Genomic DNA, 227,010 nt, shown 5'->3' with positions numbered 1-227,010 from the left:
TTCGAGCGCGCCGGGGACATCGTCACCCTCAAGGAGATCCTCGAGGACGGCGAGCGCGCCCTGGTGATCGGGCACACCGACGAGGAACGGGTGGTCAGGCTCGCCGAGCCGCTGCTGGACATCACCATCCGTCCCGGCGACGCCCTGCTGCTCGAACCCAGGTCCGGCTACGTCTACGAAGTGGTCCCCAAGAGCGAGGTCGAAGAGCTCGTCCTCGAAGAGGTGCCGGACGTCGACTACACCAAGATCGGCGGCCTCGGCGGCCAGATCGAGATGATCCGGGACGCGGTCGAGCTTCCGTACCTCTACCCGGACCTCTTCAAGGAGCACGAACTGCGGCCGCCGAAGGGCATCCTGCTCTACGGCCCGCCCGGCTGCGGCAAGACGCTGATCGCGAAGGCCGTCGCCAACTCCCTTGCCAAGAAGGTCGCCGAGGTCACCGGCCAGCCCGCCGGAAAGTCCTACTTCCTCAACATCAAGGGACCGGAGCTCCTCAACAAGTACGTCGGTGAGACCGAGCGGCACATCCGCCTCGTCTTCCAGCGTGCCCGGGAGAAGGCGAGTGAGGGCACCCCCGTCATCGTCTTCTTCGACGAGATGGAGTCGCTCTTCCGCACCCGCGGATCCGGAGTCAGCTCGGACGTCGAGAACACGATCGTCCCGCAGCTGCTCGCCGAGATCGACGGTGTTGAGGGCCTGGAGAACGTCATCGTCATCGGTGCCTCGAACCGCGAGGACATGATCGACCCCGCGATCCTGCGGCCCGGCCGGCTCGACGTCAAGATCAAGATCGAGCGCCCGGACGCGGAGGCCGCGAAGGACATCTTCGCGAAGTACCTCACGTCTTCGCTGCCGCTGCACTCCGACGACCTCTCCGAGCACCAGGGCTCGAAGGAGGCGGCCGCCCACGCGATGATCCAGTCCGTGGTCGAGCAGATGTACGCGGAATCCGAGGAGAACCGCTTCCTCGAGGTCACGTACGCCAATGGCGACAAGGAAGTCCTCTACTTCAAGGACTTCAACTCCGGAGCCATGATCCAGAACATCGTGGACCGGGCCAAGAAGATGGCCATCAAGGCCTTCCTCGACCACAACCAGAAGGGCATTCGCGTCTCCCACCTCCTCCAGGCATGCGTGGACGAGTTCAAGGAGAACGAGGACCTGCCCAACACCACCAACCCCGACGACTGGGCCCGTATCTCCGGAAAGAAGGGCGAGCGGATCGTGTTCATCCGTACGCTCGTCACCGGAAAGCAGGGCGCGGACACCGGACGCTCCATCGACACGGTGGCGAACACCGGTCAGTACCTGTAGATCGCACACCGGCTGCGGATGTCCGGAACCACGGGCATCCGCAGCCGTCGTATTCCACCTCAGCACATATCACCACAGCAAAACCGTGAATCGATCTCCCCACCGGCGCGGAGTCGCTCTAGGCTCGTCGGTACTTGTTGCGCCGCACCCGAAGGGGAGCGCCGCCGGGCAAGGAGGGCCGCATGACCGTACGGCGAGTAATGGGCATCGAAACGGAGTACGGGATCTCCGTTCCGGGCCACCCGAACGCCAATGCCATGCTCACCTCGTCCCAGATCGTCAACGCCTACGCGGCGGCGATGCACCGGGCGCGCCGCGCCCGCTGGGATTTCGAGGAGGAGAACCCGCTGCGGGACGCCCGCGGCTTCGACCTCGCCCGTGAGGCCGCCGACTCCAGCCAGCTCACCGACGAGGACATCGGCCTGGCCAACGTGATCCTCACCAACGGAGCCCGGCTCTACGTCGACCACGCCCACCCGGAATACAGCGCCCCCGAGGTCACCAACCCCCGCGACGCCGTCCTGTGGGACAAGGCCGGCGAGCGGATCATGGCGGAAGCCGCGGAACGAGCCGCGCAGCTCCCCGGCGCCCAGCCCATCCACCTCTACAAGAACAACACCGACAACAAGGGTGCCTCTTACGGCACGCACGAGAACTACCTGATGAAGCGGGAGACCCCCTTCTCGGACATCGTGCGCCACCTGACGCCCTTCTTCGTCTCCCGCCAGGTCGTCACCGGCGCCGGCCGCGTCGGCGTCGGCCAGGACGGCCGTGAGCACGGCTTCCAGATCAGTCAGCGCGCCGACTACTTCGAGGTCGAGGTCGGCCTGGAGACCACGCTCAAGCGCCCGATCATCAACACCCGCGACGAGCCCCACGCGGACGCCGAGAAGTACCGCCGCCTCCACGTGATCATCGGCGACGCGAACCTCTCGGAGATCTCCACCTACCTCAAGCTGGGCACCACGGCGCTGGTCCTCTCGATGATCGAGGACTCCTTCATCAACGTGGACCTCGCCGTCGAGCAGCCCGTCCGTACGCTCCACGAGGTGTCCCACGACCCGACACTGCGGCACCTCGTCACGCTGCGCAGCGGCCGGACACTCACCGCGGTCCAGCTCCAGATGGAGTACTTCGAGCTGGCCAGGAAGTACGTGGAGGAGCGCTTCGGCGCCGACGCGGACGACCAGACCAAGGACGTCCTGATCCGCTGGGAGGACACCCTCAACCGGCTCGAGAACGATCCGATGAGCCTGGCCGGCGAACTGGACTGGATCGCCAAGCGGGAGCTCATGGAGGGTTACCGGCAGCGCGACAACCTGGAGTGGGACGCGCCCCGGCTGCACCTCGTGGACCTGCAGTACGCCGATGTACGCCCCGAGAAGGGCCTGTACAACCGTCTGGCGGCCCGTGGGCGCATGAAGCGCCTCCTGGACGAGGCAGAGGTCGAAAGGGCCGAGACAAAGCCTCCTGAGGACACCAGGGCCTATTTCCGAGGCCGCTGCCTTGAGCAGTACGCCGACGACGTGGCGGCCGCCTCCTGGGACTCGGTGATCTTCGACCTCCCGGGCCGCGACTCCCTCCAGCGGGTCCCGACCCTGGAGCCGCTGCGGGGCACCAGGAACCACGTCAAGGAGCTGCTGGACCGCTGCCGCACGGCCGAGGAGCTGGTGCGCGTGCTGTCCGGGAATTGATCTGCGGCCGATGTACGGCTGAAATGCCCGGGCACTGGGAATCATGGGACTAGTGCCCGGACGTTGTACCAAACTGCGGGGCCGATGTCAGACCTGGCTTGTAGGGTCTGATCTTGAGAGACCCAACCGAGCGGGCCGATTCGAGCGGGGTGAGGGATATGGCGACCAAGGACACCGGCGGCGGACAGCAGAAGGCGACGCGTTCCACGGAGGAGGTCGAGGAGACGACCGCGGAGGAGACCTCCGACCTCAAGGAACGCCAGGAGAAGCTGAGCGACGACGTCGACTCCGTGCTGGACGAGATCGACGACGTGCTTGAGGAGAACGCCGAGGACTTCGTGCGTTCCTTCGTGCAAAAGGGTGGCCAGTAGGGCCGCACGCCTTCGGATCGAAGGCCGGGGCGGGCCAGGCGGGGTGACCCAGGCGGTTGCCGGACGGTGCGGGCAGAGCTGCTCGCGCCGTCCGGTCGCGCGCGATGGCCGGGAAACCGTGCGGCCGGCTGCCCTCGAAGTCCATGTGGATCACCGTCACAAGACGGGTAGGGTCCGTGGCGTACTGTGCTTCAACTGCGATACGGCCATCGGCTTGTTGGGAGACGATCCCGACCGTTCGTCGGGCCATTTCATATCTGGAGGGACACGCGTGGAAGCCAACACTCGTAGCACCGGGCGTCTACCAGCTGCCTTCCTGACGCCGGGATCGTCCTCGTTCATGGACTTCCTCTCCGACCACTCGCCGGGGATGCTGCCGGGCAACCGGAAGCTGCCCGAGGGGGTCGTCGAGGCGCCGCACGGCACCACCATCGTCGCCGCGACCTTCCCCGGCGGCGTGGTGCTCGCCGGCGACCGGCGGGCGACCATGGGCAACATGATCGCGCAGCGCGACATCGAGAAGGTGTTCCCGGCCGACGAGTTCTCGGCCGTGGGCATCGCCGGCACCGCCGGTCTCGCCGTGGAGATGGTGAAGCTGTTCCAGCTGGAGCTGGAGCACTTCGAGAAGGTCGAGGGGACGACCCTCTCCCTGGAGGGCAAGGCGAACCGCCTGTCCACCATGATCCGCGGCAACCTGGGCATGGCCATGCAGGGCCTCGCCGTCGTGCCGCTCTTCGCCGGCTGGGACGAGGGCAAGGAGAAGGGCCGGATCTTCTCCTACGACGTGACCGGCGGCCGCTCCGAGGAGCACGGCTTCGCCGCGACCGGCTCCGGTTCGATCTTCGCCCGGGGTTCCATGAAGAAGCTGTACCGCCCGGATCTGACGGAGGAGCAGGCGACGACGCTGGTCGTGCAGGCGCTGTACGACGCCGCCGACGACGACTCGGCCACCGGCGGCCCGGACCTGTACCGCAACATCTTCCCCATCGTCACCGTCATCACCGACGAGGGCTTCCGCAGGCTCACCGAGGAGGAGTCCTCGGTGGTCGCCCGCTCGGTCACCGATCGGCGCCTGGAGCAGCCCGACGGTCCGCGCGCTGCCCTGCTCTGATCACTCGTCGTCCGAAGAATCCCAGAAGAAAGGGACGGGTAGCCGGTGTCGACTCCGTTCTACGTCTCCCCCCAGCAGGCCATGGCCGACCGGGCGGAGTACGCCCGCAAGGGCATCGCCCGCGGCCGCAGTCTGGTCGTCCTTCAGTACACCGACGGCATCGTCTTCGTCGGTGAGAACCCGTCCCGCGCGCTGCACAAGTTCAGCGAGATCTACGACCGGATCGGTTTTGCCGCGGCGGGTAAGTACAACGAGTACGAGAACCTGCGGATCGGCGGTGTGCGCTACGCCGACCTGCGGGGCTACACCTACGACCGGGACGACGTGACGGCCCGGGGCCTCGCGAACGTGTACGCGCAGACGCTGGGCACGATCTTCTCGAGCGCGGGGGAGAAGCCGTACGAGGTGGAGCTGGTCGTCGCCGAGGTCGGCGCGGAGCCCGAGGGCGACCAGATCTACCGTCTGCCGCACGACGGCTCGATCGTGGACGAGCACGGCTCGGTCGCCGTGGGCGGCAACGCGGAACAGATCAGCAGCTTCCTCGACCAGCGGCACCGTGACGGCATGTCGCTCGCCGAGGCGCTGAAGCTCGCCGTGCAGGCGCTGTCGCGGGACACCAACGGCAGCGAGCGGGAGATCCCCGCGGAGCGGCTCGAGGTGGCGGTCCTCGACCGTACGCGTCCGCAGCAGCGCAAGTTCAAGCGGATCGTCGGGCGTCAGCTGGTGCGTCTGCTGGAGGCGGACAACGCGGCGATCGCCAGGACGGACGAGCCGTCGGACGAGATCCCGGAGGACACGGAGGAGTAGTTCCCCCCTCGCGTACTCGACGGCCCCGGCCCGCTTCGGCGGGCCGGGGCTTCGTCGTGCTCAGGCCGGTGCCGGGCCGGAGGAGCCGCGGGGCATGAGGGTGACCGGGAGATCGCCGGGTTCGGGGGCCTCGCCCGCCAGGACGGTGAGGAGGGCGGCCATGCCGCGCTCCCCGATGCGTTCGGCGGGGAGGCGGACGGTGGTGAGTTCCGGTTCGACGGCGGTGGCGAGGGCCAGGTCGTCGAAGCCGGTGACGGAGACGTCCTCGGGGACGCGCAGACCGAGGCGGCGTACCGCCTTGCAGGCGCCGGCGGCGAGGATGTCGTCGTCGCAGACGAGGGCGGTGGGCCGTGGGCCGGGGCCGGTGAGGGCGCGCTCGGCGACGGCGCGGGCGCCGTCCACGTCGAGGGGCGCGCGCAGGGTGCGGACGGAGACCTCGCGCAGCGACTCGGCGAGGGCGGCCGCGCGTACGTCGAAGGTCCAGGACGGCACGGCCGAGGCGAGATGGACGAAGCGGCGGTGGCCGAGCGCCAGGAGGTGCCCGGTGACCTGGCGCATCCCGTCCGCGATGTCGAGGTTGACGTGGGCGGCCGCGCCGCTGTCGGACGGGTCGCTGTCGAGCATGACCAGCGGCAGGTCGGTGCCGCGGAAGGCCGCGAGGGCGTCCGCGGCCATGGAGGAGGCAATGACGCCGTCGAGTGCGGCGCGGGCGGAGGCGAAGGGGTCCTTCGCGGGGCCGACTCCGTCGGGGGACGGGTAGAGGACCACGCCGAATCCGTGCCGGGCGGCGACGGTGGCGGCGCCCGTGTAGACGCGGGCGAAGAACTCGTTGGTGAGGGCGGGGACGACGAGGAGCGCGGTCCTGGTGTGTCCGAGGCGGAGGTTGCGGGCGGCGAGATTCGGCCGATATCCGAGGCCGCGGGCGGCCTCGCGTACGGCCTCGACGGTGCGTGCGGAGACACGCCCGCGCCATTTGTCGCCGAGCACGAGGGAGACCGTGGCCTGGGACACTCCGGCGGCCCTGGCGACGTCCCGGCTGGTGGGCCGCGCTGCGCTGGGGGGTTCCGGGGTCTGCACTCGTTGCCTCCGCGAGGGATGGTTGCCGGCCGCGGGGTGGACCCGCGGGATCCCGCCATGGTACGTATGACGCCGCAAGTTATACGTAAAACCTCGGACCGGGTACCGGGGGAGAGGAGATGGACATGGCCACCGAGGCCAAGGAGAGCGGCGGCTATCTCGACATCCTCAGGGCGCCGCACGCCCTGCGACTGCTCACCGGCACCCTCGTCGGCCGGCTCCCGAACGGCACGGGACCCATCGCCATCGTGCTCTTCGTCCGCTCGGAGGGCGGCAGCTACAGCCTGGCCGGCGGGCTCACCGCCGCGTACGGGATCGCCACCGCCGTCGGCCAGCCCCTGCTGGGCCGGGCCGTCGACCTCAAGGGGCAGCCGCGCGTCCAGTTGCCCGCCGCGATCGTCTCCGCCCTCGGCATGATCGTCCTGGCCGTGGCCGGAATCAGCCCCCTCGTCCTCGCCTATGCGGCGGTCGTCGTCGCCGGGCTCTTCACGCCGCCCCTCGAAGGCGGACTGCGCGCCCTGTGGCCGAGCGTGCTCGGCCGCGAGGACCGGGTCCACCGGGCCTACGCCCTGGACGCCGTCGCCCAGGAAGTCATGTTCACCGTCGGACCGTTGCTGGTGACCCTCCTGGTCGCCCTCTGGTCGCCGGCCGCCGCGCTCCTCGTCATCAACCTCCTCGGCGTCCTCGGCGCGCTCTCCGTCGTCCTGTCCGAGCCCTCGCGCGCGTGGCGCTCAGCACCCCGAGAGGCCCACTGGCTCGGCGCCCTGCGCTCGCCCGGCCTGCTCGCCCTGCTCGGCTCGTTCTTCTTCGTCGGGCTCGCCCTCGGCTCCATCACCGTCGCGGGCCTCGCCTACGCCGACGACCGGGGCAACGAAGCGGCCTACGGCTGGCTGATGGCCGCGCTCGGCCTCGGCGCGCTCATCGGCGGTGTCCTCTACGGTGCCCGGCGCTGGGCGGGCGCGCCCGAGCGGCGGCTGCGGGTCATCATCGGGCTGCTCGCCCTCGGCTATCTGCCGCTCATGCTCACGCCGGGTGTCGTGCCGATGGCGGCCCTCGCCGCGCTCTCCGGCGTCTTCCTCGCCCCCGCCCTCGCCTGCGGCTTCATCGTCGTCGACCGGCACGCGCCGGCCGGCACCGTCACCGAGGCCTTCTCCTGGCTCGTCACCACCTTCGGTGTGGGGGCGGCCCTCGGCTCGGCCGTCGCGGGACCGGCCGTCGAACTCGCCGGGACCACCGCGGGCTTCGCCGTGGCCGGAGCCGGCGGCTTCGTGGCCCTGCTCGTGCTTCTGGCCACCGGACGGGTCCTCACGGTTTCCGGCCGGAGCGTGCGACACGCCGTCAGCGGTACCGCCCGGAGCACCGGACACGCCGAAAGGAACACGCACCCATCGGAAAATGATCGAAACGGGGCTGTCGAACCCGGTTTCAGCTCAGGCCATCAGGCGTAATGTTCAGACATGGACCGCCGCATTTTCGGGCTGGAGAACGAGTACGGCGTCACGTGCACGTTCAGGGGACAGCGCCGACTGTCACCTGACGAAGTGGCGCGCTACCTCTTCCGCCGTGTCGTGTCATGGGGCCGCAGCAGCAATGTCTTCCTGCGGAACGGCGCCCGCCTGTACCTCGACGTGGGTTCGCATCCGGAATACGCAACTCCCGAATGCGACAACGTGACCGAACTGGTCACGCACGACAAGGCGGGCGAACGCATTCTCGAGGGCCTGCTCGTCGACGCCGAACGCCGCCTGCACGAGGAGGGAATCGCCGGCGACGTCTATCTCTTCAAGAACAACACCGACTCGGCGGGAAACTCCTACGGCTGCCACGAGAACTATCTCGTCGCCCGCCACGGAGAGTTCTCCCGGCTCGCGGACATCCTCATTCCCTTCCTCGTCACCCGACAGCTCATCTGCGGCGCCGGAAAGGTGCTCCAGACCCCGCGCGGGGCGGTCTTCTGCGTCTCCCAGCGGGCCGAGCACATCTGGGAGGGCGTCAGCTCCGCGACGACCCGCTCCCGGCCGATCATCAACACCCGTGACGAGCCGCACGCGGACGCCGAGCGCTACCGCCGGCTGCACGTCATCGTCGGCGACTCGAACATGTCCGAGACGACCATGCTGCTCAAGGTCGGCGCCACCGACCTCGTGCTCCGCATGATCGAGGCGGGCACGGTGATGCGCGACCTGACCCTGGAGAACCCGATCCGGGCCATCCGGGAGGTCAGCCACGACATCACCGGCCAGCGCAAGGTCCGGCTCGCCAGCGGCCGCGAGGCCTCCGCCCTGGAGGTCCAGCGCGAGTACTACGAGAAGGCCGCCGACTTCGTCGACCGCCGCGGCATCCGTACGGGCACGGTCGCCCAGGTCCTGGAGCTGTGGGGCCGCACGCTGGACGCCATCGAGGCCGAGGACCTCGACCGGATCGGCACCGAGATCGACTGGGTCATGAAGTACAAGCTCATCGAGCGGTACCGGGCGAAGAACAACATGACCATGTCGCATCCCCGGGTCGCCCAGATAGACCTCGCGTACCACGACATCCACCGCCGTCGCGGGCTCTACTACCTCCTGGAGAGGAAGGGCCAGGCGGCCCGGATCTGCAACGACCTGAAGATCTTCGAGGGCAAGTCGGTGCCCCCGCAGACCACCAGGGCGCGGCTGCGCGGCGACTTCATCCGCCGCGCGCAGGAGCAGCGGCGGGACTTCACCGTCGACTGGGTCCATCTCAAGCTCAACGACCAGGCGCAGCGCACCGTGTTGTGCAAGGACCCGTTCCGGTCGGTCGACGACCGGGTGGAAAAGCTGATCGCCGGAATGTAGGACATCGTCGTACGAAGTGCCAGGGCCCCGTGCGTGTGACGTGCGGGGCCCTTGGCCTGTCCGGGCGGTCCCCTAGAGTATCGGGCAACTACTGTGCCGTCTGAGATCTGAGGAACACGTGCGCCGACTTGCCGGCCTACTGGTCGTCCCGCTGCTGCTGCTCTCGACAGCGGCCTGCGGCAGCGATGACAAGGGCTCCGATTCCGCCTCGATGAAGAACGGGCTGCCCGCCATCACCGCGGGTGAGAAGTTCGGGGAGAAGCCCACGCTCGCGAAGGGCGAGGGCGAACCGCCCAAGGACCTCAAGGTCAATGTGATCAGCGCGGGCGACGGCGCGGTCACGAAGAAGGGTGACGCCCTCCAGGTGAACTACCTGGGCCAGGCCTGGGACTCGGACACCCCCTTCGACAACAGCTTCGACCGCGGGCAGCCGTTCGAGCTGACCCTGGGCGCCGGCCAGGTCATCAAGGGCTGGGACCAGGGCCTGGAGGGCCAGAAGGTCGGCAGCCGTATCGAGATCGGCATCCCGCCGGAGCTCGGTTACGGGGCCCAGGGGCAGGGTGACATCAAGCCCAACGCCACCCTCGTCTTCGTCGTGGACATCCTGAAGGCCACCACGGTCCCGAAGTCCGCGGCGGGCACCGAGGTCGCCCAGGAGAACAAGGACCTGCCGAAGGTCGGTACGAACACCGACGGCAAGGCCCCCTCGGTGACGGTTCCGAAGGTCGACCCGCCGACCAAGCTCGTCTCCAACTACGTGCTGGAGTCCAAGGGCGAGGTCGTCAAGGCCACCGACACGGTCGTCGTGAACTACGTCGCCTCCCTGTGGAAGGACGGCAAGGTCTTCGACTCGACGTACGCGCAGGGCAAGACCGCGAACTTCCCGCTGGCGCAGCTGACGCTGAAGGGCCTGAAGGACGGCATCACCGGCAAGAAGGTCGGCAGCCGCGTCCTGATCGTCGCCCCGCCGGCCGAGGCGTTCGGGGACAAGGAGCAGCAGGGGATTCCGAAGAACTCCACGCTGGTCTTCGCCATCGACATCCTGGCGAAGATGTAAGACTGTCCAGGTCGCGCAGTTCATCGTTTGCGCGGTTCATCCGTTTGAGGAGCACACTGCAGTGAGCATCGAGAAGCCCGAGGTCGACTTCCCGGGCGGCGAGCCGCCGGCCGACCTGGAGATCAAGGACATCTGGGAGGGCGACGGCGAGATCGCCGAAGCCGGCGACTTCGTCAAGGTCCACTACGTGGGTGTCGCCTTCTCCACGGGTGAGGAGTTCGACGCCTCCTGGAACCGCGGCAACCCGCTGGACTTCCAGCTCGGTGTCGGCCAGGTCATCCAGGGCTGGGACAAGGGCGTGCAGGGTATGAAGGTCGGCGGCCGCCGCCAGCTGGTCATCCCCGCGAAGCTCGCGTACGGAGACCGTGGCGCGGGCAGCGCCATCGCGCCGGGCGAGAGCCTGATCTTCGTCTGCGACCTGGTGGCCGTCGCCAAGCGCTGACCGCTTCTGGTCCATGGAGGGCCCATACCGATCCCCGGACCTGGTCCGGGGGGCTCGGTGTGGGCCCTCGGCTTTTGCCGCGACACCCCGGGGCGGTACGGTCGGATGTCCGAGAAGTCAATCCGGCAGAAGAGGTGCAGGGCGTCGATGGCGATTGCCAAGGCCGAGCGGCTGATGAACCTGGCGCTGTGTCTGCTCGGAACCCGCCGCCCGCTGAGCAAGCGTGAGCTCCGCGGCTCCATCGAGGCCTATCTCGAGGCCGGAGCCGATGACGCCTTCAACCGGATGTTCGAGCGCGACAAGGACGATCTGCGCGAGCTCGGGCTGGTCATCGAGACGGTCGAGAACCTCGAGGGCGAGATCGGGTATCTGGCCCGCCGCGACTCCAACCGCCTCCCGCCGATCACGCTCGACGCCGAGGAGGCCGCCGCGCTGGGCCTCGCCGCGAAGGTGTGGCAGCAGGCCCGCCTCGCCGGAGCGGCCAGCGGCGCCCTGCAGAAGCTGCGCGCCGCCGGGATGCCCGAGGCCGAGGACTCGTACGACGCCCAGCACAGCGCGCTCGAGCCCCGCATCCCCGTCCACGAGACGGCCTTCGAGCCGCTGATGCTGGCCTGCCGTGACCGGCGCCCCGTCGTCTTCGAGTACCGCAAGGCGACGGCCGCCCGTCCGGAGACCCGCCAGGTGGAGCCGTGGACCCTGGAGTGCTGGCGCGGCCACTGGTACCTGGCCGGCTGGGACCGCGACCGCGGTGCCGAGCGCGTCTTCCGGCTCTCCCGCATCACCGGCAAGGTCCGCTCGCGGGCCGGCGCCTTCACCGCGCCGGTGCCCGACGTCGTGACCGTCCGCGAGACCGTCGAGAGCTGGGCGGGCGAGACCGCGACCCGCTCCGCCCGGATCCGGCTGCGCGCCGGCTGCGGCTATCCGCTGCGGGCTCGCGCCCAGTCCGTGACCGAGGGTACGGACGGCTGGGACGAGCTGGAGATTCCGTACGGGCACGGTCTGGACGCCTGGCTCGTGGAGTTCGGCCCCGATGTCGTCGTACTGGAGCCCGCGGATCTGCGGGCCGATGTGGTGGACCGGCTGCGCGCCGTGGCCAAGGGCTGAAGGGGAGACGTACAGCATGGCTGCGAACGCGATCGATCAGACGAGGCGGATGCTCTCCCTCGTCACCTACCTCCGGGAACGGCCCGGTGCACATGTCGCCGACGTCGCCCGCGCCTTCGGGATCACCGAGGACGAGCTGATCTCCGACCTCGATGTGCTGCCCATGTGCGGGACGAGCTTCCGCGGTGGCGATCTGCTCGACATCGACACCGACGGCGACCGGATCTGGTGGCGCAACCCGGGCGCCCTCGGCGCGGAAGCCGCCGAGCCGCTGCGGCTCGCCGCCGACGAGGCGACGGCCCTGCTGGTGGCGGCGCGGGCGGTGGCCACGCTGCCCGGTCTGCGGGAGAGCGATCGTGAGGCACTGCTGCGTGCCACCGCCAAGCTGGAGGCGGCGGCCGGTGAGGCCGCTGGGGCCAGTTCCCGGCTGTCGGTCACCTTCGAGTCCGAGGGCGGAGTCTTCGCCGAGGTGGACCGGGCGATCTCGGAGCGCCGGCGGCTGTGGGTGCGCTATTACTCGCCCGCTCGCGACGAGCTGACCGAGCGCGAGGTGGATCCGATCCGGCTCTTCGCCGTCGGCCACACATACATGGAGGCGTGGTGCCGGCTCTCCGAGGCGCGCCGTACCTTCCGGCTCGACCGCGTCGCCGAGATCCGGATCCTGGACGAGCAGTCCGCCCCGCCCGAGATCGAGCTGCGCGACCTCTCGGAGGGGCTGGTCCAGCCGTCCGTCGAGGACCCGGAGGTCGTCGTCGAGGTGGGACCGGGCGGCCGCTGGGTGGCGGAGTACTACCCGCACGACCGGGCCGACGAGCTGCCGGACGGGGGACTGCGCATCACGCTGCGGACGCCGGCCCCCGCCTCGCTGCGGCGCCTCGCGCTGCGGCTGGGCAGCGACGGGCGGATCGTCTCCCCCCAGGACCTCGCCGACAGTGCCCGCGAGGCGGCGACGGCGGCCCTCGCCGCCTACGACGGCCAGGAGTGACGCAGGGGGAATGTGACATTCCCCGCCGCGTCGACGCTGTTGCCTGTGGAGTCGTTGGATTCGCGAGAGCGCGGGAACCGAGAGGGATGAGGGATATGTCCGTGATGCACGGAATGACGGCGTCGATCGCACCGGTCCTCTTCAAGGCGGCCTGCCCCGACTGCCGCGCCCGCTTCGAACTCTCCGCGGGTTCCCTGCGCCTCGCGATCGGCGCCAGCCGCCGTACCACCTTCTACTCCTTCACCTGTCCCGAGTGCGGCAGCGCGGTCCGCAAGCCCGCCGGTGAACGGATCGTCGAGCTCCTCACCGGCGGCGGCGTCCGTACCCTGCGCCTGCACTCCACCGTCTGACGTTCCGCCGTCCGACGTCCCGACAGCCTGCCCCGGGCCGCACAGCGTCTAGGCTCGGAACATGTTCTGGCCCATGCTCGCCATCGCTCTCGGATTCCTCGGTATCGCCGTCCTCGGCGTCCTCGGCATCAAGGTCTTCGTCGAGGCCCAGCGGCTCGGCCGCCAGGTGGCCCGGACCACCGAGCGCATCAACCGCGCCGCCGAAGACCTGGAAAACGCCGCCGGCCGGCTCGCCCGAACCGGCGAAGCACTGCGCTGAGCACGTGCCGTACGCTGCACAGGACGGCCCCGATGGGGTGCGCGGGCCGCAATCGCGAGTATGCACAGGCATTGCCCTGCGTTTACTCCTGCGGGTTACGATCGCAGACAGCGCGGTGGCCGGACGCATGTCCGACCCGCCGGGCACGCACACCATGTCGCCTCGGTGAAGAAGGTAAACAGCTATGGGTAGGCTCGGCCCCACCGAGATCATTCTCATCCTCGTCGTCATCATCCTGCTGTTCGGCGCCAAGAAGCTGCCCGACATGGCCCGTTCGCTGGGCAAGTCCGCCCGCATCCTCAAGAGCGAGGCCAAGGCGATGAAGTCGGACGACCAGCAGAGCGCCGCCCCCGCCGAGCCGCCGACCCCCGGCGCTCCGGACCAGGCCGCCCCGCGCACCATCCAGGCCGCGCCCGGCGACGTGACCAGCTCGCGTCCCGTCACCGAGCCCTCGGACACCACCAAGCGCTGACCCGGTCCGCCGCGGCCGCCGCACCGAGCGGCGGCCGGCCGCACGAGATGAGGACGTGGGTTGCTCAAGTCTGCCCGCAAGCAGGAGAAGGATCCCGAGGGCCGGATGCCCCTCGTGGAACACCTGCGTGAACTTCGCAACCGCATGGCGAAGGGCCTGCTGGCCATCGCCGCGGTCACTGTCGTGGCCCTCGTGTACAGCGAGGAGCTCATGCAGTTCCTGACGAAGTCGGTGCCCAAGTGCGGGCCCGGCGTCACCAGCGACGGTGGAAACTGCGCGATCGTCTCCTTCAACACGCTGATCGCCCCCTTCAGCACGACGATCCAGGTCAGCCTCGTGACCGGCCTCGTCGTCGCGAGCCCGATCTGGCTGTACCAGCTGTGGGCCTTCATCGCGCCCGGCCTGCACAAGAGCGAGAAGAAGTACACCTACGCCTTCGTCGGCGCCGCGGTCCCGCTGTTCACCGCCGGTGCCTACCTCGCGTATCTCATCCTCCCCATCAGCGTGAAGGTCCTCATCAGCCTCACGCCCGGTGGATCGGCGAACATCCTCTCCCTCGGTGACGTCCTCGACTTCACCCTGCGCATGGTGCTCGTCTTCGGCCTCGCCTTCGAGCTTCCGCTCGTCCTCGTGATGCTGAACCTCACCGGAGTCCTCACCGGCCGCCGCATGGCCGGCTGGTGGCGTGGCGTGATCATGGGCGTCTTCGTGTTCGGCGCCATCATCACCCCGACCACCGACCCCGTCGGCATGATCGCCCTCGCGGGGCCGATCACCATCCTGTACTTCGGTGCCGTCGGCTTCTCGCTCGTCAACGACCGCCGCCGGGCCCGTAAGAACCCCGACGCCGAACTCGACGACGACGAGGCGTCCGCCCTCGACCTCACTCCCGAGACCGTCGGATCCGTCGAACCCGTCAGCGCCACCCGCGCCCTGCCCGAGCAGGCCGGCGGCGAGGCCGACGGCGGCAGGTCGCTGCGGCCCAGCGGTTACGACGACATCACCTGATCTTGTAGGGTCCTCCCCCCAGAGTCCGTCCGGGGGGACACCCATGACCAGCGAGATCACCCTCTTCGTCAACCCCACCGCGGGACGCGGCCGGGGCGCGCACGCCGCGCAGCCGGCCGCCCGCGCACTGAGGGACGCCGGATTCTCGGTCCGTACGGTCCTCGGCGCCGACGCCGACGATGCCCTGCGGCGCGCCCGCGAGGCCGTCGCCGGGGGAACCGGCGCGCTCGTCGCGGTCGGTGGTGACGGCATGGTCTCGCTCGCCCTCCAGGCCCTCGCCGGCACCCGTACGCCGCTCGGCGTGGTCGCCGTCGGGACCGGAAACGACTTCGCCCGCACCCTCGGCCTGCCCGTACGCGAGCCGGCGGCCGCCGGCCGGCTCGCCGCCGAAATCCTCAAGGGCGGCGGCGGGCGGGACATCGACCTCGGCAGGGTCGGCGACCGCTGGTTCGGGACCGTCCTCGCCTCCGGCTTCGACTCCCGGGTCAACGACCGCGGCAACCGCATGAGGCTGCCCGTCGGACGCTTCAGGTACGACCTCGCCATGATCGCCGAGCTCGCCGCCTTCCGGCCCGTGCCGTACCGCCTCACCCTCGACGACTCCACCGAGCGACAGGTCGAGGCCACGCTCGTCGCCGTCGGGAACGGCAGCTCGTACGGGGGTGGCATGCGCATCTGCGCCGGGGCGCGCATCGACGACGGCCTCTTCGACGTGACCGTCGTCGGCGACTGCTCCCGTACGACCCTGATCAAGGTCTTCCCCCGGGTCTACCGCGGCACCCACCTCGACCACCCCAAGGTCACCTTGCACCGCGTCCGGGCCCTCACCCTCGACGCCCCCGGCATCACCGGCTACGCCGACGGCGAGCCCCTGGGACCGCTGCCGCTGACCGCCACGTGCGTACCGGGTGCGCTGCGCGTCCTGGCCCCCGAGGACCACGCATCCGGGCGGAGATGAGGCGGTCATTAAAGATCGCGTCAGTGTCAGAGGTGGCGGGTAGGCTCGACAGTAAGATGACAGAGGACCTCACACCAGCCGAAGCGTACGCAGCTGCTCGGGCCCGGAACGCCGAGCAGGCCACGGCGCTGGCCCCCTTCCGCGAGATGTACGAGTTCGGTCTGGATCCCTTCCAGATCGAGGCCTGCCAGGCCCTCGAGGCGGGCAAAGGCGTGCTCGTCGCCGCCCCCACGGGCTCGGGCAAGACCATCGTCGGCGAATTCGCCGTCCACCTCGCCCTGCTCCAAGGGCGCAAGTGCTTCTACACGACGCCCATCAAGGCGTTGTCGAACCAGAAGTACGCCGACCTGGTCAAGCGGTACGGACCGGGCAAGGTCGGCCTCCTCACCGGCGACAACAGCATCAACGGCGATGCCCCGATCATCGTCATGACCACCGAAGTCCTCCGCAACATGCTGTACGCGGGGTCGCAGGCCCTCAGCGGCCTCGGCTATGTGGTCATGGACGAGGTCCACTACCTCTCGGACCGCTTCCGCGGCGCCGTCTGGGAGGAAGTGATCATCCACCTCCCCGAGTCCGTCACCCTCGTCTCGCTCTCCGCGACCGTCTCCAACGCGGAGGAGTTCGGCGACTGGCTCGACACGGTGCGCGGCGACACCGAGGTCATCGTGTCCGAGAGCCGTCCCGTGCCGCTCTGGCAGCACGTCCTTGCCGGACGCCGGATGTACGACCTCTTCGAGGAGGAGACCGACCACGGCGGCCGCGCCGCCTCCCGCCGCGAGGTCAACCCCGATCTGATGCGGCTCGCCCGCACCGAGAACACCCGCACGTACAACCCGCGGGAGCGACGGCGCGGCAAGATGGTCCGCGAGGCGGACCGCGAGCGCGAGCGCCGCCAGCGCTCCCGTATCTGGACGCCCGGCCGGCCCGAGGTCATCGAGCGTCTCGACGCCGAGGGGCTGCTGCCCGCCATCACCTTCATCTTCAGCCGGGCCGCCTGCGAGGCCGCCGTCCAGCAGTGTCTGTACGCCGGGCTGCGGCTCAACGACGACGACGCACGGGAGCGGGTCCGCGAGATCGTCGAGGAGCGCACCGCCTCCATCCCCACCGAGGACCTCCACGTCCTCGGGTACTACGAGTGGCTGGAAGCCCTGGAGCGCGGCATCGCCGCCCACCACGCCGGCATGCTCCCCACCTTCAAGGAAGTCGTCGAGGAGCTCTTCGTACGCGGACTGGTCAAGGCCGTCTTCGCCACGGAGACCCTCGCGTTGGGCATCAACATGCCCGCCCGGTCCGTGGTCCTGGAGAAGCTCGTCAAGTGGAACGGCGAGCAGCACGCCGACATCACGCCCGGCGAGTACACCCAGCTCACCGGACGCGCGGGGCGCCGTGGCATCGACGTCGAGGGCCATGCCGTGGTCCTCTGGCAGCGCGGGCTCGACCCGGGTCACCTCGCCGGGCTCGCGGGCACGCGCACGTATCCGCTGCGCTCCAGCTTCAAGCCCTCGTACAACATGGCCGTCAACCTGGTCGACCAGTTCGGGCGCCATCGCTCCCGCGAGCTGCTCGAGACCTCCTTCGCGCAGTTCCAGGCCGACCGGTCCGTCGTCGGCATCTCCCGCCAGGTCCAGAAGAACGAAGAGGGCCTCGAGGGCTACAAGGCGGGCATGACCTGCCACCTCGGCGACTTCGAGGAGTACGCGCGGCTGCGCCGCGACCTCAAGGACCGCGAGACCGAACTGGCCAAGCAGGGCGCCGCGCAGCGCCGCGTCCAGGCCGCCGCCTCCCTGGAGAAGCTCAAGCCCGGCGACGTCATCCACGTCCCCACGGGCAAGTTCGCCGGACTCGCCCTCGTCCTCGACCCCGGTATCCCCGCCGGGCGGACCAACGGCCACCGCGGCTTCGAGCACCACGACGGGCCCCGCCCGCTCGTGCTCACCGCCGAACGGCAGGTCAAGCGGCTCGCGTCGATCGACTTCCCGATCCCGGTCGAGGCCATGGAGCGTATGAGGATCCCCAAGTCCTTCAACCCGCGCTCCCCGCAGTCCCGGCGGGACCTCGCCTCCGCCCTGCGCACCAAGGCCGGACACATCAACCCCGAGCGGCACCGCAGGGATCGTTCGCCGGCCGCGGACGACCGCGAGATCGCCCGGCTGCGCACGGCGCTCCGCGCCCACCCCTGTCACGGGTGCGACGAGCGCGAGGACCACGCCCGCTGGGCCGAGCGTTATCACCGGCTGCAGCGTGACACCCGGCAGTTGGAGCGGCGTATCGAAGGCCGCACCAACACCATCGCGCGCACCTTCGACCGGATCGTCGCGCTCCTCACCGAGCTCGACTACCTACGGGGCGACGACGTCACGGACAACGGCAAGCGGCTCGCCCGGCTCTACGGCGAACTCGACCTGCTGGCCAGCGAATGCCTGCGCGAAGGTGTCTGGGAGGGCCTGAACCCGGCCGAACTCGCCGCCTGCGTCTCGGCGTTGGTGTACGAGGCGCGGCAGGCGGACGACGCCGTGGCGCCGAAGCTCCCCACCGGAAAGGCGAAGGCCGCCCTGGGTGAGATGGTGCGCATCTGGGGTCGACTCGACGCGCTGGAGGAGGAGTTCAGGATCCATCAGGCGGAGGGCGTCGGCCAGCGCGAACCCGACCTCGGCTTTGCCTGGGCCGCTCACCAGTGGGCATCCGACAGGGGACTCGACGAGGTCCTGCGCGAGGCCGAGATGCCCGCCGGCGACTTCGTCCGCTGGTGCAAGCAGGTCATCGACGTCCTCGGACAGATCGCCGCCGCCGCGCCCAAGGAGAACAGCACGGTCGCCAAGAACGCGCGCAAGGCGGTGGATTCGCTGCTGAGGGGCGTCGTCGCCTACAGCTCGGTGACCTGACCTGACCTGACCTGACCTGACCTGCCGGTTGATCCGAGCCGTCTCCTGAACGCGCCTGCCGGGGCCCGTGGTCGATGCCACGGGCCCTTGGCGTGCCCGCCCGTCTTCGTCCCTGTTGTCCACAGGTCGTTGTCCACAGGGGTGGCGGACTGTCGGACCTCTCCGATTCCATGGAGTCACACACAGGGCAGTACCGCTGGGAGGGGACGCACGTGACCACGCAAACCGGTCCGGCCGCGGTCGAGGAGACCGCCGGCGGACACACGATCGTGCCGGGGCCACGAGGCGTACCGCTGCTCGGAAACCTGCCGGAATTCGGCAAGGACCCGCTCGCCTTCTTCGAGCGGCTGCGCGCACGCGGCGACTTCGTCAGCTGGCGATTCGGGCCGGGTCCCGCCCTCTTCATCGCCCACCCCGACACCATCGGCGAACTTCTCACCGAGGTCGAGCGCACCTTCGACCAGCCCGACCTCGGTATCGCCTTCCGCACGCTGCTCGGCAACGGAGTCGTCGTCGCCAAGGGCGCCGACTGGCGCCGCAAGCGCTCCCTCGTCCAGCCCTCCGTCCGGCCGAAGCAGGTACGGTCCTACGCCGCCACCATGGCCGAGTGCGCCACCGACCTCGCCGACCGGTGGAGCGACGGACAGCGCATCGACGTCAAGAAGGAGATGGCAACCCTCACCCAACTCATCGCCGTCCGGACGATCTTCGGCGTCGACACCGCGGCCGACGCCGACGCCATCGGCCGCGCCATGGACGTCGCCCAGAAGGAGATAGGCGCCGAGTTCAGCGGCATCGGTGCCCTGCTGCCCGACTGGGTACCCACCCCGGGACGCGCACGCATCAAGCGCGCCACGGCCGTCATCGACGCGGAGGTCTCCCGGGTCGTCGCCCGCCACCGCGAGGGCGACACCGAACGCCCCGATCTGCTCAGCAGGCTCCTCGCCGCCCAGGACGAGACCGGGGCCCACCTCTCCGACCAGGAGATCCGCGACGAGACCGTCACCCTCTACATCGGCGGGCACGAGACCACCAGCTCCACCCTCGTCTGGGCGTGGCACCTGCTCTCCCGCAACCCCCGGGTGCGCGAGGCGCTCACCGAAGAACTCGACCGCGTTCTTGGCGACCACGAGCCCGGCTTCGACGACTACGCCCGACTGACCTACACCCAGGCCGTCGTGAAGGAGACCCTGCGGCTCTACCCGACCATCTGGCTCCTCACCGGCATCGCCAAGGAGGGCGCGACCCTCGGCGGCATACCGATCCCGGCCGGGACGCGGGTGTGGAGCAGCCAGTGGGTCACCCACCGGGACGGCCGTTGGTTCGCCGACCCAGAGGAGTTCCGGCCCGAGCGCTGGGGCACGGCGGAGGGCGAGAACGCCGAGGAGATACCCGAGTACGCCTGGTTCCCGTTCGGCGGCGGGCCGCGCGTCTGCCTGGGAACACGGTTCGCCATGGTCGAGGCCGTCCTCGTCCTCGCCGTCCTCGCCCGCCGGTTCCGTCTCGACCTCGACCCGGGGGAGATACGTCCCGTACCGAGCCTGACGCTCCAGCCGGACCGGGAGGTCCATGCCACGGTCCGAACGCGCCGGTGAGGAATGATCGCGGTATGAAGATCACGGCACGGGGGCTCAACCGCTCGACGCTGGCCCGGCAATTGCTGCTGCGGCGCGAGAAGCTCGGCGCCGCAGAGGCGGTACAGCGGGTCGTGGCGCTGCAGGCCCAGCAAGCCGCTTCGCCGTACCTCGCGCTGTGGAACAGGACCGTCGCCTTCGACCCGGCCGACCTCGACGACGCCTTCGCCCTCGGGACGGTCGTCAAGTCGACACTCATGCGGATCACCCTGCATGCCGTGCACGCGGACGACTACCGGCCGTTCCGGGAGGCGGTGCATCCGCTGTTGAGGGCCGGGAGGCTCGGCAGCCGTTTCACGGCGTCGGGTCTGACCGCGGCGGACGCCGACGCGCTCGTCCCGGAGCTGCTGGCGTTCGCCGACCGGCCCCGGACGAACGCGGAGTACGAGGCATGGCTCGAGCAACGGGTGGGCGCCGCACCGAAGTCGGGGGCATGGTGGGGGCTGCGGCACTACACGCCGCTGCTGCACGCGCCCACCACGCCACCGTGGTCGTTCGGGGAACGTCCCGCGTACGTCGCACCGCCCGACCCTCCGGCGCCGCCGGAGCCGGAGGTGTCCGACGCCGCCCTGCGCACGCTGGTCCTACGCTATCTCCAAGGGTTCGGGCCGGCGTCGGTGGCGGACGTGGCGCAGTTCGGGCTGGTCCAGCGGGCCCGGGTCAGGAAGGCCCTGGGCGCGCTGACCGACCGGCTCGAGCGGTGCGAGGGGCCGGACGGTGAGGAGCTCTTCGACGTGCCGGGCGGACCGCGACCGGACGAGGACGCGCCCGCCCCGCCGCGGCTGATGGCCATGTGGGACAGCACCCTGCTGGCCTACGCCGACCGGGGCCGGGTCATACCGCCCGACTACCGCGCACTCGTCATCCGCCGGAACGGAGACGTGCTGCCGACCCTGCTGGTCGACGGATACGTCGCCGGCGTGTGGCGCCCGACCGAAGGAGGGATCGAGGCGACCGCGTTCCACGAACTGCCGGACGAGGTGTGGGAGGGACTCGCTGAGGAGGCCCGCGCGCTGGTGGCCTTCCTCTCCGACCGCGAACCGGCGGTGTACCGCCGCTACGGCCACTGGTGGAGCAAGCTGCCGAACGCCGGGACCCGGCTGCTGCCCGGGGCGTGAGAGGGCTACGGGGCGGGGGCGCTCAGGCGGGTTGCCAGGTCGCGCAGGTCCTCCGCGTGCAGGACCCGGTCGTCGAAGCCCGGGAGGGGGACGTGGAGCGGATCCGTCCAGCGGGCGGGGATGGCGGAGTCGCCGTACACCGCGCCGGCGAGGGTGCCGGTGACCGCGGCCACGGTGTCCGTGTCGCCGCCCAGGTCGATCGCCGCGCAGACGGCCTGCTCGAACGAGTCCGTCGTACGCAGGGCCCAGACCGCGGAGCCCAGGCAGGGCCAGACCGCGCCGTTGAACTCGGTGGCCTCGTCCGGGTGCCAGCCGGGGGAGAGGACCCTCGACCAGCGCTCACGGTGGGGTGCGGCGACGGCGGCGAGGGCGGTGGGCAGGGCCGCGAGCGGATCGTCGCCGAGCAGGGCGACCCGGACGAGGTCATGGAGGACGGCCGTACCCTCCCACGCCGCGCCGTCGCCGTGGGTGAGGGCCGCGATGCGGCGGGCGGCCGCCATGGTGGCCTCGCGCCCGGCCCCCGCGAAGTAGACCGCCGATGTGGACGCGCGCATCAGGGAACCGTTGCCCGCCGCGCGGCCGTTGACCTGGAAGTGGAGGGCGGCTGCCCTGTCCCACGGGTCGCCGCTCGTCAGGACGTCCTCGGTCTGCAGGCCGATGTCCTTCGGGTCCGACACCGCCCAGCGGCGGAACCGGTCGAAGACGTCCGGCAGGTGCAGGCCGCCCCGGTCGAGGAGCGACTCCCCGACCAGAACGGCCATCTGCGTGTCATCGGTGGCCTCGCCCGGGTCCCAGCCGCCGCCCCCGCACATCACGCCGACGCCGTCGGGAGAGTGTTCCCGGAAGACGCCCGGCAGCCCGAACTCGAAGGGCGCGCCCAGCGCGTCGCCCACGGCGGAGCCGAGCACGGCGCCGACGGCACGGTCGATCATTCGCATCACGACAGCCTAGGAGGCGCCTCGCGCACCACGACAGCCACCTCACGCCGGCACGGGCACCGGCTTCTTCACCGCCCGTAGTCCCAGGAAGACGAGCAGTCCGAGCGGGGACAGCAGGATCGTCAGGATCAGCAGCGGGCCCATCAACAGCGGCGAGAGGCCCAGCCTGCGCGCCTCCCGGTACATCCACTGGCCGAGCAGCAGGTCCCAGGCGATGACCTGCGCCCAGACCGCCCCGGCGCCGTTCGCCAGCGCCATGAGCTCGCGGAACGTGTCGATGTCGGGGCTGCTGACCGCCGCCCACAGCTCGGGGAGGACGGGGATCGCCAGTGCGAGGTAGACCGCCAGGATCGGTATGACGGTCAGCGGCGAGGCCGCGAGCCGCTCCGTCCACCGCCATCCCGGCGCGAAGATCATCAGCAGCCAGACGGGCGCCGCGAGGAAGAAACTGAGCTCGAAGAGGAAGCCGGTCATGCGGTGAACTCCTTGTCGGCGAACGGGGTTTCGGTGCCAGCCGAGGCGGAAGTCGAGGCGGGGCTCGAGGACGGAGCCGGGGCGCGCAGGGCCGCCCATGTCGCCGCCGCGCCGAGGAGCGCGGTCGCGCCGGCAGCGGCGAGCGTCGTGCCGTCGGGGTCCAGCAGCGCCTGACCGCGCAACGCCTGCCAGGTGGTGAGGGCGAACACCGCCGCGTACGTCCCGGAGGCCACGAGCGTCAGCCGCAGTCGCACCCGCTCGTCACGCAGCCGGGCGAACCTCGGGGCGAGGGCGACCAGCGCGAGCAGCAGGAGCGGAATCACCTGCAGGGCGTGCATGCCGAAAAAGTGGGCGATGCGCAGATCGCCGCCGGTGGTGGCCCAGCCCGTCACGGGCATGGACGGTCCGCCGTCGGGCACGCCGACGCTGTGCGCGCCGACGATCCCCGCGTCGACGCCGGCCGCGCGCTGTGCGGGGGTGGGCCGGACCATCAGGAAGCCGACGGCGGCTCCCGCGAGGGCGATCAGTGAGCCGAGGCGTACCGACCAGGCGGTGGCGCGGTCCAGGATCTTCGCGCGCAGCAGCAGGACCGCGATGACCAGGGCGGCCAGCCACAGGACGACGACCGTGATGCCCATCGCCTGGAAGAGGGCGCTGTCGAAGGGGGTCTCGTTGTTGAAATGGCTCTGCCTGCCGCGGACCACCTGAGTGGTGATCAGCACCATCTCCACGGCGCTCGCCGCGGCCAGTACGGTGCCCGCCCACCAGCCGACGCGCCGGCCGCGGGGCAGCAGGGTGAGCATCCAGGCGAGCGTCATGCAGTACGCGACGAACGAGACGGCGAACTTGAACGGCTTCGTCCAGATCGGTACGCCGACCAGCATCCGGTCGTCGAAGAGCAGGCCGCCGACCGAGACCAGGGCGAGTAACGCCATGGAGGCGGAGAACCAGACCAGCGGGCGATGCAGGTCACGGACCCGCGGAAACGTTGAGGACATGGGTACCCCCGTGGAATCATGGATAGTGGCACTCACCGCTATCTGATAGCCCCACTATCTATGATGGAGAGGTCGGTCGGCAAGGCCGAGGCAGGATCGGGAAGGTGAACGCAGAGTGCGCATCGGAGAGTTGAGCCGCAGGACCGGGGTGTCCGTGCCGACGATCAAGTACTACGTACGGGAGGGGCTGCTGCCGGCCGGGCGGCTGACGAGCCCGAACCAGGCCTCGTACGACGAGACGCACGAGCGGCGCCTTCGCTTGATCCGGGCGCTGCTGGATGTCGGGGGGCTCTCGGTCGCGGCGATCGGCGAGGTGATTGCGGCGGTCGAGGACCCGGACGGGTCGGTGCACAAGATGCTCGGCACGGCTGCGAAGCGGGTGGTGCCTCGGTACACCGAGGAGCCGGGGGAGGGGGTCGTCGACGCGCGGAAGGCGGTGGCGGAGCTGATCGCTCGGCGCGGGTGGCAGGTGCACGCGGACAATCCGGCCGCGGAGGCGCTCGCGGTGGCCCTGGCGGCGCTGGACGCGGTGGGGCACGGCGGCTTCGTCGAGGTGCTCGACGCGTACGCGGGTGCGGCGGAGCAGGTGGCGCGGGCGGACCTGGAGTACGTGGCGCGGAACGTGGAGCGCGAGGACCTGGTGGAGAGCGTGGTGGTGGGGACGGTGCTGGGCGACGCGATGTTCGGTGCGCTACGGAGGTTGGCGCACGTGGACGCGTCGGGGCGGGTCTTCGGCACGGGGGAGTGACCTCGCGCGCCGGGGTGGAGCCGCCTCGCGGGGCGGTGCCCCTCAGTGCCCCCGAGGGGGGGTGTCCCTCGGGGGCCCCCAGGCACTCTGCCCCTCAGTGCCCCGCGGGGCAGTGCCTCACTGCTCCCGCAGAGCGGCTCCGCCCCGGGGGTCCCACGCAGCGCCCCTCAGTTCTCCTGCTCGCGCTCCACCTGCTCGTTCCAGTCGCGCTTGATCGCGCGCCACGCCTCGTCCGACTTGCCCAGGCGCCAGTAGCCCGAGATCGACAGGCGCTCGCGCGGTACCCCCCGCTCCAGGCGCAGATGGCGGCGGAGGTCCTTCACGAAGCCCGCCTCGCCGTGGACGAAGGCGTGGACGTCGCCCGCGGGGAAGTCCAGGCCCTTCACCGCGTCCAGCAGGGCCGCGCCCGTCGGGCGGTCGCCCCGGTGGAGCCAGGTCACCTCGACGCCCGCGGCCGTCGCGAACTTCTGCTCCTCCGTCGCGTCCGCGACCTCCAGGAACGCGTGCACCGTCGTGCCCTCCGGCAGTCGCTCCAGCGCCACCGCGATCGCCGGCAGCGCGCTCTCGTCGCCCACCAGCAGGTGCCAGTCCGCCGCCGGGTCCGGCGCGTAACCGCCACCCGGGCCGAGCAGGTACATCGTGTCGCCCGCCTGGGCCCGCGCCGCCCACGGCCCCGCCAGGCCCTCGTCGCCGTGGACCACGAAGTCGACGGTCAGCTCGCGGTGGTCGGCGTCCCAGTCCCGCACCGTGTACGTCCGCGTGGTGGGCCACTGCTCGCGCGGGAACTCCTCGCGGATCCGGTCCATGTCGAACGGCTCCGGGTAGCTGACGCCCTCCGGCGCGAAGAGCAGTTTCACGTAGTGGTCGGTGTACTCGCCCAGCTCGAACGCGTCGAGGCCGTCCCCGCCCAGCACCACCCGCACCATGTGCGGCGTGATCCGCTCCGTGTGCAACACCCGCGCCTGGTGGGCCTTCGGTGCCTTGCGCGCCGGCTGCTCTGCCACGACGGTCTCCCCTGACTCTACGAACTTAGGTATGCCTAAGCTAGCATCCCGGCGAACTCAGAGCCCAGAGCCCAGGCCCAGAGCCAAGGCCCAGAGCCCAGAACGCCTCAGCGCTCCAGCACCAGCAGCAGTCGGCCGACCGCCCCGCTCAGGCCCCACCGCGTCACCAGCTCCAGCAGGGCCTCCCGGTCCCGCGGCCCGCTCGGCAGGGCCGGATCGAAGTGCGGCAGCGGTACGTCCCCGGCGACCCGGACGACCTTCGGGGCCACGTCCAGATACTCCGCCGCCTCCACGATCCCGCGCCGCTTGGCCGGGGTCAGCTTCGAGGTCCGGTCCACGGCGGCCGCGCGGACGCCCGCCAGATCGCCGTACTCCGTGATCAGCTGCGCGGCCGTCTTCTCGCCGATGCCCTTCACCCCGGGCAGCCCGTCGCTGGCGTCACCGCGCAGGGCGGCGAAGTCGGCGTACTGGTCGGCCCGCACCCCGTACTTCGTACGGATCAGCTCGCCGTCGACCAGATCGCAGTCGCCGACGCCCTTGCGCGGGTACAGCACCCGCACGCCGCGCTCGTCGTCCACCAGCTGGAAGAGGTCCCGGTCGCCCGTGACGATGTCGACCGGCCCCTTCGCCTGCCCGGCCAGCGTGCCGATGACGTCGTCCGCCTCGTAGCCCGCCACACCGACCCGGGCGATGCCGAGGGCGTCCAGGACGGCCTCGATCACCGGCACCTGCGGGGCGAGCGTGTCGGGCACCTCCTCCTCGTCCGGCCCGGTCTCGGTCTCCACGGCGACCCGGTGAGCCTTGTACGAGGGGATCAGGTCCACCCGCCACTGGGGCCGCCAGTCGGCGTCCATGCAGGCGACGAGGTCGTCGGGGTGGTGGTCCTGGACGAGCCGGGTGATGAAGTCGAGCAGTCCGCGCACGGCGTTCACCGGCGTGCCGTCGGGGGCGCGGACCGAGTCCGGCACACCGAAGTACGCGCGGAAGTAGAGGGAGGCGGTGTCGAGGAGCATCAGGCGTCGCGTCACACCCCGATCATGCCGCACACCACCGACAGCGGTCCCGCGGCTCGGTTCCAGCGGCCTCCAGCGGCTCCAGCGGCCTCCAGTGACCCCTGTCACCTTTCGGTTTGCGCCGTGGAGCCGGGGGCAGGTGCGCGCCCGGAGCGGACCCGGTACGGAATTCAACAAAGAATCCCCGTACGTCACGGGAGTCGCGGGCCGAAACCGCCCCGCTCCACGGCCCTGCCGCGGGGGTGGAGGGCCGTTCTCGTTTCAACACGTGAGGTATATGTGTCCAGGCTCCAGGCCGACCACCTGTACAAGGTGTTCGGCAGACGACCCGACGAAGCGGTCAGGAAACTCAGCGAAGGCGCGGACCGCGACGAGCTCCGTGCCGACGGCACGACCGCGGCCGTGATCGACGCCTCCTTCGTCGTCGAGCCCGGCCAGATCTTCGTCGTGATGGGTCTGTCCGGATCCGGCAAGTCCACCCTGCTGCGGATGCTCAACGGCCTGCTCGAGCCCACCGCGGGCCGCGTGCTCTTCGACGGCACGGACCTCACCGCGCTCAGCCCCCGCGATCTGCGCACCGTGCGGTCCACGAAGATCAGCATGGTCTTCCAGCACTTCGCCCTCTTTCCGCACCGCAGCGTCCTGGAGAACGCGGCGTACGGCCTGGAGGTCCAGGGCGTCCCGCGCGCCGAGCGCGAGATCCGGGCCACGGAGGCCCTGGAGATGTGCGGGCTCGCCGGCTGGGAGAAGTCCTGGCCCGACGAGCTCTCCGGCGGTATGCAGCAGCGCGTGGGGCTCGCCCGCGCCCTGGCCACCGACGCCGACCTGCTGCTCATGGACGAGTCGTTCAGCGCCCTCGACCCGCTGATCCGCCGTGACATGCAGGACCAGCTCCTCGAACTGCAGAAGCGCCTGAAGAAGACCATCGTCTTCATCACCCACGACCTCAACGAGGCCATGCGCCTCGGCGACCGCATCGCGGTGATGCGCGACGGCCGGATCGTCCAGCTCGGCAGCGCCGAGGACATCCTGGTCCGCCCCGCCAACGACTACGTCGCCTCCTTCATCCAGGACGTCGACCGCTCCCGCGTCCTCACGGCCGCCGCCGTGATGACCGAGCCCGAGCATGCCGCGCCGGACGCCTGCGGCTGCGAGACCGTCGGCCCCGACACCCTTGTCGCCGAGCTGTGCGCCGTCAGCGCCCGCGTCCCGCACCCGGTGGCCGTCAAGGACACCGACGGCACCGTCCTCGGCGTCGTACCGCAGTCCCGGCTGATCGGCTTCATCGGGGACGAGCAGCGCCCGCCCCTTGCCTGCACGACCGGCACCGAGGAGGTGGCCACCCATGCCTAGGCTCCCTCTCGGCCAGTGGGTCGACAGCTCCGTCGACTGGCTCCAGGCCCAGCTCTCCTGGCTCTTCGACGCCATCAGCGCCGCCGTCACCGGTCTTTACGACGGCATCGACGCGGTCCTCTCGGCGCCCGAGCCGCTGCTCTTCGCCGGCATCCTCGCCGTCGGCGCCTGGTGGCTGCGCGGCCTGACCGCCGGTGTCCTCGCCTTCGCCGGGTTCGCGCTCGTCGACTCCATCGAGCTGTGGAACGACGCCATGTCGACCCTCTCCCTGGTGCTCGTCGCCACCCTGGTGACCCTCGTGATCGCGGTCCCGCTCGGCATCTGGGCGGCCCGCTCCAAGACGGTCAGCGCCGTGCTGCGTCCCGTCCTGGACTTCATGCAGACCATGCCCGCCATGGTCTATCTGATCCCCGGCATCATCTTCTTCGGCGTCGGCGTGGTCCCCGGCATCATCGCCACGATCGTCTTCGCCCTGCCGCCCGGCGTGCGGATGACCGAGCTCGGCATCCGCCAGGTCGACGGCGAGCTGGTCGAGGCGGCCGAGGCCTTCGGCACCACGCCGCGCGCCACGCTGCTGCGCGTGCAGCTGCCGCTCGCCTTGCCCACGATCATGGCGGGCATCAACCAGGTGATCATGCTGGGCCTGTCCATGGTCGTCATCGCCGGCATGGTCGGCGGCGGCGGGCTCGGCGGCGCCGTCTACCGCGCCATCGGCAACGTCGACATCGGTCTCGGCTTCGAGGCCGGCATCTCCATCGTCATCCTCGCCATGTACCTGGACCGGATGACCGGCGCGCTCGGTCACCAGGTCTCGCCGCTCGGCCGCCGCGCGCTCGCCAAGGCGCGGGCCGCGCTCTCGGCGCGCGCCGGGGCGAAGCTCTGGGGCCACCGCCCGCAGCCCGTCACCGCGCTCGTCGGTGTGGTCGTCCTCGCGCTCGTCGCGGGCGGCATGGGCTTCCTCGGCGGCGGCAAGGCGTCGACGGCCGCCGGTGGCAAGGACATCGGCCACGGCAAGAAGATCAGCCTCGGCTACATCCCCTGGGACGAGGGCATCGCCTCCACCTTCCTCTGGAAGGAACTGCTGGAGCGGCGCGGCTACGAGGTCGACGCCAAGCAGCTGGAGGCCGGCGCGCTCTACACCGGACTCGCGGGCGGCCAGATCGACTTCCAGACCGACTCCTGGCTCCCCGTCACCCACGCCCAGTACTGGGAGAAGTACCAGAACAAGCTGGAGGACCTCGGCTCCTGGTACGGCCCCACCTCCCTGGAGCTGTCCGTGCCCTCCTACATGAAGGGCATCGACTCGCTCGAGGACCTCAAGGGCAAGAGCGGCCAGTTCAAGGGCCGGATCATCGGCATCGAGCCGAGCGCCGGAATGATGGGCATCCTCAAGGACAAGGTCCTGAACGACTACGGCCTGGCCGGTGAGTACAAGGTCGTCGACGGCTCCACGCCCGGCATGCTCGCCGAGCTGAAGCGCGCCTACGACAAGAAGGAGCCGGTCGTCGTCACCCTCTGGTCGCCGCACTGGGCCTACTCCAGCTACGACCTGAAGAAGCTCAAGGACCCCAAGGGGACCTGGGGCAAGGGCGACGGCGTCCACACCCTCGCCCGTAAGGGCTTCACCGCCGACAACCCCGAGGTCGGCGCCTGGCTGAAGAACTTCGAGCTGACCGAGAAGCAGCTCACGGATCTCGAAGCGGCCATCCAGGCGACCGGCAAGGGCAAGGAGCAGGAGGCGGTCCGCGGCTGGCTGGAGAAGAACCCCGGCCTCGCCGAGAAGCTGGCTCCGCAGTAGGGCGGGGAAGCGCCGCACAGGTATTTACCGACTCCTGTCCGAAAAGGGGTGGTCGCCGAGCGTGTTCGGCGGCCACCCCTTTTCGCCACGACGCGAAACCCGGCCCGAAAGCTGCGTAAGGTTCAGGTAACCGACCAGTACACAGGGACGAGACGCGAGGGAGGGAGCCGACATGGACGAGAAGGAATCACTGCGCGTGGGCGCGGCTGTCAAGAGGCGCCGCAGAGCGCTCAAGCTGACCCTGGCCGTCGTCGCCTCGCGCTGCGGCCTGTCCGTGCCCTTCCTCAGCCAGATCGAGAACGAGCGGGCCCGCCCCAGCACGCGTTCCCTGCAGCTCGTCGCCGGAGCCCTGGAGACCACGGCCGCCGAACTGCTGGCCGCGGCGGAGTCCGCCCGTACCGTCGACGTCGTACGGGCAGAGGAGCAGCTGCACGACATGCCCACCGGGGTACGCCCCCTGGTCCGCGGCCGGCACCAGCTGCACGCGCTGGAGTTCACCGGCGAGCGGGACGCAGGCCGTGAATTCCAGCACCGCAACGACGAGTTGCTGTTCGTCGCCGACGGCGCCGCCGAGGTCGAGGCCGAGGGCCGGGCGTACCGGCTCGAACGCGGGGACACGCTGTACCTCTCCGGAGGGGTACGGCACCGGTGGCGCGCCACGGAGTCCGGGACCCGGCTGCTCGTCGTGGCCGTCGCCGAGCACATCGAGGCCGACGACGCATGAGAGCGGTGGGCAAGGAGCGCAAGGCCCGCGTCGTCTCGCTCGTGCCCTCGCTCACCGAGGCGGTCGCCGTCAGCGCGCCGGGTCTGCTCGTCGGTGCCACTGACTGGTGCAGCATCCGGCCGACCTCGACGTCGCCCGGATCGGCGGTACGAAGAACCCCGACGTCGCCGCCGTCATCGCCCTCGGACCCGACCTCGTGATCGCCAACGAGGAGGAGAACCGCGCCCCCGACCTGGCCGCCCTGCGCGCCGCCGGGATCGAGATCCTGGTCACCGAGGTACGCACGCTCGACCAGGCGTTCCAGGAGCTGGACCGGACGCTCCGGGCCTGCGGCGTCCCCGACCGGCCCCGCTGGCTGGACGAGGCGGAGCGGGCGTGGGCCGCCGTGGAGACGCCGAGCCCGCCGCTGACCGCCGTCGTGCCGATCTGGCGCCGGCCCTGGATGGTCCTCGGCCGGGACACCTTCGCGGGCGACCTGCTGGCCCGCCTCGGCGTACGGCAGCTGTACGGCGGTCACTCCGAGCGCTACCCGCGCGTCCCGCTCGACGAGCTGCGGGCGGCCGGTGCCGACCTGGTCGTCCTGCCCGACGAGCCGTACCGCTTCACGCCCGGGGACGGCCCCGAGGCGTTCCCCGGGACCGCCGCCGCACTCGTCAGCGGGCGTCACCTCACCTGGTACGGGCCGTCGCTGGCCGAGGCGCCCCGGGTGCTCGCCCGGGCGCTGCGAGCAGCGCGCCGCTGAAGAGCCCGCGCAGGGTGTGGAACCCGGCCACCAGCCAGGCCGCGAGGAGGAACACGTACAGCGCGACCGCCAGCCAGCCGAAGGCGGCCAGACCCGTGTGCCGGGCGAGCCCCTCCGCGCCGGTCACACAGGTCCCGACGGGGAAGGTGAAGGCCCACCAGGTCATGGCGAAGCCCATGCCGCGCCGCCGCGCCCGCAGCACCATCGCCCCGGCGAGCGCCAGCCACAGCAGGGCGAAGCCCGTCACCGGCACGCCGTAGAGGACCGCGAAGGCGGCGAAGCCGTGCGCGTACGGAGCGGGGAGCACGCCGGGGGCCGCGTCGGCGAAATGGTTCGCCGCGGTGGTCGACTGGCCCAGCGGGCCGAGCACCAGGAAGAGCGTGGGCGTGAGTGCGAGCGGCAGCGGTCCGCCGGTGACGAGCCGGCCGAAGACCAGCGGCAGCATCACGAGGGTGGCGAGCAGGCTGATGCCGAACATCGCGTAGCAGGCGATCAGCAGCGTCTGCTGCGCCTGCCCGGCCGGCAGATGGGGCAGCAGCAGCGGGCCGAGGGCGGCGGAGACCATCGGGGCGACGACCGGGAGGAGCCAGACCGGGGAGGCGCTCTCGATCGTGTGGTGCACCACCATGAGGTACGGGATCGCGACCGCGGCGGCCAGGCCGACGACCGTTCCGGCGGTGAACAGGACGGTGTCGATCGCCACGGCGGCCGGAAGCCCGATCCAGTCCCGGCCGACGATCAGGGCGCCGCCGCCGACCGCGAGCAGCGCCATCGAGAGACAGCCGTAGAACGGGGCCACGGCCGGGTCCAGCAGATGCTGGCGCGCCCGGTCCCGGTGGTGGATCCAGTGCAGGGAGCGGGCCGTGAGCAGGGTCAGGAGCATCACCAGGGAGAGCGCCCACACGGCCGCGCAGGCGGTGCGCAGACCGGGGACGTGCACGGGGAGGGTGGCTCCCGCGTTGGCGACGATGGCGGTGCCCATCACGGAGGCGTACCAGTGGGGGCCGAGGTGACGGACCGCGGCCGCCCGGACGCCGGGGGTGGTGGCGAGGGGGGCCGGACGGGAAGGAGCGAGGGTTGCCATGGTTCCACCGTCGTGCGGATGCGTGGGCCGGACCAGGGATCTTGGCGCTATGACGTCATAAGCTGACTTTATGAGCAGTGAGAGCAGTGCGACGTCCCCCCTGTCCCACCGGGTTCCTGATCTCGGTGCGCTCGAACTCCTCCTGGCCGTCGCCCGGCACGGAAGCCTGGGGCGGGCCGCCCGCGAGGTGGGCATCACACAGCCCGCGGCGAGCAGCCGGATCCGGTCGATGGAGCGCCAGCTCGGGGTCGCGCTGGTGGACCGCTCGCCGCGCGGCTCGCGCCTCACGGACGCGGGGGCGCTCGTGACGGACTGGGCGCGGCGGATCGTGGAGGCGGCGGAGGCGTTCGACGTCGGGGCGCAGGCGCTGCGGGGGCGGCGGGACTCGCGGCTGCGGGTGGCCGCGTCGATGACGATCGCCGAATACCTGCTGCCGGGCTGGCTGATCGCGCTGCGCGCGGGGCGGCCCGGCACGGCCGTGTCGCTGATGGCCGGGAACTCGGCGGCGGTGGCGGAGCGGCTCCTCGCCGACGAGGCGGACGTGGGGTTCGTGGAGGGGCTCGCCGTGCCCGAGGGCCTGGACGGGGCGGTCGTCGCCCGTGACCGGCTCGTCGTGGTCGCCGCGCCGTCCCATCCGTGGGCCCGGCGCCGCCGGCCGCTGGACCCGGGCGAGCTGGCGGCGACCCCGCTGATCCTGCGCGAACGCGGCTCGGGCACGCGCCAGGTCCTCGACTCCGCGCTCTCCGCCCACGGCGGCCTCGCCCAGCCGCTCCTGGAACTCGCCTCCACCACGGCCGTGAAGGCCGCGGCGGTCAGCGGCGCGGGCCCTGCCGTCCTGAGCGAGCTCGCCATCGCGGAGGAGCTGGCCTCGCGCCGCCTGGTCGAGATCCCGGTCGAAGGCGTCCTGCTCCGCCGCGACCTCCGCGCGGTCTGGCCCACGGGCCACCGGCCCACGGGCCCGGCACGGGACCTGCTTTCCCTGACGAGGGCGAGGCCGACGGGGTGAGGGTGGGGCGGTGGCGGGGTGCCTGCGGATGCGTTGTGGCTGTTCGCGCAGTTCCCCGCGCCCCTGAGGTCCGGCGGGGTCGGCGCCGTCGGGAGTCCGCGGGTGCGTTGTGGTTGCGCGCGCAGTCCCTCGCGCCCCTCAGCACCCCCCGGGCGCGCCCCCCCCGCGCCCTAGGTCCTCGCCGCTGCGACCAGCCCCCGCATCACCCTCACGTCCTCGCCCATCTCCGGGTGCCACTGGACGCCCAGCGCCCAGGCCGGCTTCGCCAGTTCGACCGCCTCGACCGTGCCGTCCTCCGCGTACGCCGAGGCGGTCAGGCCCGCGCCCAGGCGGTCCACGGCCTGGTGGTGGTAGGTCGGCACCGAGGTCAGCTCGGGGACCAGGGAGGCGTACCGGGTGCCCGGGACCGGCTTCACCGCGTGGCGGCCGATCACGCCGATCTCCTCCACATGGCCGTCCAGGTGCTGGATCAGCGTGCCGCCGAGCGCCACGTTGAGCAGCTGCATGCCCCGGCAGATGCCGAGCACCGGGGTGCCGGTGGCCAGCGCCGCCTCGATCAGGGCCAGCTCCCACGCGTCCCTGGCCCTGGCGGGCGGGCCGGTACGGGGATCGGGCGCGGCCCCGTACCGTACCGGCTCGACATCCGCGCCTCCCGCGACCACCAGACCGTCCAGCCGGGCCACCACCGCGGCCGCGGCGGACGGCTCGTCCGGCGGGAGCATCGCCGCGAGCCCCCCGCTCGCCTGGACCAGGCGCGGATACTGCGCGGGCAGCAGGGCCGCGGGCATGTCCCACACCCCCCACCGGGCCCGGTCCAGATAGGTCGTCACGCCGATGAGCGGCTTGGACACGGAGAACTCCTCCTGAAGAGAGTGAAGAGAGTGGTGGTCAGTCGCGTTCGAGTTCGGCCTCGGCCGCCGCCAGCGCCGCGAACTCCTCCTCCGGCGCCTTGGCCACCAGATGATGCCGACTGTAGAACGCGAAGTAGGCGAGGGCGATCACATAGACCCCCAGCGCGATGAACGCCGCGTCCTTGTCGACCAGGAAGGTCGCCACCAGCGCCGACAGCGCGAGCACGAACGCCACGGACGAGGTCGCCACGCCACCCGGCGTCCGGTACGGGCGGTGCAGCTCCGGCTCGCGGCGGCGCAGCACGATGTGGGAGAGCGCCATCAGGGCGTACGAGATGGTCGCGCCGAACACCGCGATGTTCAGCATCCGCGCGCCGTTCCCCGTCCCGGCGGCGAGCGCGAAACCGATCGCGCCCGGGATCAGCAGCCCCAGGTACGGGGACTTGCGGCGGCTGGTCAGGGAGAGGAACCGGGGCAGGTAGCCGGCCCGGGACAGGGCGAAGAGCTGACGCGAACCGGCGTAGATGAGCGAGAAGAACGAGGCGACCAGGCCGGCGAGCCCCGCGTAGTTCACGAAGCGGCTCAGCGTGGTCGGCGCCCCGTCGCCCTGCAGCGCCACGACCAGCGGGTTGCCCGCCTCCTGGATGGCCGCCGAGCCACGCGCCCCGGTCGAGGCGAAGAACGTCATCAGGGCGAGCAGTACCAGGATGCCCATCGAGATCGCGAGCGCCTTCGGCATCGAGCGGACCGGGTCCTTGGCCTCCTCCGCCGCGAGCGGCACGCCCTCGACCCCGAGGAAGAACCACATGCCGAAGGGGAACGCCGCCCAGATGCCGAGGAGACCGTACGGCAGCCAGGAATTGGAGCCGAAGGCCCCGCCGTCGACCGGGATGTCGTTCAGGCCGTCGACGTGGAAGTCGCTGAGCGCGCCGAGCGCGAAGATCACGAGCGCGGCGACCGCGATCGCCGTCACGATCAGGCTGAAGCGCAGCGCCTCGCCCACGCCGTACAGATGGATCCCGATGAAGATCACGAAGCAGGCGAGATAGACCGGCCAGCCCGACTCCAGGCCGAAGAGGCCGAGCGACTCGACGTAGTCGCCGATGAAGATGGAGATCGCGGCGGGCGCGAGGATGTACTCGATCAGGATCGCGGTGCCGGTGAGGAAGCCGCCCCAGGTGCCGAGCGCGCGGCGCGCGAAGCCGTAGCCGCCGCCCGCGGTGGGCAGGATGGCGGAGAGCTCGGCGAGCGCGAAGACGAGACAGGCGTACATCGCGCCCATCAGGACGGTGGCGACGGCGAGCCCGCCGAAGCCGCCCTTGGACAGGCCGATGTTCCAGCCCGAGAAGTCGCCGGAGACGACGTAGGCGACGCCGAGTCCGGTGAGCAGCAGCCAGCCGGCGCTGCCGCGGCGCAGCGCGCGGCGTTCGAGGTAGTCGTCGGGCGCGGTCTTGTCCCCGGTGGTGTCCCCGGTGGTGTCTTCGAGCGTCATGACAGCGTCAGCTCCCCGCAACGGGCCCAATGGATTGGCCCCATACCTTTGCGCCGGGTCGGCTGGAACGCAACCCCCGTGCGTCACTTTCGGGTTACGGGCCCGGCCTTTCCTGGAGCTCGGTTGGTGCGGCCCCTCACGTCAGGAAGCCCCGCAGCAGCGCCGCCGTACCGCCGCAGTGTTCGCGCATCACTTCGCGGGCCGCGTCCGCGTCGCCGTCGAGGACGGCTTCCACCAGGGCCGTGTGCTGGTGCTGGGAGTGCTCCAGGTTCCGTACGAGCAGCGGGATGCAGTCCAGGAGGTCGTTGACCGTCGCCCGTACGGCCGCGTACTGCGCCGTCAGTGACGGCGACCCGGACAGCTCGGCCAGGGTGAGGTGGAGCAGCGTGTCCTGGCGCCGGTAGTCGGCCAGCGGGGCGTCGTGCGTGGCCGTGAGCGCCGCGCGCAGCCGCTCCGCGCCCTCCTTCGTCAGGCCGTGCGCCGCGCAGAGCCCCGCCGCGCCGACCTCCAGGACCTCCCGGAAGCGCAGGGTGTCCTCGACGTCGATAGTGGCGATCCGGCGGCGCAGCTCGTCCTCGTCGGCCGTCTGGGGGCGGTGCAGCACGAACGTTCCGCCGTACCGGCCGCGCCGGCTCTCCACGAGCCCCTGCTCCTGGAGGACCTTCAGGACCTCTCGCAGGGTGACCCGGCTGATCCCCATCCGGTCGGCCAGCTCCCGCTCCGCGGGCAGCCGCTCCCCGCCCGGGACGAGCCCGAGCCGCACCACCTGCAGGATCTGCTCCAGCGCTTCCTCGAAGCCGTTCCCCGCCCGGACCGGCCGCAGCACGGGCGTCAGCCGGTCCGCCGGTTCACTCGTACTGGCCACGTTGCCGTTTCCCCTTCCCAAGCAATGGTCTTCAGGAATACCTTATGGCTCCCGGCTGGCCGAAGGAGGAGTAATCCCGTGGCAGACCGCCAAGCCCCGCTCTCCGTCGAGGAGCTCCGTGCCCTCGTCGCGAGCGGTGAGATCGACACAGTCGTCCTGGCCTTCCCCGACATGCAGGGACGGCTCCAGGGCAAGCGGTTCGCCGCACCGTTCTTCCTCGACGACGTCCTCGACCACGGCACCGAGGGCTGCAACTATCTCCTGGCCGTCGACGCCGAGATGAACACGGTCGACGGTTACGAGATGTCCTCCTGGGACCGCGGCTACGGCGACTTCGCCATGCACCCCGACCTCTCCACCCTGCGCCGCGTCCCCTGGAACGAGGGTACGGCGATGCTCATCGCCGACCTCGCCTGGAGCGACGGCTCACCCGTCGTCGCCGCACCCCGCCAGATCCTCCGCCGCCAACTGGAACGGCTCGCCGAACACGGCTACACGGCCCACGTCGGCACGGAGCTGGAGTTCATCGTCTTCAAGGACACCTACGAGCAGGCCTGGGACGCGAACTACCGGGGCCTGACCCCGGTGAACCAGTACAACGTCGACTACTCCGTCCTCGGCACCGGCCGCGTTGAGCCCCTCCTGCGCCGGATCCGGAACGAGATGGCCGGCGCCGGGCTGATCGTCGAGTCCGCCAAGGGCGAGTGCAACCCCGGCCAGCACGAGATCGCCTTCAAGTACGACGAAGCCCTCGTCACCTGCGACCAGCACGCCGTCTACAAGACGGGCGCCAAGGAGATCGCCGCCCAGGAAGGCGTCTCGCTCACCTTCATGGCGAAGTACAACGAGCGCGAGGGCAACTCCTGCCACATCCACCTCTCGCTCCAGTCCCTCGACGACCCGGGCACCAACGTCATGGCCGGCGACGGACCCGGCGGCATGTCGGACGTCATGCGCCACTTCCTGGCCGGCCAGCTCGCCGCCCTGCGCGAGTTCTCGCTCCTGTACGCCCCGAACATCAACTCCTACAAGCGCTTCCAGCCCGGCTCCTTCGCCCCCACCGCCGTCGCCTGGGGCGTCGACAACCGCACCTGCTCCCTGCGCGTGGTCGGCCACGGCCGCTCGATGCGCTTCGAGAACCGCCTGCCCGGCGGAGACGTCAACCCCCACCTCGCCGTCGCGGGCCTCGTCGCCGCAGGCCTGTACGGCATCGAGCAGAGGCTCGAACTGCCCCCGGCCTGCGACGGAAACGCCTACACCGGCGAGTACGCCCACGTCCCCACCACCCTGCGCGAGGCCGCCGAGCTCTGGGAGACCAGCCCGATCGCCAAGGCCGCCTTCGGGGACGAGGTCGTCGCCCACTACCGCAACATGGCCCGCGTCGAACTCGACGCGTACGACGCCGCGGTGACCGACTGGGAGCTGCGCCGCTCCTTCGAACGCATGTGAGGAAAGAGTTGCTCCAGGAACTTCAGCCACTCCAGGAACTCCAGGTACTCAACCCGGCGACCGAAGAGGTCGTCGCCACGGTCCCCGCCGCCACCCCGGCCGACGTCGACGCCGCCGTCGTACGCGCGACCGCGGCCCAGCGCGGATGGGCCGCCCTCGCCCCCGCCGACCGGGCCCGGCTGCTGCGCCGCTTCGCCGCCGTCGTCGACACCCACATCGAGGAGCTCGCCCTCCTGGAGGTGCGCGAGGCCGGCCACACCCTCGGCAACGCCCGCTGGGAGGCGGGCAACGTCCGTGACCTGCTCGACTACGCGGCCGGCGGAGTGGAGCGGCTCAACGGCCGCCAGATCCCCGTCGCCGGTGGCCTCGACGTCACGATCCTCGAACCGCTCGGGGTCGTCGGCGTGATCGCGCCGTGGAACTTCCCCATGCCGATCGCCGCCTGGGCCACCGCCCCGGCCCTCGCCGCCGGCAACGCCGTCCTCCTCAAGCCCGCCGAGACCACCCCCCTCACCGCGCTCCGCCTCGCCGAACTCGCCCTGGAGGCCGGACTCCCCGAGGGCCTCTTCCAGGTCCTCCCGGGCGAGGGCGCCGTCGCGGGCAACGCGCTCGTCGAGCACCCCGGCATCGCCAAGATCGTCTTCACCGGCTCGACGCGGGTCGGCAAGAGCATCATGGCGAAGTGCGCCGACCAGGTGAAGCGGGTGACGCTCGAACTCGGCGGCAAGAGCCCCAACATCGTCTTCGCCGACGCGGACGTGGCGGCCGCCGCGGCCGCCGCACCGATGTCCTTCCTCGACAACAGCGGCCAGGACTGCTGCGCCCGCACCCGCATCCTCGTCCAGCGCTCCGTGTACGACCGCTTCCTGGAGCTGCTCACCCCCGCCATCGAGGAGATCGTCGTCGGCGACCCGGCCGACGAGACGACCCAGATGGGTCCGCTGATCTCGAAGGCCCAGCTGGAGCGCGTACAGGCGTACGTCCCCGACTCCCTCCCCGGCATCCGGGGCAAGGCCCCCGAGGGCCCCGGCTTCTGGTTCCCGCCGACCGTCCTCACCGGCCTCGCCGAGGACGCGCCCTGCGCGGTCGAGGAGGTCTTCGGGCCGGTCGCCGTCGTCCTGCCCTTCGAGGACGAGGCCGACGCCGTCCGCCTCGCCAACGCCACCGACTACGGCCTGTCCGGCTCGATCTGGACCCGCGACGTGGGCCGCGCCCTGCGCGTCTCGCGCGCCGTCCGGGCCGGCAACCTGTCCGTCAACTCCCACTCCAGCGTCCGCTACTGGACCCCGTTCGGCGGCTACCAGCAGTCCGGCCTCGGCCGGGAACTCGGCCCCGACGCCCTGACCGCCTTCACCGAAACCAAGAACGTCTTCATCAGCACGGAGGTCTGAGAAAACATGACCGAAGAGATCGTCTGCCGCCGTCTGGTCGGCCGTACCGCCGTCATCACCGGGGCCGGCAGCGGCATCGGCCTGGCCACCGCCCGCCGCCTCGCCTCCGAAGGCGCGAACGTCGTCTGCGGCGACATCGACGAGACCGCCGGCAAGGCCGCCGCCGAGGAGGTCGGCGGGACCTTCGTCCGGGTCGACGTCACCGACCCCGAGGAGGTCGAGAACCTCTTCAAGGTCGCCTTCGACACCTACGGCTCCGTCGACATCGCCTTCAACAACGCGGGCATCTCCCCGCCCGACGACGACTCCATCCTCACCACCGGCCTGGAGGCCTGGAAGCGCGTCCAGGACGTCAACCTCACCTCCGTCTACCTGTGCTGCAAGGCCGCCCTGCCCTACATGCGGCGACAGGGCCGCGGCTCCATCATCAACACCGCCTCCTTCGTGGCCATCATGGGCGCGGCCACCAGCCAGATCTCGTACACCGCCTCCAAGGGCGGCGTGCTGGCCATGTCCCGCGAACTGGGCGTCCAGTTCGCCCGCGAGGGCATCCGCGTCAACGCCCTCTGCCCGGGACCCGTGAACACCCCGCTCCTCCAGGAGCTGTTCGCCAAGGACCCCGAGCGCGCCGCTCGCCGGCTCGTGCACATCCCCGTCGGGCGCTTCGCCGAGGCGGACGAGATCGCCGCCGCCGTCGCGTTCCTCGCCAGCGACGACTCCTCCTTCATCAACGCCACCGACTTCCTCGTCGACGGCGGTATCTCCGGGGCGTACGTGACCCCGCTCTAGGACCCCGCCCCACCCCCACCCGGCAGCCGGGCGTCGCAAGGCGCCCGGCTGCCGTGCATCCAGACGTCGTCCGTGCATCCCGACATCCCCAGACAGGAGTGCGCCCATGAACGCCCGACTCCGCCGGATCGTGGCCACCACCGCCACGGCCGCCCTCGCCCTCTCCGGACTGGTCACCGCCACACCCGCCCAGGCGAAACCCGAGAAATGCCCCACCCTCAACGTCTCCGAAGGCTGGTACGGCGACAACCGCGCCCGACTCCAGCAGCTCGTCGACACCCACTGCGGAGACAAGAGCACCGACCGTCCCGTCGCCGTCTTCGACTGGGACAACACCGTCATCAAGAACGACGTCGGCGACGCCACCCTGTTCTGGCTCCTGCGCAACAACCGCATACGCCCGCCCGAGAACGACGACTGGACGACCACCAGCCGCCACCTGACCCCGGACGCGGCCACCGCCCTGCGCGCCGCCTGCCCCACCGGCGTCCGCACCCTGCCCACGGCCACCGACACCCGCTGCGCCGACGAGATCCTGTCCGTGTACGCGGAGGGCGCCACGACCACCGGCGGCGAGGCGTTCACGGGCTTCGACCACCGCCGTATGGAACCGCAGTACGCCTGGCTCGCCCAGCTCCTGCGCGGCTGGACCACCCGCCAGATCGCCTCCTTCGCCGAGGCGGCGCGCACCGAGAACCTCGCCGCCCCCGTCGGCGCCGAGCAGCCGGTCGGCACCCGGAAGGTCACCGGCTGGGTCCGCTACTACGACCAGCAGCGCGACCTCGTCCGTACGCTCCAGAAGGCCGGCTTCGACGTCTGGATCGTCTCCGCCTCGCCCGAACCGGTCGTCGACGTCTGGGCCGCGGGCGTCGGCGTCAAGCCCTCCCACGCCCTCGGCATCCGCAACACCACCGAGCACGGCCGCCTCACCGCCCGGCTGAAGGGCTGCGGGAGCGTGCCCGACGGCGCGGACGAGATGATCACGTACATCGACGGCAAGCGCTGCTGGATCAACCAGGAGATCTTCGGCGTGCGCGGACCCGCCGCCGAGCACGTCCAACCGGCCTCGCGGCGCCAGGTGTTCGCGGCCGGCGACTCCGACACCGACATCTCCTTCCTGCGTGACGCGACCGGTCTGCGCCTGGTCCTCAACCGCAACAAGAACGAGGTGATGTGCAGGGCGTACGACAACAGCGACGGCCGCTGGCTCGTGAACCCCATGTTCATCGAGCCGAAGAAGCGCAGGGTGAGCCCGTACCCCTGCGCCACGACGGGGTACACCGCCGCCGACGGCACGGCGGAGCCCGTCCGGCGGTCCGACGGCAGCGTCGTGCCCGACCAGTGGGACTCCGTGTCCGGCTCCTGAACCCGCCCTCTAGGCTGGCGGGATGAGCATGACGACCCCGGCCGGCTGGTACCCGGACCCGGCCACACCCACCGTCGAACGCTGGTGGGACGGCACGACCTGGACCGCGCACACCCGGCCGGCGACGGCGCCCACGACGGTCTTCACCGCTCCTCCCGCCCCCGGCGGGCGGGGCCGGGCCGTCGCGCTCGGTGCGGGCGCGGTGGCCGTCGTCGTGGCGATCGTCGCCGGTGCCGTCGTCCTCGGCGACGATGACGAGGAGGATGGCGGCTCGGTCACGGCCGGTCCGACCGCGGTGACCACGAGCGGCTCGACGCCGTCGTCGTCCACCTCCGGCAGCCCGCCCGCCGAGGACCCCACGAAGGTCGTCGACCAGCTCAACGGCATCACGCTCCCGATCATCCAGGGCTGGGAGGAGCCGAGGTTCCGCGCGGGCAGCGCACCCACGGTCACGACCGTCGGCGAGTACCCCTGCCCCGGCGCCACCAACCAGGAGTGCCGGCACGGCACCGTGGAGTCCCGTACGGCATCGGGTACGGACGCCACCTCCCCCGAGGCCCTCGCCAAGGAGGACATCGCCCTGGCCGCCGACGCCTTCTTCGAGGACGACGTCCTCGGGAACCAGCTGTACGGCGGCATCCTCTCCCACAAGGAGATCGCCGCCCGCCCCACCGTCGTCGCCGGCCGCACCGGCTATCTGGTCCGATGGCAGGTCACCACCGGCAAGGGCCCTGGCGGCTACGTCCAGTCGCTCGCCTTCCCGTCCCCCACGGGCAGCGAGTCGCCGGTCGTCGTGCGCTTCGCCTTCGACGCGGGCCCCGACGGCCCGCCGCTCGCCGCGATGGACGCGATCACGAAGGGCATCCTCCCCATCGGCAGCGCGACGGGCGGGGGAGTGGGCAGCTCGCTCACCCCGGGGTCCTGACCGGCGGTCACAGGAAGGTGCGTCCCTCGCCCCGGTACGTCGGGACGGTCGCCGTGACCCGGTCGCCCTCGACCAGCCGAAGGCTGTCGAACCGCTCGCACAGCTCCCCCGCCTTCGCGTGCCGGAACCACACCTTGTCCCCGATGAGCAGATCGTCGGCGGGCGACCCGAGCAGCGGCGTCTGCACCTCGCCGGGACCCTCCTGCGGGTCGTAGCGCAGCCCCTCCGGGAGGTACGGGACGGGCAGCCGGTCCGCGCCCGCCGCACCGGACGCCGGGTAGCCGCCGCCGAGCACCGTCACCACGCCGACCCCGGGACGACGTACGACGGGTTGGGCGAAGAGGGCGGCGGGACGGCCGGTGAAGGACGTGTAGTTGTCGAAGAGACGCGGCACGTAGAGCCCCGAACCGGCGGCGATCTCGGTCACCGCCTCCTCGGCCGCAGTGTGCTGCACGCTGCCCGTGCCGCCGCCGTTGACGAACTCCAGGTCCGGCGCCACCGCCCGCACGGCACGGACCACGGCCGCGCGCCGGGACTCCAGCTCCTTGCGCGCGGCCGACTGCATCAGCCGGATCGCCCGGGACCGCAGCGGGCGTCCGGCCAGCGCGTCCCCCACACCGGCGACATGCCCCTCGTACGCCATGATCCCGACGAGCCGGAAGCCCGGCCGACGGGCCACCGAACGGGCCAGCTCCGCCAACTGGGCGGGCTCGCGCAGCGGCGAACGCAGGGCCCCGATCCGTACCCGGCCGCCGAGCAGCCGCAGCGAGGTGTCCAGCTCCAGACAGACCCGGATCTCCTCGGCGCCGCCCGCGCGGGCCCCGTCGATCAGGTCCAGCTGCGCCGGGTCGTCGACCATCACGGTCACGGCGGCGGCGAGCTTGGGGTCGTTCGCCAGCTCGCCGAACGCGGTGCGGTCGGCGGACGGGTAGGCGAGCAGGACGTCCTCGAACCCGGCCCGGGCCAGCCACAGCGACTCGTCGAGCGTGAACGACATGATCCCCGCGAAGCCCTCGCGCGCCAGCACCCGCTCCAGGAGCGCACGGCACCGGACGGACTTGCTCGCCACCCGGATCGGCTTGCCGCCCGCGCGGCGCACGAGATCGTCGGCGTTGGCGTCGAACGCCTCCAGATCGACGATGGCCACGGGCGCGTCGAGATGGGCGGTGGCCCGGTCGTACCGGGCCCGGTCGGCGGCGCGGGGAGTCATGGCCCGAGCTTGCCAGACGGGTTTACGGGTGGGTAGCCCCTGAGTTCCCGTGCTGCGGGGAACAGCCCGTAGAGTGGCGGGCATTGCCGGGACCGGCGGCACGACGGAACAACCGGTCGGGACGACCAGGGGGACGGGGATGAGCACCGACGCGCACCACCCCACGTCCCGCATCACCGACGCCCTGCTCCCGCCCCCGACGCCGAGGAACGACGCCGCCCCCAGCGGCCCCCGCGCCGCGAGCGCCCCCGCGCCGTCGGGTGCCTCGCCGGAGGGCGGCCCGGACCGCCCGGCCCCGGCCGCACCGGGCCGGAACAACCCCCAGCCGAACGCCGCTCCGTACGGTGGGACGACCGCTCCGCACCCGAGCGTGACGCCGCCCAGGACACCCGCCGGTCCGCCCGCGCCCCAGCCGGGCCGAGCCCCCCACGCCCAGCCTTCGCACGGTGCCCCGCCGCGTCCGGCACAGGCGCCCCGCATGCCGGGCGCCGCCCCGGCCCCCGCCGCGCCCGCGCCCCGCACCGCGAACGCCCGGCCCCCGCACGGCTCCGACGTGCCCGCCGTCGAGACGACCACCCGCCTGCGACCCATCCGTGCCACCGAGCCCCCGCGCCCCGCGGCACCGGGGCCCCTCCCGCCGATACGTCCCTCGGCGGGCTACGGCGCGTACCGGCCCTCCACCGTCCCGCCCGAGACCCCCGCCGAGACCACCACCCGCCTGCGGCCCGTCCGCGAGCGCCGCACCGGGCGCCTCGTCGCGGCCGGAGCCTGTCTCGTCCTGGGGATCGGTCTCATCGGCGGGGCCGTCGCCGGAGCCGTAATCGCCGCCACGGACGCCGGAGAACCGGCCCTGCCCCCGGGGTACGAAGAGGCCAGGACCCTCTGGCACGACGTCCCCGTCGACACCCTCTTCCCCCGTACCCTCGCCGGCCCCGGCAGCGGCCCCGGCGCGGCCGACCGCACCTGGACCCGGGTCGTCGTCGCCGCCGACGCCCCCTGCACGGCCGCCGTCCTGCAGAAGAGCCTGCTCACCGCGGTGCGGACCGTCGGCTGCGACCGCGTCCTGCGGGCCACGTACACCGACGCCACCGCCAGCAGCGTCGTCACCGTCGGCCTCGTCTTCACCCAGGCCGACCCCGAAGCCACCCGCACCCTGGCCGGCGAGGGCGCCGCCCGGATCGCCACCGACGTGCCCCCGGCGCTGGCCGCCCCCGGCACCGTCGCCGCCCGCTTCGGCGCCGCGCAGCGCGCCAGCTGGTTCACGCGCCCCCTCACCGACCTCCCCGTGGTCGTCACCTCCGTCGCCGGCTTCGCCGACGGCCGCCCCGTCGACCGCCCCGAGCCCGCCGAACGCGCCATGTCCGCCGGACAGACCAGCGCCCCCGCCCAGGCCGGTCTCGGCCACGAGGCCAAGGGCGTCGCCGACCGCATCGAACGTGGACTGCGCACCGCCGTCACCGCGGCCACGAAGGACGGCGACCAGTGACCCGTCCCCGTCGTTCCCGTCCCCGTACCCTCGCGGTCCTCCTCGCCGCCTCGTTCGCCGTCCTCCCCGCCCTCACCACCCCGGCGTACGCCGACACCATCCGCGCCCGCCAATGGGGCCTCGAAGCCCTGCACACCACGCAGGCCTGGCGCACCACCAAGGGCGAGGGCATCACCGTCGCCGTCCTCGACACCGGGGTCGACGCCGACCATCCCGACCTCGCGGGCTCCGTCCTCACCGGCAAGGACCTCGTCGGCTTCGGCGCCGAACAGGGCGAGCGTGCCTGGGCCCGGCACGGCACCGCCATGGCCGGCATCATCGCCGGGCACGGCCACGGCCCCGGCCGCCAGGACGGCGTCCTCGGCGTGGCGCCCAAGGTCAAGATCCTGCCCGTCCGGGTCATCCTCGAAGGCACCGACAAGGCCCGGGACAAGGCCCGCAAGACCCGGGGCACCGCACTCGCCGAGGGCATCCGCTGGGCCACCGACCACGGCGCCGACGTCATCAACCTCTCCCTCGGCGACGACTCCAAGTCCGCCCACCCGGACGCGGGCGAGGACGCCGCCGTCCAGTACGCCCTCGCCAAGGGCGTCTCCGTCGTCGCCTCGGCCGGCAACGGCGGCGAGAAGGGCGACCACATCTCGTACCCCGCCGCCTATCCCGGCGTCGTCGCCGTCACCGCCGTCGACCGCTACGGCACGCGCGCCTCCTTCTCCACCAGCCGCTGGTACGCCACCGTCAGCGCCCCCGGCGTCGACATCGTCATCGCCGACCCCGACCGCCGCTACTACGAGGGCTGGGGCACCAGCGCCGCCGCCGCCTTCGTGTCCGGGGCCGTCGCCCTGGTCCGCGCCGCCCACCCGGACCTGACCCCCGCCCAGGTCAAGCAGCTCCTGATCGACACCGCCCGCAACCGGCCCAAGAATGGCCGCAGCGACGCCAAGGGGTACGGCACCGTCGATCCGGCCGCCGCGATCGAGGCCGGCCACCGGCTCAAGGGCGCCGACCCCAAGAGCGCCTCCTCCGGCTACACCGGCCGGTACTTCGGCCCCGGACCGCAGGCCGACCCCGACGACAGCGAACCGATCGGCCTGCTGGCCCCCACCGTCGGCGGCCTCGGCGCGGTGCTGCTCGCCGTGGCGGTGGTCCTCTGGCGCGGTGGCCGCACCACGGGACCGCGCCGGTGACCTCCTGTCGAGCAGGCCACCCGCCGGGAGAACAGCCCCGAAGCGGCGGTTAGGCTCGGGGCGTGGCGCTCAAGAACATCCCTGACCCCGGTTTCTCCGACGACGACGGCACCGCCGACCCGCGGCTCGCCGCGGCCCTCGCGGCCTGGGCGGAGGACAGAACCGCCCACGGCCCGGTCCTGGAGGCGCTGCGGGACGCGCGTCTGCTCGTCCCCGTCGTCGCCGTCCTCGGCGAGGTCGAGGAGGACGCCGAGACGGGTCTGCGCCGCGAGAAGACCAGCGACATGGCCGTGCCCACGCTGACCGCGGGCGACCGGCGGGCGCTGCCCGCGTTCACCTCGATCGCCTCGCTCGCGCTCTGGGACCCGGCGGCCCGGCCCGTCGCCGTCCCCCTGCACCAGGCGCTCCAGGCCGCCGCGCACGAGAAGGCCGACACCGTCGTCCTCGATCTCGCGGGCCCCGTCCCGTACCAGCTGAGCGGCCCGGCCCTGCTGGCCCTCGCGGAGGGCCGCACCAGCGCGGACCCGCTGGACGACCCGGCGGTACGGGAAGCGGTACGGAACGCGGTCGCGGCCGAGCCGGCGGTCCTGCGCGCCCACCTCGGCCCCGGCAGCGCGGACGGCACCCTCGCGCTCGTCCTGGCCGACGACGCGGCGCCGGCGGAGGCCGCCCAGCGGGTGGCCCGCTCCCTGGCGGCCGACGAAACACTGAGGGCCCGCCTGGTGCGCGGCCTCGACCTGGCACTCCTGCCGGCCACGGCCACCCCTCCGGGCGAGCCCTTCTACGTCAAGCGATAAGCGGGTACGGGGGCGCCCCCGTACCCCCGCAACCGGTCCTAGCCGTACACCGGCCCCGTGTACTTCTCGCCGGGGCCCTGGCCCGGCTCGTCCGGGACGAAGGAGGCCTCGCGGAAGGCGAGCTGCAGGGACTTCAGGCCGTCTCGCAGCGGGGCCGCGTGGAAGGAGCTGATCTCCGTCGCGCCGGCGTCCAGCAGGCCCGCCAGCGCGTGGATCAGCTTGCGCGCCTCGTCGAGGTCCTTGTGCTCGTCGCCCTCCTCGGTGAGCCCGAGCTTCACCGCGGCGGCGCTCATCAGGTTGACGGCGACCGTCACGATCACCTCGACGGCCGGGACCTCCGCGATGTCGCGGGTCATGGCGTCGAAGTCGGCGGAGTCCGTGGACTCGGTGGACTCGGTGTGGGGCGTTTCGCTCATGCCCCACACGATAAGCGGCGACGGACGGGGGAGCGGTGCTGGCCTCCGTTAGCGAACCGGCGCGGGCGGTGCTAACCTTGTGTAACGACCGGCCGGACACGTGTGTGCCCGGCCCGCAAGTGGAGGCTCCGATCTCCCACCTTGCCGCCCTCGCGGGCGGCGGGTCACCGGTCAGGTGGCGCCCATCGTTCCGTACGGACGATGGAGCCGCCCGATGTGCGCCCCGCGGTTGACCGCGGCGGTGCTCCGGTATTTCCGTGGAGCCCCGCCTGTGTCCCGTCCGGGGCGTTTTTGATGTGCCGGCGCGGTTGGTCTCAATGTCACAGACATACGCGTCCGTCCGCCAGGCGGTCGCGTGGTGCTACCTAGGAGGATCCATCAGCGCCGAGCCCCGCATCAACGACAGGATTCGCGTTCCCGAGGTGCGACTTGTCGGACCCAGCGGCGAGCAGGTCGGGATTGTTCCGCTTGCCAAGGCCCTGGAGCTCGCACAGGAGTACGACCTCGACCTGGTCGAGGTGGCGGCGACCGCCCGTCCGCCCGTGTGCAAGCTCATGGACTACGGAAAGTTCAAGTACGAGTCGGCCATGAAGGCCCGTGAGGCGCGCAAGAACCAGGCGCACACGGTCATCAAGGAGATGAAGCTCCGGCCGAAGATCGACCCGCACGACTATGACACCAAGAAGGGTCACGTCGTCCGGTTCCTCAAGCAGGGTGACAAGGTCAAGATCACGATCATGTTCCGTGGTCGTGAGCAGTCCCGCCCCGAGCTTGGATTCCGGCTGCTGCAGCGGCTGGCGTCGGACGTCGAGGAGCTTGGCTTCATCGAGTCCAACCCGAAGCAGGACGGCCGGAACATGATCATGGTTCTCGGCCCGCACAAGAAGAAGACCGAGGCCATGGCCGAGGCGCGTGAGGCCCAGGCCGCGCGCAAGGCGGAGCGTCAGGGTGTCTCGTCCGACGAGACCGACGAGACCGCCGAGGCTCCGGCCGAGGACGCTTCGGCCGAGGCTCCCGCCGAGGCCGAGAACCCCGAGGCGTGATCCGAGGGGCTGCCACCCAGGCAGCCCCGGGCCCGCCCGGACCACCAAACGAAGATCTGACGCTCCCGGATGCCCGGTGTCCGCACCGGGCGGGAGCGCCACTGACGAGGAGATAACGGCGCGATGCCGAAGAACAAGACGCACTCCGGTGCCAAGAAGCGCTTCAAGATCACCGGCTCCGGCAAGGTGCTGCGCGAGCGCGCCGGCAAGCGCCACCTGCTCGAGCACAAGTCGTCCAAGCTGACGCGTCGCCTCACCGGCAACGCCGAGATGGCCCCGGGCGACGCGGCCAAGATCAAGAAGATGCTGGGCATCTGAGCTTGATCTCCCGCCCTCGGAGACGAGGGCATCCGGCCAAGTCCGGGACCCATCCGATTTCCGGGTCGTGTGAGTACCACCACGGCCCCGCTACAAGGAGTTAAGAAGTGGCACGCGTCAAGCGGGCAGTCAACGCCCACAAGAAGCGCCGGGCGATCCTCGAGGCGGCCTCCGGCTACCGCGGTCAGCGTTCGCGCCTGTACCGCAAGGCCAAGGAGCAGGTCACCCACTCCCTGGTCTACAACTACAACGACCGCAAGAAGCGCAAGGGCGACTTCCGTCAGCTGTGGATCCAGCGCATCAACGCCGCTGCCCGCCAGAACGGCATGACGTACAACCGCCTCATCCAGGGTCTGAAGGCCGCCAACATCGAGGTGGACCGCAAGATCCTCGCTGAGCTGGCCGTCAACGACTCGAACGCGTTCGCCGCGCTCGTCGAGGTCGCGCAGAAGGCCCTCCCGGCCGACGTCAACGCGCCGAAGGCCGCTGCCTGATCTCCAGGCCGCAGATCTTCGCACCGGACCCGCAGGCCCTCGGGCCTGCGGGTCCCGCGCGTTCCGCCCTTTCCGGCACCGCCCCGCACCGCCTCGCACACTCTCGTACGTACGAAAAGAGAGCCGCCGACCCCATGGGTACCCCCGAGCTGATCTCCCCGCGTTCCCCGCGTGTCGTCGCCGCCAAGCGGCTCGCCAAGCGCAACTTCCGGGGCAAGGACCGCCTCTTCATCGCCGAGGGCCCGCAGGCCGTGCGCGAGGCCGTCCAGCACCGCGGCGGAACCGGTGAGCCCACCCTCGTCGAGCTCTTCACCACCGTCGAGGCCGCCGAGCGGTACGCCGGGATCGTCGAGGCCGCCCGGGCGGCCGGGGCCCGGGTCCACCACGCCTCCGACGCCGTCCTCGCCGAGGTCTCCCAGACCGTCACCCCGCAGGGCCTCGTCGGCGTCTGCCGCTTCCTCGACTCGCCGTTCGAGGAGGTCCTCGCCGCCGAGCCCAGGCTGGTCGCCGTCCTGGCCCACGTCCGCGACCCCGGGAACGCCGGCACCGTCCTGCGCTGCGCCGACGCGGCCGGTGCCGACGCCGTCGTCCTCACCGACGCCTCCGTCGACCTGTACAACCCCAAGTCCGTCCGCGCCTCGGTCGGTTCGCTCTTCCACCTCCCGGTGGTCGTCGGCGTCCCGGTCGAGCAGGCCGTCGCCGGCCTCAAGGCCGCGGGCGTACGGATCCTGGCGGCCGACGGGGCCGGAGAAGACGACCTCGACGACGAACTGGACGCCGGCACCATGGGCGGGCCGACCGCCTGGGTCTTCGGCAACGAGGCATGGGGGCTCCCCGAGGAGACCCGCGCCCTCGCCGACGCGGTGGTACGCGTACCGATCCACGGCAAGGCCGAGAGCCTCAACCTCGCGACGGCCGCCGCCGTGTGCCTGTACGCCTCCGCGCGTGCCCAGCGCCCCCGAACCTCCCGCTGAGGGGGTCCACTCCGTCACCTCCACCTAGTAGGGTGACGGGCTCGGGGGCCCACTGCGCTACACGGAGGGGTGGGGAACGGGGATGACGGTCGGCACGGACAGTCCCGCACACGCACGGAGTGCCGAACCGCCTGCTCCGAAGGAGCCGGGCGAGCGGGGAGAGCCGGGGGAGGCCGACTCCCCGGCGCCGGACAGCCCCGGGATCGATCCCGACGAGCTGCCCGACGGGCTCGTCGTCGCGGACGCCACCGGCCGGGTCGTGTGCTTCAACGCCGCCGCAGGCCGTATCACCTCCGTACCCGCCGACCAGGCCCTCGGCCTCCCGCTGGAGCAGGCCCTGCCACTGGAGGACCTCAAGGGCCGGCGCTGGTGGACCCTCACCGACCCCTACGGCGGCCTCGCCACCCGTCGCGGCCAGCCCGAACGCAATCTGCTCCTGCCCGGGGGCCGCGAGGTCCTCGTCTCCGCCCGTTACGTCCGCGAGCACCCCACCGGCCCCGTCCGCCGCGTCGTCGTCTCCCTGCGCGGCACCGAGGCCCGGCGCCGTACCGAACGCAGCCACGCCGAACTCATCGCCACCGTCGCCCACGAGCTGCGCTCCCCCCTGACCTCCGTCAAGGGCTTCACGGCGACCCTGCTCGCCAAGTGGGAACGGTTCACCGACGACCAGAAGCGGCTGATGCTGGAGACCGTCGACGCCGACGCCAACCGCATCACGCGGCTCATCGCCGAGCTGCTCGACATCTCCCGGATCGACTCCGGTCGGCTCGAGGTGCGCCGCCAGCCCGTCGACATCGCCGCCGCCGTCGGCCGCCACATCCAGGCCCACACCGCCGGCGGCCAGTCCCCGGACCGCTTCTTCGTCCGGGTCCGGCCCGAGCTGCCCGATCTGTGGGCCGACCCGGACAAGGTCGACCAGATCCTCGGCAACCTGCTGGAAAATGCGGTGCGTCACGGCGAGGGAACCGTCACCATCGAGGTGGCACCCACCTGCGCCACCACCGACGGAGAGAAGGGAACGGCGGTCACCGTGAGCGACGAAGGCCCCGGCATCCCCGAGGAGTCGATGGGGCGCGTCTTCACCCGCTTCTGGCGGGGAAGCAAGCGCGGCGGCACCGGACTCGGCCTCTACATCGTCAAGGGCATCGTCGAGGCCCACGGCGGCACCATCACCGTCGGCCGGGGCCCCCGCGGTGGCGCCGAGTTCCGATTTATCCTGCCCGTCGGCGCCCCGGCCTATCTCGCCTGACGAGATCACCAGCCGCCCGGCCTGCCCACGGGCTCATTCGCGTCCTCGCGCCCCGTTAGACTCGACCTTTGGCACGTTTGCGCCCTTGTCGTCGAGCGGGGCCGCCCAGCCAGCCGAACGGAAGCACGGGAAGAGATGTCCGCACCCAATAAGTCGTACGACCCGGTCGAGGTCGAGGCCTTGAAACCGGAAGAGATCGAGCGCATGCGGGACGAGGCGCTCGCCGCCTTCGCCGCCGCGGGTGACCTCGACGCGCTCGCGCACGCGAAGGTCGCGCACACCGGCGGCACCTCGCCGCTCGCGCTGGCCAACCGGGAGATCGGCGCGCTGCCGCCGCAGGCCAAGGCCGCGGCCGGCAAGCTCGTGGGCCAGGCTCGCGGCGCCGTCTCCAAGGCGCTCGCCGCCCGGCAGACGGAGCTGGAGGCCGAGCGCGACGCCCGCGTCCTGGTCGAGGAGGCGGTGGACGTCACCCTGCCGTACGACCGTGTTCCGGCCGGCGCGCGCCACCCGCTGACCACGCTCATGGAGCGGGTCGCCGACGTCTTCGTCTCCATGGGCTACGAGGTCGCCGAGGGTCCTGAGGTCGAGGCGGAGTGGTTCAACTTCGACGCCCTGAACTTCGTCCCGGACCACCCGGCCCGCCAGATGCAGGACACCTTCTTCGTCCAGGGGCCGGAAGGCACCACCGGTGACGAGTCCGGTGTCGTGCTGCGGACGCACACCTCCCCGGTGCAGGCCCGGACGCTCATCGACCGGGAGCCCCCGGTCTACGTCGTGTGCCCCGGCCGCGTGTACCGCACCGACGAGCTCGACGCCACGCACACCCCGGTCTTCCACCAGATCGAGCTGCTCGCCGTCGACGAGGGCCTGACCATGGCCGACCTCAAGGGCACCCTCGACCACATGGTCCAGGCGCTCTTCGGGGCCGACATGAAGACCCGGCTCCGCCCGAACTTCTTCCCGTTCACCGAGCCGTCCGCCGAGATGGACATGCTCTGCTACGTCTGCCGCGGCGAGTCCGTCGGCAACCCGGACCGGCCCTGCCGCACCTGCGGCAGCGAGGGCTGGATCGAGCTCGGCGGCTGCGGCATGGTCAACCCGAAGGTGCTCGTCGCCTGCGGTGTCGACCCGGAGAAGTACAGCGGATTCGCCTTCGGCTTCGGCATCGAGCGGATGCTGATGTTCCGCCACAACGTCGATGACATGCGAGACATGGTCGAGGGTGACGTCCGTTTCACCCGGCCGTTCGGGATGGAGATCTGATGCGGGTCCCGCTTTCTTGGCTGCGGGAGTACGTCGACCTGCCGGCGACGGAGACCGGACGTGACGTCCAGGCCAAGCTCATTTCGGCAGGACTCGAGGTCGAGACCGTCGAGCAGCTCGGTGCCGGGCTGACCGGCCCGCTGGTGGTCGGCAAGGTCCTCACCATCGAGGAGCTGACGGAGTTCAAGAAGCCCATCCGCTTCTGCACCGTCGACGTCGGCCAGGCCAACGGCACGGGCGAGCCGCAGGAGATCATCTGCGGCGCCCGGAACTTCGCCGAGGGCGACAAGGTCGTCGTGGCGCTGCCCGGCGCCGTGCTCCCCGGCGACTTCCGGATCGCCGAGCGCAAGACGTACGGCCGGGTCTCCCGCGGCATGATCTGTTCCGGCGACGAGCTGGGCATGGGCGACGACGGCACGCACGGCATCATCGTGCTGCCGCCCGAGCACGAGATCGGCCTCGACGCCACCAAGCTGCTCGAGCTGTACGACGAGGTCCTCGACATCGCCGTCACGCCCGACCGCGGCTACTGCCTCTCGATGCGCGGTGTCGCCCGCGAGGCCGCCATCGCGTACGGCCTGCCGCTGCGCGACCCGGCGCTCCTCGACGTGCCCGCGCCGAACTCGTACGGCTACCCGGTCCAGATCGCCGACCCCGTCGGCTGCGACCGCTTCACCGCCCGTACGGTCGTCGGCCTGGAGCCCGAGGCCCGCTCGCCGATCTGGCTGCGGCGCCGCCTCCAGAAGGCCGGCATGCGCCCGATCTCGCTCGCCGTCGACGTCACGAACTACGTGATGCTGGAGCTGGGTCAGCCGCTGCACGCCTACGACCGCTCGCGGCTCGTGGGCCCCATCGGGGTCCGCCGCGCCGCGGCCGGTGAGAAGATCACCACCCTCGACGGCACCGTTCGCGTCCTGGACGCCGCCGACCTGGTGATCACCGACGACCGCGGCCCCATCGGCATCGCGGGCGTCATGGGCGGTGCCAACACCGAGATCGCCGACCACACCGACGTCGACGGCGGCAGCACCGAGGTCGTCATCGAGGCCGCGCACTTCGACCCGATCTCGATCGCCCGCACCGCCCGTCGGCACAAGCTGTCCTCCGAGGCGTCCAAGCGCTTCGAGCGCGGCGTCGACCCGCAGGCCGCGGCGGCCGCCGCACAGCGCACCGTCGACCTCCTGGTGCTGCTCGCGGGCGGTACCGCCGAGGCCGGTGTCACCGAGATCATCGCGCCGTCCGCGCCCCGCACGGTCGCCATGCCGGCGAACCACCCGGACAAGGTCGCGGGCGTCGACTACGGCCGCGAGACCGTCGTCCGCCGGCTCCAGGAGATCGGCTGCGACGTCTACGGCCAGGACGAGCTCGTCGTCACCGTCCCGTCGTGGCGCCCCGACCTCCACGTGCCGAACGACCTGGCCGAAGAGGTCATCCGGCTGGAGGGGTACGAGAACCTGCCCTCCACGCTGCCCAAGCCGCCGGCCGGGCGTGGCCTCACCGAGCGCCAGCGCACCCACCGCCGGGTCGGCCGCGCGCTGGCCGGCGCCGGCTACGTCGAGGCGCTGAGCTACCCGTTCATCGGCGCGCAGGTCTTCGACCAGCTCGGCCTGGACGCGGACGACGCCCGGCGCCGTACGGTCACGCTGGTCAACCCGCTCTCCGACGAGGAGCCCGCGCTCCGTACGACGCTGCTGCCGGGCCTCCTCGCCGCGCTGCGCCGCAACGACGGGCGCGGCAGCCACGACCTGGCGCTCTTCGAGACCGGTCTGGTCTTCCGGCCGGGTGAGCAGCCGGGTGTCGCCGTCCGACTGCCCGTCGACCGCCGTCCCACCGACGAGGAGATCGCCGGCGTCAACGCCGCGCTGCCCGCGCAGCCGCGCCGGGTCGCCGTCGTCCTCGCCGGCGCCCGCGAGCAGGCCGGCTGGTGGGGCAAGGGCCGCCCGTCCGACTGGGCCGACGCGATCCAGGCGGCGCGCACCGTGGCCGCCGAGGCCGGTGTCGAGCTGATCATCAGCGCCGACCAGCACGCCCCCTGGCACCCCGGCCGCTGCGCCGCGTTCCATGTCGTGGTGGACGGCGAGAAGGTCCTCGTCGGCCACGGCGGCGAGCTGCACCCGCGCGTCGTGAAGGCGCTCGGACTGCCGGACCGCACCTGCGCGATGGAGCTGGACCTGGACCTGGTGGAGAAGGCGAACGAGGGCCCCCTGAAGGCCCCGTCCATCTCCTCCTTCCCGGTGGCCACGCAGGACGTCGCCCTGGTCGTCGACGCGTCGGTCCCGGCCGCCACGGTCGAGTCCGCGCTGCGCGACGGCGCCGGTGAACTCCTGGAGTCCATCCGGCTGTTCGACGTGTACACCGGCGACCAGCTCGGCGAGGGCAGGAAGTCCCTGGCGTACGCGCTGAAGTTCCGTGCCACGGACCGCACCCTCACGGTCGACGAGGCGAGCGCCGCGCGTGACGCGGCCGTGTCCCTCGCGGCCGAGCGCACGGGCGCCGTCCTGCGCGGCGCCTGATCGCGGAACCCCACGAGGGGGCCGGCCCGGACACCACCGGGCCGGCCCCCTCGGCGTTGCCGTCCTTCGCCCGACGGGCTTGCGCACCCGTACGGGACTGCCTCTCCTGTACGGGGGGCGGACGCGTGGCGGACGGGCGGCGCGCGGTGGTGCGGCGCGTGCGCTCACTCCTTCGGGTGAGATGCCCGGTCGGCGTTCCCCCGTGCGGGGTGCGGTCGGGAGAATCGACGCGGCCACAGGGGCGGACCTGTGTGCCGCAGGGCCTTCGGGCGCTGCAGGGCCTCAGGAAGGGCCGTGCATGATCCGTACCAGGACGTTGCTCTCCCCCGAGTCCCGGCTGCGCCGACTGGCTCCACTCGCCCTTCCCACGCTCTGGGGGGCTGTGGCCGTGACCTGGAAACTCGGCTGTCCCCTGGCCCAGCAACCGGGCCTGCCCATGCGCATCGCGACCAGCGTGGTCTTCTTCACCGTCGGCACTGGGCTGATCCTCGGCATCCGCCACGGTCTCTCGCGCGAGCTGAAGCGGGTGCGGGCCATCGCGGACGCCACCCAGCGCGTGCTGCTGCGCCCGCCGTCGCCTCGGCTCGACGGCCTGTCCGTCGCCGCCGGCCAGCTCTCGGCCTCCCGGGGCGCGGCCGTCGGCGGGGACCTGTACGAGGCGGTGGCCACGCCCTACGGCGTACGGATCGTCATCGGGGACGTCCGCGGCCACGGTCTCGCGGCTCTCGGCGCCGTGGTCGCCGTGCTCGGCAGCTTCCGCGAGGCGGCCCACGACGAACCCGGACTCGACGGCGTCCTGCGGCGCTTGGACCGGGCCCTCGGCAGGCACCTGCGGGACCGCGCCCGCGACGAGCACCCGGCGTTCTGCGACGGACGGGAACCGGAGCACCCCGCGGCCGAGGAGTTCGTCACCGTCCTGCTCCTGGAGATCCGCCAGGACGGGGAGGTGTACGCCCTCAACTGCGGGCACCCGGGCCCGTACCGGATCGGCCACCGGGTGGAGACCGTCCCCGTCGGCGACCCGCTGCCGCCGCTCGGCACCTTCCCGCTGCCGGCCGACCTCTCCCCGTACCACTGCACCCGGCTCCTGCCGGGCGAGGTGCTCTTCCTGCACACCGACGGGGCCGAGGACGCCCGCGACGGAGCCGGCCGCTTCTTCGCGCTCGAATCGGTCCTGGCCGAGGCCGCCCATGCCGCGCCGCCCCTCTCACCCGCCGTGCTCGTCCGCCGGGTGCACACCGCCCTCCTGCGGCACACGCGCGGCCGACTCGCCGACGACGTCGCCCTGCTGGTCGTCCGCAACGACCGGACGCGGGTGCCGGCGCAGCCCGCCGAACCCGGGCTGCGCCGTCCCCGACCCGCGCCCTCCCCTCACGGGTGAGCGGTGGGACGGGTGTGCCGCCCGCCCTGCCACGGAGTGTCGGGCAGGTCGGCAGGGCGGGCGGCGAGAGAGGGCCGCCGTACTGTTCGAGGGGGAGCCGGCGGCCCGGTCGCCTTGCGGCGAGGCGCTCAGTCAACCGGCCCGGACGGGACCGCGGCAGAGTGCACGGACCGCGAATGCGGGCACTTCATTCACACCCCGTGCGAATCCACCCGCCGCTACGCTGGTGGCGCCCACGGAGCAGCAACCCCCGGAGGGGCCCGTGCAGCAGCCCAACACCCTGCTTGACGCCCTGCTGGACGAGGCGGGCTTCTCGCACGCCGGTCTGGCTGCCCAGGTGAACCGCGCGGGCCGCTCCCGGGGTTTGACCCTGCGGTACGAACACACGGCCGTCGCCCGCTGGTTGAAGGGGCAGCGGCCGAGGGGGCAGGTCCCCGACCTGATCTGCGAGGTGCTGGCCGTCCGGCTGCACCGGCCGGTCACCCTCGACGACATCGGCCTGGGCGTACCGGGCGGCGACGTCGGCGCGCACGGGTCGCCGCTCTCCGGGTTCGTCGAGCGGGCCACCGCCCTCTGGCGCTCCGACGAGCAGCAGCGGCCGCACGTCCTCGGCGCGCAGGCCGTCACCGGCACCCCCGCCGTGATGCCGGTCTGGGAGTGGGAGAACCCGCCGGAGGACGCCGACGTGTCCCGCGACGGCCGGACCCGGGTGTCGATGGCCGACATCACGATGCTCCGCGCCGCCCGGGCGCACTACGAGCAGATGTACCGCAAGGCCGGCGGCATCGCGACCCGCACGCGGGTCGTGGGCTTCCTCAACGCCGAGACCGCGCCGCTGCTGCGGGGCGCGTACAACGACGATCTCGGCCGGCAGCTGCACCGCGCCACGGGCGGCCTGGTGGCGGTGGCCGGCATCTGCGCGTACGACTCCGACGCGCACGGACTCGCCCAGCGGTACTTCCATCAGGCGCTGCGCCTCGCCAAGGCGAGCGGGGACCGCGGCCTCGGCGCCTATGTGATCGCGCTGCTCGTCAACCAGTCGCTGTTCATGGGGCAGTACCGGCAGGCGGTGGCGTTCGCCGAGGCGGCGCTGCGGGCGGCCGGGCGGCAGATCACCCCGGCGCTCGCCGCCGATCTCTCGGCGATGCAGGCGAAGGCGTACGCCCATCTCGGTGACGGACGGGCCGCGTTGACCTGCATCCGACGGGCCGAGGCGGAGGCGGAGCGGATCAGCCCCGGGCACGAGCCGGCCGAGACGGGCTATGTGCAGCCCGGGCTCGTCAATGTGCAGGTCGCCGAGGCGTTGCTCAGTCTGGGGGATCTTCCGGCGGCACGGGAGCACGCCCGGGCGGCCGTGGAGACGCCGGCGCACGACCGGGGCAGGGTGCACCGGCTGGCGATGCTGTGCCAGATCGAGCTGCGGCAGGGGGAGGCCGACGAGGCGGCGCGGACGGCCGTGGAGATGACGGAGCGGGCGCGCGGCATGGAGTCGCAGCGCCTGCGGGACCGGTTGCGGCTCGTGCGGGAACATCTGCTGGCGAGCGACTGCGGGGACGCGCATGAGGCGGCCGAACTCATCGACGGGGCACTGCGCGTTCCCCTGTGAGCCCCGGACTGCTGCCATATTGCCACCGACCAATCGGAAGGTGGCAGAAACGTGCAGTGGACGAAAATAAGCGAACAGCCCGTGTATGAGAACCGCTGGTTCCGGGTGAACCTCGCGGACGTCGAACTCCCGGACGGCCGCCACCTCGACCACTATCTGATCCGGCTCCGCCCGGTCGCCGTCGCGACCGCCGTCAACGAGGCCAACGAAGTCCTCATGCTCTGGCGGCACCGCTTCATCACCGACAGCTGGGGCTGGGAGCTGGCCGCCGGTGTGGTGGAGGACGGAGAGGAGCCGGAGGCGGCCGCGGCCCGCGAGATGGAGGAGGAGACGGGCTGGCGCCCGGGGCCCTTGCGACATCTCCTCACCGTCGAGCCGTCCAACGGCCTCACCGACGCCCGGCACCACCTCTACTGGGCGGAGGAGGCCACGTACATCGGCCCGCCCGAGGACGACTTCGAGTCCTCGCGGCGTGAGTGGGTACCGCTCAAGCTGGTACCCGACATGATCGCCCGGGGCGAGATCCCGGCGGCCAACATGGCGGCGGGCCTCCTGCTGCTGCACCACCTGCGGCTCGGCTGAGCCGCCGGGAGAACGCCGAACGGCCCGTACCTGTGCGGGTGTACGGGCCGTTCGGACGTCAGGTGGCTCTCAGGCGTACGGGTGGAAGCTCAGGCGTACGGGTAGAAGCCCGAGCCGGTCTTGCGGCCGAGCCGGCCGGCGTCCACCATCCGCTGGAGCAGCGGGGGAGCGGCGTACAGCGGCTCCTTGTACTCGGTGTACATCGAGTCGGCGATCGAGGCGATCGTGTCCAGGCCGATCAGGTCGGCGAGCTTCAGCGGGCCCATCGGATGGGCGCAGCCGAACTCCATGCCGTTGTCGATGTCCTCGCGGCTGGCGATGCCCGACTCGAACATACGGATCGCGGAGAGCAGATACGGGACCAGCAGGGCGTTGACCACGAAGCCGGACCGGTCCTGGGCGCGGATGGCGTGCTTGCCCAGCACCTTCTCGGCGAAGATCTGCGCGCGGCTGATCGTGCCCTCGGAGGTGGTGAGGGCCGGGATCAGCTCGACGAGCTTCTGCACCGGTGCCGGGTTGAAGAAGTGGATGCCGATGACGTGGTCGGGGCGCGAGGTCGCCACGGCGAGCTTCACGAGGGGGATCGAGGAGGTGTTGGAGGCGAGGATCGCGTCCTGCCGGGTGATCACCTGGTCGAGCACCTGGAAGATCTCGGTCTTGACCTGCTCGTTCTCCACGACGGCCTCGATGACGAGGTCACGGTCGGCGAACTCGCCCAGGTCGGTGGTGAAGCTGAGGCGCGCCAGCGTCGCGTCGCGCTCCTCGTCGCTGATCTTGCCGCGTTCGGCGGCCTTCGCCAGCGAGTTGTAGAGCCGCGTGCGGCCGATCTCCAGCGCCTCGCCGGTGGTCTCGGCGACCTTCACCTCGAGGCCGCTGCGGGCACACACCTCCGCGATGCCTGCGCCCATCTGGCCGCAGCCCACCACTCCGACGCGCTCAATGTCGGCCATGGAGTCCGTCACCTCGTGCCTTTCGCTCTTCTCTGGCGGCGGGCCCGTGTGATTCCGGTGCGTCCGCCTCGACCCCACGACGTTACCGCTCATTAACCGATGATCGATCGCCCGGGCTGGGCATCATCTGCTCATGCGTGTGACGTATCCAACACCTGAGGAGCGACATATGGGATCGATCGGGAGAAGAGGGTTCGTGGCGGGCACCGCGCTGACGGTGTTTTCCGCCGCCGCGGGCAGTGCGAGCGCGTCGGCGTCGACGCAAACGTCGGCTTTGCCACAGGCGTCGGCTTCGCCACAGGAGCGACAGCCGGAGGCGGAGCCGGATCCGGTACGGAAGGGGGCGCGGGCGGAGCCCGAGTTCCGCGGCATGTGGCTGGCGACGGTCGCCAACCGGGACTGGCCCTCCCGCCCGGGCCTCACCCCCGCCCAGCAGCGGACCGAACTCCTCGCCCATCTGGACAAGGCCGTCGAGCGGCGGCTGAACACGGTGATCCTCCAGGTGCGGCCGAGCGCCGACGCCCTGTGGCCGTCTCCGCACGAGCCCTGGTCCGAGTGCCTCACCGGGGTGCAGGGCCGGGATCCCGGCTGGGACCCGCTGGGCACGGCCGTCGCGGAGGCCCATGCGCGGAGCCTGGAGCTGCACGCCTGGTTCAACCCGTACCGCGTGGCACGTCACGCCGATCCGGGCCGGCTGTCCGCCGATCACCCGGCCCGGCGCCACCCCGACTGGATCGTCCCGTACGGCGGGCAGCTCTACTACAACCCCGGGCTGCCCGAGGTCCGCCGCTTCGTCCAGGACGCGATGCTCGACGCCGTCCGCCGCTACGACATCGACGGCGTGCACTGGGACGACTACTTCTACCCCTATCCGGTCGACGGCGAGGCCTTCGACGACGACGAGGCGTACGCGCGGTACGGCGGGGGCTTCCGGGACCGGGCGTCCTGGCGGCGGAACAACATCGACCTGCTGGTCTCCGAGACGGCCGCCCGGATCAAGGAGACCGCCGGGCGGCCGCGGTTCGGGATCAGCCCCTTCGGGGTCTGGCGCAACGCCGGCACCGACCCGGAAGGGTCGGACACCCAGTCGGCGCAGACCTACGACGACCTGTACGCCGACACCAGGAAATGGATCAGGGAGGGCTGGATCGACTACGTGATCCCGCAGTTGTACTGGAACATCGGCTTCGCCGCCGCCGACTACGCCAAGCTCGTGCCCTGGTGGGACGAGACGGTGCGGGGCACGGACGTCGGCCTGTACATCGGCGAGGCGCTCTACAAGTGCGGTGACCCCGCCCAGCCGGCCGCCTGGCAGGACCCGAAGGAGCTCTCCCGGCATCTGACGCTCGCCGCCCGGTATCCGACGGTGGGCGGGCACTGCTACTTCTCGGCACGGGAAGTCGCGTCGGACCGGATCGGGGCGATGGCCGCCGTCGTGGCCGACCACTACCCGACCTGGGTCCGCCCACCGCGCTAGGCGATCCGGTTCACCTCTGCTCGTGACGACGTACGACGGTGTCGGGGCCCGGCGACATCAGGGCCTCGTGACCGTCGTCGTCGAACTTGACGCGGTACGGGGGGCTGCCGTTCTCGCCCAGTACCTGAAGGACCTCGGCCGTACGGTCGTGCTGACCGACGGTCCGGCCGTGCACCAGCAGTTTGTCGCCCACTGTCGCTTGCATCGGGGGTGACCTCCTCGCGGCCGTGCTTGTCCTACTTCGGAGTCTACGTCCGCCATTGTGACCCGCATCACCCCCGTGCGCGCGCTCAGCCCTTCGCGCGCTGGGTCACCGCGATGCAGACCAGCACCGCGACGGCGGCGAGCGGCGCGGCGGGGGACAGGGACTCGCCGAGCAGCGAGACCGACCAGACGAGGGTCAGCAGCGGCTGGGCGAGCTGCAGCTGGCTCGCCTTGGGGATGCCGATCGCCGCCATGCCCCGATACCAGACGTACAGGCCGAAGAAGGTGGAACCGGCCGCGACCCAGACGAGGCCGATGACGCCGTGGGCGTTGAGCGTGACGGGCTCGAAGGAGAGCGCGACGGCCGAGCCGGCGACCATCAGCGGCAGGCAGAGGATCAGCGCCCAGCCGATGACCTGCCAGCCCGGCATGAGGCGGGCGAGCCTGCCGCCCTCGGTGTAGCCGGCCGCGCAGACCAGGAGCGCGCCGAAGAGGTACAGGTCGCCGGTGGAGAGCGCGCCGCCGCTCTGCTGGAGCGTGAAGGCGATGACGACCGCCGCGCCGGAGACGGCGGCGATCCAGAACGTACGCGAGGGGCGACGGCCCGTGCGGATCGCGGCGAGGGTCGCCGTGGTGAGCGGCAGCAGACCGACGACCACGGCGGCGTGCGAGGTCGTGGACGTCTGCAGCGCCAGGGTCGTCAGGAGCGGGAAGCCCACCACGACGCCGCCGGCGACGACGGCGAGCCCCGCCCAGTGGCGGCGCTCGGGCAGCGGCACGCGCAGGGCGAGCAGGAAGGCGCCCGCGATGAGCGCGGCGAGCGTCGAGCGCACGGCCACCAGCGACCAGGGGCCGAAGCTCTCGAGCCCCCAGGCGGTGGAGGGGAAGGTGAGCGAGAACGAGACCACGCCCAGCACGGCAAGGAGCGTTCCGCGGGCCTCGGGGGAGACGGTCGCGGGGCTGCCGACCGCTATCGTCGAAGTGGGAGTAGCGCTATTCTGTGCTGTCATGCAAGAGCGTAGCAGTGTCGCGGAACTGGCCACCTCTCTGAAAGCGGAACTCGACCGCTACTCCCCTGGAGGAAAGCTGCCGTCGAGTCGTGCCCTCGTCGAGCGCTATCGCGTCTCTCCCGTGACGGTCACCAGGGCCCTCGCCCAGCTCGCGGCCGAGGGCCTCGTCGTCACGCGGCCGGGAGCCGGGGCGTTCCGCGCGGAGCCCCGTACGCGGACGCCCTTCGTGGGGGACACCTCCTGGCAGGAGGTGGCGCTGAGCGCCGACACCGCGACCGAGCTGGTGCCACGCGCCGTCGACGCCTCCGGTGTGCTCGTGACGCTGTCGGCGCCGCCGGCGGGTGTCGTCGAGTTCAACGGCGGCTATCTGCACCCCTCGCTCCAGCCCGAGCGCGCCATGGCCGCCGCCCTGGCCCGTGCGGGCCGCCGCCCCGGCGCCTGGGGACGGCCCCCCACCGACGGCCTGCCCGAACTGCGCGAGTGGTTCGCCCGGGAGATCGGCGGCACCGTCACCGCCGCCGACGTCCTCATCACCGCGGGCGGACAGTCCGCCATCACCACCGCCCTGCGGGCCCTCGCCCCGCCCGGCACGCACGTCCTCGTCGAATCGCCGACCTACCCCGGCATGCTCGCGATCGCCCGCGCGGCCGGCCTGCGCCCCGTCCCCGTCCCGGCCGACGCCGACGGCGTCCGCCCCGACCTGCTGGAAGCCGCCTTCCGGGCCACCGGAGCCCGCGTCTTCGTCTGCCAGCCGCTCTTCCAGAACCCGACCGGCGCCGTCCTGGACACCCGGCGCCGACGGGACGTCGTCCGGATCGCCCGCGCCGCCGGCGCCTTCGTCGTCGAGGACGACTTCGCCCGCCGGCTCGTCCACGAGGGCTCCGCCCCGCTTCCCGCCCCCCTCGCCGCCGAGGACGCGGACGGCGTCGTCGTCCACGTCTGTTCCCTGACCAAGCCCACCTCCCCGAGCCTGCGCGTCGGCGCCCTCGCCGCCCGCGGGCCGGTCCTCGAACGGCTGCGCGCCATCCAGGTCGTCGACAGCTTCTTCGTCGCCCGCCCGCTCCAGGAGGCCGCCCTGGAACTCGTCGGCTCGCCCGCCTGGAGCCGCCATCTGCGCGCCGTCTCCCAGGAGCTGAGGAACCGCCGCGACGTCATGACCGGAGCCCTCGCCCTCCACCTCCCCGAACTCGCCCTGCCCCACATCCCCTCCGGCGGCTACCAGCTCTGGCTCCGGCTCCCCGACGCCATCCCCGAGTCCGCCCTCGTCGGGGGCGCCCTGCGGGCCGGCGTCGCCGTCGCCCCCGGCCGCCCCTACTTCTGCGCCGAGCCCCCCGCCGGCCACATCCGGCTGAGCTTCGCGGGCGTGGCGGGGCCCGCCGAGATCGCCGAGGGGGTGCGCCGGCTGCGGTCGGCCGTCGACGAGCTCACGCTCTGAGACGGCCGTGGACGGGCCCGGCCTCCGAGACGGTCATGGAAATGAACTGACAACCCCCGCGCGGCCTGGAACCCTGCCCGTCATGAGCACCACGAACGCCACACCGCTCCAGACGTACGGCGCGTACGAGATCTCCACCGACCCGGCCCGCATCGACCGGGCCCGGGTCCACCACTGGCTCTCCACCGACACGTACTGGGCCATGGACCGCCCCCGCGAGAAGCAGGACCGGGCCGTCGACGGCTCCCTCAACTTCGGCGCCTACCACCGGGAGACGGGGGAGATCGCCGCCTACGCACGGGTCATCACCGACCACGCCACCTTCGCCTGGCTCTGCGACGTCTACGTCGACCGGCCGGCCCGCGGTACCGGACTCGGCACCGCGCTGGTGACCGCGGTGCGGGACCACCTGGAGCCGTACGGGCTGCGCCGCATCCTTCTCGCCACGGCCGACGCGCACGGTCTGTACGAGAAGGTCGGTTTTGAGTCCCTGCGCAACACGGACAAGTGGATGACTCTCGGGCTCCACTGACCGGCCGACCCTCCCACGACCCGTTCAGAGTCCGCGCATATGCCTCTTGACCTGTCAGGCCCGCGGCCTCACGATCGCGGCCATGGGTCTTCGGGTCACGCTCGTCGCAGCGGCGCGCAGCTCCTCCCTGCTCGCGGAGCGGTTCGACGACGACCGGCCGCTCGACGAGGCCGGCTGGTACGAGGTGCAGCTCGCCGCGCACACACTGGTCCCGCTCGGCGCGGCCGAGCTGCGCTACTGCTCCCCGACGCCCCGCAGCCGCGCCACCGGCACGGCGCTCGGCTACGCCCCCCTCGCGCAGCTCGCGCTGCGCGACTGCGACATGGGCCGGTGGCGGGGACTGACCCTCGCCGAGGTCGCCGCCCTCGAACCGGCCGCCGTCGACGCCTGGCTGACCGACCCGCGGACCGCCCCGCACGGCGGCGAGACCCTCCTCGCGTTCATCTCGCGCATAGGGGGTTGGCTCGACACCCGGCCGGCCGACGACGGCTCCATCGTGGCCGTCGCCGAACCCGCCGTCGTACGAGCCGCCCTGGTGTACGCGCTCAAGGCGCCGCCCGCCACCTTCTGGAACGTCGACGTCCGCCCCCTGTCCACGGTCACCCTCACCGGCCGTCCCGGCCTGTGGCACCTCCACCTCCAGGCGGCCGTCGGCTAGCGTCCGCGGCGGAGGCGAGGGTCGGAGACCGGCTAGCCTGAGACCACGATGAACCGTTTGACCACGTCATGGGGCGAGTTCCCGCTCACCCGCTTCCCCGAGGACCCGCGCGACTCCCTGCGAGCCTGGGACGCGTCCGACGAGTACCTGCTGCGGCACCTGGCCGAGACGGACACCGACCTGTCCGGCGCGGTCGCCGTCGTCGGTGACCGCTGGGGCGCGCTGACCACCGTGCTCGCCGCCCGGCGCCCCGCCGTCCTCACACAGATCTCCGACTCCTACCTCGGCCGCCGGGCCACCGAGGAGAACCTGGCGCGGTCCGGGGCAGCCGCGCAGGACGCGGTCTCACTGCTCACCACCCAGGACCCGCCGCCCGAGCGCGTCGACGTCCTGCTCGTCCGCGTCCCCAAGAGCCTCGCGCTCCTGGAGGACCAGCTCCACCGGCTCGCGCCCGCCGTGCACGAGGGGACCGTGGTGGTGGGGACCGGCATGGTCAAGGAGATCCACACCTCCACGCTCCAGCTCTTCGAGAAGATCCTCGGCCCCACCCGTACCTCGCTCGCCGCGAAGAAGGCCCGGCTCATCTTCTGCACCCCGGATCCGGCACTGGAGCGGGCGGCCAACCCCTGGCCCTACCGGTACGCACTCCCCGCCGACGCCGCGACCGTCGCCGGGCGAACCGTCACCAACCAGGCCGGGATCTTCTGCGCCGACCGCCTCGACATCGGCACCCGCTTCTTCCTGCGGCACCTGCCGACGGGCCTCGGCCGCGCCCGGGTCGCCGACCTGGGCTGCGGAAACGGAGTCGTCGGCCTGGCCGTCGCGCTGACCGAGCCCGAGGCCGAGCTGGTCTTCGCCGACGAGTCGTACCAGGCCGTCGCCTCGGCCGAGGAGAACTTCCGCACCCACGCGGGCCCCGACCGCACGGCCGAGTTCGTGGTGGGCGACGGGCTGGCGGACCTCGACCCCGGCTCGGTCGACCTCGTGCTCAACAACCCGCCGTTCCACAGCCACCAGGCCACCACCGACCGCACCGCACGCCGGATGTTCACCGACGCGCGGCGCGCCCTGCGGCCGGGCGGCGAACTGTGGGTCGTCGGGAACCGGCACCTCGGCTACCACGTCACGCTGCGCCGCATCTTCGGCTCCTGCGAACTGATCGCGAGCGACCCGAAGTTCGTGGTCCTGCGGGCGGTCAAGCAGGCGGCCGGGACGGGCCGGTAGGCGACACCCCCTAGCTCTTCCAGGTGCGGGAGCAGAGGACGAGCCGATAGCCGTCGGGGTCGGCGATCGTGACCCCGAACTCCTCCCAGTACGGGTTGTGCGCCGACACCCGCGTCCCGCCCGCGGCGAGCAGGCGGGTCAGCTGGGCCTCCTCGACGGGAGCGCCCAGGTAGACCACGAACAGGTCGTCGACGGTCGGCGTCGGCTCCAGCGGGTTCTCCGGGTCGTGGGTGAGCTCGAAGTGCCAGGTGCCGCCCGCCGGGCCGACCATGAGCAGATCGTGCTCGCCGGAGACCCGCTCCGTGCTCCTCCACAGCACGTCGAGGCCGAGCCCTTCGACGTAGAAGCGCTCGGCGGCGACGAGATCCCGCGAGGGGCGGGCGACACGGACGGGGGTCTGCGCATGGATGATCATGGCCTGGAGCGTAGCCAACTCACGGCGTCCGCGCGGTGAATGCGCCGGAGGGCGGGGGTACGGGACCGGCGTCCGGACCCCCGCGACGCCGGCCCCGGTGCCGGGCCGCGCCGGCACCGGGCCCGCCGTACCGGCCTACGCCAGGGTCACCAGATCCCGGTACTCCTCGCTCCACAGGTCCTCGTCCGCGTCCGGCAGCAGCAGCACCCGTTCCGGCCGCAGCGCGTCGATCGCGCCCTCGTCGTGCGTGACCATCACGATCGCGCCCGGATAGGTCCCCACGGCGGCCAGGACCTCGTCCCGCGACGCCGGGTCCAGGTTGTTCGTCGGCTCGTCCAGGAGCAGGACGTTCGCGCCCGAGTGGACGAGGCCGGCGAGCGCGAGCCGGGTCTTCTCCCCGCCCGACAGGACCCCGGCCCTCTTCTCGGCGTCGTCGCCCTGGAACAGGAACGCCCCCAGAACACCCCGTACCTCCGCGTCCGTCAGCCGCGGAGCCGCGGCGGCGAGGTTCTCCCGGACCGTACGGTCGGGGTCCAGCGTCTCGTGCTCCTGGGCGAAGTACCCGACGCGCAGGCCGGGACCGCGCACGACGCGCCCGGAGTCGGGCCGCTCGCGCCCGGCGAGCAGCCGCAGCAGCGTGGTCTTGCCGGCGCCGTTGAGGCCGAGCACCACGAGCCGGCTGCCCCGGTCCACGGCGAGGTCGACACCGTCCAGGACCGGGCGCCCGGACCCGTACCCCTTGGTCAGGGAGACCGCGCCGAGCGGCATCCGGCCGCACGGCGCGGGCTCGGGGAGCCGGATACGAGCCACCTGATCGGCCCGGCGCGCCGGTTCCAGACCGGAGAGCATCCGGTCGGCGCGGCGGGCCATGCTCCTGGCCGTCGTCGCGGTCGCCACACGGGACTTCATCCGCTCCGCCTGGGCGTGCAGCGCGGCCGCCTTGCGTTCGGCGTTGGCCCGCTCGCGCGTCCGCCGGCGCTCGTCGGCGTCCCGCTGGGCGAGGTACGCGGCCCACCCGGTGTTGTGGATGTCGATCGTGGCGCGCTGCGGATCGAGGTGGAACACCCGGTTGACCGTGTCGGCCAGCAGGGAGACGTCGTGGCTGATCAGCACCAGACCGCCCTGGTGCGCGGCGAGGAATCCCCGCAGCCAGCCGATCGAGTCGGCGTCGAGGTGGTTGGTCGGCTCGTCGAGCAGCAGTGTGCCCTCGCGGCCGTGTCCCGCGAACAGGATCCTGGCCAGCTCGACCCGCCGCTTCTGGCCGCCGGAGAGCGTGCCGACGGCCCGCCCCATCACCTCGGTGGGCAGCCCGAGGCCGGCGGCGACCCGAGCGGCCTCGGCTTCGGCGGCGTATCCGCCGCGGGCCTCGAACTCGGCCTCCGCGCGGCTGTACGCGGCCATGGCCCGGGCGTCGGCGTCCTCGCCGAGGGCGACCGCCGCCGCCTGCAGGGCGTGCGCGGCCCGGTCGAGTCCGCGCGCGGAGAGGATCCGGTCCGTGACGGTGACGGTGGGATCGGCGGCGCGGGAGTCCTGCGGAAGATGGCCGATCGGGCCGGTGTGGGTGAGGGAGCCCGCGGCCGGGCGGCGCAGCCCGGCCAGGGTGTCGAGGAGGGTGGTCTTCCCGGCGCCGTTGCGGCCGACGAGGCCGATCCGGTCGCCGGGGGCGATGTGGAAGGAGATGTCGGACAGCAGCAGCCGGGCGCCGGCGCGCACGTCGGCACCACGAAGGGTGATCATGGGGTAACGCTCCGAAAAAGCAGAAGGACACACGGGTAGCGTGGAAGCGGGTCCTTGAGCTAGGAGATTCGGGGCGTCGACATGCCGTCGAGGCTAACGGAACGGCCGGGGGAGGCGCACGGGACTTTCGCCCCGGCATGCCTCCCGGCAGGCCCCGGCACGCCTCGGCACGGGTCCCGACACGGCCCCGGGCACCGGTCAGGACTCGGAAAAGACCAGGTCGAGTGCGCGTAGCCGTTCCTGGTCGGTCGTGATGTCGAGGGCGGTGATCCGCTCGCCCCTGATCGTGAACGCCACCGCGGAGACCGGGCGCCCTTCCCTGAACGCGACGACACCGGTCGCCCCGTTCACCAGCGCCGGCTTCGCCACCGCCGCGAGCCGGGCGAACGCGGCGGCTCCCTCCGCGACGGCGGGCGCACCGTGGACCGGACCGGTCTCGGAGTACGCCACGACATCCGGGTCCAGGACGGCGGCGAGGGCGCGGGCGTCCCGTGCGCGGGCGGCGGCGAGGAACACCTCCACGACCGCGCGCCGGCGCCCCGGCTCGGCTTCCGTACCCCCTCCACCGGAGCCCCGCACCCGGCGCCGCGCCCGCCCGGCGAGGCGCCCCGCCTCCTGGGGCGTACGGCCGGTGAGCCGGGCGACCTCGTGCAGGGGCAGCCCGAACAGGTCGTGCAGGGCATGGGCGAGCCGCTCGTCCGGTGCCAGCGACTCCAGTACGACGAGGAGGGCGACCCACACGGAGTCGACAGCGCCCCCTTCACCGAGGGCTCCTTCCGGCCCTCGGTTCTCGCCCCGGCCCGGCTGATCGCCTCCGCCGACCACCCGCCCGTACCCGCGAGCCGCCCGCGTCCGGAGCCGTTCCACACACACCTGCCCGACCACGACCGCCAGCCAACTCCCGATCCCGTCGAGCCGCGCCCGCGCCGCACGCAGCGCCTCCTCCGCCTCGCCGTGCGACCCGAGCATCCGGTGGGCGACCGCCCGCAGCCGGTCCTGGTGGTCGTCGAACCGCCGGGCGAGAAACTCCTGGTCCTGCATGGTGGTCCCCACTCCTCATCGCTTCCCTCACCACGCTGACGGGCCCGGGGGACGGGATGTGACGGCAGCCTGGTGGACGGGGGGTACGGATGGGACGTCGGTGGAGACGTGCGGTGGGAGTCCGGCGGCGATGAGTTTCGCCGTGGTCTCCGGTCTCCATCCACACACCCGGTCCACCGCACTCGAGGAGAGCACCATGACCACCACCTACACCTTCGACGTCTTCTCCAGCCTCGACGGCTTCGGCGCCGCCGGCGGCAACTGGTCCGGCTACTGGGGCAAGCAGGGCCCCGAGCTCCTCGACCACCGCCTCGGCCTGTATCGCGAGGAGCAGCGGATGGTCTTCGGGGCCAACACGTATCGCGCGTTCGCGCGGATGCTCGCTTCGAGCACCGAGGAGTCCGAGGTGCGTGACCCGTGGGTCACCCGGATGCGGAGCCTGCCGGCCACGGTGGTGTCGACCACCCTGGAAGGACCCCTCGACTGGCCGGACGCGAAGGTCGTCAGCGGCGATGCCGTCGATGTAGTCGCCCGGCTCAAGGAGGAGTCCGAGGTGCCGCTGCGCTCGCACGGGAGCCTGTCGATGAACCGGGCGCTGATGGCCGCCGGGCTGGTCGACCGCGTCCAGGTGACGCTCTTCCCTGTGATCACCGGTCGGACCGGCTTGGACCCGATTTTCCAGGGTGCGGCCGACTTCGACCTGGAGCTGATGGAGAGCCGGACGCTCGACGGCAACATCCAAGAGCTCGTCTACCGGCCCACCCTGCATGCCTGAGCCTGACAGAGAAGAGGCGGCTCGGGGGCGTCGTCCCTCAGGGCGCTATGTCCTTATTGCACGGATAGTCTGTGAAGTGTGATCGAGTCTGGACGGCCGCGGCTCCGTAGCCGCCCCGGCCCGGGAAGGTTTGTGCGGCTGTCGCCGGTCGTCCTGACCGTCGTCATCGCCGGCCTGGCGTACTCCACTCCGCCGGACATGGCCTTCAGCCGCCTTCTGCCCGCGGCGCCGGCCCTCGCCGCCGCCATGTGGCCGGTGCTCCCCACCGTTCTGCTCGGAACGGTCTGCCTCTTTCTGATGATCGGCCTCAGCCTCGTCTTTCCCGATCTGGGAACGTGGTGGACCGCCGCGGGGATCATCGCGGTCACCGTGGCCGCCGCGTACGGCAGCCACGTCCGGCTCCAGCGGGAGCGCACGCTCTTCCAGGTGCGGCTCGTCGCCGACGCCGCGCAGCAGGTGGTGCTGAGCCCCATGCCACGCCGCTTCGGCAGCATCGAGATCGAGTCGCTGTATCTCGCGGCCGCGGCGGAGGCCCGCATCGGCGGGGATTTCTACGAGGTGGTCGACACCCCGTACGGGATCAGGCTGCTCATCGGTGACGTGCGGGGCAAGGGTCTGCCGGCGGTGGGGGCGGCCGCGGCGATCGTCAACGCCTTCCGGGAGGCGGCCTACGGCGAGACCGACATGGTCGACGTGGCACGCAGGCTGGACGCCAGCAGCACCCGCTACAACGCCGCCTTTCCCCCCGAGGGGCCGATGGAGCGCTTCGCCACCGCCCTTCTCGTCGAGATCCCGCATGAGGGCGGACGCATCGACATCCTCAACTGCGGACACCCGCCGCCGCTGCTCCTGAACCGCGGGAAACTCCGCGTCCTCGAGTCGGCCACGCCATCGCCCCTGCTCAGCCTCGCGGAGCTGATCGGCGAGCACTACAACGTCGACACCTTCGACTTCGCCCCCGACGACCTGCTGCTTCTCTATACCGACGGGATCGCCGAGGCGCGCGCCCGCGACGGCGAGTTCTTCCCGCTGGCGGCTTGGATGCGTCGACAGCCCCCGACACCGCCCAGCGAACTGCTCACGGCTCTTCACCGCGATCTCCTCCGCTACAGCCGAGGACGCCTTGAAGACGACGTCGCCGCCCTCGCCGTACGCCTGTGCGGGCCCTGAGGCGCGGAGTCCCGATGAGCGAGGGAGGCTTTGCATAAAACTGCGGCGCTGCGTATAGTCATGCCATCCAGGAGGAGGGTTCCGATGACGGTACGAGCAGCAGTGGCAGGCGCGAGCGGATACGCGGGGGGAGAGCTCCTGCGTCTCCTCCTCGGCCACCCCCAGGTGGAGATCGGCACGCTGACCGGCCACTCCAACGCCGGTCAGCGGCTCGGGGCGCTCCAGCCCCATCTGCTCCCCCTCGCCGACCGCGTCCTCGCGCCGACCACCGCCGAGGAGCTGACCGGCCACGACGTCGTCTTCCTCGCGCTGCCGCACGGCCAGTCCGCCGCCGTCGCCGAGCAGCTCGGGCCCGACGTCCTTGTCGTCGACATGGGCGCCGACTTCCGGCTGAAGGACTCCGCCGACTGGGAGACGTTCTACGGGTCGCCGCACGCCGGGACCTGGCCCTACGGACTTCCCGAGCTGCCCGGCGCCCGCGCCGCGCTGGAGGGGGCCAAGCGCATCGCCGTGCCCGGCTGCTACCCCACGGCCGTCTCCCTCGCGCTCTTCCCCGCGTACGAGAACGGGCTCGCCGAGCCCGAGGCCGTGATCGTCGCCGCCACCGGGACCTCCGGCGCGGGCAAGGCCCTCAAGCCCCACCTGCTCGGCAGCGAGGTCATGGGCTCCATGTCCCCGTACGGCGTCGGCGGCGGCCACCGGCACACGCCCGAGATGATCCAGAACCTCAGCGGCCCGGCCGGTGAGCGGGTCACCGTGTCCTTCACGCCGACCCTCGCCCCCATGTCCCGCGGCATCCTCGCCACCTGCTCCGCCTCGGCGAAGCCGGGGGTGACCGCCGAGGCCGTGCGCGCCGCGTACGAGAAGGCGTTCGCGGACGAGCCGTTCGTGCACCTGCTGCCCGAGGGGCAGTGGCCGGCCACGGCATCCGTCCAGGGTTCCAACGCCGTTCAGGTCCAGGTCGCGTACGACGAGGCCGCGCACCGGATCATCGCGATCAGCGCCATCGACAACCTCACCAAGGGCACCGCCGGCGGCGCGGTGCAGAGCATGAACATCGCCCTCGGGCTCCCCGAGAACACCGGACTTTCCACGATTGGAGTCGCTCCATGAGCGTCACCGCAGCGAAGGGATTCACGGCAGCGGGCATCGCCGCCGGAATCAAGGAGAACGGCAACCCGGACCTGGCCCTCGTGGTCAACAACGGGCCCCGCCGCGCCGCCGCCGGCGTCTTCACCTCCAACCGTGTCAAGGCCGCGCCCGTCCTGTGGTCCCAGCAGGTCCTGACCACCGGCGAGCTGGCGGCCGTGGTGCTCAACTCCGGCGGCGCCAACGCCTGTACGGGCCCGCAGGGCTTCCAGGACACCCATGCCACCGCGGAGAAGGTGGCGGAGCTCCTGGAGGTCGGCGCCGGCGAGGTCGCCGTCGCCTCCACCGGCCTCATCGGCCTCCTCCTGCCCATGGACAAGGTCCTGGCCGGCGTCGAGAAGGCCGTCGGCGAGCTCTCCGAGCACGGCGGCGAGAAGGCCGCCATCGCCATCAAGACCACCGACACCGTCCACAAGACCTCCGTGGTCACGAAGGACGGCTGGACCGTCGGTGGCATGGCCAAGGGCGCGGGCATGCTCGCCCCCGGCCTCGCCACCATGCTCGTCGTCGTCACCACCGACGCCGACGTCGAGAGCAAGGACCTCGACACGGCGCTCCGGCAGGCCACCCGGGTCACCTTCGACCGCGTCGACTCCGACGGCTGCATGTCCACCAACGACACCGTCCTCCTCCTCGCCTCCGGCGCCTCGGGCATCACCCCGGCGTACGAGGAGTTCGCCGAAGCGGTGACGGCCGTCTGCCAGGACCTCGCCCGCCAGCTCATCGGCGACGCCGAGGGCGCCAGCAAGGACATCCGTATCGAGGTGATCAACGCCGCGACCGAGGACGACGCAGTCGAGGTGGGCCGCTCCATCGCCCGCAACAACCTTCTCAAGTGCGCCATCCACGGCGAGGACCCCAACTGGGGCCGGGTGCTCTCCGCCATCGGCACGACCGGCGCCGCCTTCGAACCCGACCGGCTGAACGTCGCCATCAACGGCGTGTGGGTCTGCAAGAACGGCTCGGTCGGCGAGGACCGCGACCTCGTCGACATGCGCTTCCGCGAGGTCACCGTCACCGCCGACCTCGCCGCCGGCGCCGAGTCCGCCGTCATCTGGGCCAACGACCTCACCGCCGACTACGTCCACGAGAACAGCGCGTACTCCTCATGAGCGACTCGACAGACTCCACGGACTCGACGAACCAGACGCGCAGGCACAAGGCCCTGCCCAAGGCGCAGATCCTCATCGAGGCGCTGCCCTGGCTGACCCGCCACAACGGCAAGACGGTCGTCATCAAGTTCGGCGGCAACGCCATGATCGACGAGGAGCTCAAGGCCGCCTTCGCCCAGGACGTCGTCTTCCTGCGCCACGCCGGCCTCAAGCCGGTCGTCGTCCACGGCGGCGGGCCCCAGATCAGCGCCGCGCTCGACCGGCACGGCATCGTGAGCGAGTTCAAGGCCGGCCTGCGCGTCACCACCGAGGACGCCATGGACGTCGTACGGATGGTGCTCGCCGGCCAGGTCCAGCGCGAGCTCGTCGGCCTGCTCAACCAGCACGGCCCGTTCGCCGTCGGCATGACCGGCGAGGACGCCCACACCATCACGGCCACCAAGCACCAGCCGGTCATCGAGGGCGAACAGGTCGACATCGGCCGGGTCGGCGAGATCACCGCCATCGACCCCGGCGCCATCGAAGCACTCCTGGAGGACGGCCGGATCCCGGTCATCTCCTCCATCGCCCGCTCCGAGGACGACGGACATGTCTACAACGTCAATGCTGATACGGCGGCTGCGGCTCTCGCTGCGGCGCTGGGCGCCGAGACCCTGATGGTCCTGACCGACGTCGAGGGCCTCTACGAGGACTGGCCGAACAGCGACGAGGTCATCAGCCGGCTCACCGCGAGCCAACTGGAGAAGCTGCTGCCCGAGCTCTCCAGCGGAATGGTCCCCAAGATGGAGGGCTGCCTGCACGCCGTACGCAACGGGGTCACCACGGCCCGCGTGATCGACGGCCGGGTCCAGCACTCCATCCTGCTGGAGATCTTCACCGACGAGGGCATCGGCACGATGGTCGTGCCCGACAGGACGACGGGGGACGGGAAATGAGCAACGCGGAACTGACCGCGCGGTGGCAGGGCTCGCTGATGGACAACTACGGCACGCCCCGGCTGCCGCTCGTCCGCGGCGAGGGCGCCAAGGTCTGGGACGCCGACGGCACCGAGTACCTCGACTTCGTCGGCGGCATCGCCGTCAACGCCCTCGGCCACGCGCACCCGGCGATCGTCGAGGCCGTCTCGCGGCAGATCGCCTCCCTCGGCCATGTCTCCAATCTCTTCGTCGCCGAACCGCCCGTCGCCCTCGCCGAGCGGCTGCTCCAGCTCTTCGGCCGCCCGGGCCGGGTCTTCTTCTGCAACTCCGGGGCCGAGGCCAACGAAGCCGCCTTCAAGATCGGCCGACTGACCGGCCGGCGGCACATGGTCGCCACCCACGGCGGCTTCCACGGCCGGACCATGGGCGCGCTCGCGCTCACCGGCCAGCCCGGCAAGCAGGCGCCCTTCCTGCCGCTCCCCGGCGACGTCACGCACGTCCCGTACGGGGACGTGGAGGCCCTGAGGGCCGCCGTCACCGAGGACACGGCCCTCGTGATCATCGAGCCGATCCAGGGCGAGATCGGCGTCGTCGTCCCGCCCGTCGGCTACCTCCAGGCCGCCCGCGAGATCACCCGCGCCACCGGCACCCTCCTCGTCCTCGACGAGGTCCAGACGGGTATCGGCCGGACCGGCCACTGGTTCGAGTACCAGGGCCACGACGGCGTCGAGCCCGATCTGGTGACCCTGGCCAAGGGCCTCGGCGGCGGGCTGCCGCTCGGCGCGACCGTCGCCTTCGGCGCGGCGGCCGAGCTGTTCACGCCCGGCCACCACGGCACGACCTTCGGCGGGAACCCGGTCGCCTGCGCCGCCGGTCTCGCGGTCATCGACACCCTCGCGACCGGCGGAACCCTCGACGAGGTCAAGCGGCTGGGCGAGAAGCTGCGGAGCGGAATCGAGGGTCTGGGCCATCCGCTGGTCTCCCATGTCCGTGGTGCGGGCCTCCTGCTGGGTATCGTGCTCACCGAGTCCCTCGCGCCCCAGGTGCAGCGGGCGGCTCAGGACGCCGGTCTTCTGGTGAACGCGCCCGCCCCCGATGTCGTACGGCTCATGCCGGCACTGATCATCGGAGACGCCGAGGTGGACGCGTTCCTGGCAGCGCTTCCCGGCGTCCTCGACGGAGCGGTGAACGGGGAAGAATGAACCGGAGAATGGGACGACGATGACCGACGCGCAGGAAATCGAGCACTGGGGGTCCCCCCGGGCGGAGCCTGGGGGAGGGCCGTCCGTTCCGCAGACCCGCACCGCACGCCACCGCAGGATCGTCGACATCCTCAACCGGCAGCCCGTGCGCTCGCAGAGCCAGCTCGCCAAGCTCCTCGCGGACGACGGGCTGAGCGTCACCCAGGCGACGCTCTCCCGCGACCTCGACGAGCTCGGCGCGGTGAAGATCCGCAACACGGGCGGCGAGCTGATCTACGCCGTGCCCAGCGAGGGCGGTTTCCGCACCCCGCAGGCACCGCTCGGCGAGTCCGCCAAGGAGGAGCGCATGCGGCGCCTCTCCGGCGAACTGCTCATCTCCGCCGAGGCCTCCGCCAACCTGGTGGTCCTGCGGACGCCGCCGGGGGCCGCCCAGTTCCTCGCGTCGGCCATCGACCAGGCCGAACTCCACGCGATCCTCGGCACGATCGCGGGTGACGACACGCTGCTGCTGATCTCCCGCGACCCGGTGGGCGGCCAGGCACTCGCCGACCACCTGCTGCGGCTCGCGCAGAACGACCGCTAGCGAGGGTCGTACCTGCTGATCGCCGTCGGTCCGCTCCGCGTGCCGATGGCGATCCGCGGGTGGCGCGCCGGATCCGCCCCGTCGAGGATCCGGCGCATGGCGCCGGCCGGTACGGGCACCCAACCGGCCGTCGCCCCGCGCCCCTTGACGTGCAGGAAGATCCCGGCGCCGCGTCCGCGCACGGGCCGGTCGAAGCCGACGGCGAGCTGATGTGCCGTCATTCACCCGCCCGTTGTGCGCGGGACAGGAAACGGTAATGGTCGCTCGTTCCCAGGAGTTCATCGTGCGTACCGGCGGTGACGGCCCGTCCACCCTCCAGGACGATGATGACGTCGGCCGCCCGGATGGTGGAGTACCGGTGCGCGATGACCAGCAGGGCGCACTCGCGTGACACGCGACGGATCGAACGGCGCAACGCCTCCTCGCTCACCGCGTCCAGATGAGCCGTCGGCTCGTCGAGCAGCAGGAGCCGTGGCCGCGTGAGCAGCGCACGTGCCAGCGCGATCCGCTGGCGCTCCCCGCCCGACAGCGCGGTGCCGTGCTCTCCGGCCTCCGTGTCCAGGCCGTGCGGCAGCCTGGCCACCAGGTCCGTCAGATGCGCCAGCTCGATCACCCGCGCCAGCTCGTCCGGGCCCGCGTCGGGTGCCGCGTAGAGCAGGTTCTCGCGCAGCGTTCCGTACAGAACGGGCGAGTGCTGCTCCACGAGACCGATGCGCCCGCGGTGCTCCGCCCGGTTCACGGACCGTATGTCCTGGCCGTCGAAGAGCACCCGGCCACGGTCCGGGTCGTAGAAGCGTTCGGTGAGCGCGAAGACCGTGGACTTGCCGGCGCCCGAGCTGCCGATCAGCGCGACATGGCCGTGCGGCGGCACCCGGAGCGAAAGACCGCGCAGCACCGGCCGACGCGGGTCGTACCCGAACCACACGTCCTCGAACTCCAGGACGGGCGTCCCGCCACCGCCACCTCCGGACGGCCGGCGCGCCGCGCGGGCGGTGTCCTCCTCGCCGGGCAGTCCGAGGACCTCGTTGATCCGGCGCAGCGCGCCCATGCCCTGCTCCATGGTGCTCACCGCCTGGAAGAGGGCGCCGACCGGCCCGACCAGATAGAGCATGTAGAGCAGGAACGCCGCCAGATCGGCGACGGAGCCCTCCCGCCCCGCGACCCGTACGCCACCGATGAGGAGCACCACCAGGAACGAGCCGTTGAGCGCGAGGCCGATGGCCGGCGCCACCACCGCGTCGAGCCTGCCCATCCGGACGCCCGCCGTGTACGCCCGCGTGGCCCGCGCCCCGATGCGCTCGCCCTCCCGCCGTTCGGCGCGGCTCGCGCGGACGGTACGGATGGCGCCGAGCGCCCGCTCCAGCTCCGCCGTCATGGCGCCGGTCGCCTCCTGGGCGCGGAACGACGCCGTTTCGATGCCCCGCAGCACCGAGGCGACGGCCAGTGCGCCGAAGGCGATCACGCCGGCCACGATGAGGAAGAGCGTCCAGTCGAGCCAGATCATCAGCGCGATGACGCCGACGAGGCCGATGGCACCAGTCACCGCGTCGGTGAAACCCTGGGCGATCAGCAGTCGCAGCGCGGTGCTGTCGTTGCTGGTGCGCGAGATCAGATCTCCGATGCGGTGCCGGTCGTAGACGGCCATGGGCAGCCGCAGCACATGCTCGACGAGACCGAGCCGGACGCCCAGCACGATGCCTTCGCCCGTACGGGCCAGAACGTACTGGGCGAAGCTCTGGACCAGGGCCTGGGCCAGGAACAAGGACACGAGCAGCGCGACGAGGAACCCGATCGGGCTTCCCGACGCGGTCGACTCGATCACCTTCTTCACCAGCAGGGGCTGGACCAGGCCGAGCACGGAAGCGCCCAGCGTCAGCAGCACGGCGAAGGTCATCCAACGCCGGTGTCCGTACAGCAGGCGGAGGACGTCCCGTGGCCCGGCCCGGGGGGACTCGGATGTCGTGTGCGGGTTCACGGCACGGTCAGCAGGGTCCGGAAGTAGTCCGGCGGGTACTCCTCGCCCACCGGCACCCCCTCCGCCTCCACCCAGGCGTGCGCCCCGAAGGGCGGCAGCCGCCGCGCGCCCACGCACCAGGTGGGCCACTGGCCGTGGATCCGGCACAGCAGGGCCGTCGCCAGGGACCGGGGCAGACACCCCTCCCGCCCGCCGCACGCCAGGCTCACCGTGACCACCGTGTCCCGGGCGGCCCGGGCTTCTTCGACGGTGGCCGGACGGGCGCCCCGGCGGAGCCGGCCCAACACCATCCGGATGCGCCGGGGGCGCTGCCTGGCCAGGAGCCGAGCGGCCCCCACGACGAGCCGGACGAGGATCCGGCGGCGCAGCGGCACCGAGCGCGGGTCGTGGGCGATGGCTTCCGACGTGCTCATGGGGTGTTCTTCTCCGGGCGCCCCCGGTGCAGGCGTTGCCGCATGGAGGACCGTTCCCGTTCGCCGTTCTGCTCGGCCAGACCGGCCGCGCACAGTTCACCCACCAGCTCCCGGACGTCCTGATCCGCGCTGTCGGCGTCCACCTCGTACTCCTGGGTGAGCGTTCGTACGGCATCGGTCGGGGTGCCGCCGTCCAGCAGCGTCCGCAGGACGCTGGCGGCGGTGGGATTGAGGGTCCAATACTGGTCGTGGTCCTCGTCGAGGAGGGTGAGGCCGTAGTCGGTCTCGGCCGTGTACACGCCGTCACGCAGCTTGAACGTCATGAGCGATCTCCCTCAGCCGGGAACGGTGGCGGATTCCCGCGCGCGGAGCCACATCTCGCACGCGGCCGTCTGGTACAGCGCGTCGAAGGACAGGGTCGGGGGCAGCGGCCGGCCGCACACCTCGCGGAACGCGCGCACGTCGATCAGTCCCAACCGGCCCAGCCGGGAGTCCTCGCACAGCGCCAGCAACTCGGCACGGTGCTCCCGCAGCCCCACCTCGACCTCGTGGGACCCTTCGTCCTTGGTACGGCGGGTCAGGCTCTCGCCGGGAACGATGCCGCGCATCGCTTCGACGATGAGCGGCTTGTACCGCCACGGGGTGATCCTGTCCTCGGGCCGCACCGCCAGGCCCGCTTCGATCACCCGGTCGTCGTAGTACGGCGCGGAGAGCGCGAGCCCGAAGCCGCCGACCACCTCGCCCAGCTGCCTCACCGTGCGGGAAATGGCCGCCATACCCGACAGTTCGATGTGCTGTCCACGGCTCTCCGCCAGCGGCTCGGTGGTACGGGCCGCGGTGCGGATCAGTCCTCGCACCGCTTCCACGGCGTCCTCGGTCGCCCACGGTGGCAGCCGCGGCGGTGCTCCCCAGTCGAGTGTGGGCCTGTCCTGCGGGGGCGGCGCGGCGGTGAGCTGGTCGCCGGCCCGGGCGAGCCAAGCCCGGTAGGGACTGTTGTCCCACAGCTGCCGCAGCGTTTCGCGGTACGGCCACGGGCGCTGGGCGGCGAACCCCCGCACGCGCTGCAATGCGAGCCGGGGGTGCGTACGCATCAGGGAGTGCAGGTGCGCGGGCGACCCGGCGAGCAGTTCGTCCCCGCCGAAGCCGGTCAGGTGCAGCGGTGAGCCGCGCGCCGCGGCGAGCCGTGGGATGGCCAGCCACCTGCTGAGAAAGGCGGCGGCGGGGCACGGCTCGTCGAAGCGGGTGTCCACGTCCACCAGACCCTCGTACACCATCGGCAACCGGTCGCCGACGATGACGTGGTGCTCGATGCCACTCAGTCTCTCGACCGTACGGCGGGCCCACGTCACGTCGTCACCCATCGGGTCCCGGCCGTCGGCGGTGTAGGCGACGAGCTCGGCGCTGCCGCGGGCCGCCAGTGAGCACACGGACGTCGAGTCGAGACCGCCCAGGTCGCAGCTCACGAGGGACCGACCGCGCACCCGGGCGTCGACCGCCGCGGACAACGCCTCGCGCAGCGCCGGCGCGCCCTCGGCCATCGGCACCACCGGCTCGGGAGGTGTCCACCAGGGGGCGGTCCGACCCAGGGTGCCTCCCCGGCCGTCGCCCTCGAGTACGAGGTAGTGGCCGGTCGGCACGGCGCTCACTTCCCGCCACACCGGGTTGCCCGCCAGCGGGTACAGCGAGAACGAATCCAGCAGCCGGACGGCCAGGCGCTGCGCGTCGACCTCCGCGTCGAGCAGATCGGCCAGCACGTCCGCCCGGTCGGCGGCCACGGTGGCGCCACCGATCCGGGCGTGGAACACGCGCCGGAGGCCGGTGACGCTGCCCTGGAGGCGCACCTGTCCGGGAACCGAAGCGGCCAGGTGTGAGCTTCCGACCAGGCAGCCGGCCAGCCCGTCGAGGTCGGCGGCCGTCTTCAGGCGGCCGGCTTCGCGGACCAGCCGGTCCGCCGTGACCGCGTGTTCACCCACGACCGCGATCTTCACCTGGCCCGCCTCACCGACCGCCATGGTGCCGGGCGACCAGCGACCGAGCAGCCAGGGGCGCCCCGACGGGTGGCTGATCTCCTGCAGACCCTGGACCGCCTGGACCGCCGCCCGGTCGCGCAGAGCGGCGCTCACCCGGTCCGCGGCGGGGGAGTCGGGGAGCACGACGAGCCAGCCCGGAACCTCGCCGGGGGCAGGAGGACCGACCATGAGATGCCCTTCCTGGACGGAGAGAGGCGGTGGGATCACGCCGGATCCTCACCGCCACCCGGAGAAGTTCCTCAGAAGCTGAACCTGAGGACCAGGAGCTTTTCAGGTCCCCTGGTGGTACCCAGGCCGGTCTTGCGGAAAGAGCCGACCGCGGTCAGTGTCGGACGCTCGTAGACACGCATGTCGTCCTGCCTTTTTCACACGGATGGTGCGGCCGTTGGATGGCGCGGCCATGAGGACGCAGGTCACGTCACCGGTGCGCCGCCTCGTACACGCTCACGCGGAGTCACGTGAAAGATCAGGGATTCCTGCGGAGCTTGCCGCTTCAACTGTCCTAGGCTTCAACCGCCTTGGAGAGCGGGCACATGTTTTTTCTCGCAATTCCAGCCTAGACCTTGTCGGCCGTCTGTGCACGATTCCTTCGCAACGGCAGGGGCAGGCCCGGGAGTCGATTTCCCTGCCGCGCCATTTCCCCGTTGCCATAGGGCCGTTGAGTTGAAGTTCCGACTTTTGGGCGTTCAACGTCCGACGGTCCAGCAGGGCTGGTCCATGCTCCGCCCCCCGTCCGCGACGGCGCCTGTGTGGCCAGATTGACGAATCATGCAGAGCACTGCATACTTATGCCCATCGCCCCCTGCATCCGCCGTAAGGAGAACCCCGTGACCGAGCGCGTCGTACTCGCCTACTCGGGCGGTCTGGACACCTCCGTCGCCATCGGCTGGATCGCCGAGGAGACGGGCGCCGAGGTCATCGCCGTCGCGGTGGACGTCGGCCAGGGTGGCGAGGACCTGGATGTCATCCGCAAGCGCGCGCTCGCCTGCGGGGCGGTCGAGGCCGAGGTCGCGGATGCCAAGGACGAGTTCGCCGACGAGTACTGCCTCCCGGCGATCAAGGCCAACGCCCTCTACATGGACCGGTACCCGCTGGTCTCCGCCCTCTCCCGGCCCGCCATCGTCAAGCACCTCGTCGCCGCCGCCCAGAAGCACGGCGCCGGCATCGTCGCCCACGGCTGCACCGGCAAGGGCAACGACCAGGTGCGGTTCGAGGCCGGTATCCAGGCCCTCGGCCCGGACCTGACGTGCATCGCCCCGGTCCGCGACTACGCCATGACCCGCGACAAGGCCATCGCCTTCGCCGAGAAGGCGAACCTGCCGATCGCGACCAGCAAGAAGTCCCCGTACTCCATCGACCAGAACGTCTTCGGCCGCGCCGTCGAGACCGGATTCCTCGAGGACATCTGGAACGCGCCGATCGAGGACATCTACGAGTACACCCAGAACCCGGCGGCCGCCCGCGAGGCCGACGAGGTCGTCATCTCCTTCAAGGAGGGCGTCCCGGTCGCCGTCGACGGCAGGCCCGTCACCGTCCTCCAGGCGATCCAGCAGCTCAACGAGCGCGCCGGCGTCCAGGGCATCGGCCGGATCGACATGGTCGAGGACCGGCTCGTGGGCATCAAGTCCCGCGAGGTCTACGAGGCTCCCGGCGCGATCGCCCTGATCACCGCCCACCAGGAGCTGGAGAACGTCACCGTCGAGCGCGAGCTGGCCCGCTACAAGCGGCAGGTCGAGCAGCGCTGGGGCGAGCTGGTCTACGACGGTCTCTGGTTCTCCCCGCTCAAGCGCGCCCTGGACGGCTTCATCGACGAGGCCAACCAGCACGTCACCGGTGACATCCGGATGACCCTGCACGGCGGCCGCGCCGTCGTCACCGGCCGGAAGTCCGAGGAGTCGCTGTACGACTTCAACCTCGCCACCTACGACTCGGGCGACACCTTCGACCAGTCCAAGGCCCAGGGCTTCATCGACATCTTCGCCCTCTCGGCGAAGATCGCCGCACGGCGTGACCTCGCGTAAGTCGTCGTCGTTCCACAGCCGCCTCCCGCAACGGTTCCCCATCGGTTCGCCGGCGGGAAGGCGGCCTTGTACCCACCCCTTGAGGAGCAGTAGCTGTGAGCAGCAACAACGGTGACGTCCGGCTCTGGGGCGGCCGTTTCGCCGACGGTCCGGCCGAGGCCCTGGCGAAGCTGTCCGCGTCGGTCCACTTCGACTGGCGCCTGGCGCCGTACGACATCGCCGGTTCCCGTGCCCACGCGCGCGTGCTCCACCAGGCGGGCCTGCTCACCGAGGACGAGCTGACGCGCATGCTGGCCGGCCTCGATCAGCTCGAGACCGATGTCGCGGACGGCTCCTTCGTCGGCACCATCGCCGACGAGGACGTCCACACCGCCCTGGAGCGGGGCCTCCTGGAGCGCCTCGGCCCGGACCTCGGCGGCAAGCTGCGCGCCGGCCGGTCCCGCAACGACCAGGTCGCCACCCTCTTCCGGATGTACCTGCGCGATCACGCCCGGATCATCGGCGGCCTGATCGCCGAGCTCCAGGACGCGCTCGTCGGTCTCGCCGAGGCGCACCCGGACGTCGCCATGCCGGGCCGTACGCACCTCCAGCACGCCCAGCCGGTGCTCTTCGCCCACCACGTCCTCGCCCACGTCCAGTCCCTCTCCCGGGACGCGGAGCGGCTGCGCCAGTGGGACACCCGGACGGCCGTCTCCCCGTACGGCTCCGGCGCCCTGGCCGGCTCCTCCCTCGGGCTCGACCCGGAGGCCGTCGCCAAGGACCTCGGCTTCGAGCGGGGGTCGGTCGGGAACTCGATCGACGGCACGGCCTCACGTGACTTTGTCGCGGAGTTCGCCTTCATCACGGCGATGATCGGGGTGAACCTCTCCCGTATCGCGGAGGAGATCATCATCTGGAACACGAAGGAGTTCTCCTTCGTGACCCTGCACGACGCCTTCTCCACCGGCTCGTCGATCATGCCGCAGAAGAAGAACCCGGACATCGCCGAGCTCGCCCGCGGCAAGTCCGGCCGCCTGATCGGCAACCTCACGGGCCTGCTCGCCACTCTGAAGGCGCTGCCGCTCGCGTACAACCGTGACCTTCAGGAGGACAAGGAGCCCGTCTTCGACTCCTGCGACCAGCTGGAGGTCCTGCTGCCCGCCTTCACCGGCATGATGGCGACCCTCACCGTCAACCGTGAGCGCATGGAGGAACTCGCCCCGGCCGGCTTCTCCCTCGCGACCGACATCGCCGAGTGGCTGGTCAAGCAGGGTGTGCCGTTCCGGGTGGCGCACGAGGTCGCCGGCGAGTGCGTGAAGGTCGCCGAGGCGGAGGGCAAGGAGCTCGACGAGCTCACCGACGACCAGTTCGCGAAGATCTCCGAGCACCTCACCCCCGAGGTCCGCACGGTCCTCGACGTCCCGGGCGCGCTCGCCTCCCGCGACGGCCGCGGCGGTACGGCTCCGTCGGCCGTCGCCGCCCAGCTGGTGGAGGTCAAGGCCGACCTGGTGATCCAGCACGCCTGGGCCACCGCCAAGCAGTAGCCCGCACGACCGTCACAGCGCCGCCGCCCAGTCCGCGAGCGCGTCGAAGTCCGGCCGGAGCAGTCCGAGCCGGGGATCGACGTGCACCAACAGGGCGGCGGCGAGGTGGTTCCGCTCCACATACTCGTGGTCGTACGACGTGATGTCGTCGTCCACCCAGGCGAACGGCCGCCCGGCCGCGTACTCCAGGATGTACTGCGTCTTCCAGAAGGTCCCGCGAGGGGCCTTCCCGTGCATCTGGGGCCAGTCGATGAACGGCAGCTCGGGCAGCCCCAGATGCGGCCCTATCCAGTCGTTCGCCTCGCCCTTCCAGGTCGTCGCCCAGACCAGCTCGTACGACTCGGCCAGCGCGAGCAGCTCGCTGCCGTGGTCCGGGTTCAGCCACACCCGCAGCGGCTTCGTGTCGAACCAGCCGTCCGGCCGCTCGGTGAGGCGTTGAATTATCGGATGAGACATTGATGTCTCATCCGGTGTATGGTTGTCTCATGTCAGTCGACCGCACCCATGTGCTCCGTACCGCCGCCGCCGTGCTCGCCCGGAAATCGACCGCCACCATGGACGAGGTCGCCCGGGCCGCCGGCATCGGCCGCGCCACCCTGCACCGGCACTTCGCCGGGCGGGACGCGCTGGTCAGAGCGCTGGAGGCGATGGGTATCGCGGAGTTCGAGGCCGCGCTCGACGCGGCACGGCTCGACGAGGGCCCGGCCGACGACGCCCTGCGGCGCCTCATCGCCGCGTCGGAGCCCTGCGCCCAGCTGCTGGCCTTCCTCGTCACCGAGAACCAGCTCTTCGAGGGCGACCAGGTCAACGAGGGCTGGGCCCGGCTCGACGGAAGGGTCAGCGCCCTCTTCAGGCGCGGCCAGGAGGAAGGCACCTTCCGGATCGACCTGAGCCCCGCCTGGCTCACCGAGGCCCTGTACGGCCTCATCTCCTCCTGCGCCTGGTCCGTCATGGACGGACGGGTCGCGGGCAAGGACTTTCACTACATGATCACCGAGCTGCTGCTCGGTGGCGCACGACGGAGCGTGGAACGATGAGCGGCACCCGGCAACTGGCCCCGACGCAGAGCGTGGAGGTGAAGAACCCAGGCCGCTGGCTCGCGCTCGCGGTGCTGGTCCTGGCCGTCCTGCTGGTCGCGGTCGACGCCACCGTACTCGGTCTCGCGACTCCTTCGCTCAGCGAGGACCTCAAGCCGTCCGGCACACAGCTGCTCTGGATCGGCGACATCTACTCCTTCGTCATCGCCGGCCTGCTCGTCTCCATGGGCTCCCTCGGCGACCGGATCGGTCGCAAGAAGCTGCTCCTGATCGGCGCGACCGCCTTCGGCGCCGTCTCCGTGCTCAACGCGTACGCCACCAGCCCCGAGATGATGATCGTGGCCCGCGCCCTGCTCGGCGTCGCCGGTGCGACGCTGATGCCGTCGACCCTGGCGCTGATCCGGAACATCTTCCACGACCCCAAGGAGCGCAGCCTCGCCATCGGCATCTGGGGCGCCACCGCCTCCGCCGGCGCGGCCATCGGCCCGGTCGTCGGCGGAGCGCTGCTCCAGCACTTCTACTGGGGCTCGGTCTTCCTCATCAACCTGCCCGTCATGGCCGTCCTCGTCCTGGTCGGCATCAAGCTGCTCCCGGAGTCCAAGAACCCGGTGTCCGGCCCCTGGGACCTGATCAGCGTCGGACTCTCACTCGTCGGCATCATCGGCGTCGTCTACGCGATCAAGGAGCTCGCCTCCCACGGTCTGTCCGTGGAGGTCGTGGCCGCCGTCGCCATCGGCGCCGCCGCCCTGTACGCCTTCGTCCGGCGCCAGTACGTGCTGACCGCACCGCTGCTCGACATGCGGCTGTTCAAGCACCGCGGCTTCTCGGGCGCGGTCCTGGCCGACCTGCTCACGGTCTTCGGACTGTCCGGACTGGTCTTCTTCCTCTCCCAGTTCCTGCAGCTCGTCCAGGGCCGTGAGCCGCTGGAGGCCGGTCTGGCCGAACTGCCCGCCGCCGTCGGCGCGGTGGTCACCGGTCTGATCGCGGGCCGGTACGCCCGGCGGTTCTCGGTACGGGGCATCGTGGCCGGCGGTCTCGCCGCGATCGGACTCGCGCTCGCCGTCATCACCCTGGTCCACAGGGAGACCGGCTACCCGCTGCTCGGCGCCGCCCTGCTCGTCGTCGGCCTCGGCGCCGGGTTCTCGTTCACCGTCACCGCCGACGTGATCCTCTCCAGCGTGCCCAAGGAGCAGGCGGGTTCGGCCTCCGCCGTCTCCGAGACCGCGTACGAACTGGGCGCGGCCCTCGGCATCGCGCTCCTCGGCTCGATCGTCACCGGCGTCTACCAGGGCTTCCCGACCCCGGCGGGCGTCCCCTCGGGCGCCGCCGCGGCGGCTCACGAGTCGCTCGGCGGCGCGGTGGAGGCCTCCACGGGCCTCGCCCCCGACGCGTCGACCGCCCTGGTCTCCGCGGCCCAGGACGCCTTCGTCGACGGCCTGAACATCGCGGCGGGCGTCGGTGCGGCGGTCCTCCTCGCGGCGGCCGTGGCGGCCTGGTTCCTCCTGAAGGGCCAGAAGCTCGAGGACGGGCTGGAACACCCGTAACGCGGTGGTGCGGGCCCGACACCACGGGGCCGGGGTCCTCTCGGAGGACCCCGGCCCCGTGGGCTACCCGCTCGGAACGGCTACGCCGCCTTCGCCTTGGTGGCGTACATGTCCACGTACTCCTGGCCGGACAGCCGCATCACCTCGGACATCACCGAGTCCGTCACCGCCCGCAGCACATAGCGGTCCCGGTCCATCCCCTCGTACCGCGAGAACTCCATCGGCTCGCCGAAGCGCACCGTCACCCGGCCCGGCCGCGGCAGACCCGCCCCGCCCGGCTGGATCTTGTCGGTGCCGATCATCGCGAACGGCACCACCGGCGCGCCGGTCATCAGGGTCAGGCGCGCGATGCCGGTACGGCCCCGGTACAGCCGGCCGTCGGGGGAGCGGGTGCCCTCCGGGTAGATGGAGAAGATCTTGCCCTCCTCCAGCACCCGGCGGCCCGTCATCAGCGCCGCGACACCGCCGCGGCCGCCGTCGCGGTCCACCGGGATCATGCCGACGCTGGTGAAGAACCAGGCCATCAGCCGGCCCTTCACGCCCTTGCCCGTGACGTACTCGTCCTTGCCGATGAAGAAGACCGGGCGGTCCGTGCAGATCGGCATGATCATCGAGTCGATGAAGGTGAGGTGGTTGCCCGCGAGGATCACCGGACCTGTCCCCGGGATGTTCTCGGCGCCCTCCACACGGGGGCGGAACATCAGGCGCAGGATCGGTCCGAGCACTGCCTTGATGAGTGCGAGACGGGACAACGGTTCCTCCGGTGTCGGGGGACGGACGGCGTCGGTTGTGTGGGGGAGTGTGCAGGTGAGGACGATACTCGCGGGTCACCGCCGTACGCACATCGGGTTCACCGAGTGGATACGCAGTGTTGACGTGTGTTTCCGCCATGTTCGGCCAGGGTCTGCCCCAGGTAAGGGGTGAGTGCATACGGTCGGGGCAGTTGTTGACAGGTGCGGGACATCACATCGAAGGAGCCTTCATGACACAGGGTGAGCAGCGGAGCCCGGCCCGGCGGACGGTCCTCGGAGCGGCGGGCGCGGCCGTACTGGGAGCCTCGACGGTCCTTCCCGCCGGCACCGCGCGGGCCGCCGACGGAGGCAGGCACCGTCCCGGCTTCCGCTCCCTCCCCGTCCCCACCGTCATCGCCCACCGCGGCGCGAGCGGCTACCGCCCCGAGCACACCCTCGGCTCCTACCAGCTCGCCCTCGACATGGGCGCCCATGTGATCGAGCAGGACCTCGTCCCGACCAAGGACGGGCACCTGGTCTGCCGTCACGAGAACGACATCACCGGCACGACCGATGTCGCCGACCACCCGGAGTTCGCCTCCCGCAGGACCACCAAGTCCGTCGACGGGGTCTCCCTCACCGGCTGGTTCACGGAGGACTTCACCCTCGCCGAGCTCAAGACGCTGCGCGCCAAGGAGCGCATCCCCGGCACCCGCCAGGAGAACACCCTCTACGACGGCCGCTGGCAGATCCCCACCTTCGAGGAGGTGCTGCGCTGGGCCGAGCACGAGGGCCGCCGCCGGGGCCGCGAGATCTGGCTGCACGTCGAGACCAAGCACCCCACCTACTTCCGCTCCCTCGGCCTCGGCCTGGAGGAGCGGCTCGCCACGCTGCTGCGCCGGTACGGGCGTCACCGCGCCGACTCCCCGGTCTTCCTGCAGTCCTTCGAGCCGAGCAGCATGCAGCGGATGGCGAAGCTGGTGAACTCCCCGCGCGTGGTGCTGCTGTGGACCGCGGACGACCGGCCGTGGGACTTCGTCCAGGCGGGTGACCCGCGCACGGTCGCGGATCTCGTCACGCCCGAGGGACTGCGGTGGATCGCCTCGTACGCCCAGGGCATCGGCCCGGTCCTCGACCTGGTCATCCCGCGCGACACGAGCGGCCGTCTGGGGGACCCGACCACCCTGGTCCGCGACGCGCACGCGGAGGGCCTGATCCTCCACCCGTACACCCACCGCAACGAGAACAGCTTCCTGCCGGCCGACTTCCGTCGCGGCACGGACCCGGCGGCGTACGGAGACTCCTTCGGCGTCCTGAAGACCTACCTGGCGACCGGCATCGACGGCATCTTCTCCGACAACCCGGACACGGCCCTCCTCGCGGCGAAGGACTTCAAGACGGGCTGACGCCGGCCCGTTGTGGGGCGCGCGGCGCCGCTCCCCTCCCCGTTGTGGGCATTCGTCCCGCTGCGGCGGGACGGGTGGGCACAACCCACGGGGGCGGCGCCGTTCCAAGTTTGTCCAGCCCGAGGGCCCGGCCAGAAACGGGGCCGCACCCGACCGGGTGGTTTAGGCGCCGCCCAGCAACCGGCCGCACCGTCGCATCGTCGTGCGGGACATGACCCTCCCCGACCCCACGCTCCTCTCCACCCTCGCCCCCCTCCTCGCCGCCGAATCGCAGGCCGAGGCCGCGGCCGCCGGCGTGGAGCCGGACGACCTCGAACAGGCCGTCTGGCTCAAGCTCCTGGAGCGGCTTCAGGACGACGACCCACCCGAGCAGCCCGCCGACTGGCTGCGCCGGGCCGTCCGCGGCGAGGCCCGCCGCGCCCGCCGCACCGCACTGCGCGAGCGCCCCTACCGTGGCGAGGAGGCCACCGAACCGCACACCCCCGAGCGCTCCGCGCTCAGCGCCGAACGACGCCGTACCGTACGCGCCGCCGTCCGCCGCACCCCCGGCCACTGCCCGCGCCTGCTCACCGCGATGCTCGACCCGGCCGACCCCACCTACCGGGAAATCGCAGGGGAGTTGGGTATCTCACAGGGCAGTCTGGGGCCGATGCGTTCCCGTTGCCTGGGATGCCTGCGCAGAATGCTGGCCACAGAGGTTCCCGCACCGACCGTGAGGGGAAGGGTGCGGTAGACCGACCGGTGGACCAGGTGAGCGGGAGGCATGCGCACATGGGCATGAGCGTGACCATCTCAGCGGCAGCCGCGCAGGACGCGGAGCACATACTGAAGCTGCAGTACCTCTGTTACCAGAGCGAGGCCGAGCTCTACGGCGACTACTCCATCGAGCCGCTCACCCAGACCCTGGACGCCCTGCGGGCCGAACTCGCCCAGGGACACTGCCTCGTGGCGCGCCTCGGGAACGAGGTCGTCGCCTCCGTACGGGGGCGGGTCGACGAGACCGGAACCGTACGGATCGCCAAGCTGATCGTCCACCCGCGGATGCGCCGCCACGGCCTCGGCGGCCGGCTCCTCGACGCCATCGAGAGCCACTTCGCCGGTGACCCGGCCCCCGGCGCCAAGCGCTTCCAGCTCTTCACCGGCCACCGCAGCGAGGGCAACCTGCGGCTCTACCGCAGCAAGGGCTACGAGCAGGTGGCGACCCGCGAGATCGGCCCGCGGCTGACCCTCGTGACCCTGGAGAAGGCCGCCTAGACGCTCGCGCGCGAACGGCGGAGCCACCAGATGCCGGTCACCGGCAGCAGGACCGGAATGAAGATGTAGCCGTAGCCGTAGTCCGACCAGACCGTGGCGTCGGGGAACGCGGACGGGTCCGCCAGCGTCCATGTGCCCACGGTCAGCACGCCCACCAGCTCGGCGGCGCAGCACACCAGCGCCGCCCTGCGGGCCGTCTCACCGCCCCTGACCAGGGTGTACGTGATGAACGCGTACACCACGGCCGCCACCGCCGACAGCGCGTACGCGAGCGGCGCCCGGTCGAACTCGGTCGCGATCTGGTAGATCGAGCGCGAGACCGCGCCGACCGACATCACTCCGTACAGCCAGACAAGGAGCATGCCCGGGCCCTTGACCAGACGGGTGGTTCCCTCGGTCGCGGTCATTTCAGCCCACCGTCCAGATGTCGAAGAGACGCACTTCGAGCACCGCGAGCACGACCGCGCCGGCCGCCACCGTCGCCGAGCCCCAGCGGCTCCGCTCCGCGAGCGACATGAAACCGGCCGCCGGGACGGCGCAGAGCGCGCCCAGCAGGTACGCGACGAAGATCGTCGCCCCCTCCTCGGCCTTCTCGCCGCGCGACAGCTGCACGATGCCCACGATCAGCTGGACCAGGGCGAGGAAGGTCACCACGGCCATGCCGATGAAGTGCCAGTCCTTGGTCGGCTGATCGCGGGAGAAGGCGAAGCCGCACCAGGCGGCGAGGGCGAGCGCGGCCACCGAAACCGCGACCGTCAGGGCGTCAAGCATGGGCCCGAGGGTATTACGGGCCAAAAGGCCCGATGCGCTCGCCCCCCGCCCGCCTCGCGGTGGGCGTGCGGTCCGTGGCCTTGGCCACAGCACACACCCGGGCCGAGCCGGCCGCCGATGTCGTCGTGGCCGATCGGGCGGTGGCATCCGCGCAGGCCGCGGACGGGATCGTGGAGTTCGCCGCCGGAGCGTGACGGCCGCGCGCGGTGTCCGGATGATGTCTCGACGGCGTCCGCTATTCGGACACCCCCGATTCGGTCGAACAGGTGCGTGCTTTACTTGCAGCCATGACCACGACGAGCAGCCGCACCCTTGCGACCGAGGCGATCACGACGCCCGGTGCTCGTTGTCTGTGTCGAATGTGCGCCTTCTGAGGGCCCCCGCCTGAGACTCGCGCCCCGAAGCGAGCCCCCGACGGCCGTGCCGATCCGCCCGCCCTTCCGGCGCCGGACCGTGCCTGCCCCGCGCACGCGCTGCCTCCCGGTCACCACCGGACCAGCCCACTTCGCGCCTGACTGTCCGAACGACGAATGCCCCGTGCCCGGCGGACCCCGCGCCGCGCACTCGACAGTGACGGAAACCCCTGTGATCACCACTTCGGGCCTGACCAAGGTCTACGAGTCGCGCGGCCGCCAGGTCACCGCTCTGGACGGCGTCGACCTCCACGTCCGCGAGGGCGAGGTGTTCGGCGTGATCGGCCAGAGCGGCGCCGGCAAGTCCTCGCTCATCCGATGCGTCAACCTCCTGGAGCGCCCCACCTCCGGCACCGTGACCGTCGACGGCGTCGACCTCACCGCGCTGGCGGCGAACGGCCGCCGCGCCGGCAAGGACCTGCGCCGCGCCCGCAGCAGCATCGGCATGGTCTTCCAGCACTTCAACCTGCTGTCCTCCCGCACCGTCAAGGACAACATCGAGCTGCCGCTCGAGATCCTCGGCGTCTCCGGCGCCGAGCGTTCGCGCCGCGCCCTGGAACTCCTCGACCTCGTCGGCCTCGCCGACAAGGCCAAGTCCTACCCCGGCCAGCTCTCCGGCGGACAGAAGCAGCGCGTCGGCATCGCCCGCGCCCTCGCCGGCAAGCCCAAGGTGCTGCTCTCCGACGAGGCCACCAGCGCCCTCGACCCGGAGACCACCCGCTCCATCCTCCAGCTGCTGCGCGACCTCAACCAGCAGCTCGGCCTCACCGTCCTGCTCATCACGCACGAGATGGACGTCGTCAAGACGATCTGCGACTCGGCCGCGCTGATGCGGAAGGGCCGGATCGTCGAGTCCGGCACCGTGAGCGAACTGCTCGCCACCCCCGGCTCCGAGCTGGCGGCCGAGCTCTTCCCCGTCAGCGGCGCCGCCACCGGCCCCGACCGCACGGTCGTCGACGTCACCTTCCACGGCGAGGCCGCCACCCAGCCGGTGATCTCCCAGCTCTCCCGTACGTACAACATCGACATCTCGATCCTCGGCGCGGCGATGGACACCGTCGGCGGCAAGCAGATCGGCCGGATGCGGATCGAGCTGCCCGGACGGTACGAGGAGAACGTCGTGCCCGTCGGCTTCCTGCGCGAGCAGGGCCTCCAGGTCGACGTCGTCGACGAGGACACGGCGCCCGAGGCGGCGCCCGTACTGGTCAAGGAAGGTGCCAAGTGACCTGGTCGGAGATGCAGCCCCTGCTGGAGCAGGGAACGGTCGACACGCTCTACATGGTCCTGTGGGCCACGCTCGTCACCGTCCTCGGCGGTCTGCCGCTCGGCATCCTCCTCGTCCTCACGGACAAGGGCGGACTGCTGCAGAACACCGTGGTCAACAAGGTCGTCGGCGTGATCGTGAACATCGGCCGCTCGCTGCCGTTCATCATCCTGCTGATCGCCCTCATCCCCTTCACGACCTTCGTCGTCGGCACCTTCATCGGTCCGACCGCCATGATCGTGCCGCTCGCCATCGGCGCCATCCCCTTCTTCGCGCGCCTCGTCGAGACGGCGGTCCGCGAGGTCGACCACGGACTGGTCGAAGCCGTCCAGTCCATGGGCGGCTCCGTGCCCACGATCATCCGCAAGGTGCTGCTGCCGCAGGCGCTGCCCTCGCTGGTCTCCGGCGTCACCACCACCGTCATCGTGCTCGTCGGCTACTCCGCGATGGCCGGCGCGGTCGGCGGCGAAGGCCTCGGCTCCAAGGCGATCACGTACGGATACCAGCGCTTCGACACCCAGTTCATGCTGGTCACCGTCGTCGTCCTGATCGCCCTCGTCACCGTCGTCCAGCTCATCGGCGACCTGGCCGTCCGGCTCCTCGCCCGCCGCGGCCGGACCGCGTAACCCCACAGACTTCGCTCGTCGAAGAAGAGCCCGGACTTGTTGTCCAGGCGTCCACCGCACCACCAGAAAGAGGCACTCTTCGTGCGTAAGAACATCAAGCTCACCGCCGGCTTCGCCGCCACCACCGCGCTCGCCCTCGGCCTCACCGCCTGCGGCACGGCCTCGGACCCGTCCTCCGCGAAGGACACGGCGGGCTCCGCCGACAAGCCGCTCGTCGTCGCCGCGTCCCCGACGCCGCACGCCGACATCCTGAACTACGTCAAGGACAACCTCGCCGCGAAGGAGGGCCTGAAGCTGGAGGTGAAGGAGTTCACGGACTACGTCCTGCCGAACACCGCCACCGAGTCCGGCCAGGTCGACGCCAACTTCTTCCAGCACAAGCCGTACCTCGACGACTTCAACCTGAAGAACAAGACCCACATCGTCCCGGTGGTCAACGTCCACCTGGAGCCCCTCGGCCTCTACTCCAAGAAGGTCAAGGACCTCAAGGACATCAAGGCCGGCCGGACCATCGCCGTTCCCAACGACACCACCAACGGCGGCCGCGCGCTCAAGCTGCTCGCCGACAACGGGATCATCACCCTCAAGGACGGCGTCGGCTCCAACGGCAAGCTCTCCGACATCACCGACAAGAAGGGCCTGGAGTTCAAGGAGCTGGAGGCCGCAACCGTGCCCCGCGCCCTGAACGACGTGGACGCCGCGGTCGTGAACGGCAACTACGCCATCGAGGCCAAGCTCAACCCGGCCACCGACTCCCTGGCCCTGGAGAAGGCGGAGGGCAACCCCTACGCCAACTTCCTCGCCGTCAAGGAGGGCAACGAGAAGGACGCCCGCGTGCAGAAGCTCGTGAAGCTCCTCAACTCGCCCGAGGTGAAGAAGTACATCGAGGACACCTACAAGAACGGTTCGGTCGTCCCGGCCTTCGGCGCCGTCGCCAAGTAAGGCCCGTCGTACAGTTCTTGTGACGAAGGCCCCCGCATCCCGTCCGGTGCGCGGGGCCTTCGTCGCGCCCGCCCCCGTCTGACGCCACATCGGACCCGGCCATGCACACGGGCCGCAGCATGCTGCATGCTGTGCGTTCACGGTCGATTCGGACGGTCCTCGGCATGGAGCTGCGCATGACTACCACCTTTCCGGACATCTCCATCAACACGGACCGGTTGGTGCTGCGCCCGTACGACGACGCCGACATCCCCGCCTTCACGGAGATGATGAACGACGAGCTCATCACGGCCTGGACCTCGATCCCGCACCCCTACACCCGGTCCGACGCCGAGGAGTGGGTGCGCAGGATCGCTCCTGCTGAGCGCACCGAAGGCCGTGGCATCGTCTTCGCCGTCACCGAGTTCCTCACCCAGCGCCTCGTGGGCACCGTCCACCTCAGAAACACCGACTGGCGCACGTTGGCCACCGAGGTGGGTTACGTGACCGCCCCCTGGGCCCGCGGCGAGGGCTACGCCACCGAATCCGTGCTGGCCGTCGCCCAGTGGCTCTTCCGCGACCGCGGGTTCGAGCGCCTGGAGCTGCGTACCGCCGCCGACAACACCGCCTCCCAGCAGGTCGCCCAGAAGATCGGCTGCATCAGCGAGGGAGTCCTGCGCAACGCGTGGATAGCGCGGACCCAGACGGAGTCCGGCGACTGGACCGACATCCGCACCGACCTCATCGTCTGGAGCCTCCTCCCCGAGGACCTCGAAGGCGTCACGGACCAGATGGCGGAGGCCGGCTACTCCTCCTTCACCGACTGGAGCTGAGCCCGCAACCGAACCCGGGTACCCTCGACAAACCCCCCGACCTGCGACAAGACCTCAGGAGACAGACGACGATGGCCGATCGGGTCACGGTGATCGGCTGGGACGGCTCGCCCCTCACCGCGGCGGCCCGGTCCGCGCTCTCGGCCGCCACGCTCGTGGCCGGAGCCGCACACCACCTCGCACTCCCCGAGGTCCCGCCCGCCGCCGAGCGCATCCGCCTCGGCAGCGTCGACCTCGCCGCCCGCAGGGTCGCCGGCCACCGCGGCACCGCCGTCGTCCTCGCCGACGGTGACCCCGGCTTCTTCGGCGTCGTCCGCACCCTGCGCGCCCCCGAGCACGGCCTCGAGGTCGAGGTCGTCCCCGCCGTCTCCTCCGTCGCCGCCGCCTTCGCCCGGGCCGGCATGCCCTGGGACGACGCCCGGATAGTCGTCGCCCACCAGCGCACCCTGCGGCGCGCCGTCAACGTCTGCCGCGCCCACCCCAAGGTCGCCGTCCTCACCTCGCCCGGCGCCGGGCCCGCCGAACTCGCCCTCCTCCTCGACGGGGTGCACCGGACCTTCGTCATCTGCGAGGAACTCGGCACCGACCGCGAACAGGTCACCGTCCTCACCTCCGACAAGGCCGCCGACCACGCCTGGCGCGACCCGAACGTCGTGATCGTCATCGGTGGATCCGCCGGCGGACGGGGCGGCGGCTGGCTGATGGGCCACGAGACCCCGGCCGTACGAGGGTGGGCGCTGCCCCTCGAAGAGCCCGGCGGCAGCGGCCAGGACCCCACCCTGTGCGCGGCCCAGCTCGCCCGGCTCGGCCCCCGCGTCGGCGACCTCGTCTGGGACATCGGCTGCGGCGGCGGCGCGTTCTCCGTCGAGGCCGCCCGCTTCGGCGCCGCCGTCATCGCCGTCGACGCCGACCCGGACGCCCGCGCCCGCGCCGAGGCCGCCGCCCGCCGCCACGGAGTCCAGCTGCAGGCCGTCCAGGGCCGAGCCCCCCACGTACTGGAACGGCTTCCCGAACCCGATGTCGTACGGATCGGGGGCGGCGGCGTCCCCGTCGTCACCGCCTGCACCGACCGCAGGCCCGAACGGATCGTCACCCACGCCTCCACCCGCGACGAGGCGGAGGCCCTCGGTGCGGCGCTCGCCGACGGCGGCTACACCGTCGAATGCGCGCTGCTGCAGACCGTCGGCCTGGACCCCGGCGACTGGTCGGAACGCGAGCGATCGGTCGTCTTCCTGCTCTCCGCGCGCAGGGTCGACCGCGCCCCGTGAGCAGGCGTCCCCGAGCGGCCAGGTAGGCTGGCCGATCGTTGTACCGCACCCGGACCACGGCGGCTTTTCCCCTCGCTTCGCTGGGGGACCCCAGCCAATGTCCGGAAGTGGTGGCCTCTTTGGGCCCCTGATGTGGTACGGAGCGATGGGGGGACGCGCGACGTGGCGCAGTCCACAGCGCACCGTGGCGGATCTCCCTGCCACGATGGCCGAAGACCGCGACAATGTGTGGGTGTCCGCGCGTCGTTCGTGCCGCGCGGCGCACACGCTCGTTGTTGTCGACGGGCGAAGGTCTGAAGGAGCAGAAGCGATGGGCGAGGGGTACGCATGACGGACACCGGCCAGGTCCCGGGCGAGGGGCTGCCGGAGAACGCAGGCATGGTCGAGCAGCCGGGCATCCCCGCTCCGGGCGCGTACACCTTCCTGGACCCCTCCGAGAGCGCAGCCGAGGACGACGACCTGCTTCTGATGCCGGGCGCGCAGGGCGCGTGGAGCGAGCACCAGCCGGGTGCGGTGCCGCAGCCCGTCGCCGTACCCGCGCCCGGGACGATGCCGGGGCAGCAGCCCCAGGGCGCCCCGCTCACCGACCCGCTGGCGGGCCCGATCGCCGACGCCCTCGCCGCGCAGACGCCCATGGCGCCGGTTCCGCCGGTCGCGCACGAGCCCTACTCCACCCCCGCCCACGGCGTGCCGACGGCCCCGGCCCCGGCCCCGCAGGAGTCGGTCGTCACCGACCACGGGTACGAGCCCGGGATCCTGGACACCGGCGCCCACGAGGCGGCCGGCCGTGACTCCGGCTCGGTGGACCTCAGCGCGGTACGCGTACCGCCGCCGGCGGCCGCTCCGACCCCGCCGCCCGCCCGCCGTCCGCTGCACATGGGCCCGCCCGTGCCGGAGGCCGGCGGGGGAGTCGTCCGCTCGCTCGCCGACCGTGGCGCACAGGCGCCCGCACCCGCGCAGGTGCCCGCCCCGGTGCCGGCCGCCGTCACGACGCCCGCCCCGATGCCGGCGCGCTTGCAGGGCCCGCCGACGACCGGCCCCGAATACCTCGACATCCCGCGTGAGCAGCCGGCCGCACCGGCCGCCCCGCAGTACGCCGAGGTCCCGCCGCAGGGCGCCGTGCCGTGGGACCCGCAGCCGCAGGGGCCCGTGGCGGCGCCCGCGCAGCAGGCGGCACCCGCAGAAACGGTCGGCCAGTTCGTCCAGGTCGAGGGCACGGTCCCGACCACCCCGCACCTGGCGCCGACGCCGGCGGCCGAGGCCGTCGAGGAGCCGGTTCCGGCACCGGAGCCCGTGAGCGAACCCGCGCAGGCGCCGATGCAGGCGGAGGTCGTCGAGCCGGTCGAGCCCGTGGAGCCCGTGGAGCCCGTCGTCGCGGAGCCCGCGGCCGAGGTTCCGGCGGAGGTTTCGGCCGAGGCCCCGGTGGAGGAAGCTCCCGCGGCCGTCCCGGCCCCGCGCGACGGCGGTCCGTCCGCCGCCCTGCCCGTACCGCCCGCCGAGACCGAGGTCGAGCCCGAGGCCGTTGCCGAGGCTGGGCCGGAGCCGGTCCAGGAGGCCGTGGCCGAGGCCGTCGTCGAGCCGGCGGTCGAGCCCGTCGCCGAGGAGGCACCGGAGTCCGAGGCGGAGCCGGTCGCCGAGACGCCTGCCCCCGAACAGCCCGCCGTGGCCGAGCCCGTCGTGGAGCCCGTCGCCGTGGAGGCCGTCGTCGAGGCCGCCCCCGAGCAGGAGCAGCCCGAACCGCCGGCCGAGGTCGAGCCTGAGGTCCAGGCGCAGGCCGAGCCCGAGGCCGAGGTCGAAGCCCCGGAGCAGCCGGCGGCCGAAGAGCCCGCGACGGAAGAGCCCGCCGCCGAAGCGCCGGTGGCGGAGGAGCCGGTGGCCGAGGACACCGCCCACGAGGCCCCGGAAGCCCAGGAGGCCCCGGAAGCCCACGAGACCCAGGAAGCCCAGGAGGTCCAGGAGGTCCAGGAGGCGCCGGAGCAGGAGACCGTCGGCGCCCCCGCGCCCGGGTACGGCGAGGCCGAGCGCGAGGCCGTGCTGCGCGTGATGCGCGAGCGCCGCGACATCCGTAACGGCTTCCGGTCCGACCCCATCCCGCACGAGGTGCTGCTCCGCGTCCTGGAGGCCGCCCACACGGCCCCGAGCGTCGGCCACTCCCAGCCCTGGGACTTCGTCGTCATCCGCTCCGCCGAGACCCGTCGGAGCATGCACGAACTCGCCCAGCGTCAGCGCGAGGCCTACGCCCAGTCGCTGCCCAAGGCCCGGGCGAAGCAGTTCAAGGAACTGAAGATCGAGGCCATCCTCGACACCCCGGTCAACATCGTCGTCACCGCCGACCCCACGCGGGGCGGCCGGCACACCCTGGGCCGCTATACGCAGCCGCAGATGGCGCCGTACTCCTCCGCGCTCGCCGTCGAGAACCTGTGGCTCGCCGCCCGCGCCGAAGGGCTCGGCGTCGGCTGGGTCAGCTTCTTCGACGAGCGCGAGATGGTCCGCGCGCTCGGCCTCCCCGAGCACCTGGAGGTCGTCGCGTACCTGTGCGTCGGGTACGTCGACGAGTTCCCCGAGGAGCCCGAACTGATGCAGGCGGGCTGGTCCAAGCGCCGCCCGCTGTCCTGGGTCGTCCACGAGGAGACGTACGGCCGCCGCGCCCTGCCGGGCGAGGAGCCGCACGACCTGCTGCAGGACACCGTCTCCAACATCCGCCCGCTGGACGCCAAGGCGCTCGGCGAGGCGTGGGAGCGGCAGAAGCGCATGACGAAGCCCGCCGGGGCGCTCGGCATGCTGGAGATCATCTCGGCGCAGCTCTCCGGGCTCTCCCGGATGTGCCCGCCGCCGATCCCGGAGCCCGCGGCCGTCGCGATCTTCGCCGGTGACCACGGGGTGCACGCCCAGGGCGTCACCGCCTGGCCGCAGGAGGTGACCGGCCAGATGGTCGCGAACTTCCTCGGCGGAGGAGCGGTCTGCAACGCCTTCGCGAACCAGGTCGGCGCCGAGGTCTGCGTCATCGACGTCGGCGTCGCCTCCGACCTGCCGACCACGCCGGGCCTTCTGCCCCGCAAGGTCCGCCCCGGTACGGGCGACTTCACGACCGGTCTCGCGATGACCCGCGACGAGGTCCTCGCCGCGATCGAGGTCGGCATCGAGACTGCCCGGGACCTGGTGGCAGCCGGCAACAAGGCGCTGCTGACCGGTGAGATGGGCATCGCGAACACGACCGCGTCCGCCGCGCTGATCTCCGTCTACACCGGGGTCGACCCGGTCGAGGTCACCGGCCGCGGCACCGGCATCAACGACGAGATGCACGCGCGGAAGGTGGACGTGGTCCGCCGCGCCCTCGACCTCCACCAGCCGGACCCGGCGGACCCGATCGGTGTCCTCTCGGCCATCGGCGGCCTGGAGCACGCGGCGCTCGTCGGCCTGATCCTGGGCGCGGCCTCGCTGCGCACCCCGGTCATCCTGGACGGCGTCTCGACGGGCGCGGCGGCACTGGTGGCCCGGGCGATCGCGCCCGAGTCCCTGGCCGCCTGCATCGCGGGCCACCGCAGCGCGGAGCCCGGCCACGTCGCGGCCCTCAACAAGCTGGGCCTGCGCCCCCTGGTCGACCTCGACCTCCGCCTCGGCGAGGGCACGGGCGCGCTCCTGGCCCTCCCGGTCGTCCAGAGCGCGGCCCGCGCGATGCACGAGGTGGCGACGTTCGACTCGGCGGGCGTGACGGAGAAGTAGTCTCCTGGGGCCGGGGCCCAACGCCCCGGCCCCGGTGCGTCGGCACGTTCCTTCGCACCCGGGGCCGGAGGCCCGCACCGAGGGGCCCCAGGGCCAGGTAGGGACATGCGTCACAGGCCGCCCACCCCCGGTCACCGATATCGTGGGCACCGGGGCCGTACACCCCGCCCCACCAGCCGCTTCAGCGCCGACGCGGCCTCCCGCACACGCCCCGCCCCTCCGAGGAGCCGCACACCCATGGCCGAGCACGCCGCGCACCCCGCCTACCCCGTAGGACTCCGCCTCTCCGGCCGCCGCGTCGTCGTCTTCGGCGGTGGCCAGGTCGCCCAGCGCCGCCTCCCCGCCCTGATCGCCGCCGGCGCCGACATCACCCTCGTCTCCCCGTCCGCGACCCCGTCCGTCGAGGCGATGGCCGAGGCCGGCGAGATCACCTGGGTCAGGCGCCGTTACGAGGACGGGGACATCGCCGACGCCTGGTACGCGCTCGTCGCCACCAGCGATCCCGTCGCCAACGCCGCCGCCTCCGCCGAGGCCGAGCGGACGAAGACCTGGTGCGTGCGCTCCGACGACGCCGACGCGGCCACCGCCTGGACCCCGGCCACCGGCCGCAGCGAGGGCGTGACCGTCGCCGTGCTCACCGGGCACGACCCGCGCCGCTCCGCCGCCGTCCGCGACGCGATCGTCGAGGGCCTGCGGGACGGTTCGATCGCGGCCCCGCAGCACCGCTCCCGTACCCCCTTCGTCGCGCTGGTGGGCGGCGGCCCCGGCGACCCCGACCTGATCACCGTCCGCGGCCGCCGGCTGCTCGCCGAGGCCGACGTGGTCATCGCCGACCGCCTCGGCCCCCGCGACCTGCTCGACGAACTGCCCCCGCACGTCGAGGTGATCGACGCGGCGAAGATCCCGTACGGCCGCTTCATGGCCCAGGAGGCCATCAACAACGCGCTGATCGAGCACGCCAGGGCCGGCAAGTCGGTCGTACGGCTCAAGGGCGGCGACCCCTTCGTCTTCGGCCGCGGCATGGAGGAGGCCCAGGCCCTGGCGGCGGAGGGCATCGCCTGCACGGTCGTCCCCGGCATCTCCAGCTCGATCTCGGTCCCCGGCGCGGCCGGTATCCCCGTCACCCATCGCGGAGTGGCCCATGAGTTCACCGTGGTCAGCGGCCATGTCGCCCCCGACGACCCGCGTTCGCTGGTCGACTGGGCGTCCCTGGCCAAGCTCACCGGCACGCTCGTGATCCTGATGGGCGTCGACAAGATCGGGAAGATCGCCGAGGCGCTGATCGCCCACGGCAAGGACCCCGAGACCCCGCTCGCCCTCGTCCAGGAAGGCACCACGGCCGCCCAGCGCCGCGTGGACGCCACGCTGGAGACGGTCGCGGAGACGGTCAGGGCGCAGGAGGTCCGCCCGCCGGCCGTCATCGTCATCGGCGAGGTCGTCGGCGAGGGCCCCGAGAAGCTCGTGAAGTAACCAGGGGTAACCGAACCCCTGTCGCACACATTGGCACCGCACCCCGGACAAGGCAGTATCACCTCGTGGCCGAACTCATCACCATCGACGACCCCGACGACCCGCGTCTGCGTGACTACACGGGGCTGACCGACGTCGAGCTGCGCCGCAGGCGCGAGCCCGCGGAGGGCCTGTTCATCGCCGAGGGCGAGAAGGTCATCCGCCGGGCCCGCCAGGCCGGGTACGAGATGCGGTCGATGCTGCTGTCCGCCAAGTGGGTCGACGTCATGCGCGACGTCATCGACGAGGTTCCGGCGCCCGTGTACGCGGTGCAGCCGGAGCTCGCCGAGCGCGTCACCGGCTACCACGTGCACCGTGGCGCCCTCGCCTCCATGCAGCGCAAGCCGCTGCCGAGCGCCGAGGAACTCCTCCGTACCGCCCGCAGGGTCGCCGTCATGGAGTCGGTCAACGACCACACCAACATCGGTGCCATCTTCCGCAGCGCCGCCGCCCTCGGAATGGATGCGGTGCTGCTCTCCCCGGACTGCGCCGACCCGCTGTACCGCCGGTCGGTGAAGGTCTCCATGGGCGCGGTCTTCTCCGTCCCGTACGCCCGCCTGGACACCTGGCCGCGCGGCCTGGAAGCGGTACGGGAGGCGGGCTTCAAGCTGCTCGCCCTCACCCCCGACGAGAAGGCGTCCCCGATCGACGTGGCGGCCCCGCACAAGCTGGAGCGGGCGGCGCTGATGCTCGGCGCGGAGGGCGACGGCCTGTCCACGCAGGCGCTGCGCGCCGCGGACGAATGGGTCCGCATCCCGATGGCCCACGGAGTCGACTCGCTCAACGTCGGCGCCGCGGCCGCCGTGGCCTTCTACGCGGTGGCGAGCGGCCGCCCGCAGGACTGAGCGCCGCTCGCGAGACTAACCCTGCAGAGCCTGCGCCGCCGCGATCCCCAGGGCGACGACAAGCGTCACCACCACGAAGACGAACAAACGCTGACGCAGCAGCCGCGGATTCGCGGGGCGGCGGCCGGTCGAGGTGATGCGGGCGCCGGGCCGGGACGGCACGGGCCGCCCGTTGGGCCGGGACTGCGGGGCGGGCCGCCCGCCCGTACGCGAGGCTGCGGGCCGGGCGGCCGGCGCCTGCGCCCGCCCCTGCGTGGTGCGCTCGGTGTACCGCTCCGTCGGCCGGCTGCCCGTCGGCTCCTCCGTACGATCCCGCTGCACCGGCGGCCGGGCGGCGGGCAGCCCCTGCGCCTCGCGGGCCGCGATCTCCTTGAGCCGCATGGAGAGCTGCAGCGTGCTGGGACGGTCCTCGGGGTCCTTCGCCAGACAGGCCCGGACGAGCGGCGCCAGCGCGTCCGGTACGCCGTTCAGCTGCGGCTCCTCGTGCACCACCCGGTACAGCATGACCTCCGAACTGCCATGCCCGAAGGGGGAGTCGGCCATCGCCGCGTACGCGAGGGTGGCACCGAGCGAGAACACGTCCGTGGCCGGGGTGACGGCCGCGCCCCGCACCTGCTCGGGCGCGAGGAAGCCGGGGGAGCCGACGGCCGTGCCCACATGGGTGAGGGTGCTGGCGCCGGTGGCCCAGGCGATGCCGAAATCGATGATCCGCGGCCCCTTGGGGGACAGCAGGATGTTCGAGGGCTTGAGGTCCCGGTGCACGACACCGGCCTCGTGGACGGCGACCAGGCCCTCCGAGAGCGCCGCCCCGATCGCGGCCACGTCGGCGGCCCGCAGCGGACCCTCCTCGGCGACGCGGTCGTGCAGCGAGGGGCCGGGCACGTACTGGGTGGCGAACCACGGGCGGTCGGCCTCCAGGTCGGCCGCGACCAGCCGGGCCGTGCAGCCGCCCCGGATCCGGCGGGCCGCGGAGACCTCGCGCGCGAAGCGCGACCGGAACTCCTGGTCCTCGGCCAGATCGGGCCGGATCACCTTCAGCGCCACGCGCTGCCCCCGCCGGTCGGACCCCAGGTACACGACCCCCATCCCACCGGCCCCGAGCCGGCGGTGGAGCCGGAACGACCCGACGATCCGCGGGTCCTCGCGCCGGAGCCGCATCATCGCCATGTCCGTCCCCTCGTCCGTTCGACGTGGCACAGCTTACGTATTGGCGCCCCGGTGTGCTCATAGGCCGCGCCCTCGCCGGAGGATCGATTGTCAGTGCTGAGGGGGACACTTGAGGGGTGGTCAGGGCGACGGCGTCGACGGCCGTCCGGGCCGCGGGATTTCCCAATGTCCGGTCACAGAAGGGGGATTGGCTCGATGAAGGGCGATCGCGTGGAGATAGTCGTGGATGCCGGGGACACGACACGGACGTACGAAGTGGTGGCAAGCCGGGCGGGCCGGAGGGTGGAGACGGCGGTACGGCGAGGGGTGGTGGAAGTGAGCGAAGTCACGCGGACCGGGGTGGTCGTCCGGACGGCCCGTTTCATGGCCAGCCGGGTGCTCGCGCTGGTCGAGCAGCCGGTACCCCTCCGGGAAGACCCTCAGTCCTAGGGCGGGCTCTCCACCCAGGGGAGTACGCCGCGGGGGCACTCGTCATCCTCCGGGAGGCCCGGAGATCGGTACGCGGGCATGACGTCCGGGCGGCATCCGGTCCCTAGTGTTGAAGTCAAGCGGCGGGTGCAGCACTCGTCCCCCGAGGTCAGACACCCGCCGCTGCCAACACGAACAGGAGAGGACTCATGGCGTTCACGGCATCGCGGATGAACACCCGCCCTTCGGGCCGCCGCCACCCGCTGGTGGCGACCGCCATGGTCCTCCCTCTCGCGACCCTGCTGGTCGTCGTCTTCGGCGGCTGGGACGCAGTGGTCACACAGGCGTCGTCCGTGGGCGTGATGCTGGGGCGCTGAGCGGCGCCCCGGACCTGGGAGAGCGGCCCGGGTCGGGGACATCCGGCCAACAACCCCGTGGGGACGGGGGTGCGGCGGACGGCAGCGTGCGGCCGGTCAGCTGGGGAGCTGACCGGCCCTCGCGCTTTCCCCGCCCATCCGCAGCTCCCGAAGCGGACGCCCTCCGAGCCCGCTCCACTCCCGCTCCCCGGGGCCTGCACCCCCAGTCGGCGGGCGCGGACTGCCTGGTTCTCCTGCGGCGCGGAGCAGCGCCTGCGGGTCGGGGCGCAGCCCCCGGGAAGGAACTCCCGTTTCCACCCGCCCCCGGCAGGCTTTCGGGGAGGGGGTGGGGGGACTCCTCCCACCCCCACGCACCGCCGCGTACGCTCCCCGCGTGGAGCACGCCCAACTCGAACAGCTCAGCGCCCTCGCCCGGGACGCCGCCCATCGGGCCGACGCCGCCTGTCCGTGTGCCTCGCACACCAGGCTCGTCCTCGCCGACCGCGACGACGGCACCGTCGTCCGCCACGGCGCCGTCGTCGTCAAGGCGCACGCCCCCGGCACCGATCCCGCCGAGCACGCGGCCCGCATCGCGGTCGCCGCCCTCGACGCGCTCGACGGGATTCTGCTCCCGCCTCACGACCAGCCCGCCCCCACCCTCGCCACCCGCCCTCTCACCGCCTGGCCCTACGGCACTCCCGTCGACCCGGCCGACCCCGACGCCGCCCCCTGGGAGGACGCGGCCCGGCTCCTCGCCCGGCTTCATCGGACCCCTCCGCCCCCCAGGCTCCCGCTCCCGCCCATGCGCGCGCCCGCCAAGGCCGCCCTCGCCGTACGGCGGATGCGGCGGGCGGGCGCACCCCGCCCCGCCGTCGAGGCCGTGCTGCGCGCCTGGCACACCCTTCCGGACGAGCCGCCCGCGCCCGCCCACATCCTCCTCTGCCACGGCGACTTCCACCTCGGCCAGCTCGTCCGCGATCCCCGCACACCCGACGGCCCCTGGCTGCTCATCGACGTGGACGACCTCGGCCTCGGCGACCCCGCCTGGGACCTCGCCCGTCCAGCCGCCTGGTTCGCCGCCGGCATCCTGCCCCCGGACATCTGGTCGCGGTTCCTCGACGCCTATCTGGCGGCCGGCGGCCCCGCCGTCGCCGCCCAGGACCCCTGGGACCGACTCGACCTCCCGGCCCGCGCCCTGACCGTCCAGACCGCGGCGCTCGCCCTCGCCAAGTCCACGGCCGAGGAGCGCCCCCTCGACGAGGTCGAGCAGGTGATGATCGACACCTGTGCCCGAATAGGTTCGCTCCGAACCGAGTTGCCCCCGCCCGCGTCCTCATAAGCTGAGAGCACCATTCGAACGGCAGGGAGTTGAGCCGAACATGCAGTGTCCCAAGTGCCACGCGGCCATGCACACGTACAACCGGAACGGTGTCCAGATCGAGCAGTGCAGCGGTTGCCGCGGGATATTCCTGGACTACGGCGAGCTGGAGGCCCTGACCCGGCTCGAGTCCCAGTGGGTGCAGCAGGCCCCGCCGGCTCCCGCCCCGCCGGCCTACCCGGCGCAGCCCGCCCCCGCCGCCCCCGCCTGGGGCGCCCCGCACCACGGTGGCCACCACCAGGGCGGTCACTACCGTCAGCGCGGTTTCGGCCGGATGCTCTTCTCCTCCTGAGCGGGGGAGCGGGTACGACGAAGCCCCCGGCCGCGAGAGGCGGCCGGGGGCTTCGGTGTGGTGCGCGATACTGGGATTGAACCAGTGACCTCTTCCGTGTCAGGGAAGCGCTCTCCCGCTGAGCTAATCGCGCGGGACGGTCCCAAACCGTACAGGACCAGGTGTTACTGCGTGCGCGATACTGGGATTGAACCAGTGACCTCTTCCGTGTCAGGGAAGCGCTCTCCCGCTGAGCTAATCGCGCGGGGATCCTTGCGGACCAGATCCTTACGGATCAGTGGACGATACTGGGATTGAACCAGTGACCTCTTCCGTGTCAGGGAAGCGCTCTCCCGCTGAGCTAATCGTCCTTGGAGGTGGAGACGGGATTTGAACCCGTGTAGACGGCTTTGCAGGCCGTTGCCTCGCCTCTCGGCCACTCCACCAGGAGTGAATACGGGGGCTCGGGAAGATCCCCCACATCGAGCGGACGACGAGATTCGAACTCGCGACCCTCACCTTGGCAAGGTGATGCTCTACCAACTGAGCCACGTCCGCTTGTCGTTTCCGTTCCGCTTGCGCGTCCCGGCGACGTGTTGAACTCTAGCGGATTCCTGGGCCAGCACAAAAACGCGTTTCCGCAGCGTGCTGAGCTGCGTACCAGTGCCGGGCGGCCGGGAGGGTTCGCGCGATGTTCACTCCTCGTGTTCCCGAGGTGGCTCCCAGCCGCCCCGGACGAGCGCCCCCGGCGCACGCCCCGCCACCGCGCCCCCGCCCGCCTAGACTCGCATGCGTGCACGACCTTGCTCCTCTGGCCCGCTTCGGCGGCCTCGTCGCGACCGACCTGCGGGATGTCACCAGTGACCCCGAGGCCCTGGACTCCGCCGGCTTCTGGGCCGTCTCCGCGGACTTCGAGGGCCGTCTGACCTGCGCCCGCTTCGGCGACGTACGGCCCGACCCCGTTCCGGCCCCCGCCCCGGGCGCCTGGCGCGGCCCCGCCGTCGGTGACTGGACGTCCTCCCTCGATCGCGCGGCGTACACCGCCGGCGTCCGCGCGATCCGTGCGCAGATCTCGCGGGGCGAGGTCTACCAGGCGAACCTCTGCCGTGTGATGTCCGCGCCGCTGCCCGACCCGTGGGCCGCCGACGTCGACGCCCTCACCGCCGTCCTGGCCCGCGGCAACCCCGCTCCGTATGCCGGAACGATTCGGCTGCCGGCTCACGGGGTGGAGATCGCCACCGCGTCCCCCGAGCTCTATCTGCGCCGCGAGGACCGCACCGTCGAGTCCGGCCCGATCAAGGGCACCGCCCGGACCGCCGACGGTCTCCTGGAGAAGGATCACGCCGAGAACGTGATGATCGTGGACCTCGTGCGCAACGACCTCGGCCGGGTCTGCGCGAGCGGCTCGGTCACCGTCCCCGAGCTGTGCGCCATAGAACCCCACCCCGGCCTGGTCCACCTCGTCTCCACCGTCCGCGGCGAACTCGACGAGCGCGCCGGCTGGCGGGAGCTGCTGGCCGCCACCTTCCCGCCCGGCTCCGTGACCGGTGCCCCGAAGTCCAGCGCCCTGCGCATCATCAAGGCCCTGGAGACGGTACCCCGCGGCCCGTACTGCGGAGGCATCGGCTGGGTCGACGCCGACCGCCGCACCGCCGAGCTCGCCGTCGGCATACGCACCTTCTGGATCGACCGCGCCGAGGGAGTGCTCCGCTTCGGCACCGGCGCAGGCATCACCTGGGGCTCCGACCCCGAGCGCGAGTGGGCCGAGACCGAATTGAAGGCGTCCCGCCTGCTGGCGGTAGCGTCGGGCACGTACGAGGCGAGCGGAAAGGCCATTTCTCGATGAAACTCTGGGTCAACGGCGGGCTGTACGACGCGGCGGAAGCCCGGGTGTCCGTACTGGACCACGGTCTGACCGTCGGCGACGGCGTCTTCGAAACGGTCAAGGCCGAGCGCGGTGAGACCTTCGCCCTCACCCTCCACCTGGAGCGCCTGACCCGCTCCGCACGCGGCCTCGGTCTGCCCGATCCGGACCTCGACGAGGTCCGCCGTGCCTGCGCCGAGGTCCTGGCGGCCAACCCCATGGAGCTGGGCCGGCTCCGCATCACGTACACCGGTGGTCTCTCCCCGCTCGGCTCCGAGCGCGGCGACGAGGGCGCCGGTCTCGTCGTGGCGCTCGGTGAGACGGGCCGCCGTGCCGACTCCACCGCCGTGATCACGGTCCCGTGGACCCGTAACGAGCGCTCGGCGCTCACCGGCCTGAAGACCACCTCGTACGCCGAGAACGTCGTCGCCCTGGCCAAGGCGCGTGAACAGGGCGCCTCCGAGGCGCTGTTCGCGAACACCGTCGGCCGGCTCTGCGAGGGCACCGGATCCAACGTCTTCGTCGTGATCGACGGCCGGATCCACACCCCGCCCGTCTCCTCCGGCTGCCTGGCGGGCATCACCCGCGCCCTCGCCGTGGCGTGGACCGGCGCGGAGGAGACCGATCTTCCCTTCGACGTCCTGGAGAGCGCCGAGGAGATCTTCCTGACCTCGACCCTCCGTGACATCCAGGCCGTCCACCGGGTCGACGGGCGCGAACTGACGGGCACCCCGGGGCCCGTGACCGCCAAGGCCATGCGGATCTTCGACGAGCGCGCGGCCGAGGACCGGGATCCCCGACTCCCGTAGAAAAACCGGATGACGGACGGCCGTGGCACGGGTACAACACCGGTGATGACCACCACACTGCGGCCGTCCGGGCCGCTTCAGCAGACCCCCGACGGCGACCGTTCACGCACCTACGACGTCTGCGTGAACAGCCGCCGCGTCGGCTCCGTGCGTCTCGCCACCGCCCCCGGGTTCGGCGCCGCGGCCGGCGTGATCGAGACCCTGACCATCGACGAGAAGGACCGCCGCCGCGGCCGCGGCACGGTCGCCGCGCTGGCCGCCGAGGAGGTGCTGCGCGGCTGGGGCTGCGGCCAGGTCCAGATCTCCGTACCGGCGGCGGCCGGGGCCGCGCTGCGGATGGCCGACGCCCTCGGCTACACCGAGCGCGGCCGGAACATGGTCAAGGAACTGCCGGCGGAGCCTCCCGCGCTGCCGCCCGGCATCGAGTTCCGCCCCATGAGCGAGGCCGAGTTCGACGTATGGGAGGCCGACGCCAAGGACCGTTTCGCGCGGAGCTGGGTCGACCGGGGCGTACCGGAGGACCAGGCGCGCGCCAAGGCCGAGGCGAGCCACCGGGAGCTGCTCCCTCGGGGACTGGCCACCCCCGGTACGAGCATCGACCTGGCGGTACGGCACGGGGAGGTCGTCGGCCAGGTGTGGACCGCACCCCGCGATCTGGAGCCGGGCGCGCCCGGACGGTACGTCTACGGCGTCGACGTCATCGAGGCACACCGAGGTCAGGGCTACGGCCGCGCGCTGATGCTGCTGGCCGAACGGGTCGCGATCGACGCCGGGGCGCGCCTGCTGGGACTCCACGTCTTCGCGGGCAACACCCCGGCGATCCGGCTCTACGAGTCGCTCGGCTACCGGACGACGCACGTCAACAGCTACAAGCGGCTGCTCTAGGAGCGGTCAGCCGGCGAGCAGCCGGTCGGTGATCGCCTCGACGCGCTCGCGCAGACCGTCCTGGCTCTTGCCGCCGTCCAGGCGCTCGCCGCCGACGACATAGGTCGGCGTGCCGGTGACCTTGACCGCCTTGCCCTCGGCCTGGTCGGCGTCGACAGCCAGCAGGTGCCGGCCGTCGATCAGGGCGGTGTCGAACTCCTCGTCGTCCAGGCCCAGTTCGCGAGCGACCTCCAGGAGCACCGGCTCGCCCCGGTCGCCCAGCTCCGCGGTCCTGGCCAGCAGTGCCTCCACGTACGGCCAGCCCTTGCCCTGCTCGGCCGCCTCCTCCGCGGCCTGGGCGGCGGCGTAGGCGTGCTTGTGCTTCTCCAGCGGGAAGTGCCGCAGCTGTACGTCGATCCGGTCGCCGTACTTCTCGCGCAGCGCGCGCACGTCGTCGAGCGCGCGGAAGCAGTCGGGGCACTGGAGATCGAACCAGGCCTCCACGACGACGGGGGAGGCGGACGGGGTGGTGGAGTCACTCATGGGAGCAGTCTTCCAGCCGCCGGTCGCCCGGCCCAACCGGGACCTGGGGAGGAGATCCGCAGGGGGCGACCCGGAGATCTCCCTGAGGTCCGCCCCGAAGCATGGCCGCGGGCGGTCCCGCCGGTGCAGGATGGAAGGGACGTATCGCCCCGCGCCAGGAGGATCGCATGCTCGCCGAGACCATTTTTTCCGCGGTGTCCGCGGCGGGTCTTGCCCTCGCCGCGATCACGGCGTACCGCAAGCGTTTCCTCGCCGCGACGCGCATCGCGGCGTACGCGCTGGTGCCCGTCGGCCTGGTCATGACCGGGGCGGTGGAGTGGGCCTTCGGCACGGTCTTCAGCCCGACCGCCTGGATCGGCTTCGGTGTGCTCGGCGTGGCCTGGCTGCTCTTCCTGTCCACGCGCGCCGTCGAGCGGCGCAGGGGTGCGGGCCGCAAGGCGACGGCCGAGGGCGCCCGGCCCGGTGTCGCCACACCGGCCGCACCGGCCGCGTCGGCGCCCGCGCTGGGGCAGGGGCAGCGCGGTGCGAGCCCGAAGCCGAAGGCCACGGCGGCCGGGGACGACTTCAGCGACATCGAGGCGATTCTGAAGAAGCACGGGATCTGACGGAGGGCACACCGCGGGACGGAATGACGATGGAATGAACTGCCGTCCCCGAGGGGCGTGTTGCGGACGTTCCCGGGGCGCGGCTGCGCCATGATCGCCCCCGAGATGCTGGATACCTCGCGGGATCACGTCCCCGCCCCCACCGAAGAGCCGCGCGGCTGTCTGTTCGCGCTCTCCCAGCCACCGCTGATGATCTTCCTGGCGGTCATCGGCTGTCTGCTTCTGATGGCCGCCGTGCACGACCTCTTCCTGCTGTGACGGACCGGTTCGGGCCGGATCAGCCGGCGGCTTCCTTGCGGCGCGCCCGGTACGCGGCGACGTGGAGCCGGTTACCGCAGGTGCGGCTGTCGCAGTAGCGGCGCGATCGGTTGCGGGAGAGGTCGACGAAGGCCCGGCCACAGTCCGGGGCCTCGCAGCGCCGCAGCCGCTCCTGCTCGCCCGCCACCACGATGAACGCCAGCGCCATGCCGCAGTCCGCGCCGAGGTGGTCGGCGACCGACGCGCCCGGCGCGAAGTAGTGCACGTGCCAGTCGTAGCCGTCGTGGTCCGTGAGCTGGGGGGTGGTGCCCGCGGCCGCCACCAGCTGGTTGATCAGCGTCGCCGCGATCCGGGCGTCCGGCGCCGCGAAGACGGCCGCGAACCTGGCCCGCACCTCGCGCACGGCCCGCAGGTCGTTCTCGCCGAGCTCGCCCACGCCGCTGACGTCGTGAGCCCGCACGAAGGCGTGCAGCGACGGGAGGTCCGCGAGCTCGTCGTCACGGTCGCCCTGCGGGGCCGTGTTCATCAGATCGACGACGGTGTCGAGCGCGATCCGGGTGTCGTGGGGGATCAGCACGATTCGCTCCCTGGCAGGCTGCGGGCGGGCGCCCGCGGAATTGCGCTGACTCTAGCGGCTTCGCCGCGCACGGCCCCGGGTGGTCCGAAAGCGGGCCGGAACCGGGCCGAAACCTGGCCTCGACCGGCCGTCCGCGGCCCGGAAACGGGCATCGGCGCCCTCCCCCGCGCCGGCTGCGCGGTGAGGACGCCGATGTCTGCCGTAGGTGATTGTCCGCGCGGCGCCGTCGCCCCGAGTCGGACGGCGCCGGGCGGCTCTCGGCCTGGCTCAGCTGTCGGCCAGGATGTGGGAGAGCTCCGTATCGAGGTCGAAGTGCCGGTGCTCGGTGCCCGGTGGCACCGCGGCGTCGGTCCGCTTCAGGAACGACTCCAGGGCCCTCGCCGGGGCCTCGAGCAGGGCTTCGCCCTCGGGAGAGCTCAGCGCGATGCAGACGACGCCCTGACCGTGACTGCGGGACGGCCAGACTCTGACGTCGCCGGTGCCGGTGGGCCGGTGCAGCCCCTCGGCGAGAAGGTCGCGGGCGAAGACCCACTCGACCGTCTCCTCGGCTCCGGTGTGGAAGGTGGCGTGCACGGCATACGGATCGGCCGTGTCATACCGCAGGCCCGCCGGTACAGGCAGTGAGGACTCGCTCGACACAACGAGGCGCAGGTGCAGCTCGCAGCTGACCGTGGTGTTCATAAGCGCCAGGGCCTTTCGCTCAGTGTGCGCTCGGGGATTCGCACGTCGGCGAAATCGACATGCCACCTACGGTGCCGTTGTAAACCCCTCTGTCTGTTTTGTGATCGTTCAGGTAGCTCGTTCGGGGGTGTGTGACTTTGGGTAATACCGCCATTCCGGTGACGGCGCCGAATCCGGTAGGTTGGAGCCCATGAATGCGGAGAGTGACGAGCGCGCCGGGGAGTCCGCCGCCGACGGGGAATCCGAGCTGGGATCCCGGGCCCCCGAGTTCATCAAGGCCCGCCGGACCCTGCACCTGAGCTGGCAGGTCGGCGTCTTCGTCGTGGGGCTCGCGGTCGTGGGGGCCGGCGTCGTGATGCTGCCCCTGCCCGGCCCCGGCTGGCTGGTGATCTTCGGCGGCATGGCGATCTGGGCCACCGAGTTCGTCTGGGCGCAGCTCGTGCTCCGCTGGACGAAGAGGAAGGTCACCGAGGCGGCCCAGCGGGCGCTCGACCCGAAGGTCCGGCGCCGCAACATCATCCTGACCACCGTCGGCCTGGTGATCGTCGCGGTGCTGCTCGGTTTCTATCTGTGGAAGTACGGCTTCGAGATGCCCTGGAAGATCAACACCTGACCGGCGGAGGGGTCGGGCGACCCTCTGACATGGGGTAATGTTTGCGGTGCGCCCGGGCGATTAGCTCAGTGGGAGAGCGCTTCGTTCACACCGAAGAGGTCACTGGTTCGAACCCAGTATCGCCCACCACCCGGACCGAAGGCCCGGAGACTGGATCCAGTCTCCGGGCCTTCGGCGTTCCCGCGTCGAGGTCACCGCATGCGGCCGAGCCGCTCCCGGAGCCGGCGGGCGTCCCGCAGCCTCTGCTCGTACGTCGCGCCCACCGCGAGGAGCAGCAGCCCGGCCAGTGCCGGGGGCAACCAGCGGGGGAGCGCGCCGACGACCTGGACCACGTACGGAGCCAGCTCGTGCAGCCCGTCGAGGGCGAGCACCGAGCCGCCGAGCACCAGCAGCGCCTGCAGCCGGAACCGGGCGCCCAGCAGCGTCACCGCGAGGGCGGCGAGACCCAGGAGCAGCGGACGCACCCAGTCCGGGTCGGCCCAGGCCGCGAAGAGGCTCGGCACCAGGGTCGCCGCGAGACCGGGGCCGTACGCCACCCAGGACGAGGCCTCCGCGTCGCGGCGCCGGCGGAGCACGCCGACGACAAGCGCGGGCACGGTGACCGGCAGGGTGTACGCCTCCGGGGTCTCCACGTCCCACACGGCGAGCCGCACCCAGGTCGCGAGGAGGAACAGCACCGCGGCCGTCCACGAGGCGTACGCGCGCCGCTCGGGGCGGACGGCCGTCGCCGCCGCGATCACCGCGCACAGGGCCAGGACGAGCGCGAGCACGGCCGGCCGGGACACCGCCGCACCGATGGCGAGCAGACCCACGGCGGCGCCGGTGATCTCCACGGGCAGCGCGACGGGGTGGCGCCGCAGCCACGCACCGGCCGCGGCGGTGGCCACGGGAATCACGAGCAGGGCCAGCGCCGTGTGATGGTCCCGGAGCTCCGCGGCGGCCGCTCCGGCGCCCACCAGCCCGGCCGCCGTGACCACCGCCGCACAGCCGGCCACGGCCCGCCGTGCGCCGTCCGCGAGGAACGCGACCGCGACGAAGAGTCCGAGCAGGACGCCCAGCACGGTGAAGGTCGCCGCACGCGTGTCCAGGGCCGTCGCGACCGCGCCGGTCGCCGTCGCGAGCGCGCACCCGAGCGCGGTCCATCCCAGCGCCTCCCGGGGCGGGACGGGACGGGCTGCCTTCGCCGGGGCCGAAGTGGGCCCCCAACCGGTCCATCCCGCCCCGTGGCCCGGCCCGGCGGTACCGGAAGCGGATCGCGCGCCGCCGGACCAGGGGGCACCCGGTGCGGAAGGTGTCGCCTCCCGCATCGGCTCCCTGGCCGGAGCGGCAGGCTCGGACGCTTCGCCGGCTGTGCCGGGGGAGCCCGCGGCGGGCCGGGCGGCACCCGGTTCCGCGCCCTGCGCCCCCGCTTCGTCGTCGGAGCCGGCCTCGCCGGCCGGAGCCGGGACACCCCGCGCCGGTACCCCGGGGCGCGCCGCGAGGAACAGGGCCGCCGTGGTCGTCAGGAGCTGGAGGGTCAGCGTGGCGGCGCGGGACAGGTCCAGGGACAGCGGGAGGGCCGTCAGGAGCGCCCACGCGAGCAGGAGCGCGGCGCAGCGGGCCCACAGGCGTGGCACGGCCACCAGGGCCGTCGCCGCGACCAGCAGGACCAGCGGGGCCGTCGACGGGTACGAGGTGAGGACGCGGTCCGGGTGAGCGCCCGACCAGATCGGGGTCGTGCGCGCCAGGGGAGCGAGCAGCGCCGCCGCCACCGGCGGCAGCGCCCAGGCCACGCCCAGTGCCAGCACGCCGCCGCCCGCGAACGTCAGGCCCCGCTTCACCGCACGAGACGCCGAGGACCGCAGGACCGCCGCCAGGGCGACCGCGCACACCACGTACCCCGGTACCTCCCAGTCGCCCGGCACCACCGCACGCAGCACACCACCCGCCGCCGCGACCACCGCGAGCCCCGCCACCACCGACACGGCCACCGCGGCCGGGACCACCCTCCACGCCACGAACAGCGCCACCCCCGCGCAGGCCAGCAGCAGCGCACCCGCGGGGATCGCCGTCGACAGCGACAGGACGCCGCCCGTCGCCAGGGCCCAGCCGCCCAGGAGCCCGGCGCCGATGCCCGCCGTCGTCCGCACCGCCACCGGCTTCGCCCGGAGCACCACGGCCAGATTCGCCACCGCCGTCGCGAGCGCCGCCCAGCCCAGCGCGAGCGTGCCGCCGTCCATCGCCAGCACGCCCAGCAGCAACGGCAGTTGAGCCGCCACCACCGCCGCCGGCAGCGGAATCCGCAGCCGTCCCAGCGCCACGCCGTACGCCGTCCAGGCGCCGGCGAGCACCGCCGAGGCCACCGCGGCGTACCCGAGACCGTCCGTGGCCGGCAGCGCCACCCGGTGCAGCGCGTACGCGTCGAGCACCATCAGCACCAGGCCGAGCGCCGCCACCGACTCCGCCGTGGAGCCGAGGCCCCGGCGCAGCAGCACCACCGGCACGGCCAGCGCCGCGGACGTCACCACGCCCAGCACGGCCGCACGGCCGGCGGTCCCCATCGAGCCCCAGCTCACCAGGGTGAACGCGAGCGCCGCGATCGTCAGCAGCACTCCGCCCAGCGTGAGCAGCACGTTCTGCGCGCTGCGCGGGCTCGCGTCCGCCACCGGCACGGTCGCGGACCACGGCGCGCCCGGAGACGCCACGGGCGGACGCAGCACCTGGAGCAGCCAGGCCCGCCGGGTCAGCAACTGAGTCCGGCGGGCGTCGAGTTGGGCCAGCTCGCGGTCGACGAGCACCAGCTCGTCCGCGGGCGGCAGCGCATTGTTCATACCGGGAGTGTGGCGCCGGACACACCTCGCGTCATGTGTGGACGTACTCATCTTCCGGCCTGAGTACGTCCACACTGGGGACATGGACTGGTCCCGCTACCGCTTCCGCAGCGTCTGGCAGCTGGCCGCCCCGCCGGCCGCGGTCTACGCCGTGCTCGAACGCGGCGAGGACTATCCCCAGTGGTGGCCGCAGGTCCGCGAGGTCGTCCCGGTCGACGACCGGACCGGCACCGCCCGGTTCCGCTCGTTCCTCCCGTACGACCTGCTCGTCACCGTCGAGACCCGGCGCAGCGACCCGGTCGCCGGAGTCCTGGAGGCCTCCCTGCGGGGCGACCTGGAGGGCTGGGCGCGCTGGACCCTCACCCCGCGCGGCACCGGCACCCACGCGCTCTACGAGCAGGAGGTCGAGGTGACCAGCCCTCTCATGCGCCGTCTCGCGATCCCCGGCCGGCCGGTCTTCCGCGCCAACCACGCCCTGATGATGCGCGCGGGACGGCGCGGCCTGGCGGCCAGGCTGGGCCGGTTTGAAGGAAGCCCGCGGAAACCTGTATGGTTCAACCCGTTCCCGGGCGATTAGCTCAGCGGGAGAGCACTTCGTTCACACCGAAGGGGTCACTGGTTCGATCCCAGTATCGCCCACCGGGAGAGGCCGGTCCGTCGAAAGACGGACCGGCCTTCCGCATTCCCGGCCCGCCGCCTCACCGCCTCACGCCGCCGTGCGCAGCTCCGGGCGGAGCGGCCACGTCGGATCGACGATCTCCGGTGTGCCGTTGCGTGAGAACCACGCCTGGAGGCCCCGCGCCTGGGCCGCGTGCCACACCGCCTGCAGGGTGTGCAGCTCGGCCGGTGACAGCCGCTCCAGCCGGGACGCGAAACGCCGCGCCACCGCCCGTACGACATCCAGCGCCGCCGTCGCGTCCGCCGCCGCGTCGTGCGCGCCGTCCAACTCCACGCCGTACTGCGCGCACAGATCCGTCAGCGTCCGGCGGCCCTTGCGGTAGCGGTCCAGATGCTTGTCGAGCACCCGAGGATCCAGCACGCACAGCGACGAGTTCTCCAGGTACCGCCCCAGCGAGGAGGCGCGGTGGCGCCGCAGCTCGCGGTCCAGGATCGTCAGGTCGAACGGCGCGTTCATCACCACCAGCGGCCGCCCCGCCGCACACTGCTCGGCGAGCGCCCGCCCCAACTCCTCCATCACAGGCGCGGGCCAGCGCCCGTGCAGTTGCAGATGTTCATCCGTCAGACCGTGGACCGCCGTGGCCGCTTCGGGCACCGGAATCCCGGGATTGACCAGCCAGCGCGTCACCCGGGGGCGCCCGCCGGCCGTGTCCTGGACGACGAGGGCGGCCGAGACGATCCGGTCCTCCTCGACGTCGACTCCCGTGGTTTCCGTGTCGAATGCGGCCAGGGGCCCCTCGTACCAGTGCGTCATCCCCGAACTCCTCGCACCTCTGCGGCAGATGGCGATCCCCCTGCCCGAATCGGTGATACCCGGGCTGTTTGCGCCGTACGCCGACCGGTGACAACACAACTGACGGGGAAGGGAATTGACATGGCGCTCGCCCAGCCCGAATCGGGAGGGCTGCCGCCCCAGCAGGCAGCACCGCTGCGCGGCTCACTCGCCACCACCGCCTGCATGGAGACGCTCCAGGTCGGATATCTCCACGCGGTCGCGGCGGCGGCGGGCTGTTCGCTGTCGCAGCCGTTTCCGGACAACGGCATCGACTGGCACGTGAGCCACAGCGCTCCCGGCCACACCGTCGACGACGAAGTGACCATCAAGGTGCAGCTCAAATGCACCTATCAGCTACCACCGCGGCCACACGGCTCCGCGTCCGCGGCGTTCTCGTTCACTCTCGACAACGACCATCTGGTGAAGCTGGCGCGGACCCCCGTCTCGGTGCACAAGATCCTGGTCGTGATGATCGTGCCGCGGGACCGGGAGGACTGGCTGCGGGCCGGCCACGACGGGCTCGACCTGCGGCACTGCTGCTACTGGATCAACCTGGCCGGACACCCGGTCACGGGACGGCGCAGGACGACCGTGCGCATACCGACGGCACGGATCTTCGACGACCGGGCGCTCTGCGAGATCATGACCCGGGTCGGCGTGGGAGGGAGACCTTGATGCACCGGCCGATCGAGGAACCAGGAGGCGGGAGCGGTCACGGTCCCGTCCTGCCACCGTTCCGCCCGCACCCCACGCCCGGCGACGTCCCCGGCGGCCCCTGGGCCGAGACCGGGGGCGCACCGGATCCCGGACGGGTGGACCCGCTCGTCCTCGGCGCGCTCCTCGCCCGCCACGGCTGGCGACGGCGCGGCGGGGCCGCGGGCCGCTACAGCCGCTGGACCCCACCGGGACCCGGCGGCGCGACCGGCGGCACGAGCCTCCTCGTGCCCGAGAGCCGCGCCTTCCCCGACTGCGAGGACCTGCTCGGCGAGGCGCTCACCGCCCTCCAGCGCAGTGCGGCGCCGTCCGCGCGGGAGGTGCTGGTCGGGTTGACCGTGCCCAGCGACGAGATCCGCTGGTGGCGCGACGTCCCGCCCGGGCCCGCGGGCACGGTCCCCTGGACGGTCCAGGAACAGCTCAGGTCGGCCGCCCGCCGGCTCCTGCTCGCCGGGGCGCTCGCCGTCCGCGGGCGCGCCGGGTACTACGGCGCCAGGCACCGCCGCCAGGCCCAGGTCTCCCTGGAGCCCGTGGTCGTGGGGGGCGAGCCGGGCGGCCGGGGCCTGACCGCGTTCGTCCCCGTCGACCCGGGCAGGGCGATCGCCGTACGGCTCTACCACGCGCTCTACGCGGCCCGGGAAGCCACCGACTACCAGCGGGCCACGGGCGGCATGGAGGCCTTCGACGCCGCCGTGGAGGCCGGGGTGAGCCGCGAGCTCACCGAGGCCCTCGTCGCCCTGGTACGGGGGACCGAGGGCGCCCGGATCGTGCTGGAGTGGGCGCCCGCTGCCGGGACCCCGGCCGGGTGCGCGGCGCGGCCGGAGCCCGTGGAGTTCTCCCCGGGCGATCTGCCCGCGCTGCGCGAGGCCGGCGCCCGCTATCTGGCCGACGAGCCGTCCGTACCGGTGCGGATCACCGGCGTCGTCGTCCGCATGCGCCGCTCGGGACCGCGCGGCGAGGGGATCGTCCGGCTGCGGGTCCTGGGCGGCGCGGAGGTGCCGCACGTGAGGGTGGCCCTGGACGAGGAGTCGTACCGTACGGCCGGCCACGCGCACCTCGTGGGGGTGCCGATCCGGGTCGTGGGACGGCTGGAGAGCCGGGGCGGCTTCCGGCGGCTGACCGATGCCTCCGGAGTCGTACCGGTGCAGGTCGACGAGGCGGAGCGGGACCGGCTGATGAAGTCCCTCCAGGAGAACCTCGACTTCTTCGAGGAGGCGTGCGGGGGCGAGTGACCGGGGAGCGGGCTCCCCCCCCGGCCGGGGTCCCCGGGAAGGCCGTGCTCGCCCGCCTCCGAGGGGCGCGGACGCGGCAGGGCGCCGCACGCCTGCGCCGTCCGGTTCCCCCAGGTCCCGGAAACCGTTTCGCGGGGGACCCGCTCGGCTCGGTACGATCAACGGCGACGCGGCACCTCGTCTCTGCCGCGCACCGCCGGTGCCGGCACTTCGTATCTGCCCGCGCCCCTATGTATGGAGCACCCGTGTCTGATGTCCGTGTGACCGTCCAGTCCGCCTCAGGAGCCGAGGATCGGGCGGTGAGTGCGGGCACCACCGCCGGCGCCCTGTTCGCCGAGGACCGGTCGGTGATCGCCGCCCGTGTCGCCGGTGAGCTGAAGGACCTCACCTACGTCGTCGCCGAGGGCGACGTCGTCGAGCCCGTCGAGATCTCCTCCGAGGACGGTCTCAACATCCTGCGCCACTCCACCGCGCATGTGATGGCCCAGGCCGTGCAGGAGCTCTTCCCTGAGGCCAAGCTGGGCATCGGCCCGCCGGTCCAGAACGGCTTCTACTACGACTTCGATGTCGAGAGGCCGTTCACCCCCGAGGACCTCAAGGCCATCGAGAAGAAGATGCAGGAGATCCAGAAGCGGGGCCAGCGCTTCTCCCGCCGCGTGGTGACCGACGAGGCCGCCCGCGAGGAGCTCGCGAACGAGCCGTACAAGCTGGAGCTCATCGGCATCAAGGGCTCCGCCTCGACCGACGACGGCGCCAACGTCGAGGTGGGCGGCGGAGAGCTGACCATCTACGACAACCTCGACGCCAAGACCGGCGAGCTGTGCTGGAAGGACCTCTGCCGCGGTCCCCACCTGCCCACCACCCGGAACATCCCGGCGTTCAAGCTGATGAGGAACGCTTCGGCGTATTGGCGCGGTAACGAAAAGAACAAGCAGCTCCAGCGTATCTACGGCACCGCGTGGCCGTCGAAGGACGAGCTGAAGGCGCACCTCGAGTTCCTCGCCGAGGCCGAGAAGCGTGACCACCGCAAGCTCGGCAACGAGCTCGACCTCTTCTCCATCCCGGACGAGATCGGCTCCGGCCTCGCCGTCTTCCACCCCAAGGGCGGCATCATCCGCCGCACCATGGAGGACTACTCGCGCCGCCGGCACGAGGAGGAGGGCTACGAGTTCGTCTACTCGCCGCACGCCACCAAGGGCGCCCTCTTCGAGAAGAGCGGCCACCTCGACTGGTACGCGGAGGGCATGTACCCCCCCATGCAGCTCGACGGTGGTACCGACTACTACCTCAAGCCCATGAACTGCCCGATGCACAACCTGATCTTCGACGCGCGCGGCCGCTCCTACCGTGAACTGCCGCTGCGCCTCTTCGAGTTCGGCACCGTGTACCGGTACGAGAAGTCCGGCGTCGTGCACGGTCTGACCCGGGCCCGCGGCTTCACCCAGGACGACGCGCACATCTACTGCACCAAGGAGCAGATGGCGGAGGAGCTCGACAAGACCCTCACCTTCGTCCTGAACCTGCTGCGCGACTACGGCCTGACCGACTTCTACCTGGAGCTGTCCACCAAGGACCCGGAGAAGTTCGTCGGCTCGGACGAGATCTGGGAGGAGGCCACCGCGGTCCTCCAGCAGGTGGCCGAGAAGCAGGGCCTCCCGCTCACCCCCGACCCGGGCGGCGCCGCCTTCTACGGCCCGAAGATCTCCGTGCAGGCGCGCGACGCCATCGGCCGCACCTGGCAGATGTCGACCGTGCAGCTGGACTTCAACCTGCCGGAGCGCTTCGACCTGGAGTACACCGGCCCGGACGGCACCAAGCAGCGCCCGGTCATGATCCACCGCGCCCTGTTCGGAAGCATCGAAAGGTTCTTCGCGGTGCTCCTGGAGCACTACGCGGGCGCCATGCCGCCGTGGCTGGCCCCGGTCCAGGCGGTCGGCATCCCGGTCGGCGACGCCCACGTCGACTACCTCCAGGAATTCGCCGCCGAGGCGAAGAAGAAGGGCCTGCGGGTCGAGGTGGACGCCTCCTCCGACCGGATGCAGAAGAAGATCAGGAACCAGCAGAAGCAGAAGGTCCCGTTCATGATCATCGTCGGCGACGAGGACATGGCCGCGGGCACCGTCTCCTTCCGCTACCGCGACGGCTCGCAGGAGAACGGCATCCCGGCCGACGAGGCCATCGCCAAGATCGCCAAGATCGTCGAGGACCGCGTCCAGGTCTGACCGGACGTGCTCAGGAGGCCCCCGGGGAATCCCCCGGGGGCCTCTCCTCGTCCTCCCGCCGGAAGGTCTGGATCAGCCAGGACGAGAAGGAACCCGTCACCGCGCCCAGGAGAGCCAGCCCGCACGCCATCACGCCCACGGCCGTGACCCGGCCCATCGGCGTCACCGGGGACACGTCGCCGTAGCCCACCGTCGACAGGGTGGCGCACACCCACCAGACCGCGTCGCCGAAGGTACGGATCGTGGCGCCCGGCGCCCCGTGCTCGTAGTGGTAGACCGTGAGCGCGCCCGCGAGGCCGAGCAGGCCGGCCGTCAGGCCCGCGTAGGCCATGACCCGGGCGTAGAGCGTGAGGCGGGGCTTGTCGTGGCGGCGCTGGATCCGCTCGTAGATGGTCACGATCCGCAGGGGGCGCAGCAGCGGCAGCACCAGGACCACCGTGTCCAGGAAGTGGGTGCGGACGAACCGCAGCGGGCGCAGGCCGCTCAGCCGGAGCCGTACCGCGTAGTCCACGGCGAACACGGCCCAGGCACCGCACGTCACCACCAGGCAGAGGTCCCGCCAGAGCCCCGGGAGACCGGGGGCCAGGACCCGTACCGCGTACCCGGCGAAGAACAGCAGGGACAGCACCGCCAGCGGGGTCTCCATCCGGCGGTCCCAGCGCTCCGGTGCCTCGGCCCTCTCCTCCATCGGATCAGCATCTCCGGGGCCGCGTGAGCATCGCCCCGGCGACACGCTCCGAACGGGCGAAGCAATATGCTGCACAGCATGACGATTGAGCCGGAACAGCAGATCGGAGTGGGGACGCAGGACGCGTTCCAGCGCCTGTGGACGCCGCACCGGATGGCGTACATCCAGGGCGAGAACAAGCCGACCGGGCCAGGGGCCGAGGACGGCTGTCCGTTCTGCTCGATTCCGGCGAAGTCGGACGAGGACGGGCTGGTCATCGCGCGCGGCGAGCACGTGTACGCCGTGCTGAACCTCTATCCGTACAACGGCGGTCACCTGATGGTGGTGCCGTACCGGCACGTCGCCGACTACACGGGTCTGGACGGACCGGAGACCGCCGAGCTGGGCGAGTTCACCAAGCGGGCGATGATCGCGCTGCGGGCCGCGTCCGGCGCGCACGGCTTCAACATCGGCATGAACCAGGGCTCGGCCGCGGGCGCCGGTATCGCCGCCCATCTCCACCAGCACGTGGTGCCCCGCTGGGGTGGCGACACCAACTTCATGCCGGTCGTCGGCCACACCAAGGTGCTGCCACAGCTCCTCGCCGACACCCGCACCATGCTCGCGGACGCCTGGCCGGCGTCGTCCGAGCTCGCCTGAGACGGGCCCGGTACCTACGCGTCGTAGATGTCGGCCTTCTTCGGGCCGGGGTCCTGGATGGTTCCGCTCAGTACCAGCGAGCGGTTGGTGAAGCGCTCCGTGTCCACGCCGTGCTCGTCGAGCACCTTGATGGTCGCGGCATGGACGGCGCGCATCACGGGCGTCGCCGTACGGATGGCGTCGTCGGCCATGAAGCGGTGCCGCCAGGGCTGGGCGGCCCAGGCGTGCCGCAGGCCGAAGGGCTCGGGCAGGACGAGCTTGCCGCCGAGGAAGTCCAGGACCGGCGGGAACCAGGTCAGCGGGGCGCGGACGGCCTTGCGGACGATGTCGTCGTCCTCCAGGATCGGCAGCTGGATCTCCCGCGTCTCCCAGAACCGTACGGTCTTGGAGACCTCCTTGGTCCTCGCCTTGGGCTTGGTGGTGAACAGCGAGTGCACCGGGCCCAGCGCGTGCCCGGTGACCTCCACACGTAGCGTGTGGTGCAGCGAGGTCACCGTGATCATCATGGTGAGGACCAGCTGGCCGTCCCAGAGCGTGAACTGCACCCCCAGGTAGTGGCGGTTTCCGGCACCGAACTGCTGGTCGTTGCAGATGCGCTGTATCTCGTGCGGCTTCACCTGGAAGTGGACGATGTCGTCGCCCTCGGGGCGGGCCACCTCGTCGGCGCCCTCACCGACGGGGGAGACGATCCAGTGCTTGACCGTCGGCTTGGGGAAGCCGGTCTTGAGAGAGCCGCGCTCCAGGAGCGTGAGCTCGTCGTGGATCTTCCGCACGACGTCCCAGGCGCGGAAGGCGTGGATCTCGCGGCCCTCCTTGGGGATGAGTTCCTCGGCGAGCGTCCAGCTGCCCCACCGTGTACCCATGCCCAGTATCCCCTTGGGGCCGGCGTAGAAGACGATGTTGGACTGCTGCTCGGCGGTGAGCTTCTCCAGGTTCTGGCGGAGGTCCTCGGCCGCTTTCTCCGTCGGGTCCTGGGGGACGGCCTCGGGGACCATGGCGCCGATGCCGCCCCCGCTGAGGAGGGCGCCCCAGCGCTCCCGCAGATCCTTGGCCGTGGACTCGCAGATGCGCTTGGCGAGGAACCAGCCGACGACCGGAGCGATGATCATGGCCCGGAGGTAGATCGACAGCAGCCCGCCGAACGGAAGCTTGATCAGGAAGAGGAGGGCGAGGAATCCGACGGCGACCAGGAACACCGTGCCGATGGCGCTGGTGCGCTTGTTCTCCGTGCCCGCGAGCATGCGGCGCAACTGGATGACGCCGAGCCAGAGCAGCAGCCCGGGCAGGAAGACGACGCCGAAGACCAAGGTGACCAGGGTCAGCTTGACGTCGCGCTGCTTGCGGATGCCCGTGGCCGCCAGGCAGTGCTCGACCACGGGTCGCGAGTCGGTACCGAAGGACTGGATGAGCGCCTTGCGGGCGCCGCCGAGCGTCCGAACCTGGACCGCCCGCGAGAAGGCCTCGCCGAGATCCGGACGGAAGAGCTTCCACCTGGCGTCGGTGACCTTGGACTGGTGCCATTCGTTGTTGGCTTCCAGGATCGCTTCGACCTTGCCGTCGCGGTACGCGGCGGAGGCGAGGGCGTGCGTCGCCGCCGTCTGTCCGTCCGAGCCCTGGAGGGGAATCTGAGCCCCGGGTCCGAAACTGCCGATCGTCACTGATGCCCCCATCGCCGCGTGCCCGCGTGGTTCACCGCGTATCCCTCTGCGGCCTTTTCCCAACTACCGCGCCCCGCACACCTGCTGAGCTGGGCACCACAGCGTAACCGGGTACCGGCGGATGCGTCACGAGTCGGCCGAATGCCGCCCTCCGGGGGGAGTCGGACGGGCGGCATCGACAGTCCGGTACGTGACTAGGATCCCTTTTCCGACTTTTCGCGTACCTTGTCCGCGAGTTGGGGCGGCATCGCCTCATGGCGGGCGTACGTACGGTCGAAGCGGCCGGTGCCGTGCGAGACGGAGCGGAGGTCGACCGCGTACCGGCCGATCTCGATCTCGGGGACCTCGGCGCGGACCACCGTCCGGCCGGGACCGGCCTGTTCGGTGCCGACGACCCGGCCCCGCCGCCCCGAGAGGTCGCTCATCACCGGCCCCACGTACTCGTCCGGGACGAGCACCTGGACCTCGGCGACCGGCTCCAGGAGCCGGATGCTCGCCTCGGCCGCCGCCTCGCGCAGCGCGAGGGCGCCGGCCGTCTGGAAGGCGGCGTCGGAGGAGTCGACCGAGTGGGCCTTGCCGTCGCGCAGCGTGATCCGCACGTCGACCAGCGGATATCCGGCGGCGACCCCGCGCGCGGCCTGGGCGCGTACGCCCTTCTCGACCGAAGGGATGAACTGGCGCGGCACCGCCCCGCCCACCACCTTGTCGACGAACTCGATGCCGCTGCCCGGCGGCAGCGGTTCGACGTCGATCTCGCAGATCGCGAACTGGCCGTGGCCACCGGACTGTTTGACGTGCCGGCCCCGCCCGGCCGACGGGCCGCCGAAGGTCTCGCGGAGCGACACCTTGTGCGGGACGGCGTCGACCTGGACCCCGTACCGGTTGCGCAGCCGCTCCAGGGCCACGTCCCGGTGAGCCTCGCCGAGACACCACAGAACGACCTGACGGGTGTCCTGGTTCTGCTCCAGGCGCATGGTCGGGTCCTCGGCGACGAGCCGCGCGAGCCCCTGGGAGAGCCGGTCCTCGTCGGCCTTGCTGTGAGCCTCGATCGCGAGCGGGAGCAGCGGATCGGGCATCGTCCAGGGCTCCATCAGGAGCGGATCGTCCTTGGCGGAGAGCGTGTCGCCGGTCTCCGCGCGGCCGAGCTTGGCGACACAGGCGAGGTCGCCCGCGATGCACCGGTTGAGCGTGCGCTGCTGCTTGCCGAAGGGCGAGGTCAGCGCGCCGACCCGCTCGTCGACATCGTGGTCCTCGTGACCCCGGTCGGCCAGTCCGTGCCCCGAGACATGGACGGTCTCGTCGGGGCGCAGGGTGCCGGAGAAGACCCGGACCAGCGAGATCCGGCCGACGTAGGGGTCGGAGGCGGTCTTCACGACCTCCGCGACGAGCGGACCTTCCGGGTCGCAGGTGACCGGCGGCAGCGGGACGCCGTCGGGAGTGGTGACGGCGGGGGCCTCGCGCTCCAGCGGGGTCGGGAAGCCGCCGGTGATCAGTTCGAGCAGCTCGACGGTGCCGAGACCCTGCTTCGCGCCGTTCGCGGCGGGCGCCGCGGCCAGCACGGGATGGAAGGTGCCGCGGGCGACGGCCTTCTCCAGGTCGTCGATGAGCGTCTTGATGTCGATCTGCTCGCCGCCGAGATAGCGGTCCATGAGGGTCTCGTCCTCGCTCTCGGCGATGATCCCCTCGATCAGGCGGCCGCGGGCCTCCGCGATCAGCGCCTGCTGGCCGTCGTCCGGCGCATTCTCCTGCCGCACGCCCGTGGAGTAGTCGAAGATCCGCTCCGAGAGCAGCCCCACCAGGCCGGTGGCCGGGGCGTGTCCGTCCGGTGCCTCGGCGCCGTGGACGGGCAGGTAGAGGGGGAGCACGGCGTCGGGGTCGTCGCCGCCGAAGATCGAGGCGCAGACGGAGGTCAGCTCGTCGAAGCCGGTGCGGGCCGTGTCCAGGTGAGTGACCACGATGGCACGGGGCATGCCGACGGCCGCGCACTCCTCCCACACCATGCGGGTCGACCCGGCGATCGCGTCGGCCTCCTGGGCGGCCGAGACGACGAAGAGGGCCGCGTCCGCCGCGCGCAGACCGGCCCTGAGCTCCCCGACGAAGTCGGCGTATCCCGGTGTGTCGAGGAGATTGATCTTGCATCCGCCCCATTCGAGGGGGACGAGGGAGAGCTGTACGGAACGTTGCTGGCGGTGCTCGATCTCGTCGTGGTCGGAGACCGTCCCGCCGTCCTCGACCCGGCCGGCCCGGTTGACCGCCCCGGCGGTCAGCGCCAGCGCCTCGACGAGGGTCGTCTTTCCCGATCCGCTGTGGCCGACCAGCACCACGTTCCGTATGTCCGCGGGCCGGTCGGCCGTCGGAGCCCTGCCGGCGGCCCCGGAGTGTGCGTTCGCCTTGTCGCCCATGGTGTTCCTCCCGATCGCTTGCACCGCTCGCTGCGCGGTGCGGCGGGGCGCGGGCGCGGGGGAGTCGGCGCGGGAGGGGATCGCGTGCAGCTCCGGCGATGCCCGCGGTGGTCCTTCGAGCTTGGCACCGTCGTCAGGGCGCGTCCATACGTCGTACACGACGCGACGGGACGGGTGGCCGACGGTGCCGCGGGGTGGTCCTGGCTACGATGGGCAGGCCGGTGGCCATAGGGGCCGCGCGGCCACCGAACGTCGGGAAGGCCATGCTGAACAAGTACGCGCGTGCATTTTTTACGCGTGTCCTCACACCGTTCGCCGCGTTTCTGCTCCGCCGGGGCGTCAGCCCCGACGCGGTGACGCTCATCGGCACGGCCGGAGTGATGGCGGGTGCGCTGGTCTTCTTCCCCCGGGGGGAGTTCTTCTGGGGCACGATCGTCATCACCCTCTTCGTCTTCTCCGACCTCGTCGACGGCAACATGGCCCGGCAGGCCGGAATCTCCAGCCGGTGGGGCGCGTTCCTCGACTCGACCCTCGACCGGGTCGCCGACGGCGCCATCTTCGGCGGCTTCGCGCTCTGGTACGCGGGCACGGGCGACGACAACGTGCTGTGCGCCGTGTCCATCTTCTGCCTGGCCAGCGGTCAGGTCGTCTCGTACACCAAGGCGCGCGGCGAATCGATCGGCCTGCCGGTGGCCGTCAACGGCCTGGTGGAACGGGCCGAGCGGCTCGTGATCTCGCTGGTCGCGGCCGGGCTCGCCGGACTGCACGGGTTCGGAGTGCCCGGCGTCGACATCCTGCTGCCGATCGCGCTGTGGATCGTCGCCGTGGGCTCCGCGGTGACGCTGGGGCAGCGGGTGGTGACGGTACGGCGGGAGTCGGCCGAGGCCGACGCGGCCGCCGCACCGGGGAACGAGGCGACGTCATGAGTGGCGCGAGCGGCATGAAGGACCGGCTGACCGACGGGCTGTACGGGCTCGGCTGGGCGACCGTGAAGAAGCTGCCGGAGCCCGTGGCGGCCGGGCTCGGGCGGCGGATCGCCGACATCGCCTGGAAGCGGCGCGGCACGAGCGTGCTGCGCCTGGAGTCCAACCTCGCGCGCGTGGTCCCCGACGCCGGCCCCGAGCGGCTCGCCGAGCTGTCGAAGGCAGGGATGCGTTCGTACATGCGCTACTGGATGGAGTCCTTCCGGCTGCCGACCTGGAGCAAGGAACGCGTCGACAGCGGTATCGACATCAAGGACATCCACCGCCTCGAGGACGGCCTCGCCTCGGGGCGCGGCGTCATCCTCGCCCTGCCGCACCTGGCCAACTGGGACCTCGCGGGCGTGTGGGTGACCCGCTCGCTCGGCGTGCCCTTCACCACGGTCGCGGAGCGGCTCAAGCCGGAGACGCTGTACGACCGGTTCGTCGCCTACCGAGAGTCGCTGGGCATGGAGGTCCTGCCGCACACCGGCGGCGCCGCCTTCGGCACGCTGGCGCGGAGACTGCGGGCCGGCGGCCTGATCTGTCTGGTCGCCGACCGTGACCTGTCCGCCTCCGGCACCGAGGTCACGTTCTTCGGGGAGACGGCGCGGATGCCGGCCGGTCCGGCGATGCTCGCCCAGCAGACGGGCGCGCTGCTGCTGCCCGTGACGCTCTGGTACGACGACACCCCCGTGATGAAGGGGCGCGTCTACGCGCCCGTCGACGTACCCGAGTCTGGTACCCGGGCCGAGAAGACCTCCGTCATGACACAGGCCCTGGCCGACGCCTTCGCCGACGGCATCGCGGACCACCCGGAGGACTGGCACATGCTCCAACGACTGTGGCTCGCCGACCTGGAGCAGCGCGGGGAGGGGGGCCGCACGTGAAGATCGGAATCGTCTGCCCGTACTCCTGGGACGTGCCGGGCGGCGTCCAGTTCCACATCCGCGACCTCGCCGAGCATCTGATCGGGCTCGGCCACAAGGTGTCCGTGCTCGCGCCCGCCGACGACGAGACGCCGCTGCCGCCGTACGTCGTCTCGGCGGGCCGCGCCGTGCCGGTGCCCTACAACGGCTCCGTGGCACGCCTCAACTTCGGCTTCCTCTCGGCGGCGCGCGTGCGGCGCTGGCTGCACGACGGCACGTTCGACGTCATCCACATCCACGAGCCGGCCTCGCCCTCGCTCGGCCTGCTGAGCTGCTGGGCGGCGCAGGGGCCGATCGTGGCGACCTTCCACACCTCGAACCCGCGCTCGCGGGCGATGATCGCGGCGTACCCGATCCTGCAGCCCGCCCTGGAGAAGATCAGCGCGCGGATCGCGGTGAGCGAGTACGCGCGGCGCACCCTGGTCGAGCACCTGGGCGGCGACGCCGTCGTCATCCCCAACGGCGTCGACGTGGACTTCTTCGCGCGGGCCGAACCGAAGGCGGAGTGGCAGACAGAAGGGGCGCCAAGCTCGGGTGAGGGTGGCGGTGGGCGACGGGGGGGCACCCTGGGGTTCATCGGGCGGATCGACGAGCCGAGGAAGGGCCTTCCGGTCCTGATGAAGGCCCTGCCGAAGATCCTGGCCGAGCGGCCGGAGACCCGGCTCCTCGTCGCCGGGCGCGGCGACGAGGAGGAGGCGGTGGCCTCGCTGCCGCAGGAGATGCGCTCGCGCGTCGAGTTCCTCGGCATGGTCAGCGACGAGGACAAGGCGCGGCTGCTGCGCAGCGTCGACGTCTACGTGGCGCCGAACACCGGCGGCGAGAGTTTCGGGATCATCCTGGTCGAGGCGCTGTCGGCGGGAGCGCCGGTCCTCGCCTCCGACCTGGACGCCTTCGCCCAGGTCCTGGACCAGGGGGCCGCGGGCGAGCTGTTCGCCAACGAGGACGCGAACGCCCTGGCCGACGCGGCGATCCGGCTGCTGGGGGACGAGGCGCGGCGCGAGGAGCTGCGCAAGCGCGGCAGCGCGCACGTACGGCGCTTCGACTGGTCGACGGTGGGCGCCGACATCCTCGCGGTCTACGAGACGGTGACGGACGGCGCCGCCTCGGTCGCGACGGACGAACGCACCGGCCTGCGCGCGAGGTTCGGCCTCGCGCGCGACTGACCGCCCGGAGGCGGCGTCGTTCCGTGGCGGGGCCGGCGGTGCGCCTGGCACGCTGACGGGATGAACGTCATCGAGTTACTGGACCTCGGTCACTTCGTCCGCCCCGCCGAGGAGTGGGGTGGCCCCCACGCGCGCGTGGAGCCCGTACTCGCCTACCTCGTGCGGCACGCGCGCGGGGCGCTGGTCTTCGACACCGGGATGGGAACCGGCTGCCCGGAGACGGACGCGCACTACCAGCCCACCCGCCGCCCCCTCCCCGTCGGCCCCGAGGACGTCGATCTCGTCGTCAACTGCCATCTCCACTTCGACCACATCGGCGACAACCAGCGCTTCCCCGACACCCCCGTCCTCGTGCAGCGCAAGGAACTGGCCACCGCCCGCGCCGGCGACTACACCCTCGACTGGCTGCTCGGCGGCGTCCGGTACCAGGAGATCGACGGCGAGTACGAGATCGCGCCCGGGATCACTGTCGTGCCCACGCCCGGGCACACCGAGGGCCACCAGTCCCTGGTGGTGGACCACGGCGACCACGTCACCGTCCTCGCGGGCCAGGCGTACGACGTCGCGGCCGAGTTCGGTGTCCCGTACCGCCCCTGGCTCGACCGGCTCGCCGAACTCGCCGACGGACGGCCCGCACGCGTCCGGTTCGCCCACGACCGTGCCCTCTGGGAGGGTGTGCTGCCACCGCGACGGTAGCCTGTGCGCCCGTGACCGAAACCCTGATCTGGACCGTCGTCGCGCTGATCGCGATCGGCCTGTACCTCAGCTGGACCGCCGGCCGGCTCGACCGTCTGCACGCGCGCATCGACGCGGCCCGCGCCGCCCTCGACGCCCAGCTGCTCCGCAGGGCCTCGGTCGCCCAGGAACTGGCCACCTCCGGAATCCTCGACCCGGCCGCCTCGATCGTGCTCTACGAGGCGGCGCACGCCGCCCGGCAGGCCGAGGAGGACCACCGTGAGGTCGCCGAGAGCGACCTGAGCCAGGCCCTGCGCGCCGTGTTCGGGGAGCCCGAGCAGGTCGAGGTCGTACGGGAGACCCCCGGCGGGGACGAGGCCGCGGACGAGCTCGCGGCCGCCGTCCGCAGGGTGCCGATGGCCCGCAGGTTCCACAACGACGCCGTGCGCGCCGCCCGCGCCCTGCGCCGTCACCGCACGGTGCGCTGGTTCCGGCTGGCGGGCCACGCCCCGTTCCCGCTGGCCTTCGAAATGGACGACGAGCCGCCGGTGGCCCTTGCGGATCGCCCGACCTGAACGCGCTCACCTGCGAAAACGGCGAAAACGAGCCACCGGCTCCACATTGGCCCTTGATGTGGACTGGTGGTGGCCTGTTTCCTCAGTAATGTCTGAACACCGCTTTTTTCCCGAGTGAGGTCCCCGTGTCCACCACGCTTCCCACCAGCACCCAGTCTGCAGATTCCTCGGCGATCGGCACCTCGCGAGTCAAGCGCGGCATGGCCGAGCAGCTCAAGGGCGGCGTGATCATGGACGTGGTCAACGCCGAGCAGGCCAAGATCGCCGAGGACGCCGGCGCCGTCGCCGTCATGGCCCTGGAGCGGGTCCCCGCCGACATCCGCAAGGACGGCGGCGTCGCCCGTATGTCCGACCCGAACATGATCGAAGAGATCATCGGCGCCGTCTCCATCCCGGTCATGGCCAAGTCCCGCATCGGCCACTTCGTCGAGGCCCAGGTCCTGCAGTCCCTCGGCGTCGACTACATCGACGAGTCCGAGGTCCTGACCCCGGCCGACGAGGTCAACCACTCCGACAAGTGGGCGTTCACCACCCCCTTCGTCTGTGGCGCCACCAACCTGGGCGAGGCCCTGCGCCGCATCGCCGAGGGCGCGGCCATGATCCGCTCCAAGGGCGAGGCCGGCACCGGCAACGTCGTCGAGGCCGTCCGCCACCTGCGCCAGATCAAGAACGAGATCGCCCGCCTGCGCGGCTACGACAACAACGAGCTGTTCGCCGCCGCCAAGGAGCTGCGCGCCCCGTACGAGCTCGTCAAGGAGGTCGCCGAGCTCGGCAAGCTGCCGGTCGTGCTGTTCTCCGCCGGTGGTGTCGCCACCCCCGCCGACGCCGCGCTGATGCGCCAGCTCGGCGCCGAGGGCGTCTTCGTCGGCTCCGGCATCTTCAAGTCGGGCGACCCGGCCAAGCGCGCCGCCGCCATCGTGAAGGCCACCACCTTCTACGACGACCCGAAGATCATCGCGGACGCCTCCCGCAACCTGGGCGAGGCCATGGTCGGCATCAACTGCGACACCCTCCCCGAGTCCGAGCGCTACGCCAACCGCGGCTGGTAATCACTCATGACCACCCCCGTTATCGGTGTCCTGGCCCTCCAGGGCGACGTCCGGGAGCACCTGATCGCCCTGGCCGCGGCTGACGCCGTGGCCAGGCCGGTCCGGCGCCCCGAGGAGCTCGCCGAGGTCGACGGCCTCGTCATACCCGGCGGCGAGTCCACCACGATCTCCAAGCTGGCCGACCTCTTCGGCCTGATGGAGCCGCTGCGCGAGCGCATCGCCGCCGGCCTGCCGGTGTACGGCACCTGCGCCGGCCTGATCATGCTCGCCGACAAGATCCTCGACCCGCGTTCGGGCCAGGAGACCTTCGGCGGCATCGACATGATCGTCCGCCGCAACGCCTTCGGCCGGCAGAACGAGTCCTTCGAGGCCGGCGTCACCGTGACCGGCATCGAGGACGGCCCCGTCGAGGGCGTCTTCATCCGCGCCCCGTGGGTCGAGTCCGTCGGCGCTCAGGTCGAGGTGCTCGCCGAGCACGAGGGCCACATCGTGGCCGTACGGCAGGGCCGGGCGATCGCGACCTCGTTCCACCCCGAACTCACCGGTGACCACCGACTGCACGCCCTGTTCGTCGACATGGTGCGCGCGGGCCGGTGACGTGATCCCGGTAGGATCTCTGGGGTTCGTTCAGAAATGGGTTACGCGAAGGAGACAGGCAGATGTCCGGCCACTCTAAATGGGCTACGACGAAGCACAAGAAGGCCGTGATCGATGCCAAGCGCGGCAAGCTCTTCGCGAAGCTGATCAAGAACATCGAGGTCGCCGCCCGGACCGGCGGCGCCGACCCCGAGGGGAACCCGACCCTCTTCGACGCCATTCAGAAGGCCAAGAAGAGCTCCGTCCCGAACAAGAACATCGACTCCGCGGTGAAGCGCGGCGGCGGCCTCGAGGCCGGCGGCGTCGACTACGAGACGATCATGTACGAGGGTTACGGCCCGAACGGTGTCGCGGTGCTCATCGAGTGCCTCACCGACAACCGCAACCGTGCCGCCTCCGACGTCCGCGTCGCCATGACCCGCAACGGCGGCTCGATGGCCGACCCCGGCTCGGTCTCGTACCTCTTCAACCGCAAGGGCGTCATCGTGCTGCCCAAGGGCGAGCTGACCGAGGACGACGTCCTCGGGGCGGTGCTCGACGCGGGCGCCGAGGAGGTCAACGACCTCGGTGAGAGCTTCGAGGTCATCAGCGAGGCCACCGACATGGTCGCGGTCCGCACCGCCCTCCAGGAGGCGGGCATCGACTACGACTCCGCCGACTCCAACTTCGTCCCGACCATGCAGGTCGAGCTCGACGAAGAGGGCGCGCGCAAGATCTTCAAGCTGATCGACGCGCTGGAGGACAGCGACGACGTGCAGAACGTCTTCGCCAACTTCGACGTCAGCGACGAGGTCATGGAGAAGGTCGACGCCTGACGAGGGCTTCGCACCCACTGACGGACAAGGCCGGACCGACGGGTACTCCGTCGGTCCGGCCTTTTCCGTCGGACCCGTTCGAGCCGGTCGACCCGCGGGCCGGACTGTGAACGGACAGCGGCCCGCCGGAATACCGGCGGGCCGCTCTTCGACATCCCGGCTGGTCAGGAATCAGCGGGCTTCGGGATCACACGTGCGGGATCACACTTAGTCGATCCGCTTGAAGTCGCCCGTGTTCTTGACGCTGCCCGACGCGCCACCCGCTGCGGTGACCTTCTTCATCCGGCTGGTGTTGCCGTCCTGCCACCAGACGTTCATCGAGGCCTGGTAGGAGCAGGTGTTGCGGTAGTACACCGTGGTGGTGGTCCAGCCCTCGGCCCACGACCAGCTGAAGCAGCCGGTCTTTCCGCGGTGGATCTCCGAGGTCGCCGCCTGCGCGGGCGAGCTGAGGCCGACCGTGGCGAGCGCGAGCGTGGCGCCGGCGACGGCGAGCTTGGACATGCGACGCATGTTTCCCCCTGCTGGGTTGTAGATGATTCTACTAATCGAACGTACGCACGTCGGTCAAACGTGCGAACATTCGTGATCATAGGTGACTGTTGATCATGGCGGCAAGGCGGAAACGCGGCCCTCGGCCGCTGTCCCGCCAGGCCGCCGGGCCGCGTGGTCGGCCGTGGTGTCAGCGGCAGCCGGTAGCCTTCAGGCGGTTACCGATGGATGGAGGAGCTGTGCGTGTCTTGGGTGTCGACCCCGGGCTGACGCGGTGCGGCGTGGGAGTCGTCGACGGCGTGGCCGGGCGCTCTCTGACCATGCTCGGCGTCGGAGTCGTCCGCACCCCCGCGGACGAGCAGATCGGCGCACGACTCGTCCTCATCGAACAGGGCATCGAGGCGTGGATCGACGAGTACCGACCCGAACTGGTCGCGGTGGAGCGGGTGTTCAGCCAGCACAACGTGCGTACGGTGATGGGCACGGCCCAGGCCAGCGCCGTCGCCATGCTCTGCGCCTCGCGCCGCGGCATCCCCGTCGCCCTGCACACCCCCAGCGAGGTCAAGGCCGCCGTCACCGGCAGCGGCCGCGCCGACAAGGCCCAGGTCGGCGCGATGGTCACGCGGCTCCTGCGGCTCTCCGCTCCGCCGAAACCGGCCGACGCGGCGGACGCCCTCGCCCTCGCCATCTGCCACATCTGGCGGGCGCCCGCGCAGAACCGCCTTCAGCAGGCCGCCGCCGCCCATCGCGCGGCGCAGGCCACGCATGCCTCACACACACCGCAGGCATCACCCGCACCGCGCGCACCGAAAGGCCGTACCGCATGATCGCCTTCGTGAGCGGCCCCGTCGCCGCCCTCGCCCCCACCACGGCCGTGATCGAAGTCGGTGGCATCGGCATGGCCGTCCAGTGCGCCCCGAACACCATCGCGGAGCTGAGGATCGGTCAAGAAGCCCGTCTCGCCACCTCGTTGGTGGTACGGGAGGACTCGCTCACCCTCTACGGGTTCGCGGACGACGACGAGCGGCAGGTGTTCGAACTCCTCCAGACCGCGAGCGGGGTCGGACCGAGGCTGGCCCAGGCCATGCTCGGCGTCCACTCCCCGGACGCGCTGCGCCTGGCCGTCTCCACCGGGGACGAGAAGGCGCTCACCGCCGTCCCGGGCATCGGCAAGAAGGGTGCCCAGAAACTCCTCCTCGAACTGAAGGACAAGCTCGGCGCCCCGCTGGGCGGCAGCGGCCTCGTCGGCGCCCAGCGCGCGGCGGCCTCCGGCCCGGCACCGTGGACCGAGCAGCTGTCCGCGGCCCTGATTGGCCTGGGCTACGCGAGCCGCGAGGCGGAGGACGCGGTCTCGGCGGTGACGCCGCAGGCCGAGGCGGCGATCGCGGCCGGCGGCCCGGCCCCCGTACCGCAGCTCCTGCGCGCCGCCCTCCAGACCCTGAACCGCGCGAGATAGCCCCCACGGCCCTTGTTCCCCACCCCGCCCTTCCTGAACTGGGGCTCCGCCCCGCACCCAGACCCTGCGCCTCAAGCGCCGGCGAGGCTGAATCTTCCGCCCTTGGGGGCGAAACCAGCCGTCCGGAGCTTGAGGACACGGCCGAAGGCCGCACGGGCGCCTGAGGGCTTGCCCCCAGTTCGGGAAGGGGCGGGGTGGGGAACAAGCCCGCCGCAGGCGACCCGCACGCCGCAGACACCGCACACACCACGAAGGCAGAGACCGTGAACTGGGACGACGAGAGCAGCACCGCCGAGCCGGACGCGCGGATCGTCGGCGCCTCCGCCGAGGGTGACGACCAGGCCGTCGAGGCGGCCCTGCGCCCCAAGGACCTCAGCGAGTTCGTCGGTCAGGAGAAGGTGCGCCAGCAGCTCGACCTGGTCCTCAAGGCGGCCCGCCAGCGCGGCGCCACCGCCGACCACGTCCTGCTCTCCGGCGCCCCCGGCCTCGGCAAGACCACCCTGTCGATGATCATCGCGGCGGAGATGAACGCCCCGATCCGGATCACCTCCGGCCCCGCCATCCAGCACGCCGGCGACCTCGCCGCGATCCTCTCCTCCCTCCAGGAGGGAGAGATCCTCTTCCTCGACGAGATCCACCGCATGTCCCGGCCCGCCGAGGAGATGCTCTACATGGCGATGGAGGACTTCCGCGTCGACGTCATCGTCGGCAAGGGCCCCGGCGCCACCGCCATCCCGCTGGAGCTGCCGCCCTTCACCCTGGTCGGCGCCACGACCAGGGCCGGACTCCTGCCGCCCCCGCTCCGTGACCGCTTCGGCTTCACCGGGCACATGGAGTTCTACGACCCCGCCGAGCTGGAACGCGTCATCCACCGCTCCGCCGGACTCCTCGACGTCGAGATCGACACCGCCGGCGCCGCCGAGATCGCCGGCCGCTCCCGCGGTACCCCGCGTATCGCCAACCGCCTGCTGCGCCGCGTCCGCGACTACGCCCAGGTCAGGGCCGACGGCGTGATCACCCGGGAGATCGCCGAGGCGGCCCTGAGCGTGTACGAGGTGGACAGCCGCGGTCTCGACCGGCTCGACCGGGGGGTCCTCGAGGCCCTCCTCAAGCTCTTCGGCGGCGGGCCGGTCGGCCTGTCCACCCTCGCGGTCGCGGTGGGGGAGGAGCGCGAGACCGTCGAGGAGGTCGCCGAACCCTTCCTCGTACGGGAGGGACTGCTGGCCCGTACGCCCCGTGGTCGCGTCGCCACTCCCGCGGCATGGACCCATCTCGGACTCGTTCCGCCGCAGGCAGCGGGCTCGGGAGGGGCGGGGAACGGCGTGGGAACGGGACAACAGGGGCTCTTCGGGGCGTGACGGCGCGGAGACTCGTCGGTCGAGGAACCGCGGTGCGATGCTGGACGTTGTTCCATCGATGCGGACTCGCCTAGACTCCGCCGATGCCGACCTTTCTGGCCGGCACGCCCACCCCCGAAGATCAGGCCGCGGGTTCTCCGCGTCCGTGCGAAGGAAACCCGTCCCGTGAGTATCGTGACCCTCCTCCCCTTCATCGTCCTCATCGGGGCCATGTTCCTGATGACCCGCTCCGCGAAGAAGAAGCAGCAGGCGGCCGCGCGGATGCGCGACGAGATGCAGCCCGGCACCGGCGTACGCACGATCGGGGGGATGTACGCCACCGTCAAGGAGATCGGCGACGAGACCGTCCTCCTCGAGGTCGCTCCCGGCGTGCACGCCGTCTACGCGAAGAACGCGATCGGCGCGGTCCTCCCGGACGAGGAGTACAACCGCATCGTCCACGGCGACGAGCCCGACGCCGAGACCGTCGTCCCGGACGACGCCTCCTCGCTGACCGAGTCGGCCGAGGCCGGCGCGTCGGACGACGAGCCTGCCGAGGACGCCAAGCCCGACCTGACCAAGAAGGTGCAGGCCGCCGAGGCCGACACCGAGGTCAAGAAGGACGACAAGGCCGACGGCGAGACCGAGGCGAAGTAGTCCAGACCGGGGACCGCGGGACGCCCACCGGCGTCCGCGGTCCCCGGCACGGTTCCACGTCTGCGGGGGCAGGTCCCCACACACACTTCGTGGCCGCACCGCGCACACCCGGCGCGGGACGGTTGGACAGGGAGAAACGACAAGGTGGCAGCACCGAAGAAGGGCCGAAGGCCGGCGGGGGGCCAGGGCAAGCCGGGGCGTGCCCTGGCTCTGATCCTGATCGCCATGGTCGCGCTCACGGGCGGGATGTTCTGGTCCGGCCACACCACGCCGCGGCTGGGCATCGACCTCGCGGGTGGTACGTCGATCACGCTCAAGGCGAAGGCGGAGCCCGGCAAGGAAGACGCCGTCAACGAGACCAACATGAACACCGCGGTCGGCATCATCGACCGCCGTGTCAATGGTCTGGGTGTCTCCGAGGCCGAGGTTCAGACGCAGGGCCGCGAGAACATCATCGTCAACATCCCCAGGGGTGTGAACGAGAAGCAGGCGCGTGAGCAGGTCGGTACGACCGCTCAGCTCTACTTCCGACCGGTACTGGCCTGGGCCCCGAGCGGGCCGACGACGCCGGCGCCGTCCGGCAGCCCGACGCCGTCCGGGTCCGCGCCGCCGTCCGCCGGCTCCTCCGCGAGCCCGTCGGCCACGGCCACGAAGCCGTCCGGCCAGGGCGCCTCGGCCACTCCGTCCGGGGGCGCCACCACGCAGGGCCGTGCCGTCAGCGACGCCCTGAAGAAGGCACCCACCCCGGGCGCCACCGCCACCTCCGGCTCCACCACCTCGCCGGATGCCTCGAAGTCCCCGAACCCCACGGCGACGACCACGCCTCCGGCTGACACGGCCGCCGCGCGGCTGGAGCAGCAGTTCGCCGCGCTCGACTGCACTCCCAAGGGCGAGAAGTCCGGCGACAAGAAGGCCGTGCCCAACCCGGCCCGCACCGTTCCGCCGGAGCAGCCGACCGTCGCGTGCGGCGCCGAGGGCGACGCCAAGTACCTCCTCGGCCCGGCCGAGGTCAGCGGCAAGGACGTCGACGACGCCCAGGGCACCTTCGACCAGCAGCGCGGCATGTGGATCGTGAACATGGAGTTCACGGACGAGGGCGCCAAGAAGTTCTCGAAGATCACCGGCAAGCTGTCGCAGCAGCAGGAGCCGCAGAACCAGTTCGCGATCGTGCTGGACGGCGAGGTCGTCTCGGCCCCGTCCGTGCGCACCGTGCTGAGCGCCAACGCGGAGATCTCCGGCAGCTTCACCCAGCAGTCCGCCCAGGACCTCGGAAACATCCTGTCCTACGGCGCCCTGCCGCTCTCCTTCGACACCCAGAGCGTCGACACCGTCACCGCCGCCCTCGGCGGTGAGCAGCTGGAGGCGGGCCTGATCGCCGGTGCGATCGGTCTGGCCCTGGTCGTCCTCTACCTGGTGGTCTACTACCGCGGTCTGTCGCTGGTCGCCCTGCTCAGCCTGGCGGCCTCGGCGCTCCTCACGTACGTGATCATGTCCCTGCTCGGCCCGGCCATCGGCTTCGCGCTGAACCTGCCGGCCGTCTGCGGTGCCATCGTCGCCATCGGTATCACCGCGGACTCGTTCATCGTCTACTTCGAACGCGTCCGCGACGAGATCCGCGAGGGCCGCACGCTGCGCCCCGCGGTCGAGCGCGCCTGGCCGCGCGCCCGCCGCACGATCCTGGTCTCCGACTTCGTGTCGTTCCTCGCCGCCGCGGTGCTCTTCGCGGTCACCGTCGGCAAGGTCCAGGGCTTCGCGTTCACCCTCGGCCTGACCACGCTGCTCGACGTGGTCGTGGTGTTCCTCTTCACCAAGCCGGTCATGACGCTGCTCGCCCGCACCAGGTTCTTCGGCGAGGGTCACGCGTGGTCCGGGCTGGACCCGAAGCGGCTCGGTGTCAAGCCGCCGCTGCGTCGTTCCCGCCGTGTCTCCGCCCCCATCGACCCGAAGGAGGCGTGAGATGTCGAAGCTCGGCGATCTCGGCGCCCGGCTCCACCGTGGTGAGGTCGGCTACGACTTCATCAAGAACCGCAAGATCTGGTACGGCCTGTCCATCCTGATCACCATCACGGCCATCGTCGGCCTTGCGGTGCGCGGGCTGAACATGGGTATCGAGTTCCAGGGCGGCGCCCTCTTCACCACGCCGAAGACATCCGTCTCGGTCACCGACGCCCGCCACTACGCGGAGAAGGCGTCCGGCCACGACGCGATCGTGCAGAAGGTCGGCAACGACACCCTGCGCATCCAGATCGGCGGCCTCGACACCGCGCAGTCCGACAAGGTCCGCACGCAGCTCGCCAAGGACCTGAAGGTCGACGAGACCAAGATCGCGGCGGAGCTCGTCGGCCCCAGCTGGGGTGAGCAGATCGCCAACAAGGCATGGATGGGCCTCGGGATCTTCATGATCCTGGTGGTGATCTATCTGGCCATCGCCTTCGAATGGAGAATGGCGGTCGCGGCGCTCGTCGCCCTGATCCACGACCTCACCATCACCGTCGGCATCTACTCGCTCGTCGGCTTCGAGGTCACGGTCGGTACGGTGATCGGTCTGCTGACCATTCTCGGATACTCCCTCTACGACACGGTGGTGGTCTTCGACTCCCTCAAGGAGGGCACGAAGGACATCACCAAGCAGACCCGCTGGACGTACAGCGAGGTCGCCAACCGCTCGATCAACGGCACCCTGGTCCGTTCGATCAACACCACCGTCGTCGCCCTGCTGCCGGTGGCCGGTCTGCTCTTCATCGGCGGCGGCGTCCTCGGCGCCGGCATGCTGAACGACATCTCGCTGTCGCTGTTCGTCGGCCTCGCCGCCGGTGCGTACTCCTCGATCTTCATCGCCACCCCGCTCGTCGCCGACCTCAAGGAGCGCGAGCCGGCGATCAAGGCGCTGAGGAAGCGGGTGCTCGCCAAGCGGGCGGCCGCGGCCGCCAAGGGCGAGTCCCTGGACGGTGCGGACCGCGACGACGACGACCACGGCGCGTTCCACGAGGACGAGGACGAGGACCGCACCGCCGTCGTGGGCCAGCGCGGCCGCCGCGGCAGGCCCTCGGAGCGCCACGGATGACGGCCGGGACCCAGGACACCACGGGCCTGCTGCTCAGCCGGATCCGTGACGTCCCCGACTATCCGAAGCCGGGCGTGCTGTTCAAGGACATCACCCCGCTGCTCGCCGACCCGGAGGCGTTCACCGCGCTGACGGACACCCTCGCCGCCCTGTGCGCCACGCACGGTGCGACGAAGGTCGTCGGCCTGGAGGCGCGCGGCTTCATCCTCGCCGCACCCGTGGCCGTCCGCGCGGGCCTGGGCTTCATCCCGGTCCGCAAGGCCGGCAAGCTGCCCGGCGCGACGCTGAAGCAGGCGTACGAGCTGGAGTACGGCACCGCCGAGATCGAGGTGCACGCCGAAGACCTGGCCGCGGGCGACCGCGTCATGGTCATCGACGACGTCCTCGCCACCGGCGGCACCGCCGAGGCCTCGCTGGAGCTCATCCGGCGGGCCGGCGCCGAGGTCGCGGGCGTCGCTGTCCTCATGGAGCTCGGCTTCCTCGCCGGGCGGGCCCGGCTGGAGCCCGCGCTGCGCGGTGCCCCGCTCGAGGCGCTGATCACGGTCTGACACCGCGCCCACATGCGGTGAGGGGCGCCCCGGGGAATCCCCGGGGCGCCCTTCCCGTTCTCCGGATATGTCCCGGAACGGGACCGCTTCCGCGCGTGGTGCCCGTCTCACCCCCCGCACGCGTGAGCACGGCGGCTCCCGGGTCGATACCATGGCCTTTCCGGGCCTGACCGGGGGACCCGGAACCTCCCCCAGACTCCGTCCGGGGGGACCCCAAGGAGCGCTCTTGCCAGACGAGGCCCAGCCACTCTCCGCCGCGCAGCCCGACCCGCAGGCCGCCGAGAAGGCCGCGGCGGAACCCGCGACGCCCAAGGACAAGCCCGCGGAGAGCAGGCCCGCGCCCGTGGCCCCCGCCCCGCTACCGGCCTCGACGCCCAGGCCCACGCCCGCCCCCGTGACCCGCTCCGGCGGCGGCTCGTCCAACCGCGTCCGCGCCCGCCTCGCCCGGCTGGGCGTCCAGCGCTCCTCCCCGTACAACCCGGTCCTCGAACCGCTGCTGCGGATCGTCCGCTCCAACGACCCGAAGATCGAGACCGCGACGCTCCGCCAGATCGAGCGCGCCTACCAGGTCGCCGAGCGCTGGCACCGCGGCCAGAAGCGCAAGAGCGGCGACCCGTACATCACGCACCCGCTCGCCGTCACCACCATCCTCGCCGAGCTCGGCATGGACCCGGCCACGCTCATGGCCGGTCTGCTGCACGACACCGTCGAGGACACCGAGTACGGCCTCGAGCAGCTGCGCCGCGACTTCGGCGACCAGGTCGCCCTGCTCGTCGACGGCGTCACCAAGCTCGACAAGGTCAAGTTCGGCGAGGCCGCGCAGGCCGAAACCGTCCGCAAGATGGTCGTCGCCATGGCCAAGGACCCCCGTGTCCTGGTCATCAAGCTCGCCGACCGCCTGCACAACATGCGCACCATGCGCTACCTCAAGCGGGAGAAGCAGGAGAAGAAGGCCCGCGAGACCCTCGAGATCTACGCGCCCCTGGCCCACCGCCTGGGCATGAACACCATCAAGTGGGAGCTGGAGGACCTCGCCTTCGCGATCCTCTACCCCAAGATGTACGACGAGATCGTCCGGCTCGTCGCCGAGCGCGCGCCCAAGCGCGACGAGTACCTCGCCATAGTGACCGACGAGGTCCAGTCCGACCTGCGCGCCGCCCGCATCAAGGCCACCGTCACCGGCCGGCCCAAGCACTACTACAGCGTCTACCAGAAGATGATCGTCCGCGGCCGGGACTTCGCGGAGATCTACGACCTGGTCGGCATCCGCGTCCTCGTGGACACCGTCCGCGACTGCTACGCGGCCCTCGGCACCGTCCACGCGCGATGGAACCCGGTCCCCGGCCGGTTCAAGGACTACATCGCGATGCCGAAGTTCAACATGTACCAGTCGCTGCACACGACGGTCATCGGACCCAACGGCAAGCCCGTCGAGCTCCAGATCCGTACGTTCGACATGCACCGCCGTGCCGAGTACGGCATCGCCGCGCACTGGAAGTACAAGCAGGAAGCCGTCGCCGGCGCCTCCAAGGTCCGCACCGACGTGCCGAAGAACACCGGCAAGGACGACCACCTCAACGACATGGCGTGGCTGCGCCAGCTGCTCGACTGGCAGAAGGAGACCGAGGACCCCAGCGAGTTCCTGGAGTCCCTCCGTTTCGACCTGTCGCGCAACGAGGTCTTCGTCTTCACCCCCAAGGGCGACGTCATAGCGCTGCCCGCCGGGGCCACCCCCGTCGACTTCTCCTACGCCGTCCACACCGAGGTCGGCCACCGCACCATAGGGGCCCGGGTCAACGGGCGACTCGTCCCGCTCGAATCGACCCTCGACAACGGCGACCTGGTCGAGGTCTTCACCTCCAAGGCCGCCGGCGCCGGCCCCTCCCGCGACTGGCTCGGCTTCGTCAAGTCCCCGCGGGCACGCAACAAGATCCGCGCCTGGTTCTCCAAGGAGCGCCGCGAGGAGGCGATCGAGCAGGGCAAGGACGCCATCGCGCGGGCCATGCGCAAGCAGAACCTGCCGATCCAGCGGATCCTGACCGGCGACTCGCTCGTCACGCTGGCCCACGAGATGCGCTACAGCGACATCTCCTCGCTGTACGCGGCGATCGGCGAGGGCCATGTCACGGCCCAGTCCATCGTCCAGAAGCTGGTGCAGGCCGTCGGCGGCGAGGAAGCGGCCAACGAGGACCTCGTCGAGACCGCCCCGCCCTCGCGCGGCCGCTCCAAGCGCCGCTCCAGCGCCGACCCGGGTGTCGTCGTCAAGGGCGTCGAGGACGTCTGGGTCAAGCTGGCCCGCTGCTGTACGCCCGTACCCGGCGACCCGATCATCGGCTTCGTCACCCGCGGCAGCGGCGTATCGGTTCACCGCAGCGACTGCGTCAACGTCGACTCGCTCTCCCGTGAGCCCGAGCGCATCCTCGACGTCGAGTGGGCGCCCACCCAGTCCTCGGTGTTCCTGGTCGCCATCCAGGTCGAGGCCCTCGACCGCTCCCGGCTGCTTTCGGACGTCACGCGGGTCCTGTCCGACCAGCACGTCAACATCCTGTCGGCGGCGGTCCAGACCTCCCGCGACCGGGTGGCCACCTCGCGCTTCACCTTCGAGATGGGCGACCCCAAGCACCTCGGGCACGTCCTGAAGGCCGTCCGGGGCGTCGAGGGCGTCTACGACGTCTACCGGGTCACCTCGGCGCGGCGCCCGTAACAGCGCGTACGGAAAGGGCCCCGGTACCTGCGAGGTACCGGGGCCCTTTCCGTACGGCGAATATCAGCCGCCGAACTCCTCCAGGCCCTTCAGCGCCTGGTCGAGGAGCGCCTGGCGGCCCTCCAGCTCACGCGCCAGCTTGTCGGCCTTGGCGTCGTTGCCCGCCGCGCGGGCCGTGTCGATCTGCTTCTGCAGCTTGTCGACCGCGTCCTGCAGCTGACCCGTCAGACCCGCGGCACGCGCGCGTGCCTCCGGGTTGGTCCGGCGCCACTCCGACTCCTCGGCCTCCTGGATCGCCCGCTCCACCGCGTGCATCCGGCCCTCGACCTTCGGCCGGGCGTCGCGCGGCACGTGGCCGATGGCCTCCCAGCGCTCGTTGAGGGAGCGGAAGGCCGCACGCGCCGCCTTCAGATCCGTCACGGGCACCAGCTTCTCGGCCTCGACCGCGAGCTCCTCCTTCAGCTTGAGGTTCTCCGTCTGCTCCGCGTCCCGCTCGGCGAACACCTCGCCGCGCGCCGCGAAGAACACGTCCTGGGCGCCGCGGAAGCGGTTCCACAGCTCGTCCTCGTGCTCGCGCTGGGCGCGGCCCACCGCCTTCCACTCCGCCATCAGCTCGCGGTAGCGGGCGGCCGTGCCACCCCAGTCCGTGGAGGCGGAGAGCGACTCGGCCTCGGCGACCAGCTTCTCCTTGGCCTTGCGGGCCTCCTCGCGCTGGGCGTCCAGCGAGGCGAAGTGCGCCTTGCGGCGCTTGGAGAACGCCGAGCGGGCGTGCGAAAAGCGGTGCCACAGCTCGTCGTCGGACTTCCGGTCGAGCCGGGGAAGGCCCTTCCAGGTGTCCACGAGCGCCCGCAGCCGCTCGCCGGCGGCCCGCCACTGCTCGCTCTGCGCCAGCTCCTCGGCCTCCTTGACCAGCGCCTCCTTGGCGCCGCGCGCCTCGTCGGTCTGCTTGGCCTTCTGGGCCTTGCGCTCCTCGCGGCGCGACTCCACGGTCTCGACCAGCTTGTCGAGCCGGGTGGTCAGCGCGGCGAGGTCACCCACGGCGTGATGCTCGTCGACCTGCTGCCGGATGTGGTCGATCGCGGCCATGGCGTCCTTGGCCGAGAGGTCGGTCGTCTTCACCCGCTTCTCGAGGAGGCCGATCTCGACCACCAAGCCCTCGTACTTGCGCTCGAAGTAGGCCAGTGCCTCCTCGGGAGTGCCGGCCTGCCACGAACCGACGACCTTCTCGCCCTCGGCAGTACGCACGTACACGGTGCCCGTCTCGTCGACGCGGCCCCACGGGTCGCTGCTCACAGCGCCTCCTCCACATGATGCCGACGAGGGGGTTGTGCCCCCTGGGCATCGTCCACAGGTTTCCCGGCGGGCCTCGCCCGCCCTCCACAACGCGGATACAGGACCGCGCTGCACAACGCCAATCTAGGCGACCGGCCGCCCGGCTGTCCGCACTCAGCGCGACCGAAGTTCGACGGCCGCGCCACGTGTCACTTCTTGGTGACCGTGGCCTTCTCGATGGTGACGGCCTTCTTGGGCGCGCCGTCCTTGGCACCGCCCTCGACACCGGCCTTCGCGACCTCCTGGACGGCCTTCAGGCCGACCGCGTCGATCTTCCCGAAGGGGGTGTAGCTCGGCGGCAGCTTGGTGTCCTTGTAGACCAGGAAGAACTGGCTGCCGCCGGTGCCCGGCTGACCGGTGTTGGCCATCGCGACCGTCCCGGCCGCGAAGGTCACCGAACCGTTCGCGCCCGCCTTGCCGAGGGAGTCCAGGTTCTCGTCGGGGATGGTGTAGCCGGGACCGCCCGTGCCGTCGCCCTTCGGGTCACCGCACTGCAGGACGAAGATGCCCTCCGTCGTCAGCCGGTGGCACTTCGTCCCGTCGAAGTACTTCTTGTCGGCGAGGTGCTTGAAGGAGTTCACCGTGCGCGGGGTCTTCGCCGCGTCCATGGTGATGGAGATGTCGCCCGCGTTCGTCTTCAGGGCCATCGTGTACGTGGCCTTCCCGTCGACGGCCATCGCCGGCTCGGGCGTCGTCGACTCGCTCGCCGAGGGCGTAGGGGTGCCGCTCGCCCCGGCGTCGTCCGAGCCCTTCGTGCCGCCGTCGGTCAGCGCGACCGAGGCGTAGACCGCGCCGCCCGCGGCCAGCACGACGGCCAGTGAGGCGGCGATGACGGTGTTCCGGCGCCTGGCCTTCTGCCGCGCCTCCTGCCGTCGCTGCTGCTGCCGCAGATACTTCTCCCTGGCGAGCTGCCGCCGCCGCTGATCGCTGCTGACCACCGGATCTGCTCCTTTGTCGCTCGTCTGTTCCTGTCCTGGCCGGATGTGCCCGTACCGTATACGGGTTGGCTGTGGAATACGCAGCGCCGGTAGGCTCTGATCTGCCGCTTCCGCTCCGCCGCCCCTCCGCGCCGGACGACATTTAAGGACGATCGTGCTGATTGCCGGGTTCCCCGCCGGGGCCTGGGGGACCAACTGCTACCTGGTCGCCCCCGCCGCAGGCGAGGAGTGCGTGATCATCGACCCGGGCCATCAGGCCGCCCAGGGAGTCGAGGAGACGCTCAAGAAGCATCGGCTCAAGCCCGTCGCGGTGGTCCTCACCCATGGCCACATCGACCATGTCGCCTCCGTCGTCCCGGTCTGCGGCGCCCATGACGTGCCCGCGTGGATCCACCCCTCCGACCGGTACATGATGAGCGACCCGGAGAAGGCCCTGGGCCGCTCCATCGGGATGCCGCTCATGGGCGAGCTGACCGTGGGCGAGCCGGACGACGTGCACGAGCTCATGGACGGCGCGACGCTCGATCTCGCCGGTCTGCAGTTCTCCGTCGCCCATGCGCCCGGCCATACCAAGGGGTCGGTGACCTTCCAGATGCCGCAGACCACGGAGATCCCCTCCGTGCTGTTCTCCGGAGATCTGCTCTTCGCCGGCTCCATCGGACGCACCGACCTGCCGGGCGGTGACATGGACGAGATGCTCGGATCGCTGGCCCGCGTGTGCCTGCCCCTCGACAACTCGACCGTGGTGCTGTCGGGACACGGTCCCCAGACGACCATCGGCCAGGAGCGCGCCACCAATCCGTATCTGCGGCAGGTGGCCTCCGGCCTTGGGAGCGCGGACGCTCCCCGACGAGGAATGTGACGAGACCTACGTGAGCACCTTCAAGGCCCCCAAGGGCACGTACGACCTGATCCCGCCCCGCTCCGCCACGTTCCTGGCGGTGCGCGAGGCGATCTCCGCCCCGCTGAAGAACGCCGGCTACGGCTACATCGAGACGCCCGGCTTCGAGAACGTCGAACTGTTCTCGCGCGGTGTCGGTGAGTCCACCGACATCGTCACCAAGGAGATGTACACCCTCACCACGAAGGGCGGCGACAACCTCGCCCTCCGCCCCGAGGGCACGGCCTCCGTCCTGCGGGCGGCGCTGGAGGCCAACCTGCACAAGCAGGGCAACCTCCCGGTCAAGCTCTGGTACTCCGGCTCGTACTACCGCTACGAGCGGGCGCAGGCGGGCCGCTACCGTCACTTCTCCCAGGTCGGTGCCGAGGCCATCGGCGCCGAGGACCCGGCGCTCGACGCCGAGCTGATCATCCTCGCCGACCAGGCGTACCGCTCGCTCGGCCTGAAGAACTTCCGCATCCTGCTGAACTCGCTCGGCGACAAGGAGTGCCGTCCCGTCTACCGCGAGGCCCTGCAGACCTTCCTGCGCGGCCTCGACCTCGACGAGGACACGAGGCGCCGCGCCGAGATCAACCCGCTGCGGGTCCTCGACGACAAGCGCGAGTCCGTGCAGAAGCAGCTCGTGGGCGCGCCGCTGCTGCGTGACTACCTGTGCGACGCGTGCAAGGCGTACCACGAGGAGGTGCGCGCGCTGGTCACCGCCGCGGGCGTGGTCTTCGAGGACGACCCCAAGCTCGTGCGCGGCCTGGACTACTACACCCGGACGACCTTCGAGTTCGTCCACGGCGGTCTCGGCTCCCAGTCGGCGGTCGGCGGCGGCGGCCGCTACGACGGCCTCTCGGAGATGATCGGCGGCCCCGCGCTGCCGTCCGTGGGCTGGGCCCTCGGGGTGGACCGTACGGTCCTCGCCCTGGAGGCCGAGGGCGTCGAGCTGGAGATCCCGGCCGCCACCAGCGTCTTCGCGGTAGCCATCGGCGACGAGGCGCGCCGCGTGCTCTTCGGCAAGGTGACCGAGCTCCGCAAGGCCGGGATCGCGGCGGACTTCTCCTTCGGCGGCAAGGGCCTGAAGGGCGCGATGAAGGACGCCAACCGCTCCGGTGCCCGCTTCGCCGTCGTCGCCGGAGAGCGCGACCTCGCGGAGGGCGTCGCCCAGCTCAAGGACATGGAGTCGGGCGAGCAGCGGCCGGTCGCCCTCGACAAGCTGGTCGAGGAGCTCCGGGCCGAGCTGGCCTGACCGGACGTCCTGTGCGAGAGGGCCCGGACCGCACCGAAGCGGTCCGGGCCCCCGTCCTCGTCCGTCCTTATGCCCACCGAACGGTGGTGACGTGCCCGCGTGCGGCAGAATGACTGTGCCCGGAGGACGGCGAACGGTGGATCGGGGACATGAGAGACGCAGCGGTTGACGACGCGGCGCGCGGCACGATCGGCGCCGGCCGTGGCTTCGCCTGGATGCTGGTGATCACCGGTGCCGCCGGGCTGCTGGCCGCCTGGGTCATCACTCTCGACAAGTTCAAGCTCCTCGAGGACCCGAACTTCACCCCGGGCTGCAGCCTCAACCCGATCGTCTCCTGCGGCAACATCATGAAGAGCGAGCAGGCGGCGGTCTTCGGCTTCCCGAACCCCATGCTCGGCCTGGTCACCTACGCCATGGTCATCGCCATCGGCGTCGCTCTCCTCGCGGGCGCCCGCTACCGCCGCTGGTACTGGCTCGGCCTGAACGCCGGCACGTTGTTCGGCGTCGGGTTCTGCACCTGGCTGATGCACCAGTCGCTGTACGAGATCAACGCGCTCTGCCTCTGGTGCTGCCTGGCCTGGGTCGCCACCATCGTCATGTTCTGGTACGTGACCTCGCACAACGTCCGCAACGGCGTCCTCCCCGCCCCCCGGGGCCTGCGGACCTTCTTCGACGAGTTCACCTGGGTGCTGCCGGTGCTGCACATCGGGATCATCGGCATGCTGATCCTCACGCGCTGGTGGGACTTCTGGACCGGCTGACGGGCGCGGGCCCCGCTGTCAGTGCTCTGACTTAGGCTTCATGACTGTGGAGCCCGACCTCTTTACCGCAGCCGCAGAAGAACGCCAGGAGAAGGATCCGTCCAGCAGCCCCCTGGCCGTACGGATGCGCCCGCGTACCCTCGACGAAGTCCTCGGCCAGCAGCATCTGCTGAAGCCGGGCTCGCCGCTGCGCCGGCTGGTGGGCGAGGGGGCCGGCGGCCCCGCGGGGGCCTCGTCCGTGATCCTCTGGGGACCGCCGGGCACCGGGAAGACCACCCTCGCGTACGTCGTCTCCAAGGCGACCAACAAGCGCTTCGTGGAGCTCTCCGCGATCACGGCGGGCGTCAAGGAGGTCCGCGCCGTCATCGACGGGGCCCGCCGGGCCGCCGGCGGCTTCGGCAAGGACACCGTCCTCTTCCTCGACGAGATCCACCGCTTCTCCAAGGCCCAGCAGGACTCGCTGCTCCCGGCGGTCGAGAACCGCTGGGTGACGCTGATCGCCGCGACGACCGAGAACCCGTACTTCTCGATCATCTCCCCGCTGCTCTCCCGCTCCCTGCTGCTCACGCTCGAATCGCTCACCGACGACGACCTGCGCGACCTGCTGAAGCGGGCCCTCACCGATGAGCGCGGGCTGGGCGGGGCGGTCACCCTGCCGGAGGACGCCGAGGCGCACCTGCTGCGGATCGCCGGCGGCGACGCGCGGCGCGCGCTGACGGCCCTGGAGGCGGCGGCGGGCGCGGCGATCGCCAAGGGCGAGCCGGAGATCACGCTCCGGACGGTCGAGGAGACCGTCGACCGCGCGGCGGTGACGTACGACCGTGACGGCGACCAGCACTACGACGTGGCCAGCGCCCTCATCAAGTCGATCCGTGGCTCGGACGTGGACGCGGCGCTGCACTATCTGGCCCGGATGATCGAGGCGGGGGAGGACCCCCGGTTCATCGCCCGGCGACTGATGATCTCGGCGAGCGAGGACATCGGCCTCGCCGACCCGACGGCCCTGCCGACGGCCGTGGCGGCCGCCCAGGCCGTCGCCATGATCGGTTTTCCCGAGGCCGCGCTGACCCTGAGCCACGCCACGATCGCGCTGGCTCTCGCCCCGAAGTCGAACGCCGCGACCACCGCGATCTCCGCCGCCCAGGCGGACGTCCGCAACGGCCTGGCGGGGCCTGTCCCGGCCCACTTGCGCGACGGCCACTACAAGGGCGCGGCGAAACTGGGCCACGCCCAGGGGTACGTCTACCCGCACGACGTCCCGGGCGGCATCGCGGCCCAGCAGTACGCCCCGGACGCGGTACACGGCAAGCGCTACTACGAACCGACCCGCTACGGCGCGGAGGCGCGGTACGCGGACGTGGTGGAGAAGGTACGGGAGCGGCTGAAGGGCGACGGCTGACGGCAGCACCCGGGCGCGTGCACGGGGCCCCCGGCCGACCCGGTACACTCGTGAGGAGTGCTGCGTCCCGTGTCCGGTTTCGGCCGGCGCCACCAGAACGGGACATGCAGCCGGAGCCCCGCCCCAGGGCGGGATCTCCAGGAGCGTCGCGCACCTTCGAAGGTGTCGCGGGCAACCCACCACCACCCGGATTCCGGGAGCGGCGGTGGGTCGTTCGCGTGCTGCACGTATGTGCCCAGACCTGGGAGCGGCTGCCCGGCAGGTCCGTCCCGTACGGACCCGGCGGGTTTCCCGGCTGCGGATGCGACCTCCTCAACCCTGGTGAAGCCGTATTCGCACAGATAGAGAGGTTGGTTCATGCCGAACCAGTCCCGTCCCAAGGTCAAGAAGTCGCGTGCCCTCGGCATCGCGCTGACCCCCAAGGCCGTCAAGTACTTCGAGGCCCGCCCCTACCCGCCGGGCGAGCACGGCCGTGGCCGCAAGCAGAACTCGGACTACAAGGTCCGTCTGCTCGAGAAGCAGCGCCTGCGCGCCCAGTACGACATCAGCGAGCGCCAGATGGCGCGCGCCTACGACCGTGCCAAGAAGGCCGAGGGCAAGACGGGCGAGGCGCTGGTCGTCGAGCTCGAGCGTCGCCTCGACGCCCTGGTCCTGCGTTCGGGCATCGCCCGCACCATCTACCAGGCCCGCCAGATGGTCGTGCACGGTCACATCCAGGTCAACGGTGGCAAGGTCGACAAGCCGTCGTTCCGTGTCCGTCCCGACGACGTCGTGATGGTCCGCGAGCGCTCCCGCGAGAAGCCCCTGTTCCAGGTGGCCCGCGAGGGTGGCTTCGCCGCCGACGGTGAGACCCCGCGCTACCTGCAGGTCAACCTGAAGGCCCTGGCCTTCCGCCTCGACCGCGACCCGAACCGCAAGGAAATCCCGGTCATCTGCGACGAGCAGCTGGTCGTCGAGTACTACGCCCGCTGATCCGGGAGTAGTACCACCCCCGCGGTGTTCAGCCCGCCGTTTCCCCACCCTTGCCGGTGGGGGAGCCGGCGGGCTTCCGCGTGTCCGGGGCCGTCGTACGGAACGGCCGCGGCGCCCGCGGGCCGACGAGGCGGGCGGCCGGATCCCGACGCTCGCTGAGCGCCCGGTCCACCGTCGCGTCCAGGGAGAGCCGCCGGCCCTCCCGCACCGAGGCCCCGTAGCCCTCCGCGCCGAGCGCCTCGCCCGCCTGCCGCTCGCACAGGGCCCGCGCCCCGTTGAAGTAGCCCGAGCCGAACAGCTGCAGGCCCACCGAGTCCCACACCGGCAGCGCGGCCCCCTGCAGCACCGCGGCCTCCGCCGGATCGCCCTCGCTCGCCGTCACCAGCGCGAGCAGCTCGATCGCCAGGACCAGACCCACCAGGTCGTGGAACGTGTGGTTGATGGTGACGCACTCGCCGAGCAGCTCCCGCGCCTCGCCGTGATCGCCCCGGACCCACGCCGCGTACGCCAGCACATAGAGCGCGTACGCCCTGGTCCAGCGCTCGCCACGCTCCTCACAGATCTCCCGCACCTCCGCGCACAGCGCGACCGCACTCTCCAGGTCCCCCTGGAAGACCCGGGCCATGGCCAGCTCGACCTGTCCCATCAGCACATTGCTGTTCAGCTCGCCGAGCTCGCGATACGCCTCCAGCGCACGGCCGATCAGCTCCTCCGCGCGGGGCATGTCGTCCGAGAGCAGCGCCAGGCAGCCCATCCGGTGCGTCGCGTACGCCTCCGCCACCGGATTCCCGACCGAGCGGGCCCGCTCGCCGCACTCGTGCAGCGCCGCGACCGCAGCCGTGCCGTCCCCCTGCAGAATCGCCACATAACCGAGCACCCACAGCGCCTTCAGCCGGGCGGCCGTGTGTTCGGAACGCTCCGGGTCGAGCGACAGCGCCCGGTCCAGCCAGTGCCGGCCCTCCGACAACCGCCCGCACCCCGCCCAGTAGAACCAGAGCGTCCCCGCGAAGTGCTGCGCCAGATGCGCCTCGTCCGGCTGCTCCAGGCAGAGCTCCAGGGCCGCCCGCAGATTGGGCAGCGCCACGTCCGTGCAGGCCGCGACCTCGGCCTGGCGCGGGCTGAACCACTCCAGCTCGCACCAGGTGGCCAGACCCATGTACCAGTCGCGGTGCCGGCGGCGCATCCGCTCCGTGTCGCCGAGAGCCGCCAGCCACTCCGCCCCGTACGCGGACACGGTGTCAAGGAGTCGGTACCGGGGGCCCGCGGCGGAGTCCTCCCGCGTCACCAGCGACTGGGCCAGCAGGCCGCCGAGCACCTTCAGGATCTCCTCCGCCGGCAGGTCCGGGCCGCCGCAGACGTACTCCACCGCCTCCAGGTGGAACGGCCCGGCGAAGACCGACAGCCGCGCCCACAGCAGCCGCTCCCGCGGCGTGCACAGCTCATGGCTCCAGCCGATCGCCGTCCGGAGCGTCTGGTGGCGGGGCAGCGCGCCGCGCGCACCGTCGTCGAGCAGCCGGAACCGGTCGTCGAGCCGGTGCAGCATCTGCTCCGCCGTGAGCAGCGGCATCCGGGCGGCCGCCAGCTCCAGGGCCAGCGGAATCCCGTCGAGCCGCCGGCACAGCTCGTGCACGACGGCACGGTCCCGGTCGCCCTGCGCGCCGGGTGCTCCGGCGGCCGTCGCCCGCTCCCCGAAGAGGCTCACCGCGTCCGCCTCGCCCATCGGCGGGAGCGTGAACACCGCCTCCCCGTCGACCCGCAGCGGACGCCGGCCCATCGCGAGCACGGTGAGGCCGGGGGAGCGCCGCAGCAACTCCCGTACGAGCGGGGCGCACTCCTCCACGAGGTGCTCGAAGCCGTCGAGGACCAGCAGCAGCCGGCGCTCCGCGAGATGCTCGGCCAGGGTCTCGCGCGCCGTGCGCAGGGTGTGGTCGGTCAGGCCGAGCGCCTCGACCACGGCGAGGGCCACCAGATCCGGGTCGCGCAGCCCCGAGAGCTCGGCGAGCCACACGCCGTCGACGTAGCGTTTCTGCGCGGCCGAGGCGACTCTCAGGCCCAGCCGGGTCTTGCCGACACCGCCGACCCCGACGACGGTGACCAGCCGGAACTCCCCCAGGAGCCGGGTCAGTTCGTCCTGCTCGTCGGTCCGTCCGACGAACCGGTTGAGCTCCGCCGGGAGGTTGCTCCTTCGCATGGGACACGGAGCGTACTCATCCGCGCGCACTCCGTACAATCGGATCGGTCGGGTCCCTGCCCCGCGAGCGGCGGTGCGGCCCTTATCCGGTACGGGGAAAGACCCCGGGCGCGATAGGGTCGGAGGACGACTTTTGGCAAGGGCCCAACGACAGCAGAGAGCGGTGCGGAGTGACCGGTGGAGAGGTTGCCGGGATCCTGGTGGCCGTGTTCTGGGCGATTCTCGTCTCCTTCCTCGCCGTGGTGCTGGTGAGGCTGGCGCAGACGCTCAAGGCGACCACCAAGATGGTGGCGGACGTGACCGAGCAGGCCGTCCCGCTGCTCAGCGATGCCTCCGCCACCGTGCGGTCGGCACAGACCCAGCTCGACCGGGTCGACGCGATCGCCTCGGACGTCCAGGAGGTCACCTCCAACGCCTCGGCGCTCTCCAGCACCGTCGCCTCCACCTTCGGGGGCCCGCTCGTCAAGGTCGCGGCCTTCGGCTACGGGGTGCGCAAGGCCCTCGGCCGCGGCCGTGACGAGGCGCCGCCGGCGCCCTCGCGACGTACCGTCGTCGTCGGTCGCACCCTGCCGACCGCGCGACGCCGGAAGCAGAAGGGCTGAGGCGCGATGTTCCGCCGTACGTTCTGGTTCACCGCCGGCGCCGCCGCCGGCGTGTGGGCCACCACCAAGGTCAACCGGAAGCTCAAGCAGCTGACCCCGGAGAGCCTCGCCGCACAGGCGGCGAACAAGGCGATCGAGACCGGCCACCGGCTCAAGGACTTCGCCCTCGACGTCAGGGCGGGCATGGTCCAGCGTGAGGCGGAACTGGGCGAGGCGCTCGGTCTGGAGGCACCGGTGGACGCGCCCGCGGAGCGCGAGCTGCCGGGCCCGCGTCGCAGGGCCGTGCTCGACGCCACCCCGAAGACCCCTGACACCACGTATTCGTACAACCGGAATGAGGACCACTGATGGAGTCGGCTGAAATCCGCCGCCGCTGGCTGAGCTTCTTCGAGGAGCGCGGGCACACCGTCGTGCCTTCGGCGTCGCTCATCGCGGACGACCCGACTCTGCTTCTGGTCCCCGCGGGCATGGTTCCGTTCAAGCCGTACTTCCTCGGCGAGGTGAAGCCGCCGTTCGCGCGCGCCTCCAGCGTCCAGAAGTGCGTGCGCACGCCGGACATCGAAGAGGTCGGCAAGACCACCCGCCACGGCACGTTCTTCCAGATGTGCGGCAACTTCTCCTTCGGCGACTACTTCAAGGAAGGCGCCATCAAGCTCGCCTGGGAGCTGCTGACCACCTCGGTGGAGCACGGCGGCTACGGGCTGGAGCCGGAGAAGCTCTGGATCACGGTCTACCAGGACGACGACGAGGCCGAGCAGATCTGGCGCGACGTCGTCGGCGTCCCGGCCGAGCGCATCCAGCGGCTGGGCAAGAAGGACAACTTCTGGTCGATGGGCGTTCCCGGCCCCTGCGGCCCGTGTTCCGAGATCAACTACGACCGCGGCCCCGAGTTCGGCGTCGAGGGCGGCCCGGCCGTCAACGACGAGCGGTACGTGGAGATCTGGAACCTGGTCTTCATGCAGTACGAGCGCGGCGAGGGCACCTCGAAGGAGGACTTCGAGATCCTCGGCGACCTCCCGTCGAAGAACATCGACACCGGTCTCGGCCTCGAGCGCCTGGCGATGATCCTCCAGGGCGTACAGAACATGTACGAGACCGACACCCTCAAGGTCGTCATCGACAAGGCCACCGAGCTCACCGGCGTCCAGTACGGCAAGACCCACGACACCGACGTCTCGCTGCGTGTGGTGGCCGACCACATGCGTACGTCCGTGATGCTCATCGGCGACGGGGTCTCCCCCGGCAACGAGGGCCGCGGCTATGTGCTGCGCCGCATCATGCGCCGCGCCATCCGCAACATGCGCCTGCTCGGCGCCACCGACGTCGTCGTCGGGCAGCTCGTGGACACCGTGATCGACACGATGGGCGAGCAGTACCCGGAACTCGTCACCGACCGCAAGCGGATCGAGACGGTCGCCCTGGCCGAGGAGGCCCGCTTCCTCAAGACGCTCAACGCCGGCAGCAACGTGCTCGACGGCGCCGTCACCGAGACCAAGGCCGCCGGCTCCACGGTCCTCCCGGGCGACAAGGCGTTCCTGCTCCACGACACCTGGGGCTTCCCGATCGACCTGACCCTGGAGATCGCCGCCGAGCAGGGCCTCTCCGTGGACGAGGCCGGCTTCCGCCGCCTGATGCAGGAGCAGCGGGACAAGGCCAAGGCCGACGCCAAGGCCAAGAAGACCGGCCACGCCGACGTCGCCGCCTACCGCGAGATCGCGGACAGCAACGGCGCCACCGAGTTCACCGGCTACACCAACACCGAGGGCGAGACCACCGTCGTCGGCCTGCTGGTCAACGGCGTCCCCTCGCCCGCCGCCTCCGAGGGCGACGAGGTCGAGGTCGTCCTCGACCGGACCCCGTTCTACGCCGAGGGCGGCGGCCAGCTCGCCGACCAGGGCCGGATCAAGCTGCACAGCGGCGCCGTCATCGACGTCCGCGACGTCCAGCAGCCGGTCCCCGGCGTCTCCGTGCACAAGGGCTCCGTGCAGGTCGGCGAGGTGACGGTCGGCTCCACCGCCTACGCCGCCATCGACGTGCGCCGCCGCCGGTCCATCGCCCGTGCCCACAGCGCCACCCACCTCACCCACCAGGCGCTGCGCGACGCGCTCGGCCCGACCGCCGCCCAGGCCGGTTCGGAGAACTCGCCCGGTCGCTTCCGCTTCGACTTCGGCTCCCCGAACGCCGTGCCCGGCACGGTCCTGACGGACGTCGAGCAGAAGATCAACGAGGTCCTGGCCCGCGAGCTCGACGTGCACGCCGAGGTCATGCCGATCGACGAGGCCAAGCGCCAGGGCGCCATCGCCGAGTTCGGCGAGAAGTACGGCGAGAAGGTCCGCGTCGTCACCATCGGCGACTTCTCCAAGGAGCTGTGCGGCGGCACGCACGTCCACAACACCGCCCAGCTGGGCCTGGTGAAGCTGCTCGGCGAGTCGTCGATCGGCAGTGGCGTGCGCCGGGTCGAGGCCCTCGTCGGTGTCGACGCGTACAACTTCCTCGCCCGGGAGCACACGGTCGTCGCCCAGCTCCAGGAGCTGGTGAAGGGCCGCCCCGAGGAGCTTCCGGAGAAGATCTCCGCCATGCTCGGCAAGCTGAAGGACGCCGAGAAGGAGATCGAGAAGTTCCGCGCCGAGAAGGTGCTGCAGGCCGCCGCCGGTCTGGTCGAGGGGGCCAAGGACATCCGCGGTGTCGCCCTCGTCACCGGCCAGGTGCCGGACGGCACCTCCGCCGACGACCTGCGCAGGCTGGTCCTCGACGTCCGCGGCCGCATTCCGGGTGACCGCCCGGCCGTCGTGGCCCTGTTCACCACGGCCAACGGCCGTCCTCTGACGGTCATCGCCACCAACGAGGCCGCCCGCGAGCGGGGCCTCAAGGCCGGCGAGCTGGTCCGCGCGGCCGCCAAGACCCTCGGCGGCGGCGGTGGCGGCAAGCCCGACGTCGCCCAGGGCGGCGGCCAGAACCCCGAGGCCATCGGCGAGGCCATCGACGCCGTCGAGCGCCTCGTGGTGGAAACCGCGTGACGGAGTCGACGATGCGTCGCGGCCGTCGCCTCGCGATCGATGTCGGGGACGCCCGGATCGGGGTCGCCTCGTGCGACCCCGACGGGGTCCTCGCCACGCCGGTGGAGACCGTGCCGGGACGTGACGTCCCGGCCGCCCACCGGCGGCTCCGGCAGATCGTCGAGGAGTACGAACCGATCGAGGTCGTCGTGGGCCTGCCCCGCTCGCTCAGCGGGCGGGAGGGCCCGGCGGCGACCAAGGTCCGCGCCTTCGCCCGCGAGATGGCGAAGGGGATCGCCCCGGTGCCGGTGCGTCTGGTCGACGAGCGGATGACGACGGTGACGGCCACGCAGGGACTGCGGGCCTCCGGGGTGAAGGCGAAGAAGGGGCGGTCCGTCATCGATCAGGCCGCCGCTGTGATCATCCTTCAAGCTGCTCTTGAGTCCGAACGGGTATCAGGTAATCCGCCCGGCGAGGGCGTCGAAGTGGTCATCTGATCGCGATACGGTAACGTTCCGCGCGATGCGGCGGTGTTCGAACAGCTGCCGCACAACGTAGAGGCGGATCGTCCGGACGCCTCGCGGCTGTTTGGGGATCGATGACTGAGTATGGCCGGAGCCCCGGCTCCGAACCGTGGCATCCCGCGGACCCGTTGTACGGGGAGCAGGGATGGGGGGGCCAGCAGCAGTACCCGCAGCAGGCGCAGCAGTACGGCCAGGACCAGTACGCCCAGGACCAGTACGCCCAGGACCAGTACGGCCGGGGCCAGCAGGGCCAGTACGGGCAGGACCAGTACGGCCAGGCGTCGTACGGCCAGGATCCCTACGGCCAGGGCGGTCAGCAGGGCTACGACCCTCAGTACCAGCAGCAGCCTGAGCAGCCGCATCAGCCCCAGCCCCAGCAGTACAACGATCCGCAGTACGGCGGTCAGCAGGGGTACCAGGGGCAGGGTTACGACACGCCCGGGTACCCCGCACAGCAGTACGACACGAGCTGGGAGACGGGTCAGGCGGCCATGCCGTACGGCGCGACTCCCGCCGATCCGTACGGCGGTCAGGACCCCGACCTCTACGGCACCCCCGAGGCGTACCCGCCGCCGCAGCCCCCGGGCCGGCGGCAGGGTCCGCCGGAGCCGGTGATCGACTGGGAGGCGGAGCCCGCGGAGGAAGAGCGGCACCCTTTCTTCACCGGCGAGGACGGCGATTCCGACGACGACCACGACGAGGACCCCTCCGAGGGCCGCTCGTCACGAGGCGGCGGTCGTGACCGGCGCGGTGGTGGCGGCAAGAAGAGCGGCAAGAAGAAGAGCAAGAACGGCGTCGCCTGTCTGGTCGTCGCCGTCGTCCTCGCGGGCGGCGTCGGCGGCGTCGGCTATTTCGGCTACCAGTTCTGGCAGGGACAGTTCGGCGCGTCGCCCGACTACACGGGTGAGGGCAGCGGCTCGGTCCAGGTCGAGATTCCCAAGGCCGCCGGCGGCTACGAGATCGGCAACATCCTGAAGAAGGCCGGGGTCGTCGCGAGCGTCGACGCCTTCGTCTCGGCGCAGCAGCGGAACCCGAAGGGGCTGTCGATCCAGGCCGGCGTGTACACGCTGAAGAAGGAGATGTCGGCGGAGAGCGCGGTCGCGCTGATGCTGAGCCCGGCGAGCCAGGCCAACTTCGTCATCCCCGAGGGCAAGCGGAACACCTGGGTCTACGAGCAGATCGACAAGAAGCTCGGCCTCGACAAGGGCACGACGCAGGGCATCGCCAAGGCCAAGGCGAACGACCTCGGCCTCCCGGACTGGGCCAAGAACCAGAAGGACGTGCAGGACCCGCTGGAGGGCTTCCTCTTCCCGGCGAGCTACCCGGTGGCCAAGGGCAACAAGCCGGAGGACGTGCTGCGGAGGATGGTCTCGCGCGCGAACCAGGAGTACGGCAAGCACGACTTCCAGGCCGAGGCGTCCAAGCTCGGGCTCGACTCCCCCCTGGAGCTGCTCACGGTCGCGAGCCTCGTGCAGGCCGAGGGCAAGCACAAGGAGGACTTCGACAAGGTCTCGCGCGTCGTCTACAACCGGCTCAAGCCCGACAACCGGGAGACGTACGGCCTGCTCGACTTCGACTCCACGGTCAACTACGCCAAGGGTCAGAGCACGCTGGACATCGGCTCGGTGGACAAGCTGCGCCAGTTCAAGAACCCGTACAACACGTACTACATCAAGGGCCTGCCGCCCGGTCCGATCGGCAACCCGGGCCTCGAGGCGCTCAAATCGGCGATCAACCCGACGCCCGGTCCCTGGTACTACTTCGTGTCCGTCACCGAGGACGAGACCCTGTTCGCGGAGACGAACGAGGAGCACGAGCGGAACCGGCAGAAGTACGAGGAAGCACGGAAGTCCGGACAGTGACAGTGAGCAACCCGTCGCGCGCGGCCGTCCTCGGCTCGCCCATCGCCCACTCGCTCTCGCCCGTCCTGCACCGGGCGGCCTACGCGGCGCTCGGCCTCGACACCTGGTCCTACGACCGTTTCGAGGTCGACGAGGCCGCGCTTCCCGGATTCGTCGCCGGCCTCGACGACTCCTGGCGCGGGCTGTCGCTGACCATGCCGCTCAAGCGGGCGGTCATCCCGCTGCTCGACGAGATCAGCGACACGGCCTCCTCCGTCGAGGCCGTGAACACGGTCGTCCTCACCGAGGACGGCCGCCGGGTCGGCGACAACACCGACATCCCCGGCTTCGTCGCGGCCCTGCGCGAGCGGGGAGTCGAGAAGGTGGAGTCCGCCGCGATCCTCGGCGCCGGCGCCACCGCGTCGTCGGCGCTCGCCGCGCTGGCCCGGATCTGCTCCGGCCCCGTCACCGCGTACGTACGGAGCGAGGCGCGGGCCGAGGAGATGCGGGGCTGGGGCGAGCGGCTCGGCGTGGACGTCCGTACGGCGGAGTGGGGGAGTGCGGCCGAGGCGTTCGCATCCCCTCTTGTCATCGCGACCACCCCCGCCGGCGCGACCGACGCCCTGGCGCCGGACGTCACCGGCGCTCCCGGCACCCTCTTCGACGTGCTCTACCACCCCTGGCCGACCCCGCTCGCCGCGGCCTGGTCCGCCCGGGGCGGCACGGTCCTCGGAGGCCTCGACCTCCTGGTGCACCAGGCCGTCCTCCAGGTCGAGCAGATGACCGGCCGCGCCCCGGCGCCGCTCGCCGTGATGCGGCGGGCGGGCGAGAAGGCCCTGGCGTCCGCCTCGTAGCCGCCGCTCCCGGCCCGGAACTGACATATTCGCCGGATGCATCGTCCGATAACTGGACCTGAAGCGGGATCCGCCGCCGGACGTGGGAGGATCGACGACGGCGGGCCAGGGCCGCGCACCTGGCCGCGCCACAGCAGTTCTGGGCGCGAGCATGAGGAGCATCGTTGAGCAGGTTGCGCTGGCTGACCGCCGGAGAGTCCCACGGACCCGCGCTGGTCGCGACGCTGGAGGGCCTTCCCGCCGGCGTCCCGGTCACCACGGAGCTCGTGGCCGACCACCTCGCGCGGCGGCGCCTCGGCTATGGGCGCGGGGCGCGCATGAAGTTCGAGCAGGACGAGATCACCTTCCTGGGTGGTGTCCGGCACGGGCTCTCCCTCGGCTCCCCGATCGCCGTGATGGTCGGCAACACCGAGTGGCCGAAGTGGGAGAAGGTCATGTCGGCCGACCCGGTCGACCCCGCGGAGCTCAAGGAGACGGGCCGCAACGCGCCCCTGACCCGGCCCCGCCCCGGACACGCCGACCTCGCCGGCATGCAGAAGTACGGCTTCGACGAGGCCCGGCCGATCCTGGAGCGCGCCAGCGCCCGCGAGACCGCCGCCCGTGTCGCCCTCGGCGCCGTCGCCCGGTCCTTCCTGAAGGAGGCCGCGGGCATCGAGATCGTCTCCCACGTGGTGGAGCTCGCGGCCGCCAAGGCACCGTACGGCGTCTACCCGACCCCCGCCGACGTCGAGAAGCTCGACGCCGACCCCGTGCGCTGCCTCGACGCCGACGCGTCGAAGGCGATGGTCGCGGAGATCGACCAGGCCCACAAGGACGGCGACACCCTCGGCGGAGTGGTGGAGGTCCTGGCCTACGGCGTGCCCGTCGGCCTCGGCTCCCACGTCCACTGGGACCGCCGCCTGGACGCGCGGCTCGCCGCCGCGCTCATGGGCATCCAGGCCATCAAGGGCGTCGAGGTCGGCGACGGCTTCGAACTCGCCCGCGTGCCCGGCTCGAAGGCGCACGACGAGATCGTGAACACCGAGGACGGCATCAAGCGCACCACCGGCCGCTCCGGCGGCACCGAGGGCGGCCTGACCACCGGCGAGCTGCTGCGCGTCCGCGCCGCGATGAAGCCGATCGCGACCGTCCCGCGCGCGCTGGCCACCGTGGACGTCGCCACCGGCGAGGCCGCCCAGGCCCACCACCAGCGCTCCGACGTCTGCGCCGTCCCCGCCGCCGGCATCGTCGCCGAGGCCATGGTCGCGCTCGTCCTCGCGGACGCCGTCGTCGAGAAGTTCGGCGGCGACAGCGTCCCGGAGACCCGCCGCAACGTCCGCTCGTACCTCGACAACCTCCAGATCCGGTGACCGGACCCCTGGTCGTCCTGGTCGGGCCCATGGGCTCCGGCAAGTCCACGGTGGGCGCGCTCCTGGCCGAGCTGCTGGGCGCGCCCTACCGGGACACCGACGCCGACATCGTCGCCGCCCAGGGCCGTGAGATCGCGGACATCTTCATCGAGGACGGCGAGGAGCACTTCCGCGCCCTGGAGCGGGAGGCGGTACGGACCGCGGTCGCCGAGCACGACGGCGTCCTCGCCCTCGGCGGCGGCGCGATCCTCGACGCCGGCACCCGTGAGCTGCTCAGCGGGCTGCCCGTCGCCTATCTCTCGATGGACGTCGAGGAGGCGGTCCGCCGCGTCGGACTCAACACCGCGCGGCCGCTGCTCGCCGTCAACCCACGCCGCCAGTGGCGCGAGCTGATGGAGGCGCGCCGGCACCTCTACACCGAAGTCGCACGGGTCGTCGTCGCCACCGACGACCGCACCCCCGAAGAGGTCGCGAGCGCGGTCCTCGACGCACTGGAGCTGAAGAAGGACGTATGACGGACCACGAAGTGACCCGTATTCAGGTCGGCGGCTCGGCGGGCACGGATCCGTATGAGGTGCTGGTCGGACGGCAGCTGCTCGCGGAGCTGCCCGCCCTGATCGGCAACCGCGCCAAGCGCGTGGCCGTCATCCATCCCGAGGCGCTCGCCGAGACGGGCGAGGCCCTGCGGGCCGACCTCGCCGCCCAGGGCTTCGAGGCCGTGGCCATCCAGGTGCCCAACGCCGAGGAGGCCAAGACCGCCGAGGTCGCGGCGTACTGCTGGAAGGCGCTCGGCCAGACCGGCTTCACCCGCACCGACGTCATCGTCGGCGTGGGCGGTGGCGCGACCACCGACCTGGCCGGCTTCGTGGCCGCCACCTGGCTGCGCGGCGTGCGCTGGATCGCCGTACCGACCACCGTCCTCGGCATGGTCGACGCGGCCGTCGGCGGGAAGACGGGCATCAACACCGCCGAGGGCAAGAACCTCGTCGGCGCCTTCCACCCGCCCGCCGGGGTGCTCTGCGACCTGGCCGCGCTGGACTCGCTGCCGGTGAACGACTACGTCAGCGGCATGGCGGAGATCATCAAGGCCGGCTTCATCGCCGACCCGGTGATCCTCGACCTGGTGGAGGCCGACCCGCAGGGCGCCCGTACGCCCGAGGGGCCGCACACCGCCGAGCTGATCGTCCGCTCGATCAGGGTCAAGGCCGAGGTCGTCTCCGGCGACCTCAAGGAGTCGGGTCGCCGGGAGATCCTCAACTACGGCCACACCCTGGCCCACGCCATCGAGAAGAACGAGCGCTACAAGTGGCGCCACGGCGCCGCCGTGTCGGTCGGCATGGTCTTCGCCGCCGAGCTCGGCCGGCTCGCGGGCCGGCTCGACGACGCCACCGCCGACCGCCACCGTACGGTCCTGGAGTCCGTCGGCCTGCCGCTCACCTACCGCGGTGACCAGTGGCCCAAGCTCCTGGAGACCATGAAGGTGGACAAGAAGTCCCGCGGCGACCTGCTGCGCTTCATCGTCCTTGACGGGCTCGCCAAGCCGACCGTCCTCGAAGGCCCCGACCCGGCGGTGCTCGTCGCGGCCTACGGCGAGGTGTCCGCGTGAGCGATCTCAAGCCCGTCCTCGTGCTGAACGGCCCGAACCTGGGCCGGCTCGGCTCGCGTGAGCCCGACATCTACGGCGCGACGTCGTACAAGGGCCTGGTGGAGTCCTGCCGGGCCCTCGGCGCCGAGCTGGGCTTCGACGTGGACGTGCGGGAGACCAACGACGAGGGCGAGATGATCCGCTGGCTGCACGAGGCGGCGGACGGTTCGATCCCGGTCGTCATCAACCCGGGAGCGTTCACGCACTACTCGTACGGCATGCGCGACGCGGCCGCCCAGCGGACCGCGCCGCTGGTCGAGGTGCACATCTCGAACCCGTACACCCGGGAGGAGTTCCGGCACACCTCGGTCGTCGCCGGCGTCGCGACGGGGACGGTGGCCGGATTCGGGATCGGCTCCTACCGGCTGGCCCTGCGGGCGCTGGCCGAGGAACTGACCGGCTGACAGCTCGGGAGCCCCGGGCGCGCGCCGCGCCGAGCGCGCCGGGAACGCGCCCCCGAGCATCCCGGAGGCGAACGGGCCCGCCCGAGGGCACTCCTCGCCGCCCCCGGCCGTTCCCCCTGTGGGGGCCGGGGGCGGTAACGTTCCTGGAAGTATCGGCCGTACGAGACGGAGTGGCACCGGATGCAGCACGCAGTGGGGGCTCCGTTGCCACCACCCGAACCCTCGGGATGGCCGCAGGGCGCCGGGCGACCGGTCATGGCGCACGGCGGGCACCAGGCACCGCACCCGCACCCCGTCCCGCCCGCTCCGCCGCAGGCGCCCCGTCCTGCCCCGCCCGGTCCGCCGCAGGCGCACCTCCCCGCCGCGCCGCCGGCCCCCGGCTGGACCGGAAGTGTGCCGTCGCACCCCGGCCAGCCCGCGCAGGCGCCGCGCGACACCACCGGACACGTCCAGCTGCCGCCCGTCGCCATGCCCGCGCCGCCCGCCGCCGAGCCCGGCACCGGCACGGCGACCCTCGCCGTCCTGCTGATCGGCCCGGCCGGCGCCGGCAAGACGACCGTCGCCCGCCACTGGGCCCAGCGCCGCCGCGTGTCCACCGCGCACATCAGCCTCGACGACGTCCGCGAGTGGGTGTGTTCCGGCTTCGCCGACCCCCAGTCCGGGTGGAACGAGCACTCCGAGGCCCAGTACCGCCTCGCTCGCCGGACCTGCGGCTTCGCGGCCCGCAACTTCCTCGCCAACGGCATCTCGTGCATCCTCGACGACGCCGTCTTCCCCGACCGGCCCGTCGTCGGCCTCGGCGGCTGGAAGCGGCACGTGGGCCCCGGGCTGCTTCCGGTGGTCCTCCTCCCCGGCCTGGAGATCGTCCTGGAGCGCAACGCCGAGCGCAGCGGCAACCGGCGTCTCTCGGACGAGGAGGTCGCCTCCATCCACGGCCGGATGGCCGGCTGGTACGGTTCCGGCCTGCCGATCATCGACAACTCCACGTACGACGTCGAGACCACCGCCCGCGTCCTCGACGAGGTCCTGGCCCGGTCGATAGCGAGCCCGCCCGCCTGGTGACGGCCCGATGCCGACCGGTGATGGCCGGTGACGGCCCGATGCGGGCGGTGATGGCCCGGTCGGCCGCGCTGAGCAGGCCGGGGCGGCCCGCCCCTCGTAGGCTCGGAACATGTCAGAGGTGTATGCGGACCGACGAATGCGGCTGCGCGACCGGTGCGCGGCAGTCGGCAGCCCGGCGGCCCTGGTCTCCCGCCCCGCCAACGTCCGCTATCTCGCGGGCGGTTCGCCCCCGGGCGCCGTGCTGCTGCTCGGCCCGGACGAGGACGTACTGCTCTGTCCCACCGCCCCCGGCGGCGATCCGGCCGACGGGCGGCTCGACGAGCTGCTCCGGCAGGCCATTCTGCCCGCGGCCGACGGCGATCCGGCCGTCGCGGCCGTCGACTTCGCCCGCAAGGCGGGTGCGCACTCCCTCGCCGTCGAGGAGCACCATCTGACCGTGGCCCGCCACCGGGCCATGGGCTCCGTCGCCCCGCAGCTGCAGCTCGCCGATCTCGGCGGAGCCGTGGAGCAGCTGAGGATCGTGAAGGACGAGGACGAGATCGCCTGTCTGCGGATCGCGGCCGAGATCGCCGACCAGGCGCTGGGGGAGCTGCTGGAGTCCATCCTGGTCGGGCGGACCGAACGGCATCTCGCCCTGGAGCTGGAGCGCCGGCTCGTCGACCACGGCGCGGACGGCGCCGCCTTCCCGACCTCCGTGGCCACCGGTCCGAACTCCGGCCGGAGCGGCCACCGGCCCTCCGACCGCCGTGTCGAGGAAGGAGATTTCCTCTCCGTCTGCCTTGGCGCCAACTACCGTGGCTACCGCTGCGAGATCGGCCGTACGTTCGTCATCGGTACAACCCCAGCGGACTGGCAGATCGAGCTGTACGACCTTGTCTTCGCCGCTCAGAGGGCAGGCCGGGAGTCGCTCGCGCCCGGCGCCGAATACCGGGACGTGGACCGCGCCGCACGGCACATCCTGGACGCCGCGGGTCACGGAGAGGCCGTTCCGCTCCTCACCGGGCACGGTGTGGGCCTGGAAATCGACGAGGACCCGCAGCTCGCACCCTCGGCCATGGGTAAACTGGACGCTTGTGTGCCGGTCACCGTCGAACCGGGGGTCCACCTCCCGGGCCGGGGCGGGGTCCGGATCGATGACACGCTCGTCGTGCGCCAGGAGGCGGACGGCGGACCCGAGCTACTCACCATTACGACCAAGGAGCTGCTCGCGCTGTAGGGCGCGTACGCCTCCCTGGTCCACGTCAGTCCAGGAGATTCCGCAACCGTGGCTTCCACGAACGACCTCAAGAACGGCATGGTGCTCAAGCTCGAAGGCGGCCAGCTCTGGTCCGTCGTCGAGTTCCAGCACGTCAAGCCCGGCAAGGGCCCCGCCTTCGTGCGCACCAAGCTCAAGAACGTGCTGTCCGGCAAGGTCGTCGACAAGACCTTCAACGCCGGTGTGAAGGTCGAGACGGCCACCATCGACCGCCGCGACATGCAGTTCTCGTACATGGACGGCGACTACTTCGTCTTCATGGACATGCAGACCTACGACCAGCTCATGGTCGAGCGCAAGGCCGTCGGCGACGCCGCCAACTTCCTGATCGAGGGCTTCACCGCCTCCGTGGCCCAGCACGAGGGCGAGGTGCTCTACGTCGAGCTGCCGGCCGCCGTCGTGCTGACCATCGAGCACACCGACCCGGGCGTCCAGGGCGACCGTTCCACCGGCGGCACCAAGCCCGCCAAGCTGGAGACCGGCCACGAGATCCAGGTCCCGCTCTTCGTCACCACCGGTGAGAAGGTCAAGGTCGACACGCGCACCAGCGACTACCTCGGCCGGGTGAACGACTAACCGTGGCTGCTCGGAGCAAGGCCCGTAAGCGCGCCTTCCAGATCCTCTTCGAGGCCGACCAGCGCGGTGCGTCCGTGCAGGAGGTCCTCGCGGACTGGGTCCGGCACGCCCGGTCCGACGACCGCCAGCCGCCGGTCAACGAGTTCACGATGCAGCTGGTCGAGGGGTACGCGGGTCACGCGAACCGGATCGACGAGCTCATCGCCACCTACGCGGTGGACTGGGACCTGGACCGGATGCCGGCCGCCGACCGGAACATCGTCCGCCTCGGCGCGTACGAACTGATCTGGGCCGACGAGACGCCGGACGCCGTGGCGATCGACGAGGCGGTGCAGCTCGCCAAGGAGTTCTCCACCGACGAGTCCCCGACGTTCGTCAACGGCCTCCTGGCCCGCTTCAAGGACTTGAAGCCGCGCCTTCGCCGGGACGCCTGAACCCGCGCCCCGGCAGACGAAGGGGCCCGCAGCACATGGTGCTGCGGGCCCCTTCGCCGTGCTCCCGCGCCGCTCTCGCAGCCGGTCCGCGCCCTACGGAAACCGCCGGGGCGGAGAAGGCCCTCAGGCCCTCCCCGCCCCGGCGGCAACGTTTCTGCTCAGCTGTCCTCGTGGGCGACCGCGCGGCGCGCGTCCGCGTCCAGAACGCCCCAGCTGATCAGCTGCTCGGTCAGCACCGAGGGCGACTGGTCGTAGATGACGGCGAGCGTGCGCAGGTCGTCCTGGCGGATCGACAGCACCTTGCCGTTGTAGTCGCCGCGCTGCGACTGGATCGTCGCCGCGTAGCGCTGCAGCGGGCCGGCCTTCTCCTGCGGGACGTGGGCCAGGCGCTCGAGGTCGAGAACGAGCTTCGGCGGCGGCTCGGCGGCCCCGCCGGGGGTCGTGCCGGGCAGGAGCTCCTGCACCGGAACGCCGTAGAAGTCCGCGAGCTCGGCGAGGCGCTGCACCGTCACGGCGCGGTCACCGCGCTCGTACGAGCCGACCACGACGGCCTTCCAGCGGCCCTGGGACTTCTCTTCCACACCGTGGAGGGAAAGGCCCTGCTGGGTGCGGATGGCACGGAGCTTGGCCCCGAGCTGCTTTGCGTATTCGCTGGACATATAGCTCCCCGGACGCTGGACGCTGTGGACAACGTGCGGCTCCGCCGCGTGGCTGGTAACTCACTGTGAGGTTACGCAGCGTTACTCTTTCCCGTCAAGCCGAATGGTCCATACCGCCCCCTCCCGGGGGACGGCGCCCGGAGTGGCGGCAGGGTGGTGAGCAGGGCGGTCGCCCGCCCCTGGTAGAGTCGGTGGCGCAATTCCGACGTCCTTTAAGGTCCGTCCCGTGAGGCGGAGAAGGAGGTCCGTTTCATATGGACACGCAGCAGCAGACCGATGCCGCCCGCCCTGTTCTCGAGGGTCCGGACATCGCGCGGGTACTGACCCGCATCGCCCACGAGATCGTCGAGCGCGCCAAGGGTGCCGACGACGTGGTCCTCCTCGGCATTCCCACGCGTGGCGTCTTCCTCGCCCGCCGGCTGGCCGACAAGCTCGCCGAGATCACCGGACGCACCATCCCGGTCGGCTCCCTCGACATCACCATGTACCGCGACGACCTGCGGATGAAGCCCGCGCGCGCCATCGGCCGCACCGAGATCCCCGGTGACGGCGTCGACGGCCGCCTGGTCGTCCTCGTGGACGACGTGCTCTTCTCCGGCCGTACGATCCGGGCCGCGCTCGACGCGCTCGGCGACATCGGCCGCCCCCGCGCCGTCCAGCTCGCGGTCCTCGTCGACCGCGGCCACCGCGAACTCCCGATCCGCGCCGACTACGTCGGCAAGAACCTCCCCACGTCGCTGCGGGAGACGGTCAAGGTCCAGCTCGCCGAGGAGGACGGTCGCGACACCGTGCTGCTCGGCAGCAAGCCCAGCGCTTAGCCCGTACGGGCTTGTCCGACGGGTCCAGGGCACGCCCCTGCGCGCCCGCACGCCCGACGGGCCCTCCGGGGGACACCCCCCGACCCCCGACCTCCCCACCACGGAGAGAACCCCCGATGATGCGTCACCTCATCTCGGCCGCCGACCTCACCCGCGACGACGCCGTCCTCATCCTCGACACCGCCGAGGAGATGGCCCGGGTGGCCGACCGGCCGATCAAGAAGCTGCCGACCCTGCGCGGCCGAACGATCTGCAACCTGTTCTTCGAGGACTCCACCCGTACGCGGATCTCCTTCGAGGCCGCCGAGAAGCGCCTCTCCGCGGACGTGATCAACTTCGCGGCCAAGGGTTCCAGCGTCTCCAAGGGCGAGTCCCTCAAGGACACCGCCCAGACCCTGGAGGCGATGGGCGTCGACGCCGTCGTCATCCGCCACAGCGCCTCCGGCGCCCCCTACCGGCTCGCCACCTCCGGCTGGATCGACGCCCCCGTCATCAACGCCGGCGACGGCACCCACCAGCACCCCACGCAGGCCCTGCTGGACGCCTTCACCATGCGCCGCCGGCTCGTCGGCCGTGACGCCGGCCTCGGCCAGGACCTCGCCGGCAAGCGCATCACCCTCGTCGGCGACGTCCTGCACAGCCGCGTCGCCCGCTCCAACGTCGACCTGCTGCGGACCCTGGGCGCCGAGGTCACCCTGGTGGCCCCGCCCACCCTGGTCCCGGTCGGCGTCGAGACCTGGCCCTGCGCCGTCAGCTACGACCTGGACAGCGTGCTGCCGAAGTCCGACGCGGTCATGATGCTGCGTGTGCAGCGCGAGCGGATGAACGCGGCCTTCTTCCCGACCGAGCGCGAGTACTCGCGGCGGTACGGGCTCGACGGCGAGCGGATGGCGAAGATGCCCGACCACGCCATCGTCATGCACCCCGGCCCCATGGTCCGCGGCATGGAGATCACCGCCGAGGTCGCCGACTCCGACCGCTGCACGGTCGTCGAGCAGGTCGCCAACGGCGTCTCCATCCGGATGGCCGTCCTGTACCTGCTTCTGGGCGGCAACGAGCCCGCCGTCAGCCACCACCGCACCGAGGAGAACAAGTGACCATGAGCAAGATCCTTATCCGTGGTGCGAAGGTGCTCGGCGGCGAGGCCCAGGACGTCCTGATCGAGGGCGAGACCATCGCCGCGGTGGGTACGGGCCTGGCGGCCGAGGACGCGACGGTCGTCGAGGCCGAGGGGCAGATCCTCCTCCCCGGCCTGGTCGATCTCCACACCCACCTGCGCGAGCCCGGCCGCGAGGACTCCGAGACCGTTCTCACCGGCACCCGCGCGGCCGCCTCCGGCGGCTACACCGCCGTCTTCGCCATGGCCAACACCTTCCCCGTCGCCGACACCGCCGGCGTCGTCGAGCAGGTCTACCGGCTCGGCAAGCAGTCCGGCTACTGCGACGTGCAGCCCATCGGCGCCGTCACCGTCGGCCTGGAGGGCAAGAAGCTCGCCGAGCTCGGCGCGATGCACGACTCCGCCGCGGGCGTCACCGTCTTCTCCGACGACGGCAAGTGCGTCGACGACGCCGTGATGATGCGCCGCGCCCTGGAGTACGTGAAGGCCTTCGGCGGCGTCGTCGCCCAGCACGCCCAGGAGCCCCGGCTGACCGAGGGCGCCCAGATGAACGAGGGCGTCGTCTCCGCCGAGCTGGGTCTCGGCGGCTGGCCCGCAGTCGCCGAGGAGTCGATCATCGCCCGCGACGTCCTCCTCGCCGAGCACGTCGGCTCCCGGGTGCACATCTGCCACCTCTCCACGGCCGGCTCGGTCGAGATCGTCCGCTGGGCCAAGTCCCGCGGCATCGACGTCACCGCCGAGGTCACCCCGCACCACCTCCTCCTCACCGACGAGCTGGTACGGAGCTACAACCCGGTCTACAAGGTCAACCCCCCGCTGCGCACCGAGCGTGACGTGATGGCGCTCCGCGAGGCCCTGGCCGACGGCACCATCGACATCGTCGCCACCGACCACGCCCCGCACCCGCACGAGGACAAGGACTGCGAGTGGGCCGCGGCCGCCATGGGCATGGTCGGCCTGGAGACCGCGCTCTCCGTCGTCCAGCAGACGATGGTCGAGACCGGACTGCTCGACTGGGCCGGCGTCGCCGACCGCATGTCCGTCAAGCCCGCGCGGATCGGGCAGGCCACGGGCCACGGACGACCCGTCTCGGCAGGTGAGCCCGCGAACCTCACGCTGGTCGATCCGGCATACCGTGGTCTCGTGGACCCCGCGGGCTTCGCCTCCCGCAGCCGTAACACCCCCTACGAGGGCCGCGAGCTGCCGGGTCGCGTCACCCACACCTTCCTGCGGGGCCGGGCAACGGTCGTGGACGGGAAACTGGCGTGACACCTGCATTCATCACTCTGGCCGCCGAGCAGAAGTCGGCCGAGGTCACCGACTGGGCCGGACGGCTCGGCTGGGTGGCCGGGCTCCTGCTCTTCGTCGCCTTCGTCTACTGGCTGATGCGCCAGGGATGGAAGTGGCGCGGCAGCCTCCAGTCGGACCTCCCCGAGCTGCCCACCGTGCCGGACCCGCGCGGCGAGGCCACACTGACTCTCAGCGGGCGCTACCACGGCTCGACCACGGCCGGGCAGTGGCTCGACCGGATCGTCGCCCACGGTCTGGGCGCCCGCAGCCGGGTCGAGCTCACGCTGACCGACGCGGGCCTGGAGGTCGTACGCCCCGGGGCGACCGACTTCTTCGTCCCCGCCGCCGCCCTGCGCGAGGCCCGGCTCGACAAGGGCATCGCCGGCAAGGTCCTGGCCGAGGGCGGGCTGCTCGTCGTCACCTGGGCACACGGCGACAAGCTCCTCGACTCCGGCTTCCGCTCCGACCGGGCGGCCGAGCACGCCGCCTGGGTCGAAGCCATCAACACCATGACCACGACGCAACACGCAAGCACGACGGAAGGCACCGCACGATGACGACCTCCACAAGGGGAGCCAAGGTTCCCGCCGTACTCGTCCTGGAGGACGGCCGCACCTTCCGCGGCCGCGCCTACGGGGCCGTGGGGGAGACCTTCGGCGAGGCCGTGTTCTCCACCGGCATGACCGGCTACCAGGAGACCCTCACCGACCCGTCGTACCACCGCCAGGTCGTCGTGATGACCGCCCCGCACGTCGGCAACACCGGCGTCAACGACGAGGACCCCGAGTCGGCGAAGATCTGGGTCGCCGGCTACGTCGTCCGCGACCCCGCCCGCGTCTCCTCCAACTGGCGCGCCCAGCGCTCCCTGGACGAGGAGCTCGCCGCCCAGGGCGTCGTCGGCATCTCCGGCATCGACACCCGCGCCCTCACCCGCCACCTGCGCGAGCGCGGCGCCATGCGCGTCGGCATCTTCTCCGGTGACGCGGTGATGGACGACGCCGTGCTCCTCGCCAAGGTGCAGGAAGCCCCGCAGATGAAGGGCGCGAACCTCGCCGCCGAGGTCGCCACCAAGGAGACGTACGTCGTCCCCGCCATCGGTGAGAAGAAGTTCACCGTCGCCGCCGTCGACCTCGGCATCAAGGGCATGACCCCGCACCGGATGGCCGAGCGCGGCATCGAGGTGCACGTGCTGCCCGCCACCGCCACCGTCGAGGACGTGTACGCGGTCAACCCGGACGGCGTGTTCTTCTCCAACGGCCCGGGCGACCCGGCCACCGCCGACGGACCCGTCTCCGTCATGCAGGGCGTGCTCGCCCGCAAGACCCCGCTCTTCGGCATCTGCTTCGGCAACCAGATCCTCGGGCGCGCCCTCGGCTTCGGCACCTACAAGCTGAAGTACGGCCACCGCGGCATCAACCAGCCGGTGCAGGACCGTACGACCGGCAAGGTCGAAGTCACCGCGCACAACCACGGCTTCGCCGTCGACGCGCCCCTCGACAAGGTCTCCGAGACCCCCTTCGGCCGCGCCGAGGTCTCCCACGTCTGCCTGAACGACCAGGTCGTCGAGGGCCTCCAGCTCCTCGACCAGCCGGCCTTCAGCGTCCAGTACCACCCCGAGGCGGCCGCGGGCCCGCACGACGCCGCGTACCTCTTCGACCGTTTCGTATCCCTGATGGAGGCCGAGCGTGCCTAAGCGCACCGATATCCAGTCCGTCCTGGTCATCGGCTCCGGCCCGATCGTCATCGGCCAGGCAGCCGAGTTCGACTACTCCGGCACCCAGGCCTGCCGCATCCTCAAGGCCGAGGGCCTGCGGGTCATCCTGGTCAACTCCAACCCGGCGACGATCATGACCGACCCGGAGATCGCCGACGCCACCTACGTCGAGCCGATCACCCCCGAGTTCGTCGAGAAGATCATCGCCAAGGAGCGCCCCGACGCCCTCCTGCCCACCCTCGGCGGCCAGACCGCGCTCAACACCGCCATCTCCATGCACGAGCAGGGTGTGCTGGAGAAGTACGGTGTCGAGCTCATCGGCGCCAACGTCGAGGCCATCCACAAGGGCGAGGACCGCGACCTCTTCAAGGGCGTCGTCGAGGCCGTCAAGGCCAAGATCGGTTACGGCGAGTCCGCCCGCTCGGTCATCTGCCACTCCATGGACGACGTGATCCAGGGCGTCGAGACGCTCGGCGGCTACCCCGTCGTCGTCCGCCCCTCCTTCACCATGGGCGGCGCCGGCTCCGGCTTCGCCCACGACGAGGAGGAGCTGCGCCGCATCGCCGGCCAGGGCCTGACCCTCTCGCCGACCACCGAGGTGCTCCTGGAGGAGTCCATCCTCGGCTGGAAGGAGTACGAGCTGGAGCTGATGCGCGACAAGAACGACAACGTCGTGGTCGTCTGCTCCATCGAGAACTTCGACCCGATGGGCGTCCACACCGGTGACTCGATCACCGTCGCCCCGGCGATGACCCTCACCGACCGCGAGTACCAGCGGCTGCGCGACATCGGCATCGCGATCATCCGCGAGGTCGGTGTCGACACCGGCGGCTGCAACATCCAGTTCGCGGTCAACCCGGACGACGGCCGGATCATCGTCATCGAGATGAACCCGCGCGTCTCCCGCTCCTCGGCGCTCGCCTCCAAGGCCACCGGCTTCCCGATCGCCAAGATCGCGGCCCGTCTCGCCGTCGGCTACACGCTGGACGAGATCCCCAACGACATCACGGAGAAGACCCCGGCGTCCTTCGAGCCCACGCTCGACTACGTCGTGGTCAAGGCCCCGCGCTTCGCCTTCGAGAAGTTCCCCTCCGCCGACTCCACGCTGACCACGACCATGAAGTCGGTCGGCGAGGCCATGGCCATCGGCCGGAACTTCACCGAGGCGCTCCAGAAGGCCCTGCGCTCCCTGGAGAAGAAGGGCTCGCAGTTCACCTTCGTCGGCCCGGTCGGCGACAAGGACGAGCTGCTGCGGGAGTCGGTCCGCCCGACCGACGGCCGCATCAACACCGTCATGCAGGCCATCCGCGCCGGCGCCACCCCCGAGGAGGTCTTCGACGCCACGAAGATCGACCCGTGGTTCGTCGACCAGATGTTCCTGATCAAGGAGATCGCCGACGAGCTGGCCGCCGCCGACAAGCTCGACCCCGAGCTGCTCGCCGAGGCCAAGCGCCACGGCTTCTCCGACGTCCAGATCGCCGAGATCCGCGGCCTGCGGGAGGACGTCGTCCGCGAGGTCCGGCACGCCCTGGGCGTCCGCCCGGTCTACAAGACGGTCGACACCTGCGCCGCCGAGTTCGCCGCCAAGACCCCGTACTTCTACTCCTCGTACGACGAGGAGAGCGAGGTCGCGCCGCGCGAGAAGCCCGCCGTGATCATCCTGGGCTCCGGCCCGAACCGCATCGGCCAGGGCATCGAGTTCGACTACTCCTGCGTCCACGCCTCCTTCGCGCTCAGCGACGCGGGCTACGAGACCGTGATGGTCAACTGCAACCCGGAGACCGTCTCGACGGACTACGACACCTCCGACCGCCTGTACTTCGAGCCGCTCACGCTCGAGGACGTGCTGGAGATCGTCCATGCCGAGACGCTGGCGGGACCCGTCGCCGGTGTCGTCGTCCAGCTCGGCGGCCAGACCCCGCTGGGCCTCGCCCAGGCGCTCAAGGACAACGGCGTGCCGGTCGTCGGCACCTCTCCGGAGGCCATCCACGCCGCCGAGGACCGCGGCGCCTTCGGCCAGGTCCTCGCCGACGCCGGACTGCCCGCTCCCAAGCACGGCACCGCGACCACCTTCGCCGGCGCCAAGGCCATCGCCGACGAGATCGGCTACCCCGTCCTCGTACGCCCCTCGTACGTGCTCGGCGGCCGCGGCATGGAGATCGTCTACGACGAGGCCCGCCTCGAGAAGTACATCGCCGAGTCCACCGAGATCAGCCCCACCCGGCCGGTCCTGGTCGACCGCTTCCTCGACGACGCCATCGAGATCGACGTCGACGCGCTCTACGACGGCCACGAGCTCTACCTCGGCGGCGTCATGGAGCACATCGAGGAGGCCGGCATCCACTCCGGCGACTCGGCCTGCGCCCTGCCCCCGATCACCCTCGGCGGCTTCGACATCAAGCGCCTGCGCGTCTCCACCGAGGCGATCGCCAAGGGCGTCGGCGTGCGCGGACTGATCAACATCCAGTTCGCCATGGCCGGCGACATCCTGTACGTCCTCGAGGCCAACCCCCGCGCCTCCCGGACGGTCCCCTTCACCTCGAAGGCGACCGCCGTGCCGCTCGCGAAGGCCGCCGCCCGCATCTCGCTGGGCGCCACCATCGCCGAGCTGCGCGAGGAGGGCCTGCTGCCGAAGAACGGTGACGGCGGCACCCTGCCGCTCGACGCGCCGATCTCCGTCAAGGAGGCCGTGATGCCGTGGAGCCGCTTCCGCGACGTGCACGGCCGCGGCGTCGACACCGTCCTCGGCCCGGAGATGCGCTCCACCGGCGAGGTCATGGGCATCGACTCGGTCTTCGGCACGGCGTACGCCAAGTCGCAGGCCGGCGCCTACGGCCCGCTGCCCACCAAGGGCCGCGCGTTCGTCTCCGTCGCCAACCGCGACAAGCGTTCGATGATCTTCCCGGCGCGCGAGCTGGTCGCCCACGGCTTCGAGCTGCTCGCCACCTCCGGCACCGCCGAGGTCCTCAAGCGCAACGGCATCAACGCCACCGTCGTGCGCAAGCTCAGCGAGGGCGAGGGGCCGGGCGGGGAGAAGACGATCGTCCAGCTGATCCACGACGGTCAGGTCGACCTCATCGTCAACACCCCGTACGGCACCGGTGGCCGCCTCGACGGCTACGAGATCCGTACGGCGGCGGTCTCGCGCGGCGTCCCGTGCCTCACCACGGTCCAGGCGCTCGCCGCGGCCGTCCAGGGCATCGACGCGCTCACCCACGGCGACGTGGGCGTCCGCTCGCTCCAGGAACACGCGGCGCGTCTGACCGCGGCCCGCGACTAGCAGCCCGACGAGGGGGACACCGGAAACGGTGTCCCCCTCTTGGTGAGGACACCTCCATGTACAAGTTCTTCTTCCACCTGGTCTTCAAGCGGATGGACCCGGAGGAGGCCCACTACCTGGCCTTCCGCTGGATCCGCCGCGCCGCCCGGATCCCCGTCCTGCGCACCTTCGTCGCCGCCGTCCTCGCACCCCGGTACGAGGAGCTGCGCACCGAGGCGCTCGGGCTGCGCATGCACGGCCCCTTCGGCCTCGCGGCCGGCTTCGACAAGAACGCCGTCGCCATCGACGGGATGTCGATGCTCGGCTTCGACCACGTCGAGATCGGCACGGTCACCGGCGAGGCCCAGCCCGGCAACCCCAAGAAGCGGCTCTTCCGGCTGATCCCGGACCGCGCGCTGATCAACCGCATGGGCTTCAACAACGAGGGCTCGGCCGCCGTCGCCGCCCGCCTCCACGCGCGCGTGCCGGTCTTCAAGACCGTCGTCGGTGTCAACATCGGCAAGACCAAGGTCGTCCCGGAGGCCGAGGCCGCCGCCGACTACGTGAAGTCCACCGAGCGCCTCGCCGCGCACGCCGACTACCTCGTCGTCAACGTCTCCTCCCCGAACACCCCCGGGCTGCGCAACCTCCAGGCCACCGAGTCCCTCCGCCCCCTGCTCACGGCGGTACGGGAAGCGGCCGACCGCACGGTCACCGACCGCCGCGTCCCCCTCCTGGTCAAGATCGCCCCCGACCTGGCGGACGAGGACGTCGACGCGGTCGCCGACCTCGCCCTGGAGCTCGGCCTGGACGGCATCATCGCCACCAACACCACCATCGCCCGCGAGGGCCTCGGCCTGAAGTCCGACCCCGCGCTGGTCAAGGAGACCGGCGGGCTGTCCGGCGCGCCCGTCAAGGACCGCTCCCTGGCCGTGCTCAGGCGCCTGTACGCGCGCGTGGGGGACCGACTGGTCCTCGTCGGCGTCGGCGGCATCGAGAACGCCGAGGACGCCTGGCAGCGCATCCTGGCCGGCGCCACGCTGATCCAGGGCTACAGCGCCTTCATCTACGAGGGCCCGTTCTACGCCCGCGCGATCCACAAGGGCCTCGCGGCGCGCCTCGCGGCCTCCCCGTACGCCACCCTCGCCGAGGCGGTGGGCAGCGGAGCCGCCGAGCACCACGAGGCCTGACCGTCCCCTGCCGGCCGTCCTACAGGCCGCCGGTCACCACGCGCGCGGCACCGCCGACCCCGCGGCCGCGCGCGTGGGCGCACACCAACGGAGGAATCCATGACCGACCCGATCGAGCCCTTCGGCTCGCGCCTGCGCCGAGCGATGGACCAGCGCGGTCCGCTCTGCGTCGGCATCGACCCGCACGCCGCCCTCCTCGACTCCTGGGGCCTCGGCGACGACATCGCGGGCCTGGAGCGCTTCACGTTCACGGTCGTCGAGGCGCTGGCGGACAGCGTGGCCGTCTTCAAGCCGCAGTCCGCGTTCTTCGAGCGCTTCGGCTCGCGCGGCATCGCCGTCCTGGAGCGCGCCGTCGCCGATCTGCGGACCGCGGGCGGCCTGGTCGTGATGGACGCCAAGCGCGGGGACATCGGCTCCACCATGGCCGCCTACGCCGAGACCTTCCTCCGGAAGGACTCCCCGCTCTTCTCGGACGCCCTCACGGTCTCCCCGTACCTCGGCTACGGCTCGCTGAAGCCGGCCGTCGACCTGGCGAAGGAGTCCGGCTCGGGGCTCTTCGTGCTGGCCCTCACCTCCAACCCGGAGGGCGCGGAGGTCCAGCGGGCGGTGCGCGAGGACGGCCGCACGATCGGCGCCACCATGCTCGCCCACCTCGCCGAGGAGAACGCGGGCGCGACGCCGATGGGCTCCTTCGGCGCGGTCGTCGGTGCGACGCTCGGCGACCTGTCCTCCTTCGACCTCGACATCAACGGCCCGCTGCTGGCCCCCGGCCTCGGTGCCCAGGGCGCCACCCCGGCCGATCTCCCGGCCGTCTTCGGCGCGGCGGTGCGCAACGTGGTCCCGAACGTCAGCCGCGGCGTCCTGAAGCACGGCCCGGACGCCGCCGCCCTGCGGTCCGCCGCGGAGCGCTACGCGACGGAAATCCGCGAGGCCGTCGCCGTCTGACCGCCGCCGCGGCCAATCCGCAGGTCGGGGCCGTCTCACTCCTTGACAAGAACTTGGCTCAAAACCCAGTCGTTATGCCCGGAAAGTCCTGGTCGGTCGATGCTGACCAGGACTTTTCGCTTGTTCTCGCTGACTGGAGAGGCATTGGCCGCTAGTCTCCGGGGCAGAGTCAGCGTTCGACGGTCACTCCGTTGATCGTTGCTCCACTGGTGTGGGGCGACTAGGTTCCTCACCGGTCCGTATCCGACAGTTCGACATCCGAGGTGACGTAGGCGTGGCTCTTCCGCCCCTTACCCCTGAACAGCGCGCAGCCGCGCTCGAAAAGGCCGCCGCGGCTCGCCGGGAGCGGGCCGAGGTCAAGAATCGACTCAAGCACTCCGGCGCCTCCCTCCACGAGGTGATCAAGAGTGGCCAGGAGAACGACGTCATCGGCAAGATGAAGGTCTCCGCGCTGCTCGAGTCGCTCCCGGGCGTGGGCAAGGTCCGCGCCAAGCAGATCATGGAGCGGCTCGGCATCTCCGAGAGCCGCCGTGTGCGCGGGCTCGGTTCCAACCAGATCGCCTCCCTGGAGCGCGAGTTCGGCAGCACCGGCGCCTGAGACGGGAGTGCCGTCCCAGGCATCCCCGTACAGCTGGAATAATCGCTGCATGGCAGCAGAGGTTCGTCCGCGACTGACCGTGCTCTCCGGCCCCTCCGGGGTCGGCAAGAGCACGGTCGTCGCTCATATGCGCAAGGTCCATCCCGAGGTCTGGCTCTCGGTGTCGGCCACGACACGAAAGCCGCGCCCCGGCGAGAAGCACGGCGTCCAGTACTTCTTCGTCACGGACGACGAATTCGACAAGCTGGTCGCCAACGGGGAACTCCTCGAATGGGCCGAGTTCGCGGGCAACCGCTACGGCACGCCGCGGCGCGCGGTCCTGGAGCGCCTGGAGGCCGGCGAGCCGGTCCTCCTGGAGATCGACCTCCAGGGCGCCCGGCAGGTCAAGGAGTCCATGCCGGACTCGCAGCTGGTCTTCCTGGCCCCGCCGAGCTGGGAGGAGCTGGTCCGCCGGCTCACCGGCCGCGGCACCGAGTCGCCCGAGGTCATCGAGCGCCGACTGGCCGCCGCCACGATCGAACTGGCCGCCGAGGCGGAGTTCGACACCACCCTGGTCAACACCTCCGTCGAGGACGTGGCGCGTGAGCTGCTAGCCTTGATGAACGTTGTTTGATCATTTTCTGATCGCCTGGATCTGATCACCCCGATCAGCCCACCCAGAAGTTTCTTCGGAAGGCAAGAGAGTGTCCTCTTCCATCACCGCGCCCGAGGGCATCATCAACCCCCCGATCGACGAGCTGCTCGAGGCCACCGACTCGAAGTACAGCCTCGTGATCTACGCGGCCAAGCGCGCGCGTCAGATCAACGCGTACTACTCGCAGCTCGGCGAGGGCCTGCTCGAGTACGTCGGTCCGCTCGTCGACACCCACGTCCACGAGAAGCCGCTCTCGATCGCCCTGCGCGAGATCAACGCGGGTCTGCTGACCTCCGAGGCCATCGAGGGCCCGGCGCAGTAAGCACTGTCACGTTTCTCACCTCAGGCCCGGCGGAACAACCGCCGGGCCTGTGGTGTCTCATGGAGTCGTACGCGTCCGAGTACGCAGCCGAGTGCGGGGAGTGGCAGTGGTGACCGAGCCGAAGGTCGTTCTGGGGGTCAGCGGTGGCATCGCCGCGTACAAGGCCTGTGAGCTGCTCCGGCGGCTGACCGAGTCGGGCCACGACGTACGCGTCGTGCCGACCGACTCCGCCCTGAACTTCGTCGGCGCGGCCACCTGGTCGGCCCTCTCCGGTCACCCGGTCTCCACCGAGGTGTGGGAGTCCGTCCACGAGGTCCCGCACGTACGGATCGGGCAGGCCGCCGACCTCGTCGTCGTCGCCCCCGCCACCGCCGACATGCTCGCCAAGGCCGCCCACGGTCTGGCCGACGACCTGCTGACGAACACCCTGCTCACCGCCCGCTGCCCGGTCGTCTTCGCTCCGGCGATGCACACCGAGATGTGGGAGCACCCGGCCACCCAGGAGAACGTGGCCACGCTGCGCCGTCGCGGCGCCGTCGTCATCGAGCCGGCCGTCGGCCGGCTGACCGGCGTCGACACCGGCAAGGGCCGCCTGCCCGAGGCCGCGGAGATCTTCGAGGTCTGCCGTCGGATCCTGGCCCGCGGCACGGCCGCCCCCGACCTCGTCGGCCGCCACGTCGTGGTCAGCGCCGGCGGCACCCGCGAGCCCCTCGACCCCGTCCGCTACCTGGGCAACCGCTCCTCCGGAAAGCAGGGCTACGCGCTGGCCAAGGCCGCCGCCGCCCGTGGCGCCCGGGTCACCCTCGTCGAGGCCAACACCGGCATCCCCGACCCGGCCGGCGTCGACGTCGTCCACGTCGGCACCGCCGTCCAGCTGCGCGAGGCCGTCATCAAGGCGGCCGCGGACGCCGACGCCGTGGTCATGGCGGCGGCCGTCGCGGACTTCCGCCCCGCCGTCTACGCGACGGGCAAGATCAAGAAGCGGGACGACGTCGAGGCGCCGACCGTCGAGCTCGTCCGCAACCCCGACATCCTCGCCGAGATCTCCGCCGACCGGGCCCTGCCCGGCCAGGTGATCGTCGGCTTCGCCGCCGAGACCGACGACGTCCTCGCCAACGGCCGGGACAAGCTGCGCCGCAAGGGCTGCGACCTCCTCGTGGTCAACGAGGTCGGGGAGCGCAAGACCTTCGGATCCGAGGAGAACGAGGCGGTGGTGCTGGCGGCCGACGGCGCCGACACGCCCGTACCGTACGGACCGAAGGAAGCCCTCGCGGAGACGGTCTGGGACCTGGTCGCACCGCGTCTGCGGTCCATGCCCGCGGAGAATTCCGGGGAATCCACCGATCGTCCGGATTTCACCGCCACGGCCGAGTGAAAGCCCGTGAATCCGGTCCTCTCGGGCGACCGGAACGGGTGTTCGTCTCGCGCGGGAGGCCGGATTCGGTGAGCATCCGGCTCCCACCTTGCGAGACACCTGGCCCAAGGCCCGAGCACGCCCAGTAGACTGGTCTCGGTACGACGCGGGGCGCAGCCCCCTGCCGTCCGACATTGTTGAGCCAGCAGCCGCTGCAACCCCAGGGAGCATTGTGTCCCGTCGTCTGTTCACTTCGGAGTCCGTGACCGAAGGTCACCCCGACAAGATCGCTGACCAGATCAGCGACACCATTCTCGACGCGCTCCTCCGCGAGGACCCGACGTCCCGCGTCGCCGTCGAGACGCTGATCACCACCGGTCTCGTGCACGTCGCCGGTGAGGTGACCACGAAGGCGTGGGCCGACATCCCCACCCTCGTACGGAACAAGATCCTCGAGATCGGGTACGACTCCTCGAAGAAGGGCTTCGACGGCGCGTCCTGCGGCGTCTCGGTCTCCATCGGGTCGCAGTCCCCGGACATCGCGCAGGGCGTCGACACGGCGTACGAGAAGCGCGTCGAGGGCGATGAGGACGAGCTGGACAAGCAGGGCGCCGGCGACCAGGGCCTGATGTTCGGCTATGCGTCGGACGAGACCCCGGAGCTGATGCCGCTCCCGATCCACATCGCCCACCGGCTCTCGCGTCGCCTGACCGAGGTCCGCAAGAACGGGACCATCCCGTACCTGCGCCCTGACGGCAAGACCCAGGTCACCATCGAGTACGACGGTGACAAGGCCGTCCGTCTCGACACCGTCGTCGTCTCCTCGCAGCACGCCTCCGACATCGACCTCGAGTCGCTGCTCGCGCCCGACATCCGCGAGTTCGTCGTCGAGCACGTGCTGCAGCAGCTCGTCGAGGACGGCATCAAGCTGGACACCGAGGGCTACCGCCTGCTCGTCAACCCCACCGGGCGCTTCGAGATCGGCGGCCCGATGGGCGACGCCGGCCTGACCGGCCGCAAGATCATCATCGACACGTACGGCGGCATGGCCCGCCACGGTGGCGGAGCGTTCTCCGGCAAGGACCCGTCCAAGGTCGACCGCTCGGCCGCCTACGCGATGCGCTGGGTCGCCAAGAACGTGGTGGCCGCCGGTCTCGCCTCGCGCTGCGAGGTCCAGGTCGCGTACGCGATCGGCAAGGCCGAGCCCGTCGGCCTCTTCGTCGAGACCTTCGGCACGCACACGATCGAGACCGAGAAGATCGAGCACGCCATCGGCGAGGTCTTCGACCTGCGCCCGGCCGCGATCATCCGCGACCTCGACCTGCTCCGCCCGATCTACGCGCAGACGGCGGCGTACGGCCACTTCGGCCGCGAGCTCCCCGACTTCACCTGGGAGCGCACGGACCGCGTGGACGCGCTGCGCAAGGCCGCGGGCCTGTAGGCGACGGCAGTACGTGACGGAAGCCCGGCCCCCCGTGGGGGGCCGGGCTTCCGCATGTTCCGCTGTCAGTGCGGTCTGGTAGGTATGAGGCTGTGAGCAGCGAGAACGAGAAGCCCGAGAGTGCGGCCGGAGAGTCGCACGAGCAGCTCGCGCTCATTCGGGAATCCGTACGGAAGGCGAAGGTGCCGCGGGCCAAGCCGCGGACGTGGCGGGGGGCCGCGCTGGCCAAGGAGCTGCCCGTGGCGCGGGTGGTGGTCAACAAGGGCGTCCTGCACCTCGACCAGTTCTTCGACTACGCCGTGCCCGAGGAGCTGGACGCCGTCGCACAGCCCGGGGTGCGGGTGCGGGTGCGCTTCGGGGCCGGGGCGCATCAGGTCAGGGACGGGCGGCGCGAGGGCGGCCGGCTGATCGACGGGTTCCTGGTCGAGCGGCGGGCCGAGTCGGACTACAAGGGGGCGCTGGCCGCGCTCGCCGACGTGGTGTCGCCCGAGCCGGTGCTGAGCGCCGAGCTTCTGGGCCTCGCGCGGGCGGTCGCCGACCGGTACGCGGGCAGCCTGGCGGACGTGCTCCAGTTGGCGATACCGCCCCGCAGCGCCCGGGCGGAGGCGAAGGCGTCCCCCGAGCCGCTGCCGCCGCCCCCCGTGCCGGAGGCGGCCGGCTGGGGGCGGTACGAGCGCGGCCCGGCGTTCCTGGACGCCCTGGCCCTTGGCGGGGCGCCCAGGGCCGTGTGGAACGCGCTGCCCGGGCCGCACTGGGCCGACGAGCTGGCCCGCGCCGTCGGCGCGACGCTCGCCTCCGGCCGGGGCGCGCTGGTCGTCGTACCCGACGGACGGGCCGCTGCACGGGCCGACGCGGCCCTGACCGCGCTCCTCGGACCCGGACGGCACGCGCTGCTCACGGCGGAGACCGGACCGGAGAAGCGCTACGCCCAGTGGCTCGCGGTACGGCGTGGTTCCGTGCGCGCCGTCGTGGGCACCCGGGCGGCGATGTTCGCCCCCGTACGGGACCTCGGACTCGTCGCCATCTGGGACGACGGCGACGGCAGCCACAGCGAGCCGCACGCCCCCCAGCCCCACGCGCGGGACGTGCTGCTGCTGCGCGCCGCCCACGACAAGTGCGCCTTCCTGCTCGGCTCCACCAGCTGCACCGTCGAGGCCGCGCAGCTCGTGGAGTCCGGCTGGGCCGCGCCCCTGGCCGCCGGCCGCGAGCAGGTACGGGCCGCCGCCCCGCTCGTACGGACCGTGGGCGACGGCGAGCTGGCCCGGGACGAGGCCGCCCGGGCCGCCCGGCTGCCCTCACTGGCCTGGCAGGCCGTACGGGAGGGGCTGAAGACCGGTCCGGTGCTCGTCCAGGTCCCGCGGCGGGGCTACGTACCGAGGCTGGCCTGCGAGCGCTGCCGGACACCGGCGCGCTGCCGCCACTGCGCCGGGCCCCTGGAGGCGCCCGAGCAGCAGGAGCTGCGCTGCGGCTGGTGCGGGCGGGGCGCGCAGGACTGGCACTGCGGGGAATGCGGTGCGACGCGGCTGCGGGCCCAGGTCGTGGGCGCGCGCCGGACGGCGGAGGAGCTGGGCCGGGCGTTCCCGGCGGTCCCGGTGCGGACGTCGGGGCGGGACCACGTCCTCGACACCGTGCCGGGGCGGCCCGCCCTGGTGGTGTCCACGCCGGGCGCGGAGCCCGTCGCCGAGGGCGGCTACGCGGCCGCTCTGCTCCTCGACGGCTGGGCCATGCTCGGCCGCCCCGACCTGCGTGCCGGGGAGGAGGCCCTGCGTCGCTGGATCGACGCGGCCTCGCTGGTGCGGGGGCAGAGCGAGGGCGGCACGGTCGTCGTCGTCGCGGAACCCACCCTCCGGCCGGTCCAGGCCCTCGTGCGCTGGGACCCCGTCGGCCACGCCCAGCGCGAGCTGGCGGAACGGGCGGAGCTGGGCTTCCCGCCGGTGTCCCGGATGGCGGCGGTGTCCGGGCCGCCGGAGGCGGTCGAGAGCTTCCTCGCGGCGGCCGAACTCCCGGGGAACGCCGAGGTGTTGGGGCCGGTTCCGCTGCCCGTCGTACGGGCCGGCGGGCCCCGGCGGCCGGGGGACAGCCCGCCGGGGGAGCAGTGGGAGCGGGCCCTCGTGCGCGTCCCGCCGGGCAACGGGGCGGCGCTGGCCGCCGCGCTGAAGACGGCGCAGGCGGCGCGGCTGGCCCGGGGCGGCGGCGAGCCGGTCCGGGTGCGCGTCGACCCCCCGGACATCGGCTGACACGCCGTCGGCCGCCCACCCCCACGCGGGGGGCGAGCGGCCGACGGTGTCGCGGGCGCGGTCAGCCGTTCCGAGGACCCGGGAAGGCCGATGGCCGGGGGTCCTCGCGCAGGGACTGGGACACGGGGGTGGGCTGCGGCGGCATCGTGCGGGCCGGCGGGACCACCGGGAGCGTACGGGTCGTGCCCGGCTCCGTGGCGCGGTCCTGCTCCACGACGGCGCCCGGCTGGGGCACGCGCCGGGCGCCGTAGCGGCGGTGGACGGCCTGCTTCGTGACCCCGAGCGCCGAGCCCACCGCGTCCCACGAGAACCCGAGCGAGCGGTCGAAGTCGACCGCCGCCGTCACCAGGGTCTCGACACTGTCCCGCAGCTCCTGGGCGAGTCGTACGGTCGGGGCGGGCGCCCGCCCGTAGACGACGAAGCCCGTCGACGGGCCGGAGCGGCGCGGGCGGTAGACATTGCCCAACTGGGCCGTGAGCGTGCGCAGTGCGTCCACCTGCCGCCGGACCCGCTCGATGTCCCGCACCAACAGATGCAGACTTGCCCGGGCTTGGGCGTCGTGGGTTGCGTGGTCGGCCATGTGAAAGCCTCTCGAACCGGCGTGGAAAAGGATGGGCCACAGGGGGGAGGGCGGCCCGTTTCGGTCAATCTCTCTTGACCAACGCGCTACCCGTGGTTGGGTCACGCTGCGGGGGCGTACACGCATATGCGCGGGGCGCTCGTCCTCACGTACGCCCCCTAGACTGGTGCGCTGCCCGCCACCGCCCCGAGATGCGAGGTTTCCCCGAGTGAAGCTGGTCTTCGCAGGCACCCCCGAGGTCGCCGTGCCCGCCCTGGACGCCCTGCTCGCCTCCGGCCGGCACGAGGTGGCCGCCGTCGTCACCCGGCCCGACGCCCCCGCCGGCCGCGGCCGGCGTCTGGTCGCGAGCCCCGTCGCCGAGCGCGCGGAGGAGGCCGGGATCGAGGTGCTCAAGCCGGCGAGGCCGCGCGACGAGGCGTTCCTCGCGCGGCTGCGCGAGATCGCCCCGGACTGCTGCCCGGTCGTCGCCTACGGCGCGCTGCTGCCCAAGGCCGCCCTCGACATCCCCGCCCACGGCTGGGTCAACCTGCACTTCTCGCTGCTGCCGGCCTGGCGCGGCGCGGCGCCCGTACAGCACGCGGTGATGGCGGGCGACGAGGTCACGGGCGCGTCGACCTTCCAGATCGAGGAGGGGCTCGACTCCGGCCCGGTCTACGGCGTGATCACCGAGGACGTCCGTCCCACCGACACCAGCGGGGACCTGCTCACCCGGCTCGCCTTCGCCGGCGCCGGACTGCTCGCGGCCACGATGGACGGCATCGAGGACGGCAGCCTGAAGGCCGTACCGCAGCCGGCCGAGGGCGTCACCCTGGCCCCGAAGATCCAGGTCGAGGACGCCCACGTGGACTGGAAGGCACCGGCGCTGCGCGTGGACCGCGTCGTGCGCGGCTGCACGCCCGCCCCGGGCGCCTGGACCGTCTTCCGCGGCGAGCGCCTCAAGCTGATCCAGGCGGCGCTCGTCCCGGACCGTACCGACCTGACGCCGGGCGAGCTCGCCGTCGGCAAGAACAACGTGTACGTCGGCACCGGCTCGCACGCCGTCGAACTGCTCTGGGTCCAGCCCCAGGGCAAGAAGCCGATGAAGGCCGCGGACTGGGCCCGCGGGGTGCGCATCGCCCCGGGAGAGCGCGTCGGCGCGTAGCGCCGTCGTTCACGGGTGGGGCGGACGGCGGGCGGGAGTGCCGGCGACGCGGACGTAGGCTGGGAGGGTTCGACCCTCTTCATTCATCACGCGGAGCACCTTTTGAGCGAGCAGGCACGTCGCCGTCCCCCCAAGCCGTACCGGCGTCCCAAAAAGGATCCCGTCAGGATCCTCGCCTTCGAGGCACTCAGAGCCGTCGACGAGCGGGACGCGTACGCGAACCTCGTGCTGCCGCCGCTGCTGAAGAAAGCCCGGGAACAGGGCGACTTCGACGGCCGGGACGCGGCGCTCGCCACCGAGCTGGTCTACGGGACGCTGCGGCGGCAGGGGACGTACGACGCGATCGTCTCGGCGTGCATCGACCGGCCGCTGCGGGAGGTCGATCCGCCGGTGCTCGACGTGCTGTCCCTCGGCGCACATCAGCTGCTCGGTACGCGCATCCCCACCCACGCGGCCGTCTCGGCGAGCGTGGAGCTGGCGCGGGTGGTGCTCGGGGACGGGCGGGCCAAGTTCGTCAACGCCGTTCTGCGGAAGATCGCGCAGAACGACCTCGACACCTGGGTCGAGCAGGTCGCCCCGCCGTACGAGGACGACGCCGAGGACCATCTCGCGGTCGTCCACTCGCATCCCCGCTGGATCGTCTCCGCGCTCTGGGACGCGCTCGGCGGCGGGCGGGCCGGTATCGAGGACCTGCTGGAGGCCGACAACGAGCGGCCCGAGGTGACGCTCGTGGCCCGGCCGGGGCGCGCCACCACCGAGGAGCTGACCGATGAGGACACGCTGCCCGGCCGCTGGTCGCCGTACGCGGTGCGGATGGCCGAGGGCGGGGAGCCCGGCGCCATCGAGGCCGTGAAGGAGGGGCGCGCGGGCGTCCAGGACGAGGGCAGCCAGCTGGTCGCCATCGCGCTGGCCGACGCGCCCCTGGAGGGCCGCGACGAGCGCTGGCTGGACGGCTGCGCGGGCCCCGGCGGCAAGGCGGCCCTGCTCGGCGCCCTGGCCGCGCGGCGCGGCGCCACCCTGCTCGCCTCGGAGAAGCAGCCGCACCGCGCCCGCCTGGTCGAGCGCGCGCTGGCCGGCAACCCCGGCCCGTACCAGGTCATCGCCGCCGACGGCACCCGCCCGCCGTGGAAGCCCGGCTCCTTCGACCGGGTCCTCATGGACGTCCCCTGCTCCGGTCTCGGCGCGCTGCGTCGCCGCCCCGAGGCCCGCTGGCGCCGCCGCCCGGAGGACCTGGACGGTTTCGCCCCCCTCCAGCGTGGTCTGCTGCGGGAGGCGCTGTCGGCGGTCCGCGTCGGGGGAGTCGTCGGCTACGCGACCTGTTCGCCGCACCTGGCGGAGACCCGCGTGGTCGTCGAGGACGTCCTCAAGGGCCGGGGCGGCCCGGCCGTCGAGGCGGAGTGGATCGACGTCCGCCCGCTGATGCCCGGCGTCCCCGCGCTCGGCGAGGGCCCGGACGTCCAGCTGTGGCCGCATCTGCACGGCACGGACGCCATGTACCTGGCGCTGCTCCGCCGTACCGCCTGACGGACCGGGCGGCACGGCCTGTCTCGCACCGGGCCGTCGGCACCGGCGGATCCCGCACCGGCCGATCCCGCACCGGCCGGTCCGAACACCGGCCCGTCCGGCATGTGGACCCCGGGATCGGTCCCCATCCGGGCCGAATCCGGGCCGAATCCGTACCGAACCCGCGCGGATCCCGATCCGAAACCGGTCCGCGGCAAAGAAGTGCCCAAGAGCATGGCAGGCTTGGCACATGGCGCAGATCAACCCCAGCATCCTGTCCGCAGACTTCGCCCGCCTCGCCGAGGAGGCGAAGGCCGTCGAGGGTGCCGACTGGCTGCATGTCGATGTCATGGACAACCACTTCGTGCCCAACCTGACGCTCGGCGTGCCGATCGTCGAGTCGCTCAGCCGCGCGACGGGCACCCCGCTGGACTGCCACCTCATGATCGAGGACCCGGACCGCTGGGCCCCGCAGTACGTGGAGGCCGGCGCCGGGTCGGTCACCTTCCACGTGGAGGCGGCGGCCGCGCCCGTGCGTCTCGCGCGCGAGATCCGGGCGAAGGGCGCGCGGGCCTCGATGGCGCTGAAGCCCGCGACGCCCATCGAGCCGTACGAGGACCTGCTCCCCGAGCTCGACATGCTGTTGATCATGACCGTGGAGCCCGGCTTCGGCGGGCAGGCCTTCCTCGACATCATGCTGCCCAAGATCCGGCGCACCCGTGAGCTGATCTCCAAGCACGGCCTGGAACTGTGGCTCCAGGTCGACGGCGGGGTCGCCGAATCCACCATCGAGCGGTGCGCCGAGGCCGGCGCCGACGTCTTCGTCGCCGGGTCCGCGGTCTACGGCGCCGCGGACCCCGCCGAGGCCGTCCGCGCGCTCCGCGCGAAGGCCGACTCCGCGACCGCCTCGGCGGCGTGGGCGTGTGGCCACTGAGCCACCGCCGGATGAACGCGGTCGGTCGGAGAGCCGACAGGACTGATCAGGGCCCCTCGCATCTGACAGGATGAACACCGGGTCCAGAGTGTGAACGGCAGAAGTGAACCAGCGGTACGTGAACAGCAGTGAGGAGATCGCGGTGGCGGGAATCTCGGCGGGACGGTCAGCCCTGCGGATGGGTCCCGCGGAGCTGGTGCAGGCGGCGGCCATGGCCCGCCGCTTCTACCTCGAGGGAAAGTCCAAGATCCAGATCGCCGAGGAGTTCGGCGTGAGCCGCTTCAAGGTGGCCCGGGTCCTGGAGACCGCCCTCGAACGCGACCTCGTACGGATCGAGATCCGCGTACCCGCGGAGCTGGACGCCGAGCGCTCCGACGCGCTGCGGGCCCGCTACGGGCTCCGCCACGCCGTCGTCGTCGAGTCCCCGGCCGAGGGCGAGGAGGAGTCGCCCGACCCGGAGAACCTCGGCGAGGTCGCCGCCGACCTGCTCGGCGAGCTGGTCAACGAGGGCGACGTCCTCGGGCTGGCCTGGGGCCGCTCCACCATCCACATGGCCGCGGCCCTCGACCGGCTGCCCCCGTGTACGGTCGTGCAGCTCACGGGTGTCTACGACGCCGGGACCGCCGAGCGCGGCTCGGTCGAGGCGGTACGGCGCGCCGCCCAGGTCTCCGGCGGCGAGGCGCACCCCATCTACGCGCCGATGCTGCTGCCCGACCCGGCCACGGCCGCCGCGCTGCGCAACCAGACCGGCATCGCGCGGGCCTTCGAGTACTTCGACAAGGTCACCGTCGCCTGTGTGTCCATCGGCTCCTGGGAGCCGGGCATCTCGACCGTGCACGACATGCTCTCGGACGAGGAGCGCGCGCACTACGCCTCCCTCGGCGTCGCCGCCGAGATGTCCGCGCACCTCTTCGACGCCGACGGGCGCCGGGTGGGGCGTGACCTCGGTGAGCGCTGCATCACGGTCGAGGCCGACCGGCTGCGCCGTATCCCCGAGGTCGTGGCGATCGCGGGCGGCCAGCGCAAGGCCGCGGCGATCGGCGCGGTGCTCCGCTCCGGGCTCGTCACCAGCCTGGTGACCGACCGCGCGGCGGCGGACTACCTGCTCACCGAGTCGGCTCCCGGCTCGCGGCCCGCGCTGGAGCGCAAGGACCCGGACGGGGTCTGACACCCGGCCCGTCCCGGTCCTCTCGTACGACGAGCACGGTTCTTGTGCGATCCGACAAAGGTGCTCCCGCAAGCCTCGGATGATTCGCTCAGGTCTGGTATGCGTACCGGCGTGGGACAATGAACTACGTGCTTTTTTCCCCTGGCTGAAATGCCTAGGGGCCGATCCGAACGACTGGGATGTCAGCACGTGCGTTTCCTCAATGACGTCAAGCCGCCCTACGACCTGACGTACGACGATGTCTTCATGGTGCCGAGCCGCTCGGCCGTGGGCTCCCGCCAGGCCGTCGACCTCGCCTCACCGGACGGTTCCGGTACGACGATCCCCTTGGTCGTCGCCAACATGACCGCGATCGCCGGCCGCCGCATGGCCGAGACCGTCGCCCGCCGCGGCGGCATCGTCGTCATTCCCCAGGACATCCCCATCGAGGTCGTCACCGACGTCATCGCGTGGGTCAAGAGCCGCCACCACGTCCTGGACACCCCCATCGTCCTGGAGCCCCACCAGACCGTCGCCGACGCGCTCTCGCTGCTGCCCAAGCGGGCGCACGACGCCGGTGTCGTCGTCGACGGGGACCGCCGTCCGGTCGGTGTCGTCACCGACGCCGACCTGTCCGGCGTGGACCGCTTCACCCAGCTGTCCGAGGTCATGTCGAAGGACCTGCTGCTCCTCGACGCCGACATCGAGCCGCGCGAGGCGTTCAACAAGCTCGACCACGCCAACCGCCGTTACGCCCCGGCCGTCGACAAGGACGGGCGTCTGGTCGGCATCCTGACCCGCAAGGGCGCCCTCCGCGCGACCCTGTACACGCCCGCCACCGACGCGAACGGCAAGCTGCGCATCGCCGCCGCCGTCGGCATCAACGGCGACGTCGAGGGCAAGGCCAAGCAGCTCCTCGACGCCGGTGTGGACACCCTCGTCGTCGACACCGCGCACGGCCACCAGGAGTCGATGATCTCCGCGATCAAGGCCGTCCGCGGTCTCGACCCGCACGTCCCGATCGTCGCCGGCAACATCGTCGCGGCCGAGGGCGTGCGCGACCTCATCGAGGCCGGCGCGGACATCATCAAGGTCGGTGTGGGCCCCGGCGCCATGTGCACCACCCGCATGATGACCGGTGTCGGCCGCCCGCAGTTCTCCGCCGTCCTGGAGTGCGCCGCCGAGGCGAAGAAGTACGGCAAGCACGTCTGGGCCGACGGCGGTGTCCGCCACCCGCGTGACGTCGCCATGGCGCTCGCCGCCGGTGCGTCCAACGTCATGATCGGCTCCTGGTTCGCCGGGACGTACGAGTCCCCGGGCGACCTGCACGCCGACGCGAACGGGCGCCTGTACAAGGAGTCCTTCGGCATGGCCTCGGCGCGCGCCGTGCGCAACCGCACCAGCGAGGAGTCCGCGTACGACCGCGCCCGCAAGGGCCTCTTCGAGGAGGGCATCTCGACCTCCCGGATGTTCCTCGACCCGGCCCGCCCGGGCGTAGAGGACCTGATCGACTCGATCATCGCGGGCGTCCGCTCCTCCTGCACCTACGCGGGCGCGGCCTCGCTGGCCGAGTTCGAGGAGAAGGCCGTCGTCGGCATCCAGAGCGCCGCCGGTTACGCCGAGGGCAAGCCGCTGCACGCCAGCTGGACCTAGTTCCGGCACGCCGGTCCACGGCACGCCGGTCCACGGGAAGGGCCCCCGCGAGTCTCTCGCGGGGGCCCTTCCGCGTACCCGCGGCGCTCACGCCCGTACGTGCGGCCGCAGCGCGTCCGCGACCGCCGCCGCGATGCGGGCGTGGCCCGCGTCGTCGGGGTGCAGGCCGTCCGCCAGGTGCTCGGGGCCGAGCAGGGGCCGGCCGGAGAGCACCAGAAGCCGTTCGTCGCCCTCCGCGGCCAGGTCCCGGCCCGCGTGCTCCATGGCCGCGCGCAGGTCCTCCAGAGTGGCGCCCAGGGCGTTGGGTGTGGTCTCGGCCTCCGGGCGCAGCACGGGGGAGAGGATCAGCAGCGGGGCGTCGGGGTGGCCGCGGCGCACGAGACCGACGTAGGCGCGGACCGTCTCGTACAGCCAGCCGGCCGAACAGGGCGCCGCGGACCAGCAGTTGGTGCCGAAGGCGAGGGTGACGACCTCCCCCGGGAGGCGTGCGAGCTGCTCGGCGAGCGGGAGTTCCCCTCGCGCGCCGCCCGCGTAACCCAGGTTGACCGTGTCCAGGCCGAGCGTCCGTCCCGCCGTCGCCGGCCAGGAGAGGGCCGGCCGGGTCGACCACCAGCCCTCGGTGATCGAGTCGCCGTGCACCAGCCAGCGCCGCCGCCGGGGCGCCGGCGCCAGCGAGCCGCCGACCGCGCGCAGGCCGAGGACCACCGGCGCCCGGTCCTCGGGCGGATGAACGCTGAACACCCCACCGCCCGTCGGGAGCGGGAGGGCGACCGTCGCCTCCTCGGCCGGATCCGTCACGACCTCGCCGAGGCATCGCGTGCCCCGCCACAGCGCGAAGCAGTGCGGCAGGGGCCCCGGCGAGGCCGTCCGGTAGCGCAGCTCGACCGACCGGGTGCCCGGCGCGGCCGTGAACTCCACCCGTACCCCGATGGGCAGGGCGGCCCGCTCGACGGTGTCCCAGGGCAGCCGGGCGAGGTCGTCGGGGTCGGCGCGCACGGCGCGCCCCCGGTCGAGCCACGCCGTACCGCGCAGGAAGGGTTCCGGGCCGAGCCAGCCCGCCTCCACCTCCTCCGGTCGGAGGGGCGCTGGGGGCGCGGGGGGCTCGCGGAGTGGGTTGTCCGGCATGAGAAGTGCATGCCACGCCGGAGGCGGTTCACACCCTGGTCACACCCCTGATGTGTCGATTCATGCGGGGAGGCGCAATGTTTCCCCTTTCTGTGCCGCAAGTGCGCAATGATCACCCGCAGGTGCGCAACAACCCTGCATTACGTCCGCGAAGCGTGAAGGCTTAGGCTCATGCCTCGTACCAGGAGTGGCGGCGACCGCCTGCTCGGCGGTCCCCCATCCCTCGCGGGTTTCCTTCCCCCTGCTCGCGTGCCGCCGCGGTCGTCGCGTCCCGACAGGCAGCGATCAAGGAGCCCCCGCAGTGCTGGATCAAGGCACAGCCCCGCCGGCCACCGAGCCGACCGTCCCCAAGACGTCCCCGCTCTCCGCCCTCACTCGGCGCAAGCCGGTAGAACGCCTGGTCGCCGAGGGTGGGCAGGGTGAGGGCGGAAGCCTTCGCCGCTCCCTCTCGATGTGGCAGCTGACCATGATCAGCATCGGTGCCACGCTCGGCACCGGCATCTTCGTCGTCCTCGGCGACGCCGTTCCGAAGGCCGGCCCCGCGGTCACGGTGGCCTTCGTCATCGCCGGTCTCACGGCCCTCTTCTCCGCCCTCTCGTACGCCGAGCTGGCGGGCTCGATACCGGTGGCCGGCTCCTCCTACTCGTATGCGTACGCAACGATGGGTGAACTGGTCGCCTGGGTCTGCGGCTGGTGCCTGGTCCTGGAGTACGGCGTCTCCGTCGCCGCCGTGGCGGTCGGCTGGGGCGAGTACCTCAACGAGCTGCTCGACGGCACGATCGGCGTCACCATCCCCGACGTGCTCTCCTCCGCCCCCGGCGAGGGCGGCATCATCAACCTGCCGGGTCTGATCGTCGTCCTCCTCGCGATGCTCTTCCTCCTCGGCGGCGCCCGCGAGTCCGCTCTCGTCAACACCGTCATGGTGTTCGTGAAGATCGCCGCCCTGGTGCTGTTCTGCGCCATCGGCTTCATGGGCTTCAAGTCCGGCAACTACGCCGACTTCATGCCGCTCGGCATGGCGGGCGTCAGCGCCGCCGGAGCGAGCCTCTTCTTCTCGTACATCGGCTTCGACGCCGCCTCCACCGCCGGTGAGGAGGCGAAGGACCCGAAGCGCGACCTTCCCCGCGCGATCATGCTGTCGCTCCTCATCGTCACCGTCCTCTACGTCCTGGTGGCGGCCGTCGCCGTCGGCGCGTGGAACTGGAAGGACTTCGAGGGCTCCGAGGCCTCTCTCGCCGCGATCATGAACGACGTCAGCGGCCAGGCCTTCTGGGGCACGCTGCTCGCCGCGGGCGCCGTCATCTCGATCGCCAGCGTCGTGCTGACCGTCCTCTACGGCCAGACGCGCGTGCTCTTCGCGATGTCCCGCGACGGTCTCGTCCCCAAGGTCTTCGGCAAGGTCAGCGGCAAGACCGGCACCCCGCGCGTGAACACGGTCATCGTGTCGCTGTTCTGCGGCGTCCTCGCCTCCGTCATCCCGCTGGGCAAGCTCGTCGACGCCACCAGCATCGGCACCCTGTTCGCCTTCGCCCTGGTCAACATCGCGGTCATCGTGCTGCGCCGCACCCGCCCGACCATGGACCGCACGTTCCGCGTGCCGCTGGGCTGGACCTTCCCGATCCTGGGCTTCCTGTTCTGCGTGTACAACATGTTCAGCCTCGACTCGATCACCTGGGTGGTCTTCGGGTGCTGGATGGCCGCGGGCCTCGTGTTCTACTTCCTGTACGGCATGCGCCGCTCCCGCCTGGCCACGGATGTGGTGGCCACCGACGCAGAGAAGTGATCCACCCGTAGTGCGACTCAACGACCTCGACGAACGCATCGTCCACGCCCTCGCGGAGGACGCCCGCCGCTCGTACGCCGACATCGGCTCGCTCGTCGGTCTGTCCGCGCCCGCCGTCAAGCGGCGCGTGGACCGGCTCCGGGCCGAGGGCGCCATCACCGGATTCACCGTACGGGTGGACCCGGCGGCGCTCGGCTGGGAGACCGAGGGGTTCGTCGAGATCTACTGTCGCCACAACACCTCGCCGGACGACATCCGGCGGGGCCTGGAGCGCTACCCCGAGGTGGTGTCCGCGTCGACCGTCACCGGCGACGCGGACGCCGTCGTCCAGGTCTTCGCCTCCGACATGCGCCATTTCGAGCGCGTCCTGGAGCGGATCGCGGGCGAGCCGTTCGTGGAACGCACCAAGTCGGTCCTGGTGCTCTCACCGCTGCTGCGGCGCTTCTCCTCCGGCTCGCCCGCGTAAGGGTTTGAGCGGGTCTACTCCGTCGGGTAGTCGAACTGCCAGGGCAGCACCGTGAAGTCGCCCGTGCCCGCCTTCGTCTTCTCGAAGGGCGGTGCGCTGTGGCAGGGAAGGACGTCGTCCTTCTCCGGGTCCTGGGTCAGCCAGCTGTAGCCCAGACGGTCGTGCTTGCCCATGTCGTGCACCGAGACCCCGACGCGCCGGTCCCGGAACTCCTTCACATCGGTCTCCGTGACCACGCCCGTCACCACGGCCACCTTGCCGCCCGTGGCCAGGCAGTCGACCTTGACCACCGCGTACCCGCCCCAGTCGCCCTTGTAGTGGCTGAACCGGAACGTGCCCGTCGCCGCCCGCGGGTCCTTGTTGTCCTTCGCCGCCAGATGCGCGTCGAAGGTGAACGTGATGTCGTCACCGGCCGGCCGGTAGAGCTTCGCGGTCCCGGTCAGAGCGGCCGCCTCGCGGCTGCCGCCCGCGCCGTCCCCGGAGGCGACCGCGGAGCCTCCGGCCCCGGCTGAGATCAGCACGGCGGCGGCCAGGGCGGTGATCCTCGTACGACGGTTCATGTCGGTCCTTTCGGCAGGTCGGCCCGGTGTCCTCCGGACGACCACCACTCTTCCGCCCGGCCCGCCCCCGGGCGTCGCGCCAGAGGACGGTTCGTGTCTCCGCCGCACGGCGGGGGAGGTCTGCGACCCCAGCAGGAGAGACGCGCAACGAATCGCCGTCGGCCCGGCAGAGCGCGCAACGGTTCGACGGTCGGTCCGCAACGGTCGCGCCTTGTCCCGATCGCGCCCGGAACCGTACCGTTTTGACGTCACTCCGACACCCCTCCCCGCCCTCCCGCACCGACAAGGACCCTGCCGATGCCGCCGCTGCGCACCGCCCTGCTCCAGAGTTCCGGACAGCCCGGTGACGTGGCCGCCAATCTCGCCGTCCTCGACGAGGCCGCCGGCCGTGCCGCGGCCACCGGCGCCGGGCTCCTGATCGCCCCCGAGCTCTTCCTCACCGGGTACGCGATCGGCGCGGACGTCCCCCGGCTCGCCGAGCCCGCCGACGGCGCCTCCGCGCAGGCCGTCGCCGCCCTCGCCGTACGCCACGGCCTGGCGATCGCCTACGGTTACCCGGAGCGGGACACCGAGCGGCACGGGGTCCTGTACAACTCCGCCCAGCTGATCGGCGCCGACGGCACGCGGCTCGCGAACTACCGCAAGACCCATCTCTTCGGCTGCTTCGAGCAGAAGTGGTTCACCCCCGGCGAGGAGACGGTCGTCCAGGCGGAGCTCGACGGGGTCCGGCTCGGCATGATGATCTGCTACGACGTCGAGTTCCCGGAGAACGTCCGCTCGCACGCCCTGGCCGGCACCGACCTCCTCGTCGTGCCGACCGCGCAGATGCACCCCTTCCAGTTCGTCGCCGAGTCCGTGATCCCGGTCCGCGCCTTCGAGAACCAGATGTACGTGGCGTATGTGAACCGGACCGGGCCGGAGGGCGAGTTCGAGTTCGTCGGCCTCTCCACGCTGGCCGGCCCCGACGGCACTCCGCGCGCCCGCGCCGGCCGCGGCGAGGACCTCGTCTTCGGCGAGGTCGACCCCGCCTTCCTGGCGGCCTCCCGCGAGAACAACCCGTACCTGCGCGACCGCCGCCCCGGCCTCTACGGCTCCCTCGTCTGAGCCGGCAGCCGGCCCCTCCCCGCCTTCCCTCCCCAGTCTTCACCCGTGCAAGGAGTCCGTACCCCATGACGTCCACGGTGCCCACCGCCGTCCAGCACACCGACGCGCAGCCGCCGATCACCATGTTCGGTCCGGACTTCCCGTACGCCTACGACGACTTCCTGGCCCACCCGGCCGGGCTCGGCCAGATACCCGCGACCGAGCACGGCACCGAGGTCGCCGTCATCGGCGGCGGGCTCTCCGGCATCATCGCCGCCTACGAGCTGATGAAGATGGGCCTCAAGCCCGTCGTCTACGAGGCCGACCAGATCGGCGGCCGACTGCGCACCGTCGGCTTCGAGGGCACCGGCACCGAGGGCCTGACGGCGGAGATGGGCGCCATGCGCTTCCCGCCCTCCTCCACCGCGTTCCAGCACTACATCGACCTGGTGGGCCTGGAGACGCAGGCCTTCCCGAACCCACTCGCCGAGTCGACCCCGTCGACCGTCGTCGACCTCAAGGGCGAGTCGCACTACGCCGAGACCGTCGACGACCTGCCCCAGGTCTACCGTGACGTCGCCGCCGCGTGGAACGCCTGTCTGGAGGAGGGCGCCGACTTCTCCGACATGAACCAGGCCATGCGCGAGCGGGACGTCCCGCGCATCCGCGAGATCTGGGCCAAGCTCGTCGAGAAGCTCGACAACCAGACCTTCTACGGCTTCCTGTGCGAGTCGGAGTCCTTCAAGTCCTTCCGGCACCGCGAGATCTTCGGTCAGGTCGGCTTCGGCACCGGCGGCTGGGACACCGACTTCCCCAACTCCATCCTGGAGATCCTGCGCGTCGTCTACACCGAGGCCGACGACCACCACCGCGGCATCGTCGGCGGCTCGCAGCAGCTGCCGCTGCGGCTGTGGGAGCGCGAGCCGGAGAAGATCGTGCACTGGGCGCAGGGCACCTCGCTGTCCTCGCTCCACGGCGGCGAGCCGAAGCCCGCGGTGACCCGCCTCAACCGCACCGCCGGCAACCGGATCACCGTCACGGACGCCTCCGGCGACATCCGTACGTACCAGGCGGCGATCTTCACCGCCCAGTCCTGGATGCTGCTCTCCAAGATCGCCTGCGACGACTCGCTCTTCCCGATCGACCACTGGACGGCGATCGAGCGCACCCACTACATGGAGTCCTCCAAGCTCTTCGTGCCGGTCGACAGGCCGTTCTGGCTGGACAAGGACGAGGAGACCGGCCGGGACGTCATGTCGATGACGCTGACCGACCGGATGACCCGCGGCACCTACCTCCTGGACGACGGTCCGGACAAGCCGGCCGTCATCTGCCTCTCGTACACCTGGTGCGACGACAGCCTGAAGTGGCTGCCGCTGTCCGCCAACGAGCGGATGGAGGTCATGCTGAAGTCGCTCGGCGAGATCTACCCGAAGGTCGACATCCGCAAGCACATCATCGGCAACCCGGTGACCGTGTCGTGGGAGAACGAGCCCTACTTCATGGGCGCCTTCAAGGCGAACCTGCCGGGCCACTACCGCTACCAGCGCCGCCTCTTCACCCACTTCATGCAGGACCGGCTGCCGGAGGACAAGCGGGGCATCTTCCTCGCGGGCGACGACATCTCCTGGACGGCCGGCTGGGCCGAGGGCGCCGTGCAGACCGCGCTGAACGCCGTGTGGGGCGTGATGCACCACTTCGGCGGCTCGACCGACGCCACCAACCCGGGCCCGGGCGACGTGTACGACGAGATCGCCCCGGTGGAGCTCCCGGAGGACTGACCTTCCTCACACCCCTCCACAGATCGGCCCCCGCGGAACTTCCCGGGGGCCGGTCGCGTTGGGGGAGTGGGGCGGACAGTACCGGTGTGCGAGCGGCCGCGAGAGCGGTCAGCCGCGCCGTGCGAGCGGCGTCAGCAGCATCCGCCCCACCAGACCCACCGACCGGTCGAGGCGTTCACAGAACTCCTCGGCCAGGTCGGGCAGCTCCCGCAGCTGCCAGAGCGAGCGGGCGGCGAGCCAGGCCCCGTCGCGGGCCCGTTCCAGGCTCCAGCAGCCCAGCAGATGCGTCAGCGGATCCGTGATCTCCAGCAGGTCCGGGCCCGGCATCACTTCCTCGCGGATGCGCTCCTCCAGCAGGACGAGGATGTCGCCGACACGGTCGAACTCGTCCTCCAGGTCCTGTGGCGCGCACTCCAGCGCCCGGCAGGTGTCGACCACGGCGAGAGCCAGGTCGTGGCCGATGTGCGCGTTGATCCCGGCGAGCGCGAACTGCAGCGGCCGTACGCCGGGATGGCGCCGGTACGTGAAGAGCGGCCGCCAGCAGGCCGGGGCGGGGGCGCCCGTGGCGACGGCGTCGACCACCGAGAGATAGCGCTCGGCGAAGCGGACGTCGAGGGTCGCGGCGGCCCGCCGGTCGGCGAAGGTCCCCGCCTCGATGGCGTGGCCGATCTCCTCGGTCACGGTCAGATAGACACGGTTGAAGACGGCGACGCCGTCGGTCGGATGCCAGGCCGAGCGAATGCCACGCATCCGCTCCACCACGGGGTCGATCGCGGTGAACTGACCGATCTGCCGGGTGCCGATCTGCTGGGTCTGCGCCATGAGGGCAGCGTTTCAGCAGCCGGGCCCGGGAGGGAACCGTCCGGGCCCGGCTTCCCCAGAACGGGCGAATACCCCTACGACTTGGTGGCGGACTCCTCCGCCGTGCTGTCTTCGTACGAGCTGGTCCCGGAGTCCAGCAGGGGCTCCTGCTGCTTCATGTGGGCCGGGGCGAAGGCCCGCAGCACGTGGTAGCCGGTGATCACGACGAGCGTGCCCAGCGCGATCCCGCCCAGCTCGAAGGTGTCGGTGAAGGTCAGCTTCACGCCGCCGACGCCGATGATGATGCCCGCCGCGGCCGGCACCAGGTTGAGCGGGTTGCGCAGGTCGACCTTGGCGTTGATCCAGATCTGGGCGCCGAGGAGGCCGATCATGCCGTACAGGATCACCGTGATGCCGCCGAGCACCCCACCCGGGATCGCGGCGACGACCGCCCCGAACTTGGGGCAGAGGCCGAAGAGCAGCGCGAAGCCGGCCGCGGCCCAGTAGGCGGCGGTGGAGTAGACGCGGGTGGCGGCCATGACGCCGATGTTCTCGGAGTACGTGGTGTTCGGCGGGCCGCCCACGGCGGTGGACAGCATCGAGGCGGCGCCGTCGGCCGCGATCGCGGTGCCGAGCTTGTCGTCCAGCGGGTCGCCGGTCATCTCGCCGACGGCCTTGACGTGTCCGGCGTTCTCGGCGATCAGGGCGATCACGACGGGCAGTGCGACGAGGATCGCCGACCACTCGAAGCTGGGGCCGTGGAAGGACGGCAGGCCGATCCAGTCGGCCCGGGAGACGCCCGAGAGGTCGAGACGCCAGTGGTCGGTGACCTGGCCGTTCGGGGCCATCGAGTGGATCCGGCCGAAGACCAGGTCGAAGACCCAGGAGATGCCGTAACCGAAGATCAGGCCGAGGAAGATCGCGATGCGCGACCAGAAACCGCGCAGACAGACCACGGCCAGACCGGTGAACAGCATGACCAGCAGAGCCGTCCACTGGTCCTGCGGCCAGTAGGTGGCGGCCGTGACCGGGGCGAGGTTGAAGCCGATCAGCATGACGACGGCGCCGGTGACGATCGGCGGCATCGCCGCGTGGATGATCCGGGCGCCGAACTTCCGTACCGCCAGACCCGCCAGGAACAGCACCGCGCCGACGACCAGCACCGCGCCGGTGACGGTCGCGCTGGTGCCGCCGGAGGCCCGGATGGCCGCGGCGACCCCGACGAAGGAGAGCGAGCAGCCGAGATAGCTGGGAACCGTGCCCCGCGTCGCGAGCAGGAAGATCACCGTCGCGACGCCGGACATCATGATCGCGAGATTCGGGTCGAGACCCATGAGCACGGGCGCCACGAAGGAGGCGCCGAACATCGCCACCACGTGCTGGGCGCCGAGGCCGGCCGTACGGGGCCAGGAGAGCCGCTCGTCCGGGCGGACGACGGCTCCTGGAGCGGGTGTCCGTCCGTCGCCGTGCAGGGTCCAGCGCACGCCGAGGTCCATGGGGTCGCTCCCGTTCTCCGGTTCCGGTGGCCGGTTCGCCGCGCGAAGCATCAGCCGAAAAAGATCAGCCACATGGTAATGCGGCGCTGGTCACCGGGGTTCCGGCACGGTGTCGCTCGCGGCCGGGGCCTTCGCCGTGGACCGGCCGCCGGAGCGCAGCACGCCCGCTCCGAGCACCAGGCCGAAGGCCAGGAGGGTGACCAGACCGAAGGAGAACATGAGCGAGGTCACGTCGGCGATGCCGCCGATGGCGGACGGGGCGATCAGCCCCGAGGTGTACGTGATGGTGGCGACGCCCGCGATGGCCTGGCTGGGGTTGGGGCCGCTGCGGCCGGCGGCGGCGAAGGCGAGCGGGACGACGACGGCGACCCCGAGTCCCATCAGGCCGAATCCGGCCATGGCGACGGCGGCGTGCGGGGCGAGCACCACGAGCAGCCCGCCGACGGTCGCCGCGACGCCGCCGACGCGTACCGTCCGTACGGCACCGAACCGGTCCACCACGCGGTCGCCGACCAGCCGCGCGACGGCCATGGTCAGGGCGAAGGCGGTGGTGGAGGCCGCCGCGACCCCGGCCGACGAGCCGAGCTCGTCCCGCAGGTAGACCGCCGACCAGTCCAGGCTGGCCCCCTCGGCGAACACGCCGCAGAAGCCGATGGCGCCGATGACCAGCGCCGACTTCGGCGGCAGCGAGAAGCGCGGCGGCGGCTCCTCGTCGGGGGCGCTCTGCAGATCGAGCACGCCCTGGCAGAAGGCGAGGCCGAGCGCCGTCAGGACGAGGGCGGCGATGAGGTGGTGGAGGCGGGCGTCCCCGCCGAGGTGGGCGGCGACGGTGCCGGCGGCGGAGCCGATGAGCGCGCCCACGCTCCACATGCCGTGCAGGCTGGACATGATCGACTTGCCGAGGCGGTTCTCGACCTCGACGCCGAGGGCGTTCATCGCCACGTCGGACATGCCGGCGGTGGCGCCAAAGACGAGGAGGGCCGCGCAGAGCCCGTAGATGTTCGGGGCGAGGGAGGGCAGGATCAGGGCCATCGTCCAGAGGGCGAGCAGGCCGCGCAGCGCGGTGCGGGCGCCGAAGCGGTGGCTGATCGCGCCGGCCAGGGGCATCGCCAGCGAGGCGCCGATGGCGGGGAAGGCGAGGGCGAGCCCCAGCTGGCCGGCGCTGACGCCGGCGTGGTCCTGGATCCACGGGATGCGGGTGGCGAAGCTGCCGGTGACCGCGCCGTGGACGCAGAAGACGGCGGCGACGGCGAATCGGGCCCGCCGCAGCCGATCGGTACTGAAGACGGTCTCGCCCGCCATGTGCCCTCCCTCGTCGGTGGTCAGCGCGTAAACTATCAGGAACCCTGCCTGATAAATAGATCGGCGCCAGGGACCCGCCCCACGAGAGTCTGAGAGGATCCCGGCATGCCCGCATCCCCGAGCACCGCCCGGGCCATCAACGACCGGCTCGCCCTGCGACTGCTCCAGGACGAAGGGCCGTTGACGGCGACGCAGCTGAAGACGCTGACCGGCCTCTCCCGGCCGACCGTCGCCGACCTCGTCGAACGGCTCCAGGGCTCGGGACTCGTCCGGGTCGTGGGGGAGTCCGGCGCGGAGCGGCGCGGGCCCAACGCCAAGCTGTACGGGATCGTCGCGGACCGCGCGCACCTCGCCGCCCTCGACGTGCGGACCACGTCGGTGTCGCTCACCGTCGCCGACCTGCTCGGCACCACGCTCGCCGAGGCCTCGGCCCCGATCGGCGGGGAGGACGGGACCGGACCGGCCGTCGAGAAGGCCGTCGCCCTCCTGGAGCGGACCGCGAAGTCGGCCGGGGTGGAGCGGCTGCACAGCGTCGCCGTCGGCGCACCCGGACTGATCGACCCGGCCACGGGCGCGCTGCGGGACACGACGGGGCTGCCCGAGTGGCACCGGCGGCTGATCGACGTCCTCCAGGAGCGGCTGCCCGCGACCGTGCTCGTCGAGAACGAGACCAATCTGGCGGCGGTGGCGGAACAGCGCGCGGGGGCGGCCCGTGACCGGGGCACCTTCGTCCTGCTCTGGCTCGGGCAGGGGGTCGGCGCGGCCGTCGTCCTGGACGGCAGGCTGCGCCGCGGCGCCTCCGGGGGCGCGGGCGAGCTCGGCTTCCTGCCGGTGCCCGGCACCTCCGGGCTGCCCTCGGCGACCGGCTGCGAGGGCGGCTTCCACGAGCTGGCCTGCGCGGCCGCGGTCGAGGCCCTCGCCGTCGAGCACGGCCTGGACCCGGCCGGTGCGCTCACCTCGGGGCACGGTCCGTTCCTGGACGCCCTCGCCCGGCGCCTCGCCGTCGGCGCCGCGGCCGTGGCCTCGGTCCTGGACCCGGGCTGCCTGGTCCTCGGGGGCGAGACCGGCCACCGCGGCGGCCGGGAGCTCGCCGCCCGGGTCGAGGCCGAACTCGCGGCGCTCTCGCCCCTGCGCACCGAGGTCCGCGCGACCTGTCTCGGCGACGCGGCGGTCCTCCGCGGCGCGCTCCTGTCCGCCCGCAACGCGGCGCAGGACGAACTCTTCGGTCCGCCGGAGCACGGCGGCCGCTGACAGCGGGGCGCTTCCTGACCGCAGGGGCCGGGGCCCGCGCCGCCGTACGGACGAGGCGGGCGAGGCCGGCCTCCCCACCGAGCCCACCGAGTCCGCCCGACCCGTCTCCCGCGTGAACGACTTCGCCGCGGCCCGCACAACGCGGGCCGCGGCGAAGACGGGGGAGGACCCGGCGGCGGCAAGGGCCGTGAGAACCGCCGCCGGGCGTTCTGCGGAGGTCAGAGCGTCAGCAGGCGCCGAGGTCCTTCCAGACGCCCCACTGACCGGTCGTGCCCGGCTCCTCGTGCTGGGTCCACCACTGGGCCTTCCACGTGCGGCCCTTGTGGGAGACCTCGGTGCCCGCGTTGTAGATCGTGCCGGCCACGTACGCCGGGGCGGCGCAGGTGCCGCCCGGGTTGGTCGGCGTCGGGGTCGGACCCGTCGGCGTCGGCGTCGGGCCGGTCGGCGTGGGCGTCGGGGTCGGCGTCGGCGTCGGGGTCGGGGTCGAGCCGCCCGGCTCCACCACCGTCGTCCCGCGCGCCAGGTCACCGGCGAGCGCGTACGTCGTCCCGCTGATGTTCACCGTCCAGTTCGACGGCGTGGAGACCGGCAGGTAGTAGTTGAAGGCCAGGTCCACCGTCGCGCCCGGGGCCAGCGACTGCCAGGCCGGGAGCTTCAGCGACACCCGGTGGAAGTCGCCCTTCAGGCCGCCCACGTTGCTGCCGGTGTGGTCGCTGCTGATCACCTTCGTACCGAAGCCGGACTGGTCCGAGGCGTTGCCCGGCGCCGCCGTCGCGTAGTCGAACTGGAACTCCGTGCCACCGGGCAGCGTGGTCTTCGTGTTGTTGGTGATCCTGATCTTGGGGGTGATCGGGTAGTTCGAGTCGCCCAGCTTGAAGTCGGTGAACTCGACGCCGACGTTCACGGCCTTCGTCGGCAGCGTCGCGTTCGACTTCTTGGCGCCGTAGGGGGTGGCCGCCTTGAACTTGTCGTACATCAGCGAGGTGAGCGTGGAGCCCATCTCGTACTGGCCCTTGCCCGCGTTCCAGGCGTAGTCGCCGGCCATCTCCCAGACCATCGTGCCGCCGATGCCCTTGCTGACGACGTAGTCGGCCTTCGCGGCCACCGACTGCTCGTCCTCCGTCGACAGGAAGACCTTCTTCTGCGCGTTCCACAGCCACGGCGCGACCAGCGTCGAGTCGTACTTGCGGGTGTAGGTGCCGGTCAGCGTGGTGCCCGCCGGGAAGCCGTACCGCGTGACGTAGTCGCCGACGATCCCCTTCTCCAGGTTCTTGGCGTGCCACATCGGATTGGAGCCGGCCGGGGACTCGACGCCGTTGGTGTCCTTGTCGTGCCACAGGTTGTCGATGCCGACGGCACCGTCACCGCACTTGGTCAGGCCCGCGCCGGCCGGGCAGGTGGTCGCCGCCGCCTTGCCCCACAGGCCGTCCGTGCCGCCCTGCACGTTCTTGTGGCCGCGGGTGTAGTACGGCAGGCCGATGTTGATCCGGCCGGCCGGCATGGAGCCGCGGAAGTAGTGGTACGCCCAGTCGGTGTTGAGGTAACCGATGCCGCCGTACTGCGAGGAGCCGTAGACGTTCGCGGCGGCCAGCTCGGCGTCCTTGCCGTCGTCGAAGAGCGAGGCGTTGGGGCCGACGTACTCATTCCAGGCGCCGTGCAGGTCGTAGGACATGATGTTGACGTAGTCCAGGTACTTCTGGCTCTGGTACGTCTCCATGCCGCGCAGCAGATAGCCGGAGGAGGGCGCGGCGACGGTCAGCAGGTAGTGCCTGCCGTCGGCGGCGCCGGCCCGGTCGAGCTTCTCGCGCAGCGACTTCATCAGCGCGTCGTAGCCCTTGACCAGACCCGCGCGGCGGGCGTTGGAGAGCTGCCAGTCGAGCGGGTTGCCCGCGTCCTTCATCGTCGTCGGGTACTCGTAGTCGATGTCGACGCCGTTGAAGCCGTACTTCTTGATGAAGGCGACGGCCGAGTCCGCGAACGTGTCGATCCCGGCCTGGTTGACCGACCCGTCGGCGTTGGTGGCCATCGAGTAGAAGCCGCCGGAGTTCACGCGGTTTCCGTTGTCGTCGAAGTAGCCGCCGGTCTCGGCCCAGCCACCGACCGAGATCAGCGTCTTGACGTCCGGGTGCTGCTTCTTGAACTTGTTGAGCAGGTTGAAGTGGCCCTTGTAGGCGTACGCCGGATCCATCTCGGCGCCCGCGACACCGGGCCAGGTCATCCCGGTGGCCGCGTTGTTCGGGCCGTCCGTGCCCACCGACAGCTTGTTGTCGGAACCGATGTGTCCGAAGGCGTAGTTGATGTGGGTGATCTTGTCCCACGGGATGTTGTTGGCGAGGTAGGCGGGCTCGCCGTTCTTGCCGGTGCGCCAGCCGGTGAAGTAGCCGATGACCCGGCGCTGGTGGTCCGCGCCCATCTTCTCGCGGCCCTCGGTGTCGTAGACCGAGCAGTACGGGACGTCGACGCCGGGCGTCTTGTACAGCCCGTCCGGGCGACAGCCCTCGTTGTCGGCGGCATGCGAGACGCCGCCGGAGAGGGAGCTGATCAGCAGCCCGGCGACGGCCGCGCCGGACGCGAGCAGCGAGGCTCTCGTCTTGGTGGGGGACAACACGATCGGGTTCCTCCTGGGAAGAGGTCGGGCCGAACACAACGAACAAAGGGGTGGGTCGTGTTGGGCCCGTGGAGTGCGCACGCCGACGGGCCGTACCTCGGAGGTGACACGGAGATTAAGAGGACTAGACCAGTGCGTCAATAGGTCTGGACCATCTCGGGAGGTCGGTGTGCTTGTGAGCCAGCCCACAGGTCTTCACCCGCATGGCCGACGATCAGCCGTGGCACACTGGCCCTGTATCAGCAGCAGCGCACTCCGGGGTCGGTGTAATTCCGAACCGGCGGTATAGTCCGCGACCCGTCCGCATCCAGCGGCCGGTTGACCAGGTGAAATTCCTGGACCGACGGTGAAAGTCCGGATGGGAGGCAGTGCGCGGCGGGCGACCCCTCAAGGGTGCGTCGGCCGTTTTCTCGCTGGTCGGCCTCGTCGGCGACCGGTGGAAACAGGCCTCGGCGTCCCCGTGCGAAGCGTCGTACCCGCTCTCTGTCGTCATCGACAGGCCCCGGAGTCCGTGCCCGAAGAGGCAGGAGGACCCGGTGGCAGAGCCGACCGACATCACCGCCATGCGACGCGCCATCGCGCTCGCCGCCCGTGGTCTCGGCTCCACCAGCCCCAACCCGATCGTCGGCTGCGTCATCCTCGACGCCTCCGGACACCAGGCCGGCGAGGGCCACCACCAGCGCGCCGGCGGACCGCACGCCGAGATCCACGCCCTGCGCGCGGCCGGCGTCCTCGCCCGCGGCGGCACCGCCTACGTCACCCTCGAACCCTGCAACCACACCGGCCGCACCGGCCCCTGCGCGCAGGCGCTCGTCGAGGCCGGGATCAGCCGCGTCGTGTACGCGGTCGGTGACCCGAACCCGCAGGCCACGGGCGGTGCCGACACCCTGCGCGCGGCCGGGATCGAGGTCGTCCCCGGCCTCCTGGCCGAGGAGGCGGAGGCGGGCAACATCGCCTGGCTCACCTCCGTACGCCTCGGCCGCCCCTTCGTCCGATGGAAGTACGCCGCCACCCTCGACGGCCGGATCGCCGCCGCCGACGGGACCTCCCGCTGGATCTCCTCCGCCGAGTCCCGCGCCGACGTCCACCGGCTGCGCGCCGAGGCCGACGCCGTCGTCGTCGGGTCGGGCACGGCCCGCGCCGACGACCCCCATCTGGCGGTACGTGGCATCGAAGAGGCCGTCCAGCCGCTGCGGATCGTCGTCGACACCGAGGCGAGCGCGGTGGAGCCGGGCGCCCGGGTCCTCGACGACGCGGCCCGCACGGTGATCGCCGTGGCCGAGGACGTGCTCCTGGAGGAGACCATGCACTTCCCCGAGACCTGGCGCCTCTCCCGCGCACCCGGCGGTGGCCTCGACATCCCCGAACTCCTCGCGGCGCTCCACCAGCAGGGCGTCCGCTCCGTCCTCCTCGAAGGAGGCCCCACCCTCGCGGCCGCCTTCCTCGCCGCGGGAGCCGTCGACCAGGTCGTCGGCTACCTCGCCCCCGTCCTCCTCGGCGCGGGTCCCCACGCCCTCGCCGACGCCGGAATCACCACCCTCACCGAAGCGTTGCGGCTCGACATCACCGAGACCGTGCGCATCGGACCCGATCTCCGCATCACCGCGACCCTCAAGGGAGCCTGACCGTGTTCACCGGAATCGTCGAAGAACTGGGCGAGGTCACCGCCGTCGAGAAGCTGGCCGACGCCTCCCGCTTCCGCCTGCGCGGCCCGCTGGTCACGGAGGGCGCCAAGCACGGCGACTCCATCGCCGTCAACGGTGTCTGTCTGACGGTCGTCGAGTTCGGCGACGGCGAGTTCACCGCCGACGTGATGGAGGAGACCCTCAAGCGGTCCTCCCTCGGCGCGCTCGAGCCCGGCTCCCGGGTCAACCTGGAACGCCCGATGGCCGTCGGCGACCGCCTCGGCGGACACATCGTCCAGGGGCACGTGGACGGCACGGGCACGATCCTCGACCGGACCCCGTCCGAGAACTGGGAGATCGTCAAGGTCGCCCTGCCCGCACACCTCTCGCGGTACGTCGTCGAGAAGGGCTCGATCACGGTCGACGGCGTCAGCCTGACCGTCGTCGAGGCGGCCGAGGACTGGTTCACCATCAGCCTCATCCCCACCACCCTCGCGCTGACCACCCTCGGCATCAAGCAGAGCGGCGACCCGGTCAACCTCGAGGTGGACGTCATCGCCAAGTACGTCGAGCGGCTGCTCGGCCCTACGCCGAAGGAGAACGTCAAGTGAGCTGGCTCAACTCCGAAGCGTTCACCGCCTTCGGCCAGCACATCATGTGGTCCGACATGATCGGCAACACGATCGGCCTGATCGCCCTCGCCCTCGGCTGGCGGCGTTCCATACTCACCTGGCCCGCGCAGCTGCTCTCCGGCGTCATCCTCGTCGGCGCCTACGCCTCCGCCCACCTCAGCGGCGGCGTCGGCAAGCAGCTCCTGGTCATCGGCGTCGCCGCCTGGGGCTGGTCGCAGTGGAACCGTGGAAGGCGGCGGTCCGAAGACGGAGGTGACGGCTCCATCGCCGTCCGCTTCGCCAGCTGGAAGGAGCGCGGCCTGCTCCTCGGCGGCGCCGTCCTCGGCACCCTGGCGGTCGGCGGCCTCTTCACGCTCTACCCGTCGCTCTCCTGGTCCCCGTGGGCCGACGCGTACATCTTCGTCGGAACCCTCGTCGCGATGGTCGCCCAGGCCCGCGGCCTGGTGGAGTTCTGGTTCGCCTGGCTCCTCGTCGACCTCGTCGGCGTCCCCCTGGCCTTCAGCAGCGGCCTGGCCTTCTCCGGCCTGGTCTACGTGATCTACTTCGCCCTCGTCATCTGGGGCATGCGCGACTGGTGGCTCCGGACGCGTACCGCTTCCGCTCTGGAAGGAGCTACGGCATGAGCGCGCTTCCGATCTGGGACGTCACCGACCTCTCCCTCGACCCCGTCGAACAGGCCATCCGCGACATCGCCGCCGGCCGCCCCGTGGTCGTCGTCGACGACGAGGACCGCGAGAACGAGGGCGACCTCGTCATCGCCGCCGAGATGGCCACCCCCGAGGTGGTGGCCTTCATGATGAGCGAGTGCCGCGGCCTGATCTGCGCCCCCATGGAGAGCGACGAGCTCGAGCGCCTCCAGCTGCCGCAGATGGTCGAGCACAACACCGAGTCGATGCGTACGGCCTTCACCGTCTCCGTCGACGCGGCCCCGGCCCACGGCGTCACCACCGGCATCTCCGCAGCCGACCGCGCCACCACCCTGCGGATGCTGGCGAGCGGGGAGCACGAGCCCTCCGACTTCGTCCGCCCCGGCCACATCTTCCCGCTGCGGGCCAAGTCCGGCGGCGTCCTGGTCCGCAACGGCCACACCGAGGCCGCGGTCGACCTCGCCCGCCTCGCGGGCCTGCGCCCGGCCGGCGCGATCGTCGAGATCGCCGGCGAGGACGGCGTGATGCTGCGACTGCCCGAGCTGGTCCCGTTCGCCCGGAAGCACGGCCTCACGATCATCTCGATCGAGGACCTCGTCGCCTACCGCCGCTCCGCCGAGCCGACGGTCCGCCGCGAGGCCGAGGTCCAGCTGCCCACCGCGCACGGCGAGTTCACCGCGTACGGCTACCGCTCCACCGTCGACGGCGTCGAGCACGTCGCCCTCGTCCACGGCGAGATCGGTGACGGGGAGGACGTCCTGGTCCGAGTCCACTCCGAGTGCCTGACCGGCGACATCTTCCACTCGCTGCGCTGCGACTGCGGCCCGCAGCTCCAGGCCTCCATGGACCGCATCACCGAGGCCGGCCGCGGCGTCGTCGTCTATCTGCGCGGCCACGAGGGACGCGGCATCGGCCTGCTGTCCAAGCTGCGCGCGTACGAGCTCCAGGAGCGCGGTCGCGACACCCTCGACGCCAACCTGGAGCTGGGCCTGCCCGCCGACGCCCGCGACTACGCGGCCGGCGCGCAGATCCTCGTCGACCTCGGTGTCCGCAGCGTGCGGCTGATGACCAACAACCCCGACAAGACCGCCGCCCTCACCCGGTACGGCCTCAACGTCGAGGGCCGCGAGCCCATGCCGGTCCAGGCGGGCGAGCACAACCTCCGCTACCTGCGCACCAAGCGGGACCGGATGGGGCACGACCTGCCCTGGCTGGACGCGAGCACCGCGTCCACCTGCGCAAACCAGTAGTTCACCGAACAGCGAGCAAGGAGAGACATGAGCGGCAAGGGCGCACCCGTCCTCAGCGTGAAGAACTGCGGCGACCTCCGGGTCGCGGTCGTCGCGGCGCAGTGGCACGAGAAGATCATGGACGGACTCGTCAACGGCGCGCTGCGGGCCCTGCACGAGCTCGGCATCGACGAGCCGACGTTGCTGCGCGTCCCCGGCAGCTTCGAGCTGCCCGTGGTGGCGAAGGTGCTCGCCGGTCGCGGCTACGATGCCGTCGTGGCCCTCGGCGTCGTCATCCGCGGCGGAACCCCGCACTTCGAGTACGTGTGCCAGGGCGTCACCCACGGCCTCACCCAGGTCTCGATCGACACCGGCGTACCCATCGGTTTCGGCGTCCTGACCGTGGACAACGAGGAGCAGGCCCTCGACCGGGCCGGCCTCGAAGGCTCCCGCGAGGACAAGGGCCACGAGGCCGTCACCGCCGCCGTCGCCACCGCGACGACGCTGCGCACGGTCAGCGAACCCTGGCGCTAAGTACGTGACCCTTACCCCGTACTCTTAGGACCATCATGGCGAACGGAACCCGTAAAACCTTCGAAGAGCTCTTCGCCGAGCTCAAGCTCAAGGCCGAGAACGGCGACCCGGCCACCTCCCGCACCGCGGAGCTGGTGGACAAGGGCGTCCATGCCATCGGCAAGAAGGTCGTCGAGGAGGCCGCCGAGGTCTGGATGGCCGCCGAGTACGAGGGCAAGGAAGCCGCCGCCGAGGAGATCTCGCAGCTGCTGTACCACGTCCAGGTGATGATGGTCGCCCGCGGGATCTCGCTCGACGACGTCTACGCCCACCTCTGAGCGCACACGTCACCCCCTCCCCACACTCTTTAGGCAAAGGAACCGAAGCCCCATGCTGCGCATCGCCGTCCCCAACAAGGGTTCACTGTCCGGACCTGCGTCGGCGATGCTCCATGAGGCCGGCTACCGCCAGCGCAAGGAGTCCAAGGAGCTCGTGGTCATCGACCCCGAGAACGAGGTCGAGTTCTTCTACCTGCGGCCCAAGGACATCGCGATCTACGTGGCCTCCGGCAAGCTCGACATCGGCATCACCGGCCGTGACCTGCTGCTCGACTCCGGGGCCAACGCCGAGGAGATCCTCCCGCTGAACTTCGGCCGGTCGACCTTCCGCTACGCCACCCGGCCCGGCACCGCGAACGGCCCCGAGGACTTCCACGGGATGACGATCGCCACCTCCTACGAGGGCATCGTCGCCAAGCACCTCGCCGACCAGGGGATCGACGCCTCCGTCGTCCACCTCGACGGCGCCGTCGAGACCGCCATCCAGCTCGGTGTCGCCCAGATCATCGCCGACGTCGTCGAGACCGGCACCAGCCTGCGCAACGCCGGCCTGGAGGTCATCGGCGAGCCGATCCTCAAGTCCGAGGCCGTCGTCGTCCGGCGCAACGGCGCCGACGCCGAGCACCCGCAGGTCCAGCAGTTCCTCCGCCGCCTCCAGGGCGTCCTGGTCGCCCGGTCGTACGTGATGATGGACTACGACTGCCGCGCCGAGCACCTGGAGCAGGCCGTCGCCCTCACCCCGGGCCTGGAGTCGCCCACGATCTCGCCCCTGCACAACGAGGGCTGGGTCGCGGTCCGGGCCATGGTCCCGGCCAAGGAGGCGCAGCGGATCATGGACGATCTGTACGAGCTGGGTGCCCGCGCCATCCTGACGACGGCCATCCACGCCTGCCGCCTCTGACCCTCCCGCAGGCACGAAGGAACGACGCGAGATGTCCCAGCCACCCCTGCCCACTCTTCCGGTCACCTTCCGGCCGGGCCGCACCCGAGCGGTCCTGCTGACGATCGGGACGGTCATGTTCGCCGTCATCACCGCGGTCGCGCTGATGCTGGAGAAGCTCGGACCGGGGGAGCGGGCCAGCTTCATCTTCACGGCCGCCCTCTTCCTCGGCGTCCTGGCCCTGCTCAGCCGCCCCAAGGTCGTCGCTGACGACAGCGGCGTCACCGTCGTCAACATCACCCGGACCCGCCGGCTCGCGTGGGCCGAGATCCTGCGGGTCAACCTGCGCCCCGGCGACCCCTGGGTCTTCCTGGACCTGAGCGACGGCACCAGCCTGCCCGCGCTCGGCATCCAGCCCGGCATCGCCAAGCAGCAGGCCATCCGCGACGCCCGCGCCCTGCGGGCCCTGGCCGAGAGCCGCGGCACCGGGACGGAAGCGGACTGAGTCCCCCATACGGGGCGACCCCCTGCCCCCGGCGGGGTCGGCGTGATTACTCTGGAGGCGGTGGTGCCGAGTGCACCACCGCCTCGCATGTGCAGGGCCGCAGTCGCGGCCCGCGGGGCCACCCTGCGACCCGAGGAGTGACTCCCTCCAGCAATGGACGGATCGTCCGGTAGTACCCGCGCCGCCCCCTCCACGGAGGCGGCGGCATGATCATCCCCCTTCTGCTGCTCGCCGCAGCCTTCCTCCTGATCCTCGCCAACGGCTTCTTCGTGGCGGCCGAGTTCGGCCTCGTCACCGTGGAGCGGCAGGACGCCGAGCAGGCCGCGGCCGCCGGCGACCGGCGTGCCCGCACCGTCGTCACGGCGCTCGGCGAGCTGTCCTTCCAGCTCTCCGGCACCCAGCTCGGCATCACGATCACCTCCCTCGTGGTCGGCATGCTCGCCGAGCCCGCCCTCGCCCAGCTCCTCGACGGGCCCCTCACCGCGACCGGACTGCCCGAGGGCGCCGTCCCCGGCGTCTCCGTGGTCATCGGGATGCTGCTCGCCTCCGCCGTCCAGATGGTGATCGGCGAGCTCGTCCCCAAGAACTGGGCGGTCTCCCGGCCGCTCCAGGTGGCGCGGTTCGTGGCGGGACCGCAGCACCTCTTCTCGACCGTCTTCCGGCCGGTGATCGCCCTCCTGAACAGGGTCGCCAACCGGCTGGTCCGGCTCCTGGGCGTCGAGCCCACCGACGAGCTGGACTCGGTCCGTACCCCCGGCGAGCTGGTCTCGCTGGCCCGCCATTCGGCCCTGGCGGGCACGCTGGAACAGGACACCGCCGACCTCTTCGTACGGACCCTGTCCCTGGGCGCGCTCACGGCCGAGCAGGTCATGACCCCGCGGGTGCGGATGAGCGCGCTCCAGTCGGACGCCACCGCGGCCGACGTGCTCAACCTGACCCGGGCCACCGGGCTCTCCCGCTTCCCGGTCTACCGCGAACGCATCGACGAGATCGTCGGCATGGCCCACCTCAAGGACGCGCTCGCCGTTCCGCCGCACGAGCGGCTTCGCACTCCGGTCGGCAGTATCGCCGTCCCGCCGCTGCTCGTCCCCGAGACCCTGCCGGTCCAGGCTCTTCTGGAGCGACTGCGCCGGGAACAGCCGATCGCCGTCGTCGTCGACGAGTACGGCGGCACGGCCGGGGTCGTCACCCTGGAGGACATCGTGGAGGAGCTCGTCGGCGAGGTCCGCGACGAGCACGACACCGCGGCCGACGAGCGGCCCGAACTGGCCGCCGTCCCCGCCGAGGACGGCAATCCCGCCTGGGAGGCCGACGGCTCCTGCCGCGTCCACACCCTGCACCGGATAGGCCTCGACGTGCCCGACGGGCCGTACGAGACGGTCGCCGGGCTCGTCGCCGATCTCCTCGGCCGCATCCCGGCCCCGGGGGACCGTGCCGAACTCCCGGGCTGGCGGCTCTCGGTGCGACAGGTGGACCGCTTCCGCGCCGAACGGGTGCGGATCGTCCGGGTCGCCGAACTGCCCCTCGTGCCGGAGGCCGTCCGATGAGCCTGGCCCAACTGCTGTTCGCCCTCCTGCTGGTGGTGGCCAACGGCTTCTTCGTCGGCGCCGAGTTCGCCCTCGTCTCCGTGCGCCGCAGCCAGATCGAGCCGCTCGGCGGCAAGCGGGCGCGCCAGGTCCTGCACGGCCTGGAGAACCTGCCGCAGATGATGGCGGCCGCCCAGTTCGGCATCACCGTCTGCTCGCTGACCCTGGGCGCGGTGGCCGAACCGACCGTGGCACGCCTTCTCGAACCGGTCTTCCACGCCGTGCGGGTGCCGGAAGGACTGATCCATCCGCTGGGGTACGTCGTGGCGCTCGCCGCGGTCGTCTTCCTGCACCTCGTCATCGGCGAGATGGTCCCGAAGAACCTCGCGATGGCGGCGCCGGAGCGGACCGCGCTGTGGCTCGGCCCCGGGCTCGTCGGATTCGCCCGGCTCTGCCGGCCGGTGACCAGGGCGCTCGGTGCCTGCGCCCGGCTGGTGCTGCGGGCCTTCCGCGTGGAGACGAAGGACGAGGTGGAGGCGGTCTTCACCCGTGCGCAGCTCGGCCGGCTGGTCGAGGACGCGGGCCAGGCCGGACTGCTCGACCCGGCCGAGCAGGAGCGCCTGGAGGACGCCCTCGAACTGGGCAGCCGCCCGGTGACGGACGTCCTCATCGCCTCGGCCGCGCTGGTGACGGTCGCCCCGTCCGTCACCCCGCGGGAGATCGAGGAGCTGACCGTGCGCACCGGCTACTCGCGCTTCCCGGTCTGCGCCGAAGGGCGCGGTGCGAGCGGCGCCTTCATGGGCTTCGTGCACGTGAAGGACGTCCTCGACCTGGAGGAGCGGGAACGGGCCGTGCCGCAGCACCTCTGGCGCCCCATGGCGACCGTCCGGTCCGAGCTGCCGCTCGACGACGCCCTCACCGTGATGCGCCGCGCGGCCACCCACCTCGCGCAGGTCGCGGACGGATCGGGGCGCGTCCTCGGTCTCGTCGCCCTGGAGGACGTCCTGGAGATGCTGGTCGGCGAGGTCCGCGACCCGGCACACCGCGCCGAGGCACTCACCGCCGTACCCCTGGGCGAACAGCGGCCCGAGCAGTCGGCCCAGGCTCTCGCGGGCTGACGGAGTCCCGCCGGGTACGCGCACCCGGCGGGACCGCCGCGGTCACAACCCCGGTGGCTCCTGCGGGCCCCGGTGGGCCGGGCCGCGGCCCGAGAGGACCTCCCCGTACGCCTGCATCAGGTCGGCGAGGCGTAACGTGGCCAGGTCCTCGCGTGTGGGGGTGCCCGGGTAGCCGGACAGCCGGAGGTCCCGGTAGGCGCAGGACTTCTCGTACAGCGTGCGCAGGAAGCGGCCGTTGCCGAGCTCGTCGATCCAGCCCTGCTCGACGACATGGCCGCTGATCGAGCGCAGCTCGTCGCGTGCCTCCTCGTCCCAGCAGTCCCCGTTCGCCGCCGCCAGGACCTCGCCGATCGCCGTCAGTTCGAGCGGGCGGTACGAGGGGAAGTCGACGCGGGTCGTGAAACGGGAGGACAGCCCGGGGTTGGTGGCGAGCAGCCGGTCCATCCCCTCGGGGTAGCCGGCCAGGATCACCACCAGGTGGTCGCGGTTGTCCTCCGCGCGCTTGAGAAGGACCTGAAGCGCCTCGTCCCCGTACGCGTCGCCCTTGCTGTAACCGGTGTTGGAGAGGGAGTACGCCTCGTCCACGAAGAGGACCCCGCCGATCGCCGAGTCGATCAGCTCGTTCGCCTTGACCGCGGTCTGGCCGAGGAACTCGCCGACCAGATCGGCCCGTTGGGCCTCCACGAGGTGGTCGCCGCCGAGCAGTCCGAGGGCGTAGAAGACCCGTCCGAGGATCCGGGCGACGGTGGTCTTCCCGGTGCCGGAGGGACCGGAGAAGACAAAGTGACGTTTCGGCGGCTGGACGGGAAGGCCCTGCCCGGCCCGCAGCCGGGCCATCTCCAGCTGCGCCGACAACGCCTTGACCTGCCGCTTCACCGGCTCCATCCCGACCATGCGCTCCAGTTCGGCGAGCGCCTCGGCCAGCAGGGCCGGGTCGGTGGGGCTGGCGGGGAAGCGCGGCGGCGCAGGCTGTCGCGGGATCGCCGCCTTCTGCCGTACCCCGTCCGGGGGCTCGGGTGGTCCGGTGGGAGCGAGCGGCGGTCCGGGCTCCGTGCCCAGCCGGAGCCCGTCGCCGGCGGTCCCGTCCGGATCGGTCTGGGTCGCGTCGGCCGTGTCCTGCCCGATCCCGCCGAGGGCGACGGAGGCGAGCCCCGCCGGGTCGTCCGGGCCCTCGAATCCGTCGTACTCGGTGATCGCCGCCAGCCGGGCGGCCGTGTCCATGAACGCCGGGTCGATCCGGTGCACCGCCCGGTAGAGCGGCAGGGCGGCGGCGCTGCGTCCGGTGCCCTCGTGGGCCCGGGCCAGCCAGTACCGCAGCTCCTTGCGCTGAGGCTGCTCGCTGCGGCACCGCATCAGCGCCGCCGAGAGCAGCGGCTCCGCCTGTCCGTACATCTCCAGCCGGACCCGGGCCATCCCGCCGAAGAGTCCCGCCTCGATCCCGAGCAGGGGGTCGTCCACCAGTGGCTCGGTGTGCCGGACCAACTGGTCCCAGTCCTTGACGAGATAGGACCGGCAGGCGTGCAGGAAGCGGACCTGCGGATCGGTGTCGACCGGCGGCAGACCCGCCAACGCCCGGTCCAGTTCCGGCACATGGCGTCCGTCCAGCCAGTGCGAGGCGTGCGCGAGCAGGAGATCACGCGGGCTCTCGAGGACGGGCTGGACCCACCAGCCCAGCCAGTACCAGGAGTTCAGGGTCCGGCGGTGCCGGGCGCGCTGTTCGCCGAAGCGGTCGCGGTTGCGGTACATCCGCAGCAGCGCGGTGGTGGTGTCCACCCGCAGCGCGTGCAGCCCGAGCCAGGCGTCCGCCATGCCGGGATCGACGCGTACCGCCGTACGGAATTCTTCCTCCGCCTGCGGATAGGCGCCCATCGTGTAGGCGTCGACTCCCCGCAGCCAGGCGAGCTCGGCCGGGGCCTGTCCGCCCTGCGTGCCGATGTCCATCGGGTCCCCCACAAAACGTGCCCCCGTTGCTGTCCCGGCGGGCGGGCGCCCGCCGGAAGCCGTACAGAACCGCCTTCTCGTGGACGGGATATGACCCCACCGAAGGGCATCGTACCTGCGCAGAGGGTGAGCGACGAAGGAGAAGCGCATGATCCGGCGACCGTAACCCTGGGTAAGCATCAGGGGTCGGCTGCGGGCAAGGGAAGGGGATGATCAGGGCAGAACGAAGCCCCCGATCACGGGGGAACAACCGGGGGCTTCGTGTCCGCGGCGACTTCGAAAAGCCGCACATTGAGAACGTAAGACCTGTCCGCCCCTTGGGTCAAGGTGAGTTGAGGCACTTGCGGAAGTCGACTTTCGACCGCTCATTTCCGGAGGCGGGCTCCGTCACGCTCCGTCATGATCTGGTGCGGGCCTGCTGTCACGGAAGGCCCTGGGAGCCACTCGTACCCCTCTGGACACTCTCGTACCAGGGTGTCGGCGAAGGGCCGCGAAGGGTCCGCGGCGAAATGGCGAGTCTCCGCCACCGTCCAGCCGTCCCAGAAGGCCGACTGGGCCGGTCCGTCGCGGTGCCGGCCGCGTGCCCACGACTCCTCCGGGCCCCGTTCCATCCAGAGCAGCGCGGCGAGATACGGGCGCAGGGCGCGCCGCCCCGCGCCGACGCCCTCGACGAGCACGACCGGAGCGGGCGGCAGCTCCCGCGGCGGGCCGAAGGCCCTCAGATTCCAGTCGTACGGGTGATAGAGCGCGGCCTCGCCGCGTGAGAGGGGCACGATCACCTGGTCCCGCATCCGCTCCGTCCACGCGAACAGCTCCTCGTGTGTGGCGAGGTCGTCGAGGTGGAGGACCGGGGCGACCAGCCGGGCGGCGAGGCGCGCGGCGAAGGTGGACTTGCCCGAGCCGGCGTGACCGTCGACCGCGACCAGGCGCACCGGTCCGCAGGAGGGCGGCAGGCTGCGCAGCGCGTCGGCGGCGCGGTCGAGGGCGGGGTCGGGGCCGGTCATGGGGCAAGCGTAGGCGAGCGCGGTTCGGCGCAGGTCAGGGGAGTGGCGCCGCCAGTGGACGAGACCAATATTGGTGCGGCGACGCGGGCCGAATCGCTGGCAGAAGCCCGGCATGAGCCGCGATAGTGGTCCCCGCCCGGCCCGGCGTCGTACCGCACAGCGCACCACCCGTACCGCACGTTCACCCGCACCGCAGGTTCACCCGCACCGCACGTCCACCCGCACCGCACGTCCACCCGCACCGCACGTCCACCCGCAGCCCCGTCCGTTCGTCTCCGCCGTTCTCGACTGGGGGTCACCGCCCATGACCAGCTCCACCCCGCGCAGAACCGTCCTCACCGCGGCCCTCGCGACCGCCGCCGGCACGGCCGCCGGCTCTGCCGCCTCCGCCGCACCGGTGACCGCGCTGACCCGCGGCGGCGCGGCCGCCCCGGCGGCCGCAGCCGCTCCCGGCCTCGTCGACAACCGCTTCTGGACCTCGTACACCGACTGGCGCTGCGGGAGCTCGACCGGCACCCGGGCCGTCGCCGGCCACCGGCCCGGACTCGTGATCGCCACCCCCGCCGGCCGTCTCGACCACACCGACCCGCACACCGGCACGACCTCCACCTGGGAGTACGCGAGCTGGACCTCCCCGGTCCACACCTCCACCGTCCCCGCCACCGAGGTCATCGCCTCCTGGAACGCCGACACCCCGCCCGGCACCTGGATCCAGATCGACCTGCGCGGCACCTACAACGACGCGAGCGCCACCCCCTGGTTCGTGATGGGCCGCTGGGCGGCCGGGGACGGCGACATCAAGCGCACCTCGGTCGACGACCAGAGCGACGGACGAAGCTCGATCTGGACCGACACCTTCTCCGTCGACGACGCGACGAGCGGACTGCGTCTGGCCTCGTACCAGCTGCGCGTCACCTTGTACCGGACTCCCGGCACCGATCTCACGCCGACGCTCTGGCGAATCGGCGCCATGGCCTCCGACATCCCCGACCGCTTCACCGTCCCGGCGTCGGTGCCCGGGCTCGTCCGCGAGCTCGTCGTCCCGCGCTATTCGCAGAACACGCACATCGGCCAGTACCCCGAGTACGACAACGGCGGCGAGGCCTGGTGCAGCCCGACCTCCTCGCAGATGATCATCGAATACTGGGGGCGCGCGCCGAGCGCCGAGGACCTGGCCTGGGTGAACCCGGACTTCGCCGACCCCCAGGTCTGCCACGCGGCCCGGTTCACCTTCGACCACCAGTACGAGGGCTGCGGGAACTGGCCCTTCAACGCCGCCTACGCCGCCACCTACCCCGACATGAACGCCGTCGTGACCCGCCTGCGCTCGCTCACGGACCTGGAGACCCTCATCCGAGCGGGCATTCCGGCCATCACCTCCCAGTCCTTCCACAAGGAGGAGCTGACCGGCGCCGGGTACGGCACCTCCGGCCATCTGATGACCGTGATCGGCTTCACCGCGGACGGCGACGTGATCGCCAACGACCCCGCTTCGCCCAGCAACGAGGCCGTCCGCCGGGTCTACCGGCGCCGCGAATGGGAGAACATCTGGCTGCGGACCAAGCGCTACGACGCGAACGGCAAGGTCAGAAGCGGTACGGGCGGTGTCTGCTACATCTTCTGGCCGGTCAGGTCAGCACCAGGTCAGCACCGCGCACTGCGGTCGCTCGGCCTGCTGTGAGCATGTGCGGCCCCACGGCCGTCTCCACGACCTGCCGGCAGCGCTCCCGGCCGTCCTGCGTGAGGTGGCCGCACCGGTCCACCGTGACTTTGATGGAACGATGTCCGAGCCCCGTTGAACCATCTCTGCTCCCATGTCCCCCGGCCATGCCACTTCGGTGTAGAGGGTGTTGTAGTCGATGTTTCCGGCCGCGCCAAATCCCCGGACACGAAGAAGATTTGACGCCCCATTCCCCGGGGTCGTAAAGCAGCGATGCTCCGTGCAGATAGTGCTCACGGAGGTCAGCGAGTACCTGGAAGGCGGATTGCAGTCGGCGGGTTAGCTACTGGGGTCCTTCTGCGTTGTTCGCGGGGGGCGTTGGATTCTGCGGAAGTCTCGTCGCGCTCGGCTGACTGCCCGCGGTGCACGCCCGGAGGCAGTCCGTGTGTCGACGATGTCGGACCGGCCGTCGCCAACCTCGGGTTGCGCTCCGCGGGTCGGCCGGCCGGAAGATCCCCCGCGGGTAGTCTGCCGGCGTGCACCGCGTCGACCAGTGCCTGATGGTTGCGCTTGTTCTGGTCGGCGTACGCCTCTGCGAAGGTCACCAGGGCTCGGTCGAAAGAGTCCCCTTCACCTAGGTCGGAGGCGATCGCGAGCCGGTCGCCGGATCGTGCATGTGCGCGGGCCAGGGTGAGCCCGCAGATGCCGCCGATTGCCTCCAGCTGCCTTGGTGACATCGTCTCCGGCATCGCGATGCCCTTCAAGTCACGTAGTTGGTTGGCGGACGTAGAAGTCGCGACGCTTGTGGGGGTGCGAGCCTTCCCAGCGGGATCCCTGTGCTTCTGGGTTGGTTTCAGTCGACGCGGGGACGGGGGCGGCGGGCGCGGTCGGGTTCCGCCTCGCGCAGGACCTCGCGGGTGACGGGGGCGGCTTCGCCCTAGCCGAGGAGGAGGAAGCGGAGGAAGTCGGCGAAGGGGCGCCCTCGGTCCATGTGAAGTAGATGTGGGGGCGGGTGCCGGTGGTGTCGCGGGCGTGGAGGACCTCGCCGCGTACGGTCAGACCGGCCTCGAACTCGGAGGGTCGGTGACGGTGACTTCGACGAAGACGAAGTCCTCGGTGGTCGACAGAACGTTGTCGGCGCGGATTTGCTCGATCTTGTCGCGGTACTCGACGTCCTTGGGTCGATCCCGCATGGTGGACGGCAGGCGGGTCGAGTTGAGCGTCGAGGAGCTGGCGCGGGCTGTGTTGGGCTCGGGCGAGAGCGCCATCGGGCTGGCGTGTAGTGGTGGATCGTGCGAGCTGCAGGGCGGGTGGGTCCTGTAGCTGCCGTCCGGACGGCGCCTTGGGTATTTGCAGGGATGACCACGACCGCCGCGGTCGAGCGCGTGCGAGCGGAGATCAGTTGAGCCGGAGCCGACCGCGCCAGTCAGAGTGTAGGGCCGTTGGCGAGCCTCGATGACGGCGTCTGATCGGGTTGCGGGGCAAGTAGGGCAAGGAGCGGCCCTTCGGCCTTTGCGATACCGGGCGGGCATCCGGAGGTCCGAACGCGTGTCCAGGATCGCAGTCGTAGGCTCTGGCATGAAGGGGTCTTCCTCCGTGGGCTCGTTCTTTGTGATCAGGTAGGAATCGTTCCGTTCGCCTTCGCCCGGCTGCTCCTGAGCGCTACGTTCTCCCTACGGGAGGCAACCCGGTGCGGCGTGTGCTCGACGCCCGCGGGGCGGGAGTTTCAGGGATGGGGGAGTGGATGAGGGAGCCGTCTGCACGGCTTGGTGATCGACCGCGCTGGGGAGGCATAGCTGTTCGTCTGGCGGTGCTCCGCCTGATCGCGGCCTCAGCCGCGGGCGCGATGGCCGGTCTGGCTCTCTTCAGCCTCACCCAGGTGACCAGCCGCAGCCTTTTCGCCGTCACGGGGGCTGTCGTGGCCGTGGTGGCCCTCCTGGCCAGCGAGTGGTACCGGAGATCGGCACGTCTGACCGAGGTGAAGGTCACCATCCCGCAGCTGAGCGAGCTGACTTTTGCAGTCAACAACGACTCCCGGCAGGTCGCCTGGCACATGTTCGTCGAAACGGTGACGCGTGTGTCGACCCAGCCTCTCGCTGACGACGAAGGAGTCGTCCGTGAGGCCCTGTCCTCGATGTACGGGCTGTTCGCCACCACACGGGAGACGTTGAAGGCCACGCGCCCCTCTCCTGTCGTCCCGAGCGGGCAGACAGTGGAGTACTTGGCGATCACCATGCTCAACCGTGAGTTGAGACCGTTCCTGTCGAAGTGGCACCCCCGGTTGAGCGAGTTCGAAGCGGCTCATCGCGACAGTCCGGAGTCCGAGTGGACGGACAACACGGCGTGCCGGGCCGAACTCCAGCGCGTGCAACAGCACATCCATGGTTACGCGGCCGGCTTCGCGCGCCTGGCCGGCGTCCGTGAGGCTGAGGTGTTGATCGGACACGTGCCGGGGCCGCGCGCCGAGGCCGGCGACGGGGAGAGGGATGCAGGGTCAGCGGCCCGCCTGTAGACCGCCGAGGACGGGAACAGTCATCCGCGCCCACCCTCACGCTCGCACGCGGGTGTGACAGTGCAGAGGACGACGTATGAAGAGCCGGGACAGCAAGCGGATCGACGCCTTCATCTCGTACAGCCGGGCAGCCGACTCCCGGCTTGCTCCGTCGATCCAGCGCGGCCTCACTCGCCTTGCCAAGAAGTGGTATCGCATACGTGCCCTGAACGTCTTTCGGGACCAGACCGACCTGTCCGCCTCTCACGCCCTCGGTGCCTCGATCGAGCAGGCCCTGAATGATGCGCGGTTCTTCGTGCTGCTTGCGTCCCCGGCCGCCGCGGAGTCGAAGTGGGTGCGCAGGGAGATCGAATTCTGGCAGCGCAACAAGGGAAGCGACACCTTCATCATTGCGCTGACCGACGGAACGATCAGCTGGGACGACGAGGCGGGAGACTTCGACTGGGCGGTAACTGATGCCCTGCCGGGAAGTCTGTCGGGATACTTCGAAACGGAACCGTTGTGGCAGGATCTCACCTGGTCCCGCGCCGCCGATCACCTTACCTTGCGGCACGGAGGTTTCCGCGATGCGGTGGCAACGCTGGCTGCTCCGATTCACGGCTCCTCGAAACGCGAGTTGGACAATGAAGAGGTAAAAGCGCATCGGATACTGACGCTCATAGGCGCGCTGGCCACAGGGTTGATCGTCATGCTGACCATCGCCTTTGGTGTCCAGTCATGGCTGGCGACAGTAGCGATGAACCGTGCGAACGAAAACGCCCGCGAAGCCACCGTGCTGAGTTCGATCCGACGGGCGCAGGCAGAACTGGCCAACGTCCAGACGGGGTACGACGTCAGTGCCTACCAATGGCTGATGGCTGCAGAATCGCTCGCGGCAAGACCCTTGATAAAAGGTGAGGTCTACAATGCTGCGCTCGGTGCCGCCTACTCCCGCGCCAATCTCCTGAGCGTCACCGAACCCGCTCCGGCTCTTACCAGCAGTATCGCCACCATGACCGTCGACGGACAGTGGGCCGCATTCGGGGGAAAAGGACAGCCCGTACTCTGGCGCCCCCTCACCGGACGCCCTTCCGGAACTGTAATGGAGCCCAGGGAGAGCGAGGACTCCGAGATTCTGGCCCTCGCATTCACCCGCGACGGAACTCGCCTCGCCGCTGCCTACGACACGGCCATCGTGCTCTGGGACGTGAAGACCGGGAGAAGAATAAGCGAGTTCGCCAAGGATAACTATACGACCGCGTCCATGGCGCTCAGCCCCGACGGGAAGACCGTCGCCGTGGCTGGGGGAGGCGTGCGGATCTGGGACGCCAGCAGTGGAAAGTCCGTCGGTGAACCCTTGAGGGCAGAAGGCAGCTGGGTCGTCTTCAGTCCCAACGGCCGGAAGCTGGCCTTTGACGCGCTCAACAACGGGGGATCCGAAGTCCGTGTCCACAGCCTCGAGCCGGATGATGTCGGTGAGGTCACCATTCCCTATCGACACAACCAGATCAGCGCAATTGCCTTCACGCCGGATGGACGTGGTCTTGCCGTCGGCACCGACGACGGCAGACTGCAACTCCGGAACCCGGAGTCCGGAAGGCCAGCAGGCCGGGTCATGTCCGGCCACCAAGGAGACATCAAAGCCATCACCTTCGGTGCAGACGGATCTCTCATCGCCACAGCCGGGGCCGACAAGACGATCCGTCAGTGGGACGCGGCGACTGGGGCCATGGTCGGCTTTCCGTTCACCGGTCACGCCGGCCCCGTCGACTTCATCGCATTTTCGCGCGGAGGGAGGGAGCTGGTCTCGCTCGGGGAAGATGCGACTTTACGCCGTTGGGACGCGATGAACGGTCTCCGGCGGACCCGGCTTACCGGTACAAGCGTCCCGCTGGCCCTTGCAGTCGACCCACGGGGCAAGAACGTTGCGGTTGGCAGCCTGGACGGGGTGCGCCTCTGGAACCAGGAAACCGGCCTGCAAGTGGCGACACTGCCGGTCCTGCAAGGCGTTGCGAGCCTGTCGTACTCGCCCGACGGCACATCCTTGTTGATCGTGAGTGGCGACGGTGTCCGCTTGTGGGACGGGGCCACCGTCCGCGCAGTAACCCTCGGCCCCTCCGTCGGCCCGGTCAGCAGCGGGGCTTTCATGCCCTACGGCAAGCAGATCGTGGTCAGCTCGTTCTCGGGGAAGCTCCTCTTCGAGGACCTCGACGCCAGCGCCGTCGGAACGCCCAGGGCCTCGATCGACATTGGATGCCCGGCGCAACACCTCGCCGTCAGCCAGGATGGGATGCACGTCGCATATGCCTGCGACGGCAAGGGGGGCATCGCAGATGCGAAAGCCGGAAAGGTCCGGACCTTCAACTTGCGGGACAGAGTCACGACTATGGTGCTCAGCCCGGACGGTCGCACCCTTCTCCTCGGGTCCCTGGACGGCACGGTCTGGCGACGGGCGGACGGTGTCGACACTTTCGTCGGGGTCGGCGTGCATCGCGGCACGGTGCGTTCGCTCGCCTACAGTCCCGACGGCCGATGGTTCGCCTCGGCAGGCGACGACGGCTCCGTTGTTATCTATCCGCACGGAGCCAAGCTGATTTCCGCCCGGATCTCCGCGCACACCGGTCCAGTTGCGGCCGTCGCCTTCACCCAGGACGGCAGCCATCTCCTCTCCCTCGGCAAGGCTGACAACGCAGCCCGCATCTGGCATGTCTTCCGAGACCCGTTGGATGACCTCTGCGAACGAGTCCCAGCCAACATGTCCGAATCAAGCTGGAAGAAGTGGATATCGGATCGCATCGGCTACCAGGACCAGTGCACCAACAAGCCAAGAGCGGAGGAAACCAGTGAGGACCGGTGAGAATAGGCGAGGCACAGGCCCCGCAGTGTCTGGCCCGCGGGCCCCGGTCGGCGAGCGGAATCAACGGCCTTGAGTGCCTGCTGCTGATACCAGGGAAGCGACTGGCGCAGGGCCAACGAGATGGCACTGCAGGTGCGCGAGCGGGCCTGGGGGGATCTGACGGAGAGAGCCGAAGCTGTTGGCCTACGCGGAAGCTCGGCAGTACCTCCTTGAGATGGTTGTCGTGCACCCAAGAAGTGGGCTTCCCGAGATAGGCGGCAAGAGCCTTGACGTCCCACATCGGCTCACTCACAGGCACTTTCTCTACGCTTACTTCAGCTGCTCGCGAGGACGGTAGTGAGGAAAGACGGCCGCACCAAGCGGGCGGAGGTCTGCCGGGGGCCGAGGGGCACAGAGTCAGCACCGATCCAGCACGACGCACCCGAACGGGCCGGAACGGACGCCAGCGGAAGTCAGCACCAGGTCAGCACCAGCGTGTCTGTGCTCGATTTGCCTCACGCGCTCCGGGCCTGTGACCTGCATGTTTGTGCAGGAGGGTGCCGCGTGCAAGCGGCGCCCTCCCACTGTGGAGAACAGCTGGCTCCGCACCCAGCGCTACAACGCCAGCGGGAAAGTGGTCTCCGGCACAGGGGGCGTCTGCTGCCTCTACTTCCCCGACCGCCCGACGTCCGCCCAGCGCAAGGCGTCGGCCGCCGTCGGCATCCGATGACGGAGGGGACGGCGGCCCGGGGGCGTGAGGAACGTCTCTACCCCCGGGCCGCCCTCCGCTGGCACTGTGGTCGCCATGACCGCCACCACCCACTCCGCTCGCCCCTTCACCCGCTCCGGCTCGCGTGCCCGCACCGGCGGTCCCCAGGACGACGGACCGAAGATCCTCGAGCACGTCCTCGGCTGGACCCTGGTCGTCGTCCTCGCCATGTTCGTCACCCAGGTCGGGCTCATGTGACCTCGGCCCACCCAGAGTGCGCGCCGGCCCGCTGCGGGGCCGGTCCTCCTATGACGCCGTCAGTCGTAGGCCGCGCGTCTCGATGACGTCCGAGGTGACCAGTGCCTGCTCGGCGCTCACGTCCGTCATGAAGACGAAGGGCGGCACGACCGGTGGCACCGGCAGCCCGTCCGGGGTGAAGGTCAGACAGAGCAGCCCCTGGAGACAGCCGCTGAACTTGGTCAGGTAGAGGGTGACGTGCCCGCTCAGGTCGAGGGAGTCGGCGCCGAGCGCCAGCTCCTCGCCCCCGTCCCGCGTCCGCAGCCGGTAGTCGGCGAGCGAGGCCGAGCGCATCGTCAGGACCATCACCTTCAGCGGTCCGTCGGCGGTCGGCAGGGTCCGTACCCCGGCGAGGGTGAAGCCCTGCGGGGCGAAGCGGGTGGTGGTGACGGTCGGGGGAGTCCGGGCGGCTTCGACCGGCGTCGCGGCCCGGGCCTCCGCCGGCCGTGCGCCGAGGACCAGGAGCAGGGCGATCGGCAGGGCGGCGGCGAGGGTCTTCGGTCCGCCGGGGGCCTGCAGCGGCTTCTCCTCCCGTACGGGAGTCCAGCCGAAGCCCATCGCGCTGCCCAGGATGCCGAGCGCCATGCCCACCAGGAAACCGCCGAGGTTCGTCGCGGCGAAGGAGAGCACGGACAGGATCAGGGCGTGCACCGAGACGTAGTGGCGGGTGTGCGGCAGGAACCAGAGGAACAGTCCGGCGGTGACCAGCGCCAGACCGATCCCGATGGCCGCGATCCCGCCGATGCCCAGGCTGACCAGGACGGTCAGCGGGGAGAGCGGTACGAGCAGCAGCTCGGCCCCGCCGAGGAGGAGCAGCAGCCCGGCCCAGAAGGGCCGGGTGCGCCGCCAGGTCCGCAGTCGTCCGCGGAGACCGGGGCCGCCCGGCCCGGCCGGGTTCAGAAGCACTTCTCGCCGCCGATGCTCACATCGAGCTTCATCCCCTTCAGCCGGAAGTTGCCGCCGGTGGCCGACCAGGCGTTCGACTTCACCCCGACGACCTCGATGTCGCCGGCCTGGAGCCCGAATTTCCCCCGGGGCCCCTTCACGCCCGCCACCTGATCGAGCGTGGAGGCGTC

209 protein-coding genes, 7 tRNA genes, 6 pseudogenes and 1 riboswitch (2 of these 223 only partly in view) are annotated in these 227,010 nt (G+C 71.5%); of the genes and pseudogenes, 162 read left to right on the top strand and 60 right to left on the bottom strand.

The window, feature by feature from the left end:
- The 6 genes and pseudogenes from arc to prcA form a co-directional block, all read left to right on the top strand.
- On the top strand, positions 1-1,314 hold the 3' portion of the coding sequence (gene arc, locus ACFYV5_RS23815) for a proteasome ATPase (protein WP_355112004.1). The gene continues 453 nt to the left of window position 1, outside the view; 1,314 of the gene's 1,767 nt are visible here — the last part of the coding sequence; its start codon lies off the left edge, out of view; it ends in the stop codon at positions 1,312-1,314.
- 182 nt (positions 1,315-1,496) lie between these two features.
- Positions 1,497-3,008, top strand: coding sequence for a depupylase/deamidase Dop (gene dop, locus ACFYV5_RS23810; protein ID WP_355112002.1), 1,512 nt, complete (start codon positions 1,497-1,499; stop codon positions 3,006-3,008).
- Between the two features lie 158 nt (positions 3,009-3,166).
- Positions 3,167-3,379 carry a ubiquitin-like protein Pup gene (locus ACFYV5_RS23805; protein WP_215071186.1) on the top strand — a complete coding sequence of 71 codons (213 nt, stop codon included), beginning with the start codon at positions 3,167-3,169 and terminating at the stop codon, positions 3,377-3,379.
- Between the two features lie 136 nt (positions 3,380-3,515).
- Positions 3,516-3,699: pseudogene (locus ACFYV5_RS23800) on the top strand (endonuclease domain-containing protein); the annotation flags it as partial.
- Positions 3,651-4,490, top strand: coding sequence for a proteasome subunit beta (prcB, locus tag ACFYV5_RS23795; protein ID WP_389171583.1), 840 nt, complete (start codon positions 3,651-3,653; stop codon positions 4,488-4,490). The pseudogene ACFYV5_RS23800 and the gene prcB, both read left to right, overlap by 49 nt.
- Before the next feature lie 45 nt (positions 4,491-4,535).
- A complete protein-coding gene (gene prcA / locus ACFYV5_RS23790) occupies positions 4,536-5,297 on the top strand; it encodes a proteasome subunit alpha (protein ID WP_355111998.1) in 762 nt (253 codons plus the stop codon).
- Positions 5,298-5,357: 60 nt separating this feature from the next.
- Here prcA and ACFYV5_RS23785 read toward each other — a convergent pair whose 3' ends face one another.
- A complete protein-coding gene (locus ACFYV5_RS23785; protein WP_389171580.1) occupies positions 5,358-6,374 on the bottom strand; it encodes a LacI family DNA-binding transcriptional regulator in 1,017 nt (338 codons plus the stop codon).
- 125 nt (positions 6,375-6,499) lie between these two features.
- Between ACFYV5_RS23785 and ACFYV5_RS23780 the strand changes: the two genes are divergently transcribed.
- From ACFYV5_RS23780 to ACFYV5_RS23715, 14 genes are all read left to right on the top strand, one after another.
- On the top strand, positions 6,500-7,822 hold the full coding sequence (locus ACFYV5_RS23780) for an MFS transporter (protein ID WP_389171577.1): 1,323 nt from the start codon (positions 6,500-6,502) through the stop codon (positions 7,820-7,822).
- Between the two features lie 9 nt (positions 7,823-7,831).
- Complete coding sequence (gene pafA / locus ACFYV5_RS23775) at positions 7,832-9,193, top strand: Pup--protein ligase (protein ID WP_355111993.1); 1,362 nt, start codon at positions 7,832-7,834, stop codon at positions 9,191-9,193.
- Between the two features lie 118 nt (positions 9,194-9,311).
- Positions 9,312-10,250 (top strand): FKBP-type peptidyl-prolyl cis-trans isomerase, encoded by a 939-nt coding sequence (locus ACFYV5_RS23770; RefSeq protein ID WP_389171574.1) that lies wholly within the window; start codon positions 9,312-9,314, stop codon positions 10,248-10,250.
- Positions 10,251-10,311: 61 nt separating this feature from the next.
- On the top strand, positions 10,312-10,692 hold the full coding sequence (locus ACFYV5_RS23765) for an FKBP-type peptidyl-prolyl cis-trans isomerase (RefSeq protein WP_355111990.1): 381 nt from the start codon (positions 10,312-10,314) through the stop codon (positions 10,690-10,692).
- Positions 10,693-10,839: 147 nt separating this feature from the next.
- Positions 10,840-11,796, top strand: a complete 957-nt coding sequence (locus tag ACFYV5_RS23760; RefSeq protein WP_389171571.1) for a helix-turn-helix transcriptional regulator — start codon at positions 10,840-10,842, stop codon at positions 11,794-11,796.
- Between the two features lie 16 nt (positions 11,797-11,812).
- A complete protein-coding gene (locus ACFYV5_RS23755; RefSeq protein ID WP_355111986.1) occupies positions 11,813-12,781 on the top strand; it encodes a WYL domain-containing protein in 969 nt (322 codons plus the stop codon).
- Positions 12,782-12,867: 86 nt separating this feature from the next.
- Positions 12,868-13,131, top strand: coding sequence for a hypothetical protein (locus ACFYV5_RS23750; RefSeq protein WP_355111984.1), 264 nt, complete (start codon positions 12,868-12,870; stop codon positions 13,129-13,131).
- Between the two features lie 61 nt (positions 13,132-13,192).
- Positions 13,193-13,390 (top strand): hypothetical protein, encoded by a 198-nt coding sequence (locus ACFYV5_RS23745; protein ID WP_355111982.1) that lies wholly within the window; start codon positions 13,193-13,195, stop codon positions 13,388-13,390.
- Between the two features lie 184 nt (positions 13,391-13,574).
- Positions 13,575-13,862 carry a Sec-independent protein translocase subunit TatA gene (tatA, locus tag ACFYV5_RS23740; protein WP_355111980.1) on the top strand — a complete coding sequence of 96 codons (288 nt, stop codon included), beginning with the start codon at positions 13,575-13,577 and terminating at the stop codon, positions 13,860-13,862.
- 105 nt (positions 13,863-13,967) lie between these two features.
- Entirely contained in the window at positions 13,968-14,870 is a 903-nt protein-coding gene (gene tatC / locus ACFYV5_RS23735; protein WP_355112085.1) for a twin-arginine translocase subunit TatC, read from the top strand.
- A 43-nt stretch (positions 14,871-14,913) separates the two neighbouring features.
- The gene (locus tag ACFYV5_RS23730) at positions 14,914-15,828 is read left to right on the top strand and encodes a diacylglycerol kinase (RefSeq protein ID WP_389171565.1); all 915 of its coding nucleotides are present in this window, start codon (positions 14,914-14,916) and stop codon (positions 15,826-15,828) included.
- Positions 15,829-15,884: 56 nt separating this feature from the next.
- Positions 15,885-18,713, top strand: a complete 2,829-nt coding sequence (locus ACFYV5_RS23725; RefSeq protein WP_389171562.1) for a DEAD/DEAH box helicase — start codon at positions 15,885-15,887, stop codon at positions 18,711-18,713.
- Between the two features lie 212 nt (positions 18,714-18,925).
- A complete protein-coding gene (locus tag ACFYV5_RS23720; protein ID WP_389171559.1) occupies positions 18,926-20,308 on the top strand; it encodes a cytochrome P450 in 1,383 nt (460 codons plus the stop codon).
- Between the two features lie 14 nt (positions 20,309-20,322).
- Positions 20,323-21,465, top strand: coding sequence for a winged helix DNA-binding domain-containing protein (locus ACFYV5_RS23715; RefSeq protein ID WP_355111973.1), 1,143 nt, complete (start codon positions 20,323-20,325; stop codon positions 21,463-21,465).
- Positions 21,466-21,470: 5 nt separating this feature from the next.
- Here ACFYV5_RS23715 and ACFYV5_RS23710 read toward each other — a convergent pair whose 3' ends face one another.
- Genes ACFYV5_RS23710 through ACFYV5_RS23700 form a run of 3 tightly spaced genes read right to left on the bottom strand, consistent with a single transcriptional unit; the run spans position 21,471 to position 23,812 of the window.
- On the bottom strand, positions 21,471-22,403 hold the full coding sequence (locus ACFYV5_RS23710) for an ADP-ribosylglycohydrolase family protein (RefSeq protein WP_389171555.1): 933 nt from the start codon (positions 22,401-22,403) through the stop codon (positions 21,471-21,473).
- Positions 22,404-22,445: 42 nt separating this feature from the next.
- Complete coding sequence (locus ACFYV5_RS23705; protein ID WP_389171552.1) at positions 22,446-22,877, bottom strand: ABA4-like family protein; 432 nt, start codon at positions 22,875-22,877, stop codon at positions 22,446-22,448.
- The gene (locus ACFYV5_RS23700; RefSeq protein WP_389171964.1) at positions 22,874-23,812 is read right to left on the bottom strand and encodes a hypothetical protein; all 939 of its coding nucleotides are present in this window, start codon (positions 23,810-23,812) and stop codon (positions 22,874-22,876) included. Before ACFYV5_RS23700 ends, ACFYV5_RS23705 begins: the two co-directional genes overlap by 4 nt.
- Positions 23,813-23,990: 178 nt before the next feature.
- Here ACFYV5_RS23700 and ACFYV5_RS23695 point away from each other — a divergent pair, with 178 nt between their 5' ends.
- Positions 23,991-24,623, top strand: coding sequence for a MerR family transcriptional regulator (locus ACFYV5_RS23695; protein WP_355111967.1), 633 nt, complete (start codon positions 23,991-23,993; stop codon positions 24,621-24,623).
- 167 nt (positions 24,624-24,790) lie between these two features.
- Here the strand turns inward: ACFYV5_RS23695 and ACFYV5_RS23690 are convergent, their stop codons facing one another.
- Both ACFYV5_RS23690 and ACFYV5_RS23685 read right to left on the bottom strand, forming a co-directional pair.
- Positions 24,791-25,627, bottom strand: a complete 837-nt coding sequence (locus ACFYV5_RS23690; protein WP_389171549.1) for a siderophore-interacting protein — start codon at positions 25,625-25,627, stop codon at positions 24,791-24,793.
- A gap of 107 nt (positions 25,628-25,734) precedes the next feature.
- Complete coding sequence (locus ACFYV5_RS23685) at positions 25,735-26,640, bottom strand: 5'-3' exonuclease H3TH domain-containing protein (RefSeq protein ID WP_389171960.1); 906 nt, start codon at positions 26,638-26,640, stop codon at positions 25,735-25,737.
- Positions 26,641-26,919: 279 nt separating this feature from the next.
- On the opposite strand from ACFYV5_RS23685, the gene ACFYV5_RS23680 reads away from it, so the two are divergent.
- From ACFYV5_RS23680 to ACFYV5_RS23665, 4 genes and pseudogenes are all read left to right on the top strand, one after another.
- Positions 26,920-27,993, top strand: a complete 1,074-nt coding sequence (locus ACFYV5_RS23680; RefSeq protein WP_355111963.1) for a betaine/proline/choline family ABC transporter ATP-binding protein — start codon at positions 26,920-26,922, stop codon at positions 27,991-27,993.
- Positions 27,986-29,791 carry an ABC transporter permease/substrate binding protein gene (locus tag ACFYV5_RS23675; protein WP_355111961.1) on the top strand — a complete coding sequence of 602 codons (1,806 nt, stop codon included), beginning with the start codon at positions 27,986-27,988 and terminating at the stop codon, positions 29,789-29,791. The genes ACFYV5_RS23680 and ACFYV5_RS23675 overlap by 8 nt, the downstream gene beginning before the upstream one ends.
- A 172-nt stretch (positions 29,792-29,963) precedes the next feature.
- Entirely contained in the window at positions 29,964-30,515 is a 552-nt protein-coding gene (locus tag ACFYV5_RS23670) for a helix-turn-helix domain-containing protein (protein WP_389171544.1), read from the top strand.
- Positions 30,512-31,257: pseudogene (locus ACFYV5_RS23665) on the top strand (helical backbone metal receptor). Before ACFYV5_RS23670 ends, ACFYV5_RS23665 begins: the two are co-directional and overlap by 4 nt.
- On the opposite strand, the gene ACFYV5_RS23660 reads toward ACFYV5_RS23665, so the two are convergent.
- Positions 31,184-32,341 carry a TDT family transporter gene (locus tag ACFYV5_RS23660; protein WP_389171541.1) on the bottom strand — a complete coding sequence of 386 codons (1,158 nt, stop codon included), beginning with the start codon at positions 32,339-32,341 and terminating at the stop codon, positions 31,184-31,186. The pseudogene ACFYV5_RS23665 and the gene ACFYV5_RS23660 sit on opposite strands and share 74 nt — an antisense overlap.
- Positions 32,342-32,411: 70 nt before the next feature.
- On the opposite strand from ACFYV5_RS23660, the gene ACFYV5_RS23655 reads away from it, so the two are divergent.
- Entirely contained in the window at positions 32,412-33,347 is a 936-nt protein-coding gene (locus ACFYV5_RS23655; protein WP_389171538.1) for a LysR family transcriptional regulator, read from the top strand.
- Positions 33,348-33,517: 170 nt separating this feature from the next.
- Here the strand turns inward: ACFYV5_RS23655 and ACFYV5_RS23650 are convergent, their stop codons facing one another.
- The 3 genes from ACFYV5_RS23650 to ACFYV5_RS23640 form a co-directional block, all read right to left on the bottom strand.
- The gene (locus tag ACFYV5_RS23650; protein WP_389171535.1) at positions 33,518-34,198 is read right to left on the bottom strand and encodes a gamma-glutamyl-gamma-aminobutyrate hydrolase family protein; all 681 of its coding nucleotides are present in this window, start codon (positions 34,196-34,198) and stop codon (positions 33,518-33,520) included.
- Between the two features lie 37 nt (positions 34,199-34,235).
- Positions 34,236-35,690: an ethanolamine permease gene (gene eat / locus ACFYV5_RS23645; protein ID WP_389171532.1), complete on the bottom strand. Its 1,455-nt coding sequence runs from the start codon at positions 35,688-35,690 to the stop codon at positions 34,236-34,238.
- A gap of 136 nt (positions 35,691-35,826) precedes the next feature.
- Positions 35,827-36,555: a FadR/GntR family transcriptional regulator gene (locus ACFYV5_RS23640; protein ID WP_389171529.1), complete on the bottom strand. Its 729-nt coding sequence runs from the start codon at positions 36,553-36,555 to the stop codon at positions 35,827-35,829.
- A gap of 78 nt (positions 36,556-36,633) precedes the next feature.
- Here ACFYV5_RS23640 and ACFYV5_RS23635 point away from each other — a divergent pair, with 78 nt between their 5' ends.
- The 5 genes from ACFYV5_RS23635 to ACFYV5_RS23615 all read left to right on the top strand — a co-directional run bounded on the left by ACFYV5_RS23635 (position 36,634) and on the right by ACFYV5_RS23615 (position 42,475).
- Positions 36,634-38,004 carry a glutamine synthetase family protein gene (locus tag ACFYV5_RS23635; protein ID WP_389171526.1) on the top strand — a complete coding sequence of 457 codons (1,371 nt, stop codon included), beginning with the start codon at positions 36,634-36,636 and terminating at the stop codon, positions 38,002-38,004.
- 8 nt (positions 38,005-38,012) lie between these two features.
- A complete protein-coding gene (locus ACFYV5_RS23630) occupies positions 38,013-39,395 on the top strand; it encodes an aldehyde dehydrogenase family protein (protein WP_389171523.1) in 1,383 nt (460 codons plus the stop codon).
- A 6-nt stretch (positions 39,396-39,401) separates the two neighbouring features.
- Positions 39,402-40,184: a 3-oxoacyl-ACP reductase gene (locus tag ACFYV5_RS23625; protein ID WP_389171520.1), complete on the top strand. Its 783-nt coding sequence runs from the start codon at positions 39,402-39,404 to the stop codon at positions 40,182-40,184.
- Between the two features lie 106 nt (positions 40,185-40,290).
- Positions 40,291-41,550, top strand: coding sequence for an HAD family hydrolase (locus ACFYV5_RS23620; RefSeq protein ID WP_389171517.1), 1,260 nt, complete (start codon positions 40,291-40,293; stop codon positions 41,548-41,550).
- A gap of 22 nt (positions 41,551-41,572) precedes the next feature.
- Positions 41,573-42,475: a DUF2510 domain-containing protein gene (locus ACFYV5_RS23615; RefSeq protein WP_389171514.1), complete on the top strand. Its 903-nt coding sequence runs from the start codon at positions 41,573-41,575 to the stop codon at positions 42,473-42,475.
- A gap of 7 nt (positions 42,476-42,482) precedes the next feature.
- Here ACFYV5_RS23615 and ACFYV5_RS23610 read toward each other — a convergent pair whose 3' ends face one another.
- Positions 42,483-43,685: an amino acid deaminase/aldolase gene (locus ACFYV5_RS23610; RefSeq protein ID WP_389171511.1), complete on the bottom strand. Its 1,203-nt coding sequence runs from the start codon at positions 43,683-43,685 to the stop codon at positions 42,483-42,485.
- Between the two features lie 139 nt (positions 43,686-43,824).
- Between ACFYV5_RS23610 and ACFYV5_RS23605 the strand changes: the two genes are divergently transcribed.
- The 3 genes from ACFYV5_RS23605 to ACFYV5_RS23595 all read left to right on the top strand — a co-directional run bounded on the left by ACFYV5_RS23605 (position 43,825) and on the right by ACFYV5_RS23595 (position 47,155).
- Positions 43,825-45,171, top strand: coding sequence for a hypothetical protein (locus ACFYV5_RS23605; RefSeq protein ID WP_389171508.1), 1,347 nt, complete (start codon positions 43,825-43,827; stop codon positions 45,169-45,171).
- Positions 45,168-46,358, top strand: a complete 1,191-nt coding sequence (gene mycP / locus ACFYV5_RS23600; protein ID WP_389171505.1) for a type VII secretion-associated serine protease mycosin — start codon at positions 45,168-45,170, stop codon at positions 46,356-46,358. The genes ACFYV5_RS23605 and mycP overlap by 4 nt, the downstream gene beginning before the upstream one ends.
- A gap of 62 nt (positions 46,359-46,420) precedes the next feature.
- On the top strand, positions 46,421-47,155 hold the full coding sequence (locus ACFYV5_RS23595; RefSeq protein ID WP_389171502.1) for an SseB family protein: 735 nt from the start codon (positions 46,421-46,423) through the stop codon (positions 47,153-47,155).
- A 38-nt stretch (positions 47,156-47,193) separates the two neighbouring features.
- Here ACFYV5_RS23595 and ACFYV5_RS23590 read toward each other — a convergent pair whose 3' ends face one another.
- Positions 47,194-47,571: a DUF1844 domain-containing protein gene (locus tag ACFYV5_RS23590; RefSeq protein ID WP_355111936.1), complete on the bottom strand. Its 378-nt coding sequence runs from the start codon at positions 47,569-47,571 to the stop codon at positions 47,194-47,196.
- 317 nt (positions 47,572-47,888) lie between these two features.
- Here ACFYV5_RS23590 and infC point away from each other — a divergent pair, with 317 nt between their 5' ends.
- The 10 genes from infC to ACFYV5_RS23540 all read left to right on the top strand — a co-directional run bounded on the left by infC (position 47,889) and on the right by ACFYV5_RS23540 (position 58,994).
- On the top strand, positions 47,889-48,614 hold the full coding sequence (gene infC / locus ACFYV5_RS23585) for a translation initiation factor IF-3 (RefSeq protein ID WP_355111934.1): 726 nt from the start codon (positions 47,889-47,891) through the stop codon (positions 48,612-48,614).
- A gap of 123 nt (positions 48,615-48,737) precedes the next feature.
- Positions 48,738-48,932 (top strand): 50S ribosomal protein L35, encoded by a 195-nt coding sequence (gene rpmI / locus ACFYV5_RS23580; protein ID WP_019884943.1) that lies wholly within the window; start codon positions 48,738-48,740, stop codon positions 48,930-48,932.
- Between the two features lie 107 nt (positions 48,933-49,039).
- Positions 49,040-49,426, top strand: a complete 387-nt coding sequence (gene rplT / locus ACFYV5_RS23575) for a 50S ribosomal protein L20 (RefSeq protein WP_043227974.1) — start codon at positions 49,040-49,042, stop codon at positions 49,424-49,426.
- 134 nt (positions 49,427-49,560) lie between these two features.
- Positions 49,561-50,400 (top strand): RNA methyltransferase, encoded by an 840-nt coding sequence (locus ACFYV5_RS23570; RefSeq protein ID WP_355111932.1) that lies wholly within the window; start codon positions 49,561-49,563, stop codon positions 50,398-50,400.
- Between the two features lie 82 nt (positions 50,401-50,482).
- Positions 50,483-51,649 carry an ATP-binding protein gene (locus ACFYV5_RS23565; RefSeq protein WP_355111930.1) on the top strand — a complete coding sequence of 389 codons (1,167 nt, stop codon included), beginning with the start codon at positions 50,483-50,485 and terminating at the stop codon, positions 51,647-51,649.
- Positions 51,650-51,784: 135 nt separating this feature from the next.
- Positions 51,785-52,912, top strand: a complete 1,128-nt coding sequence (pheS, locus tag ACFYV5_RS23560) for a phenylalanine--tRNA ligase subunit alpha (RefSeq protein WP_355111928.1) — start codon at positions 51,785-51,787, stop codon at positions 52,910-52,912.
- Positions 52,912-55,425, top strand: a complete 2,514-nt coding sequence (gene pheT, locus ACFYV5_RS23555) for a phenylalanine--tRNA ligase subunit beta (RefSeq protein WP_389171494.1) — start codon at positions 52,912-52,914, stop codon at positions 55,423-55,425. Before pheS ends, pheT begins: the two co-directional genes overlap by 1 nt.
- Before the next feature lie 298 nt (positions 55,426-55,723).
- Positions 55,724-56,806, top strand: coding sequence for a PP2C family protein-serine/threonine phosphatase (locus ACFYV5_RS23550; RefSeq protein WP_389171491.1), 1,083 nt, complete (start codon positions 55,724-55,726; stop codon positions 56,804-56,806).
- 262 nt (positions 56,807-57,068) lie between these two features.
- On the top strand, positions 57,069-58,412 hold the full coding sequence (locus ACFYV5_RS23545) for a transcriptional regulator (protein ID WP_389171488.1): 1,344 nt from the start codon (positions 57,069-57,071) through the stop codon (positions 58,410-58,412).
- Between the two features lie 51 nt (positions 58,413-58,463).
- Positions 58,464-58,994, top strand: a complete 531-nt coding sequence (locus tag ACFYV5_RS23540) for an NUDIX domain-containing protein (RefSeq protein ID WP_389171485.1) — start codon at positions 58,464-58,466, stop codon at positions 58,992-58,994.
- Positions 58,995-59,083: 89 nt separating this feature from the next.
- Here ACFYV5_RS23540 and ACFYV5_RS23535 read toward each other — a convergent pair whose 3' ends face one another.
- Positions 59,084-59,944: a 3-hydroxybutyryl-CoA dehydrogenase gene (locus ACFYV5_RS23535; RefSeq protein WP_355111919.1), complete on the bottom strand. Its 861-nt coding sequence runs from the start codon at positions 59,942-59,944 to the stop codon at positions 59,084-59,086.
- Positions 59,945-60,113: 169 nt separating this feature from the next.
- On the opposite strand from ACFYV5_RS23535, the gene ACFYV5_RS23530 reads away from it, so the two are divergent.
- Positions 60,114-61,421: a glycoside hydrolase family 10 protein gene (locus ACFYV5_RS23530; protein WP_389171481.1), complete on the top strand. Its 1,308-nt coding sequence runs from the start codon at positions 60,114-60,116 to the stop codon at positions 61,419-61,421.
- A gap of 10 nt (positions 61,422-61,431) precedes the next feature.
- Here ACFYV5_RS23530 and ACFYV5_RS23525 read toward each other — a convergent pair whose 3' ends face one another.
- Both ACFYV5_RS23525 and ACFYV5_RS23520 read right to left on the bottom strand, forming a co-directional pair.
- Entirely contained in the window at positions 61,432-61,626 is a 195-nt protein-coding gene (locus ACFYV5_RS23525) for a DUF1918 domain-containing protein (RefSeq protein ID WP_355111915.1), read from the bottom strand.
- Positions 61,627-61,711: 85 nt separating this feature from the next.
- On the bottom strand, positions 61,712-62,635 hold the full coding sequence (locus ACFYV5_RS23520; protein ID WP_355111913.1) for a DMT family transporter: 924 nt from the start codon (positions 62,633-62,635) through the stop codon (positions 61,712-61,714).
- On the opposite strand from ACFYV5_RS23520, the gene ACFYV5_RS23515 reads away from it, so the two are divergent.
- From ACFYV5_RS23515 to ACFYV5_RS23500, 4 genes are all read left to right on the top strand, one after another.
- Complete coding sequence (locus ACFYV5_RS23515) at positions 62,634-64,070, top strand: PLP-dependent aminotransferase family protein (RefSeq protein ID WP_389171477.1); 1,437 nt, start codon at positions 62,634-62,636, stop codon at positions 64,068-64,070. The two genes, ACFYV5_RS23520 and ACFYV5_RS23515, sit on opposite strands and share 2 nt — an antisense overlap.
- A gap of 82 nt (positions 64,071-64,152) precedes the next feature.
- Complete coding sequence (locus ACFYV5_RS23510) at positions 64,153-64,602, top strand: GNAT family N-acetyltransferase (protein WP_355111910.1); 450 nt, start codon at positions 64,153-64,155, stop codon at positions 64,600-64,602.
- A gap of 82 nt (positions 64,603-64,684) precedes the next feature.
- Positions 64,685-65,260, top strand: a complete 576-nt coding sequence (locus tag ACFYV5_RS23505) for a histidine phosphatase family protein (RefSeq protein ID WP_355111908.1) — start codon at positions 64,685-64,687, stop codon at positions 65,258-65,260.
- A 48-nt stretch (positions 65,261-65,308) separates the two neighbouring features.
- Positions 65,309-66,484 carry a methyltransferase gene (locus ACFYV5_RS23500; RefSeq protein WP_389171473.1) on the top strand — a complete coding sequence of 392 codons (1,176 nt, stop codon included), beginning with the start codon at positions 65,309-65,311 and terminating at the stop codon, positions 66,482-66,484.
- A 10-nt stretch (positions 66,485-66,494) separates the two neighbouring features.
- Here ACFYV5_RS23500 and ACFYV5_RS23495 read toward each other — a convergent pair whose 3' ends face one another.
- From ACFYV5_RS23495 to ACFYV5_RS23485, 3 genes are all read right to left on the bottom strand, one after another.
- The gene (locus ACFYV5_RS23495; protein WP_389171470.1) at positions 66,495-66,899 is read right to left on the bottom strand and encodes a VOC family protein; all 405 of its coding nucleotides are present in this window, start codon (positions 66,897-66,899) and stop codon (positions 66,495-66,497) included.
- Between the two features lie 135 nt (positions 66,900-67,034).
- Positions 67,035-68,636, bottom strand: coding sequence for an ABC-F family ATP-binding cassette domain-containing protein (locus ACFYV5_RS23490; protein ID WP_389171467.1), 1,602 nt, complete (start codon positions 68,634-68,636; stop codon positions 67,035-67,037).
- 198 nt (positions 68,637-68,834) lie between these two features.
- Entirely contained in the window at positions 68,835-69,677 is an 843-nt protein-coding gene (locus ACFYV5_RS23485; protein WP_389171464.1) for an RNA polymerase subunit sigma-70, read from the bottom strand.
- A 196-nt stretch (positions 69,678-69,873) separates the two neighbouring features.
- On the opposite strand from ACFYV5_RS23485, the gene ACFYV5_RS23480 reads away from it, so the two are divergent.
- From ACFYV5_RS23480 to ACFYV5_RS23450, 7 genes are all read left to right on the top strand, one after another.
- Positions 69,874-70,452, top strand: coding sequence for a dihydrofolate reductase family protein (locus tag ACFYV5_RS23480; RefSeq protein ID WP_389171461.1), 579 nt, complete (start codon positions 69,874-69,876; stop codon positions 70,450-70,452).
- A 132-nt stretch (positions 70,453-70,584) separates the two neighbouring features.
- Positions 70,585-71,622 (top strand): PP2C family protein-serine/threonine phosphatase, encoded by a 1,038-nt coding sequence (locus tag ACFYV5_RS23475; protein ID WP_355111896.1) that lies wholly within the window; start codon positions 70,585-70,587, stop codon positions 71,620-71,622.
- Between the two features lie 84 nt (positions 71,623-71,706).
- A complete protein-coding gene (gene argC / locus ACFYV5_RS23470; RefSeq protein WP_389171458.1) occupies positions 71,707-72,735 on the top strand; it encodes an N-acetyl-gamma-glutamyl-phosphate reductase in 1,029 nt (342 codons plus the stop codon).
- The gene (gene argJ / locus ACFYV5_RS23465; protein ID WP_389171455.1) at positions 72,732-73,883 is read left to right on the top strand and encodes a bifunctional glutamate N-acetyltransferase/amino-acid acetyltransferase ArgJ; all 1,152 of its coding nucleotides are present in this window, start codon (positions 72,732-72,734) and stop codon (positions 73,881-73,883) included. The genes argC and argJ overlap by 4 nt, the downstream gene beginning before the upstream one ends.
- Positions 73,880-74,818 carry an acetylglutamate kinase gene (argB, locus tag ACFYV5_RS23460; protein ID WP_389171452.1) on the top strand — a complete coding sequence of 313 codons (939 nt, stop codon included), beginning with the start codon at positions 73,880-73,882 and terminating at the stop codon, positions 74,816-74,818. Before argJ ends, argB begins: the two co-directional genes overlap by 4 nt.
- Positions 74,815-76,002: an acetylornithine transaminase gene (locus tag ACFYV5_RS23455; protein WP_389171449.1), complete on the top strand. Its 1,188-nt coding sequence runs from the start codon at positions 74,815-74,817 to the stop codon at positions 76,000-76,002. Before argB ends, ACFYV5_RS23455 begins: the two co-directional genes overlap by 4 nt.
- Positions 76,003-76,021: 19 nt before the next feature.
- Positions 76,022-76,585: an arginine repressor gene (locus tag ACFYV5_RS23450; RefSeq protein WP_355111886.1), complete on the top strand. Its 564-nt coding sequence runs from the start codon at positions 76,022-76,024 to the stop codon at positions 76,583-76,585.
- Here ACFYV5_RS23450 and ACFYV5_RS23445 read toward each other — a convergent pair.
- The 6 genes and pseudogenes from ACFYV5_RS23445 to ACFYV5_RS23420 form a co-directional block, all read right to left on the bottom strand.
- Positions 76,582-76,800, bottom strand: a pseudogene (locus ACFYV5_RS23445) (hypothetical protein); the annotation flags it as partial. The gene ACFYV5_RS23450 and the pseudogene ACFYV5_RS23445 sit on opposite strands and share 4 nt — an antisense overlap.
- 2 nt (positions 76,801-76,802) lie before the next feature.
- A complete protein-coding gene (locus tag ACFYV5_RS23440) occupies positions 76,803-78,479 on the bottom strand; it encodes an ABC transporter ATP-binding protein (protein WP_389171446.1) in 1,677 nt (558 codons plus the stop codon).
- Between the two features lie 77 nt (positions 78,480-78,556).
- A complete protein-coding gene (locus tag ACFYV5_RS23435) occupies positions 78,557-78,973 on the bottom strand; it encodes a lasso peptide biosynthesis B2 protein (RefSeq protein WP_355111882.1) in 417 nt (138 codons plus the stop codon).
- Positions 78,970-79,296 carry a lasso peptide biosynthesis PqqD family chaperone gene (locus ACFYV5_RS23430; protein ID WP_355111880.1) on the bottom strand — a complete coding sequence of 109 codons (327 nt, stop codon included), beginning with the start codon at positions 79,294-79,296 and terminating at the stop codon, positions 78,970-78,972. Before ACFYV5_RS23430 ends, ACFYV5_RS23435 begins: the two co-directional genes overlap by 4 nt.
- 12 nt (positions 79,297-79,308) lie before the next feature.
- Positions 79,309-81,171 (bottom strand): lasso peptide isopeptide bond-forming cyclase, encoded by a 1,863-nt coding sequence (locus ACFYV5_RS23425; protein ID WP_389171957.1) that lies wholly within the window; start codon positions 81,169-81,171, stop codon positions 79,309-79,311.
- Between the two features lie 71 nt (positions 81,172-81,242).
- The gene (locus ACFYV5_RS23420; protein ID WP_355111878.1) at positions 81,243-81,353 is read right to left on the bottom strand and encodes a keywimysin-related RiPP; all 111 of its coding nucleotides are present in this window, start codon (positions 81,351-81,353) and stop codon (positions 81,243-81,245) included.
- Between the two features lie 477 nt (positions 81,354-81,830).
- On the opposite strand from ACFYV5_RS23420, the gene ACFYV5_RS23415 reads away from it, so the two are divergent.
- Both ACFYV5_RS23415 and argH read left to right on the top strand, forming a co-directional pair.
- Positions 81,831-83,024, top strand: coding sequence for an argininosuccinate synthase (locus ACFYV5_RS23415; protein ID WP_389171441.1), 1,194 nt, complete (start codon positions 81,831-81,833; stop codon positions 83,022-83,024).
- Between the two features lie 95 nt (positions 83,025-83,119).
- Complete coding sequence (gene argH / locus ACFYV5_RS23410) at positions 83,120-84,547, top strand: argininosuccinate lyase (protein WP_389171438.1); 1,428 nt, start codon at positions 83,120-83,122, stop codon at positions 84,545-84,547.
- Between the two features lie 12 nt (positions 84,548-84,559).
- Here argH and ACFYV5_RS23405 read toward each other — a convergent pair whose 3' ends face one another.
- Positions 84,560-85,003, bottom strand: coding sequence for a hypothetical protein (locus tag ACFYV5_RS23405; RefSeq protein WP_389171435.1), 444 nt, complete (start codon positions 85,001-85,003; stop codon positions 84,560-84,562).
- Between the two features lie 29 nt (positions 85,004-85,032).
- Between ACFYV5_RS23405 and ACFYV5_RS23400 the strand changes: the two genes are divergently transcribed.
- Both ACFYV5_RS23400 and ACFYV5_RS23395 read left to right on the top strand, forming a co-directional pair.
- Positions 85,033-85,584 carry a helix-turn-helix domain-containing protein gene (locus ACFYV5_RS23400; RefSeq protein ID WP_355111865.1) on the top strand — a complete coding sequence of 184 codons (552 nt, stop codon included), beginning with the start codon at positions 85,033-85,035 and terminating at the stop codon, positions 85,582-85,584.
- The gene (locus ACFYV5_RS23395) at positions 85,581-87,128 is read left to right on the top strand and encodes an MFS transporter (protein ID WP_389171432.1); all 1,548 of its coding nucleotides are present in this window, start codon (positions 85,581-85,583) and stop codon (positions 87,126-87,128) included. The genes ACFYV5_RS23400 and ACFYV5_RS23395 overlap by 4 nt, the downstream gene beginning before the upstream one ends.
- Positions 87,129-87,208: 80 nt before the next feature.
- Here the strand turns inward: ACFYV5_RS23395 and ACFYV5_RS23390 are convergent, their stop codons facing one another.
- Positions 87,209-87,880, bottom strand: coding sequence for a 1-acyl-sn-glycerol-3-phosphate acyltransferase (locus ACFYV5_RS23390; protein WP_158985569.1), 672 nt, complete (start codon positions 87,878-87,880; stop codon positions 87,209-87,211).
- Between the two features lie 230 nt (positions 87,881-88,110).
- Here ACFYV5_RS23390 and ACFYV5_RS23385 point away from each other — a divergent pair, with 230 nt between their 5' ends.
- The 3 genes from ACFYV5_RS23385 (at position 88,111) to ACFYV5_RS23375 (ending at position 90,519) form a co-directional block, all read left to right on the top strand.
- The gene (locus ACFYV5_RS23385; protein WP_389171428.1) at positions 88,111-89,265 is read left to right on the top strand and encodes a glycerophosphodiester phosphodiesterase; all 1,155 of its coding nucleotides are present in this window, start codon (positions 88,111-88,113) and stop codon (positions 89,263-89,265) included.
- 211 nt (positions 89,266-89,476) lie between these two features.
- Positions 89,477-89,998, top strand: a complete 522-nt coding sequence (locus ACFYV5_RS23380) for a sigma-70 family RNA polymerase sigma factor (protein WP_355111859.1) — start codon at positions 89,477-89,479, stop codon at positions 89,996-89,998.
- A gap of 38 nt (positions 89,999-90,036) precedes the next feature.
- On the top strand, positions 90,037-90,519 hold the full coding sequence (locus ACFYV5_RS23375) for a GNAT family N-acetyltransferase (RefSeq protein ID WP_355111857.1): 483 nt from the start codon (positions 90,037-90,039) through the stop codon (positions 90,517-90,519).
- Here ACFYV5_RS23375 and ACFYV5_RS23370 read toward each other — a convergent pair.
- Entirely contained in the window at positions 90,516-90,926 is a 411-nt protein-coding gene (locus ACFYV5_RS23370) for a hypothetical protein (RefSeq protein ID WP_355111855.1), read from the bottom strand. The two genes, ACFYV5_RS23375 and ACFYV5_RS23370, sit on opposite strands and share 4 nt — an antisense overlap.
- 1 nt (position 90,927) lies before the next feature.
- Positions 90,928-91,290 carry a hypothetical protein gene (locus tag ACFYV5_RS23365; RefSeq protein WP_389171423.1) on the bottom strand — a complete coding sequence of 121 codons (363 nt, stop codon included), beginning with the start codon at positions 91,288-91,290 and terminating at the stop codon, positions 90,928-90,930.
- A 585-nt stretch (positions 91,291-91,875) separates the two neighbouring features.
- On the opposite strand from ACFYV5_RS23365, the gene ACFYV5_RS23360 reads away from it, so the two are divergent.
- From ACFYV5_RS23360 to ACFYV5_RS23325, 8 genes are all read left to right on the top strand, one after another.
- Entirely contained in the window at positions 91,876-92,928 is a 1,053-nt protein-coding gene (locus ACFYV5_RS23360; protein WP_355111849.1) for an ATP-binding cassette domain-containing protein, read from the top strand.
- Positions 92,925-93,593 (top strand): methionine ABC transporter permease, encoded by a 669-nt coding sequence (locus ACFYV5_RS23355; protein WP_355111847.1) that lies wholly within the window; start codon positions 92,925-92,927, stop codon positions 93,591-93,593. The genes ACFYV5_RS23360 and ACFYV5_RS23355 overlap by 4 nt, the downstream gene beginning before the upstream one ends.
- A gap of 81 nt (positions 93,594-93,674) precedes the next feature.
- The gene (locus ACFYV5_RS23350; protein ID WP_389171418.1) at positions 93,675-94,535 is read left to right on the top strand and encodes a MetQ/NlpA family ABC transporter substrate-binding protein; all 861 of its coding nucleotides are present in this window, start codon (positions 93,675-93,677) and stop codon (positions 94,533-94,535) included.
- A gap of 176 nt (positions 94,536-94,711) precedes the next feature.
- On the top strand, positions 94,712-95,347 hold the full coding sequence (locus tag ACFYV5_RS23345; RefSeq protein ID WP_355111843.1) for a GNAT family N-acetyltransferase: 636 nt from the start codon (positions 94,712-94,714) through the stop codon (positions 95,345-95,347).
- 71 nt (positions 95,348-95,418) lie between these two features.
- Positions 95,419-96,615 carry a precorrin-6y C5,15-methyltransferase (decarboxylating) subunit CbiE gene (gene cbiE, locus ACFYV5_RS23340; protein ID WP_389171414.1) on the top strand — a complete coding sequence of 399 codons (1,197 nt, stop codon included), beginning with the start codon at positions 95,419-95,421 and terminating at the stop codon, positions 96,613-96,615.
- Positions 96,616-96,942: 327 nt separating this feature from the next.
- Positions 96,943-100,338 (top strand): nicotinate-nucleotide--dimethylbenzimidazole phosphoribosyltransferase, encoded by a 3,396-nt coding sequence (gene cobT / locus ACFYV5_RS23335; RefSeq protein WP_389171411.1) that lies wholly within the window; start codon positions 96,943-96,945, stop codon positions 100,336-100,338.
- 237 nt (positions 100,339-100,575) lie between these two features.
- The gene (cobA, locus tag ACFYV5_RS23330) at positions 100,576-101,808 is read left to right on the top strand and encodes a uroporphyrinogen-III C-methyltransferase (protein WP_355111837.1); all 1,233 of its coding nucleotides are present in this window, start codon (positions 100,576-100,578) and stop codon (positions 101,806-101,808) included.
- A 65-nt stretch (positions 101,809-101,873) separates the two neighbouring features.
- Positions 101,874-102,692: a TrmH family RNA methyltransferase gene (locus ACFYV5_RS23325; RefSeq protein WP_389171408.1), complete on the top strand. Its 819-nt coding sequence runs from the start codon at positions 101,874-101,876 to the stop codon at positions 102,690-102,692.
- Positions 102,693-102,707: 15 nt separating this feature from the next.
- On the opposite strand, the gene ACFYV5_RS23320 is transcribed toward ACFYV5_RS23325, so the two are convergent.
- Positions 102,708-103,859 carry a serine/threonine-protein kinase gene (locus ACFYV5_RS23320; RefSeq protein WP_389171405.1) on the bottom strand — a complete coding sequence of 384 codons (1,152 nt, stop codon included), beginning with the start codon at positions 103,857-103,859 and terminating at the stop codon, positions 102,708-102,710.
- Positions 103,860-104,054: 195 nt separating this feature from the next.
- Between ACFYV5_RS23320 and ACFYV5_RS23315 the strand changes: the two genes are divergently transcribed.
- The 4 genes from ACFYV5_RS23315 (at position 104,055) to ACFYV5_RS23300 (ending at position 106,293) form a co-directional block, all read left to right on the top strand.
- Entirely contained in the window at positions 104,055-104,288 is a 234-nt protein-coding gene (locus ACFYV5_RS23315) for a hypothetical protein (RefSeq protein ID WP_137990476.1), read from the top strand.
- Positions 104,289-104,476: 188 nt separating this feature from the next.
- Complete coding sequence (locus ACFYV5_RS23310; RefSeq protein WP_189600160.1) at positions 104,477-104,644, top strand: hypothetical protein; 168 nt, start codon at positions 104,477-104,479, stop codon at positions 104,642-104,644.
- Positions 104,645-105,017: 373 nt separating this feature from the next.
- Positions 105,018-105,962: a phosphotransferase family protein gene (locus ACFYV5_RS23305; RefSeq protein WP_389171401.1), complete on the top strand. Its 945-nt coding sequence runs from the start codon at positions 105,018-105,020 to the stop codon at positions 105,960-105,962.
- Between the two features lie 40 nt (positions 105,963-106,002).
- Positions 106,003-106,293 carry a zf-TFIIB domain-containing protein gene (locus tag ACFYV5_RS23300; protein WP_158985536.1) on the top strand — a complete coding sequence of 97 codons (291 nt, stop codon included), beginning with the start codon at positions 106,003-106,005 and terminating at the stop codon, positions 106,291-106,293.
- A 58-nt stretch (positions 106,294-106,351) separates the two neighbouring features.
- On the opposite strand, the gene ACFYV5_RS23295 is transcribed toward ACFYV5_RS23300, so the two are convergent.
- The 5 genes from ACFYV5_RS23295 to ACFYV5_RS23275 all read right to left on the bottom strand — a co-directional run bounded on the left by ACFYV5_RS23295 (position 106,352) and on the right by ACFYV5_RS23275 (position 106,830).
- Positions 106,352-106,426: transfer RNA gene (locus tag ACFYV5_RS23295), tRNA-Val, on the bottom strand.
- Between the two features lie 39 nt (positions 106,427-106,465).
- A tRNA-Val gene (locus ACFYV5_RS23290) sits at positions 106,466-106,537 on the bottom strand.
- Between the two features lie 34 nt (positions 106,538-106,571).
- Positions 106,572-106,643: transfer RNA gene (locus ACFYV5_RS23285), tRNA-Val, on the bottom strand.
- Between the two features lies 1 nt (position 106,644).
- Positions 106,645-106,718: transfer RNA gene (locus tag ACFYV5_RS23280), tRNA-Cys, on the bottom strand.
- Between the two features lie 39 nt (positions 106,719-106,757).
- Positions 106,758-106,830 (bottom strand) — tRNA-Gly (locus tag ACFYV5_RS23275).
- A gap of 235 nt (positions 106,831-107,065) precedes the next feature.
- Between ACFYV5_RS23275 and ACFYV5_RS23270 the strand changes: the two genes are divergently transcribed.
- From ACFYV5_RS23270 to ACFYV5_RS23260, 3 genes are read left to right on the top strand one after another with little or no spacing between them, the layout of a single operon-like run.
- Complete coding sequence (locus ACFYV5_RS23270; RefSeq protein WP_355111827.1) at positions 107,066-108,118, top strand: chorismate-binding protein; 1,053 nt, start codon at positions 107,066-107,068, stop codon at positions 108,116-108,118.
- A complete protein-coding gene (locus ACFYV5_RS23265; protein WP_355111825.1) occupies positions 108,115-108,945 on the top strand; it encodes an aminodeoxychorismate lyase in 831 nt (276 codons plus the stop codon). The genes ACFYV5_RS23270 and ACFYV5_RS23265 overlap by 4 nt, the downstream gene beginning before the upstream one ends.
- A gap of 45 nt (positions 108,946-108,990) precedes the next feature.
- The gene (locus ACFYV5_RS23260) at positions 108,991-109,830 is read left to right on the top strand and encodes a GNAT family N-acetyltransferase (protein WP_389171396.1); all 840 of its coding nucleotides are present in this window, start codon (positions 108,991-108,993) and stop codon (positions 109,828-109,830) included.
- Positions 109,831-109,836: 6 nt separating this feature from the next.
- Here ACFYV5_RS23260 and ACFYV5_RS23255 read toward each other — a convergent pair whose 3' ends face one another.
- Positions 109,837-110,352, bottom strand: coding sequence for a DsbA family protein (locus ACFYV5_RS23255; RefSeq protein ID WP_355111821.1), 516 nt, complete (start codon positions 110,350-110,352; stop codon positions 109,837-109,839).
- Positions 110,353-110,519: 167 nt separating this feature from the next.
- Here ACFYV5_RS23255 and ACFYV5_RS23250 point away from each other — a divergent pair, with 167 nt between their 5' ends.
- Positions 110,520-110,957 (top strand): hypothetical protein, encoded by a 438-nt coding sequence (locus ACFYV5_RS23250; RefSeq protein WP_355111819.1) that lies wholly within the window; start codon positions 110,520-110,522, stop codon positions 110,955-110,957.
- Between the two features lie 57 nt (positions 110,958-111,014).
- A complete protein-coding gene (locus ACFYV5_RS23245) occupies positions 111,015-111,215 on the top strand; it encodes a hypothetical protein (protein WP_355112091.1) in 201 nt (66 codons plus the stop codon).
- A 19-nt stretch (positions 111,216-111,234) separates the two neighbouring features.
- On the opposite strand, the gene ACFYV5_RS23240 is transcribed toward ACFYV5_RS23245, so the two are convergent.
- Entirely contained in the window at positions 111,235-111,792 is a 558-nt protein-coding gene (locus ACFYV5_RS23240; protein WP_355111817.1) for a CGNR zinc finger domain-containing protein, read from the bottom strand.
- A 267-nt stretch (positions 111,793-112,059) separates the two neighbouring features.
- A complete protein-coding gene (locus ACFYV5_RS23235) occupies positions 112,060-112,473 on the bottom strand; it encodes an SsgA family sporulation/cell division regulator (protein WP_015032345.1) in 414 nt (137 codons plus the stop codon).
- Positions 112,474-112,663: 190 nt separating this feature from the next.
- Here ACFYV5_RS23235 and ACFYV5_RS23230 point away from each other — a divergent pair, with 190 nt between their 5' ends.
- A complete protein-coding gene (locus ACFYV5_RS23230; protein WP_355111815.1) occupies positions 112,664-113,086 on the top strand; it encodes a TIGR02611 family protein in 423 nt (140 codons plus the stop codon).
- Positions 113,087-113,140: 54 nt separating this feature from the next.
- Positions 113,141-113,215 (top strand) — tRNA-Val (locus ACFYV5_RS23225).
- 62 nt (positions 113,216-113,277) lie between these two features.
- Here the strand turns inward: ACFYV5_RS23225 and ACFYV5_RS23220 are convergent.
- The gene (locus ACFYV5_RS23220) at positions 113,278-115,896 is read right to left on the bottom strand and encodes an SCO7613 C-terminal domain-containing membrane protein (protein ID WP_389171390.1); all 2,619 of its coding nucleotides are present in this window, start codon (positions 115,894-115,896) and stop codon (positions 113,278-113,280) included.
- An 82-nt stretch (positions 115,897-115,978) separates the two neighbouring features.
- On the opposite strand from ACFYV5_RS23220, the gene ACFYV5_RS23215 reads away from it, so the two are divergent.
- Entirely contained in the window at positions 115,979-116,473 is a 495-nt protein-coding gene (locus tag ACFYV5_RS23215) for an SRPBCC family protein (RefSeq protein ID WP_389171387.1), read from the top strand.
- Positions 116,464-116,535: transfer RNA gene (locus ACFYV5_RS23210), tRNA-Val, on the top strand. The genes ACFYV5_RS23215 and ACFYV5_RS23210 overlap by 10 nt, the downstream gene beginning before the upstream one ends.
- A 67-nt stretch (positions 116,536-116,602) precedes the next feature.
- On the opposite strand, the gene ACFYV5_RS23205 is transcribed toward ACFYV5_RS23210, so the two are convergent.
- Complete coding sequence (locus tag ACFYV5_RS23205; protein WP_355111809.1) at positions 116,603-117,328, bottom strand: 3'-5' exonuclease; 726 nt, start codon at positions 117,326-117,328, stop codon at positions 116,603-116,605.
- 120 nt (positions 117,329-117,448) lie between these two features.
- Between ACFYV5_RS23205 and ACFYV5_RS23200 the strand changes: the two genes are divergently transcribed.
- From ACFYV5_RS23200 to thrS, 3 genes are all read left to right on the top strand, one after another.
- Positions 117,449-118,024 (top strand): DUF4365 domain-containing protein, encoded by a 576-nt coding sequence (locus ACFYV5_RS23200; RefSeq protein WP_389171383.1) that lies wholly within the window; start codon positions 117,449-117,451, stop codon positions 118,022-118,024.
- Complete coding sequence (locus ACFYV5_RS23195) at positions 118,024-119,295, top strand: hypothetical protein (protein WP_355111805.1); 1,272 nt, start codon at positions 118,024-118,026, stop codon at positions 119,293-119,295. The genes ACFYV5_RS23200 and ACFYV5_RS23195 overlap by 1 nt, the downstream gene beginning before the upstream one ends.
- A 245-nt stretch (positions 119,296-119,540) precedes the next feature.
- A complete protein-coding gene (gene thrS, locus ACFYV5_RS23190; protein WP_389171379.1) occupies positions 119,541-121,517 on the top strand; it encodes a threonine--tRNA ligase in 1,977 nt (658 codons plus the stop codon).
- Positions 121,518-121,527: 10 nt separating this feature from the next.
- Here thrS and ACFYV5_RS23185 read toward each other — a convergent pair whose 3' ends face one another.
- Positions 121,528-122,205 (bottom strand): potassium channel family protein, encoded by a 678-nt coding sequence (locus tag ACFYV5_RS23185; protein WP_389171376.1) that lies wholly within the window; start codon positions 122,203-122,205, stop codon positions 121,528-121,530.
- 66 nt (positions 122,206-122,271) lie between these two features.
- On the opposite strand from ACFYV5_RS23185, the gene ACFYV5_RS23180 reads away from it, so the two are divergent.
- Complete coding sequence (locus tag ACFYV5_RS23180) at positions 122,272-122,844, top strand: HIT family protein (protein ID WP_389171373.1); 573 nt, start codon at positions 122,272-122,274, stop codon at positions 122,842-122,844.
- Positions 122,845-122,858: 14 nt separating this feature from the next.
- Here the strand turns inward: ACFYV5_RS23180 and ACFYV5_RS23175 are convergent, their stop codons facing one another.
- Together ACFYV5_RS23175 and ACFYV5_RS23170 are read right to left on the bottom strand one after the other, a co-directional pair.
- The gene (locus tag ACFYV5_RS23175; protein WP_355111797.1) at positions 122,859-124,514 is read right to left on the bottom strand and encodes a hypothetical protein; all 1,656 of its coding nucleotides are present in this window, start codon (positions 124,512-124,514) and stop codon (positions 122,859-122,861) included.
- A 182-nt stretch (positions 124,515-124,696) separates the two neighbouring features.
- Positions 124,697-126,904, bottom strand: a complete 2,208-nt coding sequence (locus ACFYV5_RS23170; RefSeq protein WP_389171369.1) for an elongation factor G-like protein EF-G2 — start codon at positions 126,902-126,904, stop codon at positions 124,697-124,699.
- Positions 126,905-127,113: 209 nt separating this feature from the next.
- Between ACFYV5_RS23170 and pgsA the strand changes: the two genes are divergently transcribed.
- The 8 genes from pgsA to ACFYV5_RS23130 all read left to right on the top strand — a co-directional run bounded on the left by pgsA (position 127,114) and on the right by ACFYV5_RS23130 (position 133,666).
- Positions 127,114-127,830: a phosphatidylinositol phosphate synthase gene (gene pgsA / locus ACFYV5_RS23165; protein ID WP_389171954.1), complete on the top strand. Its 717-nt coding sequence runs from the start codon at positions 127,114-127,116 to the stop codon at positions 127,828-127,830.
- 14 nt (positions 127,831-127,844) lie between these two features.
- On the top strand, positions 127,845-128,753 hold the full coding sequence (locus ACFYV5_RS23160; protein WP_389171951.1) for a phosphatidylinositol mannoside acyltransferase: 909 nt from the start codon (positions 127,845-127,847) through the stop codon (positions 128,751-128,753).
- Positions 128,750-129,955: a glycosyltransferase family 4 protein gene (locus ACFYV5_RS23155; RefSeq protein ID WP_355111791.1), complete on the top strand. Its 1,206-nt coding sequence runs from the start codon at positions 128,750-128,752 to the stop codon at positions 129,953-129,955. The genes ACFYV5_RS23160 and ACFYV5_RS23155 overlap by 4 nt, the downstream gene beginning before the upstream one ends.
- Positions 129,956-130,015: 60 nt before the next feature.
- Positions 130,016-130,651 (top strand): MBL fold metallo-hydrolase, encoded by a 636-nt coding sequence (locus tag ACFYV5_RS23150; RefSeq protein WP_389171366.1) that lies wholly within the window; start codon positions 130,016-130,018, stop codon positions 130,649-130,651.
- 11 nt (positions 130,652-130,662) lie between these two features.
- Entirely contained in the window at positions 130,663-131,205 is a 543-nt protein-coding gene (locus ACFYV5_RS23145; RefSeq protein WP_355111789.1) for a hypothetical protein, read from the top strand.
- Positions 131,206-131,330: 125 nt separating this feature from the next.
- Positions 131,331-132,254 (top strand): pyridoxal 5'-phosphate synthase lyase subunit PdxS, encoded by a 924-nt coding sequence (gene pdxS / locus ACFYV5_RS23140; RefSeq protein WP_355111787.1) that lies wholly within the window; start codon positions 131,331-131,333, stop codon positions 132,252-132,254.
- A gap of 6 nt (positions 132,255-132,260) precedes the next feature.
- The gene (pdxT, locus tag ACFYV5_RS23135) at positions 132,261-132,851 is read left to right on the top strand and encodes a pyridoxal 5'-phosphate synthase glutaminase subunit PdxT (protein ID WP_389171361.1); all 591 of its coding nucleotides are present in this window, start codon (positions 132,261-132,263) and stop codon (positions 132,849-132,851) included.
- A gap of 62 nt (positions 132,852-132,913) precedes the next feature.
- A complete protein-coding gene (locus ACFYV5_RS23130) occupies positions 132,914-133,666 on the top strand; it encodes a YebC/PmpR family DNA-binding transcriptional regulator (protein WP_355111783.1) in 753 nt (250 codons plus the stop codon).
- Positions 133,667-133,873: 207 nt separating this feature from the next.
- On the opposite strand, the gene ACFYV5_RS23125 is transcribed toward ACFYV5_RS23130, so the two are convergent.
- A complete protein-coding gene (locus ACFYV5_RS23125) occupies positions 133,874-134,167 on the bottom strand; it encodes a hypothetical protein (RefSeq protein WP_355111781.1) in 294 nt (97 codons plus the stop codon).
- 227 nt (positions 134,168-134,394) lie between these two features.
- Between ACFYV5_RS23125 and ruvC the strand changes: the two genes are divergently transcribed.
- From ruvC to ACFYV5_RS23085, 8 genes are all read left to right on the top strand, one after another.
- Positions 134,395-134,982, top strand: coding sequence for a crossover junction endodeoxyribonuclease RuvC (ruvC, locus tag ACFYV5_RS23120; protein ID WP_355111779.1), 588 nt, complete (start codon positions 134,395-134,397; stop codon positions 134,980-134,982).
- Positions 134,979-135,611, top strand: coding sequence for a Holliday junction branch migration protein RuvA (ruvA, locus tag ACFYV5_RS23115; RefSeq protein ID WP_389171357.1), 633 nt, complete (start codon positions 134,979-134,981; stop codon positions 135,609-135,611). The genes ruvC and ruvA overlap by 4 nt, the downstream gene beginning before the upstream one ends.
- Before the next feature lie 263 nt (positions 135,612-135,874).
- Positions 135,875-136,969 carry a Holliday junction branch migration DNA helicase RuvB gene (gene ruvB, locus ACFYV5_RS23110; protein ID WP_389171948.1) on the top strand — a complete coding sequence of 365 codons (1,095 nt, stop codon included), beginning with the start codon at positions 135,875-135,877 and terminating at the stop codon, positions 136,967-136,969.
- A gap of 165 nt (positions 136,970-137,134) precedes the next feature.
- Positions 137,135-137,605: a preprotein translocase subunit YajC gene (yajC, locus tag ACFYV5_RS23105; protein ID WP_389171354.1), complete on the top strand. Its 471-nt coding sequence runs from the start codon at positions 137,135-137,137 to the stop codon at positions 137,603-137,605.
- Positions 137,606-137,749: 144 nt separating this feature from the next.
- A complete protein-coding gene (gene secD, locus ACFYV5_RS23100; RefSeq protein WP_355111775.1) occupies positions 137,750-139,561 on the top strand; it encodes a protein translocase subunit SecD in 1,812 nt (603 codons plus the stop codon).
- Position 139,562: 1 nt separating this feature from the next.
- Positions 139,563-140,669 carry a protein translocase subunit SecF gene (gene secF / locus ACFYV5_RS23095; RefSeq protein WP_389171350.1) on the top strand — a complete coding sequence of 369 codons (1,107 nt, stop codon included), beginning with the start codon at positions 139,563-139,565 and terminating at the stop codon, positions 140,667-140,669.
- A complete protein-coding gene (locus ACFYV5_RS23090; protein WP_355111772.1) occupies positions 140,666-141,217 on the top strand; it encodes an adenine phosphoribosyltransferase in 552 nt (183 codons plus the stop codon). Before secF ends, ACFYV5_RS23090 begins: the two co-directional genes overlap by 4 nt.
- 226 nt (positions 141,218-141,443) lie before the next feature.
- Entirely contained in the window at positions 141,444-143,921 is a 2,478-nt protein-coding gene (locus tag ACFYV5_RS23085; protein ID WP_355111770.1) for a bifunctional (p)ppGpp synthetase/guanosine-3',5'-bis(diphosphate) 3'-pyrophosphohydrolase, read from the top strand.
- Positions 143,922-143,984: 63 nt separating this feature from the next.
- Here the strand turns inward: ACFYV5_RS23085 and ACFYV5_RS23080 are convergent, their stop codons facing one another.
- Positions 143,985-145,214, bottom strand: a complete 1,230-nt coding sequence (locus tag ACFYV5_RS23080) for a DUF349 domain-containing protein (RefSeq protein ID WP_355111768.1) — start codon at positions 145,212-145,214, stop codon at positions 143,985-143,987.
- A gap of 188 nt (positions 145,215-145,402) precedes the next feature.
- Complete coding sequence (locus ACFYV5_RS23075; RefSeq protein WP_389171346.1) at positions 145,403-146,191, bottom strand: peptidylprolyl isomerase; 789 nt, start codon at positions 146,189-146,191, stop codon at positions 145,403-145,405.
- 154 nt (positions 146,192-146,345) lie between these two features.
- Here ACFYV5_RS23075 and ACFYV5_RS23070 point away from each other — a divergent pair, with 154 nt between their 5' ends.
- From ACFYV5_RS23070 to rpsD, 5 genes are all read left to right on the top strand, one after another.
- Complete coding sequence (locus ACFYV5_RS23070; RefSeq protein WP_389171343.1) at positions 146,346-147,053, top strand: MBL fold metallo-hydrolase; 708 nt, start codon at positions 146,346-146,348, stop codon at positions 147,051-147,053.
- Positions 147,054-147,063: 10 nt separating this feature from the next.
- A complete protein-coding gene (gene hisS / locus ACFYV5_RS23065) occupies positions 147,064-148,326 on the top strand; it encodes a histidine--tRNA ligase (RefSeq protein ID WP_389171340.1) in 1,263 nt (420 codons plus the stop codon).
- A 149-nt stretch (positions 148,327-148,475) separates the two neighbouring features.
- Positions 148,476-149,087, top strand: a complete 612-nt coding sequence (locus ACFYV5_RS23060) for a vitamin K epoxide reductase family protein (protein ID WP_389171337.1) — start codon at positions 148,476-148,478, stop codon at positions 149,085-149,087.
- 46 nt (positions 149,088-149,133) lie between these two features.
- Positions 149,134-150,486, top strand: a complete 1,353-nt coding sequence (locus tag ACFYV5_RS23055) for a replication-associated recombination protein A (RefSeq protein WP_389171946.1) — start codon at positions 149,134-149,136, stop codon at positions 150,484-150,486.
- A gap of 357 nt (positions 150,487-150,843) precedes the next feature.
- A complete protein-coding gene (gene rpsD, locus ACFYV5_RS23050; protein ID WP_158985446.1) occupies positions 150,844-151,458 on the top strand; it encodes a 30S ribosomal protein S4 in 615 nt (204 codons plus the stop codon).
- Positions 151,459-151,486: 28 nt separating this feature from the next.
- Here rpsD and ACFYV5_RS23045 read toward each other — a convergent pair whose 3' ends face one another.
- Positions 151,487-153,649, bottom strand: a complete 2,163-nt coding sequence (locus ACFYV5_RS23045; RefSeq protein WP_389171333.1) for an ATP-binding protein — start codon at positions 153,647-153,649, stop codon at positions 151,487-151,489.
- Positions 153,650-153,819: 170 nt separating this feature from the next.
- Between ACFYV5_RS23045 and ACFYV5_RS23040 the strand changes: the two genes are divergently transcribed.
- From ACFYV5_RS23040 to nusB, 14 genes are all read left to right on the top strand, one after another.
- Complete coding sequence (locus ACFYV5_RS23040; protein WP_355111759.1) at positions 153,820-154,251, top strand: DUF948 domain-containing protein; 432 nt, start codon at positions 153,820-153,822, stop codon at positions 154,249-154,251.
- A gap of 6 nt (positions 154,252-154,257) precedes the next feature.
- Positions 154,258-154,599 (top strand): DUF6167 family protein, encoded by a 342-nt coding sequence (locus ACFYV5_RS23035; RefSeq protein WP_389171330.1) that lies wholly within the window; start codon positions 154,258-154,260, stop codon positions 154,597-154,599.
- Positions 154,599-157,268, top strand: coding sequence for an alanine--tRNA ligase (alaS, locus tag ACFYV5_RS23030; protein WP_389171327.1), 2,670 nt, complete (start codon positions 154,599-154,601; stop codon positions 157,266-157,268). The genes ACFYV5_RS23035 and alaS overlap by 1 nt, the downstream gene beginning before the upstream one ends.
- An 11-nt stretch (positions 157,269-157,279) precedes the next feature.
- A complete protein-coding gene (gene ruvX, locus ACFYV5_RS23025) occupies positions 157,280-157,744 on the top strand; it encodes a Holliday junction resolvase RuvX (protein WP_355112071.1) in 465 nt (154 codons plus the stop codon).
- Between the two features lie 101 nt (positions 157,745-157,845).
- Positions 157,846-159,633: an endolytic transglycosylase MltG gene (gene mltG / locus ACFYV5_RS23020; RefSeq protein WP_389171325.1), complete on the top strand. Its 1,788-nt coding sequence runs from the start codon at positions 157,846-157,848 to the stop codon at positions 159,631-159,633.
- Between the two features lie 2 nt (positions 159,634-159,635).
- Entirely contained in the window at positions 159,636-160,466 is an 831-nt protein-coding gene (locus ACFYV5_RS23015; RefSeq protein WP_389171942.1) for a shikimate dehydrogenase, read from the top strand.
- Positions 160,467-160,630: 164 nt separating this feature from the next.
- Complete coding sequence (aroC, locus tag ACFYV5_RS23010; RefSeq protein WP_355111753.1) at positions 160,631-161,815, top strand: chorismate synthase; 1,185 nt, start codon at positions 160,631-160,633, stop codon at positions 161,813-161,815.
- 29 nt (positions 161,816-161,844) lie between these two features.
- The gene (locus ACFYV5_RS23005) at positions 161,845-162,330 is read left to right on the top strand and encodes a shikimate kinase (protein WP_355112068.1); all 486 of its coding nucleotides are present in this window, start codon (positions 161,845-161,847) and stop codon (positions 162,328-162,330) included.
- The gene (gene aroB, locus ACFYV5_RS23000) at positions 162,327-163,421 is read left to right on the top strand and encodes a 3-dehydroquinate synthase (RefSeq protein ID WP_355111752.1); all 1,095 of its coding nucleotides are present in this window, start codon (positions 162,327-162,329) and stop codon (positions 163,419-163,421) included. The genes ACFYV5_RS23005 and aroB overlap by 4 nt, the downstream gene beginning before the upstream one ends.
- Positions 163,418-163,864: a type II 3-dehydroquinate dehydratase gene (locus ACFYV5_RS22995; RefSeq protein ID WP_355111750.1), complete on the top strand. Its 447-nt coding sequence runs from the start codon at positions 163,418-163,420 to the stop codon at positions 163,862-163,864. The genes aroB and ACFYV5_RS22995 overlap by 4 nt, the downstream gene beginning before the upstream one ends.
- 180 nt (positions 163,865-164,044) lie before the next feature.
- Positions 164,045-164,926 carry an AAA family ATPase gene (locus tag ACFYV5_RS22990; protein ID WP_389171321.1) on the top strand — a complete coding sequence of 294 codons (882 nt, stop codon included), beginning with the start codon at positions 164,045-164,047 and terminating at the stop codon, positions 164,924-164,926.
- Positions 164,927-165,035: 109 nt separating this feature from the next.
- Entirely contained in the window at positions 165,036-166,142 is a 1,107-nt protein-coding gene (locus ACFYV5_RS22985) for an aminopeptidase P family protein (protein ID WP_389171318.1), read from the top strand.
- Positions 166,143-166,190: 48 nt separating this feature from the next.
- Positions 166,191-166,757, top strand: coding sequence for an elongation factor P (gene efp / locus ACFYV5_RS22980; RefSeq protein ID WP_355111746.1), 567 nt, complete (start codon positions 166,191-166,193; stop codon positions 166,755-166,757).
- Between the two features lie 2 nt (positions 166,758-166,759).
- On the top strand, positions 166,760-167,191 hold the full coding sequence (gene nusB / locus ACFYV5_RS22975) for a transcription antitermination factor NusB (protein ID WP_355111745.1): 432 nt from the start codon (positions 166,760-166,762) through the stop codon (positions 167,189-167,191).
- 158 nt (positions 167,192-167,349) lie between these two features.
- Here the strand turns inward: nusB and bldD are convergent, their stop codons facing one another.
- The gene (gene bldD / locus ACFYV5_RS22970) at positions 167,350-167,850 is read right to left on the bottom strand and encodes a transcriptional regulator BldD (RefSeq protein WP_030214967.1); all 501 of its coding nucleotides are present in this window, start codon (positions 167,848-167,850) and stop codon (positions 167,350-167,352) included.
- A gap of 254 nt (positions 167,851-168,104) precedes the next feature.
- Between bldD and pyrR the strand changes: the two genes are divergently transcribed.
- From pyrR to ACFYV5_RS22900, 14 genes are all read left to right on the top strand, one after another.
- Positions 168,105-168,668 (top strand): bifunctional pyr operon transcriptional regulator/uracil phosphoribosyltransferase PyrR, encoded by a 564-nt coding sequence (gene pyrR / locus ACFYV5_RS22965; RefSeq protein WP_355111743.1) that lies wholly within the window; start codon positions 168,105-168,107, stop codon positions 168,666-168,668.
- 116 nt (positions 168,669-168,784) lie between these two features.
- On the top strand, positions 168,785-169,765 hold the full coding sequence (locus ACFYV5_RS22960; RefSeq protein ID WP_355111741.1) for an aspartate carbamoyltransferase catalytic subunit: 981 nt from the start codon (positions 168,785-168,787) through the stop codon (positions 169,763-169,765).
- Positions 169,766-169,767: 2 nt separating this feature from the next.
- On the top strand, positions 169,768-171,054 hold the full coding sequence (locus ACFYV5_RS22955; RefSeq protein ID WP_355111740.1) for a dihydroorotase: 1,287 nt from the start codon (positions 169,768-169,770) through the stop codon (positions 171,052-171,054).
- Complete coding sequence (locus ACFYV5_RS22950) at positions 171,051-171,632, top strand: hypothetical protein (protein ID WP_355111738.1); 582 nt, start codon at positions 171,051-171,053, stop codon at positions 171,630-171,632. The genes ACFYV5_RS22955 and ACFYV5_RS22950 overlap by 4 nt, the downstream gene beginning before the upstream one ends.
- Positions 171,629-172,768 (top strand): glutamine-hydrolyzing carbamoyl-phosphate synthase small subunit, encoded by a 1,140-nt coding sequence (gene carA, locus ACFYV5_RS22945; RefSeq protein WP_355111737.1) that lies wholly within the window; start codon positions 171,629-171,631, stop codon positions 172,766-172,768. The genes ACFYV5_RS22950 and carA overlap by 4 nt, the downstream gene beginning before the upstream one ends.
- Complete coding sequence (gene carB, locus ACFYV5_RS22940) at positions 172,761-176,069, top strand: carbamoyl-phosphate synthase large subunit (RefSeq protein ID WP_355111735.1); 3,309 nt, start codon at positions 172,761-172,763, stop codon at positions 176,067-176,069. The genes carA and carB overlap by 8 nt, the downstream gene beginning before the upstream one ends.
- Positions 176,070-176,125: 56 nt before the next feature.
- Complete coding sequence (locus ACFYV5_RS22935) at positions 176,126-177,238, top strand: quinone-dependent dihydroorotate dehydrogenase (RefSeq protein WP_355111733.1); 1,113 nt, start codon at positions 176,126-176,128, stop codon at positions 177,236-177,238.
- A 99-nt stretch (positions 177,239-177,337) separates the two neighbouring features.
- Positions 177,338-178,183, top strand: coding sequence for an orotidine-5'-phosphate decarboxylase (gene pyrF / locus ACFYV5_RS22930; protein WP_389171309.1), 846 nt, complete (start codon positions 177,338-177,340; stop codon positions 178,181-178,183).
- A 274-nt stretch (positions 178,184-178,457) separates the two neighbouring features.
- Entirely contained in the window at positions 178,458-178,781 is a 324-nt protein-coding gene (locus ACFYV5_RS22925; RefSeq protein ID WP_030693098.1) for an integration host factor, read from the top strand.
- Positions 178,782-178,830: 49 nt separating this feature from the next.
- Positions 178,831-179,394: a guanylate kinase gene (gmk, locus tag ACFYV5_RS22920; RefSeq protein ID WP_355111730.1), complete on the top strand. Its 564-nt coding sequence runs from the start codon at positions 178,831-178,833 to the stop codon at positions 179,392-179,394.
- 70 nt (positions 179,395-179,464) lie between these two features.
- Positions 179,465-179,737, top strand: coding sequence for a DNA-directed RNA polymerase subunit omega (rpoZ, locus tag ACFYV5_RS22915; protein WP_005319902.1), 273 nt, complete (start codon positions 179,465-179,467; stop codon positions 179,735-179,737).
- Between the two features lie 109 nt (positions 179,738-179,846).
- On the top strand, positions 179,847-181,112 hold the full coding sequence (coaBC, locus tag ACFYV5_RS22910) for a bifunctional phosphopantothenoylcysteine decarboxylase/phosphopantothenate--cysteine ligase CoaBC (RefSeq protein WP_389171305.1): 1,266 nt from the start codon (positions 179,847-179,849) through the stop codon (positions 181,110-181,112).
- A 211-nt stretch (positions 181,113-181,323) separates the two neighbouring features.
- Positions 181,324-182,532 carry a methionine adenosyltransferase gene (gene metK / locus ACFYV5_RS22905; RefSeq protein ID WP_355111726.1) on the top strand — a complete coding sequence of 403 codons (1,209 nt, stop codon included), beginning with the start codon at positions 181,324-181,326 and terminating at the stop codon, positions 182,530-182,532.
- Between the two features lie 92 nt (positions 182,533-182,624).
- Positions 182,625-184,769 carry a primosomal protein N' gene (locus ACFYV5_RS22900; RefSeq protein ID WP_389171301.1) on the top strand — a complete coding sequence of 715 codons (2,145 nt, stop codon included), beginning with the start codon at positions 182,625-182,627 and terminating at the stop codon, positions 184,767-184,769.
- 61 nt (positions 184,770-184,830) lie between these two features.
- Here ACFYV5_RS22900 and ACFYV5_RS22895 read toward each other — a convergent pair whose 3' ends face one another.
- Positions 184,831-185,349 carry a hypothetical protein gene (locus tag ACFYV5_RS22895; protein WP_355111723.1) on the bottom strand — a complete coding sequence of 173 codons (519 nt, stop codon included), beginning with the start codon at positions 185,347-185,349 and terminating at the stop codon, positions 184,831-184,833.
- A 208-nt stretch (positions 185,350-185,557) separates the two neighbouring features.
- Between ACFYV5_RS22895 and fmt the strand changes: the two genes are divergently transcribed.
- From fmt to ACFYV5_RS22870, 5 genes are all read left to right on the top strand, one after another.
- The gene (fmt, locus tag ACFYV5_RS22890; RefSeq protein ID WP_355111721.1) at positions 185,558-186,490 is read left to right on the top strand and encodes a methionyl-tRNA formyltransferase; all 933 of its coding nucleotides are present in this window, start codon (positions 185,558-185,560) and stop codon (positions 186,488-186,490) included.
- Between the two features lie 102 nt (positions 186,491-186,592).
- Positions 186,593-188,014, top strand: coding sequence for a transcription antitermination factor NusB (locus ACFYV5_RS22885; RefSeq protein WP_355111719.1), 1,422 nt, complete (start codon positions 186,593-186,595; stop codon positions 188,012-188,014).
- A gap of 229 nt (positions 188,015-188,243) precedes the next feature.
- The gene (gene rpe / locus ACFYV5_RS22880) at positions 188,244-188,927 is read left to right on the top strand and encodes a ribulose-phosphate 3-epimerase (protein ID WP_355111717.1); all 684 of its coding nucleotides are present in this window, start codon (positions 188,244-188,246) and stop codon (positions 188,925-188,927) included.
- 118 nt (positions 188,928-189,045) lie between these two features.
- A complete protein-coding gene (locus ACFYV5_RS22875; RefSeq protein ID WP_355111715.1) occupies positions 189,046-190,095 on the top strand; it encodes a sugar-binding domain-containing protein in 1,050 nt (349 codons plus the stop codon).
- 189 nt (positions 190,096-190,284) lie between these two features.
- A complete protein-coding gene (locus tag ACFYV5_RS22870; RefSeq protein WP_355111713.1) occupies positions 190,285-191,727 on the top strand; it encodes a GuaB1 family IMP dehydrogenase-related protein in 1,443 nt (480 codons plus the stop codon).
- Positions 191,728-191,814: 87 nt separating this feature from the next.
- Here ACFYV5_RS22870 and ACFYV5_RS22865 read toward each other — a convergent pair whose 3' ends face one another.
- Entirely contained in the window at positions 191,815-192,852 is a 1,038-nt protein-coding gene (locus ACFYV5_RS22865) for a GDSL-type esterase/lipase family protein (protein WP_389171294.1), read from the bottom strand.
- Between the two features lie 301 nt (positions 192,853-193,153).
- Between ACFYV5_RS22865 and ACFYV5_RS22860 the strand changes: the two genes are divergently transcribed.
- Positions 193,154-194,635 carry an amino acid permease gene (locus ACFYV5_RS22860; protein WP_389171291.1) on the top strand — a complete coding sequence of 494 codons (1,482 nt, stop codon included), beginning with the start codon at positions 193,154-193,156 and terminating at the stop codon, positions 194,633-194,635.
- 10 nt (positions 194,636-194,645) lie between these two features.
- The gene (locus ACFYV5_RS22855; RefSeq protein ID WP_015032260.1) at positions 194,646-195,101 is read left to right on the top strand and encodes an Lrp/AsnC family transcriptional regulator; all 456 of its coding nucleotides are present in this window, start codon (positions 194,646-194,648) and stop codon (positions 195,099-195,101) included.
- Positions 195,102-195,115: 14 nt separating this feature from the next.
- Here the strand turns inward: ACFYV5_RS22855 and ACFYV5_RS22850 are convergent, their stop codons facing one another.
- Positions 195,116-195,661: a Repetin gene (locus ACFYV5_RS22850; RefSeq protein WP_355111704.1), complete on the bottom strand. Its 546-nt coding sequence runs from the start codon at positions 195,659-195,661 to the stop codon at positions 195,116-195,118.
- Between the two features lie 297 nt (positions 195,662-195,958).
- Here ACFYV5_RS22850 and ACFYV5_RS22845 point away from each other — a divergent pair, with 297 nt between their 5' ends.
- Entirely contained in the window at positions 195,959-196,765 is an 807-nt protein-coding gene (locus tag ACFYV5_RS22845) for a carbon-nitrogen hydrolase family protein (RefSeq protein WP_355111703.1), read from the top strand.
- Positions 196,766-196,830: 65 nt separating this feature from the next.
- A complete protein-coding gene (locus ACFYV5_RS22840) occupies positions 196,831-198,525 on the top strand; it encodes an NAD(P)/FAD-dependent oxidoreductase (protein WP_355111702.1) in 1,695 nt (564 codons plus the stop codon).
- 108 nt (positions 198,526-198,633) lie between these two features.
- On the opposite strand, the gene ACFYV5_RS22835 is transcribed toward ACFYV5_RS22840, so the two are convergent.
- The 3 genes from ACFYV5_RS22835 to ACFYV5_RS22825 all read right to left on the bottom strand — a co-directional run bounded on the left by ACFYV5_RS22835 (position 198,634) and on the right by ACFYV5_RS22825 (position 202,124).
- Positions 198,634-199,347, bottom strand: a complete 714-nt coding sequence (locus ACFYV5_RS22835; protein WP_355111700.1) for a DUF5995 family protein — start codon at positions 199,345-199,347, stop codon at positions 198,634-198,636.
- A gap of 74 nt (positions 199,348-199,421) precedes the next feature.
- On the bottom strand, positions 199,422-200,822 hold the full coding sequence (locus ACFYV5_RS22830; RefSeq protein WP_389171285.1) for a uracil-xanthine permease family protein: 1,401 nt from the start codon (positions 200,820-200,822) through the stop codon (positions 199,422-199,424).
- A 90-nt stretch (positions 200,823-200,912) separates the two neighbouring features.
- Complete coding sequence (locus ACFYV5_RS22825; protein WP_389171282.1) at positions 200,913-202,124, bottom strand: MFS transporter; 1,212 nt, start codon at positions 202,122-202,124, stop codon at positions 200,913-200,915.
- Positions 202,125-202,229: 105 nt separating this feature from the next.
- On the opposite strand from ACFYV5_RS22825, the gene ACFYV5_RS22820 reads away from it, so the two are divergent.
- The gene (locus tag ACFYV5_RS22820; protein WP_389171279.1) at positions 202,230-203,375 is read left to right on the top strand and encodes an ROK family transcriptional regulator; all 1,146 of its coding nucleotides are present in this window, start codon (positions 202,230-202,232) and stop codon (positions 203,373-203,375) included.
- Positions 203,376-203,601: 226 nt separating this feature from the next.
- Here the strand turns inward: ACFYV5_RS22820 and ACFYV5_RS22815 are convergent, their stop codons facing one another.
- Positions 203,602-205,983, bottom strand: a complete 2,382-nt coding sequence (locus ACFYV5_RS22815; protein ID WP_389171276.1) for a chitinase C-terminal domain-containing protein — start codon at positions 205,981-205,983, stop codon at positions 203,602-203,604.
- A gap of 246 nt (positions 205,984-206,229) precedes the next feature.
- Positions 206,230-206,359, top strand: a riboswitch (FMN riboswitch).
- Positions 206,360-206,546: 187 nt separating this feature from the next.
- Here ACFYV5_RS22815 and ribD point away from each other — a divergent pair.
- The 10 genes from ribD to ACFYV5_RS22765 all read left to right on the top strand — a co-directional run bounded on the left by ribD (position 206,547) and on the right by ACFYV5_RS22765 (position 214,996).
- On the top strand, positions 206,547-207,608 hold the full coding sequence (gene ribD / locus ACFYV5_RS22810) for a bifunctional diaminohydroxyphosphoribosylaminopyrimidine deaminase/5-amino-6-(5-phosphoribosylamino)uracil reductase RibD (RefSeq protein WP_389171939.1): 1,062 nt from the start codon (positions 206,547-206,549) through the stop codon (positions 207,606-207,608).
- A 2-nt stretch (positions 207,609-207,610) separates the two neighbouring features.
- Positions 207,611-208,219, top strand: a complete 609-nt coding sequence (locus tag ACFYV5_RS22805) for a riboflavin synthase (RefSeq protein ID WP_355111692.1) — start codon at positions 207,611-207,613, stop codon at positions 208,217-208,219.
- A gap of 44 nt (positions 208,220-208,263) precedes the next feature.
- Positions 208,264-208,863, top strand: a complete 600-nt coding sequence (locus tag ACFYV5_RS22800) for a nicotinamide riboside transporter PnuC (protein WP_389171936.1) — start codon at positions 208,264-208,266, stop codon at positions 208,861-208,863.
- Positions 208,860-210,137 (top strand): bifunctional 3,4-dihydroxy-2-butanone-4-phosphate synthase/GTP cyclohydrolase II, encoded by a 1,278-nt coding sequence (locus ACFYV5_RS22795; protein WP_389171272.1) that lies wholly within the window; start codon positions 208,860-208,862, stop codon positions 210,135-210,137. The genes ACFYV5_RS22800 and ACFYV5_RS22795 overlap by 4 nt, the downstream gene beginning before the upstream one ends.
- Before the next feature lie 27 nt (positions 210,138-210,164).
- Complete coding sequence (ribH, locus tag ACFYV5_RS22790) at positions 210,165-210,650, top strand: 6,7-dimethyl-8-ribityllumazine synthase (RefSeq protein WP_389171269.1); 486 nt, start codon at positions 210,165-210,167, stop codon at positions 210,648-210,650.
- A gap of 35 nt (positions 210,651-210,685) precedes the next feature.
- Positions 210,686-210,967 (top strand): phosphoribosyl-ATP diphosphatase, encoded by a 282-nt coding sequence (locus ACFYV5_RS22785; protein ID WP_355111687.1) that lies wholly within the window; start codon positions 210,686-210,688, stop codon positions 210,965-210,967.
- 52 nt (positions 210,968-211,019) lie between these two features.
- A complete protein-coding gene (gene hisG / locus ACFYV5_RS22780; RefSeq protein ID WP_355111685.1) occupies positions 211,020-211,868 on the top strand; it encodes an ATP phosphoribosyltransferase in 849 nt (282 codons plus the stop codon).
- 31 nt (positions 211,869-211,899) lie between these two features.
- On the top strand, positions 211,900-212,352 hold the full coding sequence (locus ACFYV5_RS22775; RefSeq protein ID WP_355111684.1) for a PH domain-containing protein: 453 nt from the start codon (positions 211,900-211,902) through the stop codon (positions 212,350-212,352).
- 206 nt (positions 212,353-212,558) lie between these two features.
- Positions 212,559-213,899, top strand: a complete 1,341-nt coding sequence (locus tag ACFYV5_RS22770; protein ID WP_389171263.1) for a hemolysin family protein — start codon at positions 212,559-212,561, stop codon at positions 213,897-213,899.
- Positions 213,896-214,996: a hemolysin family protein gene (locus ACFYV5_RS22765; RefSeq protein ID WP_389171260.1), complete on the top strand. Its 1,101-nt coding sequence runs from the start codon at positions 213,896-213,898 to the stop codon at positions 214,994-214,996. Before ACFYV5_RS22770 ends, ACFYV5_RS22765 begins: the two co-directional genes overlap by 4 nt.
- Before the next feature lie 42 nt (positions 214,997-215,038).
- On the opposite strand, the gene ACFYV5_RS22760 is transcribed toward ACFYV5_RS22765, so the two are convergent.
- Both ACFYV5_RS22760 and ACFYV5_RS22755 read right to left on the bottom strand, forming a co-directional pair.
- Complete coding sequence (locus ACFYV5_RS22760; protein WP_355111679.1) at positions 215,039-216,937, bottom strand: AAA family ATPase; 1,899 nt, start codon at positions 216,935-216,937, stop codon at positions 215,039-215,041.
- Between the two features lie 365 nt (positions 216,938-217,302).
- A complete protein-coding gene (locus ACFYV5_RS22755; protein WP_389171256.1) occupies positions 217,303-217,941 on the bottom strand; it encodes a uridine kinase in 639 nt (212 codons plus the stop codon).
- 304 nt (positions 217,942-218,245) lie between these two features.
- Here ACFYV5_RS22755 and ACFYV5_RS22750 point away from each other — a divergent pair, with 304 nt between their 5' ends.
- Positions 218,246-219,622 (top strand): peptidase C39 family protein, encoded by a 1,377-nt coding sequence (locus ACFYV5_RS22750; protein ID WP_389171253.1) that lies wholly within the window; start codon positions 218,246-218,248, stop codon positions 219,620-219,622.
- A gap of 497 nt (positions 219,623-220,119) precedes the next feature.
- On the opposite strand, the pseudogene ACFYV5_RS22745 reads toward ACFYV5_RS22750, so the two are convergent.
- Both ACFYV5_RS22745 and ACFYV5_RS22740 read right to left on the bottom strand, forming a co-directional pair.
- A pseudogene (locus ACFYV5_RS22745) lies at positions 220,120-220,405 on the bottom strand (DUF2252 family protein); the annotation flags it as partial.
- Between the two features lie 49 nt (positions 220,406-220,454).
- Positions 220,455-220,788 (bottom strand): annotated as a pseudogene (locus ACFYV5_RS22740) (amino acid transporter); the annotation flags it as partial.
- A 512-nt stretch (positions 220,789-221,300) separates the two neighbouring features.
- Between ACFYV5_RS22740 and ACFYV5_RS22735 the strand changes: the two are divergent.
- The 4 genes and pseudogenes from ACFYV5_RS22735 (at position 221,301) to ACFYV5_RS22720 (ending at position 225,895) form a co-directional block, all read left to right on the top strand.
- Positions 221,301-222,113 (top strand): hypothetical protein, encoded by an 813-nt coding sequence (locus ACFYV5_RS22735; protein WP_389171250.1) that lies wholly within the window; start codon positions 221,301-221,303, stop codon positions 222,111-222,113.
- A 76-nt stretch (positions 222,114-222,189) separates the two neighbouring features.
- Positions 222,190-224,949 carry a TIR domain-containing protein gene (locus tag ACFYV5_RS22730; RefSeq protein ID WP_389171247.1) on the top strand — a complete coding sequence of 920 codons (2,760 nt, stop codon included), beginning with the start codon at positions 222,190-222,192 and terminating at the stop codon, positions 224,947-224,949.
- A gap of 568 nt (positions 224,950-225,517) precedes the next feature.
- Positions 225,518-225,658, top strand: a pseudogene (locus tag ACFYV5_RS22725) (peptidase C39 family protein); the annotation flags it as partial.
- Between the two features lie 75 nt (positions 225,659-225,733).
- Complete coding sequence (locus tag ACFYV5_RS22720; protein WP_355111667.1) at positions 225,734-225,895, top strand: SCO1431 family membrane protein; 162 nt, start codon at positions 225,734-225,736, stop codon at positions 225,893-225,895.
- 48 nt (positions 225,896-225,943) lie between these two features.
- Here the strand turns inward: ACFYV5_RS22720 and ACFYV5_RS22715 are convergent, their stop codons facing one another.
- Complete coding sequence (locus ACFYV5_RS22715) at positions 225,944-226,834, bottom strand: DUF6114 domain-containing protein (protein ID WP_389171933.1); 891 nt, start codon at positions 226,832-226,834, stop codon at positions 225,944-225,946.
- On the bottom strand, positions 226,831-227,010 hold the 3' end of the coding sequence (locus tag ACFYV5_RS22710; RefSeq protein WP_389171930.1) for a DUF6230 family protein. The gene runs 342 nt beyond the window's last position; 180 of the gene's 522 nt are visible here — the last part of the coding sequence; the start codon falls outside the window, past its right edge; its stop codon occupies positions 226,831-226,833. Before ACFYV5_RS22710 ends, ACFYV5_RS22715 begins: the two co-directional genes overlap by 4 nt.

This window comes from Streptomyces sp. NPDC003035 (genome assembly GCF_042888285.1).
Classification (GTDB): domain Bacteria; phylum Actinomycetota; class Actinomycetes; order Streptomycetales; family Streptomycetaceae; genus Streptomyces.
This window is presented reverse-complemented; position numbering and strand designations above follow the sequence as displayed.

Coding starts and splice junctions, on each gene's coding strand:
- dop (WP_355112002.1), top strand. CDS start 1,497: ATGACCGTACGGCGAGTAATGGGCATCGAAACGGAGTACGGGATCTCC.
- ACFYV5_RS23805 (WP_215071186.1), top strand. CDS start 3,167: ATGGCGACCAAGGACACCGGCGGCGGACAGCAGAAGGCGACGCGTTCC.
- ACFYV5_RS23780 (WP_389171577.1), top strand. CDS start 6,500: ATGGCCACCGAGGCCAAGGAGAGCGGCGGCTATCTCGACATCCTCAGG.
- pafA (WP_355111993.1), top strand. CDS start 7,832: ATGGACCGCCGCATTTTCGGGCTGGAGAACGAGTACGGCGTCACGTGC.
- ACFYV5_RS23760 (WP_389171571.1), top strand. CDS start 10,840: ATGGCGATTGCCAAGGCCGAGCGGCTGATGAACCTGGCGCTGTGTCTG.
- ACFYV5_RS23755 (WP_355111986.1), top strand. CDS start 11,813: ATGGCTGCGAACGCGATCGATCAGACGAGGCGGATGCTCTCCCTCGTC.
- ACFYV5_RS23750 (WP_355111984.1), top strand. CDS start 12,868: ATGAGGGATATGTCCGTGATGCACGGAATGACGGCGTCGATCGCACCG.
- ACFYV5_RS23745 (WP_355111982.1), top strand. CDS start 13,193: ATGTTCTGGCCCATGCTCGCCATCGCTCTCGGATTCCTCGGTATCGCC.
- tatA (WP_355111980.1), top strand. CDS start 13,575: ATGGGTAGGCTCGGCCCCACCGAGATCATTCTCATCCTCGTCGTCATC.
- tatC (WP_355112085.1), top strand. CDS start 13,968: ATGCCCCTCGTGGAACACCTGCGTGAACTTCGCAACCGCATGGCGAAG.
- ACFYV5_RS23730 (WP_389171565.1), top strand. CDS start 14,914: ATGACCAGCGAGATCACCCTCTTCGTCAACCCCACCGCGGGACGCGGC.
- ACFYV5_RS23725 (WP_389171562.1), top strand. CDS start 15,885: ATGACAGAGGACCTCACACCAGCCGAAGCGTACGCAGCTGCTCGGGCC.
- ACFYV5_RS23715 (WP_355111973.1), top strand. CDS start 20,323: ATGAAGATCACGGCACGGGGGCTCAACCGCTCGACGCTGGCCCGGCAA.
- ACFYV5_RS23710 (WP_389171555.1), bottom strand. CDS start 22,403: ATGCGAATGATCGACCGTGCCGTCGGCGCCGTGCTCGGCTCCGCCGTG.
- ACFYV5_RS23705 (WP_389171552.1), bottom strand. CDS start 22,877: ATGACCGGCTTCCTCTTCGAGCTCAGTTTCTTCCTCGCGGCGCCCGTC.
- ACFYV5_RS23700 (WP_389171964.1), bottom strand. CDS start 23,812: ATGGCGTTACTCGCCCTGGTCTCGGTCGGCGGCCTGCTCTTCGACGAC.
- ACFYV5_RS23685 (WP_389171960.1), bottom strand. CDS start 26,640: ATGCTCCTCGACACCGCCTCCCTCTACTTCCGCGCGTACTTCGGTGTG.
- ACFYV5_RS23675 (WP_355111961.1), top strand. CDS start 27,986: ATGCCTAGGCTCCCTCTCGGCCAGTGGGTCGACAGCTCCGTCGACTGG.
- ACFYV5_RS23670 (WP_389171544.1), top strand. CDS start 29,964: ATGGACGAGAAGGAATCACTGCGCGTGGGCGCGGCTGTCAAGAGGCGC.
- ACFYV5_RS23660 (WP_389171541.1), bottom strand. CDS start 32,341: ATGGCAACCCTCGCTCCTTCCCGTCCGGCCCCCCTCGCCACCACCCCC.
- ACFYV5_RS23655 (WP_389171538.1), top strand. CDS start 32,412: ATGAGCAGTGAGAGCAGTGCGACGTCCCCCCTGTCCCACCGGGTTCCT.
- eat (WP_389171532.1), bottom strand. CDS start 35,690: ATGACGCTCGAAGACACCACCGGGGACACCACCGGGGACAAGACCGCG.
- ACFYV5_RS23625 (WP_389171520.1), top strand. CDS start 39,402: ATGACCGAAGAGATCGTCTGCCGCCGTCTGGTCGGCCGTACCGCCGTC.
- ACFYV5_RS23620 (WP_389171517.1), top strand. CDS start 40,291: ATGAACGCCCGACTCCGCCGGATCGTGGCCACCACCGCCACGGCCGCC.
- ACFYV5_RS23615 (WP_389171514.1), top strand. CDS start 41,573: ATGAGCATGACGACCCCGGCCGGCTGGTACCCGGACCCGGCCACACCC.
- ACFYV5_RS23610 (WP_389171511.1), bottom strand. CDS start 43,685: ATGACTCCCCGCGCCGCCGACCGGGCCCGGTACGACCGGGCCACCGCC.
- ACFYV5_RS23605 (WP_389171508.1), top strand. CDS start 43,825: ATGAGCACCGACGCGCACCACCCCACGTCCCGCATCACCGACGCCCTG.
- ACFYV5_RS23590 (WP_355111936.1), bottom strand. CDS start 47,571: ATGAGCGAAACGCCCCACACCGAGTCCACCGAGTCCACGGACTCCGCC.
- infC (WP_355111934.1), top strand. CDS start 47,889: ATGTCACAGACATACGCGTCCGTCCGCCAGGCGGTCGCGTGGTGCTAC.
- rpmI (WP_019884943.1), top strand. CDS start 48,738: ATGCCGAAGAACAAGACGCACTCCGGTGCCAAGAAGCGCTTCAAGATC.
- ACFYV5_RS23570 (WP_355111932.1), top strand. CDS start 49,561: ATGGGTACCCCCGAGCTGATCTCCCCGCGTTCCCCGCGTGTCGTCGCC.
- ACFYV5_RS23565 (WP_355111930.1), top strand. CDS start 50,483: ATGACGGTCGGCACGGACAGTCCCGCACACGCACGGAGTGCCGAACCG.
- pheS (WP_355111928.1), top strand. CDS start 51,785: ATGTCCGCACCCAATAAGTCGTACGACCCGGTCGAGGTCGAGGCCTTG.
- pheT (WP_389171494.1), top strand. CDS start 52,912: ATGCGGGTCCCGCTTTCTTGGCTGCGGGAGTACGTCGACCTGCCGGCG.
- ACFYV5_RS23550 (WP_389171491.1), top strand. CDS start 55,724: ATGATCCGTACCAGGACGTTGCTCTCCCCCGAGTCCCGGCTGCGCCGA.
- ACFYV5_RS23535 (WP_355111919.1), bottom strand. CDS start 59,944: ATGGCCGACATTGAGCGCGTCGGAGTGGTGGGCTGCGGCCAGATGGGC.
- ACFYV5_RS23530 (WP_389171481.1), top strand. CDS start 60,114: ATGGGATCGATCGGGAGAAGAGGGTTCGTGGCGGGCACCGCGCTGACG.
- ACFYV5_RS23525 (WP_355111915.1), bottom strand. CDS start 61,626: ATGCAAGCGACAGTGGGCGACAAACTGCTGGTGCACGGCCGGACCGTC.
- ACFYV5_RS23515 (WP_389171477.1), top strand. CDS start 62,634: ATGCAAGAGCGTAGCAGTGTCGCGGAACTGGCCACCTCTCTGAAAGCG.
- ACFYV5_RS23520 (WP_355111913.1), bottom strand. CDS start 62,635: ATGACAGCACAGAATAGCGCTACTCCCACTTCGACGATAGCGGTCGGC.
- ACFYV5_RS23510 (WP_355111910.1), top strand. CDS start 64,153: ATGAGCACCACGAACGCCACACCGCTCCAGACGTACGGCGCGTACGAG.
- ACFYV5_RS23505 (WP_355111908.1), top strand. CDS start 64,685: ATGGGTCTTCGGGTCACGCTCGTCGCAGCGGCGCGCAGCTCCTCCCTG.
- ACFYV5_RS23500 (WP_389171473.1), top strand. CDS start 65,309: ATGAACCGTTTGACCACGTCATGGGGCGAGTTCCCGCTCACCCGCTTC.
- ACFYV5_RS23495 (WP_389171470.1), bottom strand. CDS start 66,899: ATGATCATCCATGCGCAGACCCCCGTCCGTGTCGCCCGCCCCTCGCGG.
- ACFYV5_RS23490 (WP_389171467.1), bottom strand. CDS start 68,636: ATGATCACCCTTCGTGGTGCCGACGTGCGCGCCGGCGCCCGGCTGCTG.
- ACFYV5_RS23485 (WP_389171464.1), bottom strand. CDS start 69,677: ATGCAGGACCAGGAGTTTCTCGCCCGGCGGTTCGACGACCACCAGGAC.
- ACFYV5_RS23480 (WP_389171461.1), top strand. CDS start 69,874: ATGACCACCACCTACACCTTCGACGTCTTCTCCAGCCTCGACGGCTTC.
- argC (WP_389171458.1), top strand. CDS start 71,707: ATGACGGTACGAGCAGCAGTGGCAGGCGCGAGCGGATACGCGGGGGGA.
- argJ (WP_389171455.1), top strand. CDS start 72,732: ATGAGCGTCACCGCAGCGAAGGGATTCACGGCAGCGGGCATCGCCGCC.
- argB (WP_389171452.1), top strand. CDS start 73,880: ATGAGCGACTCGACAGACTCCACGGACTCGACGAACCAGACGCGCAGG.
- ACFYV5_RS23455 (WP_389171449.1), top strand. CDS start 74,815: ATGAGCAACGCGGAACTGACCGCGCGGTGGCAGGGCTCGCTGATGGAC.
- ACFYV5_RS23450 (WP_355111886.1), top strand. CDS start 76,022: ATGACCGACGCGCAGGAAATCGAGCACTGGGGGTCCCCCCGGGCGGAG.
- ACFYV5_RS23440 (WP_389171446.1), bottom strand. CDS start 78,479: ATGACCTTCGCCGTGCTGCTGACGCTGGGCGCTTCCGTGCTCGGCCTG.
- ACFYV5_RS23435 (WP_355111882.1), bottom strand. CDS start 78,973: ATGAGCACGTCGGAAGCCATCGCCCACGACCCGCGCTCGGTGCCGCTG.
- ACFYV5_RS23430 (WP_355111880.1), bottom strand. CDS start 79,296: ATGACGTTCAAGCTGCGTGACGGCGTGTACACGGCCGAGACCGACTAC.
- ACFYV5_RS23425 (WP_389171957.1), bottom strand. CDS start 81,171: ATGGTCGGTCCTCCTGCCCCCGGCGAGGTTCCGGGCTGGCTCGTCGTG.
- ACFYV5_RS23420 (WP_355111878.1), bottom strand. CDS start 81,353: ATGCGTGTCTACGAGCGTCCGACACTGACCGCGGTCGGCTCTTTCCGC.
- ACFYV5_RS23405 (WP_389171435.1), bottom strand. CDS start 85,003: ATGTCTCATCCGATAATTCAACGCCTCACCGAGCGGCCGGACGGCTGG.
- ACFYV5_RS23400 (WP_355111865.1), top strand. CDS start 85,033: ATGTCAGTCGACCGCACCCATGTGCTCCGTACCGCCGCCGCCGTGCTC.
- ACFYV5_RS23395 (WP_389171432.1), top strand. CDS start 85,581: ATGAGCGGCACCCGGCAACTGGCCCCGACGCAGAGCGTGGAGGTGAAG.
- ACFYV5_RS23385 (WP_389171428.1), top strand. CDS start 88,111: ATGACACAGGGTGAGCAGCGGAGCCCGGCCCGGCGGACGGTCCTCGGA.
- ACFYV5_RS23380 (WP_355111859.1), top strand. CDS start 89,477: ATGACCCTCCCCGACCCCACGCTCCTCTCCACCCTCGCCCCCCTCCTC.
- ACFYV5_RS23375 (WP_355111857.1), top strand. CDS start 90,037: ATGGGCATGAGCGTGACCATCTCAGCGGCAGCCGCGCAGGACGCGGAG.
- ACFYV5_RS23370 (WP_355111855.1), bottom strand. CDS start 90,926: ATGACCGCGACCGAGGGAACCACCCGTCTGGTCAAGGGCCCGGGCATG.
- ACFYV5_RS23365 (WP_389171423.1), bottom strand. CDS start 91,290: ATGCTTGACGCCCTGACGGTCGCGGTTTCGGTGGCCGCGCTCGCCCTC.
- ACFYV5_RS23345 (WP_355111843.1), top strand. CDS start 94,712: ATGACTACCACCTTTCCGGACATCTCCATCAACACGGACCGGTTGGTG.
- cbiE (WP_389171414.1), top strand. CDS start 95,419: ATGGCCGATCGGGTCACGGTGATCGGCTGGGACGGCTCGCCCCTCACC.
- cobT (WP_389171411.1), top strand. CDS start 96,943: ATGACGGACACCGGCCAGGTCCCGGGCGAGGGGCTGCCGGAGAACGCA.
- cobA (WP_355111837.1), top strand. CDS start 100,576: ATGGCCGAGCACGCCGCGCACCCCGCCTACCCCGTAGGACTCCGCCTC.
- ACFYV5_RS23320 (WP_389171405.1), bottom strand. CDS start 103,859: ATGGCGATGATGCGGCTCCGGCGCGAGGACCCGCGGATCGTCGGGTCG.
- ACFYV5_RS23315 (WP_137990476.1), top strand. CDS start 104,055: ATGAAGGGCGATCGCGTGGAGATAGTCGTGGATGCCGGGGACACGACA.
- ACFYV5_RS23310 (WP_189600160.1), top strand. CDS start 104,477: ATGGCGTTCACGGCATCGCGGATGAACACCCGCCCTTCGGGCCGCCGC.
- ACFYV5_RS23300 (WP_158985536.1), top strand. CDS start 106,003: ATGCAGTGTCCCAAGTGCCACGCGGCCATGCACACGTACAACCGGAAC.
- ACFYV5_RS23265 (WP_355111825.1), top strand. CDS start 108,115: ATGAAACTCTGGGTCAACGGCGGGCTGTACGACGCGGCGGAAGCCCGG.
- ACFYV5_RS23260 (WP_389171396.1), top strand. CDS start 108,991: ATGACCACCACACTGCGGCCGTCCGGGCCGCTTCAGCAGACCCCCGAC.
- ACFYV5_RS23255 (WP_355111821.1), bottom strand. CDS start 110,352: ATGAGTGACTCCACCACCCCGTCCGCCTCCCCCGTCGTCGTGGAGGCC.
- ACFYV5_RS23250 (WP_355111819.1), top strand. CDS start 110,520: ATGCTCGCCGAGACCATTTTTTCCGCGGTGTCCGCGGCGGGTCTTGCC.
- ACFYV5_RS23235 (WP_015032345.1), bottom strand. CDS start 112,473: ATGAACACCACGGTCAGCTGCGAGCTGCACCTGCGCCTCGTTGTGTCG.
- ACFYV5_RS23230 (WP_355111815.1), top strand. CDS start 112,664: ATGAATGCGGAGAGTGACGAGCGCGCCGGGGAGTCCGCCGCCGACGGG.
- ACFYV5_RS23220 (WP_389171390.1), bottom strand. CDS start 115,896: ATGAACAATGCGCTGCCGCCCGCGGACGAGCTGGTGCTCGTCGACCGC.
- ACFYV5_RS23215 (WP_389171387.1), top strand. CDS start 115,979: ATGGACTGGTCCCGCTACCGCTTCCGCAGCGTCTGGCAGCTGGCCGCC.
- ACFYV5_RS23205 (WP_355111809.1), bottom strand. CDS start 117,328: ATGACGCACTGGTACGAGGGGCCCCTGGCCGCATTCGACACGGAAACC.
- ACFYV5_RS23200 (WP_389171383.1), top strand. CDS start 117,449: ATGGCGCTCGCCCAGCCCGAATCGGGAGGGCTGCCGCCCCAGCAGGCA.
- ACFYV5_RS23195 (WP_355111805.1), top strand. CDS start 118,024: ATGCACCGGCCGATCGAGGAACCAGGAGGCGGGAGCGGTCACGGTCCC.
- ACFYV5_RS23185 (WP_389171376.1), bottom strand. CDS start 122,205: ATGGAGGAGAGGGCCGAGGCACCGGAGCGCTGGGACCGCCGGATGGAG.
- ACFYV5_RS23180 (WP_389171373.1), top strand. CDS start 122,272: ATGCTGCACAGCATGACGATTGAGCCGGAACAGCAGATCGGAGTGGGG.
- ACFYV5_RS23175 (WP_355111797.1), bottom strand. CDS start 124,514: ATGGGGGCATCAGTGACGATCGGCAGTTTCGGACCCGGGGCTCAGATT.
- ACFYV5_RS23170 (WP_389171369.1), bottom strand. CDS start 126,904: ATGGGCGACAAGGCGAACGCACACTCCGGGGCCGCCGGCAGGGCTCCG.
- pgsA (WP_389171954.1), top strand. CDS start 127,114: ATGGGCAGGCCGGTGGCCATAGGGGCCGCGCGGCCACCGAACGTCGGG.
- ACFYV5_RS23160 (WP_389171951.1), top strand. CDS start 127,845: ATGAAGGACCGGCTGACCGACGGGCTGTACGGGCTCGGCTGGGCGACC.
- ACFYV5_RS23150 (WP_389171366.1), top strand. CDS start 130,016: ATGAACGTCATCGAGTTACTGGACCTCGGTCACTTCGTCCGCCCCGCC.
- pdxT (WP_389171361.1), top strand. CDS start 132,261: ATGACCACCCCCGTTATCGGTGTCCTGGCCCTCCAGGGCGACGTCCGG.
- ACFYV5_RS23130 (WP_355111783.1), top strand. CDS start 132,914: ATGTCCGGCCACTCTAAATGGGCTACGACGAAGCACAAGAAGGCCGTG.
- ACFYV5_RS23125 (WP_355111781.1), bottom strand. CDS start 134,167: ATGTCCAAGCTCGCCGTCGCCGGCGCCACGCTCGCGCTCGCCACGGTC.
- ruvA (WP_389171357.1), top strand. CDS start 134,979: ATGATCGCCTTCGTGAGCGGCCCCGTCGCCGCCCTCGCCCCCACCACG.
- secF (WP_389171350.1), top strand. CDS start 139,563: ATGTCGAAGCTCGGCGATCTCGGCGCCCGGCTCCACCGTGGTGAGGTC.
- ACFYV5_RS23090 (WP_355111772.1), top strand. CDS start 140,666: ATGACGGCCGGGACCCAGGACACCACGGGCCTGCTGCTCAGCCGGATC.
- ACFYV5_RS23060 (WP_389171337.1), top strand. CDS start 148,476: ATGAGAGACGCAGCGGTTGACGACGCGGCGCGCGGCACGATCGGCGCC.
- rpsD (WP_158985446.1), top strand. CDS start 150,844: ATGCCGAACCAGTCCCGTCCCAAGGTCAAGAAGTCGCGTGCCCTCGGC.
- ACFYV5_RS23045 (WP_389171333.1), bottom strand. CDS start 153,649: ATGCGAAGGAGCAACCTCCCGGCGGAGCTCAACCGGTTCGTCGGACGG.
- ACFYV5_RS23035 (WP_389171330.1), top strand. CDS start 154,258: ATGTTCCGCCGTACGTTCTGGTTCACCGCCGGCGCCGCCGCCGGCGTG.
- alaS (WP_389171327.1), top strand. CDS start 154,599: ATGGAGTCGGCTGAAATCCGCCGCCGCTGGCTGAGCTTCTTCGAGGAG.
- ruvX (WP_355112071.1), top strand. CDS start 157,280: ATGCGTCGCGGCCGTCGCCTCGCGATCGATGTCGGGGACGCCCGGATC.
- mltG (WP_389171325.1), top strand. CDS start 157,846: ATGACTGAGTATGGCCGGAGCCCCGGCTCCGAACCGTGGCATCCCGCG.
- ACFYV5_RS23005 (WP_355112068.1), top strand. CDS start 161,845: ATGGGCTCCGGCAAGTCCACGGTGGGCGCGCTCCTGGCCGAGCTGCTG.
- aroB (WP_355111752.1), top strand. CDS start 162,327: ATGACGGACCACGAAGTGACCCGTATTCAGGTCGGCGGCTCGGCGGGC.
- ACFYV5_RS22990 (WP_389171321.1), top strand. CDS start 164,045: ATGCAGCACGCAGTGGGGGCTCCGTTGCCACCACCCGAACCCTCGGGA.
- ACFYV5_RS22985 (WP_389171318.1), top strand. CDS start 165,036: ATGTCAGAGGTGTATGCGGACCGACGAATGCGGCTGCGCGACCGGTGC.
- bldD (WP_030214967.1), bottom strand. CDS start 167,850: ATGTCCAGCGAATACGCAAAGCAGCTCGGGGCCAAGCTCCGTGCCATC.
- pyrR (WP_355111743.1), top strand. CDS start 168,105: ATGGACACGCAGCAGCAGACCGATGCCGCCCGCCCTGTTCTCGAGGGT.
- ACFYV5_RS22960 (WP_355111741.1), top strand. CDS start 168,785: ATGATGCGTCACCTCATCTCGGCCGCCGACCTCACCCGCGACGACGCC.
- ACFYV5_RS22955 (WP_355111740.1), top strand. CDS start 169,768: ATGAGCAAGATCCTTATCCGTGGTGCGAAGGTGCTCGGCGGCGAGGCC.
- carA (WP_355111737.1), top strand. CDS start 171,629: ATGACGACCTCCACAAGGGGAGCCAAGGTTCCCGCCGTACTCGTCCTG.
- ACFYV5_RS22935 (WP_355111733.1), top strand. CDS start 176,126: ATGTACAAGTTCTTCTTCCACCTGGTCTTCAAGCGGATGGACCCGGAG.
- pyrF (WP_389171309.1), top strand. CDS start 177,338: ATGACCGACCCGATCGAGCCCTTCGGCTCGCGCCTGCGCCGAGCGATG.
- gmk (WP_355111730.1), top strand. CDS start 178,831: ATGGCAGCAGAGGTTCGTCCGCGACTGACCGTGCTCTCCGGCCCCTCC.
- ACFYV5_RS22895 (WP_355111723.1), bottom strand. CDS start 185,349: ATGGCCGACCACGCAACCCACGACGCCCAAGCCCGGGCAAGTCTGCAT.
- rpe (WP_355111717.1), top strand. CDS start 188,244: ATGGCGCAGATCAACCCCAGCATCCTGTCCGCAGACTTCGCCCGCCTC.
- ACFYV5_RS22865 (WP_389171294.1), bottom strand. CDS start 192,852: ATGCCGGACAACCCACTCCGCGAGCCCCCCGCGCCCCCAGCGCCCCTC.
- ACFYV5_RS22850 (WP_355111704.1), bottom strand. CDS start 195,661: ATGAACCGTCGTACGAGGATCACCGCCCTGGCCGCCGCCGTGCTGATC.
- ACFYV5_RS22845 (WP_355111703.1), top strand. CDS start 195,959: ATGCCGCCGCTGCGCACCGCCCTGCTCCAGAGTTCCGGACAGCCCGGT.
- ACFYV5_RS22840 (WP_355111702.1), top strand. CDS start 196,831: ATGACGTCCACGGTGCCCACCGCCGTCCAGCACACCGACGCGCAGCCG.
- ACFYV5_RS22835 (WP_355111700.1), bottom strand. CDS start 199,347: ATGGCGCAGACCCAGCAGATCGGCACCCGGCAGATCGGTCAGTTCACC.
- ACFYV5_RS22830 (WP_389171285.1), bottom strand. CDS start 200,822: ATGGACCTCGGCGTGCGCTGGACCCTGCACGGCGACGGACGGACACCC.
- ACFYV5_RS22825 (WP_389171282.1), bottom strand. CDS start 202,124: ATGGCGGGCGAGACCGTCTTCAGTACCGATCGGCTGCGGCGGGCCCGA.
- ACFYV5_RS22820 (WP_389171279.1), top strand. CDS start 202,230: ATGCCCGCATCCCCGAGCACCGCCCGGGCCATCAACGACCGGCTCGCC.
- ribD (WP_389171939.1), top strand. CDS start 206,547: ATGCGACGCGCCATCGCGCTCGCCGCCCGTGGTCTCGGCTCCACCAGC.
- ACFYV5_RS22800 (WP_389171936.1), top strand. CDS start 208,264: ATGTGGTCCGACATGATCGGCAACACGATCGGCCTGATCGCCCTCGCC.
- ACFYV5_RS22795 (WP_389171272.1), top strand. CDS start 208,860: ATGAGCGCGCTTCCGATCTGGGACGTCACCGACCTCTCCCTCGACCCC.
- ribH (WP_389171269.1), top strand. CDS start 210,165: ATGAGCGGCAAGGGCGCACCCGTCCTCAGCGTGAAGAACTGCGGCGAC.
- ACFYV5_RS22785 (WP_355111687.1), top strand. CDS start 210,686: ATGGCGAACGGAACCCGTAAAACCTTCGAAGAGCTCTTCGCCGAGCTC.
- hisG (WP_355111685.1), top strand. CDS start 211,020: ATGCTGCGCATCGCCGTCCCCAACAAGGGTTCACTGTCCGGACCTGCG.
- ACFYV5_RS22775 (WP_355111684.1), top strand. CDS start 211,900: ATGTCCCAGCCACCCCTGCCCACTCTTCCGGTCACCTTCCGGCCGGGC.
- ACFYV5_RS22770 (WP_389171263.1), top strand. CDS start 212,559: ATGATCATCCCCCTTCTGCTGCTCGCCGCAGCCTTCCTCCTGATCCTC.
- ACFYV5_RS22765 (WP_389171260.1), top strand. CDS start 213,896: ATGAGCCTGGCCCAACTGCTGTTCGCCCTCCTGCTGGTGGTGGCCAAC.
- ACFYV5_RS22760 (WP_355111679.1), bottom strand. CDS start 216,937: ATGGACATCGGCACGCAGGGCGGACAGGCCCCGGCCGAGCTCGCCTGG.
- ACFYV5_RS22755 (WP_389171256.1), bottom strand. CDS start 217,941: ATGACCGGCCCCGACCCCGCCCTCGACCGCGCCGCCGACGCGCTGCGC.
- ACFYV5_RS22750 (WP_389171253.1), top strand. CDS start 218,246: ATGACCAGCTCCACCCCGCGCAGAACCGTCCTCACCGCGGCCCTCGCG.
- ACFYV5_RS22730 (WP_389171247.1), top strand. CDS start 222,190: ATGAAGAGCCGGGACAGCAAGCGGATCGACGCCTTCATCTCGTACAGC.
- ACFYV5_RS22720 (WP_355111667.1), top strand. CDS start 225,734: ATGACCGCCACCACCCACTCCGCTCGCCCCTTCACCCGCTCCGGCTCG.